This window comes from Brachybacterium muris, from assembly GCF_016907455.1.
Lineage (GTDB): Bacteria > Actinomycetota > Actinomycetes > Actinomycetales > Dermabacteraceae > Brachybacterium > Brachybacterium muris.
Window position 1 is genome coordinate 2,856,314 of sequence record NZ_JAFBCB010000001.1, and the last position, 230,686, is coordinate 3,086,999.

Below are 230,686 nucleotides of genomic sequence, written 5' to 3' on the forward strand. Positions count from 1 at the left end.
CCCGGGCACCTGTACGTGTACCGGCACATGGGCCTGCACTCGTGCATGAACATCGTGGCCGACGCCGAGGGGACCGCCACCGGGTGCCTGATCCGCGCCGGTGAGATCGTCGCCGGCCGTGACCTGGCCTTCGAGCGCCGGCGCGCGGCCGGGGTGTGCCGCAGGGAGCGGGACCTCGCGCGGGGGCCGGGTCGCGCCACCGTGGCCTGCGGGGTGAGCTTCGCCGACGACGGCCTGGACCTGTGTACCCCGGTCGATGATCCGGCCATCGACGGGTTCCACCTGATCGGCCGCCTCGATCCCCGAGACCTGACAGGCGGCGAGAGTGCGGGCACCGCGCCGCTGCTGCCGCATCCGCGCCTGGCCGTCGGCCCCCGTATCGGCCTGCGCGAGGAGGCCTCCCATCCCGAGCTGTTCCCCTGGCGGTACCGCATCGCCGGCGACCCGACCGTCTCCGGGCCCGGTGCCCTGAACCGCTGAGATCTCGACATCGGGCGACCTTCAGGGCCTGCCGCCCCGGCCCGCTCGAGGGCCCACCTCCCTGTCCCGTCGGGGCCGGGACGAAAGCCGCTGTGCCTGATCATGGGCGGTCTACGCTGAGCGCACGGCGCAAGGACGCGCTGTGCGGGCCCGGCCTGGCCGGCCCGTTCCGTGGCTCCCCGGCCGGGAGCAGTGGACCGAAGGGCGCCGACGATGACGACCTATGTGCAGATGTTCCAGCAGGGCAGCAAGGAGCAGAAGGACCTGCTGGGAGGGAAGGGCGCGAACCTCGCCGAGATGGTGCGCCTGGGCCTACCGGTGCCGCCCGGATTCACCATCACCACCGAGGCCTGCCGCTGGTACATGACCCACGGCTCCGCACCTCAGGAGCTCACCGCACAGGTCGACGAGGCGATGGCGCGCGTGGAGCGTGAGCTGGGCCGCCGCCTGGGTGATGTGGAGGACCCGCTGCTGGTGGCCGTGCGCTCCGGATCGAAGATGTCGATGCCCGGGATGATGGAGACCGTCCTGAACGTGGGCCTGAACGACGAGACCGTGCAGGGCCTGGCCCGTAAGTCCGGATCGCCGCGGTTCGCGATGGACTCCTACCGCCGTCTGCTGCAGATGTACGGCCGCACCGTGCTGGACGTGGACGCGGCCCTGTTCGAGGACGTGCTCGAGGAGGCGAAGAAGGAGCGCGGGGTCAGCAGCGATGTGGAGCTGACAGCGGAGGACCTCGCGGGCGTCGTCGGCCGCTTCCAGCAGATCATCCTCGAGCAGACGGGCTCGCCCTTCCCGCAGGACCCCCGCGAGCAGCTGCGCGCCTCGATCATCGCGGTGTTCGAGTCGTGGAACGCGCCGCGCGCGGTCGTGTACCGCAACACCGAGCGGATCCCGCACGACCTGGGCACCGCGGTGAACGTGTGCTCGATGGTGTTCGGGAACCTCGATGACGACTCGGCCTCGGGGGTGGCCTTCACCCGCGACCCCGCCACCGGTGCCGTCGGTGCCTACGGCGATTTCCTGGTCAACGCGCAGGGCGAGGACGTGGTGGCCGGCATCCGCAACACCCGTTCGCTGCCGGAGCTGGAGCAGCTGATGCCTGCGGTGTACGCGGAGCTGATGGACATCATGCACCGCCTGGAGGTGCACTACCGCGACCTGTGCGACGTGGAGTTCACGGTGGAGTCCGGCAGACTGTGGATGCTGCAGACCCGGGTGGGCAAGCGCACCGCCGAGGCGGCGTTCCGCATCGCAACCACTCTGGTGGACGAAGGCGTGATCGACGAGCGCGAGGCCCTCACCCGCGTCACGGGCGCCCAGCTCACGCGCCTGATGTTCCCCCGCTTCGCCACTGACGCGCCCCGGGAGGCGATCGCCCGCGGCATGGATGCCTCCCCCGGCGCGGCCGTGGGTCGTATCGCCTTCACCACCGACGAGGTGCTGCGCCTGCAGCGCGACGGCGCCAGCGCCATCCTGGTGCGCCGTGAGACCAACCCCGACGACCTCGAGGGCATGATCGCCTCGGCCGGGATCCTCACCTCCCGCGGCGGCCGCACCTCCCACGCCGCGGTCGTCGCCCGGGGCCTGGGCCGCATCGCCGTGTGCGGGGTGGAGGCCTTCGACGTGGACGAGAACGCAGGTGAGATCCGCGTCGGCGATGAAGTGGTGGCCCGCGCCGGGGACATCCTCTCGATCGACGGCTCCACCGGTGAGGTGTTCGCCGGCGCCGTCCCCGTCGAGCCCAGCGCCGTCGTGCAGTCCCTCACCGGGGAGATCGACCCAAACGTGGCCGAGGCCGACGAGCTGGTGGCCTCCGTGCACCGCCTGCTGGAGGTCGCCGATAGGGCGCGCCGGATGCGGGTGCGGGCCAACGCCGACACCCCGGAGGACGCTGCCCGCGCCCGGGCCCTCGGCGCGGAGGGCATCGGCCTGGTGCGCACCGAGCACATGTTCCTCGGCGACCGACGTCACCTGGTGGAGGACCTGGTGCTGGCTGCGGACGAGTTCGAGCGCGGTCAGGTGCTGGACTCCCTGCTGCCGATGCAGCACGAGGACTTCGTGGGCATCCTGCGGGCGATGGACGGCCGTTCGGTGACGGTGCGCCTGCTGGACCCGCCGCTGCACGAGTTCCTGCCGGACCTCACCGAGCTGTCGGTGAAGCTGGCCCGCCAGGAGGCCCAGGGCGTGGAGCGCGATGCGCACGAGGAGAAGGTGCTGGCCGCCGTGCGCCGCCTGCACGAGCAGAACCCGATGCTGGGGTTGCGCGGTGTGCGCCTGGCACTGACCATCCCCGGGCTGTACGGGATGCAGACCCGCGCGATCCTCGAGGCCGCGGCACAGCTGCGCTCCGAGGGCCTGGACCCTCGGGTGGAGATCATGATCCCCCTGGTCAGCTCGGTGCGCGAGCTGCGGGAGATCATGCCGGAGGTGACTGCGGTGCGCGATGCCGTCTGCAGGGAGACCGGGATGGACCTGGCCACCTCCATCGGCACCATGATCGAGCTGCCCCGGGCGGCGCTGCGGGCCGACGAGATCGCGCAGGAGGCGGACTTCTTCTCCTTCGGCACCAACGACCTCACCCAGACCACCTGGGGCTTCTCCCGCGACGATGTGGAGGCGGGGTTCTTCTTCACCTACCGCGACCGCGGCATCCTGCTGTCCAGCCCCTTCGAGACCCTGGACCAGTTCGGGGTCGGCGAGCTGGTGCGGATCGGTGCCGAACGGGGCCGCTCCACCAAGCCCGACCTGAAGCTCGGGATCTGCGGCGAGCACGGCGGTGATCCCGCCTCGATCGCGTTCTTCCACCACGTGGGCCTGGACTACGTCTCCTGCTCCCCGTTCCGGGTGCCGGTGGCGCGCCTGGAGGCCGGGCGTGCGGCACTGCTGGAGGCGGAGTTCACCCCGCAGCACTGAGGCGCCGGGGGTCCCTGTCCCCGCCGGCCAGCACAGCCCCGGTCGCCCGCCAGCACAGCCCCGGTCGCCCGCCAGCACAGCCCCGGTCGCCCCACCCCCGACCCCGGGACCCCCAACTTCTGGGCTCAGTTCGGCGGATCTGAACCCGCGACGATGCTGAGGTCACACACGGCGCCCATTTGTAGGGGCAGCATGGCTCAGCGGGGTCGCACCGAGAGGGAGTCGATGGCGGCGTCGGCCGGCAGGCGCAGGGCAAGACCCACGGTGGCGGCGACGGTCTCGGGCCGCATGTAGTCCTCCTCCTGGTAGTCGCCGCCCTCGTAGGAGCGCAGTTCGCGCTGCATGTCGGTGGCGGTGCGGCCGGGGTGCACGGAGCTGACCCGTACGCCGTGCTCCTTCTCCTCGGCGCGCAGGGCGTCGGTGAGGGCCCGCAGGGCGAACTTGGAGGCGCTGTAGGCGCCACCGCCCGCACCGGAGGTATACCCGGAGCCGGAGTTGATGGTGACCACGGTGCCGCGGGCTGCGCGCAGGGCAGGAAGCAGCAGCCGGGTGAGCTCGGCGACGGCGGTGACGTTCAGCGCGAAGGAGCGGTTCCAGTCCTCGGCGGTGAGCTCCTCCACGGAGCCGCTGACCAGGATGCCGGCGGAGTGCACCACCCCGGCCAGGCGGCCCGGGGTGTCGCCGTCGGCCGCGGCGCCGCCACCGTCGGCCGGGGCGCCACCGTCGGGACCGTCGGCAGGGTCGCTGCTCAAACCGAGCGCGGTCACGGCGTCGGCGAGCGAGGCGGGGTCGGCGAGATCGGCCACGAAGGGCTGAGCCGAGGGCAGCTCGGCGGCCAGTGCGTCGAGGGCCTCGCGGTCCCTCCCGCCCAGGATCAGGTGATGGTCGCGTCCGAGCTCGTGGGCAATGGCGCGGCCGATGCCGCGGGAGGCACCGGTGATCAGCACGGCGGGACGGTTCTCGGGGTTCGTGGTGGGAGCCATGCCTCGAGTGTGGCACGGGGATCCCCCGCGGGGTCAGACCACGGGTGGACAGCCGGGGCCGCGAATCATACCGAGCAGTAGCGATAGTGGGGGCAGGGTGGGCGAGCTACCCGGAGCAGCTCCAGGCCAGCACCCCGTTCACCCATGTGATCAACGCCTTCCTGCACTGCGGTGCGCACTCCGGTGGGAGCCTGGAGACCCTGGGCTCCGGCGGTCTGGCCGCCACCGTGGTGGGCCTGTGCTTGCTGGTCACGGGCCGCCTGCGCACGGTGCGACGCCTGCTGGCCCCGCTCGCTGAGTATTCGTAGTCGTGGGAGCCACCGAATCTTGCTCTTGGGGACCGCCGATCGTGCCGACGGGGGCCAGTAGCCGCCGCGGTGGGGACCACTGGCTCCCGCCGGCATCGGGTCACTGGGGCAGTGCGGTGTGTTCTCGCATGTTCCTGTCGCCGGTGTCGATCCAGATTGTGTTGTGCACGATGCGGTCCATGATCGCATCGGCGTGGACTGCTCCACCGAGCCGGGCGTGCCAGTCCTTCTTCGGGTACTGGGTGCAGAACACGGTCGAGCCGGTGTCATAGCGGCGCTCGAGCAGTTCCAGCAGCATCGAACGCATTCCCTCGTCAGGATGGTCCAGCAGCCACTCGTCGATCACCAGCAGCGAGAACGTGGAGTACTTCCGCAGGAACTTCGTCTGGCCCTGCGGCTTGTCCTTTGCCAGGGCCCAGGCCTCTTCGAGGTCGGGCATTCGGATGTAGTGGGCTCGGAGCCGGTGCTGGCAGGCCTGCTTCGCCAGCGCGCAGCCGAGGTAGGACTTCCCTGAGCCGGTGAAGCCCTGGAAGACCACGTTCTGTTGCCGCTGGATGAAGGAGCAGGTTGCCAGTTGCGCGATCACGTTCCGGTTCAGTCCCCGTTCCTCGACCAGATCCAGCCGCCGCAGGTCCGCTCCGGGATAACGCAGCCCCGCCCGGCGGATCAGACCCTCGACCTTTCCATGATTGAAGATGGAATGCGCCTCGTCCACGATCAGCTGGAGCCGTTCCTGGAACGACATCCCCAGCACGTGAGCCTCATCCTGGGCATCGATCGCGTCCAGCAGCGCGGTCGCGCCCATCTCGCGCAGCTTCCGCTTCGTGTCGTTATCGATCACGCTCACCGGACACCTCCGGCGTAGTAGTCGGCGCCACGGACGTATCCGCCGTCTTCCGCGGGTTCCTCGCGGGGTGGACGCAGGGCGGCGACCTTGTCCTGCCCGGTGGCCAAGATCGGGTGCAGATGCGCATAGCGCGGTGAACGGACCCGTCCCGTCAGCGCGAGTGCGCAGGCCGCCTCGACCCGATCTACGGAGAAGCGGCGAGAGAGCCGTAGCACCGCCAACGCGGGATCCAGGCCCTGTTCCACGATCGGCACGGACTCGAAGATCCGCTGGATCACGATCACCGTGGCCGGCCCGACCCGATCTGCCCACGCCCGCACCCTCTGCGCGTCCCAGGCCTGGAAACGCTCGCCCGCAGGTAGGTCCGCGTCGTTGGTGCGGTACTCATTGCTCGCGGTCTCCGGGAGCAGCAGGTGACTGGTCAGTCGCTGGCTGCCCTGATAGATCTCCAGCGTCCGGGCCGTGATGCGCAGATCGACCTTCGCGCCGATGTGCGCGAACGGCGCGGAGTAGAAGTTCCGCGCGAACGTGACGTGCCCGTTCCTGCCCACTCGTCGTCCGTAGTGCCATGTCGAGATCTCGTAGGGCACCGCCGGCAGCGGCGTCAGCAGCGGCCGCTCCTCCGCGTCGAACACGCTGGCGCGGGATCCGGGCCGCTTCTGGAACGGCTCCGCGTTATAGGCCTCCATCCGCTGCCCGATGGCGGCTGCAAGTTCGGGCAGGGACGTGAATCGCTGATCCCGCAGCCCGGCGATGACCCAGGTCGCGACGTGCGCGACGGTGTTCTCCACGCTCGCCTTGTCTTTCGGTTTCCGCACCCTCCCCGGGAGCACCGCCGCCGAGTAATGCGCTGCCATCTCGCGATACGCATCGTTCAGGACGATCTCGCCCTCGCGGGGGTGCTTCACCACACCGGTCTTGAGGTTGTCCGGAACGATCCTCGGGACCGTCCCGCCCAGCGCCTCGAACATCGCTACGTGCGCTCGCAGCCAGGACTCCTGGCGCATATCCAGCGCCGGGAAGCAGAACGCGTAACGAGAAAAAGGCAGGCAGGCAACGAACAAGAACACCTTCGAGACCTCGCCGGTGACCGGATCGGCCAGCTCCATCGTGGGGCCGGACCAGTCGACCTCCACGCTCTGGCCGGCCTTGTGACCGACTCTCGAAGCGGCACCGGTGACCATGACGTGGTGCTGGTAGGTGCGGCAAAACCGGTCATACCCCATCGCCGGATCCCCAGCCGCCGTGGTCGCGTCGAAGTACTCGCCGTGCAACAGCTTCAGCGTCACGCCGACCCTGGCCATCTCTCGATGGACCTGTTCCCAGTCCGGCTGTGCGAACACGCTCTCGTGCTCGCCCCGGCCCGGGAACAACCGGGCATACACCTGCTCATCGGCGACGTCCGCGATATCGCCCCACCCGATCCCTGCAGCGTCAGCGGCCTCGAACACCGCCCTCACGGACTTGCGGGACATGCCCTGCGAGGACGAAATCGCTCGCCCCGACAGACCTTCTGCGCGCAGCTGGAGCACCAGCTTCGCCCTGATCTTCCGTACCATTCCAGATTGCTCCTTCCGCCGCGTGCCCTATACACACGGCGGAAGGAGCGTAGACAGAGCGGCCCCAACGACACCACTGGTGGTCCCGAACGACGCCACCGCTACGGCAGCGACGTGGCACCCGAACCCTCGATCAGCGGACCCCAGCGAGGCGAATATTCAGCTCGCCGCACTGGGGTCGATGCCCCTGACCGCATACTCCGCCCACGTGGTGCTGATCCTGGTGATCGCCGGTCCCGGTGGCGGGCTCCATTCGATGGCGGCCTGGCTGTGGATGGGACTGGGGCTGATCCTCGCCTGCACCGTGTGGGCGCTGTACCGGGGGCGAGGCCCGTTGGAGACGATCACCGCACGGTCCGCCCGCGCGATGGCCGCGGGAACCGAGAACATCACGACTGCCGGCTGAGCGCCGGATGGGAGGATGGCGGCGTGCAAGCCTCTCCGTCGGTGCCGGCGCCCTCCTCCCGCATCCAGCTGCTGCTGGGCCTGGAGATCGCCGTGGTCCTCGCGCTGTCCCTGGGGCGCTCCGCCTTCTACGCGGTACTGGCGCTGATCGACGCGTTCACCCGCGGTCCGCTCGCCGAGCAGACCACCGCCCTGAACCGCTCCGCCTCGGATCGACCCTGGTTCGACCTGGTGCACCAGCTGGCGAACGTGGCCTTCGCTCTGGCCCCGGTGGCGCTGGTGCTCCTGCTGCTCACCCTCACGGGCACGGCGGCGGTGCGCGCCCTGGGACTGGACCTGAGGCGACCGGGCAAGGACCTGCTGTGGGGTGTGGTGCTGACCGCCTGCATCGGACTGCCGGGCCTGGCGATCTACTACCTGGGCCGGGCACTCGGTGCCACTCTCGAGGTGATCCCCGCGGCACTGGACACCCACTGGTGGACGGTTCCGGTACTGGTCCTGCACGCGCTCAAGAACGCCCTGGTCGAGGAGGTGATCGTGGCCGGCTACCTGGTGCTCCGCCTGGAGCAGCTGGGCTGGAAGCCGGTGGCGATCGTCGCGGCCTCCGCGGTGCTGCGGGGGCTGTACCACCTGTACCAGGGCATCGGCCCGGGCCTGGCGAACATGCTGATGGGGGTGGTGTTCGCGGAGTGGTTCCGTCGCACCCGGCGCACCATGCCCCTGGTCATCGCCCACACCCTGCTGGATGTGGTGGCGTTCGTGGGCTACGCGCTGCTGCGCGACTACATCTCGACCTGACAGCCGCCCCAGCAGCAGGGCACACCCAGCTGCCTCGCCCGGCCCGGAGCGCGGGAGTCAGGCGGGACCGGTCACAAGACGAAGGGCTCGTGGTCGCCGTCCGCCTCCAGCGGCAGCCCGGACTCGAACCACTGGTCCATGCCGCCGCGCACATTGATCGCGTCGTAGCCGTTGCCGTTCAGCCACTGCGACACCTGGGCACTGCGCCCGCCGGTACGGCACACGATGTACAGGTCGCCGTCCTCGGGCAGCTCGCCGAGCTTCTCCAGCAGGGAGCTGGCCGGCAGGTGCTGGGCACCGGGGGCATGCCCGGCATCCCACTCGGACTGCTCACGCACATCGATCAGCTGGGCGCCCTCGGGCACCTCGTTCGGGGCGACGCTCTCGAGTTCCATGCTGCCCACCCTATGCGGTGCCCCCTGTAGACGCCTTCCGTCGCCGTCGTACCGCGAGTGGACGCCGGTGGCTGCGTTCACCGTCATTCGCAGCCACTGGCGTCCACTCATCACTGCCCCCATCCCCGGGGGCGCGCCCGGAAAGCCTGGCCTATGCCGTGCGCAGCGCTGCCCGCCGCACCAGCGGTGCCGACACCAGCACCGCCGCAACCACCAGGGCATATGCCCCGAACACGCCCAGGAAGTACAGGATCACGGTGCGTGGATCCGCAGCGCCGCCACCGAATACGATCAGCAGCACCAGGAACGCGGTGAACGTGGCCACCACCGAGCTCAGCAGCACCGGCAGGGTGATCTCGGCCAGGCGGGCCCGGTGCAGCTGGGACACCTCCGCGCCGGCGATGTGCTGGGCCCGGATCTGCGGGGCGTGGTCGATCACCCGAGCAGTCTGGGTGACCCCGGTGACCACCGCCGCGAGCACTGCGGCGATGCCCAGGGTGAGCATCCCGCCGGTGTGCAGGGCAGTGGCCAGCATCTGGTCATCCGGGGTGGAGGGCTCGATGGTGGCGATGATGGTGAGGAACCCGGCGATGACCATCGCGAAGGTGATGCCGGAGACCGCACGCCACCCGGCGCGGGGATCAGCGGCCAGGCGGCGCGCACCCACCAGCAGCGCCGGTGCGGGTGCGAGGGCTGCAGCGATCCGAGCCGCGACCCACACCAGGAACGGGCCCGCCACGTTCATGCCGGCCACGATGGCCGCGACGAAGCCGATCGCGATCACCATCCCCAGGTTCGAGCCCTGGGAGTCGATCATCGGCATGATCTGCATGAACAGGAGGAAGCCGATGATCAGCGCACCCCAGATCAGCAGCCTCAGCACCGACATCCGCACGGTCCGGGAGTCCCGGGCCACGCCCAGCGGGCTCAGCACCACACCGGTCAGCGACACCGCGGCGGAGGCCGCGGCCAGCAGCACCACGCCCGCGATCAGCAGGGGGTAGGCCCACCAGGGCATCAGCAGCTCACCCACCGTGAACGGGGTGATCCCGAAGTCCAGTGCGGTCAGCGGTGCGGCGGCGAGCATGTGCACCACCACCCCGGCGGCCGCCCCCAGCAGGGCCTGCGCGGCCAGGTCCAGCACGGCGGTCCCGCCCACCTGCGCGGTGGTCCCACCCACCAGGCGGATGGCGGCCAGATCCCGCTCACGGCGGGCCAGGGACAGGCGGGCTGCGGAACCCCCCAGGCCCACGGCGCTCGGGATCAGGAGCACGGAGGCGAACAGCGCACACAGCATCAGGAACGGCATCAGCTGGGCCTCGGCGCTCACGGGACCGGTGAGGTCCGCGGGGATGCGTCGGGCGAAGGCGGCGGCACCACCGATCACAGTGGCGATGATGGCGGTGGCGGCGGTGAAGGCGATCACCGGGAGGGCGTCGGCCAGTGCGCCTCGGCGGCGCAGCAGCAGCGGGGCGGAGGTGATCAGGGCGTTCATCGGGCACCCCCGGTGTTCTGCTGGGGACGCTGGAACTCGCGGTCGATGCGACCGTCACGCATCGCGACGGTGCGGCGGCACGCCACGGCCACGGTCGGGTCGTGGGTCACCATCACCAGGCTCGCACCGGACTCCCGGCAGGCCTCCACCAGGACCTGCAGCACGGACTGGCCGGTGGTCTGGTCCAGGGCGCCGGTGGGTTCGTCGGCGAACACCACCGACGGGCGTCCGGCCAGGGCGCGGGCGATCGCGACTCGCTGCGCCTGGCCACCGGAGAGCTGGCCGGGCCTGCGGTCGTGCATCCCGTCCAGGCCCAGCCGGTCCAGCCAGCTGCGGGCCTCGCTCGAGGCTGCCCGGCGGGAGACCCCACCCAGCATGCGCGGCAGCATCACGTTCTCCACTGCGGTCAGTTCGGGCAGCAGCTGCCCGTCCTGGAAGACGAAGCCGAAGACGCTGCGGCGCAGGCGAGTGCGTCGGCGGTCCGGGAGGGAGGCGAGGTCCGTGCCGTCGTGCAGCACGGTGCCGGAGGTGGGGCGCAGGATCCCGGCAAGGGTGTGCAGCAGAGTGGTCTTGCCGCAGCCGGACGGCCCCATCACGGCGATCGAGTCGGCGCGGGCCACGTCCAGGTCCACGCCGTCCAGGGCGAACGTGCCGGTGCCCTTCTCGCCGTAGGACTTGACCAGCCGACGAGCGCTGAGCACGGGCACGGGGCCGCTGATCGGTACGTCCGGGGCGTGGTGCAGATCGTGGGTGACGGGGGCGGCGGGGCCCGTGGAGTGCACGGGCCCGGTAGGACGGGTGTCGGTCAGGGGTGCGATGTTCATGGCATCCAGCCTGGCCGCAAGGGCCCCGGACGCGCGTCGGCCCCGGGAGCGATCTCCCGGGGCCGATGTCAGACCGTGGTCGCACGCTGATGTCACACCGGCGCCGGTTGGTCGGGCAGGTCAGCCGAAGCGACCGGAGATGTAGTCCTCGGTCTGCTTGTTCGTGGGGTTGGTGAACATCTTCTCGGTGTCGTCGATCTCGATCAGGTGACCGGGCTTGCCGGTGCCGGCGATGTTGAAGAAGCCGGTGCGGTCCGAGACGCGGGACGCCTGCTGCATGTTGTGGGTGACGATCACGATCGTGTAGTCCTGCTTCATCTCGTGGATGAGGTCCTCGATCGCCAGGGTGGAGATCGGGTCCAGCGCGGAGCACGGCTCGTCCATCAGCACCACCTCGGGCTTCACCGCGATGGTGCGGGCGATGCACAGACGCTGCTGCTGACCACCGGACAGGCCCAGGCCCGGCTTGTCCAGGCGGTCCTTCACCTCGTTCCACAGGTTGGCGCCACGCAGCGAGGACTCCATCAGCTCATCGGCCGCCGCCTTCGAGATGCGGGAGCTGTTCAGCTTCACGCCCGCCAGCACGTTGTCGCGGATCGACATGGTGGGGAACGGGTTGGGCTTCTGGAACACCATGCCCACGCGGCGGCGCACGTTCACCGGGTCCACGCGGGGGTCGTAGATGTCCTCGCCGTCGATCTGCACCTTGCCCTTGGCGTAGGCGCCGGGGATCACCTCGTGCATCCGGTTCAGGGTGCGCAGGAAGGTGGACTTGCCACAGCCGGAGGGGCCGATCAGCGCGGTCACCGAGCGGGGCATGATCTGGACGTTGACGTCCTCCACGGCCAGGAAGTCGCCGTAGTAAATGTTCAGGTCCTCGACGGTGATGGGCAGAGGTGCGGCCATCGTGGTTCCTTTCGCTGGGGACGCCGGCTCAGCGGCTGATCTTCGGAGAGAAGTAGTGGCTGACCAGGCGCGCGATGATGTTCAGCACCATCACGATGATGATCAGGGTGAGGGCCGCCGCCCAGGCACGATCGATGTTCGTGGTGATCGAGCAGGCGTACACCTCCTGGTTGATCGGGTTGGTGACCGTATCGCTCATGCAGTTCGCGCTGCCGTTGCGGTACTGCTGGTTGATGTACGTGGGCAGCGTGGCCATGCGACCGTCGAACATGTTCCAGTTGATCGAGGTCACCATGCCCACCGTGAGCAGCAGTGGCGCGGTCTCGCCGATCACGCGGGCGATCGCCAGGGTGATGCCGGTGGTCAGACCCGCCACGGCGGTGCGCAGCACCACCCGCACGATGGTCAGCCACTTCGGCACCCCGAGGGCGTAGGCCGCCTCGCGCAGGTCCATCGGCACCAGGCGCAGCATCTCCTCGCTGGAGCGCACCACGGTGGGGATCATCAGCAGCGACAGCGCCACTGAGCCCATGATGCCCATGCGCACGCCCTGCTGGCCGTCCGGCAGGAACGCCAGGAACAGGGCCAGGCCGAACAGGCCCGCCACAATCGAGGGGATGCCGGTCATCACGTCCACCAGGAAGGTGACGCCCTTGCCGAGCACGCGCCGCCAGCCCTGATCGGCGTACTCCACCAGGAAGATCGCGGTGAACAGCCCGATCGGGATGGAGATGATCGAGGCCCACAGGGTGATCAGCAGCGTGCCCACGGTCGCGTGCAGCACACCACCGGCATCGGCACCGCCGACGATGCCGGACATGTCCTCGGTCCAGAACGAGAACGGGGTGGGCGAGGCCTGGATCAGGCGGGCACCGCCGCGGGAGAGGACCTCCCACAGCAAGGACACCAGCGGGAACATCGCCAGCGCGAACGCACCGATGACGATCAGCATCATCAGGCGGTCCATGGCCCAGCGGCGGCCCTCGCGGATCCACGAGTACACGTAGCCGAACAGCACATGGAGGATGAAGCCCAGCAGCATCAGCGCCGGGATCGAGAAGGCGTCGAAGGCCAGCAGGACGACGGCCGCGACAGCCGCACCGGCAAGGCCCGTGAACACCAGGTGGTACCAGGGCAGGCGTCGCTCGCCGCTGGCACGCATCATGGTGGGGATCTCGGGATCGGTGGTCGTGGTGCTCATGGTGACCTCAGCTCTTCGGGCCGCTGCGGGCGACGATGGCGCGGGCGATCGCGTTGATGATGAACGTCAGGACGAACAGCACCAGGCCCGTGAAGATCAGCAGGGACATGTCGACCCCGGAGGCCTCGGCCTGGCGGGAGGCGATGTTCGCCGCGATCGACTGGTGACGGCCCACCTCGAGGATGTGCCAGGAGAACGTGAACCCGGGGGCCAGGATCATCAGCACCGCCATGGTCTCGCCGAGCGCACGGCCCAGGCCCAGCATAGAAGCGGCCACCACGCCACTGCGCCCGAAGGGCAGCACGACGGTCTTGATGACCTCCCAGCGGGTGGCGCCGAGGGCCAGGGCGGCCTCCTCGGTGAGCCGCGGGGTCTGCAGGAACACCTCGCGGGCGATCGCGGTGATGATCGGCAGCACCATCACGGCCAGCACGACCGACGCCGAGGCCAGGTTCCGCATCGGGGCGGTGGGCTCACCGGCGAACAAGCCGATGATCGGCTCACCGCCCACCCACGGCATGAAGTCGGGCCACTGCAGCCAGCGTCCCAGGCCCCTGTCCGGATCCCCGAAGGTGTTGTTGAGGAAGACGTACAGCGGCTCCAGCTTGGGCACTAGCCAGATCCCGCCCCACAGGCCGTAGACCACCGACGGCACCGCGGCCAGCAGGTCGATCATGTAGCCCAGGCCCTGAGCCATCTTCCGCGGTGCGTAGTGGGAGATGAACAGGGCGATCAGCATCGAGATGGGGATCGCGATGACCAGGGCCAGGGCCGCGGCCAGCACGGTGCCGAAGATCAGCGGCGCCGTGTACTCGATGAGGGAGAACTCCGCGGTTCCGGCGAACTCCTGGCTGGCCTGGATCGCCGGCCACGCCTCCAGGGTCAGGAAGACGGCGACCGCGGCGAGGGTGAGGAAGATCAGCAGCCCGGAGCCGATGCTGAGGTTCGAGAAGAGGCTGTCGCCGAACCTGCGGCCGCCGCGCTTCATGGAGACGGGCGGGGCGTCCGGGGTCTCGGGCGTGACATCAGTGGTGCTCACAGGGACCTTCCTCGGAACTCACGGAGGGGTGGGGGAGACATCCGTGCCGCCGGGCCCCGAAAGGCCCGGCGGCACAGAGTATCTCGCTGGATCAACCGACCTTGATGCCGTCGATCGCTTCCTGGGCCTGCGTGGACATCTCGTCCGACAGCGGGGCGGAGCCGGCGTTGTCGGCACCGACCTGCTGGCCCTGATCGGAGACGATGAAGGAGGCGTACGCCTTCACCGCGTTGCCCTCGGCGGAGTCGGCGTAGGAGCCGCACAGCGCGAGGTAGGAGATCAGGACGATCGGGTACACGCCCTCCTCGGTGGTGGTGCGGTCCAGCTCCACCACGATGTCGTTCTCCTCGCGGCCCTCGGCGCGCGGGGAGACGTCCACGGCCTTGGCGGCGGCCTCGGCGGAGTACTCCACGAACTGCTCGCCCACCTGGATCTTGGCGATGCCGAGGTTGCCGGCCTGGGAGGCGTCGGCGTAGCCGATGGTGCCGTCGCCGCCCTCGACGGTGGAGATCAGGCCGGAGGTGCCGTCACCGGACTGGCCACCGTCGATGGGCCAGGTCTCGATGGGGCCGTGGGTCCAGGCCTCGGGGGCGTTCTCGGAGAGGTACTCGGTGAAGTTCTCCGTGGTGCCGGAGTCGTCCGAGCGGTGCACCGGGACGATGTCCTTGTCCGGGAGGGTGGCATCGGGGTTGTGCTCGGCGATCTTGGGGTCGTTCCACTTGGTGATGGTGCCGGCGAAGATCTCACCGATCACCTGGGGGGTGAGGTTCAGCTCGTCCACGCCCTCGAGGTTGTAGACCACGGCGATCGGGGAGATGTACACGGGCAGGTTGAACGCCTGCTCGCCGTTGCACACCTCGGTGGAGGCGGCCAGCTCCTCCTCGTCCAGCGGGGAGTCGGTGCCGGCGAACTTGACCTCGTTGGCCAGGAACTGCTCACGGCCGGTGCCGGAGCCGGTGGCGTCGTAGGTGACCTGGACGTCGCCGCCCTCGGCCTGCACCAGGCCCATGAAGGTCTCGGTCCATGCGGTCTGTGCGTTCTGCATGGAGGAGGCGCCGGAGCCGGCGATGCTGCCGGTCAGCTCTGCGTAGCCCGCGCCGCCTTCCTGGCCACCGGCGTCGGAGCCGTTGCTGCCGCCGCCGGCGTTGCCGCCGTCGCCACCGTTGCCGGAGTCGCCGCCGCCACAGGCGGAGAGGGCGAGACCACCGGTCAGACCGAGCGCGGCCAGCGCGACGAGCTTGTTCTTGCGAACGTTCACTGTGAGTCCTTTCGGGGCCGGGTCGGCCCTGCTTCCTGAAGAATCTGCGACGTGTGTCGACTGGGACGCTAGGGAGTGCAGGTGACGCCACGCCCCCGACTATGTGAACAACGGGTTAACTCCGCCGGATTGTGACCGAAACCGCAGGCAGGGACGCAGGTCGGGAAAGGATACGAACAGGTCACGATCCCGCAGGACCGTGGCGCAGGTCGCATCGGCTCATGCCCCGTGGACCAGCGCTTCCCGCAGGCGGGGGCAGCGCGAGCTCAGTAGCGGGTACTGGACATGCCCACACCGACGATGATCAGCAGGACGTAGGCGACCCACAGCAGCAGGATCAGGCTGCCGATGATCGAGGTGACCAGACCGGCGATCGCCAGCCCCCGCCCGCCCTTGGGGGACGCGGCGCTCGGTGCCGTCTCCTTCATCCCCAGGATCGAGAAGACCAGTCCGAACGGCGCCGTGAAGCCCGCGCAGAACGCGATGGATGCGATGCCCAGCACCATCCCCGTGATGGCCATCCCGGAGGACGGCGGTCCTGGCGCATAGGTCGGGTACCCGTGACCGTGGGCGCCCTGGTCGACCTGGGCCGCGAAACCCTGCTGATCCTGCTGGTACTGCGGGGACGGGGACATCGCCGAGGATCCGCCGTACGGATCCGTGTACGGGTCCTGGTACTCCCCGGCCGAGCCCTGCCCATAGCCGTCCCTCCCCTGGCCCGCGCCCTGTGCGTACGGGTCGTCCCCACCATTGGGCGATCCGAAGTCCGGGAACTGGTGCCCCCCGTTGTTCGACATGCTTCTCCCCTGCTCGTCGCGTTGCTCGCGCGGCGCCGGTGGCACCGGCGCGCCTGATGCCGCCACCCGACGGTGCGGCTTCGCAGGATGCTACCGAGTCAGGAGATGTTGGGCAGGTGGCGTTCCACAGCCACCACGCGGCCGGCCGAGGTGGTGTGCAGCACCAGGGCCTCCCCGGCGGCGAGGAACGGGTCCTCCCGGGGCAGTTCCAGGGCGGCGCCGCGATCGGCGGACTCCTTGACGGTGCCGATCACCGTGGGCAGCACCGGCCGGTGCGTGCACACCACGGTGCCGCGCCCCTCGTGCAGCACCCGCTCGATCACCGCTGCGGTGCGGGAGGGGTGCTCTTCCGCCCCGGCCTCGGTGAGCTCGTCCTTGGTCCTGATGGTGAGGCCCTCGATACGGGCGAAGGGCTCCACGGTGGCCAGGCACCGCTTCCAGGGGCTGCTCAGCACCCGGGTGGGATCGAAGGCGTCGATCAGTCCGGGAAGGGCCTGCGCCTGCTTCTTCCCCTTCTTGTTCAGGGGTCGCGACTTCTCCCCCTTCCGCCACTTCGCACGGGGCAGGGCAGCGCCGTGCCGCTGCAGGACGATGGGGACGGTCTCCAGCGTCTCGTCCTCCAGGAACCGGCGCAGGGTGGCCACCAGCACCTGGTCCCCCTGCCGGGTGAGCATCTGCTCTGCCTCGTCGACCGGGACCCAGCGCACCTCGTCCACCTCGGCCGGGTCCTCCGGGCCGGGCGCGGCCTTCGCACGCACGGTCCCGATCCAGTACTGGACGATCTTGGTGCGACCGTCGGGCAGCAGGTACACCGACGCCGGCAGCGGACGGTGCAGCCGCACCCGATACCCGGTCTCCTCGGCCACCTCGCGCACGGCGGCCGCGGGGAAGGTCTCCCCCTTGTCGAGCTTGCCCTTGGGCACCGACCAGTCGTCGTAGCGGGGACGGTGCACGAGCAGCACCTCGAGGCGGGAGGACTTCTCACGCCAGGCGAGCACGCCGGCGGCCAGCACGGGCGGCGGGGTCCCGGGGGCGACGCGCACTCTCAGCCCGCTTCCGGCAGGCGCAGCTGGACGTCCTCGGCGGCGAGCTCGAAGCCCCAGCGCCGGTACAGCTCCAGGGCCGCAGTGTTGTCGGCCTCGACGTACAGCTCCACGCGCTGCACGCCGGTGTCGCGCAGGCGGTGAAGCGCGGCGCCGATCAGATGACCGGCCACGCCCTTGCCCTGGGCCTGCGGCGCCGTGCCCACCACGTACAGCTCCGCGACAACGGGCTCGCTGCCGGCTGCGGGTTCGCGCTTGACCCATACGAACCCCAGCAGCTCCCCGTTCTTCCGCGCCAGCATCAGGTCCTCCGGATCGAACCAGGGCTCGGCGGTGCGGCGGTCGAGGTCCTCGCGGGTGAGGGCACCCTGCTCGGGATGGTCGGCGAAGGCCTGGGCGTTGACCTGCACCCAGGCATCGGCGTCGCGCTCGGCCACGAACGAGTCCAGCTCCAGGCCCTGGATCCGGGCCTCCGGCACGGGCGGCAACGATGTGGCACCGGCCAGGTCGAGGTGCAGGGTGAGCAGCCGGCGGGTGACTTCCAGGCCCTTCGCGGCAAGGAACTCGAGGGCGGGGTCCAGTGCGCCGTGGGCCCACACCCCTGCATCGGGGCGCGCGGACAGGGCGGCGCGCAGCAGCGCGGTTCCGTGGCCCTGCCGGCGCACGGAGGGGTGCACCATGCCCTGCACGGTGCCGTCGGGCAGGATCGAGGCGTAGGCCGAGGCCGCTCCAGCGAGGTCGCGCTCCGCACCTTCCTCCGCGGGGATCAGCAGGTGCCGGGCGCCGGGGCCGGAGAGCGCGAGCCGCGCGGGCTCGTCGAGGGCCGACACACCGTCATAGCGACTGGTCGCCTCCAGCAGGGCCTCGACGGAATCCCGCTCCTCCGAGGAGAGGGCATCCGACATGATCATGGGGTCCTTCCGGGGCCGATGATGCCGCCAGTTCCGGCGGCCGCTCGTAGACTGACACTGTAACGCCCGCCCGAACCCGTCGTCGGCCGCGGCCTGGTCCCCGGAACCGAGAGCGAGAAGCGCCCCATGACCGCTCCCGAGCGTGCCCCCCTGGGTGCCGCCCTGGCGCTGCTGATGGCATTGGTCGCCCTCACCGGCGCCCACTCCCCCACCCTCGTCGCCGTGGCGGTCGCCGTGATCGGTGCGCTGGTGGGGATCGCCTGGCCCGCCCTGCTCGAGCTGCCCTCCCCGCTCGGCACCCGGATCGCGGTGGGCGGCACCGGTGTGCTGGGGGCCGTGGGCGCCCTGCTGATCGCGGGCCGTGACGGCGCGGTCTCCGCCGTGATCATCGTGTGTGCGATCGGGGTGTTCGCGTCCTTCGTGCACCAGATGATGCGGCGGGAGCGCACCCGCCTGACCGACTCCCTCACCGGGACCGTGGCCGGGGTGATGCTCACCGGCCTGGGCAGCTGCTGGGTGCTGGCGCAGGTCGCCGCCGTGGACAAGGCCGCCACCGGTCTGGTGGCGGCGATCGCCCTCGGGCTCGCGGTGACGCTGCTGGTGAACGCCACCGGCCTGCCCACCGCGGTACGGGTGGTGCTGGCCACCGTGCTGGGGACCGCACTGACCGTGTTCCTGGCCGGCGCACTGGCCGGGATCGAGCTGCTCCCGGCGGCCGCGGCGGGACTGGTGACCACGGTCGGCGCATGCGGCGCCCATCTGCTGCTGGGCTCGGCGCTGATGGCGCGACAGCCTGCCGCATCGCTCGCCGTGGCGGGTGCACCGGTGGCCACCGTGGGCGTGGTGACGCTGATGGCCGTGAACCTGCTGGCCTGAGCCGTTAGACTCGCCATCATGTCCTCTCTCTCTCTCTTCTTCATGGCCCTGGTGGTCCTCGTCGGCGTCGGCACCCTCGCCTTCGCGGTGCTCGTCCTGGCCCGCCTGTTCGGCCGCTGACCCCGCGAGGTCCTCGCCGTGCCGATCTCCCTCGATCCGTCGCTGCCCCGTTCCCTGTACCCCCTGGCCTGGCTGGTGGGCACCTGGGAGGGCAGCGGCGCCCTGCACCGACCCGGAGACGAGTCCGGTGACCGCCGGGTGGAGCAGCGCCTGGAGTGCACCCCTACCGAGGACGGCACGCTCACCTGGCGCTCCGAGGTGTACGTGGTGGACGAGGCCGCTCCCCTGCCTCCCACCAGTGTCTTCGCCCGCGAGGACGTACCTGCGCCGCAGCAGGGCTCCGGCCAGCGGCGCCTGCTGATGCGTGAGCGCGGGGTGTGGACCGTGGGCGACCCGCTGCCCGGCCAGGACCTCGCCGCTGCCCGTGAGGCCGCCCCCGGCAGCCCCGCCGGCATGCTCTCCTACGGACTGGACGTCGCCATCGACCCGACCACCGGGGAGGACGCCGCCGAGGCGTCGACGTGGGTCGGGGAGGTGCGCGGGCCGCGCATCCAGCTGGCCCGTCGTGACGGCGTGACGAACCGGGTGCTCGAGACCCGCATGGCCGGGTACATCTCCGGGCGCCTGATGTGGCTGTGGGAACGCCGCGGCACCGAGCAGCACACCGGCGCCGATGCCGACGGCAAGAGTCCCGAGTGGCCGGGCGAGGGCCTGATCCCCTACCTCTCCCTGGAGCTCGATCGTGTCTGATACCGACAGCACTGCCGCACCCCTGCCCCCGCTGCGCCGTGAGCGAGCGGTCCTCGGTGAAGGCCCCGATGCCGCCGTGCCTGCCCACTACGGTGCACCGCTGCGTGAGCAGCGCCGACTGCTGGACTCCCGCTCCGTGGTGGACCTGGGGCAGTTGGAGCTGCTCGAGGTCAGCGGGGCCGACGCCCGCACCTGGCTCACCACCACCACCTCCCAGGTGCTCACCGGCATTCCCGTGGGCAGCAGTGCGAGCCTCGCGGTGCTCTCCCCCCAGGGGCGCGTGGAGCACGTGGCCGCAGCGGTGGTCACCGCTGCTGACGCCGTGCTGCTGATCCTGGATGCCGGCTGCCGCGCCGGCATGCGCCGCTACCTGGAGATGATGCGCTTCGCTGCCCGCGTGGAGCTCACCGACCGTGACGACCTGCGGGTGCTCGGCGCGCTCGCCCCCGCCGCCGAGGTGCTCTCCACCCACGCGATCTCGCTGGAACTGCCGGAACCTGTGGCCGTGTGGTCCGACCGCTGGCCCCAGGTGGCACCCGGCGGTGTGGCCTACGGCCCCGATCCCGAGGATCCGGCCGGTGCCGTGCTCACGGTCGTCGACGCCCAGCAGGCGTCGGCCCTGGCCTGGCGCGAGGAGCACCTGGCCGGGATGCTCGCCTGGGAGGCGGTGCGGATCGCCGACCATCGCGCCCGCCCCGCGCGGGAGGTGGACGACCGCACCATCCCCCACGAACTGGACCTGCTGCGCACCGCCGTGCACACCACCAAGGGCTGCTACCGCGGTCAGGAGACCGTCGCCAAGGTGCTGAACCTGGGGCAGCCGCCCCGGCGCCTGGTGATGCTGCACCTGGACGGATCGCAGGACGTGTCCGTCGCGCCCGGCGGCGAGGTGCGCCTGGGCGGTGCGGACGGCAAGGTGGTCGGTGCCGTGACCAGTGCCGCGATGCACGTGGACCTCGGGCCGATCGCCCTGGCGGTGGTCAAGCGGGCGGTGCCGGTGGACGCGCAGCTGTCCGTGGCGGTGCCGGACCCCTCCGATGCCACGGAGGTCCATGCCTGGCTGGATGCCACTCAGGAGCCCATCGTCCTGCCCCGTGACCACGGGGAGCGCCCGGCCACTGCTCGTCTCTGAGCCCGCACCGCTCCCACAGCTGGGATGATGGACACATGAACGGCGAGGGCGAGCAGCAGGACTGGACCAGCAAGCGCCACGAGGTGATCCAGGCGCAGCAGAACGCGCTGGAAGCACAGCGGCGTGAGGAGCACGAGCGCGCCACCGCGATCATCACCAAGGCGATCGAGGCGTACCGCGCGGCCGGGATCGAGCCGATCCCCCTGCAGGCGCGGCCGTTCACCGGGACGGGCACCATCCGCACCTCCCTGACGGGCTGGTACCTCAAGCACGACCGCACCCTCGCCGTGGACGAGGAGGGCCGCTTCTACGTGCTGCGTGTCCCCGGCGGCCTGCTGTCGCGGCTGAAGGGCGCCACCCCGGAGCCCAGCCCGGCACCGCTGGCGGTGGGTCGTGGTGCGCGTGACGGCGAGACCTTCGAGATCAAGGAGCTGCTGCAGATGCGGCTCGAGGACCCGGTGCGCCCGTGAACCCCACTGCCCCCGCACCGTCCTCGCGTCCGTCCGCGCCCTCCCCCCGTGGCTCCGGTGCCACCGGGCACCGCACCTCCCGCGCCGAGCTGCTGAGGATGGCACTGGAGAAGCGGCTCACCGCCGGCGCCTCCCGAGGCCGGCAGGATGCCCTGTCGATCGGTCGAGCGGCCGTGGCCGCCTCGCTCGCCTATCTGGTCAGCCATGTGCTGTGGGGGCACGAGTTCCCGTTCTTCTCCTCGATCGTCGCGTTCATCATCATCGGGTTCGGCACCGAGACGAAGATCCGCAAGGTGATCGAGATGAGCGCCGGGGTGATGATCGGGGTGCTGCTGGGGGAGCTGGCCCGCTCCACGATCGGCTCGGGCACCTGGCAGATCGCCGTGGTGATCCTGGTGGCCGGGACACTGGCCCGGCTGCTGGACTCCGGGAACCTGTTCGGCTTCCAGGTCACCATCCAGTCGCTGCTGGTGATGATCATGCCGATCACCCCGGGGATGACCCCGGGGGGCCGGGTGGTCGATGCCCTCACCGGTGTGACCGTGGCGATCCTGATCCACCTGCTCACCTCCGGGGACCCCCGCCGGGTGCAGCGCAAGGCAGCCACCCGCTTCTTCCGGGAGCTGGAGGACACCATGGTGTCCCTGGCCCTGGCTGCCCGCAGTGGTGACGTGAGCGTGGCGCAGGCCGCCCTCAAGTCGGTGCGGGACTCGTCCCAGTCCTTCACCGACGAGTGGAAGCTGGCGAACGAGGCGGCCAACGAGATGGCCACCTACTCCCCCACCGCCCATCGGCACGCCGCCGGGGTGGAGCGCCTGCAGCACCTGCTGATCGGATCGGACCGCGCGATGAGGAACCTGCGGGTGATCGCCCGGCGCGAGGTCGAGTTCCTCACCGCCGTGGAGAGCGACGCCCACTCCACCCTGGCCGATGCCCTGCTGGCCTGCCGTGACGCCATCACCGAGCTGCGGGCCGCGGTGGGGCACGACGACGTGGACTTCACCGCGGCCCGCCGCGCGCTGCGCCTGTTCGGCTCCTACCTCACCCCCGAGCTGCTGCTGAAGAACGATCAGGGGGTGCGGCCCGGCCGCGCCGGCCATTTCGAGGGCGTGACCCTGGTGATCCAGCTGCGGTCCCTCGCGATCGACCTGCTGCAGGCCACGGGCCTGGACGCGAAGGACGCCAAGCGGTTCCTGCCCAGCCTGCTGATCGCGGCCGACGGCGAGTCGATCGGGCCGCGTCCGCTGACCCGGGAGATGAAGGCGGTGGAGCCGCCTGCTACCACCGAGGCGCTCGAACTGCTGATCACCGACCGCTCGGACCCCGCCCGACGACGCTGACCCGTCCCGGCCCCGGTGGCTGGCCGCTCCCGGGCGCGCTGCCAGGGAGGACGCGGCATGCCCGACTATCCTGGCGCGATGATCGCCCTCATCCAGATGTGGATCTTCGCCGTGCTCGCCCTCGCCCTGCTGGCTGTCGAGGTGTGGGCCTTCGCCAACGCGATCCGCTTCCGGCCCGATGCCTACGTGGCCGCCGGGAAGCGCACCAAGACGTTCTGGTGCGTGCTGACGGGCGTGGCGATGCTGCTGGGCTTCCTGTCCCTGCCCTACCCGATCGGCAGCGGCGGTGCCTCGATGCTGTTCATGATCATCGCCATCGTGATCGCCGGGATCTTCCTGGCCGATGTGCTCCCGGCCCTGAAGTCCGTAATGCGCAGGGCGCAGGGCAACCGCTGGTGACTCGGTCGAGCGGGGGCCCGCCGCTCGGTGAGTGGACCGCAGTGGCTGCTCGGGCAGCCTGACACGCCCACCGGCGTCCACTCGCCGGCACAACCGAACAAGCGAAGAGCGCCCGCCCCGCAGCTGCGGGACGGGCGCTTCGTCAGCTTTCAGTCGAGGCAGGCCTCGCTGAATGGCGTGATGCGGCTCAGCCCTCGTGGGTGCCGGCCGAGCGCAGGTTCTCGCAGGCCTCGACGACGCGGGCGGCCATGCCGGCCTCGGCCTTCTTGCCCCAGGCGCGCGGGTCGTAGGCCTTCTTGTTGCCCACCTCGCCGTCGACCTTGAGCACGCCGTCGTAGTTCTTGAACATGTGCGAGGCCACGGGACGGGTGAAGGCGTACTGGGTGTCGGTGTCGATGTTCATCTTGACGACACCGTTGTCCACGGCCTCCCGGATCTCCTCCAGGGTGGAGCCGGAGCCACCGTGCATCACGAGGTCGAACGGCATGTCCTTGCCGTACTTCTCGCCCACGGCCTTCTGGATGTCCAGCAGCACCGAGGGGCGCAGCTTGACGTTGCCCGGCTTGTACACGCCGTGCACGTTGCCGAAGGTGAGGGCGGTCAGGTAGCGGCCGTTCTCGCCCAGGCCCAGCTTCTCGGCGGTCTTCAGGCCGTCCTCGGGGGTGGAGAACAGCTTGTCGTTGGAGACGTTGGCCTCCACGCCGTCCTCCTCGCCGCCGACCACGCCGACCTCGATCTCGAGGATCTTCTTGGCCTCGACGGACTTGGCCAGGAGGCGCTCGGCGATCTCGAGGTTCTCGTCGATCGGGACGGCGGAGCCGTCCCACATGTGCGACTGGAACAGGGGGTCCAGGCCCTTCTTGACGCGGTTCTCGAGGTCCCACTCGATCAGGGGCTCCACCCACGTGGGCAGGACCTCCTTGGCGCAGTGGTCGGTGTGCAGCGCGACGTTGATCGGGTAGTTCTTGGCCACGGCGTGCACGAACTCGGCCAGAGCGATGGAGCCGGCCACGCGGTCCTTGACGGTGGAGCCGGAGAGGTACTCGGCGCCACCGAAGGACACCTGGATGATGCCGTCGGAGTTGGCCTCGGTGAAGCCCTGCAGCGCGGCGATGGCCGTCTGCGAGCTGGAGACGTTGACCGCGGGGTAGGCGAACTTGCCGGCCTTGGCGCGGTCGATCATCGCGCTGTACTGGTCGGGAGTGACAACTGCCATGGGGTATTTCTCCTTCAGGAAGAGACTGCTGGGACGACCTCGGGCGCAATGATGCGACACGGGATCGCTCGTCCTTGTTCATTGTTCCACAGTGGCCCCGGGCCGCCCCCGGGGAGGGTCCCGGAGGCTCCGGGAGTGGCCTGCGTCTCAGTGACGGCGCGTCCCGGGATCAGATCGGCGCGCCTGCGTCACTGGGGACGAGCTCCATCAGCGCCTGATCGGGTGCCTTCGCGCCAGGCGGCGGTGGGAGATACTCAGCAGGCCTCGTCGCACCAGGTTCCCCCGCCGACCCGAGCCCCTGCAGGCGCTCGACCCCGCGCCGGACAGCGTTGGCGTGCTGTCTCAGTGCCTCCGTATCGGCTCCGCAGAACATGTCCCCTCGTCCCCTCCGCGATCCAGCGATCCTCGACACCGCGCGGGCCGCACTGGCGCTCGTCGGCATCACCGGGTACGGCACGGGCCGGTACGAACCGGGCATCGATCCGCACACGCAGGACCCTCTGACCGTCGAGGAGGCCCCCGTGGTGGCACGTCACGAACGCGGCGTGGACCTCGACCAGCTCGTGCAGGATGCCGACGCAGCCTGCGCCGACCTCCCGGCGACGCCCTCCGAACCCCTTGAGCACGACAAGGGTTCAGGCTCCCGCCGCGACCGCTCCCGCTGATCCCCGCAGGATCCCGACACAGGCGCGATCCGTAACGTGACCAGCCCCGCGGATCGCCCCCTCACGGCCCCACGCCACAGCGCGCACTCAGGGCGCACGCGCAACGCCGTACGGGCCGACGTCAGTCGAGCGCGGCGAAGTCCCGCTCCTCCTCGGCGCCCTCCGCGTTGTCCTGCACCACGAATCGGATCGGGTCGACTTTCGACCACACCGCGAACAGCGCAGCGAACACGATCATCGCGATACCGGCCCACAGGTTCGCATTCACACCACCGGTCTTGGCTGCTTCCTCGGGACTGAACCCGAATAGGCCCGTGAGCAGCACGATCAGCCCGAACAGCCCGATCAGCGCCCCGATGAACGTACGGATGTCGAAGGCTCCCGCCAACTCGACATGCTTGCCGCTGCCGCCACCTTCGGAACCGGGTGCGTGCGAATCCTTGCTCTGCTTCTCAGTCATCGTCAGCTCCACTCAACGATCAGGCGAACACAATATTCAGGCCGATGACCAGGGCCAGCGCAATACCAGCCATCGGCACGGGGCGCCGCCAGAACGGCAGTTCGGCCTCTTCAGCATCGACCAGATCGGTCTTCGGAGTCTCGGAGTACACCAGGCCCTTCAGCTCATGCGCAGGCTTGGGCTTGGTCACCATGGTCACGATCACCGAGACAAGGATGTCGACCACGAACGCCGTGGCTGCCGACACGAACGCGAGACCCTGGCCCGGCAGGTCGAACAGTCCGAAGAACGTCGACGCCGACCACAGCGCGATCGCGGACAGCGCGCCCGCCACCAGACCGGTCCACCCGGCCGTCGGCGTCATCCGACGCCAGAACATGCCCAGGATGAAGGTGGCGAACAGCGGAGCGTTGAAGAACCCGAACAGGGTCTGCAGGTAGTCCATCAGGTTCGAGAAGGCGGAGGCGATCAGGGCGGTGAAGATCGCGATCACGGACGCAGCGACCGTCGCCACACGGCCCACCTTCAGGTAGTGGGCATCCTCGGCGCCTTGCTGAGTATTCGTAGTCGTGGGAGCCACCGAATCTTGCTCTTGGGGACCGCCGATCGTGCCGACGGGGGCCAGTAGCCGCCGCGGTGGGGACCACTGGCTCCCGCCGGCATCGGGTCACTGGGGCAGTGCGGTGTGTTCTCGCATGTTCCTGTCGCCGGTGTCGATCCAGATTGTGTTGTGCACGATGCGGTCCATGATCGCATCGGCGTGGACTGCTCCACCGAGCCGGGCGTGCCAGTCCTTCTTCGGGTACTGGGTGCAGAACACGGTCGAGCCGGTGTCATAGCGGCGCTCGAGCAGTTCCAGCAGCATCGAACGCATTCCCTCGTCAGGATGGTCCAGCAGCCACTCGTCGATCACCAGCAGCGAGAACGTGGAGTACTTCCGCAGGAACTTCGTCTGGCCCTGCGGCTTGTCCTTTGCCAGGGCCCAGGCCTCTTCGAGGTCGGGCATTCGGATGTAGTGGGCTCGGAGCCGGTGCTGGCAGGCCTGCTTCGCCAGCGCGCAGCCGAGGTAGGACTTCCCTGAGCCGGTGAAGCCCTGGAAGACCACGTTCTGTTGCCGCTGGATGAAGGAGCAGGTTGCCAGTTGCGCGATCACGTTCCGGTTCAGTCCCCGTTCCTCGACCAGATCCAGCCGCCGCAGGTCCGCTCCGGGATAACGCAGCCCCGCCCGGCGGATCAGACCCTCGACCTTTCCATGATTGAAGATGGAATGCGCCTCGTCCACGATCAGCTGGAGCCGTTCCTGGAACGACATCCCCAGCACGTGAGCCTCATCCTGGGCATCGATCGCGTCCAGCAGCGCGGTCGCGCCCATCTCGCGCAGCTTCCGCTTCGTGTCGTTATCGATCACGCTCACCGGACACCTCCGGCGTAGTAGTCGGCGCCACGGACGTATCCGCCGTCTTCCGCGGGTTCCTCGCGGGGTGGACGCAGGGCGGCGACCTTGTCCTGCCCGGTGGCCAAGATCGGGTGCAGATGCGCATAGCGCGGTGAACGGACCCGTCCCGTCAGCGCGAGTGCGCAGGCCGCCTCGACCCGATCTACGGAGAAGCGGCGAGAGAGCCGTAGCACCGCCAACGCGGGATCCAGGCCCTGTTCCACGATCGGCACGGACTCGAAGATCCGCTGGATCACGATCACCGTGGCCGGCCCGACCCGATCTGCCCACGCCCGCACCCTCTGCGCGTCCCAGGCCTGGAAACGCTCGCCCGCAGGTAGGTCCGCGTCGTTGGTGCGGTACTCATTGCTCGCGGTCTCCGGGAGCAGCAGGTGACTGGTCAGTCGCTGGCTGCCCTGATAGATCTCCAGCGTCCGGGCCGTGATGCGCAGATCGACCTTCGCGCCGATGTGCGCGAACGGCGCGGAGTAGAAGTTCCGCGCGAACGTGACGTGCCCGTTCCTGCCCACTCGTCGTCCGTAGTGCCATGTCGAGATCTCGTAGGGCACCGCCGGCAGCGGCGTCAGCAGCGGCCGCTCCTCCGCGTCGAACACGCTGGCGCGGGATCCGGGCCGCTTCTGGAACGGCTCCGCGTTATAGGCCTCCATCCGCTGCCCGATGGCGGCTGCAAGTTCGGGCAGGGACGTGAATCGCTGATCCCGCAGCCCGGCGATGACCCAGGTCGCGACGTGCGCGACGGTGTTCTCCACGCTCGCCTTGTCTTTCGGTTTCCGCACCCTCCCCGGGAGCACCGCCGCCGAGTAATGCGCTGCCATCTCGCGATACGCATCGTTCAGGACGATCTCGCCCTCGCGGGGGTGCTTCACCACACCGGTCTTGAGGTTGTCCGGAACGATCCTCGGGACCGTCCCGCCCAGCGCCTCGAACATCGCTACGTGCGCTCGCAGCCAGGACTCCTGGCGCATATCCAGCGCCGGGAAGCAGAACGCGTAACGAGAAAAAGGCAGGCAGGCAACGAACAAGAACACCTTCGAGACCTCGCCGGTGACCGGATCGGCCAGCTCCATCGTGGGGCCGGACCAGTTGAGTATTCGTAGTCGTGGGAGCCACCGAATCTTGCTCTTGGGGACCGCCGATCGTGCCGACGGGGGCCAGTAGCCGCCGCGGTGGGGACCACTGGCTCCCGCCGGCATCGGGTCACTGGGGCAGTGCGGTGTGTTCTCGCATGTTCCTGTCGCCGGTGTCGATCCAGATTGTGTTGTGCACGATGCGGTCCATGATCGCATCGGCGTGGACTGCTCCACCGAGCCGGGCGTGCCAGTCCTTCTTCGGGTACTGGGTGCAGAACACGGTCGAGCCGGTGTCATAGCGGCGCTTGAGTATTCGTAGTCGTGGGAGCCACCGAATCTTGCTCTTGGGGACCGCCGATCGTGCCGACGGGGGCCAGTAGCCGCCGCGGTGGGGACCACTGGCTCCCGCCGGCATCGGGTCACTGGGGCAGTGCGGTGTGTTCTCGCATGTTCCTGTCGCCGGTGTCGATCCAGATTGTGTTGTGCACGATGCGGTCCATGATCGCATCGGCGTGGACTGCTCCACCGAGCCGGGCGTGCCAGTCCTTCTTCGGGTACTGGGTGCAGAACACGGTCGAGCCGGTGTCATAGCGGCGCTCGAGCAGTTCCAGCAGCATCGAACGCATTCCCTCGTCAGGATGGTCCAGCAGCCACTCGTCGATCACCAGCAGCGAGAACGTGGAGTACTTCCGCAGGAACTTCGTCTGGCCCTGCGGCTTGTCCTTTGCCAGGGCCCAGGCCTCTTCGAGGTCGGGCATTCGGATGTAGTGGGCTCGGAGCCGGTGCTGGCAGGCCTGCTTCGCCAGCGCGCAGCCGAGGTAGGACTTCCCTGAGCCGGTGAAGCCCTGGAAGACCACGTTCTGTTGCCGCTGGATGAAGGAGCAGGTTGCCAGTTGCGCGATCACGTTCCGGTTCAGTCCCCGTTCCTCGACCAGATCCAGCCGCCGCAGGTCCGCTCCGGGATAACGCAGCCCCGCCCGGCGGATCAGACCCTCGACCTTTCCATGATTGAAGATGGAATGCGCCTCGTCCACGATCAGCTGGAGCCGTTCCTGGAACGACATCCCCAGCACGTGAGCCTCATCCTGGGCATCGATCGCGTCCAGCAGCGCGGTCGCGCCCATCTCGCGCAGCTTCCGCTTCGTGTCGTTATCGATCACGCTCACCGGACACCTCCGGCGTAGTAGTCGGCGCCACGGACGTATCCGCCGTCTTCCGCGGGTTCCTCGCGGGGTGGACGCAGGGCGGCGACCTTGTCCTGCCCGGTGGCCAAGATCGGGTGCAGATGCGCATAGCGCGGTGAACGGACCCGTCCCGTCAGCGCGAGTGCGCAGGCCGCCTCGACCCGATCTACGGAGAAGCGGCGAGAGAGCCGTAGCACCGCCAACGCGGGATCCAGGCCCTGTTCCACGATCGGCACGGACTCGAAGATCCGCTGGATCACGATCACCGTGGCCGGCCCGACCCGATCTGCCCACGCCCGCACCCTCTGCGCGTCCCAGGCCTGGAAACGCTCGCCCGCAGGTAGGTCCGCGTCGTTGGTGCGGTACTCATTGCTCGCGGTCTCCGGGAGCAGCAGGTGACTGGTCAGTCGCTGGCTGCCCTGATAGATCTCCAGCGTCCGGGCCGTGATGCGCAGATCGACCTTCGCGCCGATGTGCGCGAACGGCGCGGAGTAGAAGTTCCGCGCGAACGTGACGTGCCCGTTCCTGCCCACTCGTCGTCCGTAGTGCCATGTCGAGATCTCGTAGGGCACCGCCGGCAGCGGCGTCAGCAGCGGCCGCTCCTCCGCGTCGAACACGCTGGCGCGGGATCCGGGCCGCTTCTGGAACGGCTCCGCGTTATAGGCCTCCATCCGCTGCCCGATGGCGGCTGCAAGTTCGGGCAGGGACGTGAATCGCTGATCCCGCAGCCCGGCGATGACCCAGGTCGCGACGTGCGCGACGGTGTTCTCCACGCTCGCCTTGTCTTTCGGTTTCCGCACCCTCCCCGGGAGCACCGCCGCCGAGTAATGCGCTGCCATCTCGCGATACGCATCGTTCAGGACGATCTCGCCCTCGCGGGGGTGCTTCACCACACCGGTCTTGAGGTTGTCCGGAACGATCCTCGGGACCGTCCCGCCCAGCGCCTCGAACATCGCTACGTGCGCTCGCAGCCAGGACTCCTGGCGCATATCCAGCGCCGGGAAGCAGAACGCGTAACGAGAAAAAGGCAGGCAGGCAACGAACAAGAACACCTTCGAGACCTCGCCGGTGACCGGATCGGCCAGCTCCATCGTGGGGCCGGACCAGTCGACCTCCACGCTCTGGCCGGCCTTGTGACCGACTCTCGAAGCGGCACCGGTGACCATGACGTGGTGCTGGTAGGTGCGGCAAAACCGGTCATACCCCATCGCCGGATCCCCAGCCGCCGTGGTCGCGTCGAAGTACTCGCCGTGCAACAGCTTCAGCGTCACGCCGACCCTGGCCATCTCTCGATGGACCTGTTCCCAGTCCGGCTGTGCGAACACGCTCTCGTGCTCGCCCCGGCCCGGGAACAACCGGGCATACACCTGCTCATCGGCGACGTCCGCGATATCGCCCCACCCGATCCCTGCAGCGTCAGCGGCCTCGAACACCGCCCTCACGGACTTGCGGGACATGCCCTGCGAGGACGAAATCGCTCGCCCCGACAGACCTTCTGCGCGCAGCTGGAGCACCAGCTTCGCCCTGATCTTCCGTACCATTCCAGATTGCTCCTTCCGCCGCGTGCCCTATACACACGGCGGAAGGAGCGTAGACAGAGCGGCCCCAACGACACCACTGGTGGTCCCGAACGACGCCACCGCTACGGCAGCGACGTGGCACCCGAACCCTCGATCAGCGGACCCCAGCGAGGCGAATATTCAGCGCTCGAGCAGTTCCAGCAGCATCGAACGCATTCCCTCGTCAGGATGGTCCAGCAGCCACTCGTCGATCACCAGCAGCGAGAACGTGGAGTACTTCCGCAGGAACTTCGTCTGGCCCTGCGGCTTGTCCTTTGCCAGGGCCCAGGCCTCTTCGAGGTCGGGCATTCGGATGTAGTGGGCTCGGAGCCGGTGCTGGCAGGCCTGCTTCGCCAGCGCGCAGCCGAGGTAGGACTTCCCTGAGCCGGTGAAGCCCTGGAAGACCACGTTCTGTTGCCGCTGGATGAAGGAGCAGGTTGCCAGTTGCGCGATCACGTTCCGGTTCAGTCCCCGTTCCTCGACCAGATCCAGCCGCCGCAGGTCCGCTCCGGGATAACGCAGCCCCGCCCGGCGGATCAGACCCTCGACCTTTCCATGATTGAAGATGGAATGCGCCTCGTCCACGATCAGCTGGAGCCGTTCCTGGAACGACATCCCCAGCACGTGAGCCTCATCCTGGGCATCGATCGCGTCCAGCAGCGCGGTCGCGCCCATCTCGCGCAGCTTCCGCTTCGTGTCGTTATCGATCACGCTCACCGGACACCTCCGGCGTAGTAGTCGGCGCCACGGACGTATCCGCCGTCTTCCGCGGGTTCCTCGCGGGGTGGACGCAGGGCGGCGACCTTGTCCTGCCCGGTGGCCAAGATCGGGTGCAGATGCGCATAGCGCGGTGAACGGACCCGTCCCGTCAGCGCGAGTGCGCAGGCCGCCTCGACCCGATCTACGGAGAAGCGGCGAGAGAGCCGTAGCACCGCCAACGCGGGATCCAGGCCCTGTTCCACGATCGGCACGGACTCGAAGATCCGCTGGATCACGATCACCGTGGCCGGCCCGACCCGATCTGCCCACGCCCGCACCCTCTGCGCGTCCCAGGCCTGGAAACGCTCGCCCGCAGGTAGGTCCGCGTCGTTGGTGCGGTACTCATTGCTCGCGGTCTCCGGGAGCAGCAGGTGACTGGTCAGTCGCTGGCTGCCCTGATAGATCTCCAGCGTCCGGGCCGTGATGCGCAGATCGACCTTCGCGCCGATGTGCGCGAACGGCGCGGAGTAGAAGTTCCGCGCGAACGTGACGTGCCCGTTCCTGCCCACTCGTCGTCCGTAGTGCCATGTCGAGATCTCGTAGGGCACCGCCGGCAGCGGCGTCAGCAGCGGCCGCTCCTCCGCGTCGAACACGCTGGCGCGGGATCCGGGCCGCTTCTGGAACGGCTCCGCGTTATAGGCCTCCATCCGCTGCCCGATGGCGGCTGCAAGTTCGGGCAGGGACGTGAATCGCTGATCCCGCAGCCCGGCGATGACCCAGGTCGCGACGTGCGCGACGGTGTTCTCCACGCTCGCCTTGTCTTTCGGTTTCCGCACCCTCCCCGGGAGCACCGCCGCCGAGTAATGCGCTGCCATCTCGCGATACGCATCGTTCAGGACGATCTCGCCCTCGCGGGGGTGCTTCACCACACCGGTCTTGAGGTTGTCCGGAACGATCCTCGGGACCGTCCCGCCCAGCGCCTCGAACATCGCTACGTGCGCTCGCAGCCAGGACTCCTGGCGCATATCCAGCGCCGGGAAGCAGAACGCGTAACGAGAAAAAGGCAGGCAGGCAACGAACAAGAACACCTTCGAGACCTCGCCGGTGACCGGATCGGCCAGCTCCATCGTGGGGCCGGACCAGTCGACCTCCACGCTCTGGCCGGCCTTGTGACCGACTCTCGAAGCGGCACCGGTGACCATGACGTGGTGCTGGTAGGTGCGGCAAAACCGGTCATACCCCATCGCCGGATCCCCAGCCGCCGTGGTCGCGTCGAAGTACTCGCCGTGCAACAGCTTCAGCGTCACGCCGACCCTGGCCATCTCTCGATGGACCTGTTCCCAGTCCGGCTGTGCGAACACGCTCTCGTGCTCGCCCCGGCCCGGGAACAACCGGGCATACACCTGCTCATCGGCGACGTCCGCGATATCGCCCCACCCGATCCCTGCAGCGTCAGCGGCCTCGAACACCGCCCTCACGGACTTGCGGGACATGCCCTGCGAGGACGAAATCGCTCGCCCCGACAGACCTTCTGCGCGCAGCTGGAGCACCAGCTTCGCCCTGATCTTCCGTACCATTCCAGATTGCTCCTTCCGCCGCGTGCCCTATACACACGGCGGAAGGAGCGTAGACAGAGCGGCCCCAACGACACCACTGGTGGTCCCGAACGACGCCACCGCTACGGCAGCGACGTGGCACCCGAACCCTCGATCAGCGGACCCCAGCGAGGCGAATATTCAACCAGTCGACCTCCACGCTCTGGCCGGCCTTGTGACCGACTCTCGAAGCGGCACCGGTGACCATGACGTGGTGCTGGTAGGTGCGGCAAAACCGGTCATACCCCATCGCCGGATCCCCAGCCGCCGTGGTCGCGTCGAAGTACTCGCCGTGCAACAGCTTCAGCGTCACGCCGACCCTGGCCATCTCTCGATGGACCTGTTCCCAGTCCGGCTGTGCGAACACGCTCTCGTGCTCGCCCCGGCCCGGGAACAACCGGGCATACACCTGCTCATCGGCGACGTCCGCGATATCGCCCCACCCGATCCCTGCAGCGTCAGCGGCCTCGAACACCGCCCTCACGGACTTGCGGGACATGCCCTGCGAGGACGAAATCGCTCGCCCCGACAGACCTTCTGCGCGCAGCTGGAGCACCAGCTTCGCCCTGATCTTCCGTACCATTCCAGATTGCTCCTTCCGCCGCGTGCCCTATACACACGGCGGAAGGAGCGTAGACAGAGCGGCCCCAACGACACCACTGGTGGTCCCGAACGACGCCACCGCTACGGCAGCGACGTGGCACCCGAACCCTCGATCAGCGGACCCCAGCGAGGCGAATATTCACTGTCGGGCCCTCGCCGCGTTCCTCGGCGATGTGCAGCACCGGCATGCGGCGAAACTACCTCATCCGACGCAACGTCGAGCGGATCTCGCCCGCTACGCCCGCATGGGCCACCGGTGGATCCGCGGGTTCTCCCACGGCTGCCGGGTTCGGGGCGGCGTGCGGCGTCAGGTGTCCCTGGATGTCGGAGCTCATGCGCGCACCCGACTGTGACGACCCTCGTTCAGGTACTCGTGGATCTGCCGGACCACACTGGCGCCCTCACCCACAGCCGAGGTCATTCGCTTCACAGACCCGTGCCGCACATCGCCGATAGCGAAGACCCCGGGGATGGTGGTTTCCAAAGAGAAGCGGGGGCTTCCTTCCGTCCCCGCGCCGGCCAACTCCGCCTCCGCGCCGGTGAGGATGTACCCGTCAGGATCGCGTGCCACATCGACCTTCAATCCCGTCGTCGCCGGAGCGGCGCCGATGAAGACGAACACGTGCCCCGCGCGGAGCTTCTTCAGCACGTCACCGTGACGGACTGTGACCGCTTCCAAACGGTTGCCGCCGTGTGCTTCCACGACCTCCGAGGACAGCAGCACGTTGATACGGGGGTGATGTTGGATCTGGTCCACCAGGTATCTGGACATTCCCGCTCCCAGGTCCGCGGCGCGCACCACAAGGTGCACACGGGAGGACGTGCGGGCAAGTAACAGCGCTGCCTGGCCGGCGGAGTTGCCGCCGCCGACAACAGTGACAGGTGTGTCTACGCACATCCGCGCTTCCTGCGCTGTTGCCGCGTAGAACACGTCCGAGGTCTGGAACCGGTCCAGCCCCGCGGCGGGAAGCGAGCGGTATCGCACTCCGGTGGCAAGGACCACCACATCGGAGGTGACCTCCCTGCCATCTTCGAAGATCACCCGGAAGCGGTCCTCATCCTCCACGACCTCCTGGAGCGTGGTCGGGATGTCCAACGTGGCACCGAACTTGCGCACTTGCAGGAGGCTGCGCTCGGCGAGCTCAGTGCCGGAGATTCCGGCGGGAAACCCCAGATAGTTCTCGATCTTCGCTGATGTTCCCGCCTGCCCGCCGGTGGCGACCGCGTCGCACAGGTGGACCGACAACCCATCGGAGGCTGCGTACACCGCCGCGGCAAGACCAGCCGGCCCAGCGCCGACGACCACCACATCGCAGGTGGCCGGTGGGGCGGGCGGGCGCATCCCCAACTCTTCGGCGAGCCGTGCCGGGGTGGCACCCAGGACGGTGCGTGAGCCGCCGAGGATCACCAGCGGGAAGTCGGCGACGGTGGCGCCGAGCTGGCGGACCAGCCGCTCCGCTTTCTCGTCCCTATCCAGGTCCACCAGCCGGTGGGGCAGCCGGTTTCGTACGATGAAGTCCAGCAGATCCCGGGTCAGCGGGGAGAAGCAGGAGCCGACGATCCGCAGGCCCGCTCCCGCCCCGATGGCCAGGGAGCGGCGGATGAGGTAGGCCCGCAGGATGATCTCACCCAACAGCGGGTCCGAGGTGACGATGGCCTCCAGCTCATCGACGGGCACCTCCACCACCTCGGCGGCGCCGATGGCGGAGACGAACACGAAAGACGGCTGTCCTTCCAGCAGCCCGACATCCCCCACGAACCGGCCGCGGCCGTGCACCCCGACCGCCAACGACTCATCGGAGTGACGCGGATCCGCCGCAGGTTCGGTGTCCACCGTCAGCAGGTGCCCTTCCAGGACGACATAGAGGGAGGACGGGTGCTCGCCGGGCCGGATGAGAACCTCCCCGTCGGTGAGTGTGCGGCGCTGCCCTCGTACGAGCAGCACCACGATCTGCTCGTCGCTGAGCCGCGGGAAGGCGCCGATGGTATCAGGCGTCTCGGCCTGAGCGACCTGGCGGCGGTTGGCGGCGGGCGTGTCACTCATAGGTACGCTTCGTCCACGTAGCACCAGCTCCAGTTCTCCCCCAGCTCCAGCGACCGCACGATGGGTTGCCCCGCCGTGAGCGCATGCCTGCGGGCGTGCCGCATCGGGGGGGAGTCGCAGCACCCGACCTTCCCGCAGGTGCGGCACATCCGCAGGTGCAGCCAGGGCGTGCCGACCGCCACGCAGTCCTCACATGACCCGGGTGTCCGGGGACGGACCGGGCGGATGAGCGCGACGTGTGGGTCGACGTATCTCATGGGGCACCGCCGGCCGAATCAGCCTTCTTCTGCAGCGCCTCGTCCACCCAGCGCAGCAGCACGTCCGGCGGAGCGGCTCCGGATTGGCGGGAGAGCACGTTCCCTTGGTTGAGGATGAGCAGGTCGGCACCGCCTGGACGGAGAACTTGCGGGCCGTCTCCGGCGCGGCGTCCACGTCCACTTTCACCAGCTTGAGCTTGCCGGCACGTTCCGTGGCGACCTTCTCGAGGGCAGGGCTGACCATCCGGCACGGTCCGCACCAGGTCGCCCACAAGTCCACGAGCACCACTTACCGGGCCTTCTCGACCACCTCGGCGAAGTCCGCATCGCCCGCATCGACGATCCACGGCACGGCGCTCTTGACACCGCAGCGCGGGTACCCCGACGCGGCGGCGGGAACACGGTTCTTCTTCCCGCAGTTGGGGCAGGTCACAATCGCGCTCACGCCGTGTCCTCCTCTTCGACGGGCGCTGCGATGTTGAAGACGAGGTCGCCGTCCTGCACGTCCAGCGTGACCGTCGACCCGTCCATCACCTCCCCGCTCAGCAGCGCACGACCCAGTCGGGTCTCGATCTCATGGCTGATGTAGCGTCGCAGCGGCCGTGCACCGTACACGGGGTCGTAGCCGCGGTCGGCGATGAGCTGGCGTGCCGCGGGCGTCAGCTCGATGCGGATCTGACGCTCGGCCAGCCGGGAGCGCAGGTCGGTGAACTGCAGTTCCACAATGTCCTGGATCTGTTCACGACCCAGCGGCGAGAACACCACGATGTCGTCCACCCGGTTGAGGAACTCGGGACGGAAGTGGGCGCGCAACTCACCGAGCACACTGTTTCGCACGTCGTCGGGGATCGCGCCGCCATCGGAGCCCAACAGGTGATGGGCACCGATGTTGGAGGTCATGATGATGATGGTGTTGCGGAAGTCGACGGTGCGTCCCTGGCTGTCGGTGATGCGGCCGTCGTCGAGGACCTGCAGCAGCGTGTTGAACACGTCCGGGTGCGCTTTCTCGATCTCGTCGAAAAGGACCACGCTGTACGGGTGGCGGCGCACCGCCTCGGTCAGCTGCCCTCCCTCGTCGTACCCGACATACCCGGGAGGTGCACCGACGAGCCGGCTGACGGTGTGACGTTCCTGGTATTCGCTCATGTCCAGCCGGACCATTGCCGACTCGCTGTCGAACAGTGCTTGCGCGAGCGCTTTGGCCAGTTCGGTCTTTCCCACTCCGGTGGGGCCGAGGAAGATGAACGAGCCGATGGGTCGGCGCGGGTCGCGGATGCCGGAGCGGGCACGGATAATCGCGTCGCTGACGAGCGTGATGGCCTCATCCTGACCGACCACCCGCTCCTTGAGGGTGGCCTCCAGGCTGAGGATCTTGTTGCGTTCACCTTCCTGCAGCCGGGCCACGGGGATCCCCGTCCATGCTGCGACGATCTCGGCGATCTCGTCCTCGGTGACCACCTCCCGCAGCAGCCTCTGCCGGCCTTGTTTGGAGGCGAGACGCTCCTCCTCGGCGTGCAGGCGTCGTTCCGCGTCAGCGATAGCCCCGTACCTCAGTTCAGCGGCACGGTTGAGGTCGTAGGAGCGCTCCGCTTCCTCCGCCTCCCGCCGCAGCCGCTCCAGCTCACCGCGCAGCTCCTGGACCTTGCGGATCGCTTGACGCTCAGCCTCCCACTGGGCGCGCTTGGCGTCCGCCTCCGCCTTCAGGTCGGTCAGTTCCCGGCGCAGCTCCTCCAGCCGTTTCTTGCTGGCCGTGTCGGTCTCCTTCGACAGCGCCGCTTCCTCGATCTCCAGGCGGGTCACCCGCCGGGTCAACTCGTCCAGCTCGGCAGGCATTGAGTCGATCTCGGTTCGCAATCGCGCGCAGGCTTCGTCGATGAGGTCGATGGCCTTGTCGGGCAGGAACCGGTCGGTAATGTACCGGTGGGACAGCACGGCGGCCGCGACCAATGCGCTGTCCTGGATGCGGACACCGTGGAAGATCTCCAGTCGTTCGCGCAGGCCGCGGAGGATGGAGATCGCGTCCTCCACGTCGGGTTCATCGACCATCACCGTCTGGAACCGGCGTTCCAGGGCAGCGTCCTTCTCGATGTGCTTGCGGTACTCATCGAGGGTGGTGGCACCGATGAGGTGCAGCTCCCCGCGGGCGAGCATCGGCTTGAGCATGTTGCCCGCGTCCATCGCCCCTTCGGTGGCTCCCGCCCCCACCAGGGTGTGCAGCTCGTCGATGAACAGCAGGATGCGTCCCTCCCCTGCCTTCACCTCTGCCAGGACTGCCTTCATTCGCTCCTCGAACTCGCCCCGGTACTTCGCGCCGGCGACCAGGGCAGACAGGTCCAGCGAGAACACGGTCTTGTCGCGAAGGCCCTCGGGCACGTCCTCACGCAAGATCCGCTGGGCAAGGCCCTCCACGATGGCGGTCTTTCCGACACCGGGCTCGCCGATGAGGACGGGGTTGTTCTTGGTCTTGCGGGAGAGGATCTGGATGACCCGACGGATCTCCGCATCACGCCCGATGACCGGGTCAAGCTTGCCCAGCCGGGCGTCAGCGACCAGGTCACGGCCGTACTTCTCCAACGCCTCGTACGTCTGCTCGGGGGTGGCGGAGTTGACGTGCTGGTTGCCGCGGATCTTGGTGAGCGCGCTGAGGAAGCTCTCCCGGGTGACACCGTGCCCGCGCAGCACGCGGGACGCGGCGCGGTTGGAGGAGTCGTCGGCGAGGGCCAGAACGAGATGCTCCACGGAGATGTAGGAGTCTTTCAGCCGCTTTGCCTCCCGCTCCGCCCGTTCCAGGGTGGAGGTGAGGCTGCGGCTCAGATACACCTGACCGGTCTGCGGGGAGGACCCGGAGACGCTGGGCTTGCGGGCGATCTCCGCTTCGACGTCGGCGCGTACCGCTTCCACGTCAGCACCCGCTGTCTGCAGCAGTCGGGGAACCAGCCCCTCCTCCTGCTGGAGCAGTGCGAGCAGGAGATGCTCCTCATCCGTCTCGATCTGACCGGCCTGGACCGCGATGCTCTGGGCCGAGGTGAGCGCTTCCTGCGACTTCTGAGTGAGTGAGTTCATGTCCATGGGGTGTCTCCTTCAAGTCGGATGGTCCGGTGATGCTCGAGCTGCTCGATGCGGGCGAGCAGGTCGAGCACGAGTGCGATGCCGGCGTAGTTCACGGCAAGATCGGAGTGCAGACGCACGATGGTGTGCACGCGGGCGGGGACCGTACGGGCGAACCACAGCCGGCCGCTGGTGTCGACGTGGGCGGTGACCAGCCCCAGCTCGACGAACTTCCGCAGCGTATCCGGGTGGATACCTGCGGCCACCGCGGTCGCCTCCAGGTCGGCCCGGGCGACACGGACGGGCAGGTGATGTGAGGTCATGATCCTCTCCTGGCATCAAACGACGATTCGTCGCGGAGCTGTTCGAACAGCTCCTTCTCCTTCTTGCTGAGAGTGCGGGGAACGACGACCTTCACCCGCGCATACAGGTCTCCCGGCTTTCCTCTGCGGGGCATCCCCTGCCCGCGCAGGCGGAGCCGCCTGCCAGTGGACGAGCCGGGCGGAACGTGCACGGTGACCGGGCCGCCGGGGGTGGGCACGCTGACATCCGCGCCCAGCGCCGCCTCCCACGGTGCGATGGGAAGGTCTGTTTCGATGTCCGCGCCGCTGAGCCGGTACCGCTTACTGTCCTTCACGCGCAGCGTGACCAGCAGGTCCCCGTCCTGTCCGTCGGCGCCCGCTCCGCCTGCGCCCGCGATCCGCAGCTGCTGCCCGTCGACAGCGCCCGCTGGGATGTCGATGGTGTACTCCTGCGCGCCGCCGTACGGGGACGCGACCTGCACCGTCCGCCGCCCGCCCCGGTAGGCCTCCTCGACCGTGATCTCCAGCTCCGCGGTGCGGTCGGCGCCGCGACCGAAACCACCGAAGCCGCCCCCGAAGAGGTCCTCCCAGTTCACGCTCTGCGCGCCGCCCCCGCTCCACGTGTATCGGGTGCCGCCGCTGCGGCGCGGCTGCTCGGAGGAGCGAGCCGCGTCCGCGGCGGCGTACTGCCGGAAGTTCTCACCGAACCGGTCGTACTGTGAGCGCGTTTCCGGGTCCGACAGCACATCGTGGGCTTCACTGATCCGTTTGAAGGTCTCCTCCGCCCCCGGGGTCTTGTTGACGTCCGGGTGGAACTTGCGGGCCTTCTCCCGGTAGGCGCGGCGGATCTCCTTCTGATCCGCCGACCGGGAGACCCCCAGCGCGCTGTAGAGATCCTCCGCCATCTCCTACTCCTCCTCCGGCTTGCGGGTGACCACGACCGCAGCCGGTCGCAGCATCCGCTCACGCGTTCCGAACCCGGGGCGAGTGACGTCGAGGATGCTGCGCGGCGGGACGCTGGCATCCTCGACGACCGAGACCGCCTCGTGCAGATGCGGGTCGAACTCCGCACCGTCGATGACAATCTCGGGGTACCCGAGTGCGCGCAACGCATCAGCGGCTTGCGCCCGGATTGCCTGCATGCCACCCCGAACGCCCTCGTCAAGGTCCGCCCCGAAGCTGAGCGCCCGGTCCAGCCCGTCGACGACGGGCAAGAAGGCACTGGCGGTGTGCCGCCGCTCCTGCTCGCGGACGGTCTGGATCTCGCCCGCCGTCCGTTTGCGGAGGTTGTCGTAGTCCGCCGCCGCCCGGCGCCACCGGTCCTCGGCCGTCTCCAACTGGGAGGCGACCGCTGCTTGCGCGGCGCGGAGCTCCTCCGGGGACACCTCGGTGAGGTCGTCGTTCAGCAGGTCCACGGCCCGCGTGTCCTCGTTCTGCTCCTCGACCATCGCGATCCTCCCTCCGTGCTACTTGTCGAATTCGGCGTCGACGACGTCGTCTTCGTCGTCCTGAGCGGGCTGCTCAGCGTGGCTGGCGTTCGCGCGGGCCGCAGCAAGGGACTGCGCAACCTGCAGCAGCTCGCCGGTGCGCTCTTTCGCTTCCTGCTCGCCGACGTTGTTCTGCACTGCCTCGCGGGCCTGCGTGATGAGCAGCTCCGCGCGGGCACGCTCGTGCTCCGGTGCAGCGTCGCCGAGCTCACGCAGTACCCGCTCGACCTGGTAGGCGGCGGAGTCCAGCTCGTTGCGGGCGTCCACGGCCTGGCGCAGCGCCTGGTCGTCAGCCCGGTGCTGCTCGGCTTCCTTGATCATCCGGTCGATCTCGCCCTGGTCCAGATTCGAGGTGTCGCTGATGGTGATGCCCTGCTCGGTGCCGGTGTCCTTGTCCTTCGCCGTCACGTTCAGGATGCCGTTCGCGTCGATGTCGAAGGTGACCTCCACCTGCGCTTCACCGCGAGGAGCGGGGCGGATGCCGGTGAGCTGGAACCGGCCCAGCACCCGGTTGTCTGCGGCGTTCTCCCGCTCGCCCTGCAGGACGACGATCTCCACCGACGGCTGGTTGTCTTCGGCCGTGGAGAACACCTCGCTGCGTCGGGCGGGGATGGTGGTGTTGCGTTCGATGATCTTCGTCATCACGCCACCGCGGGTCTCCACACCCAGCGACAGCGGGGTGACATCCAGCAGCAGCACGTCGTCGACGTCGCCCTTGAGGACGCCCGCCTGGATGGCGGCGCCCACAGCGACCACCTCATCGGGGTTCACCGTCATGTTCGGCTCCTTGCCGCCGGTGAGCCGCTTGACGAGCGCTTGGACAGCGGGGATGCGGGTGGAACCGCCCACGAGGATGACCTCGTCGATGTCGTCCTCACTCATCTTCGCGTCGGCCATCGCCTGACGCACCGGACCGAGGCACCGCTCAACGAGGTCAGCGGTGAGGTCTTCGAACTTGGACCGCTTCACGGTCATGGTGAGGTGCCTGGGTCCGCTAGCGTCGGCGGTGATGAAGGGCAGGCTGACCTGGGTCTGGGACACCGAGCTGAGCTCGACCTTCGCCTTCTCGGCCGCCTCGAACAGCCGCTGCAGCGCCTGCGGGTCGTTGCGCAGGTCGATGCCGTTCTCGTTCTTGAACTCGTCGGCAAAGTAGTCCACCAGCCGGCGGTCGAAGTCGTCGCCGCCCAGGTGGGTGTCACCGGCGGTGGATCGCACTTCGACGACCCCGTCGCCCACGTCGAGGAGGCTGACATCGAACGTGCCGCCACCGAGGTCGAACACCAGGATGGTCTCGTGGTTCTTCTTGTCCATTCCGTACGCCAGTGCGGCGGCGGTGGGCTCGTTGATGATGCGCAGCACCTCGAGCCCGGCGATGCGTCCGGCGTCCTTGGTAGCGGTGCGTTGGGCGTCGTTGAAGTAGGCGGGAACGGTGATGACGGCCTCGGTCACCTTCTCACCGAGGAACTTGCTGGCGTCGTCGACGAGCTTGCGCAGCACCTGGGCGCTGATCTCCTCCGGCGCGTACTGCTTGCCGCGGATGTTGAACCGTGCTTCGCCGTTGGGGCCTTCCACGACGTCGAAGCCGACGGCGTTGGCTTCCTCCTTGATCTCGTCGAAGGACCGGCCGATGAACCGCTTGGCGGACGAGATGGTGCCCTTCGGGTTGAGGATGCTCTGGCGGCGGGCAAGCTGCCCCACCAGCCGTTCACCGTCCTCGGTGAAAGCGACCACCGACGGGGTAGTGCGGGCTCCCTCCGCGTTCGGGATGACCTTCCCCTCGCCGCCCTCCCAGACGGCGATAACGGAGTTCGTGGTCCCCAGATCGATTCCTACTGCCTTGGCCATGATGGTCGTTCCTTTCTTGTCACGTGGGTCTTGTCTCGTGCGCCACGTTACAGGGGTTGTCAAATAGCGCGCTACAGGGGTCTTCAAAGAGAGCGCCAGGATCGGCGCAGGCGCAGGGCTGAGTGCCCAGAGTCAGGAAGCAGGCTGCTTCTCGGCGATCTTTCCGGACGGCGGGCTGCTCGATGGGCATCACCACCCGCAGGGTGCCCAGGTCGCAGCTGGCGGTGACGCTGTCGCTGTCGATGCCGGGCGCCGGGCCCAGCAGCCGCATGAATTGCCCCTGGGGGCCGTTCGGCGGTGAACCACTTCGCGCCGGCGGTCGCGGACTGGGCCGCTCACCGCGCGGACGGTGATCGGCTGGCCGCCCACCCAGCTCGATGGGCTCCGAGTCGATGCCTGGCAGGTTCGCCTCAGGAACGTACTCGTCGCCCTCTCGGGACAGATCGACCGACATCGAGCGCGGATCCATCTGCTGAGCGATGCGCAGGTCCGCACATGAGGTCACCATCTCACCCCCTCCACATTTACGCTGAGTCAACAGCCGCGGGAAATCCTCACCGGTGCCCTGAAACCACTTCACGTCGGCGCCCCGGAAAGGCGCATACCCCTTCAGTGCCCGAACGTAGGTTTTGATCGCGCCGAGCTCGCCGCCGAGCGTCGCGTTGATGCCGTGCACCGACACGATCACCCGGCCCCGCAGACCCAGCGACTGCGCGAGCGTGAACTGCCACAGCCGCACCGCCTCAGGGTCCGCCAGCTGCGTGAAGACATAGAACAGGATGATGCGGTACTGGGTCTGCTGGGACACCGTTCGATCCTAGTGAGAGCTCCCGCTCCCCCTTACGAACTGGATCGCCACCAGGACGCCGAGGGCCGCCAGCACGGCGCCCGCCGCCGCACCGAGCCGGTTGCCGTCCGGGACGGCGTGGACCACGACGGCGGTGCCGGTGAGCAGCATGAAACCGACCACGCAGAGGATGGCCGCGCCGTACGCGAGCCGCCCCGCCCGTTCATGGGGATGGGCCCGCCCCTCACCGCTCTGCCCTGCCCAGGACCAGGGCAGCGTCAGCGCGCGGATCTCCTCCTCGGTGGGATGCAGCCGGGCCTGATCCGTCCACCGGTGCACCGCGGCCTCCGCGCCGGGGCGCCAGCACACTCCCCGACGGGTCAGCTCCACCCCGAGCAGCCCATCGACGCCATGGGATGCGGGAACGACCCGGCCCTGCTCCCAGCGCAGCAGTCGGTACGTCCCGTCCTCGCGGCGGGCCACGGCGAGCGCGCCGGAGCGTGCACGGATCCGTGAGGCGACCGCCGGCACCACCACCACGAGCAGCATCGGCAGCGCCATCAGCGGGAGCACCCGCGTGCTCTCCAGCCCCACCAGGATCAGGGGCGGCACGGCAACTGTGCCGAGCAGCCCCAGCGCCACCAAAGCGCGGGCGACCGGGAGGCGGCGCACCGCGAGCAGAGCGAGCAACGGGGTCGGCGGCGGGACGCTGACCGCGCCCAGCACGCCGCTGAGACCGATGGTGGTCGGCACAACGGCGATCACGAGGAACAGCGTGACCAGCGCCGCGCCCGGAAGCGGACCCGTGCCCGCGAGAGGCGAGGTCCAAGCGGCGCCCTGCTCGATCCGCTCCTCGATGAGGAACCACAGCGCCAGCCACAGGACCGCGCCTATGAGGCACAGCCAGCTGTGCGACCGCCACCTCATGCGCGAGGCCAGGTGCTCCGAGGCGATCTCGAACGTCTCGTCGCTGGTCCCCGCCATCACACCGCCTGCTGCTCGCCAGGACGGGCGGCTTCCGGGCGGCGAGCGCCGTCGCGGGCGCTGGAGCGGATACGGCGGGGCGTGGCCTCAGGAAGCATCCTTCGATTCTAGGTAGCGCGGGTCATGACGCTGTAGTCGGTGGGGTGGGGATGAAGGAACGGGTCCCTGACCGGCACGATGGGTGGTGCTGAAGCCATTCATCTACTGGGAGGAGACCCGTTCCATGACCCGATGGACCACGGCTTCTCCCGCCTGGCCTACACCGAGGCGCTCCACACCGGCGTCGACAACGTCATGACCGACGACAGCTAGGGCGTGCCCTCCCGTGGAGGGCGGACCGGTGGACGGAGGCGTTCCCGCGGGAACGTCGTTCGTCGCCGATCAGAGCGATGCTGCGTCAGCCGGTGGGCGGAGCCGAGCCCGGAGAGCCGCTCAGGCCAGCGGTCCCCGCGGCACGTCCACGTGCTGCACCACCCAGGTGTGCATGGCGATCGCCGCGGCGGCGGCCACGTTGATGGAGCGGGTGGAGCCGAACTGGCTGATGCCCACCACCTGGTCCGCTGCTGCCAGCAGGTCCTCACTGAGACCCGGCCCTTCCTGGCCGAACACCAGCAGGCAGTAGCGCGGCAATGCGGTGTGCTCGATGGGCATCGCCCCCGGCACCAGGTCCATCGCCACGATGGACAGTCCTTGCGCACGGGCCCAGGCCGCCAGCGAGGCTGCATCGGGATGGTGCAGCTCGTGCTGGTAGCGGTCGGTGACCATCGCACCGCGGCGGTTCCAGCGCCGCCTGCCGACGATGTGGAAGGCGGCCACGTTGAAGGCGTTGGCGGTGCGCACCACCGAGCCGATGTTGGCGTCGTGCTCGAGGTTCTCGATCGCCACGTGCAGGGCCGTGCGGGACGTGTCGAGGTGGGCGATGATCGCCTCGCGCCGCCAGTAGCGGTACCGGTCCAGCACGTTGCGGCGGTCGCCGTGAGCCAACAGCTCCGGATCCAGGCGCGGGTCCTCGGGCCAGGGCTCGGGGTGGGGGCCGACGCCGACCTCGCGCTCCTGGGCGGGCTCAGCGTGCGTCATCGTCCCCCTTCTCGCGGAGCTCCTTCTTCTGCTCCTCGTCGGGATCGGGAAGACCCAGCTCCTTGCGGCGCTTCTCGCGGCGGATCAGCTTGATCAGGGTCCACACGAGGGCGATCGCGATGATCGCGTAGACGATCTTGGAGATCACATCGGTGTAGGGCTCGATCACGGTCCAGTTGCTGCCCAGGGTGTAGCCGAAGGTCACGAAGATGGTGTTCCAGATGGCGCTGCCCAGGGCGGTGAGCAGGGTGAATATCCAGAAGGGCATCTTGTACAGGCCCGCGGGGATCGAGATCAGCGAGCGCACCCCCGGCACCATGCGGCCGAAGAAGATGCCCTTCTGACCGTGCTTGTCCATCCAGTCGACGGTCTTGTCGTAGTCGTCCACGTTCAGCAGCGGCAGGTGGATGAACGCCCAGCGCAGGCGCTCCGGACCCAACAGTCGGCCCAGGCCGTACAGCAGCCATGCCCCGGTCACCGAGCCGATGATCGAGGCGATCAGCATGCCGGCGTAGGTGTTGTTGGGCCCGGCGGCGGTCACCCCGGCCAGCGGCAGGATCACCTCGGAGGGGATCGGGGGGAAGACGTTCTCCAGGAAGATCAGCAGCGCGACACCGAAGGCGCCGAAACGGTCGATCGTCTCCACGGCCCAGTCGACGATGTTCATGCAGCAGCTCCTCCGAGTTCGGGGCGCGAGGGCGGACTTCTCGCGCGTTCCCCCCGGCAGATGCCCGAGCGGACTGGCCCATGGTAGGCGGCACCGTCTCGGATCGGGCTGTGGCACTGCCCGCATCCACCTCCTCCGGTCATGCCCGCCGGTGCTCGACCAGGCGTCAGGCGCGTCGGTGAACCGATACCCCCGGACGTGACGCTCGTCTACTCTGTGGCCATGACCTTCAATCCCAACGCGGAGATCCGCTCTGACAACGTCTCTCGCAGCGGCGGCGGCGGTTTCGGCGGCGGGTTCCGCCCCGGGCGCGGTGGCGGCGGCGTCGCCATCGGCGGCGGCGGTGGCTGCCTGCTGCTGGTCGTGATCCTGGTCTACATGCTGATGGGTGGCGACCCGGGGGCCCTGCTCGGCGGCAGCCAGCCGCAGCCGGGGCCTGTCGCCGAGGGCGGCACGCTCGAGGGGTGCGACACCGGCCAGGACGCGAACGAGCGCGACGACTGCCTGGTGCAGGCCACCATCGAATCGGCCGACTCGCTGTGGTCCGAGCTCGCCCCCGCCTCGGGCATCGAGTTCGTCGAGCCCGGCGGGCAGGTGTTCACCGGCCAGGTGCAGACCGGCTGCGGCCCGGCCACCAGCGACGTGGGCCCCTTCTACTGCCCGGCCGACGCCAGCATCTACGTGGACGTCTCCTTCTTCGGCGAGCTCGAGTCCCGGTTCGGGGCCGACGGCGGCCAGCTGGCCAAGATCTACGTGGTGGCCCACGAGTACGGCCACCACATCCAGAACCTGCAGGGCTCCATGCAGCGGGCGAACCGGCAGGACACCGGCCCGCAGTCCGATGCGGTGCGCCTGGAGTTGCAGGCTGACTGCTACGCCGGGGTGTGGGCGCACCATGCCGCCAACACCGTCGACGAGGACGGGGTGCGGATGCTGGAGCCGCTGACCCAGGAGGACATCGCCTCCGGTCTGTCGGCGGCCGCTGCGGTGGGCGACGACCACATCCAGGGGGAGGTCGCCGGTGGCGGCATCCACCCGGAGAGCTGGACCCACGGCTCCTCCGAACAGCGTCAGGCCTGGTTCATCACGGGCTACCAGAAGGGCACCGTGGAGTCCTGCGACACCTTCGCCGTCCCGGAGGTCTGAGCGCCTCCCTCAGATCTCCAGCTCGGAGATGTCGTAGGCCGCCAGGTAGCGGTACCCGGCCTGCTCGACGGCCTGGCGCGAGGCGTCGGAGCGATGCACGATCACGGCGACCGCGGCGATGTCGGCCCCGGCCTCGGTGAGGGCCTCGCAGGCAGTGAGCACGCTGCCACCGGTGGTGGAGGTGTCCTCGACGGCGACCACGCGGCGGCCGGCGACGTCCGGTCCCTCGATGCGGCGCTGCAGGCCATGGGCCTTGTTGGCCTTGCGCACCACGAAGGCGTCCAGCGGTGCAGGGGTACCCGCAGAGGCGTGGAGGATCGACGTCGCCACGGGGTCCGCGCCGAGGGTGAGGCCACCGACGGCGTCGATCCCGGGGACCAGGCCCTCGCGGCGCAGCAGGTCCAGCATGATCCGGCCCACCAGGGGTGCCGCCTCGTGGTGCAGGGTGATGCGACGCAGGTCCACGTAGTGGTCGGCCTGGGCGCCGGAGGAGAGGGTGACCTGGCCGCGCACCACCGCGAGGTCGCGGATCAGCACGCGCAGGCGCTCGCGGTCGGAGGCAGGATCGGCGGCTCGAGCGTCGGTGGGGCGGGGATCTGAGGTGTCGGACATGCGGCCCAGCGTAGTGGCGCACGCCGGTTCCTCCGAGACCCCCGCTCTGTCCGCCGAGCGGATCTACTGGGGCGGGTCCTCGCGCTGCCAGGGAGCGTGGAGGTTGCGGCGCGAAGCACGCCGACGGGACCGGCCCACGGCCTTGCGCTGCAGCCGGTGGTACCAGTTGGGTGAGGTGAGAGCCCGCATCATGGAGCGCGGGGCGATGCGGGACACCTCCCCGGCGGTGCGGTACTTCACCGAGGGGATCGACAGCACCACGCCCCGGGCGGCGTCCTTCAGTGCCTGCTCCACCACGTAGGGAGCCTTCAGCCAGGTGATCCGCGGCAGGCCCTCCATGTTCATCGAGGCCCGCTCGTGGAACTCGGTCTGCACGAAGCCGGGCAGCAGCGCCGTGGCGCTCACGCCGGTGCCCTTTAGCTCCGAGGCCAGGGACTCCGTGAACACGGTGACCCAGCTCTTGGAGGCGGCGTACGGCCCGGCGGCGGTGTAGCCGGCCAGGGAGCTCACGTTGATGATCGCGCCGCGGCGTCGCTGCACCATCGAGCGTGCGGCGGCGTGGGACAGCACCAGCACGGCCCGCATCAATGTGTCCATCTGCTTCTCGTGGTCCTCGACCCCGATCTCGAGGAACCCGCCGCGCAGGCCGTAGCCGGCATTGTTGACCAGCAGGTCCACCGGGTCGACGGGGTCGGTGAGGCGGGTGGCGACGCGGTCCAGCCGGTGCCGGTCCGAGAGGTCCACGGCGAGCACCTCGACCTCGACCCGGTGCACGTCACGGATCTGTGCGGCAATGCTGCGCAGGCGGTCCTCGTCGCGGGCCACCAGGACCAGATCGTGCCTGGTGCCGGCCAGCTGCCAGGCGAACTCCAGCCCCAACCCCGAGGTGGATCCGGTGACGAGTGCGCGCGCCATGCACTGATGATAGAGCCAGGTGTGGCCCACCGGCCCGTAGGATCAGGGCCATGCGCATCGCCACCTGGAACATCAATTCTCTGCGGGCTCGGATGGACCGCGTGCTCGCCTTCCTGGACCGCCACCAGGTCGACGTGCTGGCCCTTCAGGAGACCAAGGCCAAGCCCGCCCAGCTGGACCTGACCCAGCTGGTGGAGGCCGGGTACGAGGTCCATGCACACGGGCTGAACCAGTGGAACGGTGTGGCACTGGTGTCCCGCGTGGGCCTGGAGGACGTGCGGCCTGAGCTGCCCACTGTGCCGGTGTGGCCGGAGGACGAGACGGGAGTGGCCGAGGCACGGGCCATCAGCGGCGTCGTGGGCGACGGCCTGCGGATCTGGTCGCTGTACGTGCCCAACGGCCGCGAGATCGACCACCCCCACTACGCCTACAAGCTGCGCTGGCTGGAGGCGCTGCGCGCGGAGGGGGCCCGCGAGCTCGCGGAGGACCCGCAGGCGCGGGTGGCGTTCGTGGGCGACTTCAACGTGGCGCCGCGGGACGAGGACGTGTGGTCGATGGAGTTCTTCGAGGGGAAGACCCACGTGACCGAGCCCGAGCGGGCAGCGTTCCAGGCGGTGGTGGATGCCGGCTACGCGGATGTGGTGCGCCCGGACCACCCCGGGCCCGGGGTGTACACCTACTGGGACTACCAGCAGCTGCGCTTCCCCAAGAAGGAGGGGATGCGGATCGACTTCGTGCTGGGCTCCCCCGCTGTGCAGCAGGCGGTCACCGGGTCGTTCATCGACCGCGAGGAGCGCAAGGGCAAGGGCGCTTCGGACCATGCGCCGGTGGTGGTGGACCTGGAGTTCTGAACCGGGATTCTGGGACACGTCGCCCGGACACCCCCACGCACGGAAAGAGCGGCGTCGCGATGAATCGCGGCGCCGCTCCCGACGAGCCGTGGCAACGGGATCAGGCGTGCCATGTGTGATGGCTGCGGTGGCGCTTTCAACACCTCGCAGCCGGTCCGTTGCGGGGACCAGTCGCACGTGGGTTCCGTTGCCGGTATTCGTCGTTGTGCAGATCACACTACGCCGCCGGACGACGGTGCGCAAGAGCCCCGCGTGACCTGAGGTTCCTCCCCAATGGCGGGTTCTCCACCATCGTGGCGCAGCCCTGTCGTCCGGGCTCGCAGGTCGCCACGATGGCGTCATGACCAGCACTTTCGCTACACCCACCGTGGGCGCCGACTCATCGCCGCCGGCTGCACGCAGACCCGGGAGCACCTGGGACCTTGGTCCCCGATCCGGGCCTGTCCGAGAGCCGTCCCACTTCCCGGGGAGACCGGGGAAGGATGCCCCGCACGGTGCGGGGGAGCTCCACGCTCGCGCCCTCTGGGCCGGGGCCGACGGGCCGATGCGTGACCAGGCGGCCGACCACACCACCGCTTCCGGTCTGGAACTGCTGGACGTCACCGATGAGCCCACGGGCCCCGTCACCGCCGTGCTCGCCGATGCCGGGTCCGTGGCCGCGCACGCGGTCCCCCGCGTCCCCGGCGCGGTCCTTCTGATCATCGTCCCGGAGGGTCCTGTCACCCCGGAGCTGTGGAACCTGGCCCTGGAGCACGGGGCCCGTGCGGTCCTGCAGCTGCCGTCGCAGTCCTCAGCGCTGCTGTCGCACTTGGCACAGGCTGCGCGTCCCCTCACCCGCGCCCTGATGCTCGGGGTGGTGGGCGGGTGCGGCGGGGCCGGTGCGTCCAGTCTCGCAGCCAGGCTGGCCCGGGCGGCGCAAACCCACGGTGACGTGCTGATGGTGGACGCAGACCCCCTGGGAGGAGGCCTGGACCTGCTGGTGGAGGCCCCGGAGGCCTCCGGGATCGGCTGGCAGGACGTGGCCACCGTGGACGCCTCGGACGGCGAGGCGCTCCGACAGGCGCTTCCGGTGGTGGACGGGGTGCGCCTACTGGTGGCGGGCGCCGGGCCCGGCCCTGACGGCCCCCTCCTGCAGCGTGCCCTGCAGGCCGTCGAGGCAGGCGGTGGCACCGTCGTGGTGGACCTGGCCCCCTCCCTGGTGCCTGCCGCATCGCCCCTGCTGGACCAGCTGCTGGTGGTGGTGCCGTGCACCGATCACGCCGTGCGCGCCGCTGCCCGCCGGTTGCGCGAATGGTCCCTGCCAGCAGGTCAGGCCGCGGTGGCGATCCGGCGTCGCGGGGACCTCACCCCGTCCGAGGTGGCATCGGACCTGCAACTGCCCCCAGCGATGTCGTTCCGCGACAGCCCCGCAGGAGCAGTGCCTCTTCTGGATGTGCGCCGACGGGGTGCAGATCGGGCCTGCCGGCAGTTCCTGGCCGATCTGCTGCCGGAGGCCGAGGAGCCCCCCCGAGGAGGGCAGCGGCGATGACCTCCAGCCCCACCGTCCTGACCACCGCCCCCGCACCCGCACCCGCACCCGCACCATCGCCGTCTCCCACCCCGACCGAACTCTCCCGACTGCTAGACCAGGTCCGACAGGACCTGGTGCTCCGGCCCGGCGTGGTGGACGTTCCGCGCATCACCCGTCTCCTGCGGGAGGACGGTCGGGTGCTGGGGGCAGCCTCCACCCTCGAGCTGACCGCTCGGGTGCGCGACCACGTCGACGGTCTCGGCCCCCTGCAGTCACTGCTGGCACCGGGCGTCACCGACGTGCTGGTCAACGACGACGGTCAGGTGTGGCTGGACAGTGGCACGGGCCTGGTTCGCAGTGATCTGCGGCTGGACCCGGGCCAGGCCCGCGATCTGGCAGTCCGGTTGGCCACCGCCGGAGGTCGACGGCTCGACGACGCCGTGCCCTGGGCCGATGCGCACCTCCCTTCCGGCATCCGTTTCCACGCGATCCTCCCGCCCCTGTCCACCGGCGGCACGATCATCTCCCTGCGGCTGCCCGCAGCGAAGGCCCTGGACCTCGATGCACTGCACGATCGGGGCACCTTCGGCCCTGCCATTCGTGAGGTGCTGAGGGCGGTGATCGCGGCCCGCGTGCCGTTCCTGGTCACCGGCGGAACGGGCACAGGCAAGACCACCCTGCTGGCCGCGATGCTGAAGGAGGTCCCGGCAGGCGAGCGCATCATCGTGGTCGAGGACGTCCTGGAGCTCGCCGTGGACCATCCGCACGTGGTGCACCTGCAGTCCCGTCACGCCAACAGCGAGGGCGCCGGGGAGGTGGACCTCACCGCTCTGGTGCGGCAGAGCCTGCGGATGCGGCCGGACCGGATCGTGCTGGGCGAGTGCCGCGGTGCGGAGCTCAGGGAACTGCTGCAAGCCCTGAACACCGGCCACGAGGGCGGCTGCGGGACGGTGCATGCCAATACCGCACGGGACGTCCCTGCACGGTTGGAGGCGCTGGGGGCACTGGGCGGTCTGGACCGGGCAGCACTCGCAGCCCAGGTCGGAAGCGCCCTGGAAGTGGTGCTGCACCTGGGACGCGCCCACACCGGTCGCCGACTTGAGGAGATCGCCCTGCTGCACCGCGATGCGGACGGGATGCTCGTGACCGCCACGGCCCTGCGTGTCGAGGGGGACCACCTGCGGGAGGGGCCGGCTGCGGCGGAGCTCGCCGCGCGGCTGGCCCCCGCACCCGCCTCCCCCGGCAGGAGGGCGGCCTGATGGGGAGCCTGCACGCAGCCGTCTGGGCGATGGCACCGGCGCTCGCCCTCTCGCTGCTGTGGGTCCTCACCCCACCCCCACAGCGCCACTGGGCTGCCCGGCCCACTCACCGTCGCGCCGTCGCGTCCCGCCCCGGTGCGCTGGACGTCGCGCGGATGGTGGAACGGCTGGCTGCTGTGATCAGTGCGGGATCCGGGCTGAGGCGGGCGTGGAGCGCAGTGGCGGGATCCCTGCCGGAGGGGGAGCTGGCTGCCCTCGCGCGAGCGGTTGCGGCCGGCGGTGATCCCCGTCGGGTCGCGACCGGTCATCTCCGAGGGTCCCCCGCCCTCAGCTCGCTCGGCGCGGCCCTGGCGGTGTGCGAGCGCACCGGGGCCCCCACCGCCGGGGTGCTGCAGGGACTGGCGGTCGCTCTGCGGGACCTCCACGACGCCTCCCTGGCTCGCCGCACCGCCTTCGCAGGGCCGCGCTCGACCGCAAGGATCCTGCTGGTGCTGCCCCTGGCCGGACTGGGCCTGGGGATGCTGCTGGGCGGGGATCCCCTGCGCCTGCTGGCCTCCTCCGATGCGGGCAACCTCCTATTGGGCCTGGGGCTCGTGCTCACCGCCGCCGGCTGGTGGTGGATGCGCCGCCTGATCAGTCGGGCCGATCCACCGGTCACCGCACGCGTGGATCCCTCGGTGGTGCTGGAACTGATCGCCGGGGCACTGGACTCGGGACTACCGCTGGCCCGGGCGATGGAGGCCGTGGCCGAGTCGCTCACCCCCGGTCCGGATGCCGAGGCACTGGCCCGCGCCGCGTCGTCGCTGCGCTCCGGAGTTCCCGCCCCCGTCGCGGCCGCTGCACTGCCGGAGGAGTTCGAGGCCCTGGGGCAGTCCGCTGTGCTGGCGGAACTGGCCGGCGCGGACCTGGCCCGTGCTCTGCGCTCCGCCGCTCAGGACGCCCGGCGCGGCCGTGCCCGGGCAGCGGAGGAGCGAGCGGCCCGGCTCGCGGTGCGACTGGTGCTCCCCACCGGGCTCACCCTGCTGCCGGCGTTCGTGGTGCTGGGGATCATCCCCACCGTGATGTCACTGCTGGGCGGGGCCCTGACCCTGACGGGCCCCTGATGCGAACTGACCGCAGACCACGACCACAGACCACCGGGAGCCCTCCCGGTCCGGTGCCCCGCCCGGGGCTCCGTGGCAGCACCCGCTGCCCTGGCGGCACCAGCCGCCACCGCCGGACGGCACCTGCCGTCCCCACGAAAGGAGACACCATGTCCATCACCATCCGGAGGCTCCAGCGTCGCCTCGCCCGCGCCCTGCGGGACGACACCGGCGCATCGACCGCCGAGTACGCCATCACCGTGCTCGCGGCCTGCGGCTTCGCCGCTGTGCTGGTGGCCCTGCTGGCGTCCGGGGAGGTGCGCGAACTGCTGTTCGGCATCATCACCTCGGCGCTCACCAAGGGCTCGTGAACGCGCGGTCCCCCCGGTCGTCCCCGCTGCGGGACGACCGGGGGTCCGCCACCGCGGAGACAGCGATCGTGCTGCCCGTGGTGGTGGCGATGGTGCTGGTGATCCTGATCGTCGGCGCCGGGATCGGCACCCAGATCAGTCTGGAGAGCGCCGCCCGGGGCGCCGCACGGGAACTCGCCCGCGGGGAGGACGAGTCCGCGGCCATCGCGACCGCTCAGCACATCGCCGGGGACAGCGTGCAGGTGACCATCAGCAGCGACAGCAGCTGGGTGCAGGTGCAGACCTCCCGCACACTGCGGGCCCGCTCAGGCCTGCTGGCCGGCGCGCAGTGGGAGCTGAGCGCTGATGCCACGGCACGCCGCGAACCGCACCTGATCAGCCCCGGGTTGCCATGAGCACCGGGGCCGCCTCCACCCTGGCCTGGACCGGTGCAGTCACTGCTGTGATCGCCGGTGCGAGCCTGCTGGGCACCGGGATGCTCGCCCAGGCCAGGGCCGCCACCGCTGCCGACCTCGCTGCGCTCGCCGCGGCCGATGCCATGGCGGTCGGCAGCGCGTCCCCCTGTGCCGTGGCGGAGGACGCGGCGAGGCGCAACGGCGCCCGTCTCATCTCCTGCGTCGAGCACGGCGATGAGGTGGTGGTCCACATCCGGGTCGATGCATCCGTCCTCCCGGCGGTCGATGCCGCCGCACGGGCGGGCCCCGCTCCGGACGCCGGGCGATGACCGCGCCGTCACCAAACCGTCGCAGGTCCGCTGAAGCTGCCCGAACACCCCGCAGCATGCCTCGCGACCTGCTACGTTCCTTCGCAGGGAGCGGGTGAGGGAGCCTGCGACAGGACCGGGGCCACCCGGCAGGAAGGCACGAGCACCATGACGCTGAGCGCCCAGGGACCGATCCTCGTGGACGAGCACGGCCGTCAGCGGATCCTGCACGGCATCAACCTCGTGGACAAGGGGCTCATCGCATTTGAGGGTGTAGCAAGGGTCTGAAGTCGCCTGATTCGAGGAGGCTGCGGGCGATGTAGTTGGTGAGGTTGCGGAAGCCGAGGGCGGAGCCGCGGAGGTGCTCGAGCCGGCCGTTGATCGCTTCGGTGGGGCCGTTGCTGGTGCCGGGGCGGTCGAAGAACGCCAGGACGTCCACGGAGCGCTTGGTCAGTGTCCGGCCGAGCTTGCCCAGTTCCTCGAGGGTGTCGGGGACCTTCTTACTCAGCGCCGCGATCACCTTCTCCATCTTGGCCTTAGCCTTGGCGCGGTCGGATTCTCGATACGCAGCGACCATGGCCTGGTAGACCTCCCAAGTCGCCTCAACCGCGGCGTGCTTCTCGTGGGCGAACAGCATGCTAAGCCGCTCCCGTTGCCGGTCGGTCAGCAGGCTCATCCCGGTGTGGAGGGTGCGGCGCGCCTTGTAGAGCGGGTCGTCCTTGCGGCCTCTGCGCTTGTGGAGCTGCTGCTGGACGCGTCGCCAGCAGTCGTCCAGGGCGTCCCCGGCGAGGCGGACGACGTGGAAGGGGTCCATGACCGCGACCGCTTCGGGCAGAGCCTCGCCGGCGGCGGTCTTGAACCCGGAGAATCCGTCCATCGCCACCACCTCGATGCCGTCCTTCCACTGCTCGGGGCGGGCCTCGAGTCAGGCCTTGAACGCTGCCTTCGAGCGGCCCTCGATCATGTCCAGCAGCCGCGCGGGCCCGGTCCTGTCCCGTGCCGGGGTGAGGTCGATGATCACGGTGACGTACTTGTCGCCGCGCCTGGTGTGGCGCTATACGTGCTCGTCGACCCCGATCACGCGGACTCCGTCGAAGCGGGCGGGGTCGTCGATGAGCAGGCGCTTGCCCACGGCGAGGACGGCGTCGTTGGCGGTGTGCCAGGCGACTCCCAGCCCGGCAGCGACCCGTGCGATCGAGAGGTGGTCGATGACCAGGGCCTCCAGCGCGCACCGCATCCCACCGCGAGAGAGCTTCGCCCGCTTGGGCGCTGCGGTGGTGGTGTCCTCGCGCCACCGGTAGCCGCAGTGACCGCACTCGTAGCGGCGGATCCGCACCAGCAGGGTCGTGGGCCGGTGACCGAACGGCTCGTGAGCGAGGGACCGGGAGATCGTGCCCCGCGAGGTCGCCTTTGCCCCGCAGGCGCAGCACCACGGATCTTCCTCGGCGAGCCGGCACTCGAACACCGCCCGCTCGGCGAAGAGTCGCTGACCGACAGCGACGAGGCCGAGCTCGTCCAGGCGCGCGAAGGTCGTCAGATCGGGGCTGTCGAAGGTAGCGTTGGGCACGTCGAGGTCTTCCTGATGGCGAGCGTGAGAACTTCCATCATCGGGAGACCTCGACGTCTATCCGCGCACCGACGCGCCCACCCTCGCGACACGCAGCTACCCCCTCAACTGCGAAGAGCCGGACAAGGGCAGGCCGGGCTCCACCGATCCCCTCGACTTCCAGGGCTCCTGGACCGACGAGGACCTCGACCAGCTGGTGGAGATCGGTCTGGACGCCGTGCGCCTCGGCGTGATCTGGGCACCCCTGGAGCCGGAGCCAGGCACGTACAGCGGGCAGCACCTGACCTGGATCGGTGAGCAGTTGGACCGGCTGCACCAGCGGGGCCTCGCGGTGATCCTCGACGGGCACCAGGACCTGTACTCCCAGGACTACAGCGACGGGGCCCCGCCGTGGGCCACCCTCACCGATCACCCCTTCGAGGCCACCGCGCTGTGGAGCGACGCCTACCTCACCTCCCCCGCCGTGCACGAGGCCTACGACGCCTTCTGGGCCGATGCCCCCGCGGCGGACGGCGTGGGCATCCAGACCCGGTACGTGGCCCTGTGGGGGATGCTCGCCCAGCGGTTCGGCGACCACCCCGCCGTGGTCGGCTACGACGTGCTGAACGAGCCCACCCCCGAGGCACAGGACGCGATCCGCTTCGCGACGGCCGGTGTGCCGATCCTGTTCGCCCTGCTGGGGCTGATACCGCTGCTGTTCCTGCCGTACTCACGGGAGCGGGAGATGGAGCTGAGCGCATGGTCGCAGGACCGCCGCCCCCAGGAGGGCACGGCCGTCGCGGGCACAGCGCGGGATCCTCAGCACGGGGACTCCCCCGCACCCGGCAGCTCCTGAGATGCGGGCGGCGTTGAGTGGACCGCAGTGGCTGATCTCGAGCGCGATGACAGCCACTGGGGTCCACTCACCGCTCGCACAGCCGACAGGGTCCACCCCAGCAGCTCCTAGAACCGGCGGTGGGGCCCGACGGTGGGGCTCAGTCCTCCGGGTGCAGCAGTCCCAGCAGGTGCAGTGCCCCGGCCTTGGACAGCGGCTCGTTGCCGTTGCCGCACTTCGGGGAGACCACACAGGCAGGGCAGCCCGCATCGCACGGGCACTCCGAGATCATGTCGGCCGTCGAGCGTAGCCAGGCCGCGGCGTCGTCCGCCCCTCGTTCGGCGAAGCCGGCACCGCCGGGGGCGCCGTCGTACACGAAGATGGTGGGCTCGCCGGTGTCCTCGTGGTGGGCGGCGCTGACCCCGCCGATGTCCCAACGGTCGCAGGTGGCCAGCAGCGGCAGCATCGAGATCGCGGCGTGCTCGGCGGCGTGCAGGGCCCCGGGAAGCTCCTCCCCGGGGAGCTGCGCATCTCCTGTAGCGGTCTGTGCGGCGTCGGTGGTGGCACGCGGCACCACCCACCACACGGCCTTGGTGGTGAGGGTGCGCGGGGGCAGGTCCAGGGGGTGCTGGGCCAGCACGGCCTGGGTATACACATCGCGCACCTGGTAGCCGGTGACCTGGTCGGTCACGTCCACCGTGCCGAAGCACAGGCGCACACCGCCGGCCCACGGCGTCTCGCGGTCCGTCTGCCGGATGCGGATCGTGGAGGCGGACTGCGGGTGGGTGGAGTGCAGCGGGTCCTCCCGGTGCACGAAGGCGACGGCGCGCTCCACGTCCAGCTGGTCCACCACGAAGCTCTTCCCCTGGTGGAGGTACACGGCGCCGTCGTGGACCTGGGTGTGGGCACTGGCGGCGTCCACCGTGCCCAGCAGGGTCCCGCTGCCCTTCTCCACGATCCGCACCGGTTCGCCGCCGCTGCCGCGCAGGTCGGTGAGGTGGTGGGCGGACTCGCTCATGGTCCAGTACCAGCCGGTGGGGCGCGCCCGCAGCACCCCGCGGGCGGCGAGAGTGGTGAGCAGGTCGCGCGCCGTGGGCCCGAAGATGTCCTCCTGGCCCACCTGGATGGGCAGCTCGGCGGCGGCCGCGCACAGGTGCGGGGTCATCACGTACGGGTTGGCGGGGTCGAACACCGATGCCTCCACCTCCGCCCCGAACACCGTCTCGGGGTGGTGGACCACGTAGGTGTCCAGCGGGTCCTCGCGGGCCACGAACAGGGCAAGGGACCCGCCGTCGGCTCCCTGGCGGCGGCCTGCGCGACCGAACTGCTGCCACAGGGATGCGCGGGTGCCGGGCCAGCCGGCGATCACCACCGCGTCCAGACCTGCGATGTCGATCCCCAGTTCCAGTGCGTTGGTGGAGGCCAGGGCCTTCAGCTCACCGGAGCGCAGGTCGTCCTCGAGCTTCCGACGTTCCTCGGCGAGGTACCCGCCGCGGTAGGCGGCCACCCGACGGGCCCGGTCCGCGAGCTGGGCCGAGGCGGCCTGCTCCGCCTGCTGGTTAAGGAGCCGGCGAGCGCCGCCGGCGACCAGTTCGGCACCACGGCGGGAGCGGGCGAAGACCAGGGTCTGCACGTCGCGGGCCACCAGGTCCGCCAGGAGGGCGGCGCTCTCGGTGGTGGCCGAGCGCCGCAGCGGCTCCTCGGTGCGGCCGCCCTCGACGGCGTGCCCCAGGTCGTCGGCCGCGTGGCCGTCAGCGGGCCGCCTGCCGTCCACCACGGCACGGGTGCCGGGCTCCCACAGGCCCACGGTGAGGCCTGCCCGCGGGGAGCCGTCCTCGGTGACCGCCTGGACGTCCACCCCCACCAGGCGTGAGGCCGACAGCTCCGGGTTCGCGGTGGTGGCCGAGGCCAGGATGAAGGTAGGATCTGCCCGGTAGTGGGCGGCGATGCGCCTCAGGCGGCGCATCACCATCGCCACGTGGCTGCCGAACACGCCGCGATAGCTGTGGCACTCGTCGATGATCACGTAGCGCAGCGCCCGCCAGAAGCTCGCCCACTGCTCGTGGCCGGGGAGGATCCCGAAGTGCAGCATGTCGGGGTTGGAGAGCACCACGGTGGCATGGCGGCGGATCCAGCGCCGCTGCTCGGTGGGGGTGTCGCCGTCGTACACCGCCACCCGGGCATCGCGCAGACCGGCGCCGTCGGCCATCGCGGTGATGTTGGTGAGCTGATCGGCGGCCAGCGCCTTGGTGGGCGCGAGGTACAGGGCGGTGGCGCGGCGGGCCGAGGGATCCAGTTCCCGGGCGCCGATGTCGCTGAGCACGGGCAGCAGGTACGCGAGGGACTTGCCGGAGGCGGTGGCGGTGGACAGCACCACGCTGCTGCCCGCGTGGGCGAGCTCGGCTGCCTGCTGCTGGTGTGTCCACGGGGCGGTGATGCCGCGGCGGGCCAGGTGCTCCACCAGGCGCGGATCGGTCCATGCGGGGAACTCACCTCGGCGCCCTTCCCGGGCGGGCATGCGCTCCACATGGGTGAGGCAGCCGGTGCGGGTCGGGGGTGCGCTGAGCGCGGTGAGCAGATCCTCTGCCCTGCCTGCGCGCATCCCTGCCGCCTCTCCTGCTCATGGTGGGGTGTGGCCCCGGGCCTGGACCTAGTGCCAGGAAGGGCCGGGGCGTGGACCTGCTGCAAGCCCCTGGGCTGTTGCACAATCGTAGCCATGCGCTCCGACACACCTGCGGCCCCACGGCTGCTCCCTGACCTGCTCGACGCGCTGCGGGATGACCTGCTGAAGGGGCAGTACACGGTCGAGCGCACCGAGGCGCTGCTGGGCGAGGTCGCCGCCGCAGCATTGCGGCGCGCGGACCCGGTACCGGCCCGCAGTGCACTCGCCCCGCTGGAGGACCCTGCCGCGACCCTGCTGTCCCTGTTCACGCTGGGGTCGACGATCAGCCGGGAGCAGGTGGCACATGCTCTGCCCACCCTCGGCGCAGAGGGGGCCTGCGGACTGGGGCTCCTAGCAGGGACCGCGGCCGGGATGCGAGCCCTGGTCGAGCTCGCCCCCTACTCCGCCCAGGACGACCAGGGGCCGATCTCCTGGTGGATCGCCTCGGACCTCTCCGAACTGGCCACCGGTACCGCGCTGCACCCCGACCACGTGCTGGGCGTGGGCGGGGCCTCGGTGACGCTCGCGCGCATCACCCCCCGAGAGCGGGTGGGCCGGGTGCTGGACGTGGGCTGCGGCAGCGGGATCCAGGCACTCCACGCCAGCCGTCATGCCGAGCACGTGGTGGCCACCGATCTCTCCGAGCGGGCCCTGGCCTTCGCCGCCTTCAACGCCGCCCTGAACCAGGTGGAGGTGGAACTGCGCCCGGGCTCCCTGCTGGAACCGGTGGCCGGTGAGACCTTCGATCTGATCGTCTCCAACCCACCCTTCGTGATCACCCCGCGCGGCAGCGCGGGCGACCGCGCCGGACGGTCGGAGGCGGGGCAGGGCACGAAGGTCGCGGACGGCGCGGACGAGACCTGGACCTACCGCGACGGCGGACGCGCCGGGGACACCCTGCTGGCCGAGCTGCTGGACGCCCTGCCCGAGCACCTGGCCCCCGGCGGCACCGCCGTGATGCTGGGCAACTGGGAACGCTCCGGCACCGAGGAGTGGGACACCCATCCGCGAGCCTGGCTGGCCGCGGCGCGGGACGAGGGCCTGGACTGCTGGGTGATCCAGCGCGAGAGGGAGGACCCCGCCCAGTACGCGGAGACCTGGGCGCGGGACGGCGGCATCACCCCTCGCGACGCCGCGTGGCCCGGACTGATCGAGGCATGGCTCGCCGACTTCGCCTCCCGCGACGTGCAGGACATCGGCTTCGGCTACGTGCTGCTGCGCCGTCCGTCCTCGGCCGATGCACGACCCGGGACCCTGCGCACCGAACAGGGCACCGGCTCGGGCAGCGGTTCGATGAGCACGCATCTGGCGGCGGGCCTGCGGATGATCAACCGTCTCGCCCAGCTGGACGACGAGGAGCTCGCTGCCTCCCGCCCCCGGCGGGCCGGTGACCTGATGGAGCGACGCCACCTGGTGCCCGGCGCCTGGGACCCGACCCTGATCGAACTGGTGCAGGGAGCGGGCCTGGCGCGCATCGTCCCGGCCGATCAGGCGCTGGCTGCGACCGTCGGCGCCCTGGACGGCACCCTCACTCTGGGCCAGACCATTGCCGCCGTGTGCGCGCTGACCGATGCCGATCCGGATCAGACCCGCCAGCGGCTGCTGCCGCAGGTGCGGGAGCTGCTGATCACCGGGATGCTGACGCTGTGAGGCGCCGCCGATCCGGGGTCCCGGTGCGCCCAGTCCTCAGCGGCCTGCTGGCCCTGCTGTGTGCCGCGATGGTGGTGCTGCTGGCGAGGATCGCGGTGGGCACCGCGAGCGGTCAGCGCCTGGACCAGCTGACCCTCAGCGGGGCGCAGCTGGACACCGGGCCCGTCTCCCAGGTGGTGGGGCTCGCGGCCGGCACCGTGAGCCTGCCGGTGGTGCTGGCGGCCCTCGCATGCGTCGCGGTGATCGCGGTGCTGCGGCGGCGCGCGGACCTGCTGGTCCCTCTGGCAGTACTGGTGGGCGGGGCGAACCTCTCCACCCAGGCGATCAAGCACCTGGTGGTCACCCGGGAGGTGCTAGGCCCCGGCATCGACGTGACCCCCAACTCCTTCCCCTCGGGGCACACCACCCTGGCCGCCTCCACCGCCATCGCGCTGGTTCTGGTGGCCGGCAGGGCCCGCGGGCCGGTCGCGGTCCTCGGGGCGCTGTGGACGGCCGGGGCCGGCATCGGCACCCTCGCGCTCGGCTGGCACCGGGCAAGTGACGTGGCCGGGGCGATCGTCGTGGTCGCCACCTGGACCTTCCTGATGCTCGCGGTGGACGGGGTGCTGCAGTACCGCCGGGCCCCGTCGGCCGAAGAGCGTGAGCCCCGACGTGGGATCGAGGTCGCCACCGCCTGGGCACTGGGGCTGGCAGGGGCGGCCGGGATGGTGCTAGGCGTGGTGGCCTTCGCCGCACTGGGCCTGCCGCTGCTGCTGCACGAGCCCGGCCACCAGCAGGCCGCCTACCGCACGACGGTCGCGGTGATCAGCGGCGGGACCGCTCTGTGGATGGCGATGGTCCTGATGCTGCGCGTTCCGGAACCGCGCAGGGCCTCACGCGGTGACCGTGTACCGTGATGCTTCGCCGGGCGGGAATCCTCCCCGGCACCCCCTGGTCCCGCTGGCGGACCATGGTGAACGGGCCGCGATCTGCGCGGCGAGGAAGGACGTATCGACGTGACTGGCGGACGGCATCTGGTGATCGTGGAGTCCCCGGCGAAGGCGCGCACCATCGGCCGATATCTCGGCGACGATTTCGTGGTGCAGGCCTCCGTGGGGCACATCCGTGACATCCCGGTGCCGCGTGACCTGCCGGCGGAGATGAAGAAGGGCCCCTTCGGGAAGTTCGGGGTGGACACCGAGAACGGCTTCGAGCCGTACTACGTGGTCAGCCCGGACAAGAAGAAGACTGTCGCGGAGCTGAAGAAGGCCCTCAAGGACGCCGACACCCTCTACCTCGCCACTGATGAGGACCGCGAGGGCGAGGCGATCGCCTGGCACCTGCTGGAGACCCTCAAGCCCAAGAAGACCCTGCCGGTCAAGCGGATGGTGTTCCACGAGATCACCAAGGACGCGATACTGGACGCCCTCCAGAGCACCCGCGACATCGACTCCGCCCTGGTGGATGCCCAGGAGACCCGCCGCATCCTGGACCGCCTGGTGGGCTTCGAGCTGTCCCCCGTGCTGTGGCGGAAGATCGGCCCCTCGCTGTCCGCCGGGCGCGTGCAGTCGGTGGCCACCCGCCTGGTGGTGGAGCGGGAGCGGGAGCGGATGGCGTTCGTCGCCGCCGACTACTGGGACGTGACCGGCACCTTCGCCGCCGATTCCAGTGCCTTCTCCGCGAAGATCTCCACCGTGGACGGCTCCCGTGTCGCTTCCGGCAGCGACTTCGCCGACGACGGCACCCTCACCGCTCGCGCGAAGAGCGCGACCGTGCTCACCGAGCAGTCCTCCCGTGAGCTGGTGCAGGCCCTCGAGGGCGCGCAGGCCCGGGTCACCAAGCTCGAGTCCAAGCCGTACACCCGCCGCCCGGCGCCTCCGTTCACCACCAGCTCCCTGCAGCAGGAGGCCTCCCGCAAGCTGCGCCTGGGTGCCCGTCAGGCGATGCGGGTGGCGCAGTCGCTGTACGAGAACGGCTACATCACCTACATGCGAACCGACTCGGTGGCACTGTCGAAGGAGGCCATCGCCGCCTCCCGCGCACAGGCCTCCGAGCTGTACGGCTCGGAGTACGTGCCGGACAAGCCCCGTGCCTACCGCTCCAAGTCGCAGAACGCGCAGGAGGCCCACGAGGCAATCCGCCCCGCCGGTGACCGCTTCCGCACCCCCGCCCAGGTCGCCGGCCAGCTCAGCGGCGACGAGTTCCGCCTGTACGAGCTGATCTGGAAGCGCACCGTGGCCTCACAGATGGCCGACGCCAAGGGCACCACCTCCACTGTGGAGCTGGCACTGGAGCAGAACGGCCGGGCCGCGACCTTCCGCGCCGCCGGCACCGTGATCACCTTCCGCGGATTCCTCGCCGCCTACGAGGAGGGCCGGGACGCCTCGCGCTACTCCGATGACTCCGAGGACAAGCGGCTGCCGCAGATGACCGAGGGCCAGCACCTCCAGACCCGCGAGCTGCTGTGCGACGGGCACACCACCACCCCGCCGCCGCGCTACACCGAGGCATCCCTGGTGCGGGCACTGGAGGAGCGCGGCATCGGCCGCCCCTCCACCTACGCCTCCACCGTGGCCACGATCCAGGACCGCGGGTACGTGCTGCGCCGGGGCACCGCCCTGGTGCCCAGCTGGACCGCCTTCGCGGTGGTGCGCCTGCTGGAGGAGCACTTCGGCACGTTCGTGGACTACGACTTCACCGCTCACATGGAGCAGCAGCTGGACCGCATGGCCCGCGGCGAGCTGGGCCGCGCGGACTACCTGCAGGACTTCTACCGCGGCGACGGCAGCACCGGCCCGATCGGCCTGAAGCCCATGGTGGACGACCTGGGCGACATCGACGCCCGCGAGATCAACTCGATCCCCATCGGCGAGGGCATCACCCTGCGCGTGGGACGCTACGGCGCCTATGTCGAGAGGATCGAGCGCGGCGCCGACGGCGAGCCCGTGGAGGGCGCTGATCCGCAGCGCGCCTCCGTTCCCGAGGACATCGCTCCTGACGAGCTCACGGTGGCCAAGGCCCAGGAGCTGCTGGAGCGCCAAAAGGACGACGGTCGCGTGCTGGGCATCGACCCGGGTACCGGCCATGAGCTGATCGCCAAGGACGGCCGCTACGGCCCGTACGTGACCGAGGTGATCCCCGACCCGGAGCCCGAGGGCGACGGGTCCGCCACGGGTGCAGCGGGCACCAAGGCCGGCGCGAAGAAGGGCACCAAGAAGGCTGCAAAGCCCAAGCCCCGCACCTCGAGCCTGCTGAAGTCGATGGACCTCGCGACCGTGACTCTCGAGGACGCCCTGAAGCTGCTGAGCCTGCCCCGCGTGGTGGGCACCACCGAGGACGGCACTGAGATCACCGCCCAGAACGGCCGCTACGGCCCGTACCTGAAGAAGGGCACCGACTCCCGCTCCCTGGAGACCGAGGAGCAGATGTTCACCATCACGATGGAGGAGGCGGAGAAGCTCTATGCGCAGCCCAAGACGCGCGGGCGTGCGGCCGCCAAGCCGCCGCTGAAGGAACTGGGCACCGACCCCACCAGCGGCAAGCCGATCGTGATCAAGGACGGCCGCTTCGGCGCGTACATCACCGACGGCACCACCAACGTGTCGCTGCGCTCCGGGGAGACCGTCGAGTCGATCACCGAACAGATCGCGGTGGACAAGCTGGCCGAGAAGCGCGCGAAGGGCCCGGCCAAGAAGCCTGCCCGTCGCACCACCACCCGCAAGGCGCCCGCTAAGTCAGCCACCAAGAAGGCCGCGCCGAAGAAGTGACGCTCCCGAACAGGGGTGATGTAGACGGCGAAGAACGGGGCCCGCAACCGCATGGTGCGGGCCCCGTCGTCACTTAACTGAGTATTCGTAGTCGTGGGAGCCACCGAATCTTGCTCTTGGGGACCGCCGATCGTGCCGACGGGGGCCAGTAGCCGCCGCGGTGGGGACCACTGGCTCCCGCCGGCATCGGGTCACTGGGGCAGTGCGGTGTGTTCTCGCATGTTCCTGTCGCCGGTGTCGATCCAGATTGTGTTGTGCACGATGCGGTCCATGATCGCATCGGCGTGGACTGCTCCACCGAGCCGGGCGTGCCAGTCCTTCTTCGGGTACTGGGTGCAGAACACGGTCGAGCCGGTGTCATAGCGGCGCTCGAGCAGTTCCAGCAGCATCGAACGCATTCCCTCGTCAGGATGGTCCAGCAGCCACTCGTCGATCACCAGCAGCGAGAACGTGGAGTACTTCCGCAGGAACTTCGTCTGGCCCTGCGGCTTGTCCTTTGCCAGGGCCCAGGCCTCTTCGAGGTCGGGCATTCGGATGTAGTGGGCTCGGAGCCGGTGCTGGCAGGCCTGCTTCGCCAGCGCGCAGCCGAGGTAGGACTTCCCTGAGCCGGTGAAGCCCTGGAAGACCACGTTCTGTTGCCGCTGGATGAAGGAGCAGGTTGCCAGTTGCGCGATCACGTTCCGGTTCAGTCCCCGTTCCTCGACCAGATCCAGCCGCCGCAGGTCCGCTCCGGGATAACGCAGCCCCGCCCGGCGGATCAGACCCTCGACCTTTCCATGATTGAAGATGGAATGCGCCTCGTCCACGATCAGCTGGAGCCGTTCCTGGAACGACATCCCCAGCACGTGAGCCTCATCCTGGGCATCGATCGCGTCCAGCAGCGCGGTCGCGCCCATCTCGCGCAGCTTCCGCTTCGTGTCGTTATCGATCACGCTCACCGGACACCTCCGGCGTAGTAGTCGGCGCCACGGACGTATCCGCCGTCTTCCGCGGGTTCCTCGCGGGGTGGACGCAGGGCGGCGACCTTGTCCTGCCCGGTGGCCAAGATCGGGTGCAGATGCGCATAGCGCGGTGAACGGACCCGTCCCGTCAGCGCGAGTGCGCAGGCCGCCTCGACCCGATCTACGGAGAAGCGGCGAGAGAGCCGTAGCACCGCCAACGCGGGATCCAGGCCCTGTTCCACGATCGGCACGGACTCGAAGATCCGCTGGATCACGATCACCGTGGCCGGCCCGACCCGATCTGCCCACGCCCGCACCCTCTGCGCGTCCCAGGCCTGGAAACGCTCGCCCGCAGGTAGGTCCGCGTCGTTGGTGCGGTACTCATTGCTCGCGGTCTCCGGGAGCAGCAGGTGACTGGTCAGTCGCTGGCTGCCCTGATAGATCTCCAGCGTCCGGGCCGTGATGCGCAGATCGACCTTCGCGCCGATGTGCGCGAACGGCGCGGAGTAGAAGTTCCGCGCGAACGTGACGTGCCCGTTCCTGCCCACTCGTCGTCCGTAGTGCCATGTCGAGATCTCGTAGGGCACCGCCGGCAGCGGCGTCAGCAGCGGCCGCTCCTCCGCGTCGAACACGCTGGCGCGGGATCCGGGCCGCTTCTGGAACGGCTCCGCGTTATAGGCCTCCATCCGCTGCCCGATGGCGGCTGCAAGTTCGGGCAGGGACGTGAATCGCTGATCCCGCAGCCCGGCGATGACCCAGGTCGCGACGTGCGCGACGGTGTTCTCCACGCTCGCCTTGTCTTTCGGTTTCCGCACCCTCCCCGGGAGCACCGCCGCCGAGTAATGCGCTGCCATCTCGCGATACGCATCGTTCAGGACGATCTCGCCCTCGCGGGGGTGCTTCACCACACCGGTCTTGAGGTTGTCCGGAACGATCCTCGGGACCGTCCCGCCCAGCGCCTCGAACATCGCTACGTGCGCTCGCAGCCAGGACTCCTGGCGCATATCCAGCGCCGGGAAGCAGAACGCGTAACGAGAAAAAGGCAGGCAGGCAACGAACAAGAACACCTTCGAGACCTCGCCGGTGACCGGATCGGCCAGCTCCATCGTGGGGCCGGACCAGTCGACCTCCACGCTCTGGCCGGCCTTGTGACCGACTCTCGAAGCGGCACCGGTGACCATGACGTGGTGCTGGTAGGTGCGGCAAAACCGGTCATACCCCATCGCCGGATCCCCAGCCGCCGTGGTCGCGTCGAAGTACTCGCCGTGCAACAGCTTCAGCGTCACGCCGACCCTGGCCATCTCTCGATGGACCTGTTCCCAGTCCGGCTGTGCGAACACGCTCTCGTGCTCGCCCCGGCCCGGGAACAACCGGGCATACACCTGCTCATCGGCGACGTCCGCGATATCGCCCCACCCGATCCCTGCAGCGTCAGCGGCCTCGAACACCGCCCTCACGGACTTGCGGGACATGCCCTGCGAGGACGAAATCGCTCGCCCCGACAGACCTTCTGCGCGCAGCTGGAGCACCAGCTTCGCCCTGATCTTCCGTACCATTCCAGATTGCTCCTTCCGCCGCGTGCCCTATACACACGGCGGAAGGAGCGTAGACAGAGCGGCCCCAACGACACCACTGGTGGTCCCGAACGACGCCACCGCTACGGCAGCGACGTGGCACCCGAACCCTCGATCAGCGGACCCCAGCGAGGCGAATATTCACTTAACTCCAGGGGGTCGTCACTTCACCGAGCCTGCTGCGAGGCCGCCGATGATGCGTCGCTGGAACAGCAGCACCACGATGATCAACGGCACCGTCACGATCACACCAGCGGCCATTTTCGTGCCGTACGGGGTGTCGTAGCCGGAGATGCCCGTGAACTTGGAGATGGCCACGTTCGCCGTCTGCATCAGCGGGTTATTCACCATCGTCAGGGCGATCAGGAACTCGTTCCAGGCCGCGATGAAGGTGATGATGGCGGTGGTGAAGATGCCCGGCGTGGCCAGCGGCAGGATCACCCGATAGAAAGCTCCCATCCGCGTGGTGCCGTCCACCATCGCCGCCTGTTCGAGCTCCACCGGCAGCTGCCGGAAGAACGCATTGAGGTTCCACACCGCCAGGGGCAGCGCGAAGGAGATCGACGGAAGGATCATCGCCTGGTAGGTGTTGATCCAGTTCCAGGGCCACCAGTCGTACCCGCCGGTGAACAGCTTCAGCAGCGGCACGACCAGGGTGATCACGGGAAACATGGACGTGGCCACGATGATGAACATGACCGCGACCTTGCCGCGGAACTCCAGCCTCGCCATCGCATAGGCACCCAGCACCCCGAGCGTGATCACGATCAGCGTGGTGCCTCCGGCCACGATCAACGAGTTGAGCAGCGCCCGGCTGAAGTTGTTCGACGGATCGAACACGGCGATGTAGTTCTCCACGCTGATCGGTGAGGGGATCAGTTCGGTGGAACGACCCTCACTGGGCTGGCGCAGGGAGGAGACGACCATCCAGTAGAACGGTGCCAGGCAGTACACCAGGATGAACGCCATCCCGAGGCCCACCACGATCTTGCCGGCCGTGCCACCCTTGATGGGGCGAGGTTTCAGGACCTGGCCGTCGCGGGAGCGCACCTCGTTCTTCGCCGTGGGGGTCGAGGTGGCGCTCATGCCATGCTCCCTTCACTGGTGTTGCGGAATCGACGCGGGCTCTTGCGGCCACCTGCCTTCGTTGGCTGCTGCTCGCCGAGCACATCGGCGCCCAGCAGCTTGACGAACAGGAAGGCCACCAGGCAGATGTAGGCGAACAGCACCATCGAGTACGCCGATGCCATGCCATAGTCCGTCTTCGCCGCGGCGTCGGAGGCCAGCATGGAGAGGGTCTGCCCACTGGCCAGTCGGCCCAGCAGCACGTACGGCAGGTCGAACATGCGCATGGCGTCCAGCAGCCGGAACAGCACCGCGACCACGAGTACGGGGCGGACCAGCGGCAGTGTGATCCGCCAGAAAGTCTGCCAGCGCGAAGCGCCGTCCACCTTCGCGGCCTCGTACACCTGGGTGTCGATGGTCTGCAGCCCTGCCAGGGTGAGCAGCCCGATGAACGGCGCCGTCTTCCAGATGTCGGCGATCAGCACCGCGGCCTGCGCTTGGATGCCCTCGGTGGTCCACAGGATCTGGGTGTTGATCAGACGGTTGGCGATGCCGTTGGCATCGAAGATCAACTGCCACATGAGCGCGGAGACCACCGTGGGGATCGCCCACGGCACCAGGATCGAGGCGCGCACGATGCCGGTTGCCCGCATCGCCCTGGCCATGATCAGCGCCATCGAGACGCCGAGGACTGTCTCGATGCTCACGCCGACCACCGTGAACATGGTGGTGTTCCAGAACGCGTTCCAGAACCCGGCGCCTGCTCCGGCACCGGTGAAGGCGTCGTAGTAGTTCTGGAGGCCCACGAAGGTCTCGCCTTGCTGGATGAGGCCCGTGGTGGGGTCGATGTCCCCTCCGGACTGGTGGAGCGACTGCCACGCCGACAGGATCAGCGGGAAGCCCACCACCAGGGCCAGGAGGATCAGGGTGGGCAGGAGGAGCAGGTTGGCCAGCGCCCCCTGCCCGCCCGTGACTTTCCTGCGGGGTCGGGCCACGGAGGATCAGCCCCCGAGCTCGGTGAGCTGTTGCTGGAGACCCTCCATCGCCGCCTGCACCTCGCTGTCGCCGGAGATGGCGCCGTAGGCGGCTTCCTGGATGGCCTGGGTGACGTCCCCGTACTTGACCACCTGGGGGCGCACGACGCCGGTCTCGATCGATGACTTCAGCTCCTCGATGAAGTCGAACGCCTCGATCACCTCGGGGTCCTCGTACACCGAGGCCATGGCGGTGGGTGTGGTGGTGTTGAGCATCCAGGCGCGCTGCTGCTCGAACTCGGTCATGAAGGCGATGAAGTCCACCGCGGTACCGGCGTTCTTGGCGAAGGCGCTGATGGCGTAGTTGGCTCCACCCAGGGTCGATGCCCCCGCCTCCTTCACGCCGGGCACCAGGCCGACGCCGATCTTGCCGTTGACCTCGGAGGAGCCGTCCTCCGCCTGGGCCAGCTCCCACACGTAGGGCCAGTTGGTCTGGAAGATCAGGCGGCCGTCCTGGAACGCCTGACGGGTCGGCTCCTCCATGTAGGTGAGGGCCTCCTCCGGGATGTGACCACTGTCGAAGCCGTCACGGATGGCCTGGATCGCCGAGATCGCCTCGGGCGAGTCGGCCTGCGGGTTGCCCTTGTCATCGAACAGGCTGCCGCCGGCGGACTGGATGGTGGCCGCCGTCTGGCAGGTGAGGCCCTCGTACTTGGCGAACTGGGCGCCGTAGCCGAGCATGTCGGGATTGTCGGCCTTGACGTCATCGATGATCTGCCACATCTCCTCGAAGGTCTTCGGGGGCTCGGTGTGGCCGGCGGCGTCCAGGAGGTCCTTGCGGTAGAACAGCAGCTGAGCGTTGGTGGTGAATGGGACGGCGTACAGCTTGTCGAAGTAGGTGCCGGTGGCGACCGCTCCGGGCAGCAGCTCGTCCAGCGGGAACTTGTCCTTGGGGAGCTCCACCACCCACTGGTTGGCAGCGAACTCCGCGGTCCAGATGATGTCCAGGCTCACCACGGTGTAGGCGTCGGACTGCGCCTGGGCGTTGTTGATGAACTGGGCACGCTGCTCGTCAGCGGATTCAGGGAGTTCGATCATGGTGACCGTCTCGTCGGGGTGCTCGCTGTTCCAGCGGTCCAGGAACTCCTTGAGCTGACCGGTGGTGTCCTTGCCGCGGGCCAGGGTGATGGGGCCGCGCTGCTCGAAGTCGACCGTGGGGCCACTACCCCCACCGCTTCCACCGTCGGAGCCGCCATCTCCTCCGCCGGATCCACCGCAGGCTGCGAGGGACAGGGCGGCAGTGCCGACTGCTCCCGCACCGAGAACCGTGCGGCGGGTTGCCTGGTGACTGCGGTCGTTGTTCTCACCGGGGCGGTGTGTGGCGGTCATGGTGTACTCCCTGAGCTGTCGTCGATGGACGACGGCTTCGTCGCCCATTGCGGACTGTAGTGGGCTACTTCACAGCAGAGCAAGGTGATGGTCCCGGCGTTACCAGTTCGTTAACCGGGGCGGTCACACCGGGTATCGGTAGTCTCCAGCGCGAAAACTGGACGTAATCGGGCTCTACAAGGGAGGGCCCGGCCGTCCGTCAGGGCCGGTCGGTAGATTGGGGGCATGACTTCCACCCCCGATCACGACGATCACGGGTTCGCGAGCGCACTGCGCCTGCCGGAACCGCTCGCCCCCGATCCGTCCACCGCCCCCGGCCTGCGCTGGGGGGTGATCTCCCCCGGTCATATCGCCGATCAGTTCACGGCCACTGCGCACCGGGCCACCCAGTCCCGCATCGTAGCGGTCTCCTCCCGCTCCCAGGAGCGGGCCGAGGAGTTCGCTGCGAAGCACGGAGCCGGCGGTGCCTTCGGATCGGTCGAGGCGATGCTGGAGGCGGGCGGCGTCGATGCCGTGTACGTGGCCTCCCCCCACGCCCAGCACCACCAGTACGCCCGTGCGGTGCTGGAGGCGGATCTGCCCGTGGTGGTGGAGAAGGCCTTCACGCTGAACGCACCCCAGGCGGAGGACCTGTTCCAGCTGGCCGCCCAGCGGCAGCTGTTCGTGATGGAGGCGATGTGGGCGCGCTTCCTGCCGCAGTACGACGTTCTGCGGCAGGTGCTCGACTCCGGGGTGCTGGGCGGGATCATCGAGGTCGCCGCCGAGCACGGCCAGTTCTTCGAGGAGGACGCCGAGCACCGCCTGTACGCACCTGAGCTTGGTGGCGGTGCCCTGCTGGACCTGGGCGTGTACCCGCTCTCCTTCGCCCAGATGGTGGTGGGGGACCTGACGGACCCGGCGATCCAGGGCGACCTCGCCTTCACCGGTGTGGACGCCTACGTGGGCCTGCTGGCCCGCGGCGCACGGGGCGGTCGCGCCCGTGTGGCCACCACCCTGCAGGCCCGGATGCCCAATGAGGCCGTGGTCGTCGGGACCGACGGCACGGCCCGCCTCTCCGGCCCGTTCTACGCCCCGGGCACCCTCACCGTGACCCTGCGCGACGGCCGGTCCGCGCGCTTCGAGCACCCCGGCCCCTCCGGGGACGGCATGGCCTACGAGATCGCTGAGGCCGCCCGTTGCATCACCGCCGGGGATCTGGAGTCCCCTGTCATGAACTGGGAGGACACGATCAGCGTGATGCGCACGATGGATGCGGCCCGCGCCGCCCTGGGCGTCACCTACCCCCAGGAGGAGCAGGCATGAGCGTCCTGGACTCCACCACCTTGCGGATCCCCGCCCCGCGCCCGCCGCGACGCGGCGTGTTCGTCTCCTTCGAGGGTGGTGACGGCGCCGGCAAGTCCACCCAGATGGCGATGCTGCGCGAGCACCTGATCCACGAGCGTCAGGTCTCCGAGGACCTGGTGCTCACCACCCGCGAGCCGGGCGGCACGCCCCTGGGTGAGCAGATCCGTTCCCTGCTGCTGCACGGGGAGCACGTGGACGAGCGGGCCGAGGCCCTGCTGTACGCGGCCGATCGCGCCCACCACATCGCCACGGTGGTTCGCCCGCACCTGGCCCGTGGGGGCTTGGTGCTGGGTGACCGCTACCTCGACTCCTCGATCGCCTACCAGGGAGCCGGTCGCGCCCTGGAGGCGGACCAGATCGGGGCGCTGTCGCTGTGGGCCACCGGGGGCCTGCTGCCGGACCGCACCATCCTGCTGGACCTGCCGCCGGAGGTGCTGGACGAGCGACGGGACGCCCAGGAGCTGGACCGCCTGGAGCAGGCCGGCCGTGAGTTCCATGCCGCAGTGCGCGCCATGTTCCTGGACATGGCCCGGGCCGAGCCCGAGCGGTTCCAGGTGATCGACGGGACCCAGTCCCGCGATGAGGTGCACGCGCAGGTGCTGGAGGCCGTGGCCGAGGTGCTGGACCGCTACGACCCCACCTTCGAGCCCCCTGCCGCGGTCTCCCACCGGGACGAGCAGTGAGGGGCACGACCGAGCAGGTCACGGCGGTGGTGGCATGAGCGTGTGGGACGACGTGGTGGGCCAGGAGCAAGCGGTCGCACAGTTCCGTCGAGCCGCCTCCCCGGAGGGTTCACTGGCGCAGGCCTGGCTCATCACCGGACCGCCCGGTTCCGGTCGGTCCACGGCTGCCCGCGCCTTCGCTGCCACCCTGCAGTGCGAGCACGGCACCGGGTGCGGGGCGTGCCGGAGCTGTCGCATGGTGCTGGCGAACACCCACCCCGATGTCACGGTCGTGGCCACCGACAAGCTGTCGATCTCCAAGGACGATGTGCGCGCCCTGGTGCTCACCGCGCAGCGCGCCCCGGCAACCGGCCGCCACCGGGTGCTGGTGGTGGAGGATGCCGACCGGATGAGCGCGGGCACCTTCAACGTGCTGCTGAAGTCGATCGAGGAGCCGCCGCCGTCCACCGTCTGGATGCTGTGCGCCCCCTCGGCGGAGGACCTCGCTCCCACCATCAAGTCCCGGTGCCGCCTGGTGAGCCTGTCCGTCCCCTCCTCGCAGGTGGTGGCGGAGCTCCTGGTGCGCCGCGACGGTGTGGATCCGCAGTTGGCCGAGCGCTCCGCTCGTGCGGCGCAGGGGCACATCGGGCTGGCCCTGCGCTATGCCACCCAGGCCGGTGCGCTCGATGCCCGCGAGGAGTCCGCGCGCACCCTGCTGGGCCTGCGGGGAGCGGGAGAAGCCGTGATGGCCGCCCAGGCGTTGGTGGAGCGCGCCACCTCCGAGGCGAAGGCGCACTCCGATGCCGTGGCCGAGGAGGAGAAGGCGGCGTTCCTGCGCTCGGCGGGGATCGACGACGGCAAGGTGCCGCCGTCCCTGCGCTCCCAGGTGAAGCAGCTCGAGGATGATGCGAAACGGCGGCAGACCCGCCTGGTACGGGACGTGCTGGACCGCTATCTGCTGGACGCCCACTCGGTGCTGCGTGACGTGCTCACCGTGCAGATCGGTTCCGGTGGGGAGCTGGTGAACCCGGGCGTTGAGGCGGAGATCCGGCGCGCGGCCGGCACCGGGGAGGGTCGGATCACGCTCGGTCTGCTGGAGGCGGTGCAGGAGGCACGGGCCCGGATCGCAGGGAACGTGCCACCGCTGCTGGCGATCGAGGCACTGCTGGCACGGATCGCCGTCGCTCAGCGCTGAGGCCTCCTCAGCGCCGAGACCGCCCGGCCGGCGAGCTGGTGCCGTCAGGCCTGCGGGCTCTGGACCTCGGTATCGCCTTGAACAGGCTCGCCCTCAGTCGGCGTGCCATGGGCGGGGCCCTCGGTCTCGGCCCCGGCCTCGGACTGGCCAGGCTGCTCCGGAGCGGGCTTCTGGTACTCCAGGTCCAGCTCGTCCACGATAACGCCGGTGGCGCGGGGGATCTCCGGGTCCGCGTCGTCCTTGCCGGTCTCGGAATGGGCACCGCAGCCGTAACCCAGGTGCACCACGCGGCCGTCGGCCGGGGACCACTCGTTCGTGCACACCCCGAACTCGTGCCGCAGGGAACCGCTGAGCAGGGATAGGAAGCCGCAGCTGGCGCAGTTCGCAGAGATGGTGCCGCGGCGCTTGCGCTCCGAGGTGGGACGGGGACCGAAATCGCTCTCGGCCCAGCGCTCGGCAGCCTCCGCACGGCCCACCGGGGACAGCACCCGGACGCGGCCCAGGCCCAGCTCCCAGTTCGCCACGCGATCAGCGTCCTCGTCGCCGGTGTTCTCGTAGCCGTGCTCGAGGCGCTCGTCGTACTCCTTGTACGGCATGAGGTCGTCGGCGCCGACGTCCTCCGGCTTCAGTCGCTCGGACCAGGGCTCCCAGTCGGGGGCCAGCAGGGCGTCCTCGCCGGGCAGCAGGGCGGTCTCGGCCACGGTGGCGCTCTTCGCGCGGGGGGCGCGCACCAGGATCGCCACCCACGACCAGCCGCGGTAGCCGGGCATCAGGCAGTCGAACACGTGGGTGACCACGCGGTCGCCGCTGGCCTCGACCCGCAGGTGCTCGCCGACCTGGCCGGGCTCGGTGACGTCCTCGAGCGCGGTGCGTGCGAGGTCGACGGCCTCGGCCGCGATCGCGTCGAGCTTGGGGCGGGCGGTGCGGCGGGGGGCGGTGGTGGCTGGTGTCATGCTCAGGCCTCGAAACTGTCGGCGACGGCGCGCAGCACGGTGGAAATCTTCTGAGCGTGCCCGCGATCGGGGTAGCGGCCCTTGCGCAGGCCGTTGGAGGCGTCGTCCAGCAGGCGGATGAGGTCCTCGACCATCACCGCCATGTCGTCCGGCTTGGGGCGACGCGCGCGGCTCACCGAGGGTGCCGGCTCCATCAGCTGCAGGGACAGCACCTGGGGGCCGCGACGGCCGTCCACCATGTCGAACTCCACCCGGGCACCGGGGCGCAGGGTGGCCACCCCATCGGGCAGGTTCGAGGCATGGACGTACACGCTCTGACCGTCCTCGTCATCGAGGATGAAGCCGAAGCCCTTCTCGGCATCGTAGAACTTGACCTTGCCACGTGGCACGTGGATCCCGCCTTGTCTGCTGTCATGGAACTGCTGGTCCTGGGGTCCCGGCGGGCCCTTCGTGCACCGGGGCGCCTCATCGGGCGCGGTGCGGGCATGCTCGCCGGGCGCCGGGGGTCCCGGCGACGCTCAAGTCTACAGTCCACCTCCCCGGAGCGGGGTGTGAGGTCAGGCCCGTCGACGCTCCGGTGGTATCTCCCGCACCGGGGCATCCCACGGCACGGGGTCCAGTCCCAATCCACTGAGCGCCTGCTCGATGATCATGGCGGTGAACCCCCACACGAACGCCCCGTCGGGCAGGTCGTACACGGGGCCGACAGGCCTGCCGTCGAGCACGCCGCGGAACTGTCGCGCAGGGTCGGTGAGTGAGCTGTCGCCGGTGAGGGCGGCCCACACCACCCGCTCCACCTCCACCGGGTCCTGTGCCCGCAGCGGGGGCCGGGTCGGGGCCCAGGCCAGCACCGGGGTGACGTGCTGGGAGCGCCAGGGCATGGGGATGCCGGCGAAGGACCCCAGCACCGTCACGGCCTGCGGATCCAGCCCGGTCTCCTCCTGCGCCTCCCGCAGGGCGGTATGCACCACGTCGGGGTCCCCCGGGTCCACGCCGCCGCCGGGCAGCGCGAACTGACCGGGCTGGGACCGCAGGGCGTGGCCGCGCTCCTCGAGCGCCAGATGGGCATCGTCCAGGTCGTTGCCCGCCACCAGCAGCAGCACGGCACTGCGGCGGGTGGGGCGAGTGCCGTCGATCCGCTCCTGGGCGTCACGGGTGCGGTCCAGCAGCACCTCTCCCCCGCGCCCAGCACGGTCCGCGAGGTGGGCGAGGAACCCGGGGTGGGCGGGGCCTGCAGCAGTGCCCGGCCGAACCCCTCTGCCCTCAGCCCTCGGTCCGTCCTCCGCCATCGCTTCGTCGCCGCCCATCAGGCCACCTCGGCACTGGGGCAGATGTCGGCGAGCACGCATGTCCCGCACTGAGGGGCCCTGGCCAGGCACACGCGTCGTCCGTGCAGGATGAGCCGCAGGTGTAGGGCGGTCAGGTCGATCTCCTCGCTGCCGCCCTTGCCGTGCGAACCTGTCGCGGCCTGCTCGACCAGGGCCACCACATCGGTCTCGACCTTCACGGGGTCCTTCGAGCCCGTCCACCCCAGTCGCCGCGAGAGGCGGGCCACGTGGGTGTCCACCGCCAGCAGCGAGTGACCGAACCAGGTCCCGCGCACCACGTACGCCGTCTTGCGGCCAACCCCGGGCAGCGCCTCGAGCGCCTGCTGATCATCGGGCACCTGCCCGCTGTGGTCGCGCAGCAGGCCCTGGGCCAGTCCTATGATGCGCGCCGCTCGAGTCCCTCCCATCCCCAACGGCCGCAGCAGCGCAGTCACCTGCTCCTCATCGGCGCCGGCGAGCGCTGCCGCATCGGGCCAGCGGGAGAACAGCTCGGGGGTGAGGGAGTTGACTCGCACGTCGGTGGTCTGCGCACTCAGGACCGTTGCCACCAGCAGTTCGAAGGCGTCGCGGTGGTCGAGTTCGGTGCGGGCGCCGGGGTAGGTCCTCCCCAGCCGGTCGTCCACCTCGATGACGTCGGCCGGGCCCCGGTCACCGTGGGTGGCGGTCGTTCCCGGCGTGGTCATGGGGTCGGTGCTCCTTGATGACAGGTCGTCCTCCTGGGCCGAGGGCCGGTTCGTCGCGGCGGTTTCGGCGGGTGGTCATGATCCTGGCCCATCGGCGCGGTAGCCTGTCGGCATCGTGTGATCACTGCCACCGTGCGCGATGGCGTGGTCATGATGAGAAGACCAGATCGGCCCCGAGGTCCGGGGCCCCACCTTCAGGAGGTTCCGTGGACGAGAACATCGTACGGTCGTCACCGCTGTTCGCCGCGCTCGACGAGGACGGCAAGCAGGCCGTCCTCGCCTCGATGTCGCAGGAGGACTACCACCGCAGCGCCGTCATCTTCCGCGAGGGCGATCCCGGTGATCGCCTGTTCATCATCGGCACCGGCAAGGTGAAGGTGGGCCACGCCTCCGGCGACGGACGCGAGAACCTGCTGGCGGTGCTGGGCCCGGGCGAGACGCTGGGTGAGCTGTCGCTGTTCGACCCGGCCCCCCGCAACGCCACCGCCACGGCTGTCGCCGAGTCCACCCTGTACTCGCTGTCGCAGCAGGACCTGTACCGGGTGCTCGCGCAGCGCCCGGAGGTGGCCCGCCATCTGCTGGCCTCCCTGGCCCGCCGCCTGCGAAAGACCAACGAGTCCCTCGCGGACCTCGTGTTCGCCGACGTCCCCGGCCGTGTCGCCAAGAACCTGCTGGACCTGGCCCAGCGCTTCGGGCGGCAGACGGACGACGGCGTGATGGTCGCCCACGGGCTCACCCAGGAGGAGCTGGCCCAGCTGGTGGGTGCCTCCCGCGAGACCGTCAACAAGGCCCTGGCCGACTTCGCCTCCCGCAGCTGGATCCGGCTGGAGGCTCGCGCGGTGCTCCTGCAGGACGTGGAGCGCCTGCGCCGCCGCGCACGCTGACCTCGGCCTCATCGACGACGGCGCGTCCCCTCGGGGCGCGCCGTCGTCATGTGCAGGGTGCTGCTGGCGTATGGCGGGTGTCCCCGCCCTCGCGGGGGACTCAGCCGTTCGCGGGGTCAGCCGTTCGCGGCGAGATGGTCCAGGGTGGCGCGCAGGTTCCAGCGTGCGGCCTTCTCCAGCTCCGCGGGCAGCTCGGCCCCGTAGACGACGCGCAGCAGCCGGTCCATGGTGAGGATCCCCGCGGTGCGCGCGCGCCGCACCTGCTCGATCCGCTGGAGCCGGTGCTCGATCGCCGCGTCGATGGCTTCCAGGGCCTCGAGCGGGGAGCCGTAGGGGTCGCCATGACCGGGGTGCAGGGACGAGATCCTGCCGTCGACCGTCATGGCACGCAGGATGGCGAGCGACTGCAGGTACTCACCGAGGTCGCCGCCGTGCTCGGGGACGATCACGGTGGAGGAGCCGCCCAGCAGGGTGTCACCGGTGAGCATGCGACCGCCCTGCAGCAGCAGCCCCACGGAGTCCGCGGTGTGGCCGGGCAGGTGGATCACATGGCCCACCGTCCCCTGGTCCCCCTCGAGTGTGGACGGCAGGGGCCGGGAGCCCACCACCGCTCCCTGGTCGGCAGCCCACAGGGGCACGGGACTGCCGCTGCGGGCCGCGAGCTGCCGGGCCAGCGTGGCGGCTCCGGCGGAGTGGTCGGGGTGGTGGTGGGTGACCAGCACCCCCATCGGCTGCGCACCTGCCCCGCAGGCCAGGAGCACGTCCGCGAGGTGCTCGGGGTCCTTGGGGCCGGGATCGACCACCCATACCTGGGCGCCGTCGCGCACCACCCAGGTGTTGGTGCCCGTCAGCGTCATCGGGCCCGGGTTGGGGGCCCGCAGCACCAGCAGCTCGACGGGCGGTGCTGCCTGGTCCCGGTCCGTGTCATCTCCGCTCACGGCGCGTCCTCACCGTTCGCCGCTCAGACGGTCCGCTGGATCTCGACCTGGAGCTCCAGCTCCACCGGGGCGTCCATCGGGAGCACGGCCACGCCGACCGCGCTGCGGGCGTGGGCACCGCGCTCGCCGAACACCTCGCCGAGCAGCTCGCTGGCGCCGTTGATGACGGCCGGCTGCCCGGTGAAGGATGGATCGGAGGCGACGAAACCGGTCAGCTTCACCACCCGGACGATCTGGTCGAGCGAGCCCACCAGGTCCTCGATCGCCGCGAGGGCGTTGAGGCAGCTGGTGGCGGCGAGCTCTGCGGCCTGCTCCGCGGTGACCTCCGCGCCGACCTTGCCGGTGCGCGGGAGGCTGCCGTCGATGAACGGGAGCTGGCCGGAGGTGAGCACGTGGTCACCGGAGCGCACCGCCGGGACATAGGCGGCGACGGGGGCGGCCACGGACGGCAGCTCGAGGCCCAGCTCGGTCAGGCGCTGGCGGATGCGGGAGCCGTCGGCGGCAGCGGAGGGGGGCGATGCGGGAACGGTCATCGGCTCAGCCCTCCGAGAGGGGGCGCTTGAGGTAGGCGACCAGTGACTCGGGGTTGGGGCCGGGTACGACCTGGACCAGCTCCCAGCCCTCCTCGCCGTAGTTGTCGAGGATCTGCTTGGTCGCGTGGATCAGCAGCGGGACGGTCAGGTACTCCCAGCGAGTATAGGTGCTCATGGGCCGAAGCCTACCGGCCATCGGCGCCGGAACTCAGGGCGTCACTGCCCGCGGGCGGGTGCGCGGGTGGCGAAGGCCAGGGCAGCAGACCAGTCCACCACGTCGGGATGCCGGCGCAGGAGGCGCCGACGCTCACGCTCGGTCATCCCGCCCCACACACCGAAGTCGATGCGGTTCTCGAGCGCATCGACCAGGCACTGGGTGCGCACCGGGCAGCCGCCGCAGGTGGTCTTGACGGCATGCTGCTCAGCGCCCTGGACGAAGAATTCGTCGGGATCCATGGAGACGCAGGCGCCGCGAGCGGCCCAGCTGCGGTCCTCGGCATCCGCCGCGATCCCCGTGGTGGTTCCAGCCAGAATGGTCATCTCTGTCCCTTCCGAATCCTCGTCGACCCGTGAGTTCCGTACACATGGTAGGGATCTCACCCGACACATGCCAATCCTCCGCACGCGTTCGGCTCCCCGGTGGTATATGAGGCCCCATCTGCGATACCTCGGCCCGCCGGGGAGCCACCCGTGAAGATCTCGTCAGGACGTGGCCTGCCTCATGGCTGATGTCAGCACCTGCCCGTAGTGTTGTTCCATGGCCACTTCCTCGCCCAGTCGTCCCGGTCAGGGGCGCTCGCTGCCCGCTGCGCTGGCACAGACCCTGTACCTCCTGCTGGGCATCATCGCCGTGGCGGGACTGGGTGGCGTGCTGCTGGCCGCGTTCTTCCTGCCGGTGGTGTCGGCCAGTTCCGCCGTCGCAGAGGACGGTGTGGCCCTGTTCGAGTCCTACCCCTCCGAACTCGAGGTCCAGCCGCTGAACGAGGCCAGCCGGATCGAGGCGGCCGACGGCTCCCTGCTGGCCACCTTCTACACCGAGAACCGCATCATGGTGCCGCTGGAGGAGATCTCCCCCCACATGCAGCACGCGGTGATCGCGGTGGAGGACCGTCGCTTCTATGAGCACGGCGGCGTGGACCCCAAGGGCCTGGTCCGCGCCTTCGCCTCGAACGCCGCGGGCGGCGCGACGCAGGGCGGCTCGACGCTCACCCAGCAGTACGTGAAGAACGCGCTGCTCATGGACGCCGTGCAGCGCGGCGACCAGGAGGATCAGCTCGCCGCGACCGAGCAGAGCTACGGCCGCAAGCTGCGCGAGGCGAAGCTGGCGATCTCGCTCGAGAAGCGGTGGAGCAAGGACGAGATCCTCAACGCCTACCTGAACGTGGCGCAGTTCGGCCCCTCCCAGTACGGCGTCGAGACGGGCTCGCGCCACTACTTCTCCAAGAGCGCGAAGGACCTCAACCCCGGCGAGGCCGCGCTCCTGGCCGGCATCACCAACGGCCCGAACCAGTACGACCCGGTCGCCCATCCCGAGGCGGGCGAGAAGCGCCGCAACGAGGTGCTCGCGGACATGAAGCGCGAGGGCTTCGTGACCGAGGAGGAGTACGAGCAGTACACCTCCCAGCCCGTCGAGGAGATGCTGCAGATCCAGAACGTGCGGGCCGGCTGCGCCGACGCGGGCACGAGCGGGTTCTTCTGCGACTACGTCACGCGCTCCCTGCTCAACGACCCGAACTTCGCCCCCACCTACGAGGAGCGGCGCAAGCTGCTCTACGGCGGCGGGCTCACGATCAGGACCACGCTGGACCCGAACACGCAGGCCGCAGCGGTGGACATCCTCCAGCGCAAGGTCCCCGGCGACTCCCAGCACGGCTTCGGCCACTCGATCGTCACCGTCGAGCCGGGCACCGGCAAGATCCTCACGATGGCGGAGAACCGCACCTTCAACCCGCACGAGGACTCCCAGCCCGGCGAGACCGCGATCAACTACAACGTGCCGCAGGCCCTCGGCGGCGGCAGCGGCTTCCCCGTCGGCTCGACCTTCAAGCCCTTCGTGCTGCAGAACTGGCTCGAGAGCGGGCGGAGCATCGACGACCGGGTGAGCACCACGCGCGAGTCGATGTCGAGCTTCCCGGCGGAGTGCCTGCCGCGCGGCGCCTGGCGCGAGAACCCGGGCTACAACCCGGACAACGCGGTCTCCGTGCCGATCGCGCCGATGGAGACGGTGCTGAACTCGACGAAGTTCTCGATCAACACCTCGTACGCGAACATGGCCCGCCAGCTCGACCTGTGCGGCATCGCGGAGACGGCGCGCGACATCGGCGTGGTCCCCGCGACCTACAACCCCTACGACCCCGCCACCTGGGACATGCCGATCGAGGACCTGTACGGCACCGAGCTGGCACCCTCCGTGGTGGTCCTCGGCGAGCTGCGGATCTCGGCGCTGGACATGGCCTCGGCCTACGCGACCTACGCCTCGGGCGGCACCTTCTGCTCGCCCCAGGCGATCACCGAGGTCGTCGACCGCAACGGCGAGGCGATGGAGATCTCCGGCGCCCAGTGCCACCAGGCGGTCGAGAAGGAGGTCGCCGACACGATGGCCTGGGTGCTCCAGCAGGACCTCGAGGACCCGCGCGCGACCGGCAAGGGCAAGACGATCCCCGGCCACGCCGCGGGCGGCAAGACCGGCACCTCCGGGGAGCAGTTCCACACCTGGTACGTGGGCTTCACCCGTCATATGTCCACCGCGGTGTGGTTCGGCCACCCTGAGAAGAACGTGCGTCCCCACGGCTTCCATGTGGACGACACCTTCCTGCGCCGCGGCAAGGTGTGGGGCAACACCGTGTCCCTGCCCACCTGGCAGGAGTACATGACGGTGGTCCACGAGGGCCTGCCCAGCCTGCCGTTCCCGGCCGCCCCGGCCGAACCTGCCCGCCCTGCCCCGGGCCAGGTGGGCGAGGTGACGCCGGGCACCGTCCCGAACGTGGCCGGGATGGTGCTCTCCCAGGCCCAGGCTGCCGTGGAGAGCGCGGGCTACACCGTGGAGGTGGTTCGTGAGCCCTCGGACTCGGTGGAGCAGTGGCGCGTGATCGGCACCAGCCCCGCACCGGGCACAGCCCTTCCCGAGGGCAGCACGGTGACCATCCGCCAGTCGGAAGGCGAGGAGGACTGAGCGTGCGGGCAGCGACCATCGCCGCTGGAGCATTGGGCGGCCTGGTCGTCGGTGCCGCCGCGGGAGCGCACGTGTGGGCGAGGCACGTGGAGATCCACCGCTACACCCTGCGGGAAGTGGAACTGGGGATCCTCCCTCCCGGTTCCCGACGGATCCGCCTGCTGCACATCAGCGACATCCACCTGATGCCCGATCAGCAGCGCAAGCTCGCCTTCCTGCGGCACCTGGAGTCCCTGCGCCCCCACCTGGTGATCGACACCGGTGACAACATCGCCTCGGCCGCCTCGGTGCCCGTGCTGGCCCAGGCGATCGAGCCGCTGCTGCGCCGCCCCGGGGCCTATGTGATGGGCTCGAACGACATGTTCGCCCCGTCCCCGAAGAACCCCTTGCGCTACTTCCTGCCCGACGCCCGCCCGGAGGGATTCACCCAGCGCAAGGACGTGGAGCTGCCCACCGATGAGCTCGCCGCACGGCTCTCGGCCTTCGGCTGGAAGGACCTCACCAACACCCGCGCGAGCATTGAGCTGGGCGGTCTGGAAGTGCAGCTGGTGGGGGTGGACGATCCCCACCTGGAGCGCGATGAGATGCCGGAGCCCGCAGAGCCGTCGGCCCCTGAGCATGGCCGCGTGCTGCGCCTGGGCGTCGCCCATGCTCCGTACCGGAGGGTGCTGGACTCGTTCGTGGACGACGGTGCCGACCTGATCCTGGCCGGGCACACCCACGGAGGTCAGTTGCGGATCCCCGGCTTCGGAGCACTGGTGACCAACTGCGACCTGCCTCGTGCGCAGGCGCGGGGCCTGTCCACCTGGCGCGGAGTGCCGCTGAACGTGAGCGCCGGCATGGGCGCGAGCCCGTACTCGAACTACCGTTTCGCGACCCCACCCGAGGCGAGCTTGATCACGTTGCGCGCCCCCCGTGCTGGATCGCCTGACCAGCGGTAGGAATAGCCTGTTAGAGTTTCTCCTCGGTGACTGCCTCGACGGCGCATCGCGACGGCCCTCAGCCCGAGCGAGGCTCGCAGCAGGATCCACTCGGGGTGTGGCGCAGCTTGGTAGCGCGCTTCGTTCGGGACGAAGAGGTCGCAGGTTCAAATCCTGTCACCCCGACCTCCAGCCGGCTCCGGTGTGCACATGCGCACCGGAGCCGTTCTCGTTCCGGCACCTGCCCGGGGCCGCGCCGCACCGCGGTCGAATGGGTGTTTCCGTACCGAGAGTCGCTGTCCTTGGTTCGAGAGCACCCACTCCTTCCCCCATCAGTGGCCCTCGTGAGCCCAGGCGGTGGGGGCCGCGATCAGCGAGCGAATGACAACGGTGTAATTAGCACACCTGAACCCTGCTCGCACGCATGACACCTCACGGGATCGTCAAAAAGAGCAAAAGTTTGACAAAGGGGCAGGCCCGCCCACGCAAACTGGGCTGTTCTGCCCGCTGACCTGCGATTACATTTGATCCAGTGCCGCTTGTCCCTGGGGCACTGACCGGTCCGCCGCCTCCCCGTCACCGGCTCGGTCGCTTCCTCCACTTCCCTGGGTGACGGGCACACGCCTCGCGGGCGTCCTCGACTGCCCGCCTCCGGCCCCTGTGCGGCGCCGGAGTGAATATTCGCCTCGCTGGGGTCCGCTGATCGAGGGTTCGGGTGCCACGTCGCTGCCGTAGCGGTGGCGTCGTTCGGGACCACCAGTGGTGTCGTTGGGGCCGCTCTGTCTACGCTCCTTCCGCCGTGTGTATAGGGCACGCGGCGGAAGGAGCAATCTGGAATGGTACGGAAGATCAGGGCGAAGCTGGTGCTCCAGCTGCGCGCAGAAGGTCTGTCGGGGCGAGCGATTTCGTCCTCGCAGGGCATGTCCCGCAAGTCCGTGAGGGCGGTGTTCGAGGCCGCTGACGCTGCAGGGATCGGGTGGGGCGATATCGCGGACGTCGCCGATGAGCAGGTGTATGCCCGGTTGTTCCCGGGCCGGGGCGAGCACGAGAGCGTGTTCGCACAGCCGGACTGGGAACAGGTCCATCGAGAGATGGCCAGGGTCGGCGTGACGCTGAAGCTGTTGCACGGCGAGTACTTCGACGCGACCACGGCGGCTGGGGATCCGGCGATGGGGTATGACCGGTTTTGCCGCACCTACCAGCACCACGTCATGGTCACCGGTGCCGCTTCGAGAGTCGGTCACAAGGCCGGCCAGAGCGTGGAGGTCGACTGGTCCGGCCCCACGATGGAGCTGGCCGATCCGGTCACCGGCGAGGTCTCGAAGGTGTTCTTGTTCGTTGCCTGCCTGCCTTTTTCTCGTTACGCGTTCTGCTTCCCGGCGCTGGATATGCGCCAGGAGTCCTGGCTGCGAGCGCACGTAGCGATGTTCGAGGCGCTGGGCGGGACGGTCCCGAGGATCGTTCCGGACAACCTCAAGACCGGTGTGGTGAAGCACCCCCGCGAGGGCGAGATCGTCCTGAACGATGCGTATCGCGAGATGGCAGCGCATTACTCGGCGGCGGTGCTCCCGGGGAGGGTGCGGAAACCGAAAGACAAGGCGAGCGTGGAGAACACCGTCGCGCACGTCGCGACCTGGGTCATCGCCGGGCTGCGGGATCAGCGATTCACGTCCCTGCCCGAACTTGCAGCCGCCATCGGGCAGCGGATGGAGGCCTATAACGCGGAGCCGTTCCAGAAGCGGCCCGGATCCCGCGCCAGCGTGTTCGACGCGGAGGAGCGGCCGCTGCTGACGCCGCTGCCGGCGGTGCCCTACGAGATCTCGACATGGCACTACGGACGACGAGTGGGCAGGAACGGGCACGTCACGTTCGCGCGGAACTTCTACTCCGCGCCGTTCGCGCACATCGGCGCGAAGGTCGATCTGCGCATCACGGCCCGGACGCTGGAGATCTATCAGGGCAGCCAGCGACTGACCAGTCACCTGCTGCTCCCGGAGACCGCGAGCAATGAGTACCGCACCAACGACGCGGACCTACCTGCGGGCGAGCGTTTCCAGGCCTGGGACGCGCAGAGGGTGCGGGCGTGGGCAGATCGGGTCGGGCCGGCCACGGTGATCGTGATCCAGCGGATCTTCGAGTCCGTGCCGATCGTGGAACAGGGCCTGGATCCCGCGTTGGCGGTGCTACGGCTCTCTCGCCGCTTCTCCGTAGATCGGGTCGAGGCGGCCTGCGCACTCGCGCTGACGGGACGGGTCCGTTCACCGCGCTATGCGCATCTGCACCCGATCTTGGCCACCGGGCAGGACAAGGTCGCCGCCCTGCGTCCACCCCGCGAGGAACCCGCGGAAGACGGCGGATACGTCCGTGGCGCCGACTACTACGCCGGAGGTGTCCGGTGAGCGTGATCGATAACGACACGAAGCGGAAGCTGCGCGAGATGGGCGCGACCGCGCTGCTGGACGCGATCGATGCCCAGGATGAGGCTCACGTGCTGGGGATGTCGTTCCAGGAACGGCTCCAGCTGATCGTGGACGAGGCGCATTCCATCTTCAATCATGGAAAGGTCGAGGGTCTGATCCGCCGGGCGGGGCTGCGTTATCCCGGAGCGGACCTGCGGCGGCTGGATCTGGTCGAGGAACGGGGACTGAACCGGAACGTGATCGCGCAACTGGCAACCTGCTCCTTCATCCAGCGGCAACAGAACGTGGTCTTCCAGGGCTTCACCGGCTCAGGGAAGTCCTACCTCGGCTGCGCGCTGGCGAAGCAGGCCTGCCAGCACCGGCTCCGAGCCCACTACATCCGAATGCCCGACCTCGAAGAGGCCTGGGCCCTGGCAAAGGACAAGCCGCAGGGCCAGACGAAGTTCCTGCGGAAGTACTCCACGTTCTCGCTGCTGGTGATCGACGAGTGGCTGCTGGACCATCCTGACGAGGGAATGCGTTCGATGCTGCTGGAACTGCTCGAGCGCCGCTATGACACCGGCTCGACCGTGTTCTGCACCCAGTACCCGAAGAAGGACTGGCACGCCCGGCTCGGTGGAGCAGTCCACGCCGATGCGATCATGGACCGCATCGTGCACAACACAATCTGGATCGACACCGGCGACAGGAACATGCGAGAACACACCGCACTGCCCCAGTGACCCGATGCCGGCGGGAGCCAGTGGTCCCCACCGCGGCGGCTACTGGCCCCCGTCGGCACGATCGGCGGTCCCCAAGAGCAAGATTCGGTGGCTCCCACGACTACGAATACTCACCGGAGAGAGAAAACCGGACATGATCCGTACCGTCCCCCGCGGCACACACCGGGCACCCGGTGCTGCCGTCATCGATTACCGAGGCCTCACCGCACCCGTCGGCCGCGGCGTCGGAGGTGCTGCGCTCCTCAGCGCTGTCACGGCCACCGCAGCACTGCAAGGTGCCGAGTCGGCCCGCGCACAGGCTCCGGCCCCAGCCGCACTGGGCAGCATCACCGGTGCCACCGCAGCCGCACCTGTGGCCCTCCCGTCCATCGCTCCGGCCGCGCCGAACCAGTACGCGACCATCAAGCTCCGTCCGGGCTCGCGCGGCGCCGCCGTCGAGTACCTGCAGAGCGAGCTCAACGCCGCCGGGGCCTCGCTCCGCGTCGACGGCTCCTTCGGCCCCGCCACCCGCAGCGCGGTGCGCTCGCTGCAGTCCGCTGCCGGCATCGGCGTGGACGCGGTCGTCGGCCCCAAGACCTGGGCGGCTCTCGCGAGCGACGTCCGGATCTCCGGTGGCGCGGCGCCCGCCGGCCCGGTCACCACTGCCCCTGCCGCCACTTCGCAGCCCAAGCTGCGTCCGGGCAACCGGGGCGAGGCCGTGCGCACCATGCAGTCGCTGCTGGTCGAGCGCGGTGCATCCATCCGCGTCGACGGCTCCTTCGGTCTCGCCACCACCAACGCCGTGCGTGCCCTGCAGTCCGCTGCCGGTATCGGTGTGGACGCCGTGGTGGGCCCGAAGACGTGGAACGCCCTGCGTTCCGATGTGCGCATCGGTGATGCCCCGGCTTCGCGCAGCGAGGGTCGCAGCCCGGCCCCCGCCCCGGCGTCGTCGTCCTTCAACGGCCAGGCCATCGTGGACGCGGCCCGATCGCAGGTGGGCACCCGCTACACCTGGGGCGGCTCCTCGCCGGCCACCGGGATGGACTGCTCCGGGCTGGTGTACCACGCGTACAACCAGGCCGGGGTCAACGTGCCTCGCAAGACCGCGAAGGGCTACACCTTCGGCGGCCGCATCATCTCGCAGTCCGAGGCGCAGCCCGGTGACCTGGTGGCCTTCACCAGCAACAACTACGGTCACATCGGGATCTATGCCGGCAACGGCCGGATCATCGATGCCTCCAACTCGCGCGGGCGGGTCATGGAGCGCACCATCTGGAACGCCCCGCACGTGTTCGTCACCTACCGCTGAGCGGCGGCGACGACACCTGAGCACGGCGGCCTGCTCGACGCGAGAGCGTCATGGGAAGGAGCAGGGCGACGTGCAGGAGCCCGGTCGGGTCATCCCGGCCGGGCTCCTTCATGCCCATGGAGACACCATGCCCTCCAAGACATCGGAGGTATCCCCGGAGTGCGGGTGTGACGTGGCAGACTGGGTCCGTCCACGATCCCGTCGCAGCCAGGAGTGACCATGCCCGATCCGCTCGCCCTCGTACCCCTGCCCCAGTCCGTCATCTACTCCCATGGGGTGTGGGAGACGACGGATCCGTGGGCCGGGCTGTCGATCGGGATCTCCGAGGACCTCCCCCGCACCGAGTACACCCTCTCGATCTCCCCCGCGGGCGCGAACCTCTCGGCCGGCAGTGAGGCCGCCCTGGCCGACGGTCGCAACACCTTCGCGCAGATCGTGGCCGGCAGTGGTGGCTCCATCCCCTGCGTGTCCATCGTGGACAGCCCCAAGTACGCCTGGCGCGGTATGCACCTGGACGTCTCCCGGCACTTCTTCACCGTGCAGGAGGTGGAGACCATGATCGACGCGATGGCGCTGCACCGTCTCAACGTGCTGCATCTGCACCTGACCGACGACCAGGGCTGGCGCGTGGAGATCAAGGGCTACCCCAAGCTCACCGAGGTGGGCGCCTGGCGGGACCAGTCCCTGGTGGGCCACATGGGCGAGGACGAGGCGAGCTGGACCTACGACGGGGTCCGCCACGGTGGCTTCTACACCCAGGACGATCTACGGGGCCTGGTGGAGTACGGCCAGAAGCGCGGTGTGATGATCGTGCCCGAGGTGGACCTGCCCGGGCACATGCAGGCCGTGGTGGCCTCCTACCCGGAGCTCGGCAACAACCCCAGCCAGCAGATCGGTGTGCGTGAGGTGTGGGGCATCTCGGACCATGTCCTCGGTGTCTCCGACCAGGTCTTCGAGTTCCTCCGCGACGTGCTCACCCAGGTGGCCGACATCTTCCCCGCCCCCTTCTTCCACATCGGCGGCGACGAGTGCCCGCGGGTGGAATGGGAGCGCTCCACCGAGGCCCGCGCCCGGATGACGGAGTGGGGCTACACCCGGGTCTCGGAGATCCAGGGCCGCTTCACCCAGTTCGCCTACGACGTGCTCACCGAGAAGGGCAAGCGTGTGATCGGTTGGGACGAGGTGCTGGAGACGCACCTGCCCGACGACATGGTGATCATGAACTGGCGCCACGGCAACGGCGTGAAGACCTCCACCGAGCGCGGCTTCCAGACGGTCATCGCCAACAACGAGCACCTCTACTTCGACCACTACCAGGCCAAGAGCGAGGGTGAGCCGCTGGCGATCGGTGGCCACACCTCGATCAAGGACGTGTACACCGCCGACTACTCCCCCAAGAAGCTCACCGAGGACGAGCAGAAGCTCGTGATCGGCATGCAGGGGCAGCTGTGGACGGAGTACATCCCCACCCTCGAGCACCTGCAGTACATGGCGTTCCCCCGCATGTGCGCTGTCGCCGAGCGCGCCTGGGGCTCCCCTGAGCAGAGCTGGGAGGAGTTCGAGGAGCGCCTGCGGGGTCACCTGCCGCGACTGGACGCCTTCGGCATCCGGTACCGCCCGCTGGACTGACATGCCCGAGCGCGAGGTACATCCGTACGGGCGTTCTGCCGACGACGTCCGTCGCCGCTCCCTGCGGACCAGCCGGACCCGCAGGCTGCGCATCACCCAGTTGGTGGTGTTCGCGGTCCTGATGGTCACGCTGGTGGCGATCGGTGCGTACGCCCTGCAGGAGCTGCGCGACCCACCGCCGGAGCCCGGGGTCATCGAGCAGAAGACCTTCCGCTCGGCCGGCGCGGAGCTCGCCTGCCCTGAGCCGGGGGCAGCGCCGCTGCCCCCGGCCGAGGTGCAGGTGCGGGTGCTGAACGGCACCGGGCGCAGCGGGTTCGCAGGCTCGATCTCCGAGGAGCTGGCCGAGCGGGGCTACGTCATGGGGGATCCGGGCAACACCACTCAGGCCAGCGGTCCGGCGATCATCGTGCACGGTCCCGACGGGTACCTGGCGGCGCAGTCGCTCTTGGCACAGGTGCCCGGGGCACAGCTGAGGATGGAGCAGCGCGAAGGCGTCGCGGTGGACCTGCTGCTGGGCGATGGCTTCCCGGGCCTTGCGGCGCCTGAGGCGGCCCAGCAGGTGCTCGACCAGCCCGTCCAATCGCCCGAGGGCTGCTGAGACGTCCGTGGGCCGCTGGGCCGTCAGTCCTCCCAGTCGCGGCGATCCAGCTCCATCCTCGAGCCGATCCACAGCGAGATCACCCCGGCGAACATCAGCAGCAGCACCACGGTGCCGAACACCACCGAGGTCGAGCGGGACGCGGGCAGCAGACCGGCCAGCAGGCTGTTGATCCCGCTGGGGTCCGTTCGTGGCTCCCCGCCCCCGGCCACCGCCGGATCCACCTCGATGGTCAGGGACGCCTGGGTGGGGATGCCCTGACTGTCCCACACCACGTAGATGATCGGCGAGGTACGGCCCACGAATCCTTCCTCCGGGGTGAAGGTGATCGAGCCGTTCTGCGCCACGCTGTACTCGCCCTCCGAGGGCACCACCAGGCGCTCCCCGGTCCCGTCCCACAGGTCGGCCAGGTTCGTGGCCTGCATGGATCGGATCTTCAACGAGGAGGGCACCAGCGCCTGGGATCCGCTGCCGGCGGTGTCGTTGGCCAGCACGTCCACCGTGATCGCTGCTCCCGGCGCTGTGCGCTCCTCGTCATCGCGAAGGGTGGCGATGGTCGGGGACACCACCGCGGTCAGGGCGGCGTCGACGGGGTTGTCGGCGTACACCCCGCTGCCGATGATGCCCACCGGGGTGGACTCCCCCCGGAACGAGGCGTCCGGGGTCATGGTGATGGTGCGGGACTCCTCCTCGATCCTCCAGGTCCCTTCCCCCGGCTGGCGCAGTGCGAGGCCGTTGCCGGAGATGATCGCGTCCTCGGAGAGCGGCTCGGGATCGAATCGGATCGAGTCGGCGCGCACGTCGCGCACACCCACGGAGAGGTCGAAGACCAGGGTCTCGCCCGGCAGGGCCGCCTGGGTGCGGTCCACCAGCAGCGGGTAGGAGGGGCTGAGCAGCGCGGGAGCGGCCTCCGCGCCCTCGCCGTCGCCGCCTCGCACCCCCATCGCTGCTGCCTGGTCCACCAGCGGGCTCTCCGGGGAGAAGCGCACGGTGGCGGAGTCGCGGTCCAGGGTCCAGGTGCCCTGCCCGGGCACCACCACCTCGGTATCGGAGACCACCTCGGCGGCGTCCCCCGGCGGGGGCATGAGGGCCAGGGTGGAGGGGTCCACGTGCTGCTGGGCCTCGCCCACCGAGTAGACGATGTCCTCACCGAAGGGTGCGGAGTGGTACAGGTCGGAGATGACCGGGACGGTCACGGCGACCCGGCCCGAGGAGAGCGGTCCCCCCTCCTCGTCCACCACGAGGTACGTCACCGGGTCGGGCTGGCGGCCCAGCCGTGTGCCGGAGGGTTCGTAGGTGACGGTCGCATCATCAGCGGAGGCGACCCAACGTCCCTGCTCGGGGATGTACAGGCTGCTGCCGTCCTGGGTCTTCGCCGAGCCCGCCGGAAGGGCGTCGAGCTGCAGCTGGATCCTGCCTCCCTCGGGCACCAGTTCGTCGGGGGTCAGCTCCACAGGTTCGCCGGCGGAGCCGCGCCCCTCGGTGTCGGTGGACGCCAGCACCACCGGGGTGAGGGTGACCGGTTCCGAGCGGTGGCCGTGGATGCTCTCGATCGTGAGCGCGATGGGCAGCTCACCGCCCACGACGCCGGGGGCTGGGGTGAAGACGATGTCACGGCCCACGATCCCCCAGGTGCCCTCGTCCTGGATGGTGAGGGTGTCGCCGTCCTCCCCCAGGGTCATCCGGGACGCCTGCTCGGCGGGGAGCTCCGCAGGGATCTCGAGGCGTGCGGTGCCGTGGTCGAGCTCCGTCTGGGTGGCGTCCTCCAGCAGGGAGTCCAGGGGGACCGCCGTGGCCGAGCCCGGTGCGATGGGCAACGTGGTGGACTCCAGCGGGACCTCGAAGGGGCCGTCCTCGCCGATGGCCCCGGCCGGGGCAGCGACCCCGGTCACGAGCAGGGCGGTCGTCAGCAGCGTGGCGGCCCGCAGGGGCAGGGCGCCACGGCTCCTGGGTGACCTGGGATCCCGCATCCGGCAAGCGTAGCAAGTAGGGTCCTTCACGCTGCGGGCAGGCAGGTCGGGCACCAGGGGCAGGCCCTACAGTGGCCCCATGGATGACAGCGGCACCATGGAAGAGCACGGCTCACCTGCTTCGGACCACGACCTCGATCTGACCGCGCTGCCTCCGTTGGGCGAGGTGCTCGATGGGCTCACCGGGCATGTCGCGGCATGGATGCACACGCAGCGCTGGTACGCGCACAAGGGCACCGGTGTGCCCCGCGTGCAGCTGCGTGGCTGGGCGCCTCTGCGCATCGCCTCCGACCACCTGGTGGTGGCCACCGTGATGGGTGCGGCGATCGGCACGGGCGATCCGGGGAACGAGTCGGCGGGCATCTCAGCGCGTGCTGAGGCGCTGTACCAGGTTCCGCTGGTGCTGCGTCGACCCGACGGTGTCGAGGCCCCTGAGGAGGGTGCGGAGATCGGTGTGCTGGCCGTACCGGGCGGCCCGCTGCGGGTGGACGACGCCACCAAGGACCTGGATGGCCGCGCTGCCCTGGTCGCCCTGATCGCCGCAGGTGCCGGTGCAGCCGGACCGGACCTGCGGCTCTCCGCGACTGCCCTCCACCCCTCCGGTGCGGAGGGAACCTCCCCCCTGCCCGTCGGTCCCGGAGCACGATCCCGGCTGCTGTCCGGCGAGCAGTCCAACACCTCGATGATCTTCGAGGCCGACGATGCCCGACCGGTGATCGTGAAGCTGTTCCGGGTGCTGCAGGACGGGCAGAACCCCGACGTGGTGCTGCAGGCGGCCCTCACCGCGGCCGGCTCCACGCGGGTGCCGCCCGTGGTGGGTGAGGCGCACCTGGCGCTGGGAGAGCTGCGTGCCCATGCCCTGTTCGCCCAGGAGTTCCTGCCGGATGTGGAGGACGCCTGGCGCACTGCCCTGCGGGAGGCCGTTGACGGGGAGGACTTCTCGGCCGCTACCCGCCGTCTGGGCGCCACCCTCGCGGAGGTGCACCGCGACCTCGCCGCTGCACTGGGCACCGTGCGCACCGATCAGGAGCTCGCCACGGCGATGGTGGACCAGATGCGGGAGCGCCTGGACGAGGTGTCCTCGCAGGTGCCTGCAGTGCAGCAGCACCGGTCCACCCTCGAGGCCCTGCAGCGCCGGGCACTCGAGGCGGCGTGGCCGGCGATGCAGCGCATCCACGGCGACCTCCACCTGGGGCAGGTGCTGGCAGCGCCTGGTCGTGGCTGGGTGCTGCTGGACTTCGAGGGTGAGCCGCTGCGTCCTCTCGCCCAGCGGTCCCGGCCGGACTCCCCCTTGCGGGACGTGGCCGGCATGCTGCGCAGCCTGGACTACGCCGCTGGTGCCGTCGCCCTCGAGCACGGGCGCGACGTGACCGACTGGTCGGGCAGGGCCCGCGAGGCATTCCTCGCCGGGTACACGCAGGGCGCCGGGATCCCGGCGGAGGACCCGTCGCTGCGGGTGCTGCTGGCCGCGTTCGAGGCCGACAAGGCCGTGTACGAGGCGCTGTACGAGGCACGGAACCGGCCCGACTGGCTGCCCATCCCCATGGGGGCGCTGGAGCGGATCAGTGCAGCGGCCGCGGGGGCGGGGTCAGCGGGCTGATCGGGGATGACGGGCTGGTGGTGGCCAGCGGCTGCATCGAGCCCGGCAGGAAGGGCATGCTGATCGCCCGCACGGCGACCCGCACCCCGATCACCACGTCGAGCCGCACCCCCGTACGGTCCCGCCAGGTGGCGGTGCGCACTCCACTGTCCGTGTGGTCCTCGGTACGGGCCATCCGCTGCTGCTCCAGGGCTGTGTCCACGGCGCCCAGCAGCTGATCGGCGTCAGCGGCGGAGAGGTCGAGCGCGTTCTGCGCCACCAGCAGGGCGCTGACATGGCACATGGTCTCCAAGCCGTTCCAGGCGTCGCCCGAGGGGCGGTCGCGCTGCGGCCTGTGGTCCTCGAACAGCCCCAGGGAGGGCTGTTCGTACAGGAGAGCACCGGTGGCCACGGCCAGCAGGTCGCGGATCTGCACGTGGGTCTCGTCCTGGGAGGCGATCGAGTCGTGATCCATGGGGTCCTCGGCAGGAAGCACTGACATCGTCGTCCCCCTCCTGCGTGCGTCCCCGGTCATCGGTGCGTCCCGGTCCGGCACCCGCGAATCGGTTGCCGTCCAGGGTAGGGGCGCACGGGAGTTATGCCGATGGGGAGAACTCCCCATCGACGGGCGGGCCCCGTCATGCCGGGACGGGCACGAACTCGATCGGGGCCACCGAGGAGTAGCGGTCCTGGCGGATGGACACCACGCCCACGCCGCCGATGAACGGGGCCAGGGCCTGCGGGTTCTTGCCGGGGTTGGCGAGGATCACCTGGAAGCCGAAGTGTCGGAAGGACTCCATCGCGGCGGTGATGAACTTGCCCGCCCCCTTGGAGAACGCCTCGTCGATGATGATCGGGGCGTAGCGGGGCACGTCCTGCCCGGTCCCGGCCAACTGGTAGCGCAGCGCGGCGGCGAGGCAGAAGGTGGCCAGGCGCTCGTTCTGGCCACCGGAGAGGGGCCCGCCGGACTCGTGCGCGTGGACCACTGTCCCTTCGGTGTCCACTTCCTCGGCGTGGAAGTGGACGTGGCGGCGCACGTCCAGGATTGCCCGGGAGACCTGGTCGTCCTTGGTGCGGGCCGCGGAGATCAGGTCCATCAGGTGGCGCAGGGAGAGGAAGCGCTGCTCGGCCAGTTCCCGGTCGCGGCTGATGTCGTTCTGGGTGGTGTCCACCACCGCGTCCTCCAGTGCCCGCTTGAACTCGTCGAGCGCCGCCAGGTGCACGGGCCGCATGGACAGCTGCAGGTAGCGCCCGGCATGGAACTCCACCTGGGCCAGCAGGGCGTTGATGCGCTGCAGGCGCTTGCGGATCTCGGCGGGCTCCCGGGCGATGGCGGTGGCCAGGGCCTGCACGTCACCCAGGGTGTTGCCGGTGAAGAACTCGAAGAAGCGGTCCTCCACCTCCGGCAGCTTCTCCTCCTCGATGCGCTGCAGGATCGCCAGGAAGTCCGCGGCGGCGTCGAGACTGGTGTCGGTGTCCCCGGCCTGCGCGGGCCAGCGGCGGGCGAACTCCCGCATGGCGGTGCGCATGTCCTCCTCGGCGCGGGAGGTGCGGCGGGTGAGGTCCATCAGCTCCGCGTCCAGGGTGGCGGAGGCGTCCTTGGTGACCTGGTCGATGGTGGACAGCACCAGGGTGGGGGCGATCGCAGCGAAGCGCTCGGCCAGCTCCGCCTCCACCTCCGGTGTGAGGGAGCGCTCGGCGAGCCTGCCGCGGGCCTGGGCGAGGCGCTCGGCGGCGCGCTCCGCCTGCTCACCGAGCTTGCCGGCGGTGCGCACCACCTCCAGCAGCTCCTCGTCGGCGTCGGCGATGGCCTGCTCGACGTCATCGATCTGGCGGGCCAGCTCGGTCAGGGCAGCGGAGCCGTCCTCTGCGGCGCGCACCATGTCACGCAGATTGGCGATACGCCGGGCCACCGAGGCGGCATCGATGTCGTCCCAGGCCACGGCACTGATGGCCTGGAGGGCATACAGGTGCTCACGGCGGCGCCGCCGCTCGGCCTCCACGTCGGTACGGCGGGCCTGGGCCTCGAACAGGGCCTGCTCGGCGCGGGTGCGCTCGGCCTCGAACACGGAGCGCTTGGCGCGGTTGTCGAAGCCCAGCACCCACTGGGAGCGGTCGTTGATCTGCCGGTCGGCGTTCTTCTCGTGGCGGGTGGCGGAGTGCTTGATCTGCCCAGAGCGCAGCACGGCGCGGGAGAGACGGGTGAACTCCTCGAGGGTCTCGGCGCAGGTGTAGTCCATGCGGGAGGCAATCTCGTGGCTGAGCCACGCGTGGAACTCGCCGTCCTTGACGTCGAGCTTGGCGGCCAGGGAGCGCTCGTCGATGTTCTTGGCGGGGCGGCGCAGATCGGTGTTGACCCGGTTGTAGGAGATGCGGCGGCGCAGCTTGGTGCGGTCAATCACCGCGGCAACGTCCCGGTAGGCCCGCTCGGGCACCAGGATCGAGCGGGCAAGGCCCCGCAGGGCCTGCTCGGCGGCGGCTGTCCACTCCTCCTCGCCGGCGCGCACCTGCAGCAGCTCGGCGGCGAACGGCAGCTCTGTGGGGGCGATGCCCACCTCGGCGGCGATCGCGTCGCGCAGCGCGACGTCCTCGGAGTGCAGGTTCGAAGCGCGGGAGGTGAGGGACTTCAGCTCCTGGCGGGTGTTCTCCAGCTTCGTGGCGAGATCGCGCACGGCGGCCTCGGCGTCCCAGCGGGCGGTGTCGGAGTCCTTCTCCTGGGCCTCCAGGGCCTCGCGGCGGGCGGTGACGTCCCGCTGCAGGGAGAGGAACACGTCCTCGCTGACGGGGGTGCCCAGCTCCACGGTGGCCAGCTGGGCGGCGAACTCGGTGCCGCGCTCGCGGCGCCGTTCGCGCTCCACCTCCAGGCCGGCGATCTGCTGCTTCCAGTCGTCGATCTCGCCGCCGCCGGCGCGTCGGCGCTGCTCCTTCAGCTGGGCGAGGTCGGCGCGGGCCTCGGCCACGTCCTGGGTGAGGCGGCGCTGCTGGGCGCCCATCCGGTCGCGCTCGAGCTGCAGGCGCTGCTCCTCGTCGCCGAGCAGGCGCACCAGGTGCTGGGCGGCGTACACGTCGATGTCGGAGCGGCGGTCCACCAGTTCCGCGCCGCGGGTGCGCATCGCGGTCCAGTTCTCGTGGTCCTCACGCAGGCCGCGCAGCAGGTCGCGCTGCTCGCGGGCGGTGACCAGCGCCTCGTACACCTCGGAGAGGTTGTGGAAGTTGGCCAGGGCCTGGTCGGCCAGCTCGAAGGTGCGCGGCGCATCCAGCATGTAGTCGCGCAGCAGGCCGTTGACGTCGCCCAGCTCCTTGGCGGACTGGATCTTGTGCAGCAGTCCCAGGGCCTTCTCATCGGGGATGCCGAGCACCTGGCAGAACGCGGCGCGGTACTCGCGGAACTGGCGGAAGGTCTCGGTGCCGGGGTGGGCGGCCTCCAGGGCCTTGCCCTCGATCTGAGTGGAGACGAACTGGCGCAGGTCGCTCACGTCCAGGGGCTTCCGGGCGATGACGTACAGGCTCTTCACGTCCGAATCGGCGCTGTGGCCGGCGTGCAGCAGCAGCAGGCGGGACAGCTGCACGGTGCCGCCCTGGCCGTCGGAGTAGCGCAGGGTGATCACCGACAGGGTGGTCTTCTCCCGCAGCACTTCCTGGCTGAACTCGCCGGTGGCCTGGTCGTAGTGCATTGCCCAGGCGCCGCGCACGTAGCTGGCCACGGTGCGGCGGTACTTGGAGCGGGCCGGGCCCGCATCGGAGGCGGCGGCGTTGAACTGCAGGGTGCGCGGCGGGGTGAGCAGGGCGCTGATCGCGTCCAGCAGGGTGGACTTGCCGGTGCCGGGGCCGCCGGTGAGGAAGAAGCCCTTGGGGGAGATCGCCAGGTCATGGGTGCCGTGGAAGGTGCCCCAGTTGGAGACCTGCACGTGGGTGAGGCGCCACTGGCCCGGATGCGGGTGATCGGGGTCGGTCACGACGGGTTCGGCGGTCGCGTCCCGGCCCGCGCTCACGCCCGGCAGGTCGAGGGTCTCAGCAGTGGATTCCACCCCGGTAGGCTACCGGGCCGCACGGGTGAGCGGGTTCTCTTAGTAGGCCGCACGCTGGACATTACTAATAGGTAGCACGACGATGAGGTGATGACACCTTCCGGCTCCGCCCCCGACCGCGCCCCCGGCGCGCCACCGGCCGACCCCGGATCGCCCACCCCCTCCCCCGCACCTCACTCCCCCGTGTTCGGCAACCGCCGCGCACTGCTGCGCGGAATCGGGTGGGCGACCCCGACGGCGGTGGTCTCCACAGTGGTGCCCGCATACGCCATGTCGCAGCACGATGTGCGGTTCGATGTGAACTTCGACGGCGGCAGTGGTGCGAACGGCTTCTACAACACGACCTACCTCAATCTCGGCATAGCGCCCGGTGGCACGGCCCCGTTCGTGCTCACGCAGGACCTCGTGATCTCTGTGGAGGTCGTGGGGCTGAACCCCGACAGTTCCCGGGAAAGATCATTCAGTGCCGGCTCCAGTGACGGGACGATCGTCCGCGGCACGTACAACCCGGCGACACGCACCATCCCTCTCACATGGACGATCAGGGCGGGCCGAAGCATCCCGAGAGCCGGCATCGCGACAAGCAACCCTGATATCTACTTCATCTTCAACGACGGTGGCCTCAGCAACCGCATCACCAACAAGATCGTGATCACCAGCATCACGGGAGGAAGCACCTCCCGTGCACTGCCGATCGACTCTTCGGTGATCAAGGACTACAGGTCGGGCAACGTCAGTCCTGACGGCATCTACTGAGTGCCCTGACTGCGCCCGCCGATCCATGTGGCAGACAACTCCGGAGTGGGAGCGCGAGGTCAGCCGGCATTGTCGATGAGGTCGACGATCTGCTGGCAGCCGTGCTGCGCGGCGAGGTCGCGGGGCGAGGTGCCGGCACCGTCGGGGATGGTGACATCGGCCCCGGCCTCGATGAGCAGCCGCGCGGTCTCCACGTGGTCCTCGCTGCAGGTGCCCAGCACGATCACCTCGTGCAGTGCGGTCCAGGAGAGGTTGTTGACGTGGTCCACGGGCACGCCCGCCTCCAGCAGGATCTTCACCGTGCTCACGTGGCCGTGCTCGCTGGCCGGGATCAGCGCGGTGCCGCCGTAGCGGTTGGTGGAGGTCACGTCGGCGCCGTGCCGCAGGGTGGCCTCGAGGATCTCGTCCAGGCCCTCGGCCCCGGCGTAGAGGAACGCCGAGTCCTGGATGGCGTCCTTCGCGTTCGGGTCCGCACCGTGCTCCAGCAGCACGGTGGCGACCTCGACGTGGTCGGCGCGGGTGGCGATCAGCACGGCGGGGCGGTCCTCGGTGTCGCGGGCGTCGGCATCGGCGCCGTCGGCGAGCGCCTGCCGGGCGGCATCGGCGTCACCGTCGGCAGCGGCCTGCAGGAGGGCCTGGTCGGCAGCGGACGATCGGGGCGGTGCGTTCACGGGGGTCTCCTGCGTGGTGGGTGCGGAGGTGGGGACTTCGGGTGACGTGCAACCGGAGTGCACGGCGATGATCAGCAGCAGCGCGGCGATGGTACGCACGTCACCTCGCATGGCGCACCTCCGGTTCGTCGCCGTGTGCCCCGGCCGCCTCGAGCTCCTGGAGGATCTCCCGCGCCCTGGCCACGGAGACCGAGGTGCCTCCCCTGGCGGCGATCTCGCGCAGTCCCGTCCCGATCACCCGCTCGGGATCCAGCAGGCCGCGACGGATCGCCTCGGCCAGGTGCCGACGACCCTCGTGCATCTGGGCGAGGACCTGGGTGGTCCACCTCGGGAGCGACCCTGCGCCGCCATCGGTACCGGCGGTGGCACGGGCTTCGTCGGCCGCGCGGTCCAGCATCACCGTCCACAACGGCCAGAGCACACCGAGCGCCGCGTGGTTGCGGGTGAGCAGCCACAGGAACGGCTGGGGTGAGGCATCGGTCCCGGTCAGCAGACGGCGCAGCACCAGCTCCAGCACACGGTCGTCGAACTGGAGTGTGCGCAGCAGGGCCCTCCAGTTCTCACCCAGTGCCCAGAGCGTGCCCTTCTTGTCCCGCCCAGCCTCCTCGATCGACCAGTCGCGCTTGGCCTTCGCGTCGGCCGCCCAGTCGGTGAGCAGGGCGGCGATCATCACCGGAGGAAGGGGCCGGTCCCGGCCGGGCAGCGTGCCCGGGGAGTCCCACCCTCCACGTCGCCACGTCGCCGTTTGCCAGTGCAGCCCGCCATCCCTCCAGGTCAGAGCTAGCCTATGGGTGCCGTGTTCGTGGTCGATGCCCCCTTCCCGCAGCTCCAAGGTGCGCGCGTACAGGATGGGTCGGTTCACGTCCGCGTGCACCAGTACTGCCCGCGGGTGATCCTCGGGGGATGACCAGGCCGGGTCGTGATCGCCGCGGCGCGAAGGCACCGGTAGCTCCAGTTCGAGCGCCCAGGGGCTCTCCATTCCCCACACCATCGAGCCCTCGTGCATCCCGTAGGTCGCGTCGATCTCATGCAGGGTCACACCCACGTGGTCCTCGAGCAGAGGGTAGGGCTCCGTGGGAACCCGCCACACCTGGTTGAAGGTCCGATCGGCGAGCGTGAGGTGCTCGCCCCGGGCACGTCGCTCGGCATCGAGCTCGTCCTTCCGCACAGCGCGCAGCGTGGCGTCCACCTCCCGGGCATCGGCCCCGATGGCCTCCAGGCGTGACGGGGGTGCGCCCCCGTCGGTGCGCTCCGGTTCCCCACCCCAGGCTTCCTCGAGGTCCCGCACCACGGTGACGAACGTGGCGTGGCCGTCGTTGGCCACGAGGTCCTCGAGCAGCGTGCTGATCTCCTGCATCGCCGCACCATCGGGCACCTGCGAGCGCTCGCGCCCTGCGCGCAGCACGGCGAGTCGGGCATTGCGGGGTTTCACTGCGAGCAGGGCACTGAGCACCAGGGGAAGGTGCTCCTCATCGGCCTCGCGGATCAGGTGCTCGCCCAGCAGTCGAGCCATGTCGGCCTGGCCCCGCTGGAGGATCGCGGTGAACTCCGCGGCCCGGGTGCGCACGGCACCGGCAGGAAGCAGGAGACCGGGCATCTTCGCCTCCACGTCGCGCAGGAACGCGGCTGCGGCCTTGAGCTGGCCGGGGCGACGGCAGGCCTCGAGGATCATCAGCAGCGCATCCAGGGCCTGCTCCCTGCTGAGGTGGCCCGCCTCCCTCAGACCTGGGAGGGGCTCCAGGAGGAAGGAAGGGGCGGTCTCGCGATCACCCAGACCGGCGCGGATCCACTCCAGGGGGCGGTCCGCACCGATCTCCTGGAGCGCAGCGGTCCCTTCACCGCCTCCGGTCAGCAGCTGCACCCAGCGGCCCACGGCATACCCGGGCGGGTCGAGCTGGAGGATGCGGGTGAGGTGGATGGCGGTCTCCTCGAGCTCGGAGGTCCATCGCTGGTCCTCCCGGATCACCTTCTGCGCGAACTCGGCACCCCCTGTCTCCAGGATCGCTGCGCGCAGCCGCGGGTCGTCCAGGCATTCCACCTCGGTGCAGTACGGCAGTCCTCGTTCGGGATCGACGCTGTACATCCAGGGCCGCCAGGGATCGCTCCCTGCCAGCAGCATGGCCTGGAACGGGCTCACTCCGAGCCGGATCACGAAAAGGCACAGCCGGCCTGCCTTCTCGTCCCACTCCTGGCTGTGCTCGCGCAGGTCCGGTCGCGCCTGGTGCAGGGCCTCCGCGAGCTTCTCCCTGGTCCCGGGGATCTCCGTCTCGAACTGCACCTGCCCATGCCGGCCCACCACCTCCCGCCAGGTGCCGAGGGCCTTCTGCTTCCCGGCTCGCAGCACCTTCCGGGCGGCTGCGAGCCGTTTCGCGATCGCAGGATCGTCCTCGCGCAGCGGTGCGGTGACGATCCGGGCTGGGGGCATGGAGTCGAAGCCGAGTTCGCTGAACAGCGCCACGACGTCGTGGAACTCGGCTCGGGGCTCGTCTGCGTCATCGTCCATGGGTGGTCCTTCGGAATGGGCGGCCATGCTCAGACCGGCTGGTGATCGTCGACGAGGGCATAGGTGCCGTCCTCGGTGAGGATGCGCGCGGCGAGGATGTGCTTGCAGGGGCCGCGGGACAGGCCCTCCTGTGCCACCCAGGGGCAGGCGCACGTGTCCGCCCCGGGGCCGCGCAGGTTCACGTCGTAGCCATGGCGGCCGTCCGCGTCGGTCGTGGCACCGGCCGGGATCTCGTCCTGCTGGGAGGACTCGACCCAGAAGCGATCGCCCTCGCGGTGGTGCACGGCGCCCTGCGCGACGAGGCGGCGGGCGGAGCGCACCCGGGGGTGGTCGCGCTCCACACGGCTGGGATCGTGCGGCAGCTCCCGGTGGTAGTACGCCTGCTGGGCGAGGTCCCAGCCCACGCGGCCGGAGGCCGCGAGCACCGCGAGGCCGTCGAGCACCCGCTGCTCGGGCAGGGCGGCCTCGCGCATCATCCGGGGGACCTCGATGACCGGTTCGAAGGCGAGGAGGGTGGAGAGCACGTCGGCGTCGACGGCGGCCTGCGGAGCGCTGAGGGAGACCAGCAGGGCCCCTTCGCCGGAGAAACCGCGCCAGGACTGCTCAGTCAGTCCCAGGGAGAGCCTTCCCCCGGGCAGCGGGAACTCCACCACCACTCCCCTGCCGGCATCCGGGTCGCCGTACACCTCCATCCCCTGCAGGTGGGTGAGCAGTCTGCGGGCGGCGACCAGGCGGTGGGCACCGGGGATGCGCACCGCGCCGGGGCCGGGCCGGTCGGTGAGGCGGGGCATCCGTCCGTGCATGCTGATCCAGCTGGCGTCGGTCCCGGACCGGTAGGACACGGGCAGCTGGCCGAGGATGCGCCGCGCGGTGGCACCGTCGTACGAGGCGAGCTGCTCGAAGCCGCGGTGGATGCCGGCGAGGTTCCCGAAGGCGGGGATCCAGCGGGCCGGCATCTCCACCTTCCGCTCCGTCTCGGTGCGGTCCAGGGTGGAGACGGTGACCTGCTCGCGGCCCACGTCCAGGTGCATCAGCTGCTCGGCGCGCACCTGGGCCAGGGCCGACTTCATCGTCTCCCCGAGGTCCACGTTGGTGGTACCCCGGCCGATCTCACCGCCGTCGACCGCGCAGGCGTGCAGGTCCAGCCGGGCGGCCACCCCGTTGCAGGCGCTGAACACCTCCGCCCGCAGCCGGTCCCCGTGGGCGGTGAACACGGGGTCGCGCAGGTGCGAGGGCGTGTACTGGAAGTAGCGGGTCGCGGTGATCTCGGCGAGCGCCAGCAACCCGCGCGCGTACACCTGCGGCTGGGTGAGGAAGCCGTGGAAGAAGCTCGCGGAGGCCACGAGCCCGTCAGGGGTGAGTGCGGGGGCAAGGCCCAGGTGCATGCCGGTCCCGTCCACCGTGGACGGCGAGGCGAAGGCGCTTCCCGGGCCGGTGGCGAGATCCTGTGAGGCCTGCATGGAGCCGAGCGTAGTGGGGCGGGTGGGCGCTGTCGTACCTATGCTCACTTCATGGCTGCGATGCGAGCAGTCCCGGTGCGCCCCTGAACCCGGGACGGACTTCTCCAGGACCCCAGGACCTCACATCTCGGGGCGGCCCTGGCGCCAGTACCCCATGAAGGAGACCTGCGTCCGGTCGATGCCGAGCTCGGTCACCAGGTGGCGGCGCAGGCCCTTGATCACGCCGGCCTCCCCCGCCAGCCACGCGTAGAACGCGCCCTCGCCCACGGTGGTCTCCCACAGGATGGTGCTGTCGATGTCCACGTCCTCCAGCTCGGGGCGGGTGGTCTGGGCACCCTCCTCGCGGAACGCCTGCGCGTTCTCGCACATCAGGCGCCGCACCTCGGCATCGAGCAGTTCCCCGTGCGGGGCGTCCCCGCGCACCAGCCAGGTCAGCTGCACGGCGGAGCGGGTGAGCACCGGCTGCCGGTCGGACTCATCGGCCACCTCGATCACGGCGCGGCCGGTCATCTGGGCGGGCAGTGCCTCCAGGATCGAGCAGATGGCGGGCGCGGCCGTCTCATCACCCACCAGCAGCAGGGTGCGGGCGGTGCCGGGGCGGAACTCGATGCCACCGTAGTCCGGACCCACCACGTGACGGTTCGGTCCCAGCACGTCGATGCGGTCACCGGGGGCGACCTGCTGCGCCCAGCGGGCGGCGACCCCGCTGCCGAGCGCCTGCTCGGGTTCGAGGTGCAGCACCATGTCGACGTCGAGCTCGGGGTGCTTGCCCAGGTTGCCCGGGTGGCCGGCGCCGCGCAGGTCCCGCACGGTGTAGGTGCGCAGCCAGCCGCGGTCCTCCGGGTCGATCTGCAGCCAGCGCCGGTACCAGTCGGCGCTGCCTGCCGGGTCCAGCTGCCCGTCGGGGCGGATCGGTGCGAAGTGATCGGCGCTGGGGCGGGGGCCGGGGACGATCAGCTTGATCCGCAGGTCCAGGGGGTGGGCACCGGTGCCGAAGTGCACCAGCTCGGGCGAGGTGAGGGTGACGCGCATCAGGTTCTGCCCGAGCGGGCGCACAGCGGCGACGGTGAGGTCGAAGGCCAGCTGGGGGCTGTGCTCCAGCGCGGGCACCCTGACGGGAGCCGCGTCGGGCTCGGCGTGCGCGGCCTCGGCGTCCGGGGCCGGATGGCTGTCGGTGGTGGTGGTCATGGCGTCCTCCGGTTCGGGGGCATCGAGGTCGGGGGCATCGAGGTCTGGCTGGTGCGCGGGCTGCGGGTCACGCCCCAGCGGCAGCACCATCGGGGTGCCGGTGACGGGATCCGGCAGCACCCGGGAGGACAGGGCGAACACCTCGTGGACCATCTGCTCGGTGATCACCTCGCCCGGTGAGCCCTGGGAGTGGATCTCGCCGTCGCGCACGGCCACCAGGTGGTCGGCGTAGCGGGCGGCGAGGTTCAGGTCGTGCAGAACGATGCCCACGGTGGTGCCGCGCTCGCGGTTCAGGTCGCGCACCACGTCCAGCACCTCGAGCTGGTGGGTGACGTCCAGGAAGGTGGTGGGCTCGTCCAGCAGCAGCACGTCGGTCTGCTGGGCCAGGGCCAGCGCGATCCACACCCGCTGCCGCTGCCCACCGGAGAGCTCCTCGATGAGTCTGTCCTGCAGCTCATCGGTGCGGGTGGCGGCCAGGGCCCCGGCCACGGCCTGCTCGTCGGCCGCGGTCCACTGCTGGAATAGGCCCTGGTGGGGGAAGCGACCACGGGCCACCAGGTCCCGCACGGTGACGCCGTCGGGGGCGATGGGGCTCTGCGGCAGCAGGCCCAGGCGGCGGGCCAGGTCCTTGCCGCGCAGGGCGTGGATGTCGGTGCTGTCCAGCAGCACACGGCCGGATCGGGGGGTGAGCAGGCGGGACAGGCCGCGCAGCAGGGTGGACTTACCCGAGCCGTTGGCGCCCACGATGATCGTGATGCGCCCTTCGGGCAGGGTGAGGCTGAGGTCGCGCACCACCTCGCGGCGGTCGTACCCCAGGTGCAGGCTGCGTGCTTCGATCAGCGCCATCGCGGGTTCACCTTCCCTGCCCGGATGCGGGGGTCCGGGTCAGCATCCACAGCAGGAACGGGGCCCCCAGCGCCCCGGTGATCACGCCGGCCGGCAGCGCGGTGCCGGAGAACGCGTTCTGGCCGACGACGTCGGCGAGCAGCACGATCGCGGCGCCGAGCGCGGCGGCCAGCGGGAAGCTGGGGCGTCCCGCGATCATGCGGGCCAGCGGCCCGGCCAGGAACGCCACGAACGACAGCGGCCCGGTGACCGCGACCGTGAGGGCACACAGGGTCACCCCGACCGCGATCAGGCCCACCCGGGTGCGGGCGACCGAGAGGCCGAGGCCGGTGGCCATGTCGTCCCCGAGCTGCAGGATCCGCAGCTGCGCCACCAGCACCGCCAGCACCGGGACCAGCACCCCCAGGGCGAGGGCGAGCACGGCGGCACGCTCCCAGGTGGCCGAGCTGAGCGAGCCGATCAGCCAGTGCATCACGTCCCCGGCGGACTGGGTGGGGATCCGGGTGAGCAGGTAGCTGATCAGGGAGCTGAGGGCGGCGCCCACCCCGATGCCCACCAGCACGAAGCGGTTGTCGACCGCTCCTGCGGCACCGGCTGCGCCGGCACCGGGCCGTCCGGCCCCGGCCACCAGCAGGATCAGGGCGGCGGTGGCGAGGCCGCCCAGCAGGGCGGCCCAGAACAGGGCCGGCCCCGTCGCGCCGAACACGGTCATCGCCACCACCGCTCCGGTGGAGGCACCGAGGGTCACGCCGATCACGTCGGGGCTGGCCAGAGGGTTGCGCAGCAGGGTCTGGAAGATCGTGCCGGACAGCCCCAGGGCGGTCCCGGCCAGGATCGCGACCACGGCGGCGGGCAGGCGGGAGTCCATCACGATGAAGGAGATGCCGGGCACCTGCTGGCCCATCAGCACGGCGAGGGCCTTGTCGATCGGCACCACGGGGGTGCCCAGCAGCACGCGGGCCGCCGCGGCGGCGAACACCAGCGCGATCAGTGCCGCGAGGGCCGCGCCGGTGCGGCGGGAGCGCGGGGCGGTGGTCACAGGCCCACCTGCCTGCGGGTGCGGATCAGGGCGATGAACACCGGTACCCCGATCAGTGCGGTCATCACGCCCACCTGCACCTCGGCGGGCGGGGCGATCACCCGGCCCACCACGTCGGACACCAGGATCAGCACCGGGCCCATCAGCAGGGCCAGCGGCACCACGCGGCGGTAGTCACTGCCCACGGCGAGGCGGGCGGCGTGCGGGACCACCAGGCCCAGGAAGCCGATCGGGCCGGCGAGCGCCACCGCTGCGCCGCACAGCAGGATGATCGCGATCCCCAGCACGATGCGGGCGCGCGTGACGTGCACGCCCAGGCCCACCGCGGCATCGTCCCCCAGCGCCAGGGCGTTCAGGGTGCCGGTGGCGGCCAGCACGATCACCACCCCGATCAGCATGAACACGCCCACCGTGGCCACGTCCCCCAGGCTGCGGGCACCCAGGGTGCCCACCTGCCAGAACCGCAGCCGGTCCAGGGACTCCTGGTCCAGCAGCACCAGGGCGTTGACCAGGGATCCCAGGCCTGCGGTGAGGGCGGCCCCGGCCAGGGCCAGTTTCACAGGGGTGGCGCCGTCCCGGCCCAGGGACGCCACGGCGTACACCGTGACGGTGCCGAGCGCGGCCCCGGCGAAGGCGAAGGCCATGAACTCAACCACCCGGGAGATGGACAGCATGAAGATCCCGGCGACCACGGCGGCGGATGCCCCGGCGTTCAGCCCCAGGATCCCGGGATCGGCCAGGGGGTTGCGGGTCATGCCCTGCATGGCGGTGCCGGCCACGGCGAGCGCGGCACCGACGGCCACCCCGGCGAGGGTGCGGTCAAGGCGGGCCCGGATCACCACGTGGTCGGTGACGGCGGGGTCGAAGGAGGTCAGTGCCTGCCAGGCCGTCGCCGGGTCCACGGTACGGGCACCGATCAGCAGCGACAGGGTGCAGGCCGTCAGCAGGGCGAGCACCCCTCCGGCCACCGCCAGCAGCGGTGCACGGGTCATCTCAGCCCTTCGCGGTCCGCACGGCGTCCAGCACCGAGGGCACCACGTCCTGGATCGCCCAGGGCAGGCTCAGGGCGCTGGCGGCGGAGATGGAGAGGGTCTGGTGGTCATCGGCCGTGAGCACCACGCTGCCCCGGGACACGGCCGGGATCTGGGCGAACAGGGCGTTCTCCTGGAAGCTGGCGACGGCGCTGCCGGCGGTGGCCCAGGTGTAGAAGATGTCCGAGTCCAGCTCGTCGGCGCGCTCGGCGGACCACGGGACCATGAAGGTGGTCTCGTCGGCGGTGTTCTCGGTGACCACCTCCGCCTGGGTCATGCCCAGCGCCGTGAAGAAGCGGGGGCGGGTGTCGCCTGCGGTGTACAGGGTGATGGTGTCGTCGGTCAGACCCAGGGTGCCGGCGATGAAGGTGGACTCGGCAACGTCCGGGTTCTCCTCCCCCACCGCGGCGAGCGCGGCGGTGACCTCGTCGATCACCTGTGCCGCGGCCTCGGAGCGGCCGGTGGCATGGCCGATGGCGGTGATCGCGTCCTGCCAGGAGGTGGTGTAGTTCGGGGCGATCGGGCCGATGGTGGGCGCGATGCGGGAGAGCTTCTCGTAGTCGTCCTGGGTGAGGCCGGAGTAGGCGGCGATGATCAGGTCCGGGGTGAGGGCGGCGATCTCGTCGGCGGCCACGCCATCGGCCTCGGAGTAGGTGACCGGAGCGCTCTCGCTGCCCCAGGCGGCGCCGAGCTCCTCGAGCTTCGCGTCCACCCAGTCGGTGGACTGGTTGTCGTTGCCGCCCCATTCCACGGACGGCATGCCCACCGGGACGATGCCGAGGGCCAGCACGCTGTCGCCGTTGACCCAGGAGACGGTGGCGATGCGCTGGGGTTCGGCAGCGATCTCGGTCTCGCCGTACAGGTGGCTGACGGTGACCGGGAAGGCGCCTGCCTCTGCGCCACCGGCCGTGCCGCCGCCGTCGGAGCCTGCCTGCCCCTGGCCGCCGTCTGTGGTGTCGCTGTCCTGGCCTGCGGTGCTGCAGGCGGCGAGGACGGGCAGGGTGAGCGCGGACAAGGTGAGTGCGCGGCGTGAGATCTTCACACGGGGACCTTCCGGACGGGACCACCACGATGGTGGTTAGGCAAACCTAACCGTATTGCGCAACACCAGTGGTGCGCAATTGCGTCCCGCGTGGAAGACGCTACTGCGAGAAGAACGACAGTGCCTGCCGTCCCTGATCCAGGTACCCCGCCATCTCGTCCGCAGGGACCATGCTGCCGCCGGTCGACCACACCACGTGGTGGGCACCGGCCATGGCGCGCTCGTCCAGCCCGCGGGCCTCCAGGTACGCGGGGTCCTCCATCACCCGCCACGGTCCGATGACGCCTGCGGTGGCGGAGGGCTCCACCTTCCAGCCCTCCGTCTGCCCGAGGATGCTCACCAGGGCGCTCATCCGCTGGTCGGCGACGGTGACGAAGCCGTCGATCAGGCCGCCGACCTGCTCCCCCACCAGCCGAGAGGGCCGGCCCACGGCGAGGCCGTCGGCTGTGGTGCGCCCGCTCAGCCCGATGTCCTGGACGCTCACCTCGCTGTGCAGGCCGGTGCGCACCCCGAGCATCATCGACGGCGCCAGGGTGGGCTCGGCGAAGATGCAGTGGACGTGCTCGCCGAACACCTGCTTGAGTCCGTAGGCGACGCCGCCGGGCCCGCCGCCCACCCCGCACGGCAGGTACACGAACAGGGGTGATCCCTCACCGACGGTGACCTCCAGGGCTTGCAGCTGCCCTGCCAACCGCCGGGCAGCGACCGCGTAGCCGGCGAACAGGCTCAGGGAGGACTCATCGTCGACGAAGTGGGTGAGCGGATCTGCCTGTGCGGCAGCGCGTCCCGCCTCGACAGCGGTGCCGAAGTCCCCGGGGTGCTCGATGACCTCTACTCCCCTGTCTCGCAGCAGGTCCTTCTTCCAGGGCCGGGCATCGGTGGACATGTGCACGGTGGTGCGCAGTCCGAACTCGGCCGAGAGCAGGCCGATGGACAGCCCGAGATTCCCGGTGGAGCCCACGGCGATGCCGCGCTCGCGCAGGGTGTCGGTGACCGCAGGGTCCTCGAGCACCCGGGGGCCTTGCCCGCTTGCGTCAGGACAGGCCTCGTCGATGATCTGCTCGACGACCTGCAGGACCTCGTGGAATCCGCCCCTGGCCTTGATCGACCCGCTGACCGGCAGCATGTCGTCGCGCTTGACCCACAGCTTCCCCGGGAGCTGCGCACGGCACAGCTCCTCCATCCGGGCCTGCAGTGCGGGTGCCCGGTGCAGGGGGGATTCGATGATCCCGTCGCTGGTACGGGTCTGCTCGAAGCGCTGGGCGAACCAGGGGGCGAACCTGCGGAAGCGCTGCCGGGCATCCTCGACGAGGCCAGCGGGCAGGCTGGACCGGCGCAGCGCCTCGGCGGCAGGCTCCAGCTCCCCCCGGAACCAGGAGGTCTCCTCACCGGAGGCGAGTCGCGCCACCAACGGGTCCTCGAGCAGTCTCGCGCGGTTCGGCCCGACGGTCTCCATCGCAGGTCCCTCCATCTGTGCCGGCCTCCTGACGTGTCAGCCCGCGGCGTCCTCAGCTGTCGGTCGGGTCCTCGGCCTCGGCATCGGTCGGGTCCTCGAGGCCGCCCACCCCGGCCTCGCGGTACAGGGCGATGAACTCGCGGGCGGTGTCCGGGCCGATCATCAGGCGCAGCACCGGGGAGACCTCGTAGTCGTCGCCCTGCTCGTCCAGGAGCCCGGCGCGCTGCACCTTGGCGATGGCGGCGCGCACCTCCTTGGCGAAGCCTGCCTCGTCGGTGGAGGTGGTGCGGCGGTAGGCGGCCAGGGCCTGCTGGATCTCGGCCTCGGAGACCACGGTGCGCTGACCGCGGGAGGACTGGGTCAGCAGCATCTGCCGCAGCACCAGCAGCAGCACGGAGTCCAGACGGTTCATGCCCGTGAGGCGGCGCAGCAGCTTGGGGGCATCGGGGTCGTCCTCGCTCTGGCGCACGAAGGCCACCTGGGCATCGTCGTCGATCACCAGCTCGAGGAACATGTCGGCCAGGCGCGCCTCGATCGCGGTGCGGTCGCGCATCACCTGCGCGTAGCGGGAGTTGTCCTTGCGGCCGTCCACAAAGGGGCCTTGGAGCAGGGCGACGAGGGCGCGGCGGGACTCGTCCACGAGCGAACCGGCGGGAGCGGGAACCTCCTCGCTCGGCTCGGCGTAGGCGTCGTCCTCGGGGCGGTGCACGGTGCTGGTCACGGCACACCACACTACCGGCGCACAGCGCTCCGACCTACGGCCACGGCGCTCCGGTGGGCACAGGCGGTTCCTCCCGACCGATTGCCCGGGCCGGTCCCCTGCGTTTCTCGCCCCTGGAGCGGAGTTTTCTGGTGGAATCAGGGTCGACAGCATGACCCCGCGGCGCCGTCAGGGCCGCGGACCCGAATGCAAGGAGATCGACATGGAACAGTTCTCGACCCCCGTCATCATTGCGATCGTGGTGGGCGTCCTGCTCGTGATCGCCCTGATCGTGCTGCTCGCCGTAGCTGCCTCCAAGCGCAAGCGCGCCGAGGAGGAGCGCCAGCGTGAGCAGGACCGCCGTCGTGCCGAGGAGCTGCGGCAGAAGGCGGAGAAGGATCGCGTGGCCACCGAGGAGCGCGATCTGCAGGCCCGCGAGTCCGAGATCGAGGCCGACCGTGCCCGCCTGGATGCCGAGAAGAAGGCGCAGGCAGCCGAGCAGCAGCGCGCGGACGCCGAGAAGCAGCGCCGCCACCTGGACGAGCAGCTCCAGGAGGCTGATCGCCTCGATCCCGATGGTGGCCGCGACGGTGTCACGACAGGTGCCGCAGCAGGTGGAGCGGCCACCGGCGCGGGCGCCGCTGGAGCAGCCACCCACGACCGCGACCACGACGGGATCCGCGACGATCGCGAGCACGAGGGGCTGCGTGAGGGTTCGTACAACGGCTCCCACGTCGAGTCACGCGGCTCCGAGCACCCCGGGGTCGATGGGAACCGCGACCTGTCCGGCGCCGACCGCGGCGGCGCAACCGCCACCGGGACCGAGCACGGCCGCCGTGCCGCTCGCAACGGTGACAGCGTCTCGCAGGAGGGCTACCAGCAGGACCAGCACCTCCAGCAGGACGGCTACCAGCAGGATCAGCGCGACCCTCAGTTCCAGCAGCCCGGTGAGCAGCGCCAGGACGGGCAGTTCCAGCAGGACCAGTTCCAGCAGGAAGGCCGCCGCCAGCAGCAGGCACCCCGGTACGACGAGAACGGGAACCTGATCCCCGATCACGACCAGCAGTACCGTCCGGCGGACGGCACCGACCGTCGGATCTGACGGGCCACAACACCTCTGTGTGACAGCGGCGGGTCGGGAACCGGATTTCGGTTCCCGACCCGCCGTTCGTGCTGGGGCGGGTCGTGCGAGACTGCGAGCATGCCGACCCGCCCCACACCCCGTCGTGTCCGAATGGACGATGTGACCGTGGAACGGGTGCTGCGGGTGGTGGAACTCGTACCACCTGGCCAGGTCACCGCCTACGGGGAGGTGGGCGCGATCGCCGGGGTGGGGGCGCGTCTGGTGGGCCGGATCATGCGCGAGTGGGGATCAGGGGTGCCGTGGTGGCGCATCACCAACGCCGCAGGCGACCACCCCCTACTGGCGCGCGCACTCCCCCACTGGGAGGCCGAGGGCATCGAGGTCAAGCCCAACGGCCTGGGCTGCCGGATGAACGAGTACGGAGCGGACCTGGATCTGCTGCGGAAGCAGGCCGAGCAGTCCTTCACCGACCTCGACCCCAGGACAGACTGAGCTGCCGGTACCTATCCGACCGGGACGGGCGCCGCATGGGGAGATCTCCCCATTCCGCTCTTCGCCCCCTCTGGCTACTCTCAGTTTCATCACCGTCACCAGTGGCGGTTTCGATCGATCGGTGGCCACGGCGGCCTACCGATTACAGACCTTCTGGGGGAGACATGGCGTTCTACGGCGCGGACACCGATCAGCTGCGCGACTTCGGCACCCGCATGCGCATGGGGATGCTGGCGCTGCAGAACCGGCAGATGGAGATCACCCAGGCGGTCATGAGCGTGACCTGGGAGGGTCCGGATGCCGAGGACTTCCGCAACCGCGTGATCACCGAGATCCACCCGAAGATCGATCAGTCCCGGGACGACCTGGCTCGCCGTGCGGACGAGGTCTTCGACCACGCCTCGCAGCAGGACGACGCATCCGACCCGCGCGGCTTCTTCGAGAAGCTCAACGACCTCCTGCACTGGCCGGCCCAGATCACCCGCACCATCCGCAACATCCAGAAGATCGTCACCGACATCCCCACGATGCTGGAGCGCTTCCGGGAGGGCAAGGCGGGCCTGCAGGCGTTCAAGGACTTCCTGCGGCTCCGCCAGCAGTATCCGAAGCTGGCCTGGTCCGAGTTCCGGCACTCGATGAAGCACTGGGACGAGATCCTCAACGGCAAGGGCTGGGAGAAGCTGGGCAACTTTATCCCCCAGAAGATCAGCAAGTACTTCGGCATCAACATCCCGGGCAAGGAGTGGATGGGCAAGGCCCTCAGCCATCTCGACGAGATCACCGAGGCGACCAAGCCGTGGGTGAAGGTGGGGTCCAAGAGCCTCGGCAAGCTGCTGCCGGGCCTCGACATCGGTCTGGGCCTCCACCAGATCGCCACCGGGGACACGTACGACAAGGTCTCCGGCGGCCTGTCCGTGGCCAGCGGCGGCCTGGTCCTGGCAGCGCCGCTGTTCGGTCCGGCGGCCCCGATCGTGGCCGGTATCGGGGTGGGGCTCGGCGTGGTCTCCGCAGGGATGGACATCGGACGCGCCCTCTACGACAACGTGCCGGCCGTCAAGAACGTCGTGGACAACGTCGGCGGCGCCATCAAGGACACAGCCGGCGCCATCGGCGACGGGCTCAGCAAGATCGGGGACGGGTTCACGTCCCTGTTCGGCTGAGAGCCATTGGCTCGCTGAGCGATACTGCGAGTGCGCGACGTCCGCACACAGCCCGCCCTCGTCGAGGAAAGTGAGACCCATGAGCGAGCCCGCCCCCACCCCCGAGGACCGCCGTCAGATCTGCGCGGCCCTGGTCCTGGACGCCGCTGCGGACGGACCGGCCCAGATGGGTGTGTTCACCGACGAGGAGCTGATCGCCCTGGACGGACTGGACACCGTCCAGCTGGTCCCCCTGCCGTGGATCGCCGACAACGAGGAGACGGTGGAGCGCAGGATCTCCGCCTCGATCGCCCTGCGCAGCCTGATCGCCCGGCGCATGGTGCTCCCCGCGGAACTCCTGGCCGATGACTGGGACGACCTAGGCGATGACCCGCGCCGCCTGTACGCGGCGGACCCGGTGCAGGGCATCCTCACCCTGCGTCGCAGCTTCACCTCGCTGATCACCTTCCAGCGCATGGTCTCCGAGCAGATCTACACCGTCGTCCAGTACGTGTACGACGGGGACACGCTGCTGGAGGAGGAGATCACCGCGGACGGCTACCACCATTTCCACGTCCTGCCCAAGGACAGCGCCGTGGACCACGCCGTCACCCTGATCGACCAGGACGAGGTGGCCGGTGAGGACGGGGAGCCGATCACGCTGCGGATGTCCGCGATCGAGGAGCACGCCGAGCTGGGGCCGGTGCTGAGCGATACCCGCGCTCTCACGGTCGCCTCCCTGGTGACCCGTGCGGGCGAGGCCGAGCAGCTCACCTTCTATGCGACCTCGGACCGCATGTACGTCTCCCGGTCCGATCAGGACGTCACCACGTCGGAGGCCGCGGAGGATCCTGAACTGGAGTTCGTCCAGGCCTCGACGAGCTCCCTGCGCGACGTGGTGCGATCACTGCTCGAGGCCGGCCGGGTGAGCGCATGACGGCGCCGGTCCCGGCCGCCCCCGTGATCGGGAGAACCCGGGCACGGTTCCGCATGCACTGGCCCTGGTACATCTGGGTGATCCCGTTCCTGGTGCCTTTGGTGCCAGGAGCCCTGATCCTGCTCACCGGTGACGTGCTGGCGGCGGTCATCACGGTCATCGTCCTCGTCCTGCTGGCCACGCTGCCGCTGCTGTGGGTGCTCGCCTCGTTCCGCATCCACGTGACCGACCGCGCTCTGATCACCGGTCCGTTCCTACCCGGGTTCACACGGAGCGTGCACCTGTTCCAGGACATCGACGTCAGCACGATCCGGGCGTGGAGCAACGTGAGCGCGTTCCTTCGCTCTGCCCGCATCCCGGCCCTGCTGACCGCCGGGCAGGTCAACCGCGGCTCCCGCCACGGCATCTCCTTCCGTGTACGGCGCGTCGGTGACATGACCGGAGGGCAGCTAAGCGAGAACCAGATGACGCGATATCTGGGCGGGACGGCGGAGATCATGAGTGTGGCCGGCAGTGCCGAGCGCCTGATCCGCAGCCTTGCCACGGCGATGCAGGATGCCGGGGTGGCGCCGGCCGATGCCGTGATCGCCCAGGCCCTCCCGCCGGGAAGGCTCTCACCCGAGCGGGACTCCCACCTGCAGCAGATCCCGGGCTGGCCCCAGCCCAGCGAGGAGCGCTTCGAGGATCTGCCGCCGGAGATGCAGCAGCGCCTGCGCGGCCACCTCCGGCGCGACTGAGAGCCGCGGCCACTCCCCGGGGACTGCTCGATCGAGGTCACTCCGCGGGTACATCGTCCAGGAAGTAGTACGCGGGCACCTTGGCGGCGTAGTCACGGCCGTCCAGCTCCCGCCAGGCCACGAGCTCCGTGGAGCCCTCGCGCTCCTGGGCGTACTGGGTGGCCAGGAACATCAGGCCGATCACACTGGCCAGGCCCTGCTCGGCAGGGTGGGCGCGCAGCACGTCGCCGATGGACGCCTGCCCGGCCGTGCCGCGCACGTCGTTGACCCGCCCGGTGAGGCCCACGATGTCGATGTCGTTGACCCGCACCAGGTCCTGCAGCACCTCCACGCTGAGCGCGGTGACGTCGTGCACCTCGGCCTCGGCGGGGGCACCGGGGTCGGTGGGGTCCTTCAACCGGTGCTGCGCCACCGAGGACATCAGCGCCCGGGAGAGGTCCAGCTCCAGCGGGAACGGCGCCCGCGTGGGAACCTCGTCCTTCTGGGTCAGCGCGATGCCCTGCGCCTCCTGCAGGGTCTCCAGCAGCACCCGGTGAATATTCGCCTCGCTGGGGTCCGCTGATCGAGGGTTCGGGTGCCACGTCGCTGCCGTAGCGGTGGCGTCGTTCGGGACCACCAGTGGTGTCGTTGGGGCCGCTCTGTCTACGCTCCTTCCGCCGTGTGTATAGGGCACGCGGCGGAAGGAGCAATCTGGAATGGTACGGAAGATCAGGGCGAAGCTGGTGCTCCAGCTGCGCGCAGAAGGTCTGTCGGGGCGAGCGATTTCGTCCTCGCAGGGCATGTCCCGCAAGTCCGTGAGGGCGGTGTTCGAGGCCGCTGACGCTGCAGGGATCGGGTGGGGCGATATCGCGGACGTCGCCGATGAGCAGGTGTATGCCCGGTTGTTCCCGGGCCGGGGCGAGCACGAGAGCGTGTTCGCACAGCCGGACTGGGAACAGGTCCATCGAGAGATGGCCAGGGTCGGCGTGACGCTGAAGCTGTTGCACGGCGAGTACTTCGACGCGACCACGGCGGCTGGGGATCCGGCGATGGGGTATGACCGGTTTTGCCGCACCTACCAGCACCACGTCATGGTCACCGGTGCCGCTTCGAGAGTCGGTCACAAGGCCGGCCAGAGCGTGGAGGTCGACTGGTCCGGCCCCACGATGGAGCTGGCCGATCCGGTCACCGGCGAGGTCTCGAAGGTGTTCTTGTTCGTTGCCTGCCTGCCTTTTTCTCGTTACGCGTTCTGCTTCCCGGCGCTGGATATGCGCCAGGAGTCCTGGCTGCGAGCGCACGTAGCGATGTTCGAGGCGCTGGGCGGGACGGTCCCGAGGATCGTTCCGGACAACCTCAAGACCGGTGTGGTGAAGCACCCCCGCGAGGGCGAGATCGTCCTGAACGATGCGTATCGCGAGATGGCAGCGCATTACTCGGCGGCGGTGCTCCCGGGGAGGGTGCGGAAACCGAAAGACAAGGCGAGCGTGGAGAACACCGTCGCGCACGTCGCGACCTGGGTCATCGCCGGGCTGCGGGATCAGCGATTCACGTCCCTGCCCGAACTTGCAGCCGCCATCGGGCAGCGGATGGAGGCCTATAACGCGGAGCCGTTCCAGAAGCGGCCCGGATCCCGCGCCAGCGTGTTCGACGCGGAGGAGCGGCCGCTGCTGACGCCGCTGCCGGCGGTGCCCTACGAGATCTCGACATGGCACTACGGACGACGAGTGGGCAGGAACGGGCACGTCACGTTCGCGCGGAACTTCTACTCCGCGCCGTTCGCGCACATCGGCGCGAAGGTCGATCTGCGCATCACGGCCCGGACGCTGGAGATCTATCAGGGCAGCCAGCGACTGACCAGTCACCTGCTGCTCCCGGAGACCGCGAGCAATGAGTACCGCACCAACGACGCGGACCTACCTGCGGGCGAGCGTTTCCAGGCCTGGGACGCGCAGAGGGTGCGGGCGTGGGCAGATCGGGTCGGGCCGGCCACGGTGATCGTGATCCAGCGGATCTTCGAGTCCGTGCCGATCGTGGAACAGGGCCTGGATCCCGCGTTGGCGGTGCTACGGCTCTCTCGCCGCTTCTCCGTAGATCGGGTCGAGGCGGCCTGCGCACTCGCGCTGACGGGACGGGTCCGTTCACCGCGCTATGCGCATCTGCACCCGATCTTGGCCACCGGGCAGGACAAGGTCGCCGCCCTGCGTCCACCCCGCGAGGAACCCGCGGAAGACGGCGGATACGTCCGTGGCGCCGACTACTACGCCGGAGGTGTCCGGTGAGCGTGATCGATAACGACACGAAGCGGAAGCTGCGCGAGATGGGCGCGACCGCGCTGCTGGACGCGATCGATGCCCAGGATGAGGCTCACGTGCTGGGGATGTCGTTCCAGGAACGGCTCCAGCTGATCGTGGACGAGGCGCATTCCATCTTCAATCATGGAAAGGTCGAGGGTCTGATCCGCCGGGCGGGGCTGCGTTATCCCGGAGCGGACCTGCGGCGGCTGGATCTGGTCGAGGAACGGGGACTGAACCGGAACGTGATCGCGCAACTGGCAACCTGCTCCTTCATCCAGCGGCAACAGAACGTGGTCTTCCAGGGCTTCACCGGCTCAGGGAAGTCCTACCTCGGCTGCGCGCTGGCGAAGCAGGCCTGCCAGCACCGGCTCCGAGCCCACTACATCCGAATGCCCGACCTCGAAGAGGCCTGGGCCCTGGCAAAGGACAAGCCGCAGGGCCAGACGAAGTTCCTGCGGAAGTACTCCACGTTCTCGCTGCTGGTGATCGACGAGTGGCTGCTGGACCATCCTGACGAGGGAATGCGTTCGATGCTGCTGGAACTGCTCGAGCGCCGCTATGACACCGGCTCGACCGTGTTCTGCACCCAGTACCCGAAGAAGGACTGGCACGCCCGGCTCGGTGGAGCAGTCCACGCCGATGCGATCATGGACCGCATCGTGCACAACACAATCTGGATCGACACCGGCGACAGGAACATGCGAGAACACACCGCACTGCCCCAGTGACCCGATGCCGGCGGGAGCCAGTGGTCCCCACCGCGGCGGCTACTGGCCCCCGTCGGCACGATCGGCGGTCCCCAAGAGCAAGATTCGGTGGCTCCCACGACTACGAATACTCACCCGGTGCTGGCGGAAGTCCTGGGACCGCACGAAGCGGGCCAGGGAGCGGTACAGCTCGGTCTTCACGTCCAGCACTTCCTGCGCCGGCTCGTACAGGTCCGAGAACACGTTGGCCAGGCGGGCGCGCTCGTCCCGGCTCAGCGCGCGGGCGAAGTCGCGGGAGAGCAGGCGGTCCACCAGCTCCTGCGCGGTGCGGGTCTGCACCGGGTCGTTCAGCATCCGGAAGAACGCGGTGAAGGTGCGGCCCACCGAGGACTGGCCCAACAGGTCGTCGCCGGCCAGCAGCTGCTCCAGCACCTCGCCGCGGGACCCTTCCGGGGAGAGGATCTGCTCGCGCAGGTGCAGGTCCACGGCGCGCAGGTCCTCCCGGTACTGCAGGAAGTCCCCGGAGAGATCGGCGGCGATCTGCAGCACGTCCCGCAGGCGGTCCAGGGAGGCCTCGGTGCTGGGCAGCATCAGCTCGCCCTCGGCGAGGTCGCGGATCTCCTGCTCGATGCGCTCACGGCGCCGCTGCAGGTCTGCCAGGCGCACGTCCCGGTCGGTCTCGGTCTCCTGGGCCAGGCGGTCGAACTGCTGGACCACCAGCTGCAGGCGGGACTGGGTGGTGGTGGGCCGGTGCTCCTCGAGGGAGGCGATGAACTGGATCGCGTCGATCGTGGCCGGGGAGGGCTCGAAGGTGGTCTCGGTCTGCGCCGGGTCGTCGCGCCGGGTCAGGTACCCCTCGCGCACCCAGCCGTCCACGTACTCCGCCGCGGAGCGGCCGATCCGACTGGTACTGCTGGTGCTGGGCTCCTGCTCCTCGTCGTGCAGCAGGGCCAGGTGGGTGCCCACACGGGCCACGAGCTCGCTGCGCGGGAGCCTGCGGTCGCCTGCCGGGAACACGGACTGCAGGATCGCGAGCACGGCGGGTGCCTTGGTCGCGGCCAGCAGGCGCCAGGTGCTCAGGCGGCGCAGCTGTTCGTAGTTCTCCTTGCGGGCCACCACGGCATCGGCGCGGTGCGAGGTCCACCGGTTCGGCTCGGGTGATGTCACGAGGCGCGAGTCTACCGGGGACCTGCCAGGGGGTGCGCCGTCGAACCTCGGGCGGTAGCCTGTTTCGGGAACGTTCACGAACTCATCGAGGAGCCCCCGGAATGACCTCCACCACCGCGCCCCACACCCTCCCGGCCACCGATCCCGCCGATCACTGGTGGGAGGCGCTTCCCGCAGGTCAGGGCCGTCTGCGCGGCCGCGCCCACCTCCACAGCGATGCCCCCGCCCTCAGCCTCGACGGCACCTGGGACTTCCGCTACGGAACCCGGGCCGACGGCTCCGACCTGGGCGAGAGCGCCCCGATCGAGGTGCCGGGCCTGTGGCAGCTGCAGGGCTACGGCGCGCCGCAGTACACCAACGTCGTCTACCCCATCCCCCGCGACCACCCCTACGTGCCGGACGAGAACCCCACGGGGCACTACTCCCGCACCGTCACCGTCCCTGCCCAGTGGAATGCCTCCCTCGCCGACGGTGCCCGGATCCTGCTGCGCTTCCAGGGCGTGGACTCCGCGGCCAAGGTGTGGATCGACGGCATCGAGATCGGTGTGACCACGGGCTCGCGCCTCACCCAGGAGTTCGATGTCACCGACACCCTGGGCTCCGAGGGCGAGCACCGGCTGGACGTGCGGGTGGTGCAGTGGTCGGTGAACACGTACGTCGAGGACCAGGACATGTGGTGGGCCTCGGGGATCTTCCGCAGCGTGGACCTGCTGCTGCGCCCCGCAGGCGGCATCCACGACCTGGAGCATGTGGCGGACTTCGACCCGGCTACCGGCGCCGGCACCCTGCGGGTGACCGCGTTCGACGAGAAGGGCACCGAGGTCGAGGCCACCGTGGAGGTGCCGGACCTCGGGATCTCCGCCACCACCGGTACCGAGATAGACGCCGGTCAGGTGCGTCCCTGGTCGGCGGAGGACCCGCACCTGTACGACGCCACCGTCTCCACCGGCGCCGAGACCGTGCGCCTGCGGCTCGGCTTCCGCCGCGTCGAGGTGGACGGGGAGATCTTCCGCGTCAACGGCGAGCGCATCGTGTTCCGCGGCGTGAACCGCCACGAGGCGGACCCTGTCGTGGGCCGCACCCAGCACCTGGCCAACCAGGACCTGGACGTGGCGCTGATGAAGCAGCACAACCTCAACGCCGTGCGCACCTCCCACTACCCGCCCCACCAGCGGTTCCTGGAGGTGTGCGACGAGGCCGGGCTGTACGTGATCTGCGAGGGCGACTTCGAGACCCACGGCTTCCACGCCGACTCCACCTGGGGCGAGGACCCCACCGGTGCCGCCGAGCGCCCGGCCGACAACCCCATGTACGAGGAACTACTGGTGGAGCGCACCGAGCGGTTCGTGTTGCGCGACCGCAACCACGCCTCGATCGTGATGTGGTCGATCGGGAACGAGGCCGCCACCGGCACGGTCACCGATGCGATGATCGCTGCGGTGCGCGGGGTGGATCCCACCCGCCCGGTGATCTACGAGCAGGACTACCGCTGCGACCACTCCGACGTGTTCTCGCTGATGTACTCCTCGATCGACGAGTCGACGCAGATCGGCCGCCGCGAGCTGTCCGATGAGTACCGCACCAAGCTGGTGCACATGCTGCGCCACCTGGGCGTGGACGCGCCCGATAACGGCTTCGGCACCGCGGAGGACCCCGCCCCCGCACTGTCCAAGCCGTTCCTGTGGATCGAGTACGCCCACGCGATGGGCAACGGCGCCGGCTCCCTCAAGGAGTACATGGAGCTCACCCACGAGTACCCGGCCCTGCACGGCGGGTTCATCTGGGAGTGGATCGACCACGGCCTGGAGACCACCGACACCGAGGGCAACCGGATCTACGGCTACGGCGGCGACTTCGGCGAGCGCCTGCACGACTCGAACTTCGTGGCCGACGGCCTGGTGCTGCCGGACCGCACCCCCTCCCCGGCCCTGCTGGACGCCAAGCACCACTACTCCCCCGTGGGCCTGGAGGTCACGCCTGGCTCGGTGCGGATCCACAACCGCTACGCCTTCTCCGACCTCACCCACCTGCGGGCCGAGGTGTCCCTGGACGGCCAGCACACCTGGCAGGAACTGCAGCTGCCGACCCTGGCCGCCGGGGAGAGCACGGACGTGGCCCTGCCTGCCGGTGACGGCCCGGTGACCACGGTGCGCCTGCTCACGCGGGACGCCGCAGGCCCGGTGCCGGCCGATCACGTGGTGGTCGCGGCCGATCACGTCGATGCCGAGAAGCGCCGGGCATCCGTGCCCGAGCTCGAGGGAGCCGTGACCCCGGAGCGCTCGGAGGACGGCTCCTGGCAGCTGGGCCCGGCCCGCTTCGACGACCTGGGTCGCCTGGTGTCGATCGGCGACCTGGAGGTCGAGCAGTCCTATGCGGACCTGTACCGGGCGCCGGTGGACAACGAGCGCGCCCGCACCCGCTACCCGCTGGAGGCCCGCTGGAAGCGGATCGGCCTGGACGGCGCTCGCCGTCGCACGGTCGAGGTCGCGGCCGACGGCGACCAGCTGGTGGTGCGCACCCGCCTGGGCCTGGACGGCTCCAAGCTGGGGGCCGACGTGGTGGAGCGCTGGCGCGGAACGGGCCAGCAGGTCGAGGCGGAGGTGACGATCACCCCGGTGGACTTCTGGCCGAAGGACCTCCCCCTGCCGCGGATCGGCTGGACCCTGTCCCTTCCCGGGGGCCTGGACCAGGTGGAGTACGAGGGCTACGGCCCGCACGAGACCTACCCGGACACCGGCGGCGGCACCACCTTCGCCACCTGGGAGTCCTCACTGCAGGACCTGCAGGTGCCATACGTGTTCCCGCAGGAGAACGGTAACCGGGCGGGCGTCGTGCGTGCGGTGCTGCGCGGCGGGGCCACGGGCGGCCTGGAGCTGCAGGCACCGGACGGACTGGGCCTCGCGGTGCGGCCCTGGTCGACCACGGAGCTCGACCAGAAGCTGCACGACGGCGCGCTGAGGGCCGACGGCCGCACCTGGGTGACGCTGTCGGCGGCCCTGCACGGGGTGGGCTCGGCCGCCTGCGGACCCCTGCCGCTGGATCAGTACGTGCTGTCCGCGCACGAGGAGACCTTCACCTTCCGCCTGCGGCCCCTGGACAGCTGACGGCCGAGGCGCCCCCGGGACGGCTAGCCTGTCCCGGGGGCGCCTCCGCGCCATCACGACGTTCAAGGGGAGAGTCATGAGTCAGGGATACGGACAGCAGAACAACTCGATGGACCCGTACGGACAGCAGCCAGCGGGCGAGCAGCAGTGGGGGCAGGCACCGGCGCCTGCGGGCTACCCCGGCAGTGCGGGCGCGACCACCGGTACGTCCCCGGCCCCCTCCTCCACGATCGACAAGCTGACCAAGTGGCTGCTGATCCTCGCGATCGCCGTTGTCGGCGTCCGCCTGCTCCAGTTCATCATCGGTGTCATCGCCGGTTTCGCTCTCAGCGCCACGGCCGCTGCTGGCGGTGACATCGGGGGAACCGCGCTCGGCGGCGGGATCGTCGCTCTGCTGATGATGCTGGTGAACGGGCTGGTGTCCCTGGCCCTGCTGGTCCTCGCGATCGTGGTGGCGGTCCAGGCGCGCGGCCGTGGCCGGACCGGCGCAATCATCGTCGCCGGCGCGCTCGTCGTCGCCGTGGTCCTGTTCTGGATCCTCTACGCGATCCAGGTCGTGACTGTCGGCGGAGCTGCCGATCCCTCGAGTGTGAATACGTGGCACCTGGTGATCTCGGTCCTCGATATCGGCCGCGGACTGCTGATCGCGGCCGCCCTGATCGTGGGTGCGATCATGGCGCGCCGGTGGGCCAAGCAGAACGCGGGCGCCGCACGGACCGCCTGACCTCAGCTCAGCCCGTCCGTCGCCGACGGAGAAGCACCACGGAGCCCCTTCACGACACCGCGATCAGCGACCCAGCAGCAGTGTCCGGTCCCCGTCGGTGACCAGGGCGCTCCCGCGGCCCACCGCGGCGACCGGCTCGGCGGAACCGGAGACGACGGACTCGAAGGTCATCTCACCGGTGCCGGCGTCGATCACGCGCAGGCGACGGCCACCCCGGGGATCCAGGGCCGCAGTGCGTGAGGCCGGATCCAGGACGACCACGGATCCGGTACCGAGCATCCCGCGCACATCCGGCGCATCATCCCCAGGATCGGGCGTTTCCGCCTCGTTCACGCCGTGCGTCCAGGTGTTCTGGCCATGCGCGGTGTCGTAGGCGGCCAGCTGGCCGGCGTCGTTGGTGATCACCATGCGTGCCCCGTCGATCCCGATGCGGGTGGTGAAGGCGCTGGCCTGCTGAAGCGCGGGTCCGCCTGGAGCGGTCCATGCCGCTCGCGTTTCCCCGGCCACGATCTCCCCGGGCTGGTCCGTGCCCGCCTCGGTGCCGGAGGCGAGCACCCGGCCCCGGTCCAGCAGCACCGTCCACTCCCCCGCCGGTGACGGGTCCGACTCCCACAGCATCGCGCCGTCGGCGAAGGCGGTCGCGGTCATCGCACCGTCCTCGTCGCTGCACACGGTGAGCACCACGGGACGGGGCGCCTGCAGCGACTGCGGGGCAGGCGGCGGCGCCGTCACCGCGATACGGCACTGCTCCTCGGGGCCGGCCAGGATGCTCCCCAGCGGGAACCCGGTGGCGGGGTCCAGCTGCACCCAGCCCTGGGCAGGGTCGAAGCGCAGGGGGACCTCGGGCAGGATCCCGCCCTGGTCGACGGCGTCCAGCAGCCCGGGGGGCTGCGCTGCACGGGCGGGCACCGCGATGCCGGCGGCATCGGCGCCGCGCACGTCCTGGGCCTGCTCCCCCGCCCCGTCGGAGATGGTCCAGAGCGCCGGCACGGGGTTCGTGCTCGTGCCTGACTCCTCGGCCGCCAGGTCGTGACCGCTGATCCGGCACATGCCCGCGGTGCAGGTGCGCAGCACCAGCAGGTCTCCTTCCAGCGCGAGAGGAGCCCCGGGCAGGATCGCCCTCACCTGGGGTGCGGCATCAGCGGGCAGGTCGAGCACGGTGGTCTCGACGGGCGTGCCGGTGACGCGGATGAAGCGGGTGCCGTCGGCGCTGAGCGCCAGCAGCTCTCCATCGGAGGAGTCGACGGTATCGACCCGCGTCCCGCGCAGCAGCTCAGCAGTGCCGTCGACCCTGCGCACGAGCACCGGGCTGCCCTCGAGCGGGAGGGAGGTGACGCGGTCGCCATCGGCAAGTGCAGGGATCGAGACGAGGGCCGCGTCCTCCAGGGCCGTGGGGCGGGCCGAGAGCACGGAGGGCACCGTGAGCCCGGCAGCGAGCAGCACGGCCACCGCGCCTGCGGCACCGAAGGCCACGGCCCGGCGAGAACGGCCCAGTGCCACCAGCACCAGCGCCCCGACGCCGAAAGCGGCGAGCAGCCCTGCCGCCAGGCGCAGCCACCCCACGAGGAAATGCTGCCCCAGCAGGGCGCACAGCCCGGCCAGGGCCAGCAGGGTGACAGCCAGGCCGATCGCGGTGGTGGTATCGAGGGGCGACCGGACCTGCTCGGCACCCTCGGGATCCTGGTCTGCGCCGTCACCCGCGTGCTCGTCCGCGGACAGCGTGGACGTGTCGTACTCGAACCGCGGTGGCTCGGGCGAGGCCTGGTCCGATTGGTCGGGAGCGGTCACGGGCGCCTCGACCGTCTCAGCGGGGAGCGCCGTAGTAGTCGGCGGTGCGCTGCTCGCGCAGGGCCTCGAAGTCCCCGCTGATCAGAGACGCCCGGATCTCGTCCACCAGGCGCACCACGAAGCGCTCGTTGTGGATGGTGCACAGGGTGGAGGAGAGCATCTCCTTGGCCCGGAACAGGTGGTGCACGTAGGCGGCGGTGTAGTGGGTGCAGGTGTAGCAGTCGCACGTCTCGTCGATGGGGGCGAACTGGCGGCGGTAGCGGGCGCCGGTGAGGTTCACCCGGCCCGTCCGGGTGTAGACGGCGCTGTTGCGGGCCACCCGTGACGGGGAGACGCAGTCGAAGGTGTCGGCCCCCGCTGCTACGGCGGTGAACAGGTCGTCCACCTCGCTGATGCCCAACAGGTGGCGGGGCCGGTCCTCAGGCAGCTCGTCGGTGACCCACCCGACGATGGTGCCCAGGTTCTCCTTCTCCAGTGCCCCACCGATGCCGAAGCCGTCGAACACCTGGCCGTCCACGTCCATCGCGCCGAGGTCGCGGGCGGCCTTGCGACGCAGGTCCTCGAACTGGGCTCCCTGGATCACGCCCCACAGCTGCTGGTAGGGGCGGTGGGTGCGCTCGGCGGTGAGGCGCTGGTGCTCGGCCAGGCAGCGGATCGCCCACAGTCGGGTGCGCTCCAGCGCCTTCTCCTGGTAGCCGCGGGAGTTCATCAGCGTGGTCAGCTCGTCGAAGGCGAACATGATGTCGGCCCCCAGCCCGTGCTGGATCTGCATGGAGATCTCCGGGGTGAAGCGGTGCACGTCGCCGTTGATGAAGGAGCGGAAGGTGACGCCGTCGTCGTCCACATGAGCCAGGCGCTCCTTGCCCTCGGCCACCGCGTCGTCCTCCCCGCTGGCAGTGCGGGCGGTGGCGCCACCGGCGAACTCGCTGGAGAGCACCTTCTTGAACCCCGCCCCCAGGCTCATCACCTGGAAGCCGCCGGAGTCGGTGTAGGTGGGGCCGGGCCAGTTCATGAACGCACCCAGGCCCCCGGCCTCGTCCACCAGGTCGTGGCCGGGCTGGAGGTACAGGTGGTAGGCGTTGGCCAGCAGGGCCTGCGCGCCCAGATCCGCCATGGACTCCGGCAGCACCGCCTTCACGGTGGCCTTGGTCCCCACCGGGATGAAGGCGGGGGTGGCGATCTGCCCGTGGGGGGTGGTGATCACGCCCGCGCGGGCCTTGTCGCCGTGGCGGGCGGTGATCTCGTAGCCGACATCGGCCGGAGAGGGCGGGGACGATGGTGTCACTGGATCGGCAACGCGAGCGGACTCGGTGCCGTCGGTAGTGTGGGCTGGCAGTTCGGTCACCGCCACATGGTCCCACGGGCCACCCGGCCCGAGGCTGTGATCACGACTCCACCCAGGGTCGGAACAGCGGTGGAATCGCATAGGATCGCGCGCAGTGACGGCCCGGGGATCAGGGCCGCAGCACCCGTGGCGCCACGCGGGAAGGAGAACGCGGGAGGAGATCGCGATCAGCTCGCCCAGTGATCAGCCGACCCCCCGCCCCCACCGGTCCCAGCCCTCTGACGGCGACCCCTGGATCCAGCCCGGTGCGAGTGGCGAGCCCAGCTCCGGTGCGGCCCCCGACGGCCGCGCCCCTGCGGTGCCGCCGTCACGGTTGGAGGACTGGACCCAGGAGCCCGCCGCGGCAGCGCCCACGACGAGTGCGCCAGCCATCGCCACCCGGGCCCCGGTGCCCCCCTCCACGCTCGATGACTGGCTGCAGGGCCCGCTCGAGCAGAGCATGGAGCAGTCCGCGGAGGATGCCTGGTCCACTGCCGAGTCCGTCTCCGGCCGTCCCGGTCTGGAGCAGCAGGACCGGCCCGGACAGGCGGACGGCCCAGGTGACGGGGCCTCACCGTCCACCGGCCGATCGGACCTGACGCAGCAGACGGGACGCTCCGGACGGCCCGTGTTCCGCCGCGAACTGCACGGCCTGCGGGCCCTCGCCCTGATGCTGGTGGCGGTCTACCACATCTGGCTCGGCCGGGTCTCCGGCGGTGTGGACGTGTTCCTGTTCCTCTCGGCCTTCTTCCTCACCGGCACCTTCGTGCGCCGCCTGGACGCCGGGCGCCCGCTCGCCGTGCCGCGCTACTGGCTGCACACCTTCAAACGCCTTCTGCCCCCGGCCGCGGTCACCATCCTCGCCACACTGGCGGCCACCTGGTGGCTGCTGCCGTCCTCGTTCTGGCCCACGATCATGCAGCAGGCAGCGGCCTCCGCCCTGTACGTGCAGAACGCCCTGCTGGTGCTGCTGGAGGTGGACTACCGGGCCCGTGACGCCGGCGCCGCCTCCCCCCTGCAGCACTTCTGGTCCCTCAGTGTGCAGGGGCAGGCGTTCATCGTGTGGCCGCTGCTGTTCCTGCTGGTGGTGCCCCTGGCCCGGAGCGGCAAGCGGTTCCGCCGGCCACTGCTGGTGATCTTCGCGGTGATCGCAGCGGCCTCGCTGACCTGGTCGATCATCTCCACGCAGACCCAGCAGCCCATCGCCTACTTCGACACCGCCGCCCGCATGTGGGAGTTCTCGGCCGGAGCGATGCTGGCGGTGATGCTGCCCCGCATCGACCACATCACCGGGGCCCGCCGTCCGGAGCACGATCAGCCCCCCGCGCTGCGCACCGGCCGCGCCCTGCTGGGCTGGGCGGGCATCGCGGCGCTGCTGGCCTGCGGTGTGCTGGTGGACGTGTCCGGGCAGTTCCCCGGGTGGATCGCCATCTGGCCACTGGCCGCGGCCGGCGCCGTGATGGTCGCCGGCCACTCCGGGCGCGCCTGGGGCGTGGACCGGCTGCTGTCCTCCCGGCCCGCCGCGTTCCTGGGCGACATCTCCTACGCCCTGTACCTGGTGCACTGGCCGATCCTGGTGCTGTGGCTGTCCACCAGCGGCCAGGAGCGTGCCGGCCTGCTGGACGGCCTGGCGGTGCTGGCCGGCTCGATCCTGCTGGCCTGGCTGCTCACCCGTGCCGTCGACGCCCCCGTGCGGCGCTCCCGCTGGTTGGAGGCCAAGCCGTGGCGGGCACTGACCGCGGTGGCGGCCTCGGTGACGCTGGTGCTGGCGGCATCGGGAGGCTGGTGGCTCACGCTCACCGCCAGTGCGCCGGAGCGCCCCGAGGTGTCCGCGAACCCCGCGGTGGCCACCGACGAGGTGAGCGTCGAGACCAGCCACGTCATCCGCCCCTTCGGCTGGCAGCTGGGGTCGCAGTGGCCGGATCTGCCCGAGCGCTGCGGTGGCCCCTGGGCGCCCTCGTCGCCGTTCCGGCATGTCAACTGCCAGCAGCTGCTGCCGGCGGACGCCGCCGCCTCCGAGACCATCGTGGTGGTGGGCAGCTCCCACGCCCGTCAGTTCATCCCGGCCCTGATCCCGTACGCCGAGGAGCGCGGCGCACAGATCGTGAACCTCACGATGGACGGCTGCGAGTTCCTGCCCGGCACCGAGCGGTGGCCCTACTGCGATGGGTACGACGAGTACGCGTTGAGCTACATCGATGCGGTGGGGCCGGCGACCGTCCTCACCACCTCCACCCGCACGTCGCCGGACTCCACCGCAGAGGTGATGCCCGAGGGCACCGCGAACGCCGTGCAGCTGCTGCTGGATCGCGGCATCGACGTGATCGCGGTGCGTGACACGCCCCGCTGGGAGGCGGACCAGTACGAGTGCGCCGAGCAGGTCATCGACGCGGGCGGTTCCCCGGCCGATGCCGACCTCGCCTGCGGGGCGGAGGTGGAGCAGAAGCTCGCTGCCACCGACCCGGCCGCACCCCTCGTGGGCCTCACCGGTCAGGGCCCCTCCGACGCACCTGCCGCCGACGCCGCACAGGTGATCTTGGTAGACCTCACGGAGCAGGTGTGCCCGGACGGTCGATGCTCACCGGTGCTGGGCGACACCTATGTGTACCTCGACGACAACCACCTGACCCGGCTGTTCGTGGAGAGCGTCCTGGAGCCGGCGCTGCGCGAGGAGCTGGGCGTGCTGAACTAGGATGTCGGCGTCCATGCGGCGGGCCGGCGCGACCCCGGCAGGAAGCAGTCGTACCCAGCAGGAGGCAGGTGAGCACCGATGGAGGTGTTGTCGGTGGTCATGACGGTCCTGGCCGTCCTCGCGGTGCTGATCCTGCCCGGTCTTCCCACGGTTCTCGCCCTGCGCTTGCGTCCGCTGATGGCCGCGGCCTCGGTGGCACCTCTCTCGCTCACGCTGATCGCGGCCTCCGCCGAACTGGGCAGCCTGATGGGCATCCCCTGGAACGTGGGGACGCCGCTGGTGCTGGGCCTGCTGCTCGGGGCGGTGCTGTGGCTGCCAGGCAGGCGCCTGAGTCGCCGCCAGAGGACCCCGGCCGAGGAGGTTCTGGCCGACCAGCTCCCGGCCGAGGAGGTTCCTGCGGACGGGGCCCCGGCCACGGACGTCGATCGCGATGTCCCCTCCCCGGTGCAGCGCTTCTTCGCCTCGCGGCGCGGTGAGGCCACCGCCGTCGTCAGCGGCCTGCTGCTGGGCGGTGGGCTGCTGCTGGTGCAGGCTCTGCGGATCATGGGCTCGGTCGATGCGGTCAACCAGACCTACGACAATGTCTTCCACCTCAACGCCGTCCGTCACATCCTGCGCTCCGGCGACGGCTCGGCCTGGGTGGTGGGCGGCATGACGCAGCTGGAAGGCCAGGCCAACTACTACCCGGCGCTGTGGCACCAGGCCGTGAGCCTGGCGGTGCAGCTCTCGGGGCAGGACGACATCGTGCTCGGCTCCAACGTGATGATCCTGGCCGTGGTGGCCCTGGTGTGGCCGCTGTCCGTGGTGGCGCTGGTGCGCAGCGCCACCGGATCCGGTCCCGTCGGGTGGTTCCTCGCCGGCACCCTGTCCGCCGTCTCCGTGGCCTACCCGCTCACCCTGATCGGCTGGGGGGTGGTGCTGCCGTACCTGCTGGCCCTGTCGATGATGCCGATGGTGGTGCTGGTGGTCGCCCATATCGCGGCGATCGCGCCGGCCGGCCCGCAGCGCCCCGGCATCCTGCAGCTGTCCGTTCTCACTCCGGCCTGCTTGGCCGCGGTGGCCCTCGCACACCCCCAGAGCGTGTTCGTGGGCATTGTGCTGTGCCTGCCGATCCTGCTGTGGGCCACCGGTGCTCATCTGGTCGACGCGGTGCGACGACATCCCGGTGCCCTGGCTCGATTGGGGACCACCGCGGCACTGGCGGCGGTGGGGATCGCAGGGACGGCGTTCGCGTGGACACGGTTCCGCCCGGTGCAGTCCTCGGCCGTGTGGGGGCCGAACACTCCTCGCCTCGGGGCGATCGGTCAGGTGGTCTCCCTGTCCCCGAACGCCACGCTGACCTGGGAGCCGTTCGGTGTGTTGATGCTGGTGGCCGTGCTCGGGGTGCTGCTGTGGACCCGTTCGCGCTGGCTGCTGGCCTCGTGGGTCGCCGGGGCGGCGCTGGCGGTGATCACCCGGTCCGAGCCGACGGGGGATCTGCGCTACCTGCTCACCGGCAACTGGTACAGCGACAACAACCGCATCTCGGCCGTCCCGATCCTGGTGGCGGTGCCGCTGCTGGCCGTGGGGCTGGATGCGGTGGCACGGCGCGCTGCACGGTCCCTGCCCGCACTGCGGGGAGGCATCGGGATCACACTGGTGGCCGCGCTCGCTGCGACGGTGCTGGTGCTCAGCGTGGTCTCCCCCGCCAACCGGGCCAGCATCGGCTACCAGACGGGCGAGTGGCAGACGAGCGAGCTGCTCAGCCCCGACGAGCGGGAACTGCTGGAACGCCTGCCGGACGTGGTGCCGGAGGACGCGGTGATCGCCACCAACGCCTGGAACGGAAGCTCCCTCGCCTACGCGATCTCGGACCGCCCGGTGCTGAACACCTACATGGGCTTCGAGGCGGAGCCCGAGGTGCACCTGCTGAACGCCCGCCTTGACGAAGCGAACACGGCCCCCGAGGTGTGCGACGCCGCCGCGGAGCTCGATGTGGAGTACGCCCTGGACTTCGGGCCCCGGGAGATCCACGGCCGCAGCGCCACCTACACAGGCCTGAACGAGATCTCCGAGGACGGCGCCGCCGAGGTGGTGCTGCAGGTGGGTGACGCAAAGCTGCTGCGGATGCTGCCGTGCACCGGTGTGGACGGCCAGCTGAACGACTTCAGCGACTGAGGACCCGCGCCTCGATGGTTGAATGAACGGATGACCCCCACCGCTCGCCGTTCCTCCGCGCCTGCCCGCCCCACCCGGTCCTCCGCCTCCCGCCCCTCGCCCGAGGCCCGCGCGGTCGCCCTGGACCTGGGTGCCTTCGTCACCGCCTCCCCCTCCTCCTACCACGCAGCCCGTGAGGCTGCGCGCCGCCTCGAGGAGGCAGGGTTCACCGCCCTGGACGAGACGCTCGACTGGACCGCCGAGGACGTGGCCGGCGAGAAGTACGTGATCCGCGACGGCGCGATCATCGCCTGGTCCGCCCCGAAGCAGGCGAGCGCCACCAGCACGTGGAGGATCGTCGGCTCCCACACCGACTCCCCCGCCCTGAAGCTCAAGCCCAACCCCGAGTACGGCGGCGAGGGCCTGTCCCAGGTGGGGGTGGAGATCTACGGCGGCCCCCTGCTGAACTCCTGGCTGGACCGCGAGCTGCGCCTGGCCGGGCAGCTGGCCCTGCGCGGCGGCAGCACCGTCCTGGTGGACACCCCGCCCCTGCTGCGGGTGCCGCAGCTGGCCGTGCACCTGGACCGCGGCGTCAACGCCGAGGGCCTGAAGCTGGATCCGCAGCGGCACCTGCAGCCGATCCTGGGGATCGGCCCGGTGGACGTGCTGGAGATCCTCGCCGAGCACGCCTCGGAGGCGGCAGGCCGCGACATCGTCGCCGAGGAGATCGTGGGCTTCGACGTGGTGACGGTGGATGCGCAGGCCCCGGCCCTGTTCGGCGCCCACGAGGAGTTCCTGGCCTCGGCCCGCCTCGACAACCTCTCCTCGATGCACGCCGAGGTGCAGGCCCTGATCACCGTGGCCGGCAGCTCCCGCGGGGCCGACGCGCCGATCGCGATGATGGTCGCCAATGACCACGAGGAGGTGGGCTCGGCCACCCGCTCCGGCGCCGGCGGCCCCTTCCTGGAGGACGTACTGGTGCGGCTGCACGAGGCGCTCGGCGGCACCGACGCCACCCGCCGTCGGGCCTTCTCCGGTTCCCTGGTGCTCTCGGCCGATGCCGGCCACGCCGCCCACCCCAACTACCCCGAGCGGCACGACCCCGTGACCCGGCCCCGGCTGGGCGCAGGCCCGATGCTGAAGATCAACGCCCAGCAGCGCTACGCCACCGACGCCGTGGGCATCGCCGCGTTCGCCCAGGCCTGCGAGGAGGCCGGGGTGCCCCACCAGCACTTCGTCTCCAGCAACGCCATGCCCTGCGGATCCACCATCGGCCCGATCACCGCGACCCGCCTGGGCATCACCACCATCGATGTGGGCATCACCCTGTTGTCGATGCACTCGGCGCGGGAGATGTGCGCGACGGAGGACCCGATCCTGCTGCAGCGCGCCTGCGCTGCGTTCCTGCGGGGCTGAGCCGCACCACCGCACGCCACACGACGCCCTGCCCCATACGCCATGACCTCCCTTGGTCCCACGCCGCTCCCGACCCGGTCCACGGTGGAGCCGCTTCCAGTAGCGGCACCTTCGCCCCGCTCGGCGGCGCTGCCGTTGCGCCATGACGGCTTCCGCCCGGAACTGCACGGCCTGCGAGGGGTGGCCATCGGCCTGGTGGTGATCTACCACGTGTGGTTGGACCGGGTCTCGGGCGGGGTGGACGTGTTCCTGTTCCTCTCGGCGTTCCTGCTGACCGGGACCTTCCTTCGCAGGGCGGAGCGTGGGGAGCGGTTGCGGCCGGTCCCCTACTGGGCCCGCACCTTCAAGCGGTTGCTGCCACCGGGCGCCGTGGTGGTGCTGGCTTCGCTGGTGGGAGTGTTCACCCTGCTGGGTGCTGACCGCTGGCTGCCGTCGCTCACCGACGCCGCCGCGTCATTGCTCCAGGTGCAGAACTGGGTGCTGATCCAGCGTGGCACGGACTACTACGCGGCTGACGACTCCGGGGCCTCGGTGTTCCAGCACTTTTGGTCGCTGTCGATCCAGGGTCAGGTGTTCCTGCTGTGGCCGGTGCTGATCACGGCACTGGTGCTGTTGGCCCGTCTGCTGCGGATCCCGGTGCGCGGCATGCTGATCCCCGTCTTCGCGGCACTGACCGTTGCGTCGCTGGCCTGGTCGGTGCACTCCACGTCCGCGGCACAGCAGATCGCCTACTTCGACACCTCGGCCCGACTGTGGGAGTTCGCTGCCGGAAGTTTGCTGGCCCTGGCCCTCATGCCGGCCGCCACCGCTGCTGCCAACCACGAGGGACCAGCACCCGGCGAGCCCACCGCCGCTGCTCATGGCAGGAGGCGTGCGGCCCGGCCCGCGGCCATTCCCGCGCGGCTCTCACAGCGCTTCCTGACGGCCCGGGTCCTCGCGGGCTGGCTGGGCCTGGCGGGACTGGTCTCATGCGGTCTGCTGGTGGACGTGCAGGGCGCGTTCCCCGGCTGGATCGCCCTGTGGCCGCTCACGGCGGCGGCCCTGGTGCTGCTGGCCGGGAGCACAAGGCACCGGCTGAGCGTGGACCGGTTGCTGTCCACCCGCCCGGCCCGGGTCCTGGGGGACATCTCCTACGCGCTGTACCTGGTGCACTGGCCGCTGCTGATCCTGTACCTCGCCGCCACGGGCAACGAGCGCGCCGGGATCGTCGACGGCGCTGTGCTGATCGGTGTCGCCCTGGCACTGGCCTGGCTGCTGACGCTACTGGTGGACTCCCCGGTGCGGCGCTGGGGCTGGGCGAACGCGAAGCCGTGGAGATCGGCGGCTGTCGCCGTGGTGGCCCTGGTGGTCGGCCTGGCACCGGTGGCGGGCGCCCATCAGCACCTGAATACCGAGCAGCGAGAGGCGGAGCTGCGGGCGGTCTCTGACAACCCGGGAGCACGCGTGCTGGACCCGGAGTTCACACCCCATCCGGATGCGAACCCCGATGCCTCCGTGCTGCCCACCGCCGCCATGGTCACCGAGGACTGGGTCGCCGGAAGCGATCCGTGCACCGGCGAACTGGAACCCGCCGCAACGGAGCATGAGGCGCTCGGCGAACTGTGCCGCACCGTGCCCGCCGAGGGGTCAGGGGATGCGCCGGTGCTGGTGTCCGTGGGGGACTCCCGCGTCGAACAGGCGTCCGGGGCACTGATCCCCTTGGCGAAGCGCGAGGGATGGACCATGGTGACGCTGTGGAAGGGCGGCTGCACCTACGCGCCCGACGCGGTGCTCTCCGAGGAGTGCGATGCGTTCTCCCGGGCGGCGCGCCGCTACATCGAACGGGTGCAGCCGGACGCTGTGGTGCTGGCCACGACCTTCGTGACCCAGCAGGACCGGGTCGAGGTGGTCCCGGACGGCATGGCGACCAGCCTGGAGGACCTGCGCCGCAGCACGGACACGGTGATCGCACTGCGGGCGATACCCCGGCTGCCGCACAACCCGGTCACCTGCGTGCAGGACCGTGGCGTGGAGGATCCTCGGTGCACCACCGACCTGCCCGATGACCTGGCGGGCGAGCGCCCCGACTCGGCACTGCTCACGCCGGGCGGTGCCGATGCGGGGTCCCCGGGGGCCGTCGTCCCACTGGACCTGAATCCTCTGGTGTGCCCGGAGCGCCAGTGCCGGCCCGTGGTGGGCAAGGTGACGGTGTTCATCGACGCCGGCCATATCTCCGGCACCTACGCGGCATCGATGCAGGATGCGGTGGACCAGCAGCTCAGGAGCGGCGGGTTCGAGTGGTGACGCCGTCCTCGCCGTCGGCCACGGCGGCTCCCACCAGGTCGATCCCGAACAGGGTGTGCAACGCCTCGACGTACTGATCCGCGGCGCCGTCGCGGGCGAACTCGCGGGCGCGGGTGGTGGGCAGGTGCAGCACCTTGGCGGCGATGCGGTGCAGGCGCCGCTCGAGGTCCTCGGCGATGTCCTCGGGGTACCGCTCGCGGATGTCCTCCATCTCGCGGTCCAGCGCTGTCGCGACCCGGCTGCGCAGGGCGGTGACGGCGGGGTCCAGCTTGCGGGTCTCCTGGCGGGAGACGAAGCGGTCCACGCCCTCGGTGAGGATCTCGCGGGCGGCGGCCAGCTGGCCGGCGTCGTCAATCTCGTCGGCCAGGTCGGCCAATCCGATCACCGTCACCTGATCGAGGTCGCGTACGGCGGCGTCGAGGTCGGAGTGCAGGGCCAGGTCCAGGATCACGCGGGATCGGGCATCGCTCAGGTGCTCGGGGTGCAGCAGGGTCTGGCCGTGCCCGGAGGCGGCGACGATGAGGTCCGCGCCGGCGGCAGCGGCACTCAGCCCGTCGGCCGGGATCGCCCGCACGCCGTGGCTGGCGGCGAAGTCCTGGGCGCGGCCGGTGCTGGAGAACACCGCGACGTCCTGCACGCCGCGCCGTGCGAGCTCCGCGACGACAAGGCGCGCGTAGGAGCCGGTGCCGATCACCAGGACGCTCGCCTCGCCGAGCGGCGCCTCCAGCACGTCGATCGCACGGTCCAGGGCAACGGCCGCGCCGGTGCGGCCGGCGGCACCCAGGCGGGTGGTGGAGGAGACGCGCTTGGCGTGCCGCAGCCCCTCCTGGAACAGGTCGTTGAGCATGGGGGTGGTGGTGCCCTGCTCGAGGGCCTCGGTGAAGGCGGCGCGCACCTGGCCGGAGATCTCCGACTCCCCCATCACCACGGAGCGCAGGCCCGCGGTCACCTCGTACAGGTGCTGGGCCACCTCGGTGCCCATCGCAGCCTCCAGCAGCTGGCGAACCTCCTGCTCGGCCAGCCCGCTGGTGCGGCTGACGGCGCTGACGGCGTGATCCACGGCGTCGTGGAAGCGGTCGGCGTCGAGGTACAGCTCGAGGCGGTTGCAGGTGGACAGGACCACGGCCCCGTCCAGCGGGGCGCCGGGAGCACGCAGCTGCTGGGCGAGCTGCTCGGAATTGCGGGTGAGCGCGTCGAGCACCCCGAGGTCGAGGTGCTCATGGGAGGCGCGCACGGCAACGAGCATGCTGGCGATCCTACGACCGATGTCACCTCCAGGCCGACCCACACAGTGGACTCTGTGACCCAGTCGTGCACAATGGGGGTGTCATGACAGAAAACAGCACGTCAGAGGCCGTTTTTAGCGACACTGCGTCATATCGCGGTCGTGTGCGGTCCCACCTGCCCGAAGACCATCCCCTGCAGCGCTCGAGAGCCGATCACGGCACCGCCGACGCGCCCCTGCTGGCCCGTTACCGAGGGGTCGCCACCGATGCGCCGCCGAGCGTGTGGTTCATGCGACAGGCCGGCCGCTCCCTGCCCGAGTACCGCAAGCTGCGCGAGGGCACCACCATGCTGGACTCGTGCCTGATCCCGGAGATGGCCGCGGAGATCACAGTGCAGCCCGTGCGCCGCCACCGGGTGGATGCCGGCATCTTCTTCTCCGACATCGTGGTGCCGATGCGCCTGGCCGGCCTGGAGGTGGAGATCAGGCCCGGCGTGGGCCCCGTGTTCGCCCGCCCGGTGCGCACCGAGGCCGATGTGGATGCTCTGCCGGTGCTGGACGATTCCTTCGAGGAGGCCCTGGAGCCGATCCGTGAGGCCGTGCGCCTCACCGTCGCCGAGCTGGGCTCCACCCCGTTGATCGGTTTCGCCGGCGCCCCCTTCACCGTGGCCTCCTACCTGGTCGAGGGTGCCCCCAGCCGAGACCACCTGGCCGCCCGCGCTCTGATGCGCTCGCGGCCCGAGGTGTGGGAGCGCCTGGCCACCTGGGTGGCCGAGGCCTCCGGTCGCTTCCTGCGCGCCCAGGTGCTGGCCGGCGCCTCCGCCGTGCAGCAGTTCGACTCCTGGGCCGGGTCCCTTTCCGAGCAGACCTACCGCGCTGGCGCCCTCCCCTACTCCCGCGCCCTGTTCGAGCACGTGGCTGACCTGCCGGTGCCGCGGGTGCACTTCGGGGTGGGCGCCGCGCACCTGCTGACCCCGATGCACGAGGCCGGCGCTACCGTGATGGGCGTGGACCACCGCATCACCCTGGCCGAGGCGGCCCGCATCCTGCCCGCGGGAACCCCCCTGCAGGGCAACATCGACCCGGCCGTGCTGTTCACCGACGAGGCGGTGCGCTTCGCCGAGGCCGATGCGGTGCTGGCCTCCGGCGCCGCGGCGAGCGGCCACGTGGTGAACCTGGGGCACGGCGTGCCCCCGGAAACCGACCCGCAGGTGCTCACCGACCTGGTGGCCTACTTGCACGAACAGACCGCAGCTGCCTGCAGTGCGCCCTCCGCCCACGGCGACGCGCCAGCCACCATCGGGGCCGCTGGATGAAGTCACCCGAGCGCACGATCGTGATCGGCGGCGGCATCGCGGGCCTGCTGGCCGCCCGCCGCCACGCCCTCGCGGGCCGGCAGGTCACGCTGCTGGAGGCCGATGAGGTCACCGGCGGTGCGATCGCCGCGCAGACCGTGGGCGGGATCGAGATCAACACTGGGGCCGAGGCCTGGTCCGTGGGCAACGGCGCCGTGGAGGCACTGGTGGCGGAACTCGGCATGGCCGATCGGGTGGTCTCCCCCGTCACCGGCCGCGGCAGCCGACTGGTCTCCGCCGCCGGCGTGCACATCGCCCCTCCCGGCGGGATGTTCGGCATCCCCGCCAGTCCGCTGTCCCGCCAGACCCGCCAGGTGCTCGGCACCGTCGGGGCGCTGCGCGCCTGGGCGGAGCGGTTCCTGCCCGCCGGCTTCGGGCTGCGCGAGGGCGTGACCATCGGTGATTACGTGCGCCGCCGCATGGGTCGGCGCGTGGTGGACCGTCTGGTGGCGCCCCTGGTGGGCGGGGTGCATTCCGCCGACCCGTACTCCCTGGAGCTCGCCGCGACCCTGCCGCGCCTGCCCGATGCGGTGCGGGAGACCGGTTCCCTGGCCGCCGCGGTGCGGTTGCTGCGCCCGGACACCACCCGGTCCTCCGGTCGCGGAGCGGGCACGGCCGTGCGGGCGCTCGCCCCCACCATGGCCGATCTGCCCCGGGCCCTCGAGGCGCAGCTGCGCGAGCGGGGCGCCGAGGTGCTCACTTCCACCGCCGCCCTCTCGGTCGCACGGGAGGACGGTGGCACCTGGCAGGTCACTGCGAGCACCACTGACGAGGGCAGCACCGCAGTGCACCTGGAGGCAGAGCACCTGGTGCTGGCCTGCCCTCCCGATGCCACCGCCACCCTGCTGAAGCAGATCGCCCCCGTTCTCGCCGCAGCGATCCCCTCTGCGCCCGCAGTGCCGGTGCGCCTGGTGGCGCTGGTGATCGAGGCCCCCGCGCTGGATGCGGCCCCGTCAGGCACCGGTGCCCTGGTCGCGGCCGGCACCCCCGGGGTGCGGGCCAAGGCCCTCACCCACGCCACCGCCAAGTGGGAGCACGTGCGCCGCGCTGCCGACGGCCTGCACGTAGTGCGCCTGAGCTACGGCCGCCCCGGCGAGGAGCTGCCGGAGGACGACTCCCACGGCCCCCACGGCACCGAGGGGGCGATCGTGGACCTGGCCCTCACCGACGCCTCTGTGATCCTGGGCACCGACCTGGACCGCACCCAGCTGCGCGCCGCCCGCGTGATCACCTGGCAGCGCGCCATGCGCCGGCCCGGCCCCGGCCACCGCGAGGCCCTCGCACGCATCAGCGAGCTGCTCGATGAGGATCCCCGCCTCGAACTGGTGGGGTCCTGGAGAGCAGGCACCGGCATCGACGCGATCGTGCGGGCCGATGCCCGCGCCGCGGCCGAGACCGCATCGGTGCCACCTCCGGCCGAGAGCTCGTCGGCACCTGTCCCGTCAGCGCCCGCCCCGTCAACACCTCCCCCGAGCCCTGAACCCGAACCGACACCTTCCACCGACCCCACCCAGGAGGACCGCCCATGACCACCCAGCACCCCGCCCCCGCCCAGCCCGACGCCCAGTCCAGCCCGGACGCGCAGAGCGCCGGTGAGGAGATCACCCGCTACACCTCCTACACCGTGTTCCGCCGCCTGGGCGGCCTGGCCACCGAGGGCGAGGCCAGCCCCGAGCAGCTCACCGCCACCGTCGAGGAGACCATCGCCCTGATCGAGGCCGACGGCTGCGAGGTGCTGGGCTTCTACGACGTCTCCGGCTTCCGCGCCGAGGCCGACCTGATGATGTGGCTGGCAGCCGATGAGCCCGAGGCCCTGCAGGCTGGGCTGCGCACCCTGGAGAACTCCCTTGCCGGCACCCTGCTGCACCGCGAGTGGGCCGCCGTGGGTGTGCACCGCATGGCCGAGTTCACCCGGTCCCACGTCCCCTCCTTCATGACCAAGGGCCGCGGCCGCAAGCAGTGGATCTGCGTGTACCCCTTCGTGCGCTCCTACGAGTGGTACCTGCTGGAGGAGGAGGAGCGTCGCCGCATGCTCATCGAGCACGGCAAGCTGGGCCGCGACTTCCCGCAGGTCAACGCCAACACCGTCGCCTCCTTCGCGCTCGGCGACTACGAGTGGCTGCTGTCGTTCGAGGCTGATGACCTGCACGACCTGGTGGACATGATGCGTCACCTGCGCTACTCCGATGCCCGCCTGCACGTGCGCGAGGAGCTGCCGTTCCACACCGGCCGACGCCTTGAGTCCGCCGCCGACATCGCCGCCCTGCTGGCCTGAACCCCTCAGCCCGGCGGCACCCTCGCCGCCGGACCGACCCGCCCCTGGAAGGACCCCCGTGACCACCACCCCTGACACCACCGCTGGCCCCGAGAACGCCGTCGGCCCCGAGGCTGCTGGCCCTGATGCTGCCCCCGAGGCCACCGAGCTGCCCCTGCCGCGCGAGGTGGACCGCGACTCCGACACCCACACCCGCCGCGGTGAGCAACGCGAGTTCGACGCGATCCTGTTCTCCTCCTTCGGCGGGCCTGACGGCCAGGACGACGTGATCCCGTTCCTGCGCAACGTCACCCGTGGCCGTGGCATCCCCGACGAGCGCCTCGAGGAGGTCTCCGGTCACTACCGGGCGCTCGGCGGCCGCAGCCCCATCACCGAGCAGAACCGCGCCATGATCGCCTCGCTGCAGGTGGAGCTGGCCGCCCGTGGCATCGACCTGCCGGTGTACTTCGGCAACCGCAACTGGGAGCCGTACAACGCCGAGGCGGTGCGCGCCCTGCACGCCGACGGTCGTCGTCACGCCCTGGGCCTGGTGACCAGTGCGTTCTCCAGCTACTCCTCGTGCCGTCAGTACCGCGAGGACTTCGCGATGGTGCTAGAGGAGACGGGCCTGGTCGGCGAGGTCACGATCGACAAGGTGCGCGTGTACTTCAACCACCCCGGGTTCCTGGACCCGGTGGCCGACGGCCTGGGCGAGGCCCTGGGCCGCCTCACCGAGGCCGGGCACGATGTGGACCGCATCGCGGTGCTGTTCTCCACCCACTCGGTGCCGCTGACCATGGCGGAGGCCTCCGGACCCCAGGAGACCCGGGTGGAGGGCTCCGGCGGCTGGTACGTGGCCCAGCACCTGGCGGCCTGCCGCTACGTGATGGAGCAGCTGGACGACACCATGCCGCAGCTGCCGGACTGGCAGCTGGTGTACCAGTCCCGCTCCGGCGCCCCGCACATCCCGTGGCTGGAGCCCGACGTCAACGACGTGATCGAGGAGATCGCCGCCCAGAAGAGCGCTGACGCGGTGGTGGTGGTGCCGATCGGCTTCGTCACCGACCACGTCGAGGTGATCTGGGACCTGGACACCGAGGCGAAGGAGACCGCCGCGGAGCAGGGCCTGGCGTTCGAACGGGTCGCCACCTCCGGCACCGACCCGCGGTTCATCAAGGCCCTGGCCGATCTGGTCCAGGAGCGCCTGGACCCGGCGTTCCCCCGCCAGGAGGTCACCGACTTCGGCCCCACCCCCGACGTGTGCGGGGCGAACTGCTGCGTGGGCCGGCTGTGCCGGCCCACCACCAGCGGCGTGGACTCCGACCAGGACGTGCAGCGGGCCCGGGAGGCACGGGAGAAGGAACAGGCGGACGCCTCGTGACCCCCGATCCTGCCGCCGCCCCCGAACCTGCGACCACCGCCGATACGGGCACGCTGCGCCTGGGGACCCGGGCCTCAGCCCTGGCCCTGGCCCAGTCCGGTCAGGCCGGGCGGGCCCTGGCGGCCGGCGCCGGCCGGGCCGTGGAACTGGTGCACGTGCGCACCACCGGTGACGTGGACCGCCGGCCGCTCACCCAGATCGGCGGCACCGGCGTGTTCGTCACCGCAGTGCGGCAGGCCCTGCTGGACGGCGAGGTGGACGTGGTGGTCCACTCCTGCAAGGACCTCCCCACCGCCCCGGCCGACGGCATCACCATGGCCTGCATCCCCGCCCGGGAGGACCCGCGCGATGCCCTGGTGGCCCGCGACGGCCTCACCCTGCAGACACTGCCCGAGGGGGCACGGGTGGGCACCGGCTCGCCCCGGCGCGCCGCCCAGCTGCTGCGCGCCCGCCCCGACCTGGACGTGGTCTCGATCCGCGGCAACATCGACACCCGCATCAACCGGGCCCTCGGCCCCGAGGCGGATCTCGACGCGGTGGTGTTAGCCGCCTCCGGCCTGCACCGCGCGGACCGTGCCGAGGTGATCTCCGAGCTGCTGGGGACCGACGTGATGCTCCCGGCGCCCGCCCAGGGTGCCCTGGCCATCGAGTGCCGCACCGAGGACCTGGCACCCGGTGGCCCGCGCGCGTGGCTGGCCGAGGCGCTGGCCGCCCATGATGATGCCCCCACCCGCGCTGCGGTCACCGCCGAACGGGCCCTGCTGCGGGCACTGGAGGCAGGCTGCAGCGCCCCGGTGGCCGCGTATGCCACGGTGGACGGGGCGGAGCTGGAGCTGAGAGCGCTGGCGATCACGCCCGACGGCTCCCAAGTGATCGAGGGATCCAGGGAGGGGAGCTTCGATGCCGCCGGCGAGCTCGGCAACGCTCTTGCCCAGGACCTGTTGGACCAGGGCGCCCGGGACCTGCTGGATCAGGCAGCCGAGGCGCCGAACCAGGTGTGATGACGACCCCGACGCCTGCATCAGCACCGCACGCCGCCCCCTCGTACAGGGGTGCGGCGCGGGTGCTGCTGCCCCGGCCCGCCGGCCGCGGTGGGAACCTGACGTCACTGCTGCAGGAAGCGGGCCTCATGGTGGAGCACCATCCCTTCGTGGAGCTGCGCCTGCACGAGGACGCTCCGCTGCGCGACGCTGCCCGCGACCTGGCGGCGGGAGAGTTCGAGCACCTGGTGCTCACCAGCCCCCGGGCCGTGGACGCCCTTCTCGCAGGTGGCAGCGGGCTGGTCATCCCCCCCGGGGTCATCGTCACCGTGGTGGGAGAGGGGACGGCGAGCGCCCTGCGTTCCGCCGGCCGGCAGCCGGATAGGATCGCGAGCGGCTCCGGGGCGGCGCTGGTCGGCGAGTTCCCCGCCGCTGCGTCACCCGGCACCCGGGTGCTGTTCCCGTCCTCCGCGGCTGCTGCGCCCACCGTCCCCGAGGGCCTTGCGGCCAAGGGCTACCAGGTAGCCCAGGTCGTCGCCTACTCCCCTCACCCCGCGGACCTGGACCCCCAGGTCACAGACTCCCTCCGCACCGGCGGGTACGCAGCCGTGGTGCTCACCAGTTCGATGATCGCCCGGATCGCCGCACAGATCGGCGTCCACCCCAGCACCCGCGTGATCACCATCGGCGATCCCACCACCGCGCAGGCCCGCACCGCCGGCCTCACCGTGCACCGGCAGGCCGACGCCCCCACCGACCGCGCCCTGGCCGAGGCTGTCCTGGCCGTCCTTGCCGACCCCGGTCCCGCCGGTCCCGAGCCCGCCGATCCCGAGCCTGCCGATCCCGAACCTGCTGAACCCGATTCCTCTGCCCCCGATCCCGAGGAGGATCCCTCATGAGCCCCGAGCCCTTCACCCCTGTGATCCGCCCCCGCCGCCTGCGCACCACCCCGGCGATGCGCTCCCTGGTGCGCGAGCACACCCTGCGCCCCGCGGACCTGGTGCTGCCGATGTTCGTGCGCGAGGGCATCACCGAGGAGCAGCCGATCTCCTCCATGCCCGGCGTGCTCCAGCACACCGAGGACTCCCTGGTACGCGCCGCCACCGAGGCCACCGAACGCGGGGTGGGCGGGCTGATGCTGTTCGGTGTGCCCGAGCACAAGGACTCCGTCGGCTCCGGTGCCACCGACCCGGGCGGGGTGCTGAACCGGGCTCTGGCGCGCCTGCGCCGCGAGCTGGGCGATGCCACCGTGATCATGGCGGATCTGTGCCTGGACGAGTTCACCGACCACGGCCACTGCGGTGTGCTCGATGCCGAGGGGAGGGTCGACAACGACGCCACCCTGGTGCGCTACCGGGATATGGCCCTCGCTCAGGCGGAGGCCGGCGCCCACCTGCTGGGGCCCTCGGGGATGATGGACGGCCAGGTCGCTGCGATCCGTGACGTGCTGGATGCTGCCGGGCACCTGGACGTGGGGCTGTATGCGTACACCGCGAAGTACGCCTCGGCGTTCTTCGGTCCGTTCCGGGAGGCCGTGGGCTCCTCCCTCAGCGGTGACCGCCGCACCTACCAGCAGGATCCCGCCAACGGCCGCGAGGCCCTGCGGGAGCTGGAGCTGGACGTGGCCGAGGGAGCGGACCTGGTGATGGTCAAGCCCGGCCTGCCCTACCTCGACGTCCTGGCCGAGGTCGCCGCCGCCTCCCCCGTCCCGGTGGGCGCCTACCAGGTCTCCGGCGAGTACGCGATGGTGGAAGCCGCCGCGGCCAACGGCTGGATCGACCGTGACAAGGTGATCCTGGAGTCCCTGCTGGCCTTCCGCCGCGCCGGCGCCACCACCGTGCTGACCTACTGGGCCAGCGAGGTGGCCGGCTGGTACCGGGACGGCCTGCCCGCCCACTTGCGCGAGTTCCTCTGATCCTGCCCCGTCGGCCACCCCGAACCGACCAAGCACGCACGCCTGAACGCCCTCGAGAAAGGCACCCGATGTCGAACGCTTCTGACCCCCGCACCCCCGCTCCCACCTCCGCCGAGCTGTTCGAGCGGGCCCGCAAGGTGATCCCCTCCGGTGTGAACTCCCCGGTGCGCGCCTTCGGCTCGGTGGGCGGGAACCCCCCGTTCATCGTCTCGGCCTCCGGTGCACTGCTGCGTGACGCGGACGGCCGCGAGTACGTGGACATGGTGGGCTCCTGGGGCCCGATGATCCTGGGCCACGCGAACCCCTCCGTGGTCGAGGCCGTGCGCGAGGCCGCCGGCAAGGGCCTCAGCTTCGGCGCCCCGCAGCCCGGTGAGGTGCTGCTGGCCGAGGAGCTCACCAGCCGGGTGCGGCCGCTGGAGCAGATCCGCCTGGTCAACTCCGGTACCGAGGCCACCATGAGCGCGCTGCGCCTGGCCCGTGCCGCCACCGGCCGTGACGTGGTGGTGAAGTTCGCCGGCTGCTACCACGGGCACGTGGACGCGTTGCTGGCCGAGGCCGGCAGCGGGGTCGCCACCTTCGCCCTGCCGGGATCGGCCGGCGTCACCGCCGCCACCGCGAAGGACACCGTGGTGCTGCCCTACGGCGACCGGGAGGCGCTCACCGAGCTGTTCTCCCAGCGCGGCGGGGAGATCGCCGCGATCATCACCGAGGCCGCCCCGGCGAACATGGGCGTCGTGCCCCCGCCCGCGGAGGACGGCACCGGCTTCAACCGCTTCCTGGCCGATACCGCGCACGCGGCCGGGGCCCTGCTGATCTCCGACGAGGTGCTCACCGGGTTCCGCGCCAGCGCTGAGGGCCAGTACGGCATCGACGGGGAGGGCTGGGAGCCTGACCTGATGACCTTCGGCAAGGTGATCGGCGGCGGCCTGCCCGTGGGCGCCTTCGGCGGTAAGGCCGAGCTGATGGGCCTGCTGGCTCCCGCCGGCCCCGTGTACCAGGCGGGCACCCTGTCGGGGAACCCGCTGGCCACCGCCGCGGGCCTGGCCACCCTGGCAGGGCTCGACGACGCCGCCTACGAGACCATCTCGCGGGCATCGCTCGCGGTGCAGGAGGCCGTGGCCTCGGCCCTGGCGGACGCGGGCGTGCCCCACGTGGTGCAGTCCACCGGCACCCTGTTCTCGGTGTTCTTCCGCGATCAGCCGGTGCACACCTACGAGGATGCGAAGGACCAGAACACCGAGGCGTTCACCCGCTTCTTCCACTCCCTGCTGGAGCAGGGCGTGCACCTGCCGCCCAGTGCCTTCGAGGCATGGTTCCTCTCCACCGCCCACACCGATCAGGTGCTGGACCGGCTGTTCGAGGCGCTGCCCGCCGCGGCGAAGGCCGCCGCACAGGGCTGATCAGGGAGGAACGACCTTTCAGATCACTCCCCCTGGCGGGCCACGTCCTCCACGGCGGCGACCGTCTGCCGCACCCGTGCCACCAACGGATCAGCGGGGCCGTGCTCGCGCTGGGCATCCTTGAGCAGCTCGTCGGCCTGGTAGAAGGCGTCCTCGAGGTGCCCGGCAGCAGCGGTCGCCTCCGCCAGCTCGCAGCGCAGTTCGATGGCCTGGGCCGTGGTGGCCTCCTCGCCCTTCTCCAGCAGGTTCAGCAGCGCAAGGGTCGCATCGTGGACCCGCTGGGCGGGGGTGCTCATGGATCAACTCCCGGTCGATGGTCGGTCAGGCCTGGCAACGATCCTACGGGCGGGCACAATGGCGGGGACGAGACCGTGGCGAACCGGAGGACCCATGAACGACGCAGCCGACAAGCCGGTGCTGGTGCCCAGCCCCGCAGGTGAGGGACGAGAGCTGATCGCGCGACTGCGCGAGCTGGGCCACGAGGTGGACCACGCGCCTTTCCTCGACCTGCGCATGAACCGCGACAGCGACACGAAGCATGCTGTGGCCGCGCTGATGGAGGGCCGCTTCACCCAGCTGGTGCTGGACTGCCCCCGGGCGGTGGACGTGCTGCTCTCCTACGCCGACAACCACGATGACGAGAACGCCGAAGGGGACCTCACAGCGGAGCACGGCTCCCCCGGTCACACCGGCCGGCCCAGGCTCGCACTCCCGCACGGGATGGAGGTCACCGCGGTGGGCGCCGATACCGCTGCGGCCCTGCAGGAGGTGGGCATCGAGCCGGCCCTCACCATCCCGCCGTTCGACACTGCTCCGGCGGCCCACCGCGCCCCGGCGCCCGGGACCGACACACCCCGCGCCGCCGCGGGCGTCCCCGCCGCGCAGGAGACCGGAGCGGGCCTGCTGCTGATCACCTCGGCCGCCACGCCCGTGTCGATCACCCGTGCGCTGCAGGAGAGCGGGTACGCGGTCACGCGGGTGAACGGCTACCGACCGGTGCCGGTGAGCCTGGACTCCCAGGTGGTGCGGGACCTGCGGCTGGCCGGCTACGCGGCGGTCGCACTGCCGTCCACGCTCCTCGCGGATCTGGCCGGGCACCTGGGCATCCATCGCGACATCCAGGTGGTCGCCATGCATGACGCCGCCACCACTGCCGCCGAGGCCCGGTCCCTGGTGGTCCACGGCCAGGCCACCGAGCCCACCGGTGCGGCACTGGCCGAGGCGATCCACCGGGCCGTGGCCGGGAGCTGAGACCGCTCCCGGCCGGTGCCGGGTCAGATCGCCAGCGTGTCCACGACGATCCGGTCGCCGCCCTCGCACACGGCCGCGGTGGTGATCACCAGGCGGTCGGCGGTCACCGGAGATTTGGTGTGGGTCTCGTCGGCGGTGAACGTCTTCCCCAGCAGGATCCAGTCCGTGGGGCACTGGCCCACCTGCTCCTGCAGCGGGCCCATCAGCACACCGCTAATCACGCTGTCGTCGGCCCGGGTGCCGGCCGGTTCGTTCATCGTGCTGGTGCCCTCACCGGTGAGCACCTCGCCATCACCTCCGCCGTCGGAGGCAGTGGCCGCGGAGGCCCTGTCGATCATCTCGGCCACGTGCTCCTCCCCCACCACGACCACCGCCTGCCACCAGTAGTCGTCCGGAGTGGGTACGGGGACCCGGTCGTAGGGGTCGGTGAAGCGACCGTCCAGGGAGATCCCGCCCGTAACCTGCAGCTGCGGGAGCTTCGCGGTGATCGCCGCAGGATCTTCGGTGACTTCGGCCGGTGTGTACCAGCGATGGGTGACCGCGTCCTGCACCGGGGCGCTCGGATCGGCTGTCGGCTGCCGCTGCTCGGTGCCGATCCCCGTCACGCATCCGGTCAGTACCAGCGCTCCGGCCACTGCGAGCACTGCAGCTCCACCCTTGATGCGCATCCGTCCCCACTCCCCTCGGTCCCTGTCCACCGCGCTCAGGGTAGCGCTGAGCCCGCATCGTGCGCGGACCTCCGCACGCCCAGGAACGACCGGGACACGCGAGTACGCTGGGCGGGCGATGGAGATCAACCCTTATGACGCCCGTCTGCGGATGCTGCAGCAGATGGACGGCGTGCAGATGCAGCGCGAAGCCGCGCCCGACGACGAGACGGCCGGCTGCCCCGGCTGCCCGTACTTCTGGACCTGCCCGGTGCCCCACAAGGGCGAGAAGGTTCACGACCCCCAGGAGATCGAGCTGGAGGACGTGGCCGATCAGCTCACCACCCGCGGCACCTACCGCCCCCGGGACGAGAGCGACATCGGCTGGACCGATGTGTGGATCGAGGACGACGACGCCGACCCGGACGCAGATGAGTTCCAGCAGATTCGAGGGAGACCATGACGCACCTGAATCGCTCAGCCGGCTCCCGTGGCCCCGTACCGCTGCCGACGCGTCGGGGTCTCGCACTCTCCGCGGTGGGCATCACAGCCCTCGCGGCCTGCACCCCCTGGCGCGATGAGGAGGATTCGGTGACGACATCAGAGGGAACCTGTCACCCCGCTGCGGAAGCACCCCCGGGCGCGAGCCCCTAGGGAGGGTTCCAGATCTCTCCTGACCAGCTCGTCTCACCGAACGGACTGGCCCTCGCGCCGGACTCGTCGCTCCTCGCCGCAGGTCTGGAGCACACAGCCCCGGACTCCATCTCCGTGGAGGACTGGGGCACGGCGATCTGGGACACAGCGTCGGGAGAGCTCCTCACGGTGACAGGCAACCATCGTCGAGGCCCGCTGGCATGGCACCCCTCGGGCGACATGCTCGCTGCCGCAGGGCGGTCCCAGATCGACATCCTGGGCAGGGACGGCGCACGGCAGTGGACTCTCACCGGGCACTCCCTCGGCAAGGACGAGGACCGCAGGATCGTCGACCTCGCATTCAGCCCCGACGGGGCTCTCCTGGCCTCGCTCAGCACCGAGCGGACCGTGCGCCTATGGCGAATCCGGGAAGGGGCGTGCGAGGCCGCTCAGGTGATCGACCTGGGTGACCTCATGCCGGCGTCGCTGTCCTTCTCGCCGGACGGCACCGAGCTGGCCGTCGCTGGAGCCACGGGCCCTGTGCAGATCTGGTCGGTCAACGATGTCGAGCGCATCCGCACTGTCGAGGCGCCGGAGGGGTCGCCGCTGGGCGTGGCCCACCTGTCCGACGGCTCCCTGGTGATCAGCAGCTATGAACCCGCTGCACTGGCGGTGGTGGACTCCTCGGGTGCCGTGCGCGCGCGGCCTTCGCCCGCGGCTGCGCGCCCGTACGGCCTCAGCGTCTCCCCCGAGGACGTCGTCGCTGTTTCCGGCGAGTCCGACGACACCGTGACCGTGTGGGACGTGCACGGTGGGCAGCACAGGGACCTGCCCCCGGCACGGGGGTCGGCCTACCGCGTGCAGTGGGCTCACGACGGCTCCGCGCTGTACGTGGTGAGCTGGACTTTCGGGGTGCTGCGCTGGGACGGCACGCAGTGGTCACGCCTGCAGATGCCTTGACGTCGGCGACGATCTCTGTTCCCGCCGCCGCAGCTGACCCCTGCCATCCCGGCCCTGCACCGTCCCGCGACGGGCTGCTGACGCAATGAGTGGACGCCAGTGGCTGTTCTCGGCAAGGAGAACAGCCACTGGGGTCCACTCACGGAGGGCAGACCGATACGACCCCGGCTACGCCAGACAGCGCATCCCCCGGGCCAGACGGCGGATCTGCCTGCTCAGACCCGGGGACCGTGCAGCTCGATCGCCATCTCGTAATAGCGCAGCAGGTCGTCCGAGGCGTTCTCCCAGGAGAACTTCTCGGCCTCTGCCCGGGCGGCGGTGCGGATCCGGGAGCGCAGGTCCGTATCGGCCAGGCGCTCCAGTGCCCGGTCCAGGCTGGCCTCGTCACCGGAGTCGAACAGCAGCCCGTTCTCCCCGTCGGTGACCTGCTCCAAGGTGGGGCCGGAGCGGGCGGCGACCACGGGTAGGCCGGAGGCCATGCCCTCCAGGATCACCAGGCCCAGGGTCTCGGTGACCGAGGGGAACACGAAGGCGTCCGAGCTGGCGAAGGCACTGGCCAGCTCCTCGCCCTCCATGAACCCGGGGAACACGGTGGAGGTGCCGGCGAACATCTCCTCCAGCTCACGCCGGAACGGGCCGTCGCCCACGATGGCCAGGGCCACGTCGTCGCGCCGGTCCATCATCGGTCGCAGCCGGTGGATCTCCTTCTCCGCAGCCAGACGCCCCACGAACACCAGCAGCTTCTTCTCCGGGCGCCCCTGGGTGAGACGCTCGCGCATGGCATCGGAGGCGAAGCGGGGATGGAAGGTCTCGGTGTCCACGCCGCGGCGCACCACGTGCAGGTTGTGGATGCCCTGCTCGGAGAGCTCCTGCTTCATGCTCTCGGAGGTGGCGAGGTTGACGTCGGCCAGCGCGTGGTTGCGCTTGATCTGCCACCACACGGGCCGCTTGCCCCATCGGTAGGCCTTGTACAGGTCCAGGTAGCGGGGGATGTGGGTGTGGTAGCTGGCCACCAGCGGGATCCGCTGCCGGTGGGCGGCGTAGGCCCCGGAGGAGGCCAGCAGGATCGGCTGGGCGGCGTGGACCACGTCGGGATGGAACCCGCGGATGATGCCGTCCACCGTGGGGGTGGGCAGGGTGAACCGACGGTGCTTGTAGAACGGGAGGGTGACCGGCCGGATGCCCACCACCCGGGCACCGTGGTGCTCGGTGACGCCCAGGTCGGGGGCGATCACCATCACCTCGTGCCCCTGGTCGGTGAACCGCTCGACGGCGTGGCGAAGCCTGGTCACCACGCCGTCGACCGACGGCAGGAACGTCTCCGTGACGATCGCGATCTTCACGGACGCGGCGTCACTTCCAGGTGACGGTGGGCAGCACCAGCTCGCGCTTGACGCGATCGGTGTTGTTCTGGGCCACCTTGAGCACCTCGGTGAGGTGCTCGTCGGTCAGCAGGTGCGGCTCCAGGCCCAGGTCCAACAGGTTGGTGTTGACCGCGTTGTAGTAGTGGTCGTACTTCTCCACGCGCGGGTTCTCCAGGTGGTCGATGGCCACCTCGGTGCCGAGGTCCTTGGCGACCTTCTGCACCTTCTCCGCCAGCTCCTGCACCGAGAACTGCTCGGTGAACTGGTTGAACACGCGGAACTCGCCGCGGTCGGCGGGGTTCTCGCAGGCGATCTCGATGCAGCGCACGGTGTCCTGGATATTCAAGTAGCCGCGGGTCTGGGAGCCGTTGCCGTACACGGTGAGGTCGTGGCCGATGGCCGCCTGGATGATGAACCGGTTCAGGGCGGTGCCGAACACGGCGTCGTAGTCGAAGCGGTTGACCAGGCGGGGGTCCAGCCGCGTCTCCTCGGTCTCCAGTCCGTACACCACGCCCTGGTTGAGGTCGGTGGCGCGGATGCCCCAGATGCGGCAGGCGAACATGATGTTGTCGCTGTCGTGCACCTTGGTGAGGTGGTAGAACGAGCCGGGCTGCTTGGGGAACGGCAGGCGGTCCTTGCGGCCCTTGTGCTCGATCTCGATCCAGCCCTCCTCGATGTCGATGTTGGGCTGGCCGTACTCGCCCATGGTGCCCAGCTTCACCAGGTGGCAGTCCGGCGCGTAGTCCTTGATCGCCCACAGGACGTTCAGGGTGCCCTCGACGTTGTTGCGGTGGTTCTCGATCGCGTGCTCGCGGTCGATCATCGAGTAGGGGGCGCTGCGGTGCTCAGCGAAGTGCACGAACGCCTCGGGCTGCAGGTCCTGGAACAGGCCCGCCACGGTGTCGTAGTCGGTGAGGTCACCGATGACCACGGCGATCTCCTTGCCGGAGACCTCCTTCCACGCGGCCACGCGCTCCTCCAGCGGCAGGATCGGGGTGACGGAGTTGGAGCCGAGCTCGTCGTCGATCTCGCGGCGCACCAGGTTGTCCACGATGGTGACCTCGTGCCCCTTCTGCGAGAGGTACAGGGCAGTGGGCCAACCGCAGAATCCGTCTCCGCCGGCGACGACGATCTTCATCTCTCGAGTCCTCCAAGGTTCGTGATCCGGCCATGAAACGGACACGCGGCCGGGATTGTCTTTCGGCGTGCCCACTCATAACGTAGTGCAGGTCGGGTGCGGCTCAAAGATGACGGACACCCGGGTGAACAGCGGAGGAACGGGCCATGACCCACGTGCAGACTGACAGCGGTTCGACGGCCGGGACTCCCGCAGCGGCACTCACCATAGCCCCCGATCCTGCACCTCCCTCGGACCCTCCACCGGCACCGCGGCCCACGCCGCGCCCCCTGCCTGATACCACCGGGCGCCTACTGGTGATGGGGATCGTGAACCGCACCCCCGATTCCTTCTTCGACCAGGGCGTCTCCTACGATCTGCCGGCCGCGGTGGCCGCCGGGATCGCCGCCGCCGCTGACGGGGCCGACATCATCGACGTGGGCGGCGTGAGGTTCGCCCCCGGGGGCCCGCTGCCGGTGGACCAGGAGCTCGACCGAGTGGTCCCGGTGGTGGAGGCGCTGCGGGCACAGCTGCCGGAGGTGCTGCTGTCGGTGGACACCTTCCATGCCGAGGTCGCTGCCGCGGCCATCTCGGCGGGGGCCGACATCATCAACGACACCACCGGCCTGTCCGATCCCCGCATGGTGGATGTCGTCGCCCAGGGCGGTGCCAGCGTGATCCTGTGCCACTCGCTGGCACGACCGAGGGAGCCGTACCGCTTCCCGCAGTACGAGGACGTGGTGGAGGAGGTGCGGGAGTACCTGGCCGCACGGATCGAGCGCGCCCTGGAGGCCGGCATCACCAAGGACCGCATCGTGATCGACCCCGGGCCCGACCTCAACAAGACCACCGAGCAGACCCTGGAGCTGATGCGCGGTTGGCGTGCCTACACCTCCCTGGGGCTGCCCACCCTGGCTGCCCTGTCCCGCAAGGACGTGATCGGGGAGACCTTGGGCCTGCCGCCGGAGGAGCGCCTGGAGGGGTCCCTGGCCGCGGCCGCATGGGCGATGAACCGGGGGGCGCGGATCCTACGGGTGCACGACGTGCGCGCCACCGTGCGGATGTGCCGCATGTTCGAGGTGCTGGCCGGATGGCGCGAGCCGGCCGGCCCGTTCGTCCACAACGTCTGAGTGGACCGGCCGGGGCACCTCGGGCGCCGACGGGCGTGATCACCTCGAGCGGCGACGGAGCGGTGCCGCCTCGGCATGCACCGCCCCGTCCGCCCGGCGTCTGCTCGCGCGGGAGATGCGCAGGGTCTTGATCTCGAAGGGGCGGAACGCCAGCTGCACGGTGCCGTCCTCCCCGCGCTGGTGCGCGGAGCGGAAGGCCGGGGCGTCCTCGCCGAAGGGACGCTCCAGCAGGTCCACCACGGTGACCTCCCCGCCGTCGAGCTCTCCGTCGAGGGTCACCGAGGCAGCCGCCCTGGCCCCCTCGGACTCGTACAGGCGCACCACCAGGTCGCCGGAGCGGTCCTCGGCCAGCTTCACCGTCTCCACCAGCACATTCGGTGCGTCCACGGCCACCAGTGGCGCGGCGATGGCCTGCGCGGCCGCCGCGGGCGCCTGCCGCTCGGGCAGGTTGATCCGGTAGCCCTCCTCGACGGCCTCCCGGATACCCGCGCCCGGACGCACCGAGACCCGCATCGTGTAGTGGCCGTGATCGGCACCCGGATCGGGGTACTCGGGCGCGCGCACCAGGGTGAGGCGGGCCGTGGTGGTGGTGCCGCCGTCGTCCTCGCGCACGGTGCGCAGCACGTCGTGGCCGTAGGTGGAGTCGTTCGCGATGGCCACGCCGTAGTCGCCCTCGGCCACGTGCACCCAGCGGTGCGCGCAGGTCTCGAAGCGGGCGAAGTCCCAGGTGGTGTTCACGGGGACGGGGCGGTCCACGTGACCGAACTGGATCTCGCTGCTCATGTGCGCCGCCCGCACGTCCAGCGGGAACGCAAGCTTGAGGGCCTTCTTGCGCTCGGTCCAGTCCAGGTCGTTGACGATCTCCAAGGAGGTGTCCCCCGGGCGCAGCACGAAGGTCTTCACGATCGTGGATCCCGCACCGGTCACGCCCCGACTCTCCGCATCCTCCGGGAGCTCGGTGGTGTACGTGTAGGAGACCCGCACGCCGCCCTCGTCCTCGCTGACCTCCACCCCGGTGGGGGTGTCGATGTCGCGCACCACGTGGCGGTAGAACTCGTCGATGTCCCAGGCGTCCCAGGCGTTGGGAGTGTCGCGGTGCAGCTGCAGGAGCGCGCCGCGCTCACCGGGGGCGATGGCCTCACGGCCGGTGGCGCGGTCCCGCAGGGACACGATGGAGCCGGTCCCGTCCAGCACGGCCCGCAGGTGCTCGTTCTCCACGGTGACCGTGTCACCCTCGCGGATCACCACCACGGCCTCCTGGGGGGCCTCCACGGGGCCCGCCCCGTAGGCGGGCACGCCGCGGCGGGCAACGGGAGTGGTGTTGACCAGCACCTGCTCGGCACCTGCACCTGCGTCCCCCGAAGTGGCACCGTCCTCGGCACTGCCGCCCAGGGCCGCCAGGGCCTGCTCGATGATCTCCCCGGCACGCTCGGCGAGCGCGGCGTGGCTGCGCTCGGCGTCGCGGTGCACCCAGGCGATCGAGGAGCCCGGCAGGATGTCGTGGAACTGGTTCAGCAGCGCGTCCTCCCACAGCTCCTCGAGCTGCTCGTGGGGGTACTTGAACCCGCTGCGGATCGCGGCCAGGGAGGCCAGGAACTCGGTCTCGTGCAGCAGGTGCTCGCTGCGTCGGTTGCCCTGCTTGGTCCCGGGCTGGGCGGAGAAGGTGCCGCGGTGCAGCTCCAGGTACAGCTCGCCGTTCCACACCGGCGCGTCCGGGTACTCCTCGCGGGCCCGCTCGAAGAACTGCTCCGAGGTGCCGAACTCGACCTTCGGGGAGCCCTCGAGGTCGGCCGCGCGGCGACCGGCGGCCATCATCTCGCGGGTGGGACCACCACCGCCGTCGCCCCAGCCGAACAGGTCGATGCCGATGCTGGAGCGGCCCTTCTCCTTGAAGTTGCGCTCGAAGTAGGCCAGCTCCTCACCGGAGAGCATTCCGTTGTAGGTGTCGGCCGGCGGGAAGTGGGTGAACACGCTGGTGCCGTCGATGCCCTCCCAGCGGAAGGTGTGGTGGGGGAAGGTGTTGACCTGGTTCCAGGAGACCTTCTGGGTCAGGAAGAACTCGTGACCGGCCAGCGCCGTGATCTGCGGCAGTGCGGCGGAGTAGCCGAAGGAGTCCGGCAGCCAGGTCTCCCTGGTCTCCACCCCGAAGTTCTCCAGGAAGAACCGTTTGCCGGCCACGAACTGGCGGGCCATGGCCTCGGATCCGGGCATGTTGGTGTCCGACTCCACCCACATGCCGCCCACCGGTGCGAAGCGTCCCTCGGCCACGCGCTCCTTGATTCGGGCGAACAGCTCGGGGTACCGGTCCTTCAGCCATTTGTACTGCTGGGCGGAGGAGGCGGAGAAGGTGATGTCAGGGTCGTTCTCGATCAGCGTGCACACGTTGGAGAAGGTGCGGGCCACCTTGCGGACGGTCTCCCGTACCGGCCACAGCCAGGCGGAGTCGATGTGGGCGTGGCCGGTGGCCAGCACCGTCAGGGCCGACGCCCCGGCCGGGGACTCCAGCACCGGGCGCAGCACCTCGCGGGCGATCCGGGCAGTGCCGGGCATGTCGTCGGGGTCGGCGGCGTCCAGGGCCGCTTCCAGTGCGCGCAGGATCTCGTGGCGTCGCTGGCTCTTCTCCGGCAGGGAGACCATCAATCCGCGCAGGGCGCGCACGTCCTCCGCGAGCTCCCAGATCTGCACGTCACGGCGGGCCAGCTGGAGCTCCTTGATCCGGTACAGGTCCTCCTCCGGGATGGTGTCCGGGTCACCCAGCGGGGTGGGTGAGAAGCTCCAGTCGCCGGAGACCATGGGGTTCGCGGCGCACTCGAGGTAGTAGTCCAGCTGCTCGCCGGGCGTGACCGGGAGGTAGCGGTTGTAGGGGTTGATGGCCTTGACTGGCACGCCGTCGGGGGTGAACACGAGGGCCTCGGCCTGGAAGCCGGGCTGACCGGTGAAGTTGAGGTCGACGATCAGCTCGCAGGCGGAGGTGTCGTCCTGGGCCCACTCGGAGGGGACGGTGCCGGTGACGTGCAGCCAGGTGGTGGACCAGGCGCGGCCCAGTCGGGCGCCCACCTCGATGGGCTCGTACTGCTGGGCGATGGCCTCACGCGGCGGGATCGGCTCCCCGGGTACGCGGTAGGCGGTGATCTGCACCTCCGCCCGCTCCTGGTAGATCTTCGCGGCCAGGCTGTCCTGGACGAAGCGGCTGATCCGGGACTCGGTGAGTTCCCTGTCGTCGAACATGGAGGGGCTCCTCGTGGCGGCGGCGCGCCGATGGGACGTCGGGTGGGCTTCCGGAGCATCGAGCCTACCCAGGGGTGAGGCCCGCGTCACGGTGTCGCCACACCATGCTAAAGCGCTTCAGCCCCGTCATCCCGCCAACCGGTCCCCCCGCCGCCCAGTCACCCGGTCGCCCAGCCACCTAGTCCCCCGGCTGCCCAGCCACCTAGTCCCCCGGCCGCCCAGACCCCAGCCACCTAGTCCCCCAGCCGCCCAGCCACCTAGTCCCCCGGCCGCCCAGACCCCAGCCGCCCAGTCCCCCGGCCGCCCAGACCCCAGCCGCCCAGCCACCTAGTCCCCGGCCGCCTGAGAACCTGTCACCCCACAAATGGGCGCAATGCGGCATCCCCACGACAAGAAGAGCGCGTCCGTCGGCGTGTTGCGCCCAAAAGTCGGGATCCCCAGCGGCCGGCGTCAGCGCCTGCCGAACTCCTCGAGCACCGCGTCGGAGAGCAGCGGCATCACCCTGCGGTGGGCGTCGCAGAAGTCGTGCGAGGTTCCCACCACCAGGGCGAGGTCGGCGCGGGGGTCCACCCAGAACGCGCAGCCGCGCATCCCGAAGTGCCCGAAGGTCTCCTCGCTGTTGTCGGCGCCTGTCCAATGGGGGCTCTTGGTGCCACGCACCTCGAAGCCGAGCCCGAAAGGGTTGGGGCTCTGCTTGCCGAAGCCGGGCATGATGCCCACCAGCTCGGGCAGCTGAGGGGTGGTCATCTGGCGGTGCCACTCCGGCTCCAGCAGGGTGGGGCGAAGCATCTCGGCGGCGAACAGGGCCAGGTCGGCCAGGGGGCCCACCGCACCCACCGAGGCCGAGCCGCCCCACTCCAGGTGGTCCATCCCCAGCGGCTCTGCGACGCGCTCGGTGACCCAGTCGCCGAAGTCGCGCCCCAGCGCACGCTCCACGTGACGCGATGCCTCGTCGATGCCGTAGTTGGAGTAGTGCCGGCGCTGCCCGGGCGGCTGCAGGGTGTTGGGCGACTCGTAGGTGCAGCCGGAGGCATGGGTGAGCAGGTGCCGCAGGGTCGACCCGGGAGGCCCGGCCTCGTCGTCGAGGTGAACCCGCCCTTCCTGCAGGGCGATGGTGCAGGCCAGGCCGGTCACGGTCTTGGTGACCGAACGCCAGGCACGGGGCAGGTCCAGGTCTCCGCGCTGGGCGCGCATGCCCTCGGGCCCGAGCGCGACGGCGGCGGCCTCGAAGCCGAACTCGTCCAGCAGGTCCAGGGCTCTCATCCGGCCCATCCCCTCCGGAGGGCGGTGCGCATCAGTTCGCGCATCGGTTCCGCCCCGGCCGCCCCGTGCATGTCACCAGCCCTGCTCGGCACGGGCCAGGATCGCATCGGTGAGGGCGGGCCAGTTCTCCTGATGGACAGGGCCGAAGGGCTCCTCGCCCAGGAACGCGGCGGTGAGGCCGCGAGTGGGGTCCACCCACAGGAAGGAGCCCGACTGCCCGAAGTGGCCGAAGGTCTCCGGAGCGGACCCACTGCCGGTCCAGTGCGGCTCCTTGTGGTCGCGGATCTCGAAGCCGAGGCCCCAGTCGTTGTGCTTCTGGCGGCCGTAGCCGGGCAGGATGCCGGAGAGATCGGGGAACTGCACAGTGGTGGCCTCGCGCCACAGCGGCTCGGGGATCAGGGTGGGGGTCAGCAGCTCCCGGCCCACGGCGAGCAGATCACGGATGCTGCCGCGGTAGCCGGCGGCGGGGCTGCCCTCCACGTCCAGATCAGGGAGCTCGAGCCCGGCGACGACCGTCTGCTCCATCCAGTCGGGGAAGTCGTAGCCGGTGGCCTGCTCCACGTGGGCGGCGAGGACCTCGAAGCCGGTGTTGGAGTAGATCCGGCGGGATGCGGGGCGGGCGACCACGTCCTCCCCGTCGAATCCGTAGCCGGCGGTGTGGGCCAGCAGGTGCCGCACGGTGGCACCTTCGGGGCCGGCCGCCTCGTCGAGGTCCACCAGGCCGCGGTCCACGGCCATCAGCACTCCGAGGGCCGCGATCGGCTTGGAGACACTGGCCAGGGGCCATACGGCGCGGTCGTCACCTTCGACGTGCACGGCGGCATCGGCATCGCTCACCCCCAGTGCGCAGGCGAAGGCGAAGGCATCGGCAGGGATCAGGTCGGTAGCCACGGGGCCAGGATCCCACACTGCACCCCGCCCGCCGGATGGGATCTCGATCGGGCCACGGCAGGGCTGTGACCTGCGTTTAGACGAAAGTAGCAAAATGCCCGGACAGCAATCGACTTTACTCCTTGCTTACGTTTCCTTGGTGGGCGCATGATGTGAGTGCGGACACGAGGTCCGCTTCGGGGAAGTACACGACCCATACGGGGGAGACATGAACGACATCATCGGCGCCGCGGCACTGGCACACGACATGGAGCTGCCACCATCGGGGGCTGCCACACCGTCCCGGCGAGCACTGATCCTGGGCACCGGCGTCCTCGCCGCCGGAGGTGCGTTCACCCTCGGCGTCTCGCCCGCCGACGCCGCACCGGCGATGCGGCTGGGTTCGCGCGGCAGTTCCGTCCTGGCCCTGCAGAAGGACCTCACGCGGCTGAAGTACTGGCTGGGCACCCCTGACGGCAGTTTCGGACCCCTCACCCAGCAGGCGGTGTTCGCCGTGCAGAAGGCGGCAGGACTGAGCCGCGACGGCTCGGCAGGCCCCCGCACCCAGGATGCGATCCGTCGCGGGGTGCAGCCCCGTCGGCGCATCACCAGCGGCACGGGCTTCGAGGTCAACAAGCCCTCCCAGCTGCTCATCGCCACCAGCAACGGCAAGCTCTCCTACATCCTGAACACCTCGACCGGCAGCGGTGAGCGCTACTACTCCGGCGGCCGCTGGAAGCGCGCCACCACTCCCACCGGCGACTTCCGGATGTTCCGCCTCCACAGTCGCGGTTGGCAGTCCGGCCCGTTGGGCGACATGTACCGTCCCGGCTACTACGACCGCGGATGGGCGATCCACGGCTCGCGCAGCATCCCCGCCTACCCCGCCTCCCACGGCTGCTCCCGCATCTCCACCGCCGCCAGCGACATGCTGTGGTCGCGCAGCTGGTTCATCAGTGGCCGCCGGGTGCTGATCTACTGACCCCTTCGCGCCCCGGTCCCCGGCCCTGCCTTTACGAGACCTGCACGAATCCCTCGCCGCCCCTGCCGCTCCCGGTCCGGCCTCGGACCTTGCGCCGCGATACGATCGACCCGATCGACACAGCGCAGGCCCTCGCCGACCCGGCGGGCCGCAGGAGGCACGAGAGCGAAGGACCACCGTGGGGATCTTGGATCGCATCGAGCGCACCCTCGACCGGGGTGTGACGAGCGTGTTCTCGCAGGGCCGGGGGCAGCTCAAGCCGCTGGACCTCGCCCAGGGGCTCAAGCGCGAGTGCGATGACCAGATCCAGGTGCTGGACCGCACCCGCACCCTGGCACCCAACGTCTACACCGTGTACCTGCACTCCGAGGACTTCGACCGCTTCGCCTCGTGGCAGGACACCCTGGTGGACGAGCTGGAGCGCGTGGTGATCGAGCACGCCGACAAGCAGCGCTACATGTTCGTGGGCGGGGTGAGCGTGGGCCTGGAGAGCGACGACGAGGTGCGCCCGGGCCGGTTCGAGACGGAGTCCCGCACGGAACGCGGCAACGCCGCGCCCGCCACCGACGCCGCGCAATCGGGCTCGGCCGGTCATCCGCTGGTGGAGATCGACGGCCAGCAGTACCTGCTCACCGGTCCGGTCACCGTGATCGGTCGCGGCGGGGACGCCGACATCATCCTCGAGGACACGGGCGTGTCCCGCCACCACCTCGAGCTGCGCAGCGAGGAGGACGGCACCCTGGTGGCCACCGATCTCGGCTCGACCAACGGGACCTTCGTGGACGGGGAGCGGATCCGCACCCCCGTGGTCCTGCAGGACCGCTCCATGGTCAAGATCGGCCGCACCCGGCTCACGGTGCTGCGCCCCGACGCCGACCCGGCCACCTGGTGAGCGGCGCATGAGTGAACTGACCATCGTCGCCCTGCGCCTGGGGTTCGTGCTGGCGCTGTGGGTGTTCGTGATCGCGGTGCTGCTGGTGCTGCGCAACGACCTGTTCGGCACCACCGTGGTCACGCGTGCCCGCAAGGACCCCCGCCGTGAGCAGCGCCCCTCGGCGGATCCGGCGAACCCCGCGAAGGTGGGCGGCGGCCGCACCGATCCCGCCGTGACCGTGACCTCCCTGGTGGTCACGGCAGGGCCCCTGCGAGGCACCTCCCTCACGCTGGGCTCCACGCCGGTGCTGATCGGCCGTGCCCCCGAGTGCACCCTGGTGCTGGATGACGACTACGCCTCCAATCGCCACGCCCGCGTGTTCCAGCGGGACGGGGAGTGGATGGTGGAGGACCTGGGGTCCACCAACGGGACCCTGGTGTCCGACCGTCGGATCGAGGGGGCCGTGGCCTTCCGACCCGGCGCACAGGTGCGGATCGGCCGCACCGAGATCGAGCTGAGACGAGGTCCCCGATGACCATCGCACTGCGGTACGTCGCCCGTTCTGACGTGGGCCTCGTGCGCTCGAACAACCAGGACTCCGGCTACGCCGGCAGTCACCTGCTGGCCGTGGCCGACGGCATGGGCGGGCATGCGGGGGGCGACGTCGCCTCCTCCGTGGCCATCGGCCGCCTGATGCGGCTGGACAGCGAGACCCCTGCCTCGGACATGGTGGCCGCGCTGGAGGAGACCGTGCTGGACGCCAACCAGGAGATCCTGCGGCGCGCCCGTGACGAACCGCAGCTGGCGGGCCTGGGCACCACCATCACCGCGCTGCTGCGCACCGAGGGGAAGTTCGCCCTCGCCCACATCGGGGACTCCCGCGCGTACCTGCTGCGCGATGGCGAGACCACGCAGGTCACCAAGGACCACACCTTCGTGCAGCGACTGCTGGACGAGGGCAGGCTCACCGAGGAGGAGGCCGAGCGCCACCCCCAGCGCTCCGTGCTGATGCGGGTGCTGGGCGACGTCGACGCCGACCCCGAGCTGGACCTGTCCCTGCGGCCCGCGCACGTGGGCGACCGGTGGATGCTGTGCTCCGACGGGCTCTCCGGCCTGGTGAGTCTGGAGACCATCGGCCGCACCATGCAAGAGATCGAGGATCCGGACGAGTGCGCCGACACCCTGGTCCAGATGGCCCTCAAGGGCGGCGGACCGGACAACATCACCTGCATCATCGCCGACGTGGTGGACCTGGACCGCTTGCCCCGCGGCACGGAGCCCCCCTCGACCGCGCCCCAGATCGTGGGATCGGCGGCCCGCACCCGCAATCAGCCCACCTCCGCCTCCGGCCCCGCCGCCAAGGCGGCGGCACTGACCCGATCGGATGCGGAGGTGCCGTATGCCGATGAGGACTTCTCCGAGGACGAGCCCCCGCGGCGCAGCCCCTGGCCCGCACTCGCGGCCGTGCTGCTGCTGCTGGCCGTGATGGCCGGTGCCCTGTGGGCCGCCTACGCATGGTCGCAGAAGCAGTTCTTCGTGGGCACCGACGGCACCCACGTGGTGATCTACCAGGGCCTGGCCCAGGACCTGGGGCCCATCCCGCTGTCCTCCCCGGTGGAGGTGACGGACATCGAGCTCGATCAGCTGCCGCCGATCATGCGTCAGCAGGTGCAGCGCACCATCTCCGCCCCGGATCGGGAAGCGGCCGACGAGGTGGTGCAGCGGCTCGCCGGTGCCGCCCAGATCAACGCCCCGGCCACCCCCACCACCGACCCCGCCGACGGCACCGACGGCCCCGACGGCACCGGTGAACCCTCGCAGTCCACCGAGCCCGCCGACCCGTCCGGCCCCGCCCCGTCGGAGCCCGCGGAAGAGGCACCCGGCGGTCTCGACCCGCTGCCGTCGCGCACGGAGCGCACCGCCACCCCACCGGATGACGGCGAGACGAGCTGATGGCCACCATCGTCTCCTACACCGCCCGGCCCCGCAGGGTCACCCAGGCCCTGCTGCTGGCCTTCGCGGTGGGGGTGGGTGTCACGGCCTATGCCCTGGTGGGGCTGGGCCGCTTCGAGGAGCTGCCCTCGAACCTGATGCAGGTGGGCATCGGAGCGGCCGTGGTGGCCGTCCTGCTGCAGATCGCGGTCATGTGGCGCGCCCCGTACGCCGACCCCACGATCCTGCCGATCGTGGTGCTGATGAACATGATCGGCATCGCGGTGATCGCCAGCATCGACTCCGCCAAGGCCCTGTACACCTCGACCGCCACGCATGTCGCCGACCGGCAGATGATCTGGACGGTGCTCGGGGCGGTGCTGTGCATCGCCGTGCTGGTGCTGCTGCGCGACCACCGCTGGCTGCGCCGCTACACCTGGATCTTCGCCTCCCTGGGGGCCGTCCTGCTGCTGATGCCGCTGGTGCCCGGGCTGGGGGACGAGCGCAACGGTTCACGGATCTGGATCTCCATCGCGGGCAACAGCTTCCAGCCGGCCGAGCTGGCCAAGATCGCCTTCGCGATCTTCTTCGCCGGGTACCTGGTCTCCCGCCGCGACACCCTGGCCCTGGCCGGCCCCAAGGTGCTGGGCATCCACCTGCCGCGCTGGTCCGACTTCGGGCCCATCCTGGTGGCCTGGGGCTTCGCCATGGCCGTGCTGGTGTTCCAGACCGACCTGGGCACCTCCCTGATGTTCTTCGGCCTGTTCGTGGTGATGCTGTACGTGGCCACCGACCGTCTGAGCTGGCTGGTGATCGGGGCCGTGATGTTCCTGCCGCCGGCGGTGTTCGCCGCCACCCAGATGTCCCATGTGCGCCGCCGCCTCACCTGCTGGCTGGACCCCCTGTCACGGGAGAACTTCGATACCTGCGGGCAGGTCAACGCCGGCCTGTTCGGGCTGGCCAACGGTGGCATCACCGGCGCCGGGCTGGGCGATGGCCGCCCGAACGTGGTGCCGCACGCGGAGTCCGACTTCATCTACACCTCCCTGGCGGAGGAGCTGGGCCTGGTGGGCGCCTTCGCGGTGCTGCTGCTGTACCTGCTGCTGGTGCAGCGATCGTTGCGCGCCGCCGTGGGGATCTCCGACGGCTTCGGCACCCTGCTGGCCGGAGGCCTCGGCTTCGTGATGGCGCTGCAGGTGTTCGTGGTGGTCGGCGGGATCACCCGGGTGATCCCCCTGACCGGCCTGACCCTGCCGTTCCTCGCCGCCGGCGGCAGCTCCCTGGTGTGCAACTGGATCATCGCGGGGATCCTGGTGCGGCTCTCCGACGCCGCCCGCCGCCCCGCCGCCCGCCAGGTCGCCGGCACCTCCCCCACCACCCCGGCGGAGGTGATGGCGTGAACAAGCCCCTGCGTCACGTGTGGCTCGTGGTGAGCCTGCTGTTCCTGCTGCTGTTCACTTCCACCACCTACTTCCAGGTGGTGGCCCAGGGCCGCCTGAACGCCGATGGCCGCAACGTGCGGACGATCTACAACGAGTTCGGTCGGCACCGCGGGCCGATCGTGGTGGACGGCACCGCGATCGCCGCCTCGGTGGAGTCCGGTGACACCTACGGCTACCTGCGCACCTATGATCCCGGGGCGATGTACGCCCCGGTCACCGGGTACTACTCGGTGATCTACGGCTTCTCCGGCATCGAGCGGGCACTGAACGACACCCTCTCCGGTGATGCCGATGCCCTGTTCTACCAGCGCATCTCCGACATCCTCTCCGGTGAGCAGGGGCAGGGCGCCACGGTCGAGCTCACCGTGGACTCGAAGGCCCAGCAGGCGGCCTGGGAGGCCCTGGGCGACCAGCGCGGCGCCGTGGTGGCACTGGACCCCGGCACCGGTGCGGTGCTGGCGATGGTCTCCACCCCCAGCTACGACCCCAACCGCCTGGCCAGCCACAGCTCCTCCGAGGTGCAGGCCGCCTGGAAGGAGCTGAACGAGGACCCGTCCCGACCGATGACCAACCGCGCCACCGGCGGCGACCTGTACCCGCCCGGTTCGGCCTTCAAGCTGGTGGTGGCGGCCTCGGCCCTGGACTCGGGGCAGTACACCCCGGACACGGTGATCCCCGGGCCCGGCGTGTACCAGCTGCCCAACTCCTCCTCGCAGATGAACAACCATGCCGGCGGCGACCAGACCCCCTGTGGCCCGGACGACTCCTCGACCCTCTCCGATGCGCTGCGGCAGTCCTGCAACACCTCCTTCGCCCTGCTGGGCCAGGAGCTGGGTGAGGACCAGCTGCGCGGGACCGCCGAGAAGTTCGGCTTCGGTGCGCGACTGGAGATCCCGCTGGCCGTGACCCCCTCCACGATCGGCACCGACCTGGACGGCGCCCAGTTGGCCACCACCTCGATCGGCCAGTACGAGACCCGGGTGACCCCGGTGCAGATGGCGATGGTGGCCTCCGCCTTCGCCAACGACGGGGTGGTGATGGAGCCGCAGCTGATCCGCTCGGTGCGCACCTCGGACCTGTCCTCGATCGCGGAGCTCACCCCGCGCGAGGTGGGCCAGCCGGTCACCGCGTCCGGGGCCGCGCAGATGCGGCAGATGATGATCGAGGCCGTCGAGAACGGCACCGGCAGCGCCGCCCGCATCGACGGGGCCGAGGTGGGCGGCAAGACGGGCACGGCCCAGTGGGGCGAGGGGCGCACGCCCCACTCGTGGTTCGTCGGGTACGCGCAGATGGGCGAGCGCGAGGTCGCCATCGCTGTGCTGGTGGAGGAAGGCGGATACGGATCGAGGGTGGCAGCCCCGATCGCACAGGACGTCATGGAAGCGGTGATCACGGGATGAAGACGCGGCAGGGACTCGTCCTCGAAGGACGCTACGAACTGGACTCCCTCATCGCCACCGGCGGGATGGGCGAGGTGTGGAAGGGCCACGACCAGGAGCTGAACCGCGTGGTCGCCGTGAAGGTGCTTCGTGAGGAGTACGCGGGAGAGGACGGCTTCCTCAAGCGCTTCCGGGCCGAGGCGCGGCACACCGCCGCCCTCTCCCATGACGCCATCGCCGGGCTGTACGACTACGGCGAGCTGGACGGCCGTGCCTACATCGTGATGGAGCTGTGCCCGGGCCGGCCGCTGTCGGACATCATCGAGGAGAACCCCAGCGGGCTCCCCGAGCACCGGGTGATCCCGGTGCTGATCACCCTGGCCCGCGCACTGGATGCCGCGCACTCCAAGGGCGTGGTGCACCGTGACGTAAAGCCCGAGAACGTGCTGGTGGACGAGGATGCCGACTGGTCGATGAAGATCACCGACTTCGGCATCGCCCGCAGCAACGACCAGGCGCGGCTGACCAAGACCGGCCTGGTGATGGGCACCGCCCAGTACCTCTCGCCCGAGCAGGCGATGGGCAAGCAGGCCACCTCCCTCTCGGACATCTACGCCCTGGGCATCGTGGCCTACGAGATGCTGGCCGGGCACCGGCCCTTCACCGGGTCCAGCCAGGTGGAGATCGCGATGGCGCAGGTGAAGCAGCAGCCTCCGGAGCTGCCCTCGCACATCCATCCGGACCTGCAGCGCCTGGTGATGATGTCACTGGCGAAGGCCCCCGCGAACCGTCCCCGCTCCGCGGCAGCGGTGGCGAGGATCCTGGAGGCCATCCAGCGGGGTGCGGAACCGCGCTTCACCACCGGTGCCATCCCCTCGCTCACCGGTGAGCAGCGTGCCGGCGCCGAACCGGGTACCGGAACCGGCGCCTCCGCAGGCAGCGGCCCGGCTCCGTCCCCCGGCAGCGCCTCCCCCACCGGGACGCGCACCGCGGCGATGCCGCTACCGATGTCCGGTCGTGGCCGCGGTGTGCGCCACCGCTCCGGGCCGTCCGCTCAGTCGGCGGTCTCCGGCCCGTCGGCCCTGTCGGCCTCCTCCGCTTCCTCGGCACCGCGCTCCTCCTCCGCGCCGCGCTCCTCCTCCGCGCCGCGCTCCTCCTCGCGCACCGGATCGGGTCCGGCCCTGCCCGCGCCCGATGGCGCCCACGGTGGCAGCCCCACCTCCCTGGACGGGGTGGACACCGCTCCGTCGGAGCGCACCGTGCACGGCACCACCACCGGTGCCCGCATCGGCCCGCTGTCGGTCCCGGGGATGATCCTGCTGATCCTGCTGGTCGCGGTGATCGCCCTGGCAGTGGCCGGAGGAATGGGATGGCTACCGCTCGGTTCGGCAGGCGTGTCCCAGGACGGTGCCGAGGCGATGGAGCAAGCACGTACGATGATTCGATCGGTCGATGTCGGCCACGGCTCGAGGACGGTAGTGCAGTGAGTGATGGAAACGTGGTCCTCGGGGGCCGGTACACCCTGGGGCGTGTCCTGGGCAACGGCGGCATGGCCGAGGTGTTCCTGGCGGAGGACACCCGCCTGCATCGCACGGTCGCGGTGAAGGTTCTGCGCTCGGACCTGGCGCGGGACGCCAGTTTCCAGGAGCGGTTCCGCCGGGAGGCGCAGAGCGCCGCCTCGCTGAACCACCCCTCGATCGTGGCCGTGTACGACACCGGCGAGGAGCACAGCACGTCCGTCACCGGGGCCGAGGTGACCATCCCGTACATCGTGATGGAGTACGTCGAGGGCAGCACCCTGCGTGCGTTCATCGATCCCGAGGACCCGATGGACGTGGCCCAGGCGGGCGAGGTGATGGCCGCGCTGCTGAGCGCACTGGAGTACTCCCACCGCGCCGGCATCGTCCACCGCGACATCAAGCCCGGCAACGTGATGATCACCGAGAGCGGCCAGGTCAAGGTGATGGACTTCGGCATCGCCCGGGCCGTGGCCGATGCCACCAGCGCCATGACCGCCACCCAGGCCGTGATGGGCACCGCCCAGTACCTCTCGCCCGAGCAGGCGCGCGGCCAGCTGGTCGATGCCCGCTCCGACATCTACTCCGCGGCCTGCGTGATGTTCGAGCTGCTCACCGGGCGGCCCCCCTTCACCGGCGACACCCCCGTGTCCATCGCCTACCAGCACGTGCGGGAGACCCCGCCCGCGCCCTCGCACTTCAACCCGGCGATCACCCCTGCGATGGACGCGGTGATCCTCACCGGACTGGCCAAGGACCGCGAGGAGCGGTACGCCAGTGCCGTCGCCTTCTCCCGCGACATCGCTGCGGTGATCTCCGGCCGCGCACCGGCCCTGGTGGCCGGGACGGTCCCCGCCGGTGCCGACGCCGACGCCACCACCGTGCTGAGCCCCATGGACGACGCCACCGAGGCCCTGCCCGTGATGGCCGGGGCCGCAGGAGGTGCCACCTCCGCACTCGCCGCTCAGCACACCGGGCCGATCACCGCCCAGAACGGCGCGGTGGTCACCCCCGGCAGCCCGCCGCCCGGTCCGGTCGACGAGAAGAAGAAGCGCACCCCGTGGTGGCTGATCGCCCTGGTGGTGGTGGCCGTCGTCGGCCTGCTCGCCGCCCTGGTGTGGTGGCTGGACCCCCTCGGTGACGACGGACCGGAGTCGGTCGCCGTCCCCGCCGTGGTCGGTGAGACGGAGGCCGACGCCCTGGCGCTGCTGGAGGACGTCGGGCTCAAGGGCGAGGTGGAGTACCAGAACTCGACAGACGTCGACGAGGGCACCGTCATCTCCTCGAACCCGGCACCGGAGGCGGCTGCCCCGGTGGGCAGCACCGTGGCCCTGACCGTCTCCTCCGGTCCGGAGGACGTCACCGTCCCCGATCTCGCCGGCAAGACCCGTGACGATGCGAGGGCGGAGCTCGAGGAGCTCGGTCTGGTGATGTCAGAAGGTGAGCAGGAGGACGCCCCGAAGCTCGAGTCCGGACAGATCGTGCGCAGCTCCCCGCAGGCGGGCAGCCCCGTGCAGCCGGGCAGCACGGTCGAGGTGGTGGTCGCCACCGGCAACGTGACGATGCCGAACCTCGATGGTGTGGACATCGAGGAGGCCACCAAGATCCTCGAGGACCTCGGCCTGGTGGCGGCTCCCACGGAGCGTGAGGACACCGAGAACGCACCCGGGACCGTGCTGGAGCAGAGCCGTCCCGCGGGCGAGCCCGTCCAGGTGGGGACCTCGGTGAACCTGATCGTGGCCCGCGAGGCCGGGCCGGCCACCGTGCCCAACGTCGAGGGGCGCACCCTGGAGGAGGCCACCCGGATCCTGGGGGATGAGGGCTTCGGGACCCCGACTGCACGCGAGCACCACGCCTCCGTCCCGGAGGGCCGGGTCATCCGCACCGAGCCCGGGGCGAACGAGGAGGTGGCCCGCGGCTCCTCGATCACGATCGTGGTGTCCCTGGGCCCGGAGCCCGCCCCCGAGCCCGAGCCCGAGCCGACCACCGAGGAGCCCGAGCCCACGGAGGAGCCCAGCCCCACCGAGGAGCCCGAGCCCACCTCCGAGGCCCCCGGGGAGAACCCCCCCACCGGGCCCGGCAACAACAACGGCCGCGGGCGAGGGAGCGGCAACGGTGGCTGAGCAGGAGACCGCCGGCACCCCGATCCTGGTGGTCGACAACTACGACAGCTTCGTCTACACCATCGTGGGCTACCTCGAGCAGATGGGCGCTGCGTGCACCGTGGTGCGCAACGACGAGGTCCCCCAGCAGGAGGACGGCACCGTGGACCTCACCGGCTTCGCCGGGGTGCTGGTCTCCCCCGGTCCCGGCAATCCCACCACCGCGGGGCGCTCCCTCGAGGTGATCGGTGCCTGCGCCGAGGTTCGGGTGCCGATGCTGGGCGTGTGCCTGGGGCACCAGGCGCTGGGCCAGTTCTACGGGGCCACCGTGCAGCACGCCCCGGAGCTGATGCACGGCCGCACCAGCGAGCTCACCCACGAGGGCCACAGCGTGTTCCAGGGGGCGCCCAGCCCCCTGACCGCCACCCGGTACCACTCGCTCACCGTGGTGCCCGCGACCATCCCCGAGCAGTTGGAGGTCACCGCGGCCACCGCGAGTGGGATCGTGATGGGCCTGGCCCACCGTGAGCTGCCCCTGCACGGGGTGCAGTTCCACCCCGAGTCGGTGCTGACGGAGAACGGGCACCTGATGCTGGCGCGCTTCCTGGAGCTGTGCGACGGCATCGACGCCGAGGAGCGCTCCCGGGGGCTCGCTCCCCTGCTGGCCTCCAGCTGACAGCCCTCAGGCCGTCCCCACACCACCCGGGGCGGTGACGTCACCGGGCTGGGGTGAGCCCACCAGGCCGTCGTTGAACGGCATGTACGGGGCGATCGCGGGGAACACCCACCCGAACAGCACCACCACGATCGCGGCCAGCGCCAGCAGGGTGATCAGCACCCGCACCCACAGCGGCCCGGGCAGGTGTCGGAACATCCAGCTGTACATCAGCCCTCCTCCTGCTCGGCGAGCGCCTCGGGGATGCCGTCGGCGCGATCTGTCCAGTAGGCGAACTCGGCGTGCACGATGTACCGCTCACGCGCGGAGTACATGGGGTGACAGGCGGTCAGGGTGAGCATCGCCTCGGTGGGCTCCACGTCCGGCTGGCCGGGGGCAGGTGCGATCACCTCGACCGCATCGGGCATCACCACCAGCGACTCGGTCACCTCGTACACGTAGAACGCATCGGCCGTCTCGATCACGATCGCATCGCCGTCCTCCAGGCGGGCGATGTCCTCGAAGGGCCGACCGTAGGTGTTGCGGTGACCGGCCACCGAGAAGTTGCCCACCTGGCCGGGCAGGGCCGTCTCCGGGTAATGGCCCACGCCCTTGACGTTGAGCACCTTCTCCAGGCTGACGCCCTCGGCCAGCGGCACCCGTTCACGATCGAACTCGGGCACGTGCATGGTGCCCCACACCATGGTGTCACCCAGGGTGTCCGGCACCGGCGGGGGGCCGTCCTGACGGGGGGCGATCTGCTGGTCCACCTCGCCCCATTGCTGGTCGAGCTCGGCGACGATGCCGTCCTGCTCGCGGTCGGCGATGACGTCGGTCCACCACAGCTGCCACACCAGGAACAGCAGCATCAGCGCGCCGGCAGTGAGCAGCAGCTCACCGAGCACGCCGATCACGCCGCCGAGGAGGGAGCGGCTGCGGGTGCGGTTGCCGGCACTGTGCGATCCGCGTGTCATCCGGTCCTCGCAACGTCGATGGTGAGCGAGCCCTCGAAGGCGGGAAGGGTGACCTCGTCCAGCGGCTCGGAGCGTTCACCGAGGCCCACGTACTCCACCCATTCGCGGTACACCTTCACGCTCGGGGCACTGTCCAGGGAGGCGATCATGGCGTCGGGGTCACCGATCGCGGTGATCACGAACGGCGGGGAGTACACCCGTCCTTCGAGCAGCAGGGTGTTGCCGGCGCAGCGGAACGCGCTGCCGTTGATGACGCGCTGGTCCTGCAGCATCATCGCCTCCGCACCGCCTGCCCACAGGGCATTGATGAACGCCTCCATGTCCTGCTGGTGCACCACCAGGTCGTCCGGCGTGACACCGGGGATGCTGCCCAGCGCACTGGTGGGGGCGTCGGACAGCGTGATGCGCACTCCGGGGCCGGAGACGGCGCTGAGGCCCACCGCATCAGCGACCAGCTGGGAGCGGTCCTCGGAGCTGCTGGTGCCCTGCGTGAGCTCCTCGATCCGGGTGCGCTTGGAGGCGGCGGCATCGGTGAGGTCCGAGATGGTGCGGCCGCGTTCGCGCAGCACCTCGGCCACGCTGCCGGACTCGTCACGGATCGACTCGCCGCCGGAGATTCGGGCGGTGCTCACGAACAGCACGCCGCACAGGCCCATCACCAGGCCCACGCCGATGCGGCCGGTGAGTTCGCGGCGCGTGGGGGTGGTGTGCCCGGTGTCATCGGCCATGGCCCCTCCCCTTCTCCTCGCGCTGTCGCCCCACGAGCATTACCCTAAGCCAAGGTCCGCACGTGCGGACCACCGTGCTCAGCGCGCGGTCACTGTGGTGAGGGAGCATCGACGTATGGCCAGGAGCAAGAGGAAGCGGTCCGCACGGGCGAAGGCTGCACCCGCAGCCGCGACGTCCGAGTCGGAGCACCTCGAGGAGCTCGCCCAGGACGACGTCGAGGACTCCAAGGACCCCAAGGACCCCAAGGACTCCAAGGACTCCAAGGACTCCAAGGACAAGGGTCCCCGCGCCGACACCGGCAAGGATCCGGTGCGGAAGAAGCGCACCCCGGCCAGGGCGGCCACCGGTGAGCTGGGCGAGAAGGCGAAGGATGCCTCCCGCTCGAAGTCCCCGAAGAAGTCCGCTGCCGCCGAGGGTGCCCGCAGCGGCCGCGGCCGTCGGGTCGCAGCCACCTCGCAGATGAACCCGCAGTGGCTGGTCCCCACGGCCGTCACCCTGCTGATCGTGGGCCTGGTGTACCTGGTCACCTACTACCTCTCCGCCGGCACCCTCCCGTTGCCGATCGGGGACTGGAACCTGGCCGCGGGCTTCGGACTGATCATGCTGGGTGGCGGCATGTTCATGTTCTGGAAGTGACCTCCGTGGCAGACCTTTCCCCTGCGGACGGCGAGACCCGGCCGCGTCACCCATGGCACCGCTTCGTGGCCCTCGGCGACTCCTTCACCGAGGGCATCGGCGATCCCGACCCGATGGTGCCCGGCGGGCACCGCGGCTGGGCCGATCGTGTGGCCGACGAACTGGGCCGCGACGCGCCCGACTTCAGCTACGCGAACCTCGCGATCCGGGGGCGGCTGTACAAGCAGATCCTCGATGAGCAGCTCGAACCGGCCCTCGCCCTCAACGCGGACCTGATCAGCATCTTCGCCGGTGGCAACGATGTGATCCGCAGGGGCGACCCCGACGAGATCGCTTCGGCGATGGACGATGCGGTGGGGCGACTGGCGGCCGACGGCGCCACAGTGATCCTGTGGACGGGGCCCGACGTGGGCGACACGGCGGTGTTCAACCTGATCCGGGGCCGGGTCGCGATCTACAACGAGAACATCCGGGCGGTGGCACGCAGACATGGTGCGGCCGTGGTAGACCTGTGGTCGCTGCCCGCCCTCACCCACTCGGTGATGTGGGCGGAGGATCGTCTGCACTTCTCCCCCGCCGGCCACCAGGCGATCGCAGTGGAGGTGCTGGACACCCTGAGCGTCCCCCATGGACTGGACCGGTTCACCCTGCATGATGACGAGGGCGAGGAGCGGACCAGGCGCGAGGTGCGCCACGAGGACATCCAGTGGGCCCGCCAGTACCTGGGACCATGGGTGGTGCGCCGCATCCGGGGCGTCTCCTCCGGTGACGGCATCGCTCCTAAGCGCCCCCAGCCCTCCCCCGTGTTCGGGCAGGCCATGCCCCCTGGCTCCTCGGCCGCCGATCCGGTGCGGGCTGCCGCGGATGCCGCGGGGACAGCTGTGGACACTGTTCGGGCTGCCGCTGCCGAAGCGTTCGGCGCCGGGAAGGCCGATGAGGAGCGTGGCGGGCAGTCACCGCAGGGCGGGCAGGCATCCAAGGACGATCAGACCCCGGCGGAGCCGAAGGACCACTGACGGAGCCGCTGGGCCGCTGATCCCGGGGACGGGGATGGGTACTTCTCCCCAGGGCACAACGGGTTTCAGGCCGGTACGCTGAGTCCGCGGGCGGCGCTGACCGCGCCGCGCTGATCACTCCTCCTCCGACGGGAACATCATGAACACCATTTCGCGGCGCCGGCGCCTCTTGGCCGCGCTGGTCCTGCCCTTCCTCCTGGTCCTCGCGGGATGCCGCTTCCACGCGGATTTCGAGATCAATGACGTCGACTCCATGAACGTGACGATGGATCTCGGGATCGACACCGAGTTCATCGCTGACACCTACGGGTCCGCTGCGGAGATGTGCGAAGACATGCAGGAGGAGGAGAGCCTCTTCGGCGAGGTGACGCCCGAGCCCTACGAGGAGGAGGGGCTGTGGGGCTGCCGTGCCACCGGTGTGATCGAGCGCGCCGACTTCGGCAGCGACATGCAGCTCAGCGAGGAGGACGGGAAGTTCCACCTGGTGATGGGCGGCAGCTCCACCGACCCGGGCGCCGAGACGGAGGCCCTCGAGTCGCAGATCGACTTCCGCGCCTCCTTCACCTTCCCCGGCAAGGTGCTGGAGTCCAAGGGCGGCACCATCGACGGCAACACCGTCACCTACACGAGCATGACCGAGTTCTCGAACGGGGTGGACATCACCGCCGAGTCCGGCGGCTTCCCCTGGTGGATCGTCGTGGTCGCGGTGCTGCTGCTCGGTTTCCTGCTGCTGCTCGCCCTGGGTCTCGGCGCGTTTCTGTTCATGCGCTCGCGCAAGAAGGCGAAGTCCCCGGCTGCGGCGCCGGGCGGCTACGGCTCCCCGGCCGCGCCCGGCTCCCACGCCGTGCCGCCCGCTCCGGGCAGCAACGGATCCCCGGCGGTGCCTCCGGCTCCGCAGGCAGGACAGTCCTGGGGCGGTTCGGCCCAGCAGTCCGCGCCTCCCGCTCAGGGACAGCAGTGGGGCTCCAGCCCGGCGCAGCCCGGTCAGGGGCAGCCGCCCCAGGCGCCCGAACAGGGCCAGCAGCCGTGGAGCCAGGCTCCCGGTCAGAACCAGCCCCCGCAGGCTCCCGGACAGGGCCAGCCCCCGCAGAACCCGGGGTGGTGACCGCCTCCCCCACCGTCATGTGAGGAGCTTCATGCGCGCAGGATTGGCACCGCCCGGGCGGAAGCACTAAACTCGTGCAGGTCGGCTTCACCGACGGGCGCCCGTAGCTTAACGGATAGAGCATCTGACTACGGATCAGAAGGTTGGGGGTTCGAATCCCTCCGGGCGCGCTGCAGGATCTCGATGAAGGCCCTGGTCACCACGGTGACCAGGGCCTTTCTCATGCTCGGCGCAGGCGACGGCGTCTCGAACGATGCCGCCCACCCCGCGCACCGTCCCGCTTCACGACGCCTCGGGCGATCGCTGCGGCATCCAGCCGCAGCTCCCGGAACATGCCGGAGATCGGGTTGGCGAAGCCGGTGAACCACAGTCCCGGCAGCGCTTCCCGCCCTCCGGTGACGCGGGGCAGGCCGCGCTCGTCCAGCAACCCCCGGTGCCCCACCAGGTTCTCCAGGGCGCGCTCGTAGCCGGCCGCGACGATCACCACCTCGGGATCGACCCGGGCGCCATCGGCCAGCTCCACATGGTCGGTACCGAACCGGGCAGGGGAACCGACGGCCTGCACCCGTCCCTCCCGGATGGCTGCGACGATGCCCACGTCCTGCACCGGGATGGTGCCCTTCAGCACCTGCGAGTAGATCCCTCCGTGGGGCCGTGGCACCCCGTGGGCGGAGAGGTCCTGCAGGTCCCGGTGGAACACCCGGTCCTGCAGCGCGTCCACCAGCCGCACCGGCAGGTGTCGCACCAGGATCCCCACGGCCGTGGTGGTGAGGAAGGCGCCTCGCTCACGCTTGAGGATGTAGGGAGGGGTGCGCACACTGATCCGCACCGGCCCGGCACCGTGCTCGGTGAGGTCGGTGGCGATCTCCGCCCCGGTGTTGCCGAAGCCCACCACCAGCACACTGCGCCCTGCGAACGTGGCCCCGCTGCGGTACTGCGAGGCGTGGAGGATCTGCCCGGTGAACTGCTCCTCCCCCGGCCAGGTGGGCCGCCGGGGGTGTTGTTGTACCCGGTGGCGACCACCACGTCCCGTGCGCGCAGCACCTCGCCACCGGCCAGATGCACCAGCCAGTCACTGCCGGGACGCTCGATCCGCTCCACAGCAGTGCCGGTGCGGATCTCCAGATCGTGGTGGGCGGCATACTGCTCCAGGTAGCGCACCACGTCGTCCCGTGCCACCCAGCGGCCGTACTCGCGCGGTATCGGCAGGCCGCCCAGGCCCGACAGTCCCCGGGGGGTGTGCAGGTGCAGGCGGTCGTAGTGGCCCCTCCAGCTGGACCCCACCTGCTGCGCACGGTCCACCACCAGCACGTCGACGCCCCGCCGTCGCAGGGCCGCCGCAGCGGCCAGTCCGCCCGGTCCGGCACCGATCACCACCGCACCCCGAGAGCGCTCACCGTTCGACCCCGCTCCACGGGGCGGATGGTCGATCACCGCAGACCCGTCTTCTCGTTCTCACGGCGGGTGGCGAGGCGGGATCCTGCGTCCATCAGCGCTGGGGAGAGGCGTTCGATAGCCCAGATGGCACGGGTGAAGGCCCCGACGGGGATGATCGTGCGCCCCCGCTCGATGCCTCGAAGGGCGGCGGCTGCCACCTCGTCGGCGGTGAGCAGGCGCGGCTGCAGGGAGTGGGCGTAGCGGCGGAAGGACCCGGTGTGCTCGCCCGGGTCCAGGGGCTCGTCCAGCAGCTTGGTGTCCACGAACCCGGGGCACAGCACATGCACCCGCACCCGCCGTGCACGTGCCTCGATGGCGAGGGCGCGGGAGTAGGCCACCACCGCGTGCTTGGTGGTGGTGTACGGGAGTTGGCGGGGGGAGACCATCAGCCCGGCCAGCGACCCGGTGTTGAGGATGACGCCGGCCCGCCTCGGCGCCATGACGGCGTAGGCGGCCTGCGAACCGTCGATCACGGCGCGCAGGTTCAGGGCGAGGGCCTGGTCCCAGTGGCGCTCCTCGACCTCCTCCACCGGCCCGTACAGCAGTGCGCCGGCATTGTTGGCCATCAGGTCCAGCCGGCCCTCACGCTGCACGGTCCTCTGCACCAGCGCGGGCACCGCACCGGGCTCGGTGACGTCGATGCCGACGGCGACGGTCCGGCCACCGAGCGACTCGGCCAGGGCCGTCGCCGCGGCCTCGTCACGGTCGGCGACGATCACCCGGCCGTCGCGCTCCACCAAGCGCCGCGTGAGGGCCCGGCCGATGCCGGAGGCGCCTCCGGTCTAGCCCTGGGCCTCCTGCCAGGCCTCGAGCACCTCACGCACCGAGGTCCAGGACTGCATGAGCTCCCGGGCCTCGGGGTGGGCCTCCGCGGCGATCGCCTGCTGGCGGGCCTCCTCCAGCAGCGGGTCGATCTCGATCCTCGTGCCGTGGTCCACCGAGGCCACCGCGGCCTCCACCATCGCGAAGCTCAGCAGGTTCTCGTGCACCTCGCACATGGGGGTGCGGGCCTCCCGCAGGGCGGTCACGAACTCGATCAGCGAGGCGGCGATCTGGTCGGGCTCCGAATCCGGGTCGGGCTGCTGTGCGATCCACTCCTGCAGGCGGGCGGTCTCCTCCTCGTCGGCTGTGGAGAGCACGGGCAGGCCGGTGCCGTCCCAGGTGGCGGTGCCGTGCTGGGCGCCGATGCGCCACTCGCTGTTCCACCAGGTGGCAGCGCCGCGCGCGTTCCAGGTGCCGTTGTAGACGAACAGGGAGCCGTCGGACATCTCGAAGGTCGCCGAGACGGTCGCGTCGTGGTCGTACACGCTCCACTCGGGGCGGGCGCCGTGGGCGGTGACCGCCACCGGGTCGGTGCCCAGGATGTACCGGGCGGTGTCGAAGGCGTGGATGCCCATGTCGCGCAGCATCGGGTGCAGCTGGTGACGGCGGTACCCCTCGTGCTCCTCGAACAGGGAGAAGAACGCACTGGTGATCACGGTGGGACCGTGATCGGCCACGAACGCCTGCAACTGGCGCACCTGGGGGAAGAAGCGCCGGGACTGGGACACCATGAACGGCACCCCGGTGAGTTCCGCATGCGCCACCAGGCTGATCGCCTCCGGCAGGGTCTCGGTGACCGGCTTCTCCCCCAGCACCGGGATGCCGGCGTGCAGTGCCCGCACGGTGACCGGGTGGTGCGCCACCGGCACCGTGGGGTTGATCAGCAGATCGGCTCCCACCTCGAGGGCGAGGTCCACCCCGTCGGTGCCGGTCGCGATCGAGGAGGGATCCTCCGCGCCGCAGCCGGCGATCACCTTCGCGGGTGCCGCTTCGACCAGGTCGGCCACACCCACCAGTTCAGCGACGGGGCTGTCCACCACCTCGCGGGCCCACCAGTCGCCCATGGACCCGGCGCCCACGATGACCACGCGGGCGGGGCGGTCGGCGGGGATGCGGGCGGCTTCGCGGGCGCGAGCCTGTGCCTCGCGGCGTGCCTCGGCGGGGGATCGGTCCGATGCGGCCGCCTCCCCGGCGTGACCAGGGGCGTCGTTCGTCGTGGTGGTCTCAGATGACACGCGTGGTCCCCTGCTCGTCGTCGGTGCGGAACCAGTCGCGCTGGGCGTTGTCGATCTTCACGGGCTGGGCGGGGCGGTCCTCGGGGCGGGCCCACACCACGGCATTGGCCAGCACGCGGCGGATCTCGGCCTGCCGGTACACGGGGTACTCCTGGTCACCGGGGCTGAAGTAGAACATCTTGCCCTTGCCGCGGCGGAACACGCAGCCCGAGCGGAACACCTCGCCGCCGGCGAAGGACGAGATGAACACCAGCTCGTCCGGGGCGGGGATGTCGAACATCTCCCCGTACATCTCCTGGGCGGGGATCACGATCGGGTGGGGCACGCCGCGGGCGATGGGGTGGGAGCCGTTGACGGTCCACACCCGCTCCTCCTCGCCCTCGTTGCGCCACAGCAGGTTGCAGGTGGTGCCCAGCAGGCGCTTGAACACCTTGGCGTAGTGGGCGGAATGCAGGGCGATCAGGCCCATGCCCTCGTGGACGCGGCGCACCACGCGCTCGGCCACCTCATCGGGCACGTCCTCGTGGGCCATGTGGCCCCACCAGGTCAGCACGTCGGTGGCGGCCAGGGCCTCCTCCGACAGCGACTCCTCGATGTCGTCCAGCAGGGCGATGCGCACCTCGGCGTCCACGCCGTCGGCCGCGAGGGTCTCACGCAGCCCGTCGGCGATCACCGTGTGCATGCCCTCGGGGTAGATCTCCTGGACCTTCGGGTCCACCTTCTCGTGCCTGTTCTCGCCGAACACGGCGATGCGCAGTGTCATGGATGTCCTCAACTGATGGCTGGTCGGTGCAGTTCCCGGTCGCCGACGGCCGCCGCAGCGGGCACCGGCACAGGATCCCACCATCGTAGGGTCGCGCCGCCTGGGTGGTCTGGACATGCGCGGGGCCGGGACTGCAAAGACCTCCGCCAACCGCCCGTGGTCGTGAACGGACGGCCGCCGACCGCCCGTGGTCGTGAACGGACGGCCGCCGACCGCCCGTGGTCGTGAACGCTCACCCCCGGATCGTGATCGTCCTGTGACTCACGCCTCACGGTTCTCCGCTACGGTCGTCCACAGGTTCCCTCAACGGCGAGGGAACCTCTTCTTCTTCCTCGCCCCGGAACACCCTCTCCCCGGGTTCGCCGACCTCTCCGTGGCACCTTCGTACCAGCGAGAGCGTCGTGCGGCACCAAAGTACTATTTCCCCTGGTCAGGCGACTCGCCGGGCCCACCAGGGCACCTTGCAGCGGGCTCGTGGGACAGGACATGGTGCTGGGGGTCACACCTGTCACGGTCGTCGTATCGACCGCCACCGCGTTCTAGGAGCTCCCGTGCACCAGCCCTCGTCATCACCCCACGCCCCTGTTCTGCCGGGAGCCGATGCTCCTGTCGCCGCGTTGCCCACCGCTCCTACCGCGACCGTCGGCCGTCTGTCGCGGCGCTCGCTGCTGCTGGGAGCGGCGGCCCTGGCCCCGATCGTCGCCGTGGGTGCCGGCAGTGCAGGACAGCAGGCGAGCGCGCTGAGCGGTTTCCACGACGCAGCGGGGCTGCGCCGCGTGGGCGAGTGGCCGCACCCCGACATCCGCTCGGTGGACTTCCGCTTCGACACCGGCGGCATGGTGAAGACCTTCCCGCCGTCGGTGCGGGTGACGGTGCCGCCCAGCTACGGGTCCAGCCCCGACCGCCGCTACCCGGTGCTCGTGCTCCTGCACGGTCAGGGCGGCTTCTACCAGGACTGGACCAACCTCGGTGGGGTCGTGGAGCAGACCGAGCAGCACGAGGTGATCGTGGTGATGCCCGACGGCGGAAGCGGCTCCTTCTACTCCAACGCCAACGCCCCACTGCCCGGGCGTGAGGCCGCCTGGGAGTTATTCATCATGGACCAGGTGCTGCCCTTCGTGCATGCCAACTTCCGCACCCGACCCGAGGCGATGGCGATCGGTGGACTGTCCATGGGCGGCTGGGGTGCGCTGGCCCTGGGCCAGCGCTACTGGGGGCACTTCCGCTCGGTGAGCTCCTACTCCGGTCCCGCCGACTGCGGCATCTCGACGGCCGACGGGCTCGCGGTGGCCGGTGCCATCTGGATCTGCCCCTCGTTCGAGCTCGCAAAGCACCCCTTGACCGCGAACTTCGTGGGGGCGACCTGGGGTCCCTCCGTGAACCCGCCGATCGCCAAGAGCTACAACCCGATGGACAACATCGAGACCTACCGCGGCAAGCGCGTGTTCCTGCGCACCGGTGATGGGGCCTGGGACGACTTCTTCGACGACCTGCGTGCGGACCGCGAGCTGCTGGGCCAGTTCGAGGCGAAGGTCGGCACGATCGGCGAGAACGTGATCGAGAACGCCGTCCACCCCAACCAGCAGCGCTTCAGCGACGCCCTGGGGGCCGCCGGCATCGACCACGACTTCGCGGTCATCCGCGGCGCCACCCACGAATGGGGACTGTGGAAGGACAATCTGGCTGAGGACCTGCCCGGGATCATGGGCGTGCTCAACGCCTGATCCGGCCCGCACGACTGCCCGCCGCCGACGCCGGTCCTGCGGCACTGAGAGCCGGACGCACCTCAGAACCGGAACTGGTTCCAGGATGCGTCCGGCGCTCAGTGTCCGCGTCTCCTGTCCGCATCTCCTGTCTGCGTCTCCTGTCAGCGGCGGGTGCGCAGGAGGCGGCCGGTTCCCTCCAGGTGCTGCTGCAGGGCGGCCGCGGTCTCCTCGTGGACCCGGTCGGCGCGGCGCCTGCCGAGCGTGCCGCCCAGGGCGAGTCCTGCACCGGGTCCCCAGCGGTACACCACGTCGGTGGTGTGGGTGTCCTCGCGCAGTTCCACGATGCCGGTGAGGAAGAACTTCTTGCCGGCGAGCGCGCCCAGCAGCACGGTGCGTCCGCGGTTGCCGAACTCGTAGGCCATCGAGCCGTCATCGCGCACCCGGGGCACCCAGCCGCGGGCGTCGAAGAACGCGGCCACGTCCCGGCGGGCCGCCTGCGCATCACCGCGCAGCACCATCAGCAGCTTCTCCTGGCGCTCAGCCACGGTCAGCCCCCTGGGCTCTCCGGCTCGCGGCGGGCCGGCGCCGCAACACCTCCGAACAGATCCCTCCCGGGGCCCACGCGGCGCAGCTCGGCGTTGCCCAGGTGCGGCACGGAGCGATGCTCGTAGGGGTCCATGCCCTCCCCCACGGCCAGCATGATCTGCAGGACGTCCCCGTGGGCCACCAGGACCACCGGGGCCTGCTCGGCGAGGGCATCGGCCTCTCGCAGCACGGCGCTGGCCCGCGCGGCGACCTCGCGCACCGGTTCCACCTCGTTCGCGCCGTCGCGTCGGGCCAGGTCATCGGCCCACACCAGCTCGTACGCCGTCGCGGGGCCCCCGTCGTGAGTGCCGAAGCCGCGCTCCCGCAGACGCTCATCAACCCTGGGCTCCCCGGCGCCGAGTTCGGCGCAGAACTCCTCGGCCGTCTGCCGGGCTCGGGCGAAGTCGCTGGTCAGCACCACCGTGCCCGCGCCGAGGCCGTAACGAAAGGCCTCGCGTGCGGCGGCGCGCACCTGCTCCCTGCCACGCTCGGTCAAGCCCACCTCCACCAGGGCGCGCGGGCCGACGGCCGAAACGATCAGCCCGTCCACGTTCGCGACGGACTCACCGTGCCGCAGCACCCAGATGTCGTGGCCGCTCAGGGCTCGAGAACCTTGCCGGGGTTCAGGTTGCGACCGGGATCGTTGTCGGCGAACAGGCCGCGCACCATCTGGGCACCCACCTCACCGATGTCCTGGACCATCCAGGGGAGGTGCTCGGTGCCCACCCCGTGGTGGTGGGAGACGGGAGAGTTCAGGTCCACGAAGGTCTGCTGGACCGCGTTCTTGGCGTCGTAGTACTTCGCCAGCGCCGTCGAGTCATCGGTGTACGGCACCGCGAAGGTGAAGTACAGGCAGGCGCCGCCGTGGTAGCTGTGCGACATGTGGCAGAACATGAAGCCCTGGGAGTCGTGGTCGGCCAGCACCTTGTAGTACGCGTCGTACACCTTTGAGTGGACCTCGTTGAGGTTCGCCCAGCTGGCACCGGTCTCGCACACGTCGCCGAACACCTTGTAGTTCAGCAGGAAGTCGCGCAGGTGGGGGGTGTCGAACTTCTTCTGGTCGTACACCGCACCGGGGCCGGCGCCCAGGCTGATGCCGCCGTTCTTGGCGACGATCTTCTTCACGACCGCCTTCTCGCGCTCCACCGTCTCCTTGGTGCCCTCGAAGCACACGTAGGAGATGCACATCTCCTCCTTGGTGTCCCAGCCCTTGGAGCGCAGGTAGGCGAACAGGCCGTCCTGCACCTTGCCCATCACCGTGGACTTGGTGGACTCCGGGGCCTTGACCAGGGCCAGGCTGAAGCGGGTCTCAGGCCCGTCCGAGAGGCGAGCGAAGGTGGGGTTGACCTCGGAGCGGGCGATCGCGTGCATGCCGCGGATGCCGTGCTCCCAGTCGGGGTACATGTAGGCGATGACCTGGCGCACCGGGGCGGTGCGGTGCACCTGCACGGTGCACTCGGAGATCACGCCCAGGCGGCCCTCGCTGCCCATGATCATCTCGTGCACGCTGGGGCCGCTGTCGCGCCCGGGCACGGCCTTGGTGCGGATGATCCCGCTGGGGTGCACCACCCGCATGCCGCGCACGATCTGCTCGATGTCGCCGTACTTGTCGGACTGCATGCCGGTGGAGCGGGTCGCTGCCCAGCCGCCCACCGTGGAGTAGGTGAAGGAGTCGGGGAAGTGGCCCATGGTCCAGCCCAGGGCGTTCAGCTGCTCCTCGAGGTCGGGACCGTACACGCCGGCCTCCACCCGGGCCAGGCCCGAGGTGTCGTCGATCTCCAGGACCTTGCGCATGCGGCCCAGGTTCATGGTGAGCACGGGGCGCTGCTCGGTCACGTCCGGGGTGACGGAGCCGGAGATGCAGGAGCCGCCGCCGTAGGGGATCAGCACCAGGTCCCTCTCCAGGACGATCCGGAGCACCGCGGCGATCTCGTCCTCGCTGCCGGGGTAGACCACCGCATCCACCAGGCGCTCGAAGTCGCCCTGACGCACCCGGAACAGGTCCGGCAGGGAGCGTCCGAAGGAGTGGACCACGCGGAACTCGTCGTCGTCGCGCAGGTTCTGCTCGCCGACCACGTCCACCAGTGCGGTGCGGGCGTCCTCACCCAGGCGCGACGCGGGGACCGTGTGCTCGGACAGATCCGGGGTGATCGGGTCGGGCATGGTGTGCAGATCCAGACCGATGACCTCGCGGGCCAGCGGGGCGAACCCGGGCTTGTTGCGCCAGTTGAAGGTGACGTCCTCCAGGCCCCAGCCCCACCACCGGTGCCGCTTCACGTCCTCGGCGTCCAGCCGGTCCTCGGCGCTCAGCGGTGCGTTCATGCCGGTCCTTCCCCGTCCCGGGCGCTGCCCAGGACTTCCTCGTGATGGTCGTCGTACAGGCCCTTGACGCGCTCCCGGATCCGGGTGGAGAACTCCACCGCGGTCTCGCCCTCCTCGGCGATCATCGGGTCGCCGAACACGACGGTGACCGGCGGCCGGCCGGGCCGGGGCCAGTTGCGGCCCTTGGGCATCGCCTCGTAGCCGCCCACAATCGCCGCCGGGATCACCGGCACGCCCACGCTGATGGCGAGCGCGGCACCGCCGGGCTTGAAGTCCCTCATCTGGCCGTCCTGCTGGCGCCCGCCCTCGGGAAACACCAGGATCGGCACTCCGGAGCGCAACAGGTTCCGGGAGGTCCCGGAGTGCTTGCGGGAGCCGCCGCGGTCGATCGGGAAGGCGTTGAACATCCAGCGAACGAAGAACCGCTTGTACCAGACGTTGAAGAAGTAGTCGGCAGCAACGCCTGTGGAGAGGAATTTCGCCTGGCTCCACGGGAGGCTAAGGGCGATCATCGGAGCATCGACATGGCTGGTGTGGTTCGCGACCAGCACGTACGGGCCGCGCACGGTGCGCACGCGACGGGCCACGATCGCCTTCGGGGTGACGGCGCTGCGCACCACGGCCCGGAAGATCATGCGCTGCAGCACGAAGCGCACGGCGGCGCGCCAGTGCGATCGGTACTTGGCCAGGTCGCCCTCGGGCTCGTCCCAGCCCTGGGCGCGGGAGCGGGCCGAGAGGGAGGGGACGGGGCGGGCCTTGGCTGCCGCCTTCGCGTCTGCCTTGGCCTTGGCCTCGGCCTTCGCCTCCGCTCGGGCGTCGGCGCGGGCGGTCCTCGCATCGGACATGGCGGTCCGGGCATCGGCCGTTGCCGACCTGGCCTCGGAGAGGCGCTCGCGCACGGTGCGCTCGAAGGCGGACTGCTCGCGAGGCGCCCTGGCGTCGTCGGTGGCGCTGTCGGTCCCGGTCTGGGGGTCGCCATCGACCCCGGCCGATACGGCGTCCCCGGGGGTGGGGTCACCGTCGGGGGTCGCGTCGCCGTCGGGGGTCGGGTCGCCGTCAGGGGTGGGGTCGCCGTCAGGAGTGCGGCCGTCGGCCTCGTCGCGCATCGTTCAGCGCTCCTTGCTGCGGCGGTGCGAGAGGAGCGCGCTGAGGCGCGCCACCAGGCCGCGGGGGGTGCCGCGCAGCACGCCGGCGATCAGCTTCCAGCGGGTGCTGGGGATGCTGACGGGCTTGCCGCGGGCCACGTCCGCCAGGCATTCCTCCACCAGGCGATCCGCGTCCAGCCACAGGAAGTCCGGGATGGAGGAGCCCTTGATGCCGGCGCGGGAGTGGAACTCGGTGCGCACCCAGCCGGGCATCAGGGCGGTCACGGTGACGCCGGTGCCGTTCAGCTGCACGCCGAGCGATTCGGAGTAGTTGCCCACCCACGCCTTGATGGCGGAGTAGTTGTTCTGGGTGACCAGGGCGCTCACGGAGCCGACGTTGATGATCCAGCCGCGGCCGCGGCGGCTCATCGCGCGACCTGCCGCCCCGCCCAGCTTGAGGACGGCGCGCACCATCACCTCGAAGCCGCGGTCGTGCTCGTCCAGGTCCTCGTCCAGCAGGCTCGCACGCACGGAGAAGCCGGCGTTGTTGACCAGCACGTCGACGGGGTCGGTGTCAGCGTCGAGGCGGTCCGCCACGCGCTGCTGGGCGTCACGGTCCACGAGGTCGGCGACCATCGTCTCCACGTCCACGCCGTGGCGGGATCGCAGGGTGGAGGCGAACTCCTCGAGGCGGGCGGCGTCGCGTGCCACCAGGACGAGAGGGACGCCGCGTGAGGCGAAAGCTGTTGCGAAGGCGGCCCCGATGCCCGCGGTGCCGCCGGTGATCAGGGCCCTGTGCATGGCGGCTACGATACACTAGCGAGGCCCTGACCAGGGCGCGCCGACAAGCCGCTGACCAGCACGGGGACCGACGCGGAACACCACGGACCAGCCCCGGGGGCGCTGTCGATCAGCCCCGGCACCATCGCTGATCAGCCCCGGGAACGCCCGCGCCTGCACCGCCGTACCCGTCCATCGAGGGATCCCATGAACAACACCCCGTCCGCACCCGCCTCCACCGAGAACGCCGAGGGCACAGCCTCGCGCAGCGGAGGCCGTCGGATCCTGCTGACCGGGGTCACCGGGTTCCTGGGGCAGGCCGTGCTGCAGTCCCTGCTGGAGACCACCGACGACGTGCACGTCACCGCCGTGGTGCGCCCCAAGGGGAGTGTGGCCGGGCAGGCCCGCCTGGAGCAGCTGTTGCGCAAGCCCGTGTTCTCCACCTGGGTGGAGAAGATCGGCAAGGACGAGGCCACCCGTGTCTTCGGCGAGCGCGTGACCGCCCTGGAGGGCGACCTCACCGACATGCCGCCCCTGACCGAGCCGTACGACGTGGTGATCCACTCCGCCAGCTCCGTCTCCTTCGACCCGCCCATCGACGAGGCCTTCCGCACCAACGTGGGCGGTGCCCGCAACCTCTACGAGGCACTCCTGGCCTCCGGGCAGGACCCGCACGTCATCCACGTCTCCACCGCGTACGTCGGGGGCATCTCCAAGGGTCTGCGGCAGGAGGGCCGCCTGGTCCACGACGTCGACTGGCGCCGCGAGTACGACTCCGCCCAGGACGCCCGTGCCCGGGTCGAGGCCGAGTCCCGCAGGCCCGAGACCCTGCGCTCCCAGATGCGCACCGCCCGCCTGCGCGACGGCCGCATGGGCCCCAAGGCCGTGGCCGCCGCCGCCGAGGCCGCCCGCCGCGCCTGGGTGGACGAGCGCCTGGTGGACTTCGGCCGCACCCGTGCCCAGTCCGTGGGCTGGACCGACATCTACACCTTCACCAAGGCCATGGCCGAGCGCGTGGCGGAGGACCTGTGGGCCGGCGCCGGCCACCGCGTGTCCTTCGTGCGTCCTTCGATCATCGAGTCGGCCCTGCACCGCCCCTACCCCGGCTGGATCGACGGCTACAAGGTGGCCGACCCGCTGATCATGGCGTACGGCCGCGGCATGCTGCAGGAGTTCCCGGGCCTGGCCGATTCGATCCTGGACATCATCCCGGTGGACTTCGTGGTCAACGTGATCGTTGCCCTGGCCACCCAGGACGTGTCCCGTCGCGGGGACGACGCCTACTTCCAGGTGGTCTCCGGCGCCTCGAACCCGCTGCCGTTCCACGAGATGGTCTCCGCCGTGCGCGAGTACTTCGTGACCAAGCCCCTGGAGGACGACAAGGGCCGCCCGATCGTGGTGCCCGAGTGGCACTTCCCGGCCGTGGAGATGGTCGAACAGCGCTTCCGCACCAAGGAGATCGCCGCCAAGGCCGGTCAGAAGGTCGTGGCCTACCTGCCGGCCTCCCGCCGCACCCGCGAGTGGACCTCCAACCTGCACAAGGCCACCACGGGCCTGACCACGCTGCGCAAGTACATCGAGCTGTACCGCCAGTACACCAAGACCGAGATGGTGTTCGACGACGCCAACACCCGTGCCCTGCGGCAGGAGCTCCCCGCGTCCTTCCTGGAGCAGCACGACTTCGACGTCACCGAGATCAACTGGCGCGACTACTTCCAGCAGCTGCACCTGCCGGCCGTCACCGAGCTCACCAAGGCCTACTCCCGCGCCAAGGCCGCCCAGCGCACCCGCGCCGAGCGCCCCGCACCGGCCCTGAAGGAGAACGCCGACGCACTGGCGGTGTTCGACCTGGACGGCACCGTCGTGGCCACCAACATCGTGCAGCAGTACTTCGCGGTGGTGCGTGCCACCAAGCCGCGCCGCACCTGGCCCGGGGAGATCGGTGGCCTGCTGGCCTCCCTGCCCGGTTACCTGCGGGCCGAGCAGCGTGACCGCTCCGAGCTGATCCGCCTGGTCAACCGCCGCTATGAGGGCTACCGCGAGCAGGACCTGCGTGAGCTGATGAACGGTGAGCTGGGCCGGAAGATCCGTGCCTCCATCCGCCCCGAGGCCCTCGAGGTGATCGAGCGCCACCGGGCGGCCGGGCACCGCACCGTGCTGGTCACCGGTGCACTGGACGTGCTGGTGGAGCCGCTGGCCGACCTGTTCGACGACGTGGTCGCCACCCACATGGACTCCGGGGCCGACGGCGTGATGACCGGCTACCTGGCCACTCCCCCGCTGGTGGACGAGGCCCGCGGCAACTGGCTGCGCAAGTACGCCGACCGTCACGGCGCGGACCTCAAGGCATCCTACGGCTACGGCGACTCCCACGCCGATGCGGCCTGGCTGTCACTGGTGGGCACCCCCACGGCGATCTCCCCGGACCTGGGGCTGTTCTCTGTGGCCAAGAAGAACCGGTGGCGCATCACCGATTGGTGAGGAGGGGGCCTGCAGGCCAGCCTGCCCGCCTGCAGGCCAGCCTGCCCGCAGTGCTGCGCTGCCCCACCTGCCACCAGCCTTGCCTTCACGCCTGCCCGCAGCGCTACCCCTACCTGCCCCTACCTGCCCCTACCTGCCACCAGCCTGCCCGCAGGGTTGCGCTTCCCCACCTGCCCCCAGCCGTGCCTTCACGCCTGCCCGCTGCGCTGCCCCACCTGCCACCAGCCTTGCCTTCACGCCTGCCCGCAGCGCTACGCTGCCCCTGCCCCGCCCAACCGGTGCCCGATTTCTCCCGTTTCGCAATCGGTGGGACGGAATCGCCGATTCCGGGGCCGTAATGCGCTTCGCGCCTCACTGGAGTCCCACCGTCAGTCAGCAGCCCGGCCAGACCGACCAGCACCCGGCCCACCAGCGGTCCGGCCAGATAGACCAGCACCCGGCCCACCCAGCACCCGGCTCATCAGCAGCCTCCCCACCCAGAACCCAGCCCACCCAGCACCCGGCCGACCCCTTGTAGTGCAGCCACGACGTTCCTCCCCACCCCCGGGTTCTCCACACGTCGGCGCCACACACACCATCGGCTCTGGTGAACGACCACCCTTGGGCCATGTTCCTTCCCAGCAGACTGGTGGTCCCGATGGGAGCGCGCGCTCCGTTCCGGCCACGTCCAGCACCGCGCGGCACCCATCGCGTGGCGGACGCCGATCTCGGCGTGGCCACCAGCTCCGCCCTGCTTAATGAGGGACTCACCCACGCCCAGATCCGTACCGCCGTGCGGCGCGGGCACCTGCGCAGCATCGCTCCCGGCTGGTACGCGAAGACCGGCGCGAACCCGAAGGTCGTCAAAGCATTGACCGCAGGTGCCCGCCTCACCTGCGTTGATGCGTCGGCACTGCACGGTCTATGGGTTCCTCCCCGGGAACGGGATGACGACCTGCACATCTACCGTCCCCGCTTGGGCAGTGCGTGCCCGCGGTGGGCAGCAGCGCACGGATCGGGCCTGCGGGCGTGGCCTGAAACGGACGCCATCGCCTCCCTCCGACTGGCCCTGGCGCACGCGATCCGCTGCGTGGACGGGGAGTCGGCGGCGGTGCTCCTCGAGTCCGCGATCGAGAGGGGGCTGCTGTCCATCGCGCAGGTCCAGGCCCTGCTGGATGACGCCCCACGTCGGCATCGTCAGCGCATCGGCGGTATCTCGGCAGCCAGCGGTTCCGGCTCGGAGACGCGGGTGGTGCGCGCGCTGCGCCGACGCGGCCATGATGTGGAGCAGCAGGTGTATGTGGAGGGGGTCGGATTCGTCGACGCGTACGTCAGCGGGCTCTTCCTGGAGATCGATGGGCGCACGCACCACAGTTCACCGGAATCGTTCAACGAGGATCGCCGGCGGGATCTGGCGATGCGTCGGCATGGACTGCAGATCCTGCGGCTGAGCTACTCCCAGGTGTGGCACAGCTGGCGCTCGACCGAGGAGGCGCTTCTGGAGACCGTTGCCCAGGTGGGCAGACAGGGCCGACGGCGGGTGGCACAGCTGCTGGCCGCCTGAGGGCTGAGCGAGGTCGCGGGCTTGGCAGGTGACGAACAACGGGACGATTTCGTCGCTTGAGCGCTGAAACTGTCAGCGACGCCTCATATTCATCCCGTCGTTCGTCATAGAGCCGGGTCACGACATCACAGCACCGAGGCGATGAACTCCCGCAGCCGATCGGAGCGGGGCGCGTCGATCACCTGCTGGGGCGGCCCCTGCTCCACGATCTGCCCGTCGTCCATGAACACCACCTGGTCGGCCACCTCGCGGGCGAAGCCCATCTCGTGGGTGACCACCACCATGGTCATGCCCTCCCGCGCCAGGTCCTTCAGCACGGCGAGCACCTCGGAGACCAGCTCCGGGTCCAGGGCACTGGTGGGCTCGTCGAACAGCATCAGCTCGGGCTTCATCGCCATGGCACGGGCGATGGCCACGCGCTGCTGCTGCCCGCCGGAGAGCTCGGCCGGGTAGTGATCGGCACGATCGGCCAGTCCCACGCGGCCCAGCAGGTCGCGCGCATCGCTCTCGGCCTGGGCGCGGTGCGTGCCGAGCACCTGCATGGGCGCCTCGATCACGTTGCCGAGTGCCGTGAGGTGGGGGAACAGGTGGAAGCGCTGGAACACCATGCCTATGCGGGAGCGCTGGGCGGCGATCTGCTTGTTGGACAGTCGTTGCCAGCGGCCGTCGGCCAGCGGCTCGGACTGGTAGCCCTGCAGCTCGCCGTCGATCCGCACGTCACCGGCGGTCGGGTTCTCCAGCTGGTTGATGCAGCGCAGCAGGGTGGACTTGCCCGAGCCCGAGGGGCCGACCAGCACACACACCTCTCCCGGCGCCACCTCCAGGGAGCAGCCCTTGAGGACGTGCAGGTCACCGAAGCTCTTGTGCAGGTCGGTGATCTCGACCAGCGCGGTGGCGGGCGTTGCCTGGCCGGCCGGGGCCGGCTGAGTGGAAGCCTGCTGGGCGGGGGTGCGGGGATCCTGGGTCATCACAGCTCCACCTCCGGGAGCGGGTCGTTCGGGGTGGTGCCGGCGCGGTTCACGGCTGCCTGGCGGGCGCCGCGGCTGCCGGGGGTGTGGCGGGCGGGCGTGCGGTCGTCGAAGCCGCGACCGAAGTACTTCTCGAGGTAGTACTGGCCCACCATCAGCACGCTGGTGATCGCGAGGTACCACAGGGCCGCCACGATCAGCAGCGGGATCGGCGTGAACAGCTTGTTGGCGATGCCGTTGGTGGCGAAGGTGAGGTCCAGGGTGAACGGCACCGCGAGCACCAGCGAGGTGGTCTTCAGCATGCCGATGGTCTCGTTGCCAAGCGGCGGCACGATCACCCTCATCGCCTGCGGCACGATGATGCGGCGCAGGATCCGGCCCTCGCTCATGCCGAGCGCCCGGGCGGCCTCGGACTGGCCGCGGTCCACCGAGTTCAGGCCCGAGCGGATGATCTCGGCGAGGTAGGCGCCCTCGTTCAGGCCCAGACCGATCACAGCGGCCCAGAACGCGGTGAGCAGGTCGCGGGTGGAGAAGGAGAACAGCTCCGGCCCGAAGGGCACGCCCACGGCGATCTTGGGGACGATCACGGTGAACAGGCCCCAGAACACCAGCTGGGTGTACACCGGAATGCCGCGGAACACGAAGATGTATCCCCAGCTCACCGCGCGCAGCACGGGGTTGTCGCTGCGGCGCATGATGGCTGCGGTCAGCGCCACGACGGTGCCCAGCACCATCGACAGCAGCGTCAGCAGGAGCGTCCAGCCGACGCCCTGGACCACCTTGACGTCCAGGATGTAGGTCGCCACCGTGTCCCACTCGAACACCGGATTGGTGATCAGGAAGTACACCAGGGCGAGGGTCAGCAGACCCACCACCACCGCTGCGATCCAGGTCCCCGGGCGCGGGGCTGGGCGGGCACGGATGGGGGGTGACCTCGTTACCGGCGGCGTCGCGCAGGTCAGGGGTGCCGGAGGTGGGGGTGCTGCTCACGGTTGGGGGTCCACTTCTGCTCGTTCGATCATGCCGTTCTCGTTGCCCCAGGCCGCGAAGATCTCGCGCAGGTGGCCGGAGTCGATGAGGTACTGGACGGCCCCCGCAGGGCCTCGGCGAACTCGGGCTGGCCCTTGGGCACGACGATACCGTTGAGCGCGGACTCCTCGATGTCGCCGATCTGCTCGAGAGTGCCGCGGGAGCGCGCCACTGCGTAGGCGGTCACCGGGGAGTCGGCCATGAGGATGTCCCCCTTGCCGCCGGCGACATTGGTTGCCGCGTCCGAGTTGGAGACGTAGGCCAGCATGTCGTATCCGGGCCTGCCGGCGTCACGGCACTGGTCGGAGCGCTCCAGGGACAGCTCCTCCTGGTAGGTGCCCACCTGGAGGGCGACGCGCTTGCCGCACAGGTCGGCCGGGTCGATGTCGTAGGGGTTCCCGGTGCGCACGGCATAGGCGATGCCGGCCTGGAAGTAGGAGACCATGCTGACGTTCTCGAGCCGTTCGGCGTTGATGGTGAAGCTGGAGATCCCCACGTCGTACTTGGTGAATATTCGCCTCGCTGGGGTCCGCTGATCGAGGGTTCGGGTGCCACGTCGCTGCCGTAGCGGTGGCGTCGTTCGGGACCACCAGTGGTGTCGTTGGGGCCGCTCTGTCTACGCTCCTTCCGCCGTGTGTATAGGGCACGCGGCGGAAGGAGCAATCTGGAATGGTACGGAAGATCAGGGCGAAGCTGGTGCTCCAGCTGCGCGCAGAAGGTCTGTCGGGGCGAGCGATTTCGTCCTCGCAGGGCATGTCCCGCAAGTCCGTGAGGGCGGTGTTCGAGGCCGCTGACGCTGCAGGGATCGGGTGGGGCGATATCGCGGACGTCGCCGATGAGCAGGTGTATGCCCGGTTGTTCCCGGGCCGGGGCGAGCACGAGAGCGTGTTCGCACAGCCGGACTGGGAACAGGTCCATCGAGAGATGGCCAGGGTCGGCGTGACGCTGAAGCTGTTGCACGGCGAGTACTTCGACGCGACCACGGCGGCTGGGGATCCGGCGATGGGGTATGACCGGTTTTGCCGCACCTACCAGCACCACGTCATGGTCACCGGTGCCGCTTCGAGAGTCGGTCACAAGGCCGGCCAGAGCGTGGAGGTCGACTGGTCCGGCCCCACGATGGAGCTGGCCGATCCGGTCACCGGCGAGGTCTCGAAGGTGTTCTTGTTCGTTGCCTGCCTGCCTTTTTCTCGTTACGCGTTCTGCTTCCCGGCGCTGGATATGCGCCAGGAGTCCTGGCTGCGAGCGCACGTAGCGATGTTCGAGGCGCTGGGCGGGACGGTCCCGAGGATCGTTCCGGACAACCTCAAGACCGGTGTGGTGAAGCACCCCCGCGAGGGCGAGATCGTCCTGAACGATGCGTATCGCGAGATGGCAGCGCATTACTCGGCGGCGGTGCTCCCGGGGAGGGTGCGGAAACCGAAAGACAAGGCGAGCGTGGAGAACACCGTCGCGCACGTCGCGACCTGGGTCATCGCCGGGCTGCGGGATCAGCGATTCACGTCCCTGCCCGAACTTGCAGCCGCCATCGGGCAGCGGATGGAGGCCTATAACGCGGAGCCGTTCCAGAAGCGGCCCGGATCCCGCGCCAGCGTGTTCGACGCGGAGGAGCGGCCGCTGCTGACGCCGCTGCCGGCGGTGCCCTACGAGATCTCGACATGGCACTACGGACGACGAGTGGGCAGGAACGGGCACGTCACGTTCGCGCGGAACTTCTACTCCGCGCCGTTCGCGCACATCGGCGCGAAGGTCGATCTGCGCATCACGGCCCGGACGCTGGAGATCTATCAGGGCAGCCAGCGACTGACCAGTCACCTGCTGCTCCCGGAGACCGCGAGCAATGAGTACCGCACCAACGACGCGGACCTACCTGCGGGCGAGCGTTTCCAGGCCTGGGACGCGCAGAGGGTGCGGGCGTGGGCAGATCGGGTCGGGCCGGCCACGGTGATCGTGATCCAGCGGATCTTCGAGTCCGTGCCGATCGTGGAACAGGGCCTGGATCCCGCGTTGGCGGTGCTACGGCTCTCTCGCCGCTTCTCCGTAGATCGGGTCGAGGCGGCCTGCGCACTCGCGCTGACGGGACGGGTCCGTTCACCGCGCTATGCGCATCTGCACCCGATCTTGGCCACCGGGCAGGACAAGGTCGCCGCCCTGCGTCCACCCCGCGAGGAACCCGCGGAAGACGGCGGATACGTCCGTGGCGCCGACTACTACGCCGGAGGTGTCCGGTGAGCGTGATCGATAACGACACGAAGCGGAAGCTGCGCGAGATGGGCGCGACCGCGCTGCTGGACGCGATCGATGCCCAGGATGAGGCTCACGTGCTGGGGATGTCGTTCCAGGAACGGCTCCAGCTGATCGTGGACGAGGCGCATTCCATCTTCAATCATGGAAAGGTCGAGGGTCTGATCCGCCGGGCGGGGCTGCGTTATCCCGGAGCGGACCTGCGGCGGCTGGATCTGGTCGAGGAACGGGGACTGAACCGGAACGTGATCGCGCAACTGGCAACCTGCTCCTTCATCCAGCGGCAACAGAACGTGGTCTTCCAGGGCTTCACCGGCTCAGGGAAGTCCTACCTCGGCTGCGCGCTGGCGAAGCAGGCCTGCCAGCACCGGCTCCGAGCCCACTACATCCGAATGCCCGACCTCGAAGAGGCCTGGGCCCTGGCAAAGGACAAGCCGCAGGGCCAGACGAAGTTCCTGCGGAAGTACTCCACGTTCTCGCTGCTGGTGATCGACGAGTGGCTGCTGGACCATCCTGACGAGGGAATGCGTTCGATGCTGCTGGAACTGCTCGAGCGCCGCTATGACACCGGCTCGACCGTGTTCTGCACCCAGTACCCGAAGAAGGACTGGCACGCCCGGCTCGGTGGAGCAGTCCACGCCGATGCGATCATGGACCGCATCGTGCACAACACAATCTGGATCGACACCGGCGACAGGAACATGCGAGAACACACCGCACTGCCCCAGTGACCCGATGCCGGCGGGAGCCAGTGGTCCCCACCGCGGCGGCTACTGGCCCCCGTCGGCACGATCGGCGGTCCCCAAGAGCAAGATTCGGTGGCTCCCACGACTACGAATACTCACTTGGAGCCGATCGAGGGGATGATCTGCGCGAACACCGCTGATTCGGTGCGGGTGGACAGGCCCAGCACCTGGCCGATGGCGGCGAGCACGTCCATGTCGTACCCGACAGCCTCCCCATCGGAGCCGACGAACTCGCCGGGGGCGTAGTTCAGGGCGGCACCGTTGATGAGCTCTCCGCGCTCGCGGATCGGGGCGGGAACCATCGCAGCCAGGTCGTCCTGGCGCTCGATCCCGCGGAGGTCCACCTCGGGCACGGTGTTCGACTCGGAATCGAGGCGCTCACTCGCCCGGGTGCAGCCAGCGGTCACCGACGCCGCGGTGCCGACGAGGACTGCGGCCGGCAGGGCTCGCAGCAGGGTCCGTCTGGGGGTGTTCACGCAGCAAGCTTGTGCACGCCTGCGCATACTTCTGTGAACTCTCCGCGGAATGAGAGAGGCCTAACATGCCACTTCGACGCGAGCGCGGACCGCCGCGGGCAGGCCAGGGACGCGCGGACCGCCGCGGGCAGGCCAGGGACGCGCGGACCGCCGCGGGCAGGCCAGGGACGCGCGGACCGCCGCGGGCAGGCCAGGGACGCGCGGGGCGCGATGCGGGCGCGCCAGGGCGCGCGGGGCGCGATGCGGGCAGGCCAGGCACGCGATGCGGGCGCTCCAGGGACGCGAGCGGCGATCCGCCCGTCGGCTCAGAAGCCCGTCGACATGCCACCTGTGGTGGTGGCAGGCTCCTCATCGGCGGTAGCGTCCTCGGCGTCCAGGTCCGTGGCGGCGCCCTCGAACTGGGAGCGGTACAGCCTCGCGTAGGCGCCGCCGGCCTCCAGCAGCTGCTCGTGGTTGCCCTGCTCCACGATGTCACCGGCCTCCATCACCAGGATCAGGTCGGCGTCGCGGATGGTGGACAGGCGGTGGGCGATCACGAAGGAGGTGCGGCCCTCGCGCAGGCGGTTCATCGCGTTCTGCACCAGCACCTCGGTGCGGGTGTCCACGCTGGAGGTGGCCTCGTCCAGGATCAGCAGGCTGGGCTTGGCCAGGAACGCGCGGGCGATGGTCAGCAGCTGCTTCTCACCGGCCGACAGCGAGGTGCCGTCGTCGTCCACCACCGTCTCGTAGCCCTCGGGCAGCTGGCGCACGAAGTCGTCCACGTGGGTGGCGCGGGCGGCCTCGATGACCTCCTCGTCGGTGGCGTCCAGGCGCCCGTAGCGGATGTTCTCCATCAGGGTGCCCTTGAACAGCCAGGTGTCCTGCAGCACCATGCCGGTGCGGGAGCGGAGCTGGTCGCGGGTGAGGTCGCGGATGTCGATGCCGTCGATCGTGATGCGGCCGCCGTCCACCTCGTAGAACCGCATCACCAGGTTCACCAGGGTGGTCTTGCCGGCGCCCGTGGGGCCCACGATCGCGACGGTGTGGCCGGGGTCGGCCACCAGGGACAGGTCGCGGATCAGCTCCCGGTCGGGGCTGTAGGAAAAGCGCACGTGCTCGAACTCCACGCGGCCCTCGCGGATCGCGGCAGCGGCCCCGGGCTTCTCCTGCTCCAGTTCCTGCTCCTCGGCGTCCATCAGCTCGAACACACGCTCGGCGCTGGCCACCCCGGACTGCAGCATGGTGGCCATCGAGGCCACCTGGGACAGCGGCTGGGTGAACTGGCGGGAGTACTGGATGAACGCCTGCACGTCACCGAGCGTGATCTGCCCGGAGACGATCCGCAGGCCGCCCACGATGGCGACCGCCACGTAGCTGAGGTTCCCCACGAACATCATCAGCGGCATGATCAGCGAGGAGACGAACTGGGCGCCGAAAGTCGCCTTGAACAGCGACTCGTTCTCCTTCTCGAAGCGCTCGGCCACCTGGTCGCGGCGACCGAACACGGTCACCAGGTCGTGCCCGGTGAAGGCCTCCTCCACCTCGGCGTTGACCACACCGGTGGCATCCCACTGCTGGGCGAACAGCTGCTGCGCCTTCTTGCCCACCACCCCGGTGATCAGCAGCGCCACCGGGATCACGGCCAGGGCGATCAGCGACAGCTGCCACGAGATCGTGAACATCATGACCAGCACGCCGATCACGGTGAGGATCGAGTTGACCAGGCCCGTGACGGTGTTCATCAGGGTGTTCTGGATGTTGTCGATGTCGTTGGTGACCCGCGAGAGGATCTCCCCGCGCTTCATCCGGTCGAAGTAGGCCAGCGGCAGGCGGTGCAGCTTCTCCTCCACGTCCCGGCGCAGGCGGTACACCATGCGGAACAGGATGCGGTTCAGGGCCAGGCCCTGCAGCCACATCAGCAGCGCGGAGATCACGAACAGGCCCACCGCCAAGCCCAGGACCTGGTACAGGGACGTGAAGTCGATGCCCTGGCCAGGGGTGAGCTCCATGCCGGAGAGCATGTCGGCGAACTGCTCCTCGCCGGCAGCGCGCAGCCCGTCGATGATCTCCTGCTTCGAGGCTCCCGGCGGCAGCTCGCGGGAGATCAGGCCGGTGAAGATGAGGTCGGTGGCGCGACCCAGGATCCTGGGGCCAACCACGGACAGCGCGACGGACACGAACCCGATCAGGATCGCGGCGAACAGGTACTTGCGCTCCGGGCCGATCTCGCGGATCAGGCGCTTGGTGGAGGGCCAGAAGTTCTTCGCGCTCTGACCGGGGCGCAGCCCGCGCTCGGCGGCCTTCTCGGCGGCGATCTCCTCGGCCTCGGCGGCCTCGTCACCGGCCACGACGGGCTTGATGGGCGCGGGGACGCGGGTCGCCTCGTCCGGGCTCGCGCCCTCGGGTGTGGTGCCGTCGGCCGACGGGCCCGCGGTGCTCGCCCCACTGGTCTCGGGTGTCGTGCCGTCGCGCTTCTCGTCGGGAGCAGTCATCAGGCCGCCTCCTCCTCGACGCCCTGGGAGCGCACGATCTCGCGGTACGTCTCCGAGCTCTCCAGCAGCTCCGCGTGGGTGCCGCGCCCCACGATCCGGCCGTGGTCCAGCACCAGGATCAGATCGGCCCCGGTGATGGTGGTGACGCGCTGGGCGACCACCAGCACCAGCGCGTCGCGGGTGTGCGGCGCGAGGGCCCGGCGCAGCTTCGCGTCGGTGGTGAGGTCCAGGGCGCTGAAGGAGTCGTCGAACAGGAACAGGGAGGGCTTGGCCACCAGCGCCCGGGCGATGCACAGCCGCTGCCGCTGACCGCCGGAGACATTGGTGCCGCCCTGGGCGATCGGGGAGTCCAGCTGCAGCGGCATCGCGGCCACGAAGTCGCGGCCCTGGGCGATGGTGAGGGCCTGCCACAGCTCCTCGTCGGTCGCATCAGGGTTGCCGAAGCGCAGGTTCGAGCCCACGGTCCCGGAGAACAGGTACGGCCGCTGCGGCACCAGGCCCACGCGGTCCCACAGCACCTGGGCATCCAGGTCGCGCACGTCGTGGCCGTTCAGCAGCACCCGCCCCTCGGTGACGTCCACCAGGCGCGGCACCAGGTTCAGCAGGGAGGTCTTGCCGGCGCCGGTGCCGCCGATGATCGCGACCGTCTGTCCGGCGCGGGCGGTGAAGGAGATGTCCTCCAGCACCGACTTCTCGGCACCGGGGTAGGTGAAGGAGACGTCCTCGAAGGTGAGCTCCACCGGCCCCTCCACGTCGCGCACACCGTTGGTGCGCTGCACCACGCTGGTGTCGGTGCTGAGCACCGCGGTGATGCGCTCGGCGGAGACCATCGCGCGCGGGATCATCATCGTCATGAAGGTCGCCATCATCACCGCGATCAGGATCTGGATCAGGTAGGCGATGAACGCGGTGATCGAGCCGATCTCCATCTGACCGGCGTCGATGCGGGGCGCGGCCACGGCCAGCACCAGCACGCTGGAGACGTTGATGATGAACATGATGATCGGGTTGATCAGGATCATCAGCAGGCCGATGCGGCGGTTCAGGTCGGTCAGCTCGAAGTTGACCTCCTCGTAGCGCTCCCTCTCCCGCTCCTCGCGCACGAAGGCGCGCAGCACACGGATGCCGGTGATCTGCTCGCGCAGCACCCCGTTGATGCGGTCGATCTTCTCCTGCATCTGCCGGAACATCGGGGCGGCCTTGAGGATCAGGAAGCCGACGCTCACCAGCATCACCGGCACCATCACCGCGATCAGCCAGGCCATCCCGGGCTCCACGCTGAGCGCCAGGATCACCCCGCCGATACCCGTGACCGGCGCCTGCACCAGGAAGTTCAGGGAGAAGAAGATCAGCAGCTGCACCTGCTGCACGTCGTTGGTGGAGCGGGTGATCAGCGAAGGGGTGCCGAACTCGCTTATCTCGCGCGGGGAGAAGCTCTGCACCTGGCCGAACACGCGGGTGCGCAGGTCACGGCCCACGCTCATCGCCGAGCGGGCGCTGAAGTAGTTCGCCAGCACCAGCGCCACGATGTTGCCGAAGGACACCGCGGTCATGATCCAGCCCAGGCGCCAGATCACCGGGATGTCGGCCTTGGCCACGCCGTCGTCGATGATGTCGGCGTTGATGGTGGGCAGGTACAGCGCGGCCATCACGCCGATGGTCTGGAACAGCACCACCAGCAGCACCCACGGCAGGTACGGCTTGAGCGCCCTCAGTACGAGGCGGAGCAGGGGCACGGTTCTCCTTCCGGGGAGCGCGGGCGCGATCTGCGGGTTCGCGCGGGCGCTGATGGCGAAGGCGCGCGGCGGCCAAGAGCACCGGGGGCGTTCGAGGCGAGCGGGAGTCCGACCAGCGCAACGGGGCATCCGACGAGCACGACGGGGGCGATCCGTGCGCCCCGTGAAGCATAGTCGACCCCTCTGACACGGGACAGGCCTGGTCGGCCACCTCACGCGGGCACTCGATCAGCGTGCACCGGGCCGCGTCGGCCCAGACATCCGGGCGTGCAGCACACACCCCGCGGCGCGTGCGGGGGTGTCGGCTACCGTGGACGGGTGGATCGCCCCGCCCAGCGCATCGTCATCATCGTGCTCGCCATCCTGCTCGTCGTCCCCATCGGGGCGCTCGGGCTCAGCGGCATGCTCGGAGGCGACGACGAGCCGTCGGCCACGCAGGCACCCACCGGCCCCGCTGACAACCGGCCCACGATGGACCCCGCCGATCAGCCACCGCGCCCCGAGATCGCGAAGCCCGAGGCCCCGGCGGTGATGGCGGAGCAGACCCCCGAGGGCGCCGAGGCGACCCTGGCGTTCCTTCTCGAGTCCTACACGTACATGATGACCAGCGGCGATACCTCGGTGTGGGAGGCGTCGGTCGACCCCAACTGCTCGGTGTGCATGACCTTCCTGGACAACGCACGGGTGCTGAACGATCAGGGCGGCTATCTGGTGGACGGCGCGTTCGTGGTGGACTCCACCTCCTTCCAGGCCGCCGGCGACCCCGCGACGGGAGGCGCACCCGCGAGCGGCGTGGCCACCGCCCACTTCACCCAGGCCGAGAGCATCCTGGTGGACGACCCCACCCGACAGGCCATCCCCCTGGGTGCGGTGACCGGGCAGATCCAGGCACAGATGCTGTGGGACGGCCGGCGCTGGCTGATCGGCGACATGACCTATCTGCCCGCGGCCGGTCAGGGCGAGGGCGGCGGCGCTCCGTCCGACGGTGGCGCCTGACCCTCACCTCCGCCGTCGAGGCACGAATCCTTGTCGGAATGGGGCTCCAGTTCCGACACCTCACGCTCCATACCTGCGAGTAACAGGGGCGGGTTCTCCCGGTTGCAGCGATGGGGCCGCGCCAGTACCGACCTGAGGCACCCGAGTTCACCCAGGTTCCTCCCCAATGCGCCGCTCGTGGATGACCTGCCGCTTGTGGATGACCCCATGCTGGCAACCGGGCGATTGGCACTCTGGGGACATGGCACGCCCACCTGCACCTCTTCCTCCTTCGTTGCCGTGGCGCGCCTTCACCCGCTCCGAGGCACTGAGCGCTGGTGTCTCCTCGCAGCGATTGCGCCGCAAGGACATCTACACGGTGCGGCCGGGCCTGTATGCCGTCAGCGGGAGCGAGCTCACCGAGCTGGACATCGTCGCTGCCTTGTGCCGGGCCGACCCTGCTGCGGTCGTGGTCGGTCTCTCCGCCGCACGGATGCAAGGACTGCCCCTGCCCTCGCAGAACAGCACCTGGGCCACCCGGACGCCCGTGCACATCGCCGCCGACCGCGGAACACGGAAGGATGATCGGGTAGTGCGCTGGCACAACTTCTCCTTCGCCCCCGGCGAGGTCCGCCGGGTCTCCTACAGCCACCTGCCCGCGCCCGACGAAGCCGCGATCCCTCACTCGAGGTTGCGGATGTCGAGCAGGGCCCGCACATGGCGAGACCTCGCACCGCTCCTCACGCACCTCCAACTGGTCTCGGTCGGGGATCACCTCGTGCGTCGTCCCACCCCGACCTTCGACAAGGGCCGCACTGAGCCGTTGTGCACCGTCGCTGAACTCAGTGCCGCGTGCACCGGCCGGTACGCCGGGAAGCTGCGCACCGCACTGGGCGACGTACGGGTCGGTGCCGACTCGCCTCGCGAGACGATGCTGCGGCTCGCGTTCAGGGAGGCCGGTCTGCCGGAGCCGCTCATCAACCAGCCGCTCCATGGTCCGGACGGGCGCGTGCTCCATCGCCCTGACTTCCAATGGCCCGAGCACCGGGTGTGCGCCGAGTACGAGGGGAAGACCCACAACGATGAGGAGCAGGTGAAGCGCGGCATCCGGCGCGCGCGTCGCACCAGTTCAGCCGGGTTCCTCGAGATCCGGCTGTACGACGAGGACACCCGGGCGTCGTGTGCGAACGCCGTTCGTATCGTGCGCGACGAGCTCATCGCGCGTGGGTGGAAGCCCTGACCGCCGGACTGCGCCCGACGGGAGTCCCCCGACGACCCCCGCCCGGCCGAGGCACGAAAGTTTGTCGGAATGGCGCACTCATTCCGACAAGTATTCGGGCGTGGGACTGGAGGAACGTCCCTCAGCGAGCCGATACACGAACAGGTCGGTGCGGTACGGGAGGCCGACCACACTGCCCGGGGCGTGCCCCAGGTGCTCATGGAGGTACCAGTCGAGGTTCGCGAGCACCCTCTGGCAGCGCTCCTCGGTGGCGGTGATGACGTAGCTGCGGGTGCAGGCCAGGTCGATCAAGTCGTACGTGAGAAGGGGGTCCTCCCAGCGATGCACCACCCGGTCCACCAGCTCGAGCTCAGGGCCGACGGTGGGCTGGAAGTCCTCGCGCTGCACGTCGCCTGCGTGCATGATCCGGGAGAGTCGGTGCACCCATGGGATGGTCACATCCATCGTGTTCCACACCAGCGCGAGCACACCCCCGGGCGCGAGCAGCCTCGCCACCTCGGCGGTTGCGGCCGGGGCATTGAACCAGTGCCAGGCCTGCGCCACGGTGACGAGGCCCGCGCCGGCGGCGGGCAGGCCGGTCGATTCTGCGCGTGCGACATGAGTGGTGAGCTGCGCGGCCGACGGGCCGGCCTGGGTGGTGAGCTGCGCGGCTGACGGGCCAGCCTGGGTGGTGAATATTCGCCTCGCTGGGGTCCGCTGATCGAGGGTTCGGGTGCCACGTCGCTGCCGTAGCGGTGGCGTCGTTCGGGACCACCAGTGGTGTCGTTGGGGCCGCTCTGTCTACGCTCCTTCCGCCGTGTGTATAGGGCACGCGGCGGAAGGAGCAATCTGGAATGGTACGGAAGATCAGGGCGAAGCTGGTGCTCCAGCTGCGCGCAGAAGGTCTGTCGGGGCGAGCGATTTCGTCCTCGCAGGGCATGTCCCGCAAGTCCGTGAGGGCGGTGTTCGAGGCCGCTGACGCTGCAGGGATCGGGTGGGGCGATATCGCGGACGTCGCCGATGAGCAGGTGTATGCCCGGTTGTTCCCGGGCCGGGGCGAGCACGAGAGCGTGTTCGCACAGCCGGACTGGGAACAGGTCCATCGAGAGATGGCCAGGGTCGGCGTGACGCTGAAGCTGTTGCACGGCGAGTACTTCGACGCGACCACGGCGGCTGGGGATCCGGCGATGGGGTATGACCGGTTTTGCCGCACCTACCAGCACCACGTCATGGTCACCGGTGCCGCTTCGAGAGTCGGTCACAAGGCCGGCCAGAGCGTGGAGGTCGACTGGTCCGGCCCCACGATGGAGCTGGCCGATCCGGTCACCGGCGAGGTCTCGAAGGTGTTCTTGTTCGTTGCCTGCCTGCCTTTTTCTCGTTACGCGTTCTGCTTCCCGGCGCTGGATATGCGCCAGGAGTCCTGGCTGCGAGCGCACGTAGCGATGTTCGAGGCGCTGGGCGGGACGGTCCCGAGGATCGTTCCGGACAACCTCAAGACCGGTGTGGTGAAGCACCCCCGCGAGGGCGAGATCGTCCTGAACGATGCGTATCGCGAGATGGCAGCGCATTACTCGGCGGCGGTGCTCCCGGGGAGGGTGCGGAAACCGAAAGACAAGGCGAGCGTGGAGAACACCGTCGCGCACGTCGCGACCTGGGTCATCGCCGGGCTGCGGGATCAGCGATTCACGTCCCTGCCCGAACTTGCAGCCGCCATCGGGCAGCGGATGGAGGCCTATAACGCGGAGCCGTTCCAGAAGCGGCCCGGATCCCGCGCCAGCGTGTTCGACGCGGAGGAGCGGCCGCTGCTGACGCCGCTGCCGGCGGTGCCCTACGAGATCTCGACATGGCACTACGGACGACGAGTGGGCAGGAACGGGCACGTCACGTTCGCGCGGAACTTCTACTCCGCGCCGTTCGCGCACATCGGCGCGAAGGTCGATCTGCGCATCACGGCCCGGACGCTGGAGATCTATCAGGGCAGCCAGCGACTGACCAGTCACCTGCTGCTCCCGGAGACCGCGAGCAATGAGTACCGCACCAACGACGCGGACCTACCTGCGGGCGAGCGTTTCCAGGCCTGGGACGCGCAGAGGGTGCGGGCGTGGGCAGATCGGGTCGGGCCGGCCACGGTGATCGTGATCCAGCGGATCTTCGAGTCCGTGCCGATCGTGGAACAGGGCCTGGATCCCGCGTTGGCGGTGCTACGGCTCTCTCGCCGCTTCTCCGTAGATCGGGTCGAGGCGGCCTGCGCACTCGCGCTGACGGGACGGGTCCGTTCACCGCGCTATGCGCATCTGCACCCGATCTTGGCCACCGGGCAGGACAAGGTCGCCGCCCTGCGTCCACCCCGCGAGGAACCCGCGGAAGACGGCGGATACGTCCGTGGCGCCGACTACTACGCCGGAGGTGTCCGGTGAGCGTGATCGATAACGACACGAAGCGGAAGCTGCGCGAGATGGGCGCGACCGCGCTGCTGGACGCGATCGATGCCCAGGATGAGGCTCACGTGCTGGGGATGTCGTTCCAGGAACGGCTCCAGCTGATCGTGGACGAGGCGCATTCCATCTTCAATCATGGAAAGGTCGAGGGTCTGATCCGCCGGGCGGGGCTGCGTTATCCCGGAGCGGACCTGCGGCGGCTGGATCTGGTCGAGGAACGGGGACTGAACCGGAACGTGATCGCGCAACTGGCAACCTGCTCCTTCATCCAGCGGCAACAGAACGTGGTCTTCCAGGGCTTCACCGGCTCAGGGAAGTCCTACCTCGGCTGCGCGCTGGCGAAGCAGGCCTGCCAGCACCGGCTCCGAGCCCACTACATCCGAATGCCCGACCTCGAAGAGGCCTGGGCCCTGGCAAAGGACAAGCCGCAGGGCCAGACGAAGTTCCTGCGGAAGTACTCCACGTTCTCGCTGCTGGTGATCGACGAGTGGCTGCTGGACCATCCTGACGAGGGAATGCGTTCGATGCTGCTGGAACTGCTCGAGCGCCGCTATGACACCGGCTCGACCGTGTTCTGCACCCAGTACCCGAAGAAGGACTGGCACGCCCGGCTCGGTGGAGCAGTCCACGCCGATGCGATCATGGACCGCATCGTGCACAACACAATCTGGATCGACACCGGCGACAGGAACATGCGAGAACACACCGCACTGCCCCAGTGACCCGATGCCGGCGGGAGCCAGTGGTCCCCACCGCGGCGGCTACTGGCCCCCGTCGGCACGATCGGCGGTCCCCAAGAGCAAGATTCGGTGGCTCCCACGACTACGAATACTCAGGTGGTGAGCTGCGCGGCTGACGGGACGGCCGCATCGCTGCAGGCCGGCGCGGCCGAGGTCGCCGACGGCCCGCGGCGTCGAGCGGTCTCGAGCATGGCCTCGCTGGTGTCCACAGCGGTGACGGCACAGCCGCCGTCCACGAGCGCCCAGGAGAGCTTGCCGGTGCCGGCGCCGAGATCGACCACGCGGAGGGGGCCGGCAGAGGTGACGTGGTCCAGGGCAGTGGACGCGGAGTCGGGAGTGGTGGACGAAGGGGCGGGAGTGGTGGACGCGGGGTCAGGTGTGCCCGCAGCCCGGTCGGTGGCGAGAGCGGGACCGGGAGCGGGAGCGTGAGCGTGAGCGTGAGCGGCGGAGAGGATCGCGTCGATCACCGGGCCCGGGTACCCGGGGCGCAGCCGGTCGTAGTCCTCCCCCTGGTCGGCGAACGCCTCTGCCAGCGAGCTCTTGCGCTCCGCACTTCGGAAACGTGGTTCGTTGCGCGCGGAGACCGGCGGGACCGGCGGATGCAGGGGGTCCATCGACTCTCACCCGGGGAGCAGGAAGTACACGGCGGCTGTCCCGAGGTTGATCACCATGGCCAAGGTGCACAGGGTGATGGCCCGGTCCAGCACGGTGCGGCGGGGGGTGAGCACCGCTGGCGATGCGTGCGGGGCCTCACCCTGCCCGGAGCGTTCACGACCCTTGGCGCGCACTCCGATCACCAGCGCCACCAGGGAGAGCAGCAGCGCCACCGTCGGCGCGATCGCCCACGGCAGCGGGGACAGGTCCCACTGCGGCCTCGGGTCGGGGCCGGCTCCCGTGTGCGGCATGTAGTAGTCAATCCGTGCCATCGCCACGACCATCCCGATCCCGAGGACGGAGAACAGCGCGGTCAGTCCAGCGCTGTACAGCACGGCCACTGCCGGCACCGGCGTGCCCCGGCTGCGGCGGCGCTCAGGATTCTGCATGGTCATCGGTCTTCCCTGTGCGCCACCCAGGAGTGGTGCAGTCCGGCGTAGATGCCTCCTGGCAGGTTCACCAGTTCGGCGTGGGTGCCGTGCTCGGCCAGGTGCCCGTCATCCAGCACCAGGATCTGGTGGGCGCGCTCGGCGGTGGAGAGGCGGTGGGCGATGGTGAGGGTGGTGCGGCCGCGGGCCAGGCCGTCGATGGCCTGCTGGAGGCGCACGTCGGCCGCGGGGTCCACGGCGCTGGTGGCCTCGTCCAGCACGATCACGTCGGGATCGGCGAGGTAGGCGCGGGCCAGGGCCACCAGCTGCCGCTCCCCCGCGCTGAGTGACTCGCCGCGCTGCCCCACGGGGGTGTCCAGTCCTTCGGGAAGGCCCTCGCACCAGGGGCCGAGCCCGAGTTCGTCCATGGCCTGCAGCATGTCCTCGCGGGTGGCGTCAGGGCGGCCGTAGGCGAGGTTGCCGGCCACGGAGGTGTCGAACAGGAAGCCGTCCTGCGGGACCATGACCACGCGGTCACGCAGCGAGGAGTACGGGATCAGCGGCAGCGGCACCCCGCCGATGCGGATCTCACCGGAGGCGGGGTCCATCATGCGGGTGAGCAGCTTGGCCAGGGTGGTCTTGCCGCTGCCGGTCTCGCCGACGATGGCGATGTGGCTGCCGGCGGGGACGTCCACGTCGATGCCGTGCAGCACCTCGGGCCCATCGGGGTAGGCGTAGCGCACCTGGTCCACCTCGATGCCCAGGCCGCCCTCGGGCAGGGCGCGCACACCAGGCACGGGGGCGGTGCGGCGGCCGGTGTGGGGGTCCATGGCGCCGGCCGGGTCGGCCACATCGGCCGGGGTGTCCAGCACGCCCAGCACGCGCCTCCAACCGGCCACGGCGTTCTGGGCCTCCGAGAGCATCTCGATGCCCATCCGCACCGGCATGCTGAACAGGGACACCAGGAACACGAAGGCGACCACGCCGCCGGCGGTGAGGTCGGCCCCCGGCAGGTCTAGGCCAAGGGCGCCGGTGCCCAGCAGCACGCCCACCACCACCACGACGGCGGTGGCGAGCCCGTCTCCCATCTCGGAGAGGAAGAACGATGCCGACTGGGGTCGCAGCACGGAGAACTGGGCGTTGCGCACCTCGCGCACGCGGTCCACCTGGCTGCGGCGGGTGCGCTCCTCGATGCCGTAGGCGCGCACGGTGGCCGAGCCCACCAGGGCCTCGGAGACCGAGCCCAGCATGCTGCCCACGGCAGTGCGCACCCGCTGGTAGCGGGCACGGATGCGCTTCTGCAGGGCACTGAGGAGGAAGAAGATCGGCAGGTAGCACAGCCACACCACCAGGGCCAGTGGCCAGGAGTACACGGCCATCACGCCGGTGGCGAGCACCAGCTGCATGCTCATCACCACCAGCATGATCCCGCCGAAGCTCATGAATGTGCTGACGGTGTCCACGTCGCTGGTGACGCGGGAGACCAGGGCGCCGCGCTGCTCGGTGCCCTGGGTGAGCAGGGACAGGTCGTGGATGTGGCGGAAGGCGCGGGTGCGCAGCGTCGCCAGGGCCGTCTCCGCCATCCGGAACAGGCGGCGGTTCATCAGCATGTTGCAGCCGGCCGTCACCAGCAGCGCGCAGGCGGCGATCCCGGCGGCGGTGGCGACGAAGCGCAGGTCCGGCGTGGCCGGTTCGATGATGCCGGTGTCCAGGATGTTCTGCACGGAGATGGGGATCACCACGCGCCCGGCGGTGGCGACCATCGCCAGCAGCAGGGTGATCCACACCCCGGCCAGGGCCTCCGGGGTCAGGGCGAGGCCGCGGCGCACGGTGGCCAGCGCCGACTCGTCGTTGGTGGTCTCCGAGCCGAGGCGGGAGGAGGCTGGGGTGGGCTTGGTATCGGCGTCGGAGCTCATCCGTGCGACTCCATCAGGTCGTGGGCGATCGCGGCCTCGTCGTAGGCGTCCACCAGGGCCCGGTACTCGGCGCTGCGGGTGCGCACCTCGGTGTGGGTGCCCTGGGCGGCAACGGTGCCGTGGTCCAGGAACACCACGTGGTCGGCCAGGGAGATGGTGGACTTGCGGTAGGCGATCATCAGCAGTGTGGAGGCGGTCATCTCGCGCCTGATCCCGTCGAGGATGGCGAGCTCCACGCTGGGGTCGCAGGCGCTGGTGGCGTCGTCGAGGATCAGCAGGCGGGGCCGGCGGGCCAGGGCCCTGGCCAGGGCGATCCGCTGTCGCTGCCCGCCGGAGAGGGAGCCGCCGCGCTCCCCGAGCTGCGCGTCCAGGCCGCCGGGCAGGGCGTCGACGAAGCCGTCGGCCTGGGCCACGCGCAGCGCCCATCGGATGGTGTCCTCGTCGATGTCCTCGCCGAGGGTGATGTTCTCGCGCACGGAGGCGTCGAACACGAATGCCTGCTGCAGCACCAGGGCGACGTCGCTGGTGAGGGCGTCGGCGGTAAGGGAGCGCAGGTCGGCGCCGTCCAGGGCCACCCGGCCGTCGGTGGGGTCCAGTAGCCGGGCGGCCAGCAGTGCCACGGTGGACTTGCCGGAGCCTGTGGCGCCGACGACGGCGAGCACGCGCGTGCCGGCTGCGGGATCGGCGGTCAGGGACACGCCCCTGACGGCCTCGCTGATGCGCACGTGCTGGTCGGCGGCGCTGGCGGTGCGGCCCAGGATCCGGGTCTCGGGATCGTCGCGGTAGGTGAAGGAGACGTCCTCGAAGCTGAGGCGGCCGGGCCCGGCGGGCAGCTGGTTGGGGCCGTAGGTGCGCTCCTGGGTGACGTCGAGGATCTGCTGGACGCGCCCGCCGCCGACGACGGTGCGGGACAGGTCCCCCAGCACCCAGCCGAAGGAGCGGATCGGCAGGGACATCAGGGTGAACAGGTAGGCGACCTCCACCAGTTGGCCGGTGCTCAGGTGGCCCTCGCCGATCCGCCAGGCGCCCAGCACGGCGACCGCCAGGATGCCCAGGTTGGGCAGGGCGTCGATCAGCGGGTCGAACCAGCCGCGCACGTAGCCGAAGCGGATGCCGTTGCGGCGCAGCTCCTCGGCGGCGCGGGTGAAGCGCTGCTCCTCGATGTCCTCACGGCCCAGGGACTTCACCACGTTGGCGCCGTCGAAGGACTCGTGGGCGATCTCGGCGACCTCGGCGCGCAGCCGCTGGGACTGCACGGCGATGGGGGCGGCGTAGCGCTGCAGCAGCACGTTGAGGATGATCAGCGCCACGATCAGCGCCAGCATCACCAGCAGGATCACTGGGTCGATGCGCCACACCACCGCGATCGCGTACACCAGCATCACCACGGTGGACAGCGCGAACGGGAACGCGGCCATCGCGAAGAAGGTGGCCTCCACGTCGGAGTGCACGGAGCTCAGCAGGGTGCCGGTGGACTGGCGGCGGTGCCACAGCAGCGGGACCTTCGCGTACACGGCGGCGATGCGCTCGCGGTACAGGCGGAACAGGTCGTACTGGGTGGCGGCGGCGAACACGCGGCGCACCACCACCGAGACGGCACGGGCCACGCCGATGCCCAGGATCGCGAGGCCGCCGCCTGCCAGCAGGGCCGGGCTGGCTCGACCGGCCTCGAAGGAGGGCACCACCACGTCCTCCGTGACGCGGCCGATGATCGCGGAGGTCGCGATCTGCAGCAGGGCGAAGCCGATCGCGCCGGCCACGGCGAGGGTGAACCAGCCCTTCTGCTCCCAGGATCCCTTGATCAGGCGCTTCAGTCCGGGGATCAGGACGGCGGGGTGCTGCCGGTCCAGGGGTGCGGGGCGGGCGGGGGTGGTGCCAGAGCGAGCGGGAGCCTGGACGGGGTCGGGCTGGGTGGTGTCTGGCTGGGCGGGGGTGGTGCGGGGTCTGTCGGTCATGCGTTCATGAAGTGGAGGACCACCGCGATCGCGAAGGTGATGGTGGACAGCATCGCGAGCGTGAACTCGATGGCGATGCCGATGCCGAGGGCCTTGATCGCCACCCAGGCGGAGCTCAGGCCCCGCTTCCAGTCCTTCAACCGCACTGCCTCGGAGACGTACAGGCCGGCCAGGAAGCCGATGGGCAGGCCCAGGAAGGGGATCACGAAGATGCCCACGATGCCGCTGGCGATGCCCACGAGGATCGGCCAGGTGGGCACCTCGTGCCGCTGCAGGCGCCTGCCGGTGAGCACGTAGCTGGTGGTCATACCGGCGATGCCCAGCACGGCGATGATCGCGAACGCCACCCAGGAGGTCCAGCTGCCGGTCACGATCGACCAGATCAGGGTGGCGATGATGATGGTGATGGTGCCGGGCAGCACCGGCAGCACGATGCCGCACAGGCCCACCACGTAGGCGAGGGCCACCAGCACGGTGACGATGATCTGCAGGGACATGGTGTCCACGGGTCCTCCGAGGGGATGGGGTGGGGTGGCCCGCACGGTGAGGCGGGTGGCACGACAGGCCGACGGCCCGACCGGCTGGCATCGCGACGTGCTCCGGCACGGGCCCGCATTCATCCTAGTTGTCGGGCGGGGAACGCACCCACGACCGGACTTCCTACGATGGACGCACGACACCAGCAGTCACAGCCGCGGGAAGGCGGGGACCGGCATGACGATCAGGTACAGCGTGCTCTCGCGGCGCAGCATGGTCGGGTTGATCGCGGGCAGTGCGGCCCTGCTGATGACGGGATGCACCGACGATGCGGCCGAGGAGCGGATGGCGCAGGTGGGCGTGCCGCGCGAGTCACCCTCCGGCGAGGTCTCAGCCACCGTCGTGGAGGACGGCGACGTGCTGCGGCCGGTGATCCTCGACGGTTCTGGCATGGAGCTGTGGCGCGATGACCTCCCCCATGTGGAGCGCTACGTCCCCGGGGTGCTGTGGGAGCAGGACGCGGACGTGCTGTGGATCCTGTCCACCGACCACGGCAACGCCAGCGTGCGCCAGGACGCAGACGGCACCTGGGTGAAGACGATGGGATCCGACGGCATGCCGGAGGACGTGGCCGAGCTGGCTCGCTGACTACTGGCGGCTCCCAGGGATTCGCTGCTCAGCCGTGAGGCGCTGGGCGAATCCTGCCGATGGGCTGCGCAGGAACTCCTCGGTGGTGACGTCCTGGATCACGCGGCCGCGGTCCAGCACGAGGACGCGGTCGGCGAGCGCACGCACATCGGCCAGGTCGTGGGTGACCACCACGGCCGTGCGGCCAGCCAGGTGGCGGGCCAGCAGCTCACGCAGGCGGGGTGCAGCATCGACGTCGAGGGCGGCGAACGGTTCGTCCCACAGGGACAGCTCGGGGCGCGCAGCGAGGGCCCGGGCGACGGCCGCGCGCTGGGCCTGACCGCCGGAGACCTGGTCGGGGCGACGCTCTGCGAGGTGGGCCAGTCCCACCCGGTCCAGCCACTGGTCCGCCTGCTTCCGCGCGGTGGCCCGATCGGTGCCGGAGGCGCGCAGGCCGAACGCGACGTTGCGCCGCAGGCTGAGGTGCGGGAACAGCAGCGGGACCTGCCCGAGGCGCGTGATGCCGCGGCGGTGCGGGGGCAGAGGTGTGCGGAGGCCGGGACCGGCAAGGGTACGGCCGCCCAGGTGGAGGTGGCCGCCGGTGGAGGGCACGAGCCCGGCGAGGGTGTCCAGCACGGTGGACTTGCCGCTGCCGTTGGCGCCGATGATCGCGAGCGTCTGACCGGCCGGGATATGGACAGTCACGTCGACCCCGCGCTCGGGGACGTCGACGTGGGCGTCGAGTGAGGGAGCGGCGGGCGCGGTGACGATCGGTGCGGGGGTGGCCGGCGCAGGAGCGGCGCCGACGTCGTGCGGCGCGGCGATCGCCGTGCTCTGGTGGCTTGCAGCCACACCGGGGCCAGTGCCTGTTCCCTCGGGAACGACCCCTTCCTCGGCGGGGGCACCGCCCGCGGGCCGGGGGCGGGCCCCGAGGGAGCGGCGGAACCCGTCGGCCCCCGGGGAGCGGTAGGCGAAGGCGACCACCACGGCGGCCACCACCATCAGCAGCAGGCTCATGGCCACGGCGGAGTCCTGGTCGATCTCGCGGGCCAGGTAGATCTCCAGTGGCAGGGTGCGGGTGGTGCCCTGCAGGGAGCCGGCGAAGGTGATGGTGGCTCCGAACTCACCGAGGGCGCGGGCGAAGGTGAGCACCAGCCCAGCACCGAGGCCCTGGGCGAGCAGTGGCAGGGTGACGGTGGCCAGGGTGCGGGTGGGGCCTGCACCGAGGGTGAGGGCGGTGGCCTCGTAGGCGGTGCCGCGGGAGCTCAGTGCGCCCTCCACGGTGAGGATCAGGAAGGGTGCGGCCACGAAGGTCTGCGCGAGCACCACGGCGACGGTGGTGAAGGCGATGTCGATGCCGAGCACGTCGGCCAGGGGCGCTACGAGTCCGCGTCGCCCGTAGGTGGACAGCAGGGCGATGCCGCCGACCACCGGCGGCAGCACCAGCGGCAGCAGCACCAGGGTGCGCACGATCCGCAGCAGCACCGACCCGGGATCGCTGCGCGCCATGAGCAGTGCCACGGGCAGACCCACCAGCAGCGACAGGGCGGTGGCGGCGAGCGCGGTCACCAGGCTGAGGCGCAGGGCGATCAGGGCCGAGGGTGAGGTGAGGGTGGGGACGAGAGCGGCCCTGTCGACGGCGGTGAGCAGTCCGAGTATGGGCAGCGCGAGGAGGGCCACGCCCACCACGGCGGCGACACGCAGCCAGCGGGGAAGCAGGGTTGCTCCCCTCACGGTGCTCCGAACCCGGCATCGGCCAATACCTTCTGCGCCTCGGGCGCGGCCAGGAAGTCGATGAAGCGGCGGGCCAGAGTGGGAGAGGTGGCCTCGGCGGCGACGGCGGCCGGGTACTCGGTACGAGCCTCCTCGGCACCAGGCAGCTCGATCATGTGCACTTCGTCCCCCGCGGTAAGGGCATCGGTGAGGTAGACGATGCCCGCGTCGGCCTGACCGTTGAGGACCTTGCCCAGTACGTCGGTCACCGCATTCTCCTCGCTCACCGGGCTGAGGGTGAGGCCTTCGTGGTCAGCGACAGCGGCGGCCGCTGCTCCGCAGGGCACCTGCGGTGCGCAGGTGACCAGGGCGAGATCAACACCGGCTGGCGATGCGACATCGGCGAGAGAGGTGATGCCGTGGGGGTTGTTCGGTGCGGTGATGAGGACGGGGACGTTGGTGGCGAAGACGACGGGCTCCCCGGCGATGTTCCCCTGGTCCTGGGCACGGGCCATGGTCATCTGGTCGGCGGTGATGAGCACGTCGGCCATGGCACCGGCATCGAGCTGAGCGACGAGGTCGGCCGAACCGGCCGGCATGGTGGCCACGAGTGCGGTGGGGTGGGCTTCCATGAACTTGTCCACCAGCTCATCCAGGATCTCGGCCAGGGAGGCGGCAGCGTAGACGGCGAGCTTGGCGTTCTCCTCGGTGACGTCCGAGCCCTGACCGGGATCGACGTCACCACCGCCGTCGGATCCTCCCAGGTAGGCGCCGCCCCCGTCCGAGCCGCCGCTGCGGGTCCCCGTCTCCGTGGTCGGGCTGGAGGCGCAGGCAGTGAGCAGGGCCAGTGGCACACCGGCGGCAGCAGATCGGAGCAGGGTGCGGCGCGTGGGGATCGAGCGAGGGGTGAGGTTGTCGTGGCGCGGCATCTCATGCCTCTTTCTCGATGACCACATTGGTGGCCTTGACGATGGCGGTGGCGACCACACCGGGCTCGAGTCCCAGGTCGCGGACGGCCTCGGTGCTGATCAGGGACACCACACGGTGGGGCCCGCACTGCAGCTCCACCTGCGACATGACGGTGTCGCTGATGACACTGGTGACGATGCCGACGAAGCGGTTGCGGGCACTGCGGCCCACATCGGCCGGGTCGGCGGGAAGCACGGCGTTGTCACGAGCAAGACGGGCCAGCTGCAGGCCGTCGACGGTGGCGGGGGTGCCCTCGGAGCGGGTGAGCAGGCCCTGGTCGATCCATCGGCGCACGGTGTCGTCGCTGACGCCGAGGAACCGGGCTGCATCAGAAACCTTGATCTGCGCCATGTTCACCTCACTTCTTCCGCATATGCGGATCAGTGTAGGTCAGGCGCATACACATCTACAAGCAGTAGGGGCGACGCGAGGACTATCGATCGACCGGGGCGATCCTCGTGACCAGCTCGGCAAGGAATGCGGGAAGTGCCTCATCGACCGTGTTCCACAGGAGCAAGGAATCGATGTCCGTGTACCCGTGCGCTAGTCGATTACGCATCCCTTCCCTGACCACGGATGTGCTGGACCTGCGTGGAGATCCGCTCCATCGCCGACAGCAGTTCCGCAGCGCTCGGGCTGTCACCTCTCATGGCAGGTCGATCGCCTGCGCTCGCGCGTGGTCCGCAGCTCGTCCTTGCGCACGGAGGGATACGACATCGACTCGGGTGCCGAGCGCGGCTGCGAGCTCATCCTGGGCCGCGATCAGATCGAAGTAGGACGCTTCCGGCGAGAACTCCACGAGCAGGTCGACATCGGATTCGGACGTGGATGTACCTCGTGCCACCGACCCGAAGACCAGCACCCGACCGGTCCCCTTGTGCTTCTTCACAACGGAGCGGATCCGAGGCGCGAACTCATGCACATCCTGGAGCGTCACGGTCGGCTGATCCATCAGAGGTTCAGCAGACATGCCACGAGCATATCGTCCAGCACTTGTTCTGCGATGGGGACGAACAGGCTTTGTTACGCGCTCTGCTGCCCTCGATCTTGCGGTCTACTCGATATCAGCGTCAGGACTGCCCCAACGCCCCGAGCAGGTCCCGCTCCTCCTGGTCGGTGAGTCCCGCGCCGTGGGGCAGCTCGACCTGGTGCTCGAGGTCCCAGGCCAGGGAGTCGGCAAGGGTATCGGCCAGAGGCCGCAGGATGAGGCCGGCCGCACGGGCGCGGTCGATGGACCGCGTGTTCATCCCGTACCAGTCACGATCGGCGATCCACAGTGGGAGGGACCTGGGCCCGGCCCACTCGGCGACGCCGTGCTCGACCAGCCAGTCCTGCGCGGCCCGCACGGGCTTTACGGGAGGCTCTGACCGGATGACATCCTGCGCCGCGACACGGGCGGCCTCGATATGCTCCGGGAACGGCACCGGCTCACCGAGCGCGTTGAACACCCCTTGACCTGCACCGACGGCGACATGGATCAGGAACTGGGCGAGGTCCCGCACGTCGATCACGGCTGTGGGCAGCTCGGGGGCATCGGGCACCAGCACCCTGCCGTCAGGGTTGGACGGGCGGGCGAACCGGTGCCCCCAGTAACCGGTGCGGCCGCTGGGATCGCCGCGACCGCCGATCAGACCGGGCCGCACGATCACGGACCGCTCCGCACCATAGCCGTCGAGGACGGCCTGTTCACAGGCCACCTTGGCGTGCCCGTACTGCTCCATCGCCTCCATGCTGTCACCGGCGAGGGGCTCCAGCAGCGGCGCATCCTCATCGGCGCCGCCCTCCCCCTGATCGGCGTACACGCTGCAGGTAGAGACGAAAAGGTACTTCGCGGCAACGGGCTCGAGGTCCCGCACGGCGCGGCGCACGTGGCCGGGCTGCATGGACACGTCGATCACGGCGTCCCACCGGGTCCCTGCACCGCTGGGCTGGCCGCCTTCTGCCTCAGCACCGTCGGCCCGCGCGACGGCCGACAGCGCATCGTCCAGGTCGCGGTCGGCCTGTACCAGGGTCACCCCCTCAGGCACTCCCGTGCCGCGGGCTACGCAGGTGACGTCATGGCCGGCCTGCACGGCAACCTCCGCGGCCGTGCGTCCCAGCCATGCGGTGCCACCGAGGATCAGGATTCTCATGGGGCGAGCATGACAGGTGCTAGGCACTCACGGTCAGGGTGGACGGCCCGCGCGGGGTGCGGCGCACGTGGATCTGCTCGGCGATGCGGTTCTTCATCTCGCCGACGTGGGAGACCACGCCGATGGTGCGGCCGTGCTCGGCCAGCCGGTTGATCTCGGCGACCACGCGGTCCAGGGCCTCAGGGTCCAGGCTTCCGAAGCCCTCGTCGATGAACAGGGTGTCCATCTGCACGCCGCCGGCCTCGGCGGTGACCAGTTCGGCCAGGCCCAGCGCGAGCGCCAGGGACACGAAGAACGTCTCCCCGCCGGAGAGGGTCTCCGGGCGGCGGGTCTCGTCGGTGCGGTGGTCGATCACCAGCAGGTCCAGGCCCGTCTTGCGGGCGCCCCGCTTGCCGGTGTCCCGCACCAGTTCCAGGGTGGATTCGGAGAACTGGGCCAGGCGCACGTTGGCGGCGTCGATGACCTCCTCGAAGCGGCGCATCAGCACGTAGGTGGACAGCTGGATGCGGTCCCCATCGGCAGAGCGCCCGGTGGCGAGGTCTGCCACGCGCACCACGGCCCCGGCCTTCTCCCCCACTGCCCGCACCTGCGCGACCGCGCCGTCGAGCCGCTGCTGCGCACCGGTGGTGGCCTGGGCCGTCGCTGCACGACGCCCCGCCTCCTGATCGGTGGCAGCAGTGACGGCCTGGGCGGCGGTGACCGCCTCCCTGGCAGCCTCGACCTGCCCGGCAGCAGCTGCGCGGGCATTGTCGGAGGGATCGGCCTGGGCGATGCCCTCCTCGGCCATGCCATCGGTGTGACGGGCCTGGTCGGTAGCGCGACGGGTGAGCAGCGCCTCGAACTCCGCGCGGGTGGGATCGGTGAGCACGGCGGCGCGCACCGCGGCGTCGTCCTCGAAGGAGCCCAGTTCCACTTCTGCGGCGAGCTCGCGTGACCGCGCGGCAGCCTGATCCGCAGCGACCAGGGCTTCGCGCAGCTCACGGGCGGCGCGGGCACGGCTGGTGTGGGCGGCGCGCCGCTCGGCGACCGACGCCGCCTCCCCGCGTGCCTTGTCGATACGGGCCTCATCCTCGGTGAGGGCGGTGGTCACCGCATCGAGCGCGCTGGCCTCCCCCTCGATCGCCACGGCCTGCTTCTCGCGGCGGGCACCGAGAGCCTGGGTCTGCTTGTCGTGCTCCTCGAGTGCCTTCTCGAGCCGGAGGGCCTCGGCCTGCTGCGCCTTGATGGTCTGCACGGCCGCAGCGGCCTGCTGCTGGGCGGCGGTCGCTGCCTCCACGTCCAGACCGCCGGCTCGTTCGAGGGCTTGGTCGTGCTGGCTGCGGGCCAGGGTGAGCTTCTCCCGGGCGGCCGACGCAGCGGACTCGGCGCCACGGCGGGCTTCTTCAGCGGCCTCGACCTGCTCGGCGCTCACATGATCAGTGCCGGGTTGCGCGGGCTCGGGGTGCCCGGTGGCACCGCATACCGGGCACGGATCCCCCTCGGCCAGGGACAGGGCAAGCTCAGCAGCGAGCCCCGCGTTGCGGCGGCGGCGCTGTTCGGCCTCCGCCTCGGCGGCCTTCGCGGAGGCCTGCTGCGCGGTATCGGCGTGGCTCTTCGCCGCGGTGACCTGCTCGGCGAGACGGGCCGCGGTGCGGGCCTGCCCGAGCCGGGTGGTGGCCTCGGCTGCTGCCGTCTGGGCATCTCCCAGGCCGTCCCCGGCCGCGCGCGCAGCGTCACGCGCGGTGACCAGTTCCGCCCGCGCCCCAGGCCGGGCCTGGATCTGCTCGTCCAACCCGGCCAGGCCTACGCGGGCCTTGTCCAGATTGTCCCGGCGCTCGGTCAGTTCCCTACGACGCCCGGGGATCCCCTTCTCCAGCTCCACCAGGGCCGTGAGCTCCCCGGCCTGGGAGGTGGCCTCATCCGTGGCCGCGGCGAGCGCATCCAGGGCATCGTCCCGACGGGCGAGGGTGACCAGCTCGGGCTGGGCCTCACCGTGCCTGGCGAGCGCGGTATCGCGTTCTTTCTCGCGGTCCTGCTGGAGGGTGAGGGCGTGGTCGCGCCGGGTGATCGCCCCGGCGACGGGCTGCGCGGCACGGTCCTGCTCCAGGCGGGTGCGGGCGGTGGCGGCCTGCTGCTCCTGTGCGGCGAGGGAGGCGGCGAGCTGGTCCAGCTGCCGGCGACGGTCGATGCGCTGCAGCACCGTCTGCGCAGCCTCGGCCGCCGTGCGGGCCTCGGCCTCCTTACTGCGAGCGGTACCGGCACGGGCGGTGGCGTCCTGGGCGGCACGGGCGGCGTCGGTGCCGATCTGTCCGGTCAGCTGCGCGAGCTCCTCGAAGCGGTGGCCGGTGGCGTGTCCCTCGAGGGCAGCGCGCACCTCGTCGTCGTCGATGGCGGCGGCCTCGACGAAGCGAGCGAGGGCTTGGGCGAGCCCGGCGTTGGCGGCATCGACCTGCCCTGCGGCCTCGCGGCGCATCTGCTCGAGCTGCTTCTCGATGGCCTCGTAGATCTCGGTGCCGAACACGCGCTGCAGCACTTCCTGACGCTCCCCCGTCTGGGCGCGCAGGAAGCGGGCGAACTCGTTCTGGGGCAGCAGGACCGTCTGCGTGAACTGGGCGCGGGTGAGGCCGACGGCGGTGCCGATCTCCCGGCCCACCTCGTCCAGGCGGGAGGCGATCGGGGTGAGCCCTGCTCCCTGGCCTGCCGTGTCGGCGAGCACCTCGGGGATCAGCTCGGGTGAGCCGAGCCGCCACAGCAGCGCCTTGGCCTGCTGCTTGGTGGTGCCCTCGCCCCGCTTCTTGGGGCGGAAGAACTCCGGTTGGCGCAGCACGCGGTACACCCCGTGGGTGGTCTCGAAGACCAGGTCGATCTCGCTGGGGGTGGAGGGCTCGGCGAACTGGGAGCGGATGCGCTCACTGCTGGCCCCTTCCCCGGCCACGCTGCCGTACAGGGCGTAGACGACAGCGTCCAGCACCGTGGACTTCCCGGAGCCGGTGGGCCCTTCCAGCAGGAACATGCCGCTGGCGCCGAGGGCGGCGAAGTCGATGCTGACCTCGTCGCGGAAGGGGCCGATGCCCCGCAGGCGCAGGTGGTGGAGCTTCACGAGGCGGCCTCCTGCCCGCGGGTGCGGACGGCCCGGTAGGCGTCGTCCAGCACCTGGAGCTCGGCCGCGGTGGGCTCCCCGCCGGTGACGAAGGCGAGGAACTCGTCCATCACCTCCACCGGATCGGCGTCACGGCGCACGGTGGGGGTGAGCGCGGTGGTGGTGCGGCCGGAGGGCTGGTACTCGGTGTGCAGAAGGTGCGGGTACCGGGCACGCAGCCGTTCCAGCAGGTGGGGTGGCCGGGCGGGGTCGGTGATGATCGCCTTCAGCCAGTCCTCCCCGTGCTGATCGGCCTGGGCGAGGATCTCCTCCAGGGTGCCGCGCAGCTCGGTGAGCCTGCGGGGCACGGGGGTGGGGATGCGCTCCACGCTCGCCTGGCCGGGTGCTCCCAGTTCCACCAGCAGCACGGACTTGCGGTGGTCCTTCTCGGAGAAGGAGAAGGCCAGTGGGGAGCCGGAGTACCAGGCGGCGCCGCCCACGGAGGCCGAGAGATCCTGGCATCCGTGCAGGTGGCCGAGGGCCACGTAGTCCACCCCGCCCAGTACGGAGGCGGGCACGCTGTCCACGCCGCCCACGGTGAGGTCCCGCTCGGAGTCGCTGCCCTGGCCGCCGGCCACGAAGGTGTGGGCCAGGACCACCGAGCGGGGACGGGCCGAGCCGGCGTGGGCGGCGCCCGACGCTGACACCTCGGTGTGGGCGTCGATGCGGGTGCGCACCCTGTCCATCGCGGCGCGGGTGACGGCCTCGTGGCTACGTGCCAGCGGCGCCTCCCCCTCCCCCACCAGGGCGGTGCGCGCCATATCGGGTTCGAGGTAGGGCAGACCGAAGAACAGCACCTCGCCGTGATCGTCCGGCACCACCACGGGATGGTCCAGGCCGGGGATATCGGCCAGGATGTGCACGCCGGCCCGCATCAGCGCGGCGCCGAAGCCGAGGCGGTCGGCCGAATCGTGGTTGCCGGGGGTGAGCACCACGGTGGTGACCTCGGCCAGGCGCGCCAGGGTGCGGCCCAGCAGGCGCACGGAGTCCACGTGCGGCACGGCCCGGTCGTACACGTCACCGGCGATGACCACCACGTCGACCTCGCGCTCAACGACCTGATCGAGCAGCCAGTCATGGAAGGCGACCTGGTGGGCGTGAAGGTTCTCCCCGTGCAGGGTGCGCCCCAGGTGCCAGTCCGAGGTGTGCAGGATTCTCATGGTGACAACGCTAGAGGGAGGGTGTGACGAACGATGGCCGGACGCGCGACGAGGAGCACGACGAGGCACCCGGATGACACACGCGCAGTGCACGGACAGGGCACGAATGAGGCACGGATGCGCGGTGCGGCTTGCCCCGTCCACCCGCGGCAAGGGGCTGGGGTCGGCGATGTTCACCTGGGCCCGTGACTACGGCCGGCGGAACGGCGCGGTCCTGGCGCAGCTGACCACGGACAAGCAGCGCACCGATGCCCAGCGCTTCTACGAGCAGCTGGGCTACACGGCCAGCCACGTGGGGTACAAGCGCGCCCTGTGAGGGCTGCGGTCCGGGCCCCGTCGGGACCCCTGTCGCCACCGGGGCGTGGAGGCGTAGCGTCAGAGCATGAACGCTGACACCCGAGACCTGGACCAGACGACCGACGAGCACTCCGAGCCCGACGGAACCGACACCTATGACGTCGTCGTCATCGGGGGCGGCCCCGTGGGCGAGAACGTGGCCCAGTACGCGATCGAGGGCACCGACCTGACCGCCGTGATCGTGGAGCAGGAGCTGGTGGGCGGTGAGTGCTCGTACTACGCCTGCATGCCGTCCAAGGCACTGCTTCGGCCGCTCGCCGTGGCCGATGCCTCCGCGAACCTGGAGGGCATCAGCACTTCGCAGGTGGAGGTGGAGGGCCTGCTGGCCAGGCGTGACACCTGGGTCTCGGACTACGACGACGCGGGCCAGGTGGACTGGGCCGAGGGCGCCGGGATCGACGTGGTACGCGGGCGCGGGCGACTGGTGGGTGAACGCGAGGTGGAGGTGACTGGGCCGTCCGTGCGGCGCCTGCGTGCGCGGCGCGCGGTGGTGCTCGCGACCGGATCGGACCCGCAGGTCCCCGGGCCGCTGCGCGAGATCGCGCCGTGGGGCTCGAGGGACGTGACCGGGGTGCGGGAGGTGCCCGAGCGGCTGCTGATCGTGGGCGGCGGGGTGGTGGCTGTCGAGGCGGCCACCTGGATGGCGGCGCTGGGGTCCCGGGTGACGATGCTGGTGCGGGGCGACTCGCTGCTGTCCGGCTTCGAGCCGTGCGCAGGGCGCCACGTCGCCGAGGCGCTGGAGAAGGCGGGCGTGGAGGTGCAGCTGGGTGCCTCCACCGTCGAGGCCACCCGCACCGGCACCCACGAGCACCCGCCGCTGGGTCGGCCGCACGGCGGCGAGATCACCGTGGTGGTCGAGGACTCCGACGGGCGCCGCGAGGTGCGCGGCGACGAGCTGCTGGCTGCCACCGGCCGCGCACCGCGCCTGGAGGGCCTGGGACTGGACGCGCTCGGGCTGTCGGCCGATGACGTGACCGGAGGCGACCTGCCCGGGTGGTTGCACGTGGTCGGCGATGCGAGCGGCGAGGCGCCACTGACGCACTGGGGCAAGTACCGGGCCCGGGAGCTGGGGGCGCGGCTTCGTTCCGAGGCCCTGGCTGCCACGACCGGCGAGGATGCCCCCGTCGAGGCCGCCCCGCCGGAGGTGCCGGTCCCGCAGGTGGTGTTCACCGACCCGCAGGTGGCCTCCGTCGGCCTCACCGAGCAGGAGGCGCGCGAGAAGGGCCGGGACGTGACCGTGGCGGAGGTCCCCTTCGGCAGCGCCGCCGGCTCGGCGCTGCTGCGCGACGACGTCGTCGGGACGGCGAAGCTCGTGGTCGACGCCGACTCACGGACCCTGCTGGGGGCCACCTTCGTGGGGCCCGACGCAGGCGAGCAGCTGCACGCAGCGACCATCGCGATCGTGGGCCGGGTGCCGGTGCACGTGCTGCGCCATGCCGTGCCGAGCTACCCGGCCGTCTCGGAGCTGTGGCTGCGGCTGCTCGAGGAGCTGCCCCGCGAGTTCCGCACCGCTCCGCCGCTGTGACGCCAAGCCCGGCGGGCGGCTGCGCGGTCCACCCTCACCGCCACGCCCGCCGGGCGGATGCGCTGGCGAAGTCCACCAGCAGCGACAGCACCAGCAGGGCGATCACCACGGTGAGCATCCCGGAGTAGTCGAAGGAGGCCCGCTGACTCTCCAGCACCCGGCCCAGCCCACCGGCACCCACCACGCCGACCACCACGGTCTCGCGGATGGCGATCTCCCAGCGGTACAGGGCGTAGGCGGTGAAGCGTCCGGTCACCATCGGCACCACGCCGTAGAAGAAGGTGGTGGCGCGCCCGGCACCCAGCAGTTCCAGGGAGCGCACCGGGCGTCGGTCCATGGTCTCCAGCACCTCGGTGAACAGCCTGCCCAGCACGCCCGCGTTGTACAGGCCCAGGGCCAGGGCGCCCGGCAGCGGCCCGGGCAGCACCACGAACAGCAGCAGCAGTGCCCACACCGGCGGGGAGAGGGCGCGGATGGTCAGCAGGATGATGCGGCACGCGCCGGCGACGGCGGCGCGCACAGGTCCGTCACCGGGCCGATGGACACCCAGGAATGCGGCGACCACACCGATCGCGCTGCCCACCACCACCGCGAGAACCGACATCTGCACGGTGGCAGCGGCGTCACCGAGCAGGTCCGCCCAGGTCGACGGCAGACTCGGCGGGAGCGCGTCGGCCACCATGCGCCCCGCCCGCTCCCAGGTGGAGGCGCTGACCAGGCGCCCCAGGTCCGGCCGCAGGTACACCACGGACCACACCGTGAGCGCGAGGCCCAGCAGCGCGGAGATGCGCATCCAGCGGCCACGGCCGGTGCGGCGCAGGCTCGCGCTCCACCGGTCGAACACCCAGCCCAGCAGCACCAGCGCGTAGATGAGGGTCCACATCCGCTCGTAGGCGAGGCCCTGGAAGGCGGTGATCAGCTCGAAGCCCAGGCCTCCGGCGCCGATCATTCCCAGGATCACGGCGCCGCGCACCGCGCAGTCGAAGCGGTAGAAGGCGTAGGCCAGCAGGTCGTCCCAGATCCGCGGCAGGGTGGCGTACACGAAGGCCTGGAGTCGGCCGGCGCCGGCGTGGATCAGGGCGTCGTAGGGGCCCGACGGGGTCTCGTCGATGATCTCGGCGTACACCTTGGCGGTGATGGCGCCGAAGGGGATCGTCAGTGCGAGGATCCCCACCAGCGGGTCGCGCCCCAGGATCACCAAGAGGATGATTCCCCACACCGCTTCGTGGATGCCGCGCGGGATGCCCAGGCCGATGCGGGTGAGCATCCATCCGGGCCGACGGGACCCGCCCCGGGCAGGCTGCCCAGCCCCGCCCCGGACTGGCCGACAGGCCCCGCCCCGTGCGGGCCGACCGCGACGGCCGCCCGCCCACCAGGCCTCGCTCATCAGCACCCCGCCCACCAGGCCGATCAGCGAGGCGAGCACCGTCCCCAGCAGGGCGAACGCGACGGTGATGAGGGTGGCGTCGAGGGTGCGGCGCAGGTACTCGGCCGAGAGGTCCGGCCGCAGGGCCGCCTCCCAGAAGGAGCGCAGGGTCTGCAGTCCGGGCGGGTTCAGCACCGGTTCGCGGCCGATGCCGGTGCTCCACAGCGACCAGACCACCAGCACGATCGCGCCGATCACCCACCAGCGGCCGGCCCTCGACCCTGAGCGGTCGTGCCCGCGAGGAGGGGGACCCTCGGGGATCTCGGCGTCGATGGGGTCGAGGTGTCCGCTGCAGTCGCGCATCCTGCGCGTGCCTGTCTCGGGCATGCCGCCGTCGGGCATGTCGCTGCCAGGCATGTCGCTGCCAGGCATGTCGCTGCCAGGCATGTCGCTGCCAGGCACATCGCTGTCGGGCCTGTTATTGCCAAGCCTGTTGCTGCGGGCATCCGCCTGCGGGCTCATGCCGGCAGCCGGTACAGCTCGTCGCGGTGGGCGTCGGTGACCTCACCGGCGGGGAGGTCGAACACGACGTGGCCCTGCCGCAGCCCGATCACCCGGTCGCACACGCTGCGGGCGATATCGAAGTCGTGCAGGCTCACCAGCAGGGAGCGGTCGCCGTCGGCCACCACCGCGGCCAGCAGGTCCATCACCACGCGGGCGCGCTGGGGGTCCAGGCTGGAGATGGGTTCGTCGGCCAGCACCAGGGCGGGGTCCTGCACGATGATCCGGGCCAGCGCCACCCGCTGCTGCTCACCGCCGGAGAGCCGTTCGGTGCGGGTGGGGGCGAGCTCCTCGATGCCCAGCCGGGCCATGGCGGCGAGGGCTACGTCGGCCTCCAGCGGCCGCACCAGGGAGGCGAGGGACTTCCACAGGCCCCATCGGCCCAGGTGCCCGGCGTTGACGTTGTGGATGGCGGGCAGCGGGCCCACCAGGTCCAGCCGCTGGTGCACGGTGCCGATGCCGGCGCGCACGGCGCGCAGCTGCCTGCGGGTCGCGGCGCCCAGCTCGGTGCCCAGCGTGGTGACGGTGCCGGTGGACGGGGTGACCGAGCCGTTGCTGAGGCCGAGCACGGTGGACTTGCCGGCGCCACTGGGGCCCACCAGGGCCACCTTCTGCCCCGGTGCGACGGACAGCGAAGCGTCCAGCACCGTGCGGGTCCCGTACCGGACGGTGACGTCCTTCAGCTCCAGGACATTCGCCGGCGGCGCCGCGGTGGTCTGCTGCGCGGGGGCCATCCCGGTCATCAGCCGACCAGCCCCAGCTCGCGGGCGACCTCCTCGATCTGCTGGTAGTCCTCACGACTGGCCGCGATGAACTTTTCGGCGCCGTAGGACTCCACGACCGCCAGGCCCTCCTCGGACTCGTGCATCGCGAGCATGGCATCGGTGAGCTTCTGGGTGAAGCCCTCCTCGAATCGCTCGTCCACGTCGCCGCGCAGCAGCCAGTGGTAGTCGTGGTACTCGGGGGATTCCAGCACCATCACCACCTTGTCGGTGTCCACGGTGCCCTCCTCCATGCGCGATCGCCACACCTGGCTGTTCAGGGCGCCCGCCTCGTAGGAGCCGGAGGTGACCAGCTCGATGGTGGAGTCGTGGGAGCCGGAGAAGCCGGGCTCACCGGCCAGGTCGGCCTCGGCCACCCCTGCCTGGGACAGGAAGTAGGAGGGCATCAGGCGCCCGGAGGTGGAGGTCTCCGAGCCGAAGGTGAAGCGCTTGTCGGCGAACACGGTCAGGTCGTCCACGGAGTCGAGGGGCTCGATGCCGGCGTCGGCGTTGGCGATGAAGATGCTGGTGAAGATGGGGTCGATGTCGCGCTGGGCCACCACGGTGGCCTCGGGGTTCTGCAGCTGGGCCTGCACGCCGGTGAGGCCGCCGTAGAACACGAGGTCCAGGTCGCCGGCGCCGAACAGGCTCACCGAGGCGGAGTAGTCGGGAACCGGCACGTACTCCACGTCCACGCCGAGCACCTGGGCGAGGTGGGCGGCGAAGGCCTCCTCGCGCTCGGTGAGGGCGTCGGGGTCCTGGTCGGGGATGGCACTGATGCGGAGGGTCTCGCCGCTGCCGCCGCCCGAGCCGGAGCCGTTGCCTGCCGAGTCACTGCCGTCGGAGGAGCAGGCGGCGGTGAGCCCGACTCCCGTGACCGCAGCCCCGGTGAGGGCGAGGCGGGCAAGGGTCTGGCGGCGGGTGAGCATGGCGTCTCCTCTAGGATGCGTACGCACGTCGGCACCGCTGCCGAGAGCGCGTTTTCCGGTTCTCACCAGGGAGTCTACCCCCGCGAAGGGGGCACAGCGGAGTCATGTGTCCTCGCCTCGGCCTCGGCGCCTTCGGTGGCACCCAGGTGTCCTTTACGCTCCACGTCAGTTATTGACTGACGTGATGGAGGTGATGGCCTTCTCTGTTCCCCAGCCGGCCGGCGGGCGACCTCACGACCGGCGGCTGGCTGCTCAACGACGGGCAGCCGGGATGCTCACCGCTGGTCATCTGGCTGTCACCGACGCGACGCCAGCACGATCCCGCGGTACACCAGTCCCGCCGCCACCAGTGCGAGGCCCGCCACCAGGGTGCTGCCGGGCAGTGCCGCGACCAGCAGGATGCAGCCAATCAGGCCCATCACCTGCAGGGCCTTCGGGAACAGTCGATGCTCGCCGGTCTGGGTGTACGCGGCGATGTTGGCGACCGCGTAGTAGAGCAGCACGCCGAAGGCGCTGGCGGTGATGGCCACCAGTACGTCGCTGGCCAGCAGCACCAGCAGCACCACGGCGATGCCGACGGTGATCTCGGCCCGCTGCGGCACCGAGTAGCGCTGGCTCACGTGGGCGAGGGGTCGGGGCAGGTCCCCCTCGCGCGCCATGCCGAGCATGGTGCGGGACACCCCCGCCACCAACGCCAGCAAGGCCCCGGCGGCAGCGGCGGCAGCGCCGACGGTGACCACCAGCTTCCAGACCACTCCCGCCCCCACCAGGTCTAAGGCGGCGATGAACGGGGCGGGCCCCCACCCCTGCTCCCCCGGGGCTGGACCCACCAGCACCAGCACCGCCGCCAGCGCGATGTACAGGGCGAACACGGCGCCGAGGGCCAGCAGGATCGCCCGCGGGATGGTGCGGCGCGGGGCAGTGACCTCTTCACCCAGGGTGGCCACCCGGGCGTAGCCGGCGAAGGCGAAGAACACCACCGCTGCGGCCTGGGCGATTGCCAGCACGGTGCCGAGCGCTCCCCCGTCGCCGGCACCGAGCAGGGCCGCGAGGCCGCCGTCCCAGAAGCCGGTGGCGCGACCGGCGAGAGGCCCGGGCACAGGCGCCCCGAAGGCCGCTCCTCCGTCCCCGGCGGCCACACCCACCAGGAGGCGCGCCGCGGTGAGGGCGAGTGCCACCAGGGCGATCGTGACCAGGATGCGGGCCAGGCCCGCGGTACGGGTGACGCCCACCAGGTTCACGGCGGTCAGCAGCACCACCACGGCAGCGGCGATGGGGCGTTGGAACCCCTCGGGAACCAGGTAGGCGGCGACCACCATCGCCATCGCAGCGCAGGAGGCCGTCTTGCCGATCACGAAGCACCAGCCGGCCAGGAACCCCCACCAGGGGCCCAGCTGCTGGCGGCCGAAGAAGTACGTGCCACCGGAGGTGGGGTACTGGGCGGCGAGCTGCGCGGTGGAGGTGGCGTTGCCGAAGGCGACGAGCGCCGCGAGACCCACGGCCAGCAGCACGGCGGGGCCGGCGAGGTCCTGGGCGGCACCGAGGGCCACGAACACGCCGGCCCCGATCATGGAGGCCAGGCCGATCACGACCGCGTCGCCGAGGCCGAGGCGTCGGGCCAGCTGTCCGGAGCCAGGGGCACCGGAAGCAGTGGCACCTGAGGCAGGGGCACCGGAAGCATTGGCACCGGACGAAGCAGGGGCGGCGGAGCTGCCGGGTGGGGGCGGGGTGGCGGGTGTGCTCACTGGGGGCACCTCGGTTCGCGGGAAGGGACGGCTCAGAAAGACCGTGAGTGGAGCGCTGTGGTCGCATCAACGCATCGATACGACCACAACGCTCCACTCACGGGTCGGACGGGGACTGCTGGAGTGCGGCCAGAGGCCGGAGCTCAGCCCTGGAGGGCGAAGGCCCGCTTACCGGCATTGCCGGGCTTGGCGGGCTTGCCGGGCTTCCCCGCATGATCGGGCTTCCCGGGCTTGCCGGCGTGATCCGGCTTGCCGGGCTTCCCGGCATGACCGGGGGCCTTGCCGGGCTTCCCCGCGTGATCCGGCTTGCCGGGCTTCCCGGCATGACCGGGGGCCTTGCCGGGCTTCCCCGCGTGATCCGGCTTGCCGGGCTTGCCGGCGTGACCGGGGGCCTTGCCGGGGTTCTCACCGGGACGGTCGCTGCCCTTGCCGGGGTGCTTGTCGTCACCGGGGGTGCCGGGCTCGGTGGGATCGGTCGGGTCCGTCGGCTCGGTCGGGTCCGTCGGCTCCTCGACGGCGGGGAACCCGGCGTCCATGCCCACGATCAGCGGGTTGTGGTCCGATGAGCCGAACACGCCGGGCTCGTAGATGTTCACGGTGTTGTTGCGGTACCGCGAGTACTGGGTCATCACCGACTCGGGGCCGTTGATGGACCAGTCGGTGGCGCCGGTGATCCGCTCCGTGGCCGAGGCGTTGGCGATCACGTGGTCCAGGGAGCCCACCATGCCGCCGAAGCTGTAGGACCAGCCCTCGGGGTCGAACTCGGCGCCGAGGTTGGTGTAGCCGGCCTCGTAGAACAGCTGCAGGGGCTCCTCCTGGGTGTAGGCGTTGAAGTCACCGACCAGCAGGATGTCCTCCACACCCAGCTCCGCGGCCTTCGCAGTGACCCAGGTGTTCAGGGCCTCGGCCTGCTGCAGGCGGGAGGTGCGGGCGTTGCCCTGCACCGGATCGGCCGGCAGGTTCGCGTCCTCGGCGTCGGCCGAGCCCTTGGACTTGAAGTGGTTGACCACGAAGAAGAACGGCTCGCCCTCCACGCTCTCGCCGTCGGCCGCGTCGTCGCCGGAGCGCACCGGCACGAACACCTGGCCGATGGGCTCGCGGGCGTTGTCGAAGGCGGGGTCGCCCACCAGGATCTGCGCATCGCCCACCGGCTTCACGGAGGCGGACTTGTAGATGATGGCGTTGGTGATGGCGTCCTGGCCGCCCTCCACCCCGGCCGCGGCGTACGCGGGAGCGGTGGGGACGTAGGACCAGGTGCCGGCACCGTCGCGCTCGTTCAGGGCGGCCACCAGGGAGGCGGTGGCCTCGTCGGCGGTCTCGCCCAGGCGGGCGGAGTTCTCGATCTCCATCAGGCCCACCACCTCGGCGTCGGTGGTGGAGATGGCCTCGACGATCTTGGACTGCTGGCGCTCGAAGCTGGTCTCGTCCCAGGCGCCGCGGGGCAGGCAGCCGCCGCGCACGTTGGTGCCCTCACCGTCCATGTTGGTGTACGGGGTGCAGCCGGGTGTGTCCACGCCGAGGGTGGTGAAGTAGTTCAGCACGTTGAAGGTGGCGACCTGGAAGTCACCGCCCACCTCGTTCGGGGTGGCCTGGCGGGTGTTCTCGAAGTCCACGCCGTCGGTGCTGGCGGACTCCCACGGGGTGGTGGTGTTCAGCCGCCACTGGTTGAAGGAGTAGGAGACCACGACGGGCTCGGCAAAGGTGGTCGATGCGCCCACCCGCACGGGCTCCTCGGTGGTCAGCCAGCTCATGGGCTGATCGGGGTTGCGGGAGAAGTTGGTGGTCTTCCCGTCGTCCAGCAGCACCAGCTTGGTGGCCTGCTCCTCGTAGTAGGCGGTGGCGTCGGCGCCGGGGCGCATCACGTCGCCGGCCTGGCGGAGGGGTGCATCGCCGATCGCGAGACCCACTTCGCCGTAGCCGCTGGTGCCGTACACGTCGGTGACGGTGAAGTCGCCGGCGCCCGGCAGGTACAGCATGTGCTCGAGGGACTCTCGCTCGGCCTCGTCGGTGGGGAACGCCTTAAGGGTGGCGGGCTCGACGGCCTCCAGGGGCTGGTCAGCTTTGGTGAGGCCGCCCGCGGCAACGGTGATCTGGGTGGAGCCGTTGAACTCGGAGACGGCGCCGGTGACCTCCACGGAGTCGCCGATGGCGACCTGGTCCATGGTGTCGCGGGAGTACACGAACACGGCCGTGGAGCCCTTGTGGGTATCGAAGCTCAATGCGCCGCCGGTGCCGCCGGTCTGGATCACGTAGCCGTTCAGGCCGCCGGTGGCGTACACCGCGGTGACCACGCCCTCGGTGGTGACGGTCTGCCCTGCTAGGGGACTGGCGGGCCCGGTGCCCTGGATCTCGGCGATGGTGGCCTCGCGGGCGGGCTCCGGGTCCGGCTCGGGCTCAGGATCCGGGTCGACGGGGTCGGTCGGGTCGGTGGGGGTGCCCGACGGGGTCGGGGTGGGGGCACCGGTGGCGAAGTCGGTGGAGTTCTCGCCGGTGGCGGCCACGCGCGAGGCGGAGGTGGCGTTGGTGGTGGCGGGCGCGGGTGCCTCACCGGAGAAGGTGGCGGCGCCGCCCCAGCCCACGAGGTCCACCACGGCCGGGTCCTCGGCGCAGGCGGTGCCGGTGCAGGCCAGCTTGCCGGAGGCGTCGGACAGGGCGAACACGCCGCCGGTGCCCGAGGCGTTGATGCCGCCGGTGAGGTCGGCTGCGGGCAGGGGCTCTCCGTTGCCGTTGCCGGCGGCCAGCTGGATCAGGAAGGTGTCACCGGGGGCGATCGTGCCCGAAAGGGCCAGGGTGTTGTTGAAGCTGCCGGTGCGGGAGGCGTACTGGAGGGACCAGCCGTCGATGCTGACGGGCTCGGTGCCGGTGTTGCGCAGCTCCACGAAGTCGTTCTGGAAGGTGGCGCCGGAGTTGCCGCCACCGCCGTACACCTCGTTGATCTGGACGTCGCCGGGGGCGACCACGGCCGCCTGGGCGGCGGGGGCCACGCCGGGAAGGACGCTGATGCCGATGGCAAGGGCGGCTGCGGTGCCGCCGACGCGGGCGAGCCTGCTGCGCAGGCCTCCGCCGATGGTGCGGGTGCTCATGGGATCTCCTGGTGGTGAGAGGAAGCGCGGTGTGGGGGTGGTGAGAAGAAGCGCAGGGGTGGGGGCGGTGTGGGAGAAGAGTGAGGACGTGGGCGGAGGACGGGGATGGACGCTGCGGGGGCAGCGGGGCTGCCCCCGCAACGCGTGAGTGGAGGTGAATGGCTGCTCCAGCGGGGCTGAAGCGACCACTCACCTCCACTCACGTCATGCCGGTGACTGCCCGGGGGTCAGTCGCGGCTCAGACGGTGGCGCACGCCCAGGGCGCCCAGGCCGGCCAGGGTCGCGACGGCGATGCCTGCGGCCCAGGGAGCGGCCTCGGAGCCGGTGCGGGCCAGGTTCGAGCGGGAGTTGCCCTTGCCGGGGTTCTCGGGCTTGCCCGGGTTCTCCGGCTTACCGGGGTTCTCGGGCTTACCGGGGTTCTCGGGCTTACCGGGGTTCTCGGGCTTACCGGGGTTCTCGGGCTTACCGGGGTTCTCGGGCTTACCGGGGTTCTCGGGCTTACCGGGGTTCTCGGGCTTACCGGGGTTCTCGGGCTTACCGGGGTTCTCGGGCTTACCGGGGTTCTCGGGCTTACCGGGGTTCTCGGGCTTACCGGGGTTCTCGGGCTTGGGCTTCTCGGGGGCAGGCTGCTCGTTGTCGTCGTCATCGTCGCAGGAGGCCGGCGGGCCACCCTGCTCCCAGGTGAAGGCGGGGATGTCGATCACGAACTCGGTGCCGTTCTCGGGGACCACGGTGACCGTCAGCGGCACCACGGTGCCCTCGGGCACGCACAGCCAGTCGGTAAGGGTGACATCGCCGAAGTAGCGGCCGGACTCCTCGTCGAGCAGATAGGGGGCCTCGAAGGTGCCGTACTCGCCGGCGTCCACGATGACCTTCTCGATCTGGGGGGCGCCCAGGCTCAGGGACTCCAGGTTGCCCAGTCGCAGCACCGGATCCTGGTCGATGCCCTCCTCGTCGTTGTACTCGCCGCTCTCCAGGATCTGCACCGACAGCTGACGCTGCGCGTAGTCCGGGGCGACCGGGGAGTTCTTCTCGAAGTAGGTGGACAGTGCATCGCGGTCCAGCACGCCGGTGTCGCGGATGTTGGAGGCCTGGGCCAGGGTGGTCATGCCGTCGCCACCCTCGAACAGGAAGCTGGCCGCCACGATCGTGTAGGTGGCCTCCGGGTCGATCGGCTCACCGTTGATCTTGAGGTCGATGATGCGATCACCCAGCTCACGAGTGGGGTCGTAGGCGTAGGTGACGTTCTCGGAGACACCGAAGGCGAGGAAGGCCTCCTTGCCGTCGGCGATCCGCCACTGCTCCTCGAGGATCTGCTTGAACTGCGCGCCGGTGACCTCACCGGAGTTCAGGGTGTTGCCGAAGGGGGTGACGTTGTTGGCCTCGGCGTAGGTGACCACGCCATCGCCCTCGCTGCCGGAGGCCTCGTACCAGAACTCGGCGCGGATGCCGCCGGGGTTCATGAAGCCGATGATCTCCTGGCCCTCATAGCCGCCGCGGTCCTCAAGGAACCACTTCATCGAGTCGGCCAGCATGTTGCCGGCGGCGGAGAAGCGGGAGCGGTCATCACCCTTGGCGGCCCCGGTGTCGGTGCGGGTCCAGGTGCCGTCCACGTACTCGGCCTTGGAGGAGTTCCAGGCAGTGGTGATGTCGCCCTCGATCTCGCCGACGGGAGCGGCGCCCACCTCCTCGGCGTCGGCCAGTGCCTGCTCAGCCACACCGGAGGCGGCGATGTAAGCGGGATCGGTGGCGCAGCCGGCGAGCGCCTCGGCGGTGGGCTCGTCGGAGTCCTTGACGGTCTCCACCGGGATCAGCTGGGTGCCGCCCTCGACGACGTCCCAGTCCTGGTCGTCCCCGAGCACGAGCTCGACCGAGCCGATGTGGGAGCCGCTGGAACCGGCCTGGATGACGGGGCGCAGCTCGCCGTCGGGACCGGCGGCGTCGAAGGCGTACTCGCGATGGGAGTCGCCGTTGAAGATCGCGTCGACATCGGCGGAGGTCTGCTCGACGATCTTGGTGAAGATCGCGCGGTCCCCGGCGGAGGGAGCGGTGCCGGGATCGGCGGAGGCGCCTGCGCCCTCGTGGTACGAGGCGACGATGACGTCGAACTCCTCGCCGGAGGCCTTCAGCTCCTCGACGGCGGCGTTCACAGAATCCACCGGGTCACGGAACTCCAGGCCCTCGACGGCGACGGGGCTCACCTTGGAGGGGGTCAGGGTGGTGACCGCGCCGACCACGGCGACCTTCACGCCGCCCGCTTCGACGATCGCGTAGGGCTCCAGCAGGCGCTCGTCGGTGTCCTCGAAGTACACGTTGGCGGCGAGGATCGGGAAGCCACTGCGGGGCACGAGGCGGTCCATCAGGTCGTCCTTGCCCTGGTCGAACTCGTGGTTGCCCACCGCAGTGGCCTGCACGCCCAGGGCGTTCAGGAAGTCCAGGGTGGGCTCGTCGTTCTGCACGGCGGAGGCGAACTCGGAGCCGCCTACGCTGTCGCCGGCGGAGATGAGCCCGGAGTTCTCATCGCCCGCCAGGGCGTTGGTGACCGTGCAGGCGAAGGGCTTTCCGACGCTCAGTGCGCCGTGGA

At 70.3% G+C, this 230,686-nt stretch carries 194 protein-coding genes, 2 tRNA genes and 11 pseudogenes (2 of these 207 cut by a window edge); 89 read left to right on the forward strand and 118 right to left on the reverse strand.

From position 1 onward, the window contains the following. Positions 1-480, forward strand: partial view of a DNA-3-methyladenine glycosylase gene (locus tag JOD52_RS13360; protein WP_204410502.1) — the 3' portion only. It extends 222 nt beyond the left edge of the window; only the last 480 of its 702 coding nucleotides appear in the window; the start codon falls outside the window, past its left edge; it ends in the stop codon at positions 478-480. A 213-nt stretch (positions 481-693) separates the two neighbouring features. Continuing rightward, entirely contained in the window at positions 694-3,396 is a 2,703-nt protein-coding gene (ppdK, locus tag JOD52_RS13365) for a pyruvate, phosphate dikinase (protein ID WP_204410503.1), read from the forward strand. A gap of 197 nt (positions 3,397-3,593) precedes the next feature. On the opposite strand, the gene JOD52_RS13370 is transcribed toward ppdK, so the two are convergent. After that, positions 3,594-4,379, reverse strand: coding sequence for an SDR family oxidoreductase (locus JOD52_RS13370; RefSeq protein WP_204410505.1), 786 nt, complete (start codon positions 4,377-4,379; stop codon positions 3,594-3,596). An 86-nt stretch (positions 4,380-4,465) separates the two neighbouring features. Between JOD52_RS13370 and JOD52_RS13375 the strand changes: the two genes are divergently transcribed. Next, positions 4,466-4,687: a hypothetical protein gene (locus JOD52_RS13375; RefSeq protein ID WP_204410507.1), complete on the forward strand. Its 222-nt coding sequence runs from the start codon at positions 4,466-4,468 to the stop codon at positions 4,685-4,687. Between the two features lie 100 nt (positions 4,688-4,787). On the opposite strand, the gene JOD52_RS13380 is transcribed toward JOD52_RS13375, so the two are convergent. Beyond that, entirely contained in the window at positions 4,788-5,534 is a 747-nt protein-coding gene (locus tag JOD52_RS13380; protein WP_338124028.1) for an ATP-binding protein, read from the reverse strand. Then, a complete protein-coding gene (istA, locus tag JOD52_RS13385) occupies positions 5,531-7,093 on the reverse strand; it encodes an IS21 family transposase (protein ID WP_204408388.1) in 1,563 nt (520 codons plus the stop codon). Before istA (JOD52_RS13385) ends, JOD52_RS13380 begins: the two co-directional genes overlap by 4 nt. A 79-nt stretch (positions 7,094-7,172) precedes the next feature. Between istA (JOD52_RS13385) and JOD52_RS13390 the strand changes: the two genes are divergently transcribed. Both JOD52_RS13390 and JOD52_RS13395 read left to right on the forward strand, forming a co-directional pair. Beyond that, a complete protein-coding gene (locus tag JOD52_RS13390; protein ID WP_204410509.1) occupies positions 7,173-7,499 on the forward strand; it encodes a hypothetical protein in 327 nt (108 codons plus the stop codon). A 41-nt stretch (positions 7,500-7,540) separates the two neighbouring features. Continuing rightward, entirely contained in the window at positions 7,541-8,296 is a 756-nt protein-coding gene (locus JOD52_RS13395; RefSeq protein ID WP_204411722.1) for a CPBP family intramembrane glutamic endopeptidase, read from the forward strand. Positions 8,297-8,367: 71 nt separating this feature from the next. On the opposite strand, the gene JOD52_RS13400 is transcribed toward JOD52_RS13395, so the two are convergent. The 10 genes from JOD52_RS13400 to mshD form a co-directional block, all read right to left on the reverse strand. Beyond that, the gene (locus JOD52_RS13400) at positions 8,368-8,691 is read right to left on the reverse strand and encodes a rhodanese-like domain-containing protein (protein ID WP_204410511.1); all 324 of its coding nucleotides are present in this window, start codon (positions 8,689-8,691) and stop codon (positions 8,368-8,370) included. 151 nt (positions 8,692-8,842) lie between these two features. Beyond that, complete coding sequence (locus tag JOD52_RS13405) at positions 8,843-10,186, reverse strand: FtsX-like permease family protein (protein WP_204410513.1); 1,344 nt, start codon at positions 10,184-10,186, stop codon at positions 8,843-8,845. Further along, a complete protein-coding gene (locus JOD52_RS13410; protein ID WP_204410514.1) occupies positions 10,183-11,010 on the reverse strand; it encodes an ABC transporter ATP-binding protein in 828 nt (275 codons plus the stop codon). Before JOD52_RS13410 ends, JOD52_RS13405 begins: the two co-directional genes overlap by 4 nt. Before the next feature lie 120 nt (positions 11,011-11,130). Then, positions 11,131-11,916, reverse strand: coding sequence for a phosphate ABC transporter ATP-binding protein PstB (gene pstB, locus JOD52_RS13415; RefSeq protein ID WP_204410516.1), 786 nt, complete (start codon positions 11,914-11,916; stop codon positions 11,131-11,133). Between the two features lie 28 nt (positions 11,917-11,944). Then, a complete protein-coding gene (gene pstA, locus JOD52_RS13420) occupies positions 11,945-13,117 on the reverse strand; it encodes a phosphate ABC transporter permease PstA (protein ID WP_204410518.1) in 1,173 nt (390 codons plus the stop codon). Positions 13,118-13,124: 7 nt separating this feature from the next. Continuing rightward, the gene (pstC, locus tag JOD52_RS13425) at positions 13,125-14,105 is read right to left on the reverse strand and encodes a phosphate ABC transporter permease subunit PstC (RefSeq protein WP_204411724.1); all 981 of its coding nucleotides are present in this window, start codon (positions 14,103-14,105) and stop codon (positions 13,125-13,127) included. Positions 14,106-14,247: 142 nt separating this feature from the next. Continuing rightward, positions 14,248-15,414 (reverse strand): phosphate ABC transporter substrate-binding protein PstS, encoded by a 1,167-nt coding sequence (gene pstS / locus JOD52_RS13430; RefSeq protein ID WP_204410520.1) that lies wholly within the window; start codon positions 15,412-15,414, stop codon positions 14,248-14,250. Between the two features lie 266 nt (positions 15,415-15,680). After that, positions 15,681-16,211: a DUF4190 domain-containing protein gene (locus JOD52_RS13435; RefSeq protein WP_204410522.1), complete on the reverse strand. Its 531-nt coding sequence runs from the start codon at positions 16,209-16,211 to the stop codon at positions 15,681-15,683. A gap of 98 nt (positions 16,212-16,309) precedes the next feature. Beyond that, positions 16,310-17,254: an NUDIX domain-containing protein gene (locus tag JOD52_RS13440; protein WP_204410525.1), complete on the reverse strand. Its 945-nt coding sequence runs from the start codon at positions 17,252-17,254 to the stop codon at positions 16,310-16,312. A 2-nt stretch (positions 17,255-17,256) separates the two neighbouring features. Continuing rightward, complete coding sequence (gene mshD, locus JOD52_RS13445) at positions 17,257-18,159, reverse strand: mycothiol synthase (protein WP_239551904.1); 903 nt, start codon at positions 18,157-18,159, stop codon at positions 17,257-17,259. Positions 18,160-18,291: 132 nt separating this feature from the next. Between mshD and JOD52_RS13450 the strand changes: the two genes are divergently transcribed. The 6 genes from JOD52_RS13450 (at position 18,292) to JOD52_RS13475 (ending at position 23,192) form a co-directional block, all read left to right on the forward strand. Then, positions 18,292-19,041: a hypothetical protein gene (locus JOD52_RS13450; protein ID WP_204410528.1), complete on the forward strand. Its 750-nt coding sequence runs from the start codon at positions 18,292-18,294 to the stop codon at positions 19,039-19,041. Between the two features lie 138 nt (positions 19,042-19,179). Beyond that, positions 19,180-19,851: a heme-binding beta-barrel domain-containing protein gene (locus tag JOD52_RS13455; protein WP_204410530.1), complete on the forward strand. Its 672-nt coding sequence runs from the start codon at positions 19,180-19,182 to the stop codon at positions 19,849-19,851. Beyond that, complete coding sequence (gene ygfZ, locus JOD52_RS13460; protein WP_204410531.1) at positions 19,844-20,983, forward strand: CAF17-like 4Fe-4S cluster assembly/insertion protein YgfZ; 1,140 nt, start codon at positions 19,844-19,846, stop codon at positions 20,981-20,983. The genes JOD52_RS13455 and ygfZ overlap by 8 nt, the downstream gene beginning before the upstream one ends. Before the next feature lie 35 nt (positions 20,984-21,018). Continuing rightward, entirely contained in the window at positions 21,019-21,453 is a 435-nt protein-coding gene (locus JOD52_RS13465) for a hypothetical protein (protein WP_204410533.1), read from the forward strand. Beyond that, positions 21,450-22,793, forward strand: a complete 1,344-nt coding sequence (locus tag JOD52_RS13470; protein ID WP_204410535.1) for an FUSC family protein — start codon at positions 21,450-21,452, stop codon at positions 22,791-22,793. Before JOD52_RS13465 ends, JOD52_RS13470 begins: the two co-directional genes overlap by 4 nt. A 57-nt stretch (positions 22,794-22,850) precedes the next feature. After that, positions 22,851-23,192 carry a DUF2516 family protein gene (locus JOD52_RS13475; RefSeq protein ID WP_017824332.1) on the forward strand — a complete coding sequence of 114 codons (342 nt, stop codon included), beginning with the start codon at positions 22,851-22,853 and terminating at the stop codon, positions 23,190-23,192. Positions 23,193-23,379: 187 nt separating this feature from the next. On the opposite strand, the gene fbaA is transcribed toward JOD52_RS13475, so the two are convergent. Next, positions 23,380-24,408 (reverse strand): class II fructose-bisphosphate aldolase, encoded by a 1,029-nt coding sequence (gene fbaA / locus JOD52_RS13480; protein WP_204410537.1) that lies wholly within the window; start codon positions 24,406-24,408, stop codon positions 23,380-23,382. Between the two features lie 371 nt (positions 24,409-24,779). On the opposite strand from fbaA, the gene JOD52_RS13485 reads away from it, so the two are divergent. Next, positions 24,780-25,073, forward strand: a complete 294-nt coding sequence (locus tag JOD52_RS13485; RefSeq protein WP_204410539.1) for a hypothetical protein — start codon at positions 24,780-24,782, stop codon at positions 25,071-25,073. 121 nt (positions 25,074-25,194) lie between these two features. Here JOD52_RS13485 and JOD52_RS13490 read toward each other — a convergent pair whose 3' ends face one another. From JOD52_RS13490 to JOD52_RS13600, 23 genes and pseudogenes are all read right to left on the reverse strand, one after another. Continuing rightward, the gene (locus JOD52_RS13490; RefSeq protein WP_204410541.1) at positions 25,195-25,533 is read right to left on the reverse strand and encodes a hypothetical protein; all 339 of its coding nucleotides are present in this window, start codon (positions 25,531-25,533) and stop codon (positions 25,195-25,197) included. Between the two features lie 19 nt (positions 25,534-25,552). Then, positions 25,553-26,077 (reverse strand): annotated as a pseudogene (locus tag JOD52_RS13495) (sodium:solute symporter family transporter); the annotation flags it as partial. Continuing rightward, positions 26,059-26,196, reverse strand: a complete 138-nt coding sequence (locus tag JOD52_RS13500) for a hypothetical protein (RefSeq protein ID WP_204410542.1) — start codon at positions 26,194-26,196, stop codon at positions 26,059-26,061. The gene JOD52_RS13500 and the pseudogene JOD52_RS13495, both read right to left, overlap by 19 nt. 4 nt (positions 26,197-26,200) lie before the next feature. Beyond that, the gene (locus JOD52_RS13505; protein ID WP_338124028.1) at positions 26,201-26,947 is read right to left on the reverse strand and encodes an ATP-binding protein; all 747 of its coding nucleotides are present in this window, start codon (positions 26,945-26,947) and stop codon (positions 26,201-26,203) included. Continuing rightward, positions 26,944-28,077, reverse strand: a pseudogene (istA, locus tag JOD52_RS13510) (IS21 family transposase); the annotation flags it as partial. The pseudogene istA (JOD52_RS13510) and the gene JOD52_RS13505, both read right to left, overlap by 4 nt. A 109-nt stretch (positions 28,078-28,186) precedes the next feature. Further along, positions 28,187-28,378: pseudogene (locus JOD52_RS17560) on the reverse strand (ATP-binding protein); the annotation flags it as partial. Positions 28,379-28,478: 100 nt separating this feature from the next. Then, positions 28,479-29,225 (reverse strand): ATP-binding protein, encoded by a 747-nt coding sequence (locus JOD52_RS13520; RefSeq protein WP_338124028.1) that lies wholly within the window; start codon positions 29,223-29,225, stop codon positions 28,479-28,481. Then, positions 29,222-30,784, reverse strand: coding sequence for an IS21 family transposase (istA, locus tag JOD52_RS13525; protein ID WP_204408388.1), 1,563 nt, complete (start codon positions 30,782-30,784; stop codon positions 29,222-29,224). The genes JOD52_RS13520 and istA (JOD52_RS13525) overlap by 4 nt, the downstream gene beginning before the upstream one ends. Before the next feature lie 162 nt (positions 30,785-30,946). Then, positions 30,947-31,519, reverse strand: a pseudogene (locus JOD52_RS13530) (ATP-binding protein); the annotation flags it as partial. After that, positions 31,516-33,078 (reverse strand): IS21 family transposase, encoded by a 1,563-nt coding sequence (istA, locus tag JOD52_RS13535; RefSeq protein ID WP_204408388.1) that lies wholly within the window; start codon positions 33,076-33,078, stop codon positions 31,516-31,518. The gene istA (JOD52_RS13535) and the pseudogene JOD52_RS13530, both read right to left, overlap by 4 nt. A 163-nt stretch (positions 33,079-33,241) precedes the next feature. Continuing rightward, positions 33,242-33,679 (reverse strand): annotated as a pseudogene (locus JOD52_RS13540) (IS21 family transposase); the annotation flags it as partial. Positions 33,680-34,030: 351 nt separating this feature from the next. Continuing rightward, the gene (locus JOD52_RS13545; protein ID WP_204410544.1) at positions 34,031-35,743 is read right to left on the reverse strand and encodes an FAD-dependent oxidoreductase; all 1,713 of its coding nucleotides are present in this window, start codon (positions 35,741-35,743) and stop codon (positions 34,031-34,033) included. Next, on the reverse strand, positions 35,740-36,000 hold the full coding sequence (locus JOD52_RS17565) for a UBP-type zinc finger domain-containing protein (protein ID WP_204410546.1): 261 nt from the start codon (positions 35,998-36,000) through the stop codon (positions 35,740-35,742). Before JOD52_RS17565 ends, JOD52_RS13545 begins: the two co-directional genes overlap by 4 nt. Beyond that, a pseudogene (gene trxA, locus JOD52_RS13555) lies at positions 35,997-36,445 on the reverse strand (thioredoxin). Before trxA ends, JOD52_RS17565 begins: the two are co-directional and overlap by 4 nt. Further along, positions 36,442-39,069, reverse strand: a complete 2,628-nt coding sequence (gene clpB, locus JOD52_RS13560) for an ATP-dependent chaperone ClpB (protein ID WP_204410548.1) — start codon at positions 39,067-39,069, stop codon at positions 36,442-36,444. The pseudogene trxA and the gene clpB overlap by 4 nt, the downstream one beginning before the upstream one ends. Continuing rightward, positions 39,060-39,371 (reverse strand): chaperone modulator CbpM, encoded by a 312-nt coding sequence (locus JOD52_RS13565; protein WP_017823308.1) that lies wholly within the window; start codon positions 39,369-39,371, stop codon positions 39,060-39,062. The genes clpB and JOD52_RS13565 overlap by 10 nt, the downstream gene beginning before the upstream one ends. After that, entirely contained in the window at positions 39,368-40,255 is an 888-nt protein-coding gene (locus JOD52_RS13570) for a DnaJ C-terminal domain-containing protein (protein WP_017823307.1), read from the reverse strand. The genes JOD52_RS13565 and JOD52_RS13570 overlap by 4 nt, the downstream gene beginning before the upstream one ends. 3 nt (positions 40,256-40,258) lie before the next feature. Continuing rightward, positions 40,259-40,798 carry a nucleotide exchange factor GrpE gene (locus tag JOD52_RS13575; protein ID WP_204410550.1) on the reverse strand — a complete coding sequence of 180 codons (540 nt, stop codon included), beginning with the start codon at positions 40,796-40,798 and terminating at the stop codon, positions 40,259-40,261. An 18-nt stretch (positions 40,799-40,816) separates the two neighbouring features. Then, positions 40,817-42,682, reverse strand: a complete 1,866-nt coding sequence (gene dnaK / locus JOD52_RS13580) for a molecular chaperone DnaK (RefSeq protein WP_204410551.1) — start codon at positions 42,680-42,682, stop codon at positions 40,817-40,819. Positions 42,683-42,701: 19 nt separating this feature from the next. Next, positions 42,702-43,490, reverse strand: coding sequence for a hypothetical protein (locus tag JOD52_RS13585; RefSeq protein WP_204410553.1), 789 nt, complete (start codon positions 43,488-43,490; stop codon positions 42,702-42,704). Between the two features lie 9 nt (positions 43,491-43,499). Beyond that, a complete protein-coding gene (locus JOD52_RS13590; RefSeq protein ID WP_204410555.1) occupies positions 43,500-44,456 on the reverse strand; it encodes a hypothetical protein in 957 nt (318 codons plus the stop codon). Positions 44,457-44,885: 429 nt separating this feature from the next. Further along, a complete protein-coding gene (locus JOD52_RS13595; protein WP_017823302.1) occupies positions 44,886-45,530 on the reverse strand; it encodes a TrmH family RNA methyltransferase in 645 nt (214 codons plus the stop codon). Next, entirely contained in the window at positions 45,517-46,197 is a 681-nt protein-coding gene (locus JOD52_RS13600; protein WP_017823301.1) for a DedA family protein, read from the reverse strand. Before JOD52_RS13600 ends, JOD52_RS13595 begins: the two co-directional genes overlap by 14 nt. A 222-nt stretch (positions 46,198-46,419) precedes the next feature. Between JOD52_RS13600 and ypfJ the strand changes: the two genes are divergently transcribed. Then, complete coding sequence (gene ypfJ / locus JOD52_RS13605) at positions 46,420-47,343, forward strand: KPN_02809 family neutral zinc metallopeptidase (RefSeq protein WP_204410557.1); 924 nt, start codon at positions 46,420-46,422, stop codon at positions 47,341-47,343. A gap of 9 nt (positions 47,344-47,352) precedes the next feature. On the opposite strand, the gene JOD52_RS13610 is transcribed toward ypfJ, so the two are convergent. Together JOD52_RS13610 and JOD52_RS13615 are read right to left on the reverse strand one after the other, a co-directional pair. Then, a complete protein-coding gene (locus JOD52_RS13610; RefSeq protein WP_017823299.1) occupies positions 47,353-47,955 on the reverse strand; it encodes an orotate phosphoribosyltransferase in 603 nt (200 codons plus the stop codon). A 63-nt stretch (positions 47,956-48,018) separates the two neighbouring features. Beyond that, positions 48,019-48,870, reverse strand: a complete 852-nt coding sequence (locus JOD52_RS13615) for an SDR family NAD(P)-dependent oxidoreductase (protein ID WP_031307070.1) — start codon at positions 48,868-48,870, stop codon at positions 48,019-48,021. A gap of 50 nt (positions 48,871-48,920) precedes the next feature. On the opposite strand from JOD52_RS13615, the gene JOD52_RS13620 reads away from it, so the two are divergent. The 7 genes from JOD52_RS13620 to JOD52_RS13650 all read left to right on the forward strand — a co-directional run bounded on the left by JOD52_RS13620 (position 48,921) and on the right by JOD52_RS13650 (position 54,667). After that, positions 48,921-49,721 carry an exodeoxyribonuclease III gene (locus JOD52_RS13620; protein ID WP_017823297.1) on the forward strand — a complete coding sequence of 267 codons (801 nt, stop codon included), beginning with the start codon at positions 48,921-48,923 and terminating at the stop codon, positions 49,719-49,721. A gap of 544 nt (positions 49,722-50,265) precedes the next feature. Next, complete coding sequence (locus JOD52_RS13625; protein WP_204410558.1) at positions 50,266-51,249, forward strand: CpaE-like family protein; 984 nt, start codon at positions 50,266-50,268, stop codon at positions 51,247-51,249. Further along, complete coding sequence (locus JOD52_RS13630; RefSeq protein WP_204410560.1) at positions 51,246-52,490, forward strand: TadA family conjugal transfer-associated ATPase; 1,245 nt, start codon at positions 51,246-51,248, stop codon at positions 52,488-52,490. The genes JOD52_RS13625 and JOD52_RS13630 overlap by 4 nt, the downstream gene beginning before the upstream one ends. Beyond that, positions 52,490-53,593, forward strand: a complete 1,104-nt coding sequence (locus JOD52_RS13635) for a type II secretion system F family protein (protein ID WP_204410562.1) — start codon at positions 52,490-52,492, stop codon at positions 53,591-53,593. Before JOD52_RS13630 ends, JOD52_RS13635 begins: the two co-directional genes overlap by 1 nt. 149 nt (positions 53,594-53,742) lie before the next feature. After that, entirely contained in the window at positions 53,743-53,943 is a 201-nt protein-coding gene (locus tag JOD52_RS13640) for a DUF4244 domain-containing protein (RefSeq protein WP_017823293.1), read from the forward strand. Further along, entirely contained in the window at positions 53,940-54,338 is a 399-nt protein-coding gene (locus JOD52_RS13645; protein WP_204410564.1) for a TadE family type IV pilus minor pilin, read from the forward strand. The genes JOD52_RS13640 and JOD52_RS13645 overlap by 4 nt, the downstream gene beginning before the upstream one ends. Beyond that, positions 54,335-54,667 carry an Rv3654c family TadE-like protein gene (locus JOD52_RS13650; protein WP_204410566.1) on the forward strand — a complete coding sequence of 111 codons (333 nt, stop codon included), beginning with the start codon at positions 54,335-54,337 and terminating at the stop codon, positions 54,665-54,667. Before JOD52_RS13645 ends, JOD52_RS13650 begins: the two co-directional genes overlap by 4 nt. 235 nt (positions 54,668-54,902) lie before the next feature. On the opposite strand, the pseudogene JOD52_RS13655 reads toward JOD52_RS13650, so the two are convergent. Then, a pseudogene (locus JOD52_RS13655) lies at positions 54,903-56,213 on the reverse strand (ISL3 family transposase). A gap of 184 nt (positions 56,214-56,397) precedes the next feature. Between JOD52_RS13655 and JOD52_RS13660 the strand changes: the two are divergent. Next, positions 56,398-57,048: pseudogene (locus JOD52_RS13660) on the forward strand (cellulase family glycosylhydrolase); the annotation flags it as partial. 139 nt (positions 57,049-57,187) lie between these two features. Here JOD52_RS13660 and JOD52_RS13665 read toward each other — a convergent pair. After that, positions 57,188-59,629 (reverse strand): DEAD/DEAH box helicase, encoded by a 2,442-nt coding sequence (locus JOD52_RS13665; RefSeq protein WP_204410569.1) that lies wholly within the window; start codon positions 59,627-59,629, stop codon positions 57,188-57,190. A 114-nt stretch (positions 59,630-59,743) separates the two neighbouring features. Between JOD52_RS13665 and JOD52_RS13670 the strand changes: the two genes are divergently transcribed. From JOD52_RS13670 to topA, 3 genes are all read left to right on the forward strand, one after another. Then, positions 59,744-61,339: a DUF7059 domain-containing protein gene (locus tag JOD52_RS13670; protein ID WP_204410571.1), complete on the forward strand. Its 1,596-nt coding sequence runs from the start codon at positions 59,744-59,746 to the stop codon at positions 61,337-61,339. After that, complete coding sequence (locus JOD52_RS13675; protein ID WP_017823287.1) at positions 61,336-62,235, forward strand: phosphatase PAP2 family protein; 900 nt, start codon at positions 61,336-61,338, stop codon at positions 62,233-62,235. Before JOD52_RS13670 ends, JOD52_RS13675 begins: the two co-directional genes overlap by 4 nt. 99 nt (positions 62,236-62,334) lie before the next feature. Further along, positions 62,335-65,085: a type I DNA topoisomerase gene (gene topA / locus JOD52_RS13680; protein WP_204410573.1), complete on the forward strand. Its 2,751-nt coding sequence runs from the start codon at positions 62,335-62,337 to the stop codon at positions 65,083-65,085. Between the two features lie 191 nt (positions 65,086-65,276). Here the strand turns inward: topA and JOD52_RS13685 are convergent, their stop codons facing one another. The 5 genes from JOD52_RS13685 to JOD52_RS13705 form a co-directional block, all read right to left on the reverse strand. Next, positions 65,277-66,023 carry an ATP-binding protein gene (locus JOD52_RS13685; protein ID WP_338124028.1) on the reverse strand — a complete coding sequence of 249 codons (747 nt, stop codon included), beginning with the start codon at positions 66,021-66,023 and terminating at the stop codon, positions 65,277-65,279. After that, positions 66,020-67,582, reverse strand: coding sequence for an IS21 family transposase (gene istA / locus JOD52_RS13690; protein WP_204408388.1), 1,563 nt, complete (start codon positions 67,580-67,582; stop codon positions 66,020-66,022). The genes JOD52_RS13685 and istA (JOD52_RS13690) overlap by 4 nt, the downstream gene beginning before the upstream one ends. A gap of 180 nt (positions 67,583-67,762) precedes the next feature. Next, the gene (locus JOD52_RS13695; protein WP_204410574.1) at positions 67,763-68,686 is read right to left on the reverse strand and encodes a carbohydrate ABC transporter permease; all 924 of its coding nucleotides are present in this window, start codon (positions 68,684-68,686) and stop codon (positions 67,763-67,765) included. Further along, entirely contained in the window at positions 68,683-69,660 is a 978-nt protein-coding gene (locus tag JOD52_RS13700) for an ABC transporter permease subunit (protein ID WP_259886017.1), read from the reverse strand. The genes JOD52_RS13695 and JOD52_RS13700 overlap by 4 nt, the downstream gene beginning before the upstream one ends. Before the next feature lie 6 nt (positions 69,661-69,666). After that, positions 69,667-71,028, reverse strand: coding sequence for an ABC transporter substrate-binding protein (locus tag JOD52_RS13705; RefSeq protein ID WP_204410576.1), 1,362 nt, complete (start codon positions 71,026-71,028; stop codon positions 69,667-69,669). Positions 71,029-71,253: 225 nt separating this feature from the next. On the opposite strand from JOD52_RS13705, the gene JOD52_RS13710 reads away from it, so the two are divergent. The 3 genes from JOD52_RS13710 to JOD52_RS13720 are packed head-to-tail and all read left to right on the forward strand — an operon-like array spanning position 71,254 to position 74,229. Further along, the gene (locus tag JOD52_RS13710; protein ID WP_017823281.1) at positions 71,254-72,330 is read left to right on the forward strand and encodes a Gfo/Idh/MocA family protein; all 1,077 of its coding nucleotides are present in this window, start codon (positions 71,254-71,256) and stop codon (positions 72,328-72,330) included. Further along, a complete protein-coding gene (gene tmk / locus JOD52_RS13715; RefSeq protein ID WP_017823280.1) occupies positions 72,327-73,055 on the forward strand; it encodes a dTMP kinase in 729 nt (242 codons plus the stop codon). Before JOD52_RS13710 ends, tmk begins: the two co-directional genes overlap by 4 nt. Before the next feature lie 34 nt (positions 73,056-73,089). Continuing rightward, positions 73,090-74,229: a DNA polymerase III subunit delta' gene (locus tag JOD52_RS13720; protein ID WP_017823279.1), complete on the forward strand. Its 1,140-nt coding sequence runs from the start codon at positions 73,090-73,092 to the stop codon at positions 74,227-74,229. 44 nt (positions 74,230-74,273) lie between these two features. Here the strand turns inward: JOD52_RS13720 and JOD52_RS13725 are convergent, their stop codons facing one another. The 4 genes from JOD52_RS13725 to JOD52_RS13740 all read right to left on the reverse strand — a co-directional run bounded on the left by JOD52_RS13725 (position 74,274) and on the right by JOD52_RS13740 (position 77,193). Further along, on the reverse strand, positions 74,274-75,182 hold the full coding sequence (locus tag JOD52_RS13725; RefSeq protein ID WP_204410578.1) for a DUF3027 domain-containing protein: 909 nt from the start codon (positions 75,180-75,182) through the stop codon (positions 74,274-74,276). Positions 75,183-75,184: 2 nt separating this feature from the next. Then, entirely contained in the window at positions 75,185-75,571 is a 387-nt protein-coding gene (locus JOD52_RS13730) for a cold-shock protein (protein WP_017823275.1), read from the reverse strand. Positions 75,572-75,739: 168 nt separating this feature from the next. After that, complete coding sequence (locus tag JOD52_RS13735; protein ID WP_237738672.1) at positions 75,740-76,489, reverse strand: NUDIX hydrolase; 750 nt, start codon at positions 76,487-76,489, stop codon at positions 75,740-75,742. Further along, positions 76,489-77,193 (reverse strand): endonuclease III domain-containing protein, encoded by a 705-nt coding sequence (locus JOD52_RS13740; protein ID WP_204410579.1) that lies wholly within the window; start codon positions 77,191-77,193, stop codon positions 76,489-76,491. Before JOD52_RS13740 ends, JOD52_RS13735 begins: the two co-directional genes overlap by 1 nt. A 206-nt stretch (positions 77,194-77,399) precedes the next feature. Here JOD52_RS13740 and JOD52_RS13745 point away from each other — a divergent pair, with 206 nt between their 5' ends. Beyond that, a complete protein-coding gene (locus JOD52_RS13745) occupies positions 77,400-78,077 on the forward strand; it encodes a Crp/Fnr family transcriptional regulator (protein ID WP_017823272.1) in 678 nt (225 codons plus the stop codon). Between the two features lie 116 nt (positions 78,078-78,193). On the opposite strand, the gene JOD52_RS13750 is transcribed toward JOD52_RS13745, so the two are convergent. Genes JOD52_RS13750 through JOD52_RS13765 form a run of 4 tightly spaced genes read right to left on the reverse strand, consistent with a single transcriptional unit; the run spans position 78,194 to position 80,088 of the window. Beyond that, positions 78,194-79,015: an MBL fold metallo-hydrolase gene (locus JOD52_RS13750; RefSeq protein ID WP_204410581.1), complete on the reverse strand. Its 822-nt coding sequence runs from the start codon at positions 79,013-79,015 to the stop codon at positions 78,194-78,196. A gap of 23 nt (positions 79,016-79,038) precedes the next feature. Further along, positions 79,039-79,548 (reverse strand): RidA family protein, encoded by a 510-nt coding sequence (locus JOD52_RS13755; protein WP_017823270.1) that lies wholly within the window; start codon positions 79,546-79,548, stop codon positions 79,039-79,041. 4 nt (positions 79,549-79,552) lie between these two features. Continuing rightward, positions 79,553-79,723 carry a Sp36 family protein gene (locus JOD52_RS13760; protein WP_017823269.1) on the reverse strand — a complete coding sequence of 57 codons (171 nt, stop codon included), beginning with the start codon at positions 79,721-79,723 and terminating at the stop codon, positions 79,553-79,555. A 41-nt stretch (positions 79,724-79,764) separates the two neighbouring features. After that, complete coding sequence (locus JOD52_RS13765; protein WP_017823268.1) at positions 79,765-80,088, reverse strand: WhiB family transcriptional regulator; 324 nt, start codon at positions 80,086-80,088, stop codon at positions 79,765-79,767. 217 nt (positions 80,089-80,305) lie between these two features. Here JOD52_RS13765 and JOD52_RS13770 point away from each other — a divergent pair, with 217 nt between their 5' ends. The 8 genes from JOD52_RS13770 to JOD52_RS13805 all read left to right on the forward strand — a co-directional run bounded on the left by JOD52_RS13770 (position 80,306) and on the right by JOD52_RS13805 (position 90,297). Then, complete coding sequence (locus JOD52_RS13770) at positions 80,306-82,720, forward strand: penicillin-binding protein (protein WP_204410583.1); 2,415 nt, start codon at positions 80,306-80,308, stop codon at positions 82,718-82,720. Positions 82,721-82,722: 2 nt separating this feature from the next. After that, on the forward strand, positions 82,723-83,661 hold the full coding sequence (locus JOD52_RS13775) for a metallophosphoesterase (RefSeq protein WP_204410585.1): 939 nt from the start codon (positions 82,723-82,725) through the stop codon (positions 83,659-83,661). Between the two features lie 91 nt (positions 83,662-83,752). Then, positions 83,753-83,826, forward strand: a tRNA-Pro gene (locus JOD52_RS13780). Between the two features lie 650 nt (positions 83,827-84,476). Then, positions 84,477-86,039 (forward strand): IS21 family transposase, encoded by a 1,563-nt coding sequence (istA, locus tag JOD52_RS13785; protein ID WP_204408388.1) that lies wholly within the window; start codon positions 84,477-84,479, stop codon positions 86,037-86,039. Continuing rightward, a complete protein-coding gene (locus tag JOD52_RS13790) occupies positions 86,036-86,782 on the forward strand; it encodes an ATP-binding protein (protein ID WP_338124028.1) in 747 nt (248 codons plus the stop codon). The genes istA (JOD52_RS13785) and JOD52_RS13790 overlap by 4 nt, the downstream gene beginning before the upstream one ends. A gap of 4 nt (positions 86,783-86,786) precedes the next feature. Further along, the gene (locus JOD52_RS13795) at positions 86,787-88,070 is read left to right on the forward strand and encodes a C40 family peptidase (protein ID WP_239551905.1); all 1,284 of its coding nucleotides are present in this window, start codon (positions 86,787-86,789) and stop codon (positions 88,068-88,070) included. A gap of 219 nt (positions 88,071-88,289) precedes the next feature. After that, entirely contained in the window at positions 88,290-89,699 is a 1,410-nt protein-coding gene (locus tag JOD52_RS13800; protein ID WP_204410587.1) for a beta-N-acetylhexosaminidase, read from the forward strand. 1 nt (position 89,700) lies between these two features. Further along, positions 89,701-90,297 (forward strand): LytR C-terminal domain-containing protein, encoded by a 597-nt coding sequence (locus JOD52_RS13805; RefSeq protein WP_017823263.1) that lies wholly within the window; start codon positions 89,701-89,703, stop codon positions 90,295-90,297. A 23-nt stretch (positions 90,298-90,320) separates the two neighbouring features. On the opposite strand, the gene JOD52_RS13810 is transcribed toward JOD52_RS13805, so the two are convergent. After that, on the reverse strand, positions 90,321-92,267 hold the full coding sequence (locus JOD52_RS13810) for an Ig-like domain-containing protein (RefSeq protein WP_204410588.1): 1,947 nt from the start codon (positions 92,265-92,267) through the stop codon (positions 90,321-90,323). Between the two features lie 79 nt (positions 92,268-92,346). Between JOD52_RS13810 and JOD52_RS13815 the strand changes: the two genes are divergently transcribed. After that, entirely contained in the window at positions 92,347-93,867 is a 1,521-nt protein-coding gene (locus JOD52_RS13815; RefSeq protein WP_204410590.1) for a phosphotransferase, read from the forward strand. Here the strand turns inward: JOD52_RS13815 and JOD52_RS13820 are convergent. Then, positions 93,830-94,348, reverse strand: a complete 519-nt coding sequence (locus JOD52_RS13820; protein WP_239551906.1) for a hypothetical protein — start codon at positions 94,346-94,348, stop codon at positions 93,830-93,832. The two genes, JOD52_RS13815 and JOD52_RS13820, sit on opposite strands and share 38 nt — an antisense overlap. A 136-nt stretch (positions 94,349-94,484) precedes the next feature. Then, positions 94,485-97,874, reverse strand: a complete 3,390-nt coding sequence (locus tag JOD52_RS17570) for an ATP-binding protein (protein ID WP_204410592.1) — start codon at positions 97,872-97,874, stop codon at positions 94,485-94,487. Between the two features lie 183 nt (positions 97,875-98,057). Here JOD52_RS17570 and JOD52_RS13830 point away from each other — a divergent pair, with 183 nt between their 5' ends. Continuing rightward, the gene (locus JOD52_RS13830; RefSeq protein WP_204410594.1) at positions 98,058-98,630 is read left to right on the forward strand and encodes a hypothetical protein; all 573 of its coding nucleotides are present in this window, start codon (positions 98,058-98,060) and stop codon (positions 98,628-98,630) included. A gap of 59 nt (positions 98,631-98,689) precedes the next feature. On the opposite strand, the gene JOD52_RS13835 is transcribed toward JOD52_RS13830, so the two are convergent. From JOD52_RS13835 to JOD52_RS13875, 9 genes are all read right to left on the reverse strand, one after another. Beyond that, positions 98,690-99,400, reverse strand: a complete 711-nt coding sequence (locus JOD52_RS13835) for an ankyrin repeat domain-containing protein (RefSeq protein ID WP_237738671.1) — start codon at positions 99,398-99,400, stop codon at positions 98,690-98,692. 1 nt (position 99,401) lies between these two features. Further along, on the reverse strand, positions 99,402-101,804 hold the full coding sequence (locus JOD52_RS13840; protein WP_017823256.1) for a hypothetical protein: 2,403 nt from the start codon (positions 101,802-101,804) through the stop codon (positions 99,402-99,404). Positions 101,805-101,833: 29 nt separating this feature from the next. Further along, positions 101,834-103,264: an SWIM zinc finger family protein gene (locus tag JOD52_RS13845; protein ID WP_017823255.1), complete on the reverse strand. Its 1,431-nt coding sequence runs from the start codon at positions 103,262-103,264 to the stop codon at positions 101,834-101,836. A gap of 120 nt (positions 103,265-103,384) precedes the next feature. Then, positions 103,385-105,298, reverse strand: coding sequence for an SIP domain-containing protein (locus JOD52_RS13850; RefSeq protein WP_204410596.1), 1,914 nt, complete (start codon positions 105,296-105,298; stop codon positions 103,385-103,387). A 7-nt stretch (positions 105,299-105,305) separates the two neighbouring features. Beyond that, the gene (locus JOD52_RS13855) at positions 105,306-106,337 is read right to left on the reverse strand and encodes an iron chelate uptake ABC transporter family permease subunit (protein ID WP_204410598.1); all 1,032 of its coding nucleotides are present in this window, start codon (positions 106,335-106,337) and stop codon (positions 105,306-105,308) included. Next, complete coding sequence (locus JOD52_RS13860; protein ID WP_204410600.1) at positions 106,334-107,329, reverse strand: FecCD family ABC transporter permease; 996 nt, start codon at positions 107,327-107,329, stop codon at positions 106,334-106,336. Before JOD52_RS13860 ends, JOD52_RS13855 begins: the two co-directional genes overlap by 4 nt. Before the next feature lies 1 nt (position 107,330). Then, positions 107,331-108,410 carry an ABC transporter substrate-binding protein gene (locus JOD52_RS13865; RefSeq protein ID WP_017823251.1) on the reverse strand — a complete coding sequence of 360 codons (1,080 nt, stop codon included), beginning with the start codon at positions 108,408-108,410 and terminating at the stop codon, positions 107,331-107,333. Between the two features lie 100 nt (positions 108,411-108,510). Further along, positions 108,511-109,866 (reverse strand): D-serine ammonia-lyase, encoded by a 1,356-nt coding sequence (locus tag JOD52_RS13870; protein ID WP_042343021.1) that lies wholly within the window; start codon positions 109,864-109,866, stop codon positions 108,511-108,513. A 52-nt stretch (positions 109,867-109,918) separates the two neighbouring features. Next, the gene (locus JOD52_RS13875; RefSeq protein WP_017823249.1) at positions 109,919-110,587 is read right to left on the reverse strand and encodes a DUF4194 domain-containing protein; all 669 of its coding nucleotides are present in this window, start codon (positions 110,585-110,587) and stop codon (positions 109,919-109,921) included. Positions 110,588-110,789: 202 nt separating this feature from the next. Here JOD52_RS13875 and JOD52_RS13880 point away from each other — a divergent pair, with 202 nt between their 5' ends. The 5 genes from JOD52_RS13880 to JOD52_RS13900 all read left to right on the forward strand — a co-directional run bounded on the left by JOD52_RS13880 (position 110,790) and on the right by JOD52_RS13900 (position 114,955). After that, positions 110,790-111,668, forward strand: a complete 879-nt coding sequence (locus JOD52_RS13880) for a DUF874 family protein (protein WP_204410601.1) — start codon at positions 110,790-110,792, stop codon at positions 111,666-111,668. Positions 111,669-111,767: 99 nt separating this feature from the next. Beyond that, the gene (locus JOD52_RS13885; protein ID WP_239551908.1) at positions 111,768-112,142 is read left to right on the forward strand and encodes an MGMT family protein; all 375 of its coding nucleotides are present in this window, start codon (positions 111,768-111,770) and stop codon (positions 112,140-112,142) included. A 164-nt stretch (positions 112,143-112,306) separates the two neighbouring features. Further along, on the forward strand, positions 112,307-113,302 hold the full coding sequence (locus tag JOD52_RS13890) for a hypothetical protein (RefSeq protein WP_204410603.1): 996 nt from the start codon (positions 112,307-112,309) through the stop codon (positions 113,300-113,302). 79 nt (positions 113,303-113,381) lie between these two features. Continuing rightward, positions 113,382-114,218 (forward strand): hypothetical protein, encoded by an 837-nt coding sequence (locus JOD52_RS13895; RefSeq protein ID WP_204410605.1) that lies wholly within the window; start codon positions 113,382-113,384, stop codon positions 114,216-114,218. Continuing rightward, positions 114,215-114,955 carry a hypothetical protein gene (locus tag JOD52_RS13900; protein ID WP_204410607.1) on the forward strand — a complete coding sequence of 247 codons (741 nt, stop codon included), beginning with the start codon at positions 114,215-114,217 and terminating at the stop codon, positions 114,953-114,955. Before JOD52_RS13895 ends, JOD52_RS13900 begins: the two co-directional genes overlap by 4 nt. Before the next feature lie 37 nt (positions 114,956-114,992). Here JOD52_RS13900 and JOD52_RS13905 read toward each other — a convergent pair whose 3' ends face one another. Continuing rightward, positions 114,993-115,571: a DUF3375 family protein gene (locus JOD52_RS13905; RefSeq protein ID WP_338124099.1), complete on the reverse strand. Its 579-nt coding sequence runs from the start codon at positions 115,569-115,571 to the stop codon at positions 114,993-114,995. 79 nt (positions 115,572-115,650) lie between these two features. Here JOD52_RS13905 and istA (JOD52_RS13910) point away from each other — a divergent pair, with 79 nt between their 5' ends. Together istA (JOD52_RS13910) and JOD52_RS13915 are read left to right on the forward strand one after the other, a co-directional pair. Beyond that, positions 115,651-117,213, forward strand: coding sequence for an IS21 family transposase (istA, locus tag JOD52_RS13910; RefSeq protein ID WP_204408388.1), 1,563 nt, complete (start codon positions 115,651-115,653; stop codon positions 117,211-117,213). After that, positions 117,210-117,956: an ATP-binding protein gene (locus JOD52_RS13915; protein ID WP_338124028.1), complete on the forward strand. Its 747-nt coding sequence runs from the start codon at positions 117,210-117,212 to the stop codon at positions 117,954-117,956. Before istA (JOD52_RS13910) ends, JOD52_RS13915 begins: the two co-directional genes overlap by 4 nt. A gap of 39 nt (positions 117,957-117,995) precedes the next feature. Here the strand turns inward: JOD52_RS13915 and JOD52_RS13920 are convergent, their stop codons facing one another. Beyond that, the gene (locus tag JOD52_RS13920) at positions 117,996-119,102 is read right to left on the reverse strand and encodes a DUF3375 domain-containing protein (protein WP_338124100.1); all 1,107 of its coding nucleotides are present in this window, start codon (positions 119,100-119,102) and stop codon (positions 117,996-117,998) included. Positions 119,103-119,203: 101 nt separating this feature from the next. On the opposite strand from JOD52_RS13920, the gene JOD52_RS13925 reads away from it, so the two are divergent. Both JOD52_RS13925 and JOD52_RS13930 read left to right on the forward strand, forming a co-directional pair. Continuing rightward, complete coding sequence (locus tag JOD52_RS13925; RefSeq protein WP_204410609.1) at positions 119,204-122,206, forward strand: glycoside hydrolase family 2 TIM barrel-domain containing protein; 3,003 nt, start codon at positions 119,204-119,206, stop codon at positions 122,204-122,206. A gap of 76 nt (positions 122,207-122,282) precedes the next feature. Further along, on the forward strand, positions 122,283-122,930 hold the full coding sequence (locus JOD52_RS13930) for a hypothetical protein (RefSeq protein WP_204410611.1): 648 nt from the start codon (positions 122,283-122,285) through the stop codon (positions 122,928-122,930). Positions 122,931-122,993: 63 nt separating this feature from the next. On the opposite strand, the gene JOD52_RS13935 is transcribed toward JOD52_RS13930, so the two are convergent. Then, on the reverse strand, positions 122,994-124,718 hold the full coding sequence (locus JOD52_RS13935; protein WP_259850365.1) for a PQQ-like beta-propeller repeat protein: 1,725 nt from the start codon (positions 124,716-124,718) through the stop codon (positions 122,994-122,996). A gap of 16 nt (positions 124,719-124,734) precedes the next feature. Next, positions 124,735-126,069 carry a tRNA guanosine(34) transglycosylase Tgt gene (gene tgt / locus JOD52_RS13940; RefSeq protein WP_204410613.1) on the reverse strand — a complete coding sequence of 445 codons (1,335 nt, stop codon included), beginning with the start codon at positions 126,067-126,069 and terminating at the stop codon, positions 124,735-124,737. A gap of 382 nt (positions 126,070-126,451) precedes the next feature. On the opposite strand from tgt, the gene JOD52_RS13945 reads away from it, so the two are divergent. The 4 genes from JOD52_RS13945 (at position 126,452) to JOD52_RS13960 (ending at position 134,569) form a co-directional block, all read left to right on the forward strand. Continuing rightward, positions 126,452-128,734, forward strand: a complete 2,283-nt coding sequence (locus JOD52_RS13945) for an acyltransferase family protein (protein WP_204410614.1) — start codon at positions 126,452-126,454, stop codon at positions 128,732-128,734. A 78-nt stretch (positions 128,735-128,812) separates the two neighbouring features. Then, a complete protein-coding gene (locus JOD52_RS13950) occupies positions 128,813-130,891 on the forward strand; it encodes a DUF6541 family protein (RefSeq protein ID WP_204410615.1) in 2,079 nt (692 codons plus the stop codon). Positions 130,892-130,921: 30 nt separating this feature from the next. Next, entirely contained in the window at positions 130,922-132,286 is a 1,365-nt protein-coding gene (locus JOD52_RS13955; protein ID WP_017823234.1) for a M18 family aminopeptidase, read from the forward strand. 42 nt (positions 132,287-132,328) lie between these two features. Continuing rightward, entirely contained in the window at positions 132,329-134,569 is a 2,241-nt protein-coding gene (locus JOD52_RS13960; protein WP_239551910.1) for an acyltransferase family protein, read from the forward strand. Here JOD52_RS13960 and JOD52_RS13965 read toward each other — a convergent pair. Beyond that, entirely contained in the window at positions 134,544-135,815 is a 1,272-nt protein-coding gene (locus JOD52_RS13965) for a glutamyl-tRNA reductase (protein ID WP_204410616.1), read from the reverse strand. The two genes, JOD52_RS13960 and JOD52_RS13965, sit on opposite strands and share 26 nt — an antisense overlap. A gap of 83 nt (positions 135,816-135,898) precedes the next feature. Between JOD52_RS13965 and hemE the strand changes: the two genes are divergently transcribed. The 8 genes from hemE to hemL all read left to right on the forward strand — a co-directional run bounded on the left by hemE (position 135,899) and on the right by hemL (position 145,079). After that, positions 135,899-137,110 carry a uroporphyrinogen decarboxylase gene (hemE, locus tag JOD52_RS13970; protein WP_239551911.1) on the forward strand — a complete coding sequence of 404 codons (1,212 nt, stop codon included), beginning with the start codon at positions 135,899-135,901 and terminating at the stop codon, positions 137,108-137,110. After that, a complete protein-coding gene (hemG, locus tag JOD52_RS13975; RefSeq protein ID WP_204410618.1) occupies positions 137,107-138,678 on the forward strand; it encodes a protoporphyrinogen oxidase in 1,572 nt (523 codons plus the stop codon). Before hemE ends, hemG begins: the two co-directional genes overlap by 4 nt. Further along, the gene (hemQ, locus tag JOD52_RS13980; RefSeq protein WP_204410620.1) at positions 138,675-139,424 is read left to right on the forward strand and encodes a hydrogen peroxide-dependent heme synthase; all 750 of its coding nucleotides are present in this window, start codon (positions 138,675-138,677) and stop codon (positions 139,422-139,424) included. The genes hemG and hemQ overlap by 4 nt, the downstream gene beginning before the upstream one ends. Before the next feature lie 58 nt (positions 139,425-139,482). After that, complete coding sequence (locus JOD52_RS13985) at positions 139,483-140,784, forward strand: ferrochelatase (RefSeq protein ID WP_376983429.1); 1,302 nt, start codon at positions 139,483-139,485, stop codon at positions 140,782-140,784. After that, positions 140,781-141,785, forward strand: a complete 1,005-nt coding sequence (gene hemC, locus JOD52_RS13990; protein ID WP_204410622.1) for a hydroxymethylbilane synthase — start codon at positions 140,781-140,783, stop codon at positions 141,783-141,785. Before JOD52_RS13985 ends, hemC begins: the two co-directional genes overlap by 4 nt. Then, positions 141,785-142,663: a uroporphyrinogen-III synthase gene (locus JOD52_RS13995; protein WP_083871728.1), complete on the forward strand. Its 879-nt coding sequence runs from the start codon at positions 141,785-141,787 to the stop codon at positions 142,661-142,663. The genes hemC and JOD52_RS13995 overlap by 1 nt, the downstream gene beginning before the upstream one ends. Then, complete coding sequence (gene hemB / locus JOD52_RS14000; protein WP_204410623.1) at positions 142,660-143,679, forward strand: porphobilinogen synthase; 1,020 nt, start codon at positions 142,660-142,662, stop codon at positions 143,677-143,679. Before JOD52_RS13995 ends, hemB begins: the two co-directional genes overlap by 4 nt. A 68-nt stretch (positions 143,680-143,747) precedes the next feature. Next, the gene (gene hemL / locus JOD52_RS14005) at positions 143,748-145,079 is read left to right on the forward strand and encodes a glutamate-1-semialdehyde 2,1-aminomutase (RefSeq protein WP_204410625.1); all 1,332 of its coding nucleotides are present in this window, start codon (positions 143,748-143,750) and stop codon (positions 145,077-145,079) included. Positions 145,080-145,102: 23 nt separating this feature from the next. Here hemL and JOD52_RS14010 read toward each other — a convergent pair whose 3' ends face one another. Further along, positions 145,103-145,375, reverse strand: a complete 273-nt coding sequence (locus JOD52_RS14010; protein ID WP_017823223.1) for a hypothetical protein — start codon at positions 145,373-145,375, stop codon at positions 145,103-145,105. A gap of 94 nt (positions 145,376-145,469) precedes the next feature. Between JOD52_RS14010 and JOD52_RS14015 the strand changes: the two genes are divergently transcribed. Beyond that, positions 145,470-146,330, forward strand: coding sequence for a uroporphyrinogen-III synthase (locus JOD52_RS14015; protein ID WP_204410627.1), 861 nt, complete (start codon positions 145,470-145,472; stop codon positions 146,328-146,330). A gap of 23 nt (positions 146,331-146,353) precedes the next feature. On the opposite strand, the gene JOD52_RS14020 is transcribed toward JOD52_RS14015, so the two are convergent. Beyond that, positions 146,354-147,028: a hypothetical protein gene (locus tag JOD52_RS14020; protein WP_204410629.1), complete on the reverse strand. Its 675-nt coding sequence runs from the start codon at positions 147,026-147,028 to the stop codon at positions 146,354-146,356. Positions 147,029-147,116: 88 nt separating this feature from the next. Here JOD52_RS14020 and JOD52_RS14025 point away from each other — a divergent pair, with 88 nt between their 5' ends. Next, positions 147,117-147,440 carry a hypothetical protein gene (locus JOD52_RS14025; RefSeq protein ID WP_017823220.1) on the forward strand — a complete coding sequence of 108 codons (324 nt, stop codon included), beginning with the start codon at positions 147,117-147,119 and terminating at the stop codon, positions 147,438-147,440. Between the two features lie 359 nt (positions 147,441-147,799). After that, entirely contained in the window at positions 147,800-148,570 is a 771-nt protein-coding gene (locus tag JOD52_RS14030; RefSeq protein WP_204410631.1) for a WD40 domain-containing protein, read from the forward strand. 215 nt (positions 148,571-148,785) lie between these two features. On the opposite strand, the gene JOD52_RS14035 is transcribed toward JOD52_RS14030, so the two are convergent. Beyond that, a complete protein-coding gene (locus JOD52_RS14035) occupies positions 148,786-149,913 on the reverse strand; it encodes a glycosyltransferase (protein ID WP_204410633.1) in 1,128 nt (375 codons plus the stop codon). A 10-nt stretch (positions 149,914-149,923) separates the two neighbouring features. Beyond that, on the reverse strand, positions 149,924-151,072 hold the full coding sequence (locus tag JOD52_RS14040; protein ID WP_204410635.1) for an NAD-dependent epimerase/dehydratase family protein: 1,149 nt from the start codon (positions 151,070-151,072) through the stop codon (positions 149,924-149,926). A gap of 146 nt (positions 151,073-151,218) precedes the next feature. On the opposite strand from JOD52_RS14040, the gene folP reads away from it, so the two are divergent. After that, positions 151,219-152,181, forward strand: a complete 963-nt coding sequence (folP, locus tag JOD52_RS14045) for a dihydropteroate synthase (protein ID WP_204410636.1) — start codon at positions 151,219-151,221, stop codon at positions 152,179-152,181. A 39-nt stretch (positions 152,182-152,220) separates the two neighbouring features. On the opposite strand, the gene JOD52_RS14050 is transcribed toward folP, so the two are convergent. The 3 genes from JOD52_RS14050 to JOD52_RS14060 form a co-directional block, all read right to left on the reverse strand. Continuing rightward, positions 152,221-155,409, reverse strand: coding sequence for an alpha-mannosidase (locus tag JOD52_RS14050; protein ID WP_204410638.1), 3,189 nt, complete (start codon positions 155,407-155,409; stop codon positions 152,221-152,223). Between the two features lie 450 nt (positions 155,410-155,859). Then, on the reverse strand, positions 155,860-156,672 hold the full coding sequence (locus tag JOD52_RS14055) for a serine hydrolase domain-containing protein (RefSeq protein WP_204410640.1): 813 nt from the start codon (positions 156,670-156,672) through the stop codon (positions 155,860-155,862). Positions 156,673-156,744: 72 nt separating this feature from the next. After that, entirely contained in the window at positions 156,745-157,563 is an 819-nt protein-coding gene (locus JOD52_RS14060; RefSeq protein WP_259785517.1) for a serine hydrolase, read from the reverse strand. Between the two features lie 208 nt (positions 157,564-157,771). Between JOD52_RS14060 and JOD52_RS14065 the strand changes: the two genes are divergently transcribed. The 9 genes from JOD52_RS14065 to JOD52_RS14105 all read left to right on the forward strand — a co-directional run bounded on the left by JOD52_RS14065 (position 157,772) and on the right by JOD52_RS14105 (position 168,446). Next, a complete protein-coding gene (locus tag JOD52_RS14065; protein WP_017823212.1) occupies positions 157,772-158,524 on the forward strand; it encodes a L,D-transpeptidase family protein in 753 nt (250 codons plus the stop codon). A 178-nt stretch (positions 158,525-158,702) separates the two neighbouring features. Continuing rightward, positions 158,703-159,416 (forward strand): FhaA domain-containing protein, encoded by a 714-nt coding sequence (locus JOD52_RS14070; protein WP_017823211.1) that lies wholly within the window; start codon positions 158,703-158,705, stop codon positions 159,414-159,416. Between the two features lie 7 nt (positions 159,417-159,423). After that, positions 159,424-159,933 carry an FHA domain-containing protein FhaB/FipA gene (locus JOD52_RS14075; RefSeq protein ID WP_017823210.1) on the forward strand — a complete coding sequence of 170 codons (510 nt, stop codon included), beginning with the start codon at positions 159,424-159,426 and terminating at the stop codon, positions 159,931-159,933. Next, positions 159,930-161,351: a PP2C family protein-serine/threonine phosphatase gene (locus JOD52_RS14080; RefSeq protein WP_204410644.1), complete on the forward strand. Its 1,422-nt coding sequence runs from the start codon at positions 159,930-159,932 to the stop codon at positions 161,349-161,351. Before JOD52_RS14075 ends, JOD52_RS14080 begins: the two co-directional genes overlap by 4 nt. Then, entirely contained in the window at positions 161,351-162,730 is a 1,380-nt protein-coding gene (locus JOD52_RS14085; protein WP_204410646.1) for an FtsW/RodA/SpoVE family cell cycle protein, read from the forward strand. Before JOD52_RS14080 ends, JOD52_RS14085 begins: the two co-directional genes overlap by 1 nt. Then, positions 162,727-164,172, forward strand: a complete 1,446-nt coding sequence (locus JOD52_RS14090) for a penicillin-binding transpeptidase domain-containing protein (protein ID WP_204410648.1) — start codon at positions 162,727-162,729, stop codon at positions 164,170-164,172. The genes JOD52_RS14085 and JOD52_RS14090 overlap by 4 nt, the downstream gene beginning before the upstream one ends. Further along, positions 164,169-165,638, forward strand: coding sequence for a serine/threonine-protein kinase (locus tag JOD52_RS14095; RefSeq protein ID WP_204410650.1), 1,470 nt, complete (start codon positions 164,169-164,171; stop codon positions 165,636-165,638). The genes JOD52_RS14090 and JOD52_RS14095 overlap by 4 nt, the downstream gene beginning before the upstream one ends. Then, a complete protein-coding gene (gene pknB, locus JOD52_RS14100) occupies positions 165,635-167,791 on the forward strand; it encodes a Stk1 family PASTA domain-containing Ser/Thr kinase (RefSeq protein WP_204410652.1) in 2,157 nt (718 codons plus the stop codon). Before JOD52_RS14095 ends, pknB begins: the two co-directional genes overlap by 4 nt. Then, entirely contained in the window at positions 167,784-168,446 is a 663-nt protein-coding gene (locus tag JOD52_RS14105) for a glutamine amidotransferase-related protein (protein ID WP_204410653.1), read from the forward strand. The genes pknB and JOD52_RS14105 overlap by 8 nt, the downstream gene beginning before the upstream one ends. A 6-nt stretch (positions 168,447-168,452) precedes the next feature. Here the strand turns inward: JOD52_RS14105 and JOD52_RS14110 are convergent, their stop codons facing one another. From JOD52_RS14110 to JOD52_RS14120, 3 genes are read right to left on the reverse strand one after another with little or no spacing between them, the layout of a single operon-like run. Next, positions 168,453-168,656 (reverse strand): hypothetical protein, encoded by a 204-nt coding sequence (locus JOD52_RS14110; RefSeq protein ID WP_204410655.1) that lies wholly within the window; start codon positions 168,654-168,656, stop codon positions 168,453-168,455. Further along, a complete protein-coding gene (locus tag JOD52_RS14115) occupies positions 168,656-169,399 on the reverse strand; it encodes a class E sortase (protein WP_204410656.1) in 744 nt (247 codons plus the stop codon). Before JOD52_RS14115 ends, JOD52_RS14110 begins: the two co-directional genes overlap by 1 nt. Beyond that, positions 169,396-170,127 (reverse strand): DUF881 domain-containing protein, encoded by a 732-nt coding sequence (locus JOD52_RS14120; RefSeq protein WP_204410658.1) that lies wholly within the window; start codon positions 170,125-170,127, stop codon positions 169,396-169,398. Before JOD52_RS14120 ends, JOD52_RS14115 begins: the two co-directional genes overlap by 4 nt. 115 nt (positions 170,128-170,242) lie before the next feature. Between JOD52_RS14120 and JOD52_RS14125 the strand changes: the two genes are divergently transcribed. From JOD52_RS14125 to JOD52_RS14140, 4 genes are all read left to right on the forward strand, one after another. Next, positions 170,243-170,764, forward strand: a complete 522-nt coding sequence (locus JOD52_RS14125; RefSeq protein WP_204410660.1) for a cell division protein CrgA — start codon at positions 170,243-170,245, stop codon at positions 170,762-170,764. Positions 170,765-170,769: 5 nt separating this feature from the next. Beyond that, entirely contained in the window at positions 170,770-171,780 is a 1,011-nt protein-coding gene (locus JOD52_RS14130; RefSeq protein ID WP_338124102.1) for an SGNH/GDSL hydrolase family protein, read from the forward strand. Between the two features lie 139 nt (positions 171,781-171,919). Next, a complete protein-coding gene (locus JOD52_RS14135) occupies positions 171,920-172,885 on the forward strand; it encodes an LppM family (lipo)protein (protein WP_204410664.1) in 966 nt (321 codons plus the stop codon). A gap of 97 nt (positions 172,886-172,982) precedes the next feature. After that, positions 172,983-173,055: transfer RNA gene (locus JOD52_RS14140), tRNA-Arg, on the forward strand. Between the two features lie 50 nt (positions 173,056-173,105). Here the strand turns inward: JOD52_RS14140 and JOD52_RS14145 are convergent. The 5 genes and pseudogenes from JOD52_RS14145 to JOD52_RS14160 all read right to left on the reverse strand — a co-directional run bounded on the left by JOD52_RS14145 (position 173,106) and on the right by JOD52_RS14160 (position 177,142). Next, positions 173,106-173,957 (reverse strand): NAD(P)/FAD-dependent oxidoreductase, encoded by an 852-nt coding sequence (locus JOD52_RS14145; protein ID WP_239552418.1) that lies wholly within the window; start codon positions 173,955-173,957, stop codon positions 173,106-173,108. Next, positions 173,930-174,319, reverse strand: a pseudogene (locus JOD52_RS17195) (NAD(P)-binding domain-containing protein); the annotation flags it as partial. The pseudogene JOD52_RS17195 and the gene JOD52_RS14145, both read right to left, overlap by 28 nt. Further along, a pseudogene (locus tag JOD52_RS14150) lies at positions 174,316-175,092 on the reverse strand (SDR family NAD(P)-dependent oxidoreductase); the annotation flags it as partial. The pseudogenes JOD52_RS17195 and JOD52_RS14150, both read right to left, overlap by 4 nt. Positions 175,093-175,104: 12 nt before the next feature. Then, positions 175,105-176,379, reverse strand: a complete 1,275-nt coding sequence (locus JOD52_RS17780; RefSeq protein ID WP_204410667.1) for a Gfo/Idh/MocA family protein — start codon at positions 176,377-176,379, stop codon at positions 175,105-175,107. Continuing rightward, on the reverse strand, positions 176,369-177,142 hold the full coding sequence (locus JOD52_RS14160; RefSeq protein ID WP_017823194.1) for a ThuA domain-containing protein: 774 nt from the start codon (positions 177,140-177,142) through the stop codon (positions 176,369-176,371). The genes JOD52_RS17780 and JOD52_RS14160 overlap by 11 nt, the downstream gene beginning before the upstream one ends. Before the next feature lie 617 nt (positions 177,143-177,759). Here JOD52_RS14160 and JOD52_RS14165 point away from each other — a divergent pair. Next, entirely contained in the window at positions 177,760-178,866 is a 1,107-nt protein-coding gene (locus tag JOD52_RS14165) for an alpha/beta hydrolase (protein ID WP_204410669.1), read from the forward strand. Positions 178,867-179,009: 143 nt separating this feature from the next. Here the strand turns inward: JOD52_RS14165 and JOD52_RS14170 are convergent, their stop codons facing one another. From JOD52_RS14170 to JOD52_RS14190, 5 genes are read right to left on the reverse strand one after another with little or no spacing between them, the layout of a single operon-like run. Then, positions 179,010-179,393 (reverse strand): hypothetical protein, encoded by a 384-nt coding sequence (locus tag JOD52_RS14170; protein ID WP_204410671.1) that lies wholly within the window; start codon positions 179,391-179,393, stop codon positions 179,010-179,012. A 2-nt stretch (positions 179,394-179,395) separates the two neighbouring features. Beyond that, positions 179,396-180,013 (reverse strand): histidine phosphatase family protein, encoded by a 618-nt coding sequence (locus tag JOD52_RS14175; RefSeq protein WP_204410673.1) that lies wholly within the window; start codon positions 180,011-180,013, stop codon positions 179,396-179,398. A gap of 17 nt (positions 180,014-180,030) precedes the next feature. After that, positions 180,031-181,755: an FAD-binding oxidoreductase gene (locus tag JOD52_RS14180; RefSeq protein WP_204410674.1), complete on the reverse strand. Its 1,725-nt coding sequence runs from the start codon at positions 181,753-181,755 to the stop codon at positions 180,031-180,033. After that, positions 181,752-182,861 carry a lysophospholipid acyltransferase family protein gene (locus JOD52_RS14185; protein ID WP_275579106.1) on the reverse strand — a complete coding sequence of 370 codons (1,110 nt, stop codon included), beginning with the start codon at positions 182,859-182,861 and terminating at the stop codon, positions 181,752-181,754. The genes JOD52_RS14180 and JOD52_RS14185 overlap by 4 nt, the downstream gene beginning before the upstream one ends. 3 nt (positions 182,862-182,864) lie before the next feature. Next, a complete protein-coding gene (locus JOD52_RS14190; RefSeq protein WP_204410676.1) occupies positions 182,865-183,641 on the reverse strand; it encodes an SDR family NAD(P)-dependent oxidoreductase in 777 nt (258 codons plus the stop codon). 186 nt (positions 183,642-183,827) lie between these two features. Here JOD52_RS14190 and JOD52_RS14195 point away from each other — a divergent pair, with 186 nt between their 5' ends. Further along, a complete protein-coding gene (locus JOD52_RS14195; RefSeq protein ID WP_204410678.1) occupies positions 183,828-186,101 on the forward strand; it encodes an HAD-IB family hydrolase in 2,274 nt (757 codons plus the stop codon). A gap of 607 nt (positions 186,102-186,708) precedes the next feature. After that, entirely contained in the window at positions 186,709-187,644 is a 936-nt protein-coding gene (locus JOD52_RS14200; protein ID WP_150108360.1) for an endonuclease domain-containing protein, read from the forward strand. A 125-nt stretch (positions 187,645-187,769) separates the two neighbouring features. Here JOD52_RS14200 and JOD52_RS14205 read toward each other — a convergent pair whose 3' ends face one another. The 3 genes from JOD52_RS14205 to JOD52_RS14215 are packed head-to-tail and all read right to left on the reverse strand — an operon-like array spanning position 187,770 to position 190,137. Continuing rightward, positions 187,770-188,612: an amino acid ABC transporter ATP-binding protein gene (locus JOD52_RS14205; RefSeq protein ID WP_275579107.1), complete on the reverse strand. Its 843-nt coding sequence runs from the start codon at positions 188,610-188,612 to the stop codon at positions 187,770-187,772. Beyond that, on the reverse strand, positions 188,612-189,574 hold the full coding sequence (locus JOD52_RS14210; protein WP_204411744.1) for an amino acid ABC transporter permease: 963 nt from the start codon (positions 189,572-189,574) through the stop codon (positions 188,612-188,614). Before JOD52_RS14210 ends, JOD52_RS14205 begins: the two co-directional genes overlap by 1 nt. Before the next feature lie 56 nt (positions 189,575-189,630). Then, entirely contained in the window at positions 189,631-190,137 is a 507-nt protein-coding gene (locus JOD52_RS14215) for a type 2 periplasmic-binding domain-containing protein (protein WP_338124103.1), read from the reverse strand. Positions 190,138-190,310: 173 nt separating this feature from the next. Here JOD52_RS14215 and istA (JOD52_RS14220) point away from each other — a divergent pair, with 173 nt between their 5' ends. The 3 genes from istA (JOD52_RS14220) to JOD52_RS17585 are packed head-to-tail and all read left to right on the forward strand — an operon-like array spanning position 190,311 to position 192,752. Then, positions 190,311-191,873 carry an IS21 family transposase gene (gene istA / locus JOD52_RS14220; protein ID WP_204408388.1) on the forward strand — a complete coding sequence of 521 codons (1,563 nt, stop codon included), beginning with the start codon at positions 190,311-190,313 and terminating at the stop codon, positions 191,871-191,873. Next, positions 191,870-192,616 (forward strand): ATP-binding protein, encoded by a 747-nt coding sequence (locus JOD52_RS14225; RefSeq protein ID WP_338124028.1) that lies wholly within the window; start codon positions 191,870-191,872, stop codon positions 192,614-192,616. Before istA (JOD52_RS14220) ends, JOD52_RS14225 begins: the two co-directional genes overlap by 4 nt. A 4-nt stretch (positions 192,617-192,620) precedes the next feature. Next, positions 192,621-192,752, forward strand: a complete 132-nt coding sequence (locus tag JOD52_RS17585) for a hypothetical protein (protein ID WP_275579108.1) — start codon at positions 192,621-192,623, stop codon at positions 192,750-192,752. Here JOD52_RS17585 and JOD52_RS17785 read toward each other — a convergent pair. The 3 genes from JOD52_RS17785 to JOD52_RS14240 form a co-directional block, all read right to left on the reverse strand. Further along, on the reverse strand, positions 192,727-193,107 hold the full coding sequence (locus tag JOD52_RS17785; RefSeq protein WP_338124104.1) for a transporter substrate-binding domain-containing protein: 381 nt from the start codon (positions 193,105-193,107) through the stop codon (positions 192,727-192,729). The two genes, JOD52_RS17585 and JOD52_RS17785, sit on opposite strands and share 26 nt — an antisense overlap. A 305-nt stretch (positions 193,108-193,412) precedes the next feature. Next, positions 193,413-195,578: an ABC transporter ATP-binding protein gene (locus JOD52_RS14235; RefSeq protein ID WP_239551913.1), complete on the reverse strand. Its 2,166-nt coding sequence runs from the start codon at positions 195,576-195,578 to the stop codon at positions 193,413-193,415. Then, on the reverse strand, positions 195,578-197,314 hold the full coding sequence (locus JOD52_RS14240; protein ID WP_204410682.1) for an ABC transporter transmembrane domain-containing protein: 1,737 nt from the start codon (positions 197,312-197,314) through the stop codon (positions 195,578-195,580). The genes JOD52_RS14235 and JOD52_RS14240 overlap by 1 nt, the downstream gene beginning before the upstream one ends. 318 nt (positions 197,315-197,632) lie before the next feature. Here JOD52_RS14240 and JOD52_RS14245 point away from each other — a divergent pair, with 318 nt between their 5' ends. Next, a complete protein-coding gene (locus JOD52_RS14245; protein WP_204410684.1) occupies positions 197,633-198,310 on the forward strand; it encodes a DUF6318 family protein in 678 nt (225 codons plus the stop codon). A gap of 334 nt (positions 198,311-198,644) precedes the next feature. Next, positions 198,645-199,529, forward strand: coding sequence for an NUDIX hydrolase (locus tag JOD52_RS14250; protein WP_239551914.1), 885 nt, complete (start codon positions 198,645-198,647; stop codon positions 199,527-199,529). Positions 199,530-199,607: 78 nt separating this feature from the next. Here the strand turns inward: JOD52_RS14250 and JOD52_RS17205 are convergent, their stop codons facing one another. Continuing rightward, positions 199,608-199,973, reverse strand: coding sequence for a hypothetical protein (locus tag JOD52_RS17205; protein WP_239551915.1), 366 nt, complete (start codon positions 199,971-199,973; stop codon positions 199,608-199,610). 27 nt (positions 199,974-200,000) lie between these two features. Continuing rightward, positions 200,001-200,207, reverse strand: a pseudogene (locus JOD52_RS17210) (methyltransferase domain-containing protein); the annotation flags it as partial. A 155-nt stretch (positions 200,208-200,362) separates the two neighbouring features. On the opposite strand from JOD52_RS17210, the gene istA (JOD52_RS14260) reads away from it, so the two are divergent. Together istA (JOD52_RS14260) and JOD52_RS14265 are read left to right on the forward strand one after the other, a co-directional pair. After that, positions 200,363-201,925 carry an IS21 family transposase gene (istA, locus tag JOD52_RS14260; RefSeq protein ID WP_204408388.1) on the forward strand — a complete coding sequence of 521 codons (1,563 nt, stop codon included), beginning with the start codon at positions 200,363-200,365 and terminating at the stop codon, positions 201,923-201,925. Beyond that, a complete protein-coding gene (locus JOD52_RS14265; RefSeq protein WP_338124028.1) occupies positions 201,922-202,668 on the forward strand; it encodes an ATP-binding protein in 747 nt (248 codons plus the stop codon). Before istA (JOD52_RS14260) ends, JOD52_RS14265 begins: the two co-directional genes overlap by 4 nt. A gap of 110 nt (positions 202,669-202,778) precedes the next feature. Here JOD52_RS14265 and JOD52_RS14270 read toward each other — a convergent pair whose 3' ends face one another. Genes JOD52_RS14270 through JOD52_RS14290 form a run of 5 tightly spaced genes read right to left on the reverse strand, consistent with a single transcriptional unit; the run spans position 202,779 to position 208,076 of the window. Next, on the reverse strand, positions 202,779-203,300 hold the full coding sequence (locus tag JOD52_RS14270; RefSeq protein WP_420887415.1) for a class I SAM-dependent methyltransferase: 522 nt from the start codon (positions 203,298-203,300) through the stop codon (positions 202,779-202,781). A 6-nt stretch (positions 203,301-203,306) separates the two neighbouring features. Then, entirely contained in the window at positions 203,307-203,735 is a 429-nt protein-coding gene (locus JOD52_RS14275; RefSeq protein ID WP_204410686.1) for a hypothetical protein, read from the reverse strand. Next, the gene (locus JOD52_RS14280) at positions 203,732-205,624 is read right to left on the reverse strand and encodes an ABC transporter ATP-binding protein (protein ID WP_204410687.1); all 1,893 of its coding nucleotides are present in this window, start codon (positions 205,622-205,624) and stop codon (positions 203,732-203,734) included. Before JOD52_RS14280 ends, JOD52_RS14275 begins: the two co-directional genes overlap by 4 nt. Beyond that, a complete protein-coding gene (locus JOD52_RS14285; protein WP_204410689.1) occupies positions 205,621-207,579 on the reverse strand; it encodes an ABC transporter ATP-binding protein in 1,959 nt (652 codons plus the stop codon). The genes JOD52_RS14280 and JOD52_RS14285 overlap by 4 nt, the downstream gene beginning before the upstream one ends. Beyond that, the gene (locus JOD52_RS14290) at positions 207,576-208,076 is read right to left on the reverse strand and encodes a DUF456 domain-containing protein (protein WP_204410691.1); all 501 of its coding nucleotides are present in this window, start codon (positions 208,074-208,076) and stop codon (positions 207,576-207,578) included. The genes JOD52_RS14285 and JOD52_RS14290 overlap by 4 nt, the downstream gene beginning before the upstream one ends. Before the next feature lie 217 nt (positions 208,077-208,293). On the opposite strand from JOD52_RS14290, the gene JOD52_RS14295 reads away from it, so the two are divergent. Continuing rightward, the gene (locus JOD52_RS14295; protein ID WP_204410692.1) at positions 208,294-208,704 is read left to right on the forward strand and encodes a hypothetical protein; all 411 of its coding nucleotides are present in this window, start codon (positions 208,294-208,296) and stop codon (positions 208,702-208,704) included. Here the strand turns inward: JOD52_RS14295 and JOD52_RS17790 are convergent, their stop codons facing one another. The 8 genes from JOD52_RS17790 to JOD52_RS14335 all read right to left on the reverse strand — a co-directional run bounded on the left by JOD52_RS17790 (position 208,705) and on the right by JOD52_RS14335 (position 217,775). After that, entirely contained in the window at positions 208,705-210,417 is a 1,713-nt protein-coding gene (locus JOD52_RS17790; RefSeq protein WP_338124105.1) for an ABC transporter permease, read from the reverse strand. It lies immediately after the preceding gene. Then, positions 210,414-211,325, reverse strand: a complete 912-nt coding sequence (gene modA, locus JOD52_RS14305) for a molybdate ABC transporter substrate-binding protein (RefSeq protein WP_204410694.1) — start codon at positions 211,323-211,325, stop codon at positions 210,414-210,416. The genes JOD52_RS17790 and modA overlap by 4 nt, the downstream gene beginning before the upstream one ends. 1 nt (position 211,326) lies before the next feature. Then, positions 211,327-211,716 carry a TOBE domain-containing protein gene (locus tag JOD52_RS14310; protein WP_204410696.1) on the reverse strand — a complete coding sequence of 130 codons (390 nt, stop codon included), beginning with the start codon at positions 211,714-211,716 and terminating at the stop codon, positions 211,327-211,329. 82 nt (positions 211,717-211,798) lie between these two features. Then, on the reverse strand, positions 211,799-211,924 hold the full coding sequence (locus tag JOD52_RS17890) for a HepT-like ribonuclease domain-containing protein (protein ID WP_204410698.1): 126 nt from the start codon (positions 211,922-211,924) through the stop codon (positions 211,799-211,801). A gap of 87 nt (positions 211,925-212,011) precedes the next feature. Further along, on the reverse strand, positions 212,012-212,302 hold the full coding sequence (locus JOD52_RS14320) for a nucleotidyltransferase family protein (protein WP_338124106.1): 291 nt from the start codon (positions 212,300-212,302) through the stop codon (positions 212,012-212,014). A gap of 133 nt (positions 212,303-212,435) precedes the next feature. Further along, positions 212,436-213,497, reverse strand: a complete 1,062-nt coding sequence (locus JOD52_RS14325; protein WP_204410701.1) for an NAD-dependent epimerase/dehydratase family protein — start codon at positions 213,495-213,497, stop codon at positions 212,436-212,438. A gap of 19 nt (positions 213,498-213,516) precedes the next feature. Then, positions 213,517-216,576, reverse strand: a complete 3,060-nt coding sequence (locus JOD52_RS14330) for an AAA family ATPase (protein WP_204410703.1) — start codon at positions 216,574-216,576, stop codon at positions 213,517-213,519. Further along, positions 216,573-217,775, reverse strand: a complete 1,203-nt coding sequence (locus JOD52_RS14335) for an exonuclease SbcCD subunit D (RefSeq protein WP_204410705.1) — start codon at positions 217,773-217,775, stop codon at positions 216,573-216,575. The genes JOD52_RS14330 and JOD52_RS14335 overlap by 4 nt, the downstream gene beginning before the upstream one ends. 106 nt (positions 217,776-217,881) lie before the next feature. Here JOD52_RS14335 and JOD52_RS17225 point away from each other — a divergent pair, with 106 nt between their 5' ends. Next, entirely contained in the window at positions 217,882-218,091 is a 210-nt protein-coding gene (locus tag JOD52_RS17225; RefSeq protein WP_269147282.1) for a GNAT family N-acetyltransferase, read from the forward strand. A 66-nt stretch (positions 218,092-218,157) separates the two neighbouring features. Beyond that, positions 218,158-219,657, forward strand: coding sequence for a dihydrolipoyl dehydrogenase family protein (locus JOD52_RS14345; RefSeq protein ID WP_239551917.1), 1,500 nt, complete (start codon positions 218,158-218,160; stop codon positions 219,655-219,657). Positions 219,658-219,691: 34 nt separating this feature from the next. Here the strand turns inward: JOD52_RS14345 and JOD52_RS14350 are convergent, their stop codons facing one another. The 6 genes from JOD52_RS14350 to JOD52_RS17590 form a co-directional block, all read right to left on the reverse strand. Then, positions 219,692-221,440 carry a PhnE/PtxC family ABC transporter permease gene (locus JOD52_RS14350; protein WP_204410706.1) on the reverse strand — a complete coding sequence of 583 codons (1,749 nt, stop codon included), beginning with the start codon at positions 221,438-221,440 and terminating at the stop codon, positions 219,692-219,694. 101 nt (positions 221,441-221,541) lie between these two features. After that, positions 221,542-222,327: a phosphonate ABC transporter ATP-binding protein gene (locus tag JOD52_RS14355; RefSeq protein ID WP_204410708.1), complete on the reverse strand. Its 786-nt coding sequence runs from the start codon at positions 222,325-222,327 to the stop codon at positions 221,542-221,544. Further along, positions 222,327-223,274, reverse strand: coding sequence for a putative selenate ABC transporter substrate-binding protein (locus JOD52_RS14360; protein WP_204410710.1), 948 nt, complete (start codon positions 223,272-223,274; stop codon positions 222,327-222,329). Before JOD52_RS14360 ends, JOD52_RS14355 begins: the two co-directional genes overlap by 1 nt. A gap of 296 nt (positions 223,275-223,570) precedes the next feature. Beyond that, positions 223,571-225,019 carry an APC family permease gene (locus JOD52_RS14365; RefSeq protein ID WP_338124107.1) on the reverse strand — a complete coding sequence of 483 codons (1,449 nt, stop codon included), beginning with the start codon at positions 225,017-225,019 and terminating at the stop codon, positions 223,571-223,573. Between the two features lie 143 nt (positions 225,020-225,162). After that, entirely contained in the window at positions 225,163-228,102 is a 2,940-nt protein-coding gene (locus JOD52_RS14370; RefSeq protein ID WP_204410712.1) for an ExeM/NucH family extracellular endonuclease, read from the reverse strand. 227 nt (positions 228,103-228,329) lie between these two features. After that, on the reverse strand, positions 228,330-230,686 hold the 3' portion of the coding sequence (locus JOD52_RS17590) for a bifunctional metallophosphatase/5'-nucleotidase (protein WP_204410713.1). It continues 151 nt past the right edge of the window; 2,357 of the gene's 2,508 nt are visible here — the last part of the coding sequence; its start codon lies off the right edge, out of view — the gene reads right to left on this strand; it ends in the stop codon at positions 228,330-228,332.

Coding starts and splice junctions, on each gene's coding strand:
- ppdK (WP_204410503.1), top strand. CDS start 694: ATGACGACCTATGTGCAGATGTTCCAGCAGGGCAGCAAGGAGCAGAAG.
- JOD52_RS13370 (WP_204410505.1), bottom strand. CDS start 4,379: ATGGCTCCCACCACGAACCCCGAGAACCGTCCCGCCGTGCTGATCACC.
- istA (WP_204408388.1), bottom strand. CDS start 7,093: ATGGTACGGAAGATCAGGGCGAAGCTGGTGCTCCAGCTGCGCGCAGAA.
- JOD52_RS13400 (WP_204410511.1), bottom strand. CDS start 8,691: ATGGAACTCGAGAGCGTCGCCCCGAACGAGGTGCCCGAGGGCGCCCAG.
- JOD52_RS13405 (WP_204410513.1), bottom strand. CDS start 10,186: ATGAACGCCCTGATCACCTCCGCCCCGCTGCTGCTGCGCCGCCGAGGC.
- JOD52_RS13410 (WP_204410514.1), bottom strand. CDS start 11,010: ATGAACATCGCACCCCTGACCGACACCCGTCCTACCGGGCCCGTGCAC.
- pstB (WP_204410516.1), bottom strand. CDS start 11,916: ATGGCCGCACCTCTGCCCATCACCGTCGAGGACCTGAACATTTACTAC.
- pstA (WP_204410518.1), bottom strand. CDS start 13,117: ATGAGCACCACGACCACCGATCCCGAGATCCCCACCATGATGCGTGCC.
- pstC (WP_204411724.1), bottom strand. CDS start 14,105: ATGAAGCGCGGCGGCCGCAGGTTCGGCGACAGCCTCTTCTCGAACCTC.
- JOD52_RS13435 (WP_204410522.1), bottom strand. CDS start 16,211: ATGTCGAACAACGGGGGGCACCAGTTCCCGGACTTCGGATCGCCCAAT.
- mshD (WP_239551904.1), bottom strand. CDS start 18,159: ATGTCGGATGCCCTCTCCTCGGAGGAGCGGGATTCCGTCGAGGCCCTG.
- JOD52_RS13450 (WP_204410528.1), top strand. CDS start 18,292: ATGACCGCTCCCGAGCGTGCCCCCCTGGGTGCCGCCCTGGCGCTGCTG.
- JOD52_RS13465 (WP_204410533.1), top strand. CDS start 21,019: ATGAACGGCGAGGGCGAGCAGCAGGACTGGACCAGCAAGCGCCACGAG.
- JOD52_RS13475 (WP_017824332.1), top strand. CDS start 22,851: ATGCCCGACTATCCTGGCGCGATGATCGCCCTCATCCAGATGTGGATC.
- fbaA (WP_204410537.1), bottom strand. CDS start 24,408: ATGGCAGTTGTCACTCCCGACCAGTACAGCGCGATGATCGACCGCGCC.
- JOD52_RS13485 (WP_204410539.1), top strand. CDS start 24,780: ATGTCCCCTCGTCCCCTCCGCGATCCAGCGATCCTCGACACCGCGCGG.
- JOD52_RS13490 (WP_204410541.1), bottom strand. CDS start 25,533: ATGACTGAGAAGCAGAGCAAGGATTCGCACGCACCCGGTTCCGAAGGT.
- JOD52_RS13500 (WP_204410542.1), bottom strand. CDS start 26,196: ATGCCGGCGGGAGCCAGTGGTCCCCACCGCGGCGGCTACTGGCCCCCG.
- istA (WP_204408388.1), bottom strand. CDS start 30,784: ATGGTACGGAAGATCAGGGCGAAGCTGGTGCTCCAGCTGCGCGCAGAA.
- istA (WP_204408388.1), bottom strand. CDS start 33,078: ATGGTACGGAAGATCAGGGCGAAGCTGGTGCTCCAGCTGCGCGCAGAA.
- JOD52_RS13545 (WP_204410544.1), bottom strand. CDS start 35,743: ATGAGTGACACGCCCGCCGCCAACCGCCGCCAGGTCGCTCAGGCCGAG.
- JOD52_RS17565 (WP_204410546.1), bottom strand. CDS start 36,000: ATGAGATACGTCGACCCACACGTCGCGCTCATCCGCCCGGTCCGTCCC.
- clpB (WP_204410548.1), bottom strand. CDS start 39,069: ATGGACATGAACTCACTCACTCAGAAGTCGCAGGAAGCGCTCACCTCG.
- JOD52_RS13565 (WP_017823308.1), bottom strand. CDS start 39,371: ATGACCTCACATCACCTGCCCGTCCGTGTCGCCCGGGCCGACCTGGAG.
- JOD52_RS13570 (WP_017823307.1), bottom strand. CDS start 40,255: ATGGCGGAGGATCTCTACAGCGCGCTGGGGGTCTCCCGGTCGGCGGAT.
- JOD52_RS13575 (WP_204410550.1), bottom strand. CDS start 40,798: ATGGTCGAGGAGCAGAACGAGGACACGCGGGCCGTGGACCTGCTGAAC.
- dnaK (WP_204410551.1), bottom strand. CDS start 42,682: ATGGCCAAGGCAGTAGGAATCGATCTGGGGACCACGAACTCCGTTATC.
- JOD52_RS13595 (WP_017823302.1), bottom strand. CDS start 45,530: ATGACGCACGCTGAGCCCGCCCAGGAGCGCGAGGTCGGCGTCGGCCCC.
- JOD52_RS13600 (WP_017823301.1), bottom strand. CDS start 46,197: ATGAACATCGTCGACTGGGCCGTGGAGACGATCGACCGTTTCGGCGCC.
- ypfJ (WP_204410557.1), top strand. CDS start 46,420: ATGACCTTCAATCCCAACGCGGAGATCCGCTCTGACAACGTCTCTCGC.
- JOD52_RS13610 (WP_017823299.1), bottom strand. CDS start 47,955: ATGTCCGACACCTCAGATCCCCGCCCCACCGACGCTCGAGCCGCCGAT.
- JOD52_RS13615 (WP_031307070.1), bottom strand. CDS start 48,870: ATGGCGCGCGCACTCGTCACCGGATCCACCTCGGGGTTGGGGCTGGAG.
- JOD52_RS13620 (WP_017823297.1), top strand. CDS start 48,921: ATGCGCATCGCCACCTGGAACATCAATTCTCTGCGGGCTCGGATGGAC.
- JOD52_RS13625 (WP_204410558.1), top strand. CDS start 50,266: ATGCGTGACCAGGCGGCCGACCACACCACCGCTTCCGGTCTGGAACTG.
- JOD52_RS13630 (WP_204410560.1), top strand. CDS start 51,246: ATGACCTCCAGCCCCACCGTCCTGACCACCGCCCCCGCACCCGCACCC.
- JOD52_RS13635 (WP_204410562.1), top strand. CDS start 52,490: ATGGGGAGCCTGCACGCAGCCGTCTGGGCGATGGCACCGGCGCTCGCC.
- JOD52_RS13640 (WP_017823293.1), top strand. CDS start 53,743: ATGTCCATCACCATCCGGAGGCTCCAGCGTCGCCTCGCCCGCGCCCTG.
- JOD52_RS13650 (WP_204410566.1), top strand. CDS start 54,335: ATGAGCACCGGGGCCGCCTCCACCCTGGCCTGGACCGGTGCAGTCACT.
- JOD52_RS13665 (WP_204410569.1), bottom strand. CDS start 59,629: ATGCGCGCAGGCAGGGCAGAGGATCTGCTCACCGCGCTCAGCGCACCC.
- JOD52_RS13670 (WP_204410571.1), top strand. CDS start 59,744: ATGCGCTCCGACACACCTGCGGCCCCACGGCTGCTCCCTGACCTGCTC.
- istA (WP_204408388.1), bottom strand. CDS start 67,582: ATGGTACGGAAGATCAGGGCGAAGCTGGTGCTCCAGCTGCGCGCAGAA.
- JOD52_RS13695 (WP_204410574.1), bottom strand. CDS start 68,686: ATGAGCGCCACCTCGACCCCCACGGCGAAGAACGAGGTGCGCTCCCGC.
- JOD52_RS13705 (WP_204410576.1), bottom strand. CDS start 71,028: ATGACCGCCACACACCGCCCCGGTGAGAACAACGACCGCAGTCACCAG.
- JOD52_RS13710 (WP_017823281.1), top strand. CDS start 71,254: ATGACTTCCACCCCCGATCACGACGATCACGGGTTCGCGAGCGCACTG.
- tmk (WP_017823280.1), top strand. CDS start 72,327: ATGAGCGTCCTGGACTCCACCACCTTGCGGATCCCCGCCCCGCGCCCG.
- JOD52_RS13720 (WP_017823279.1), top strand. CDS start 73,090: ATGAGCGTGTGGGACGACGTGGTGGGCCAGGAGCAAGCGGTCGCACAG.
- JOD52_RS13725 (WP_204410578.1), bottom strand. CDS start 75,182: ATGACACCAGCCACCACCGCCCCCCGCCGCACCGCCCGCCCCAAGCTC.
- JOD52_RS13735 (WP_237738672.1), bottom strand. CDS start 76,489: ATGGGCGGCGACGAAGCGATGGCGGAGGACGGACCGAGGGCTGAGGGC.
- JOD52_RS13740 (WP_204410579.1), bottom strand. CDS start 77,193: ATGACCACGCCGGGAACGACCGCCACCCACGGTGACCGGGGCCCGGCC.
- JOD52_RS13755 (WP_017823270.1), bottom strand. CDS start 79,548: ATGACCGTTCCCGCATCGCCCCCCTCCGCTGCCGCCGACGGCTCCCGC.
- JOD52_RS13760 (WP_017823269.1), bottom strand. CDS start 79,723: ATGAGCACCTATACTCGCTGGGAGTACCTGACCGTCCCGCTGCTGATC.
- JOD52_RS13765 (WP_017823268.1), bottom strand. CDS start 80,088: ATGACCATTCTGGCTGGAACCACCACGGGGATCGCGGCGGATGCCGAG.
- JOD52_RS13770 (WP_204410583.1), top strand. CDS start 80,306: ATGGCCACTTCCTCGCCCAGTCGTCCCGGTCAGGGGCGCTCGCTGCCC.
- istA (WP_204408388.1), top strand. CDS start 84,477: ATGGTACGGAAGATCAGGGCGAAGCTGGTGCTCCAGCTGCGCGCAGAA.
- JOD52_RS13795 (WP_239551905.1), top strand. CDS start 86,787: ATGCCGGCGGGAGCCAGTGGTCCCCACCGCGGCGGCTACTGGCCCCCG.
- JOD52_RS13800 (WP_204410587.1), top strand. CDS start 88,290: ATGCCCGATCCGCTCGCCCTCGTACCCCTGCCCCAGTCCGTCATCTAC.
- JOD52_RS13805 (WP_017823263.1), top strand. CDS start 89,701: ATGCCCGAGCGCGAGGTACATCCGTACGGGCGTTCTGCCGACGACGTC.
- JOD52_RS13810 (WP_204410588.1), bottom strand. CDS start 92,267: ATGCGGGATCCCAGGTCACCCAGGAGCCGTGGCGCCCTGCCCCTGCGG.
- JOD52_RS13815 (WP_204410590.1), top strand. CDS start 92,347: ATGGATGACAGCGGCACCATGGAAGAGCACGGCTCACCTGCTTCGGAC.
- JOD52_RS13820 (WP_239551906.1), bottom strand. CDS start 94,348: ATGTCAGTGCTTCCTGCCGAGGACCCCATGGATCACGACTCGATCGCC.
- JOD52_RS13840 (WP_017823256.1), bottom strand. CDS start 101,804: ATGGACGATGACGCAGACGAGCCCCGAGCCGAGTTCCACGACGTCGTG.
- JOD52_RS13845 (WP_017823255.1), bottom strand. CDS start 103,264: ATGCAGGCCTCACAGGATCTCGCCACCGGCCCGGGAAGCGCCTTCGCC.
- JOD52_RS13850 (WP_204410596.1), bottom strand. CDS start 105,298: ATGGCGCTGATCGAAGCACGCAGCCTGCACCTGGGGTACGACCGCCGC.
- JOD52_RS13860 (WP_204410600.1), bottom strand. CDS start 107,329: ATGACCCGTGCACCGCTGCTGGCGGTGGCCGGAGGGGTGCTCGCCCTG.
- JOD52_RS13870 (WP_042343021.1), bottom strand. CDS start 109,866: ATGGAGACCGTCGGGCCGAACCGCGCGAGACTGCTCGAGGACCCGTTG.
- JOD52_RS13880 (WP_204410601.1), top strand. CDS start 110,790: ATGGAACAGTTCTCGACCCCCGTCATCATTGCGATCGTGGTGGGCGTC.
- JOD52_RS13885 (WP_239551908.1), top strand. CDS start 111,768: ATGCCGACCCGCCCCACACCCCGTCGTGTCCGAATGGACGATGTGACC.
- JOD52_RS13890 (WP_204410603.1), top strand. CDS start 112,307: ATGGCGTTCTACGGCGCGGACACCGATCAGCTGCGCGACTTCGGCACC.
- JOD52_RS13895 (WP_204410605.1), top strand. CDS start 113,382: ATGAGCGAGCCCGCCCCCACCCCCGAGGACCGCCGTCAGATCTGCGCG.
- JOD52_RS13900 (WP_204410607.1), top strand. CDS start 114,215: ATGACGGCGCCGGTCCCGGCCGCCCCCGTGATCGGGAGAACCCGGGCA.
- istA (WP_204408388.1), top strand. CDS start 115,651: ATGGTACGGAAGATCAGGGCGAAGCTGGTGCTCCAGCTGCGCGCAGAA.
- JOD52_RS13925 (WP_204410609.1), top strand. CDS start 119,204: ATGACCTCCACCACCGCGCCCCACACCCTCCCGGCCACCGATCCCGCC.
- JOD52_RS13930 (WP_204410611.1), top strand. CDS start 122,283: ATGAGTCAGGGATACGGACAGCAGAACAACTCGATGGACCCGTACGGA.
- JOD52_RS13950 (WP_204410615.1), top strand. CDS start 128,813: ATGGAGGTGTTGTCGGTGGTCATGACGGTCCTGGCCGTCCTCGCGGTG.
- JOD52_RS13955 (WP_017823234.1), top strand. CDS start 130,922: ATGACCCCCACCGCTCGCCGTTCCTCCGCGCCTGCCCGCCCCACCCGG.
- JOD52_RS13960 (WP_239551910.1), top strand. CDS start 132,329: ATGACCTCCCTTGGTCCCACGCCGCTCCCGACCCGGTCCACGGTGGAG.
- JOD52_RS13965 (WP_204410616.1), bottom strand. CDS start 135,815: ATGCTCGTTGCCGTGCGCGCCTCCCATGAGCACCTCGACCTCGGGGTG.
- hemE (WP_239551911.1), top strand. CDS start 135,899: ATGACAGAAAACAGCACGTCAGAGGCCGTTTTTAGCGACACTGCGTCA.
- hemG (WP_204410618.1), top strand. CDS start 137,107: ATGAAGTCACCCGAGCGCACGATCGTGATCGGCGGCGGCATCGCGGGC.
- hemQ (WP_204410620.1), top strand. CDS start 138,675: ATGACCACCCAGCACCCCGCCCCCGCCCAGCCCGACGCCCAGTCCAGC.
- JOD52_RS13995 (WP_083871728.1), top strand. CDS start 141,785: ATGACGACCCCGACGCCTGCATCAGCACCGCACGCCGCCCCCTCGTAC.
- hemB (WP_204410623.1), top strand. CDS start 142,660: ATGAGCCCCGAGCCCTTCACCCCTGTGATCCGCCCCCGCCGCCTGCGC.
- hemL (WP_204410625.1), top strand. CDS start 143,748: ATGTCGAACGCTTCTGACCCCCGCACCCCCGCTCCCACCTCCGCCGAG.
- JOD52_RS14010 (WP_017823223.1), bottom strand. CDS start 145,375: ATGAGCACCCCCGCCCAGCGGGTCCACGATGCGACCCTTGCGCTGCTG.
- JOD52_RS14015 (WP_204410627.1), top strand. CDS start 145,470: ATGAACGACGCAGCCGACAAGCCGGTGCTGGTGCCCAGCCCCGCAGGT.
- JOD52_RS14025 (WP_017823220.1), top strand. CDS start 147,117: ATGGAGATCAACCCTTATGACGCCCGTCTGCGGATGCTGCAGCAGATG.
- JOD52_RS14040 (WP_204410635.1), bottom strand. CDS start 151,072: ATGAAGATCGTCGTCGCCGGCGGAGACGGATTCTGCGGTTGGCCCACT.
- folP (WP_204410636.1), top strand. CDS start 151,219: ATGACCCACGTGCAGACTGACAGCGGTTCGACGGCCGGGACTCCCGCA.
- JOD52_RS14050 (WP_204410638.1), bottom strand. CDS start 155,409: ATGTTCGACGACAGGGAACTCACCGAGTCCCGGATCAGCCGCTTCGTC.
- JOD52_RS14055 (WP_204410640.1), bottom strand. CDS start 156,672: ATGAGAGCCCTGGACCTGCTGGACGAGTTCGGCTTCGAGGCCGCCGCC.
- JOD52_RS14065 (WP_017823212.1), top strand. CDS start 157,772: ATGAACGACATCATCGGCGCCGCGGCACTGGCACACGACATGGAGCTG.
- JOD52_RS14075 (WP_017823210.1), top strand. CDS start 159,424: ATGAGTGAACTGACCATCGTCGCCCTGCGCCTGGGGTTCGTGCTGGCG.
- JOD52_RS14080 (WP_204410644.1), top strand. CDS start 159,930: ATGACCATCGCACTGCGGTACGTCGCCCGTTCTGACGTGGGCCTCGTG.
- JOD52_RS14085 (WP_204410646.1), top strand. CDS start 161,351: ATGGCCACCATCGTCTCCTACACCGCCCGGCCCCGCAGGGTCACCCAG.
- JOD52_RS14095 (WP_204410650.1), top strand. CDS start 164,169: ATGAAGACGCGGCAGGGACTCGTCCTCGAAGGACGCTACGAACTGGAC.
- JOD52_RS14110 (WP_204410655.1), bottom strand. CDS start 168,656: ATGTACAGCTGGATGTTCCGACACCTGCCCGGGCCGCTGTGGGTGCGG.
- JOD52_RS14115 (WP_204410656.1), bottom strand. CDS start 169,399: ATGACACGCGGATCGCACAGTGCCGGCAACCGCACCCGCAGCCGCTCC.
- JOD52_RS14120 (WP_204410658.1), bottom strand. CDS start 170,127: ATGGCCGATGACACCGGGCACACCACCCCCACGCGCCGCGAACTCACC.
- JOD52_RS14125 (WP_204410660.1), top strand. CDS start 170,243: ATGGCCAGGAGCAAGAGGAAGCGGTCCGCACGGGCGAAGGCTGCACCC.
- JOD52_RS14135 (WP_204410664.1), top strand. CDS start 171,920: ATGAACACCATTTCGCGGCGCCGGCGCCTCTTGGCCGCGCTGGTCCTG.
- JOD52_RS14160 (WP_017823194.1), bottom strand. CDS start 177,142: ATGACACTGCGCATCGCCGTGTTCGGCGAGAACAGGCACGAGAAGGTG.
- JOD52_RS14180 (WP_204410674.1), bottom strand. CDS start 181,755: ATGAACGCACCGCTGAGCGCCGAGGACCGGCTGGACGCCGAGGACGTG.
- JOD52_RS14185 (WP_275579106.1), bottom strand. CDS start 182,861: ATGCGCGACGAGGCCGACGGCCGCACTCCTGACGGCGACCCCACCCCT.
- JOD52_RS14190 (WP_204410676.1), bottom strand. CDS start 183,641: ATGCACAGGGCCCTGATCACCGGCGGCACCGCGGGCATCGGGGCCGCC.
- JOD52_RS14195 (WP_204410678.1), top strand. CDS start 183,828: ATGAACAACACCCCGTCCGCACCCGCCTCCACCGAGAACGCCGAGGGC.
- JOD52_RS14200 (WP_150108360.1), top strand. CDS start 186,709: ATGTTCCTTCCCAGCAGACTGGTGGTCCCGATGGGAGCGCGCGCTCCG.
- JOD52_RS14205 (WP_275579107.1), bottom strand. CDS start 188,612: ATGACCCAGGATCCCCGCACCCCCGCCCAGCAGGCTTCCACTCAGCCG.
- istA (WP_204408388.1), top strand. CDS start 190,311: ATGGTACGGAAGATCAGGGCGAAGCTGGTGCTCCAGCTGCGCGCAGAA.
- JOD52_RS17585 (WP_275579108.1), top strand. CDS start 192,621: ATGCCGGCGGGAGCCAGTGGTCCCCACCGCGGCGGCTACTGGCCCCCG.
- JOD52_RS14235 (WP_239551913.1), bottom strand. CDS start 195,578: ATGACTGCTCCCGACGAGAAGCGCGACGGCACGACACCCGAGACCAGT.
- JOD52_RS17205 (WP_239551915.1), bottom strand. CDS start 199,973: ATGGATGTGACCATCCCATGGGTGCACCGACTCTCCCGGATCATGCAC.
- istA (WP_204408388.1), top strand. CDS start 200,363: ATGGTACGGAAGATCAGGGCGAAGCTGGTGCTCCAGCTGCGCGCAGAA.
- JOD52_RS14270 (WP_420887415.1), bottom strand. CDS start 203,300: ATGGACCCCCTGCATCCGCCGGTCCCGCCGGTCTCCGCGCGCAACGAA.
- JOD52_RS14275 (WP_204410686.1), bottom strand. CDS start 203,735: ATGACCATGCAGAATCCTGAGCGCCGCCGCAGCCGGGGCACGCCGGTG.
- JOD52_RS14280 (WP_204410687.1), bottom strand. CDS start 205,624: ATGAGCTCCGACGCCGATACCAAGCCCACCCCAGCCTCCTCCCGCCTC.
- JOD52_RS14285 (WP_204410689.1), bottom strand. CDS start 207,579: ATGACCGACAGACCCCGCACCACCCCCGCCCAGCCAGACACCACCCAG.
- JOD52_RS14290 (WP_204410691.1), bottom strand. CDS start 208,076: ATGTCCCTGCAGATCATCGTCACCGTGCTGGTGGCCCTCGCCTACGTG.
- JOD52_RS14295 (WP_204410692.1), top strand. CDS start 208,294: ATGACGATCAGGTACAGCGTGCTCTCGCGGCGCAGCATGGTCGGGTTG.
- modA (WP_204410694.1), bottom strand. CDS start 211,325: ATGCCGCGCCACGACAACCTCACCCCTCGCTCGATCCCCACGCGCCGC.
- JOD52_RS14310 (WP_204410696.1), bottom strand. CDS start 211,716: ATGGCGCAGATCAAGGTTTCTGATGCAGCCCGGTTCCTCGGCGTCAGC.
- JOD52_RS17890 (WP_204410698.1), bottom strand. CDS start 211,924: ATGCGTAATCGACTAGCGCACGGGTACACGGACATCGATTCCTTGCTC.
- JOD52_RS14325 (WP_204410701.1), bottom strand. CDS start 213,497: ATGAGAATCCTGATCCTCGGTGGCACCGCATGGCTGGGACGCACGGCC.
- JOD52_RS14335 (WP_204410705.1), bottom strand. CDS start 217,775: ATGAGAATCCTGCACACCTCGGACTGGCACCTGGGGCGCACCCTGCAC.
- JOD52_RS17225 (WP_269147282.1), top strand. CDS start 217,882: ATGAGGCACGGATGCGCGGTGCGGCTTGCCCCGTCCACCCGCGGCAAG.
- JOD52_RS14345 (WP_239551917.1), top strand. CDS start 218,158: ATGAACGCTGACACCCGAGACCTGGACCAGACGACCGACGAGCACTCC.
- JOD52_RS14350 (WP_204410706.1), bottom strand. CDS start 221,440: ATGCCTGGCAGCGACATGCCCGACGGCGGCATGCCCGAGACAGGCACG.
- JOD52_RS14355 (WP_204410708.1), bottom strand. CDS start 222,327: ATGACCGGGATGGCCCCCGCGCAGCAGACCACCGCGGCGCCGCCGGCG.
- JOD52_RS14360 (WP_204410710.1), bottom strand. CDS start 223,274: ATGCTCACCCGCCGCCAGACCCTTGCCCGCCTCGCCCTCACCGGGGCT.
- JOD52_RS14370 (WP_204410712.1), bottom strand. CDS start 228,102: ATGAGCACCCGCACCATCGGCGGAGGCCTGCGCAGCAGGCTCGCCCGC.